The sequence below is a fragment of the Streptomyces sp. NPDC093801 genome (assembly GCF_040701585.1).
Taxonomy (GTDB): domain Bacteria; phylum Actinomycetota; class Actinomycetes; order Streptomycetales; family Streptomycetaceae; genus Streptomyces.
The window spans coordinates 1-230686 of sequence record NZ_JBFBDP010000007.1; the positions used below are offsets into that span (position 1 = coordinate 1).

The 230686-nt window shown below is 73.5% G+C and carries 195 protein-coding genes, 3 tRNA genes, 1 pseudogene and 1 riboswitch (1 of these 200 cut by a window edge); of the genes and pseudogenes, 72 read left to right on the forward strand and 127 right to left on the reverse strand.

Annotated features, from left to right (window positions below; genetic code table 11):
* A partial coding sequence (locus AB0469_RS09470) for an adenosylhomocysteinase (RefSeq protein ID WP_366450758.1) occupies positions 1-676 on the reverse strand: 676 nt, incomplete at its 3' end.
* A 424-nt stretch (positions 677-1100) separates the two neighbouring features.
* On the opposite strand from AB0469_RS09470, the gene lepB reads away from it, so the two are divergent.
* Positions 1101-1844 (forward strand): signal peptidase I, encoded by a 744-nt coding sequence (gene lepB / locus AB0469_RS09475; protein WP_366450759.1) that lies wholly within the window; start codon positions 1101-1103, stop codon positions 1842-1844.
* 109 nt (positions 1845-1953) lie between these two features.
* Here lepB and AB0469_RS09480 read toward each other — a convergent pair whose 3' ends face one another.
* The 6 genes from AB0469_RS09480 to AB0469_RS09505 all read right to left on the reverse strand — a co-directional run bounded on the left by AB0469_RS09480 (position 1954) and on the right by AB0469_RS09505 (position 7612).
* Positions 1954-2904: a cation diffusion facilitator family transporter gene (locus tag AB0469_RS09480; RefSeq protein WP_366450760.1), complete on the reverse strand. Its 951-nt coding sequence runs from the start codon at positions 2902-2904 to the stop codon at positions 1954-1956.
* A 75-nt stretch (positions 2905-2979) separates the two neighbouring features.
* A complete protein-coding gene (gene manA, locus AB0469_RS09485; protein WP_366450761.1) occupies positions 2980-4152 on the reverse strand; it encodes a mannose-6-phosphate isomerase, class I in 1173 nt (390 codons plus the stop codon).
* Between the two features lie 45 nt (positions 4153-4197).
* Positions 4198-5331 (reverse strand): SIS domain-containing protein, encoded by a 1134-nt coding sequence (locus AB0469_RS09490; protein ID WP_366450762.1) that lies wholly within the window; start codon positions 5329-5331, stop codon positions 4198-4200.
* A 53-nt stretch (positions 5332-5384) separates the two neighbouring features.
* Positions 5385-5570 (reverse strand): Trm112 family protein, encoded by a 186-nt coding sequence (locus tag AB0469_RS09495; protein ID WP_366450763.1) that lies wholly within the window; start codon positions 5568-5570, stop codon positions 5385-5387.
* A gap of 218 nt (positions 5571-5788) precedes the next feature.
* The gene (locus AB0469_RS09500) at positions 5789-7159 is read right to left on the reverse strand and encodes a phosphomannomutase/phosphoglucomutase (protein ID WP_366450764.1); all 1371 of its coding nucleotides are present in this window, start codon (positions 7157-7159) and stop codon (positions 5789-5791) included.
* A 78-nt stretch (positions 7160-7237) separates the two neighbouring features.
* Complete coding sequence (locus AB0469_RS09505; RefSeq protein WP_366450765.1) at positions 7238-7612, reverse strand: DUF3499 domain-containing protein; 375 nt, start codon at positions 7610-7612, stop codon at positions 7238-7240.
* 310 nt (positions 7613-7922) lie between these two features.
* Between AB0469_RS09505 and AB0469_RS09510 the strand changes: the two genes are divergently transcribed.
* The gene (locus tag AB0469_RS09510) at positions 7923-8306 is read left to right on the forward strand and encodes a metallopeptidase family protein (protein ID WP_366450984.1); all 384 of its coding nucleotides are present in this window, start codon (positions 7923-7925) and stop codon (positions 8304-8306) included.
* Between the two features lie 28 nt (positions 8307-8334).
* Here AB0469_RS09510 and AB0469_RS09515 read toward each other — a convergent pair whose 3' ends face one another.
* The 3 genes from AB0469_RS09515 to AB0469_RS09525 all read right to left on the reverse strand — a co-directional run bounded on the left by AB0469_RS09515 (position 8335) and on the right by AB0469_RS09525 (position 13986).
* A complete protein-coding gene (locus tag AB0469_RS09515) occupies positions 8335-9822 on the reverse strand; it encodes a DUF5719 family protein (RefSeq protein WP_366450766.1) in 1488 nt (495 codons plus the stop codon).
* The gene (locus tag AB0469_RS09520) at positions 9819-13466 is read right to left on the reverse strand and encodes a glycosyltransferase (protein WP_366450767.1); all 3648 of its coding nucleotides are present in this window, start codon (positions 13464-13466) and stop codon (positions 9819-9821) included. The genes AB0469_RS09515 and AB0469_RS09520 overlap by 4 nt, the downstream gene beginning before the upstream one ends.
* A 256-nt stretch (positions 13467-13722) precedes the next feature.
* On the reverse strand, positions 13723-13986 hold the full coding sequence (locus AB0469_RS09525) for a WhiB family transcriptional regulator (protein WP_003983763.1): 264 nt from the start codon (positions 13984-13986) through the stop codon (positions 13723-13725).
* Positions 13987-14635: 649 nt separating this feature from the next.
* On the opposite strand from AB0469_RS09525, the gene AB0469_RS09530 reads away from it, so the two are divergent.
* Genes AB0469_RS09530 through AB0469_RS09540 form a run of 3 tightly spaced genes read left to right on the forward strand, consistent with a single transcriptional unit; the run spans position 14636 to position 17473 of the window.
* Positions 14636-15169, forward strand: coding sequence for a cysteine dioxygenase family protein (locus AB0469_RS09530; RefSeq protein WP_366450768.1), 534 nt, complete (start codon positions 14636-14638; stop codon positions 15167-15169).
* Between the two features lie 52 nt (positions 15170-15221).
* On the forward strand, positions 15222-16181 hold the full coding sequence (gene cofD, locus AB0469_RS09535) for a 2-phospho-L-lactate transferase (protein WP_366450769.1): 960 nt from the start codon (positions 15222-15224) through the stop codon (positions 16179-16181).
* Complete coding sequence (locus tag AB0469_RS09540) at positions 16178-17473, forward strand: coenzyme F420-0:L-glutamate ligase (protein ID WP_366450770.1); 1296 nt, start codon at positions 16178-16180, stop codon at positions 17471-17473. Before cofD ends, AB0469_RS09540 begins: the two co-directional genes overlap by 4 nt.
* Positions 17474-17523: 50 nt before the next feature.
* Here the strand turns inward: AB0469_RS09540 and AB0469_RS09545 are convergent, their stop codons facing one another.
* The gene (locus AB0469_RS09545) at positions 17524-18516 is read right to left on the reverse strand and encodes a DNA-3-methyladenine glycosylase 2 family protein (RefSeq protein WP_366450771.1); all 993 of its coding nucleotides are present in this window, start codon (positions 18514-18516) and stop codon (positions 17524-17526) included.
* Positions 18517-18595: 79 nt separating this feature from the next.
* Positions 18596-20014 carry a peptidoglycan recognition protein gene (locus AB0469_RS09550; protein ID WP_366450772.1) on the reverse strand — a complete coding sequence of 473 codons (1419 nt, stop codon included), beginning with the start codon at positions 20012-20014 and terminating at the stop codon, positions 18596-18598.
* A 140-nt stretch (positions 20015-20154) separates the two neighbouring features.
* Between AB0469_RS09550 and AB0469_RS09555 the strand changes: the two genes are divergently transcribed.
* From AB0469_RS09555 to AB0469_RS09570, 4 genes are all read left to right on the forward strand, one after another.
* Positions 20155-20904, forward strand: coding sequence for a TIGR03089 family protein (locus AB0469_RS09555; protein ID WP_366450773.1), 750 nt, complete (start codon positions 20155-20157; stop codon positions 20902-20904).
* A 398-nt stretch (positions 20905-21302) separates the two neighbouring features.
* Positions 21303-22559 carry an LCP family protein gene (locus AB0469_RS09560; RefSeq protein ID WP_366450774.1) on the forward strand — a complete coding sequence of 419 codons (1257 nt, stop codon included), beginning with the start codon at positions 21303-21305 and terminating at the stop codon, positions 22557-22559.
* Between the two features lie 222 nt (positions 22560-22781).
* Entirely contained in the window at positions 22782-24524 is a 1743-nt protein-coding gene (locus AB0469_RS09565; RefSeq protein ID WP_366450775.1) for an LCP family protein, read from the forward strand.
* A gap of 156 nt (positions 24525-24680) precedes the next feature.
* Positions 24681-26402, forward strand: a complete 1722-nt coding sequence (locus tag AB0469_RS09570; RefSeq protein ID WP_366450985.1) for an LCP family protein — start codon at positions 24681-24683, stop codon at positions 26400-26402.
* Positions 26403-26479: 77 nt separating this feature from the next.
* Here the strand turns inward: AB0469_RS09570 and AB0469_RS09575 are convergent, their stop codons facing one another.
* Complete coding sequence (locus AB0469_RS09575; protein WP_366450776.1) at positions 26480-27505, reverse strand: glycosyltransferase family 2 protein; 1026 nt, start codon at positions 27503-27505, stop codon at positions 26480-26482.
* Between the two features lie 144 nt (positions 27506-27649).
* Here AB0469_RS09575 and AB0469_RS09580 point away from each other — a divergent pair, with 144 nt between their 5' ends.
* Positions 27650-29164 (forward strand): LCP family protein, encoded by a 1515-nt coding sequence (locus AB0469_RS09580; RefSeq protein WP_366450777.1) that lies wholly within the window; start codon positions 27650-27652, stop codon positions 29162-29164.
* Positions 29165-29225: 61 nt separating this feature from the next.
* Here the strand turns inward: AB0469_RS09580 and AB0469_RS09585 are convergent, their stop codons facing one another.
* The 3 genes from AB0469_RS09585 to AB0469_RS09595 all read right to left on the reverse strand — a co-directional run bounded on the left by AB0469_RS09585 (position 29226) and on the right by AB0469_RS09595 (position 32796).
* A complete protein-coding gene (locus tag AB0469_RS09585) occupies positions 29226-30749 on the reverse strand; it encodes a glycosyltransferase family 39 protein (RefSeq protein ID WP_366450778.1) in 1524 nt (507 codons plus the stop codon).
* Positions 30750-30949: 200 nt separating this feature from the next.
* Positions 30950-32119, reverse strand: a complete 1170-nt coding sequence (locus AB0469_RS09590; RefSeq protein ID WP_366450779.1) for an acyltransferase — start codon at positions 32117-32119, stop codon at positions 30950-30952.
* A gap of 137 nt (positions 32120-32256) precedes the next feature.
* Positions 32257-32796: an acyl-CoA thioesterase gene (locus AB0469_RS09595; RefSeq protein ID WP_366450780.1), complete on the reverse strand. Its 540-nt coding sequence runs from the start codon at positions 32794-32796 to the stop codon at positions 32257-32259.
* Positions 32797-32902: 106 nt separating this feature from the next.
* On the opposite strand from AB0469_RS09595, the gene AB0469_RS09600 reads away from it, so the two are divergent.
* Together AB0469_RS09600 and AB0469_RS09605 are read left to right on the forward strand one after the other, a co-directional pair.
* Positions 32903-34300: an LCP family protein gene (locus AB0469_RS09600; RefSeq protein WP_366450781.1), complete on the forward strand. Its 1398-nt coding sequence runs from the start codon at positions 32903-32905 to the stop codon at positions 34298-34300.
* Positions 34301-34490: 190 nt separating this feature from the next.
* Positions 34491-35639 carry an acyltransferase gene (locus tag AB0469_RS09605; RefSeq protein ID WP_366450782.1) on the forward strand — a complete coding sequence of 383 codons (1149 nt, stop codon included), beginning with the start codon at positions 34491-34493 and terminating at the stop codon, positions 35637-35639.
* A gap of 112 nt (positions 35640-35751) precedes the next feature.
* Here the strand turns inward: AB0469_RS09605 and AB0469_RS09610 are convergent, their stop codons facing one another.
* From AB0469_RS09610 to AB0469_RS09620, 3 genes are all read right to left on the reverse strand, one after another.
* A complete protein-coding gene (locus AB0469_RS09610; protein ID WP_042812864.1) occupies positions 35752-36561 on the reverse strand; it encodes a polyprenol monophosphomannose synthase in 810 nt (269 codons plus the stop codon).
* A gap of 24 nt (positions 36562-36585) precedes the next feature.
* Positions 36586-37668 (reverse strand): NDP-sugar synthase, encoded by a 1083-nt coding sequence (locus AB0469_RS09615; protein ID WP_042812865.1) that lies wholly within the window; start codon positions 37666-37668, stop codon positions 36586-36588.
* Between the two features lie 465 nt (positions 37669-38133).
* Positions 38134-39291, reverse strand: a complete 1158-nt coding sequence (locus AB0469_RS09620; protein ID WP_366450783.1) for an acyl-CoA dehydrogenase — start codon at positions 39289-39291, stop codon at positions 38134-38136.
* Positions 39292-39532: 241 nt separating this feature from the next.
* Between AB0469_RS09620 and AB0469_RS09625 the strand changes: the two genes are divergently transcribed.
* Both AB0469_RS09625 and AB0469_RS09630 read left to right on the forward strand, forming a co-directional pair.
* Positions 39533-40876 (forward strand): UDP-glucose/GDP-mannose dehydrogenase family protein, encoded by a 1344-nt coding sequence (locus tag AB0469_RS09625; RefSeq protein ID WP_366450784.1) that lies wholly within the window; start codon positions 39533-39535, stop codon positions 40874-40876.
* Between the two features lie 103 nt (positions 40877-40979).
* On the forward strand, positions 40980-42302 hold the full coding sequence (locus AB0469_RS09630) for a glycosyltransferase family 87 protein (RefSeq protein WP_366450785.1): 1323 nt from the start codon (positions 40980-40982) through the stop codon (positions 42300-42302).
* Here AB0469_RS09630 and AB0469_RS09635 read toward each other — a convergent pair.
* From AB0469_RS09635 to AB0469_RS09650, 4 genes are all read right to left on the reverse strand, one after another.
* Positions 42299-43372 carry a dipeptidase gene (locus AB0469_RS09635; RefSeq protein WP_366450786.1) on the reverse strand — a complete coding sequence of 358 codons (1074 nt, stop codon included), beginning with the start codon at positions 43370-43372 and terminating at the stop codon, positions 42299-42301. The genes AB0469_RS09630 and AB0469_RS09635 overlap by 4 nt on opposite strands.
* A 190-nt stretch (positions 43373-43562) precedes the next feature.
* Positions 43563-44741 carry a dipeptidase gene (locus AB0469_RS09640; RefSeq protein ID WP_366450787.1) on the reverse strand — a complete coding sequence of 393 codons (1179 nt, stop codon included), beginning with the start codon at positions 44739-44741 and terminating at the stop codon, positions 43563-43565.
* A complete protein-coding gene (gene purE / locus AB0469_RS09645; protein WP_366450788.1) occupies positions 44738-45265 on the reverse strand; it encodes a 5-(carboxyamino)imidazole ribonucleotide mutase in 528 nt (175 codons plus the stop codon). The genes AB0469_RS09640 and purE overlap by 4 nt, the downstream gene beginning before the upstream one ends.
* The gene (locus AB0469_RS09650; RefSeq protein WP_366450789.1) at positions 45262-46401 is read right to left on the reverse strand and encodes a 5-(carboxyamino)imidazole ribonucleotide synthase; all 1140 of its coding nucleotides are present in this window, start codon (positions 46399-46401) and stop codon (positions 45262-45264) included. The genes purE and AB0469_RS09650 overlap by 4 nt, the downstream gene beginning before the upstream one ends.
* A 232-nt stretch (positions 46402-46633) precedes the next feature.
* On the opposite strand from AB0469_RS09650, the gene AB0469_RS09655 reads away from it, so the two are divergent.
* Positions 46634-47167 carry a GtrA family protein gene (locus AB0469_RS09655; RefSeq protein WP_366450790.1) on the forward strand — a complete coding sequence of 178 codons (534 nt, stop codon included), beginning with the start codon at positions 46634-46636 and terminating at the stop codon, positions 47165-47167.
* Positions 47168-47180: 13 nt separating this feature from the next.
* On the opposite strand, the gene AB0469_RS09660 is transcribed toward AB0469_RS09655, so the two are convergent.
* Entirely contained in the window at positions 47181-48446 is a 1266-nt protein-coding gene (locus AB0469_RS09660) for an ATP-binding protein (RefSeq protein WP_366450791.1), read from the reverse strand.
* A 58-nt stretch (positions 48447-48504) separates the two neighbouring features.
* Positions 48505-49182 carry a response regulator transcription factor gene (locus AB0469_RS09665; protein ID WP_042812873.1) on the reverse strand — a complete coding sequence of 226 codons (678 nt, stop codon included), beginning with the start codon at positions 49180-49182 and terminating at the stop codon, positions 48505-48507.
* 471 nt (positions 49183-49653) lie between these two features.
* Here AB0469_RS09665 and AB0469_RS09670 point away from each other — a divergent pair, with 471 nt between their 5' ends.
* Entirely contained in the window at positions 49654-51174 is a 1521-nt protein-coding gene (locus AB0469_RS09670) for an oligopeptide:H+ symporter (protein ID WP_366450792.1), read from the forward strand.
* A gap of 75 nt (positions 51175-51249) precedes the next feature.
* Here the strand turns inward: AB0469_RS09670 and AB0469_RS09675 are convergent, their stop codons facing one another.
* From AB0469_RS09675 to hutU, 8 genes are all read right to left on the reverse strand, one after another.
* On the reverse strand, positions 51250-52587 hold the full coding sequence (locus AB0469_RS09675; RefSeq protein WP_366450793.1) for a hypothetical protein: 1338 nt from the start codon (positions 52585-52587) through the stop codon (positions 51250-51252).
* Positions 52584-53690 carry a hypothetical protein gene (locus AB0469_RS09680; RefSeq protein ID WP_366450794.1) on the reverse strand — a complete coding sequence of 369 codons (1107 nt, stop codon included), beginning with the start codon at positions 53688-53690 and terminating at the stop codon, positions 52584-52586. Before AB0469_RS09680 ends, AB0469_RS09675 begins: the two co-directional genes overlap by 4 nt.
* Positions 53687-54799, reverse strand: a complete 1113-nt coding sequence (locus tag AB0469_RS09685) for a hypothetical protein (RefSeq protein WP_366450795.1) — start codon at positions 54797-54799, stop codon at positions 53687-53689. The genes AB0469_RS09680 and AB0469_RS09685 overlap by 4 nt, the downstream gene beginning before the upstream one ends.
* A gap of 15 nt (positions 54800-54814) precedes the next feature.
* The gene (locus tag AB0469_RS09690) at positions 54815-55489 is read right to left on the reverse strand and encodes an LPXTG cell wall anchor domain-containing protein (RefSeq protein WP_366450796.1); all 675 of its coding nucleotides are present in this window, start codon (positions 55487-55489) and stop codon (positions 54815-54817) included.
* Between the two features lie 195 nt (positions 55490-55684).
* Complete coding sequence (gene hutI, locus AB0469_RS09695; protein WP_366450797.1) at positions 55685-56863, reverse strand: imidazolonepropionase; 1179 nt, start codon at positions 56861-56863, stop codon at positions 55685-55687.
* Positions 56864-57059: 196 nt separating this feature from the next.
* Positions 57060-58400, reverse strand: coding sequence for a formimidoylglutamate deiminase (locus AB0469_RS09700; protein ID WP_366450986.1), 1341 nt, complete (start codon positions 58398-58400; stop codon positions 57060-57062).
* Positions 58400-59590: an allantoate amidohydrolase gene (locus AB0469_RS09705; protein ID WP_366450987.1), complete on the reverse strand. Its 1191-nt coding sequence runs from the start codon at positions 59588-59590 to the stop codon at positions 58400-58402. Before AB0469_RS09705 ends, AB0469_RS09700 begins: the two co-directional genes overlap by 1 nt.
* 125 nt (positions 59591-59715) lie before the next feature.
* Positions 59716-61380 (reverse strand): urocanate hydratase, encoded by a 1665-nt coding sequence (gene hutU, locus AB0469_RS09710; protein WP_366450798.1) that lies wholly within the window; start codon positions 61378-61380, stop codon positions 59716-59718.
* Between the two features lie 105 nt (positions 61381-61485).
* On the opposite strand from hutU, the gene AB0469_RS09715 reads away from it, so the two are divergent.
* Complete coding sequence (locus tag AB0469_RS09715; RefSeq protein WP_366450799.1) at positions 61486-62850, forward strand: diaminopimelate decarboxylase; 1365 nt, start codon at positions 61486-61488, stop codon at positions 62848-62850.
* A 28-nt stretch (positions 62851-62878) separates the two neighbouring features.
* Here the strand turns inward: AB0469_RS09715 and AB0469_RS09720 are convergent, their stop codons facing one another.
* Together AB0469_RS09720 and AB0469_RS09725 are read right to left on the reverse strand one after the other, a co-directional pair.
* Positions 62879-63721: a MurR/RpiR family transcriptional regulator gene (locus AB0469_RS09720; RefSeq protein ID WP_366450800.1), complete on the reverse strand. Its 843-nt coding sequence runs from the start codon at positions 63719-63721 to the stop codon at positions 62879-62881.
* 472 nt (positions 63722-64193) lie between these two features.
* A complete protein-coding gene (locus AB0469_RS09725) occupies positions 64194-65579 on the reverse strand; it encodes a cystathionine beta-synthase (protein WP_366450988.1) in 1386 nt (461 codons plus the stop codon).
* 125 nt (positions 65580-65704) lie between these two features.
* Here AB0469_RS09725 and AB0469_RS09730 point away from each other — a divergent pair, with 125 nt between their 5' ends.
* The 3 genes from AB0469_RS09730 to AB0469_RS09740 all read left to right on the forward strand — a co-directional run bounded on the left by AB0469_RS09730 (position 65705) and on the right by AB0469_RS09740 (position 69267).
* Entirely contained in the window at positions 65705-66712 is a 1008-nt protein-coding gene (locus tag AB0469_RS09730) for an SGNH/GDSL hydrolase family protein (RefSeq protein WP_366450801.1), read from the forward strand.
* Positions 66713-66865: 153 nt separating this feature from the next.
* Complete coding sequence (locus tag AB0469_RS09735) at positions 66866-68086, forward strand: acetyl-CoA C-acetyltransferase (protein ID WP_366450802.1); 1221 nt, start codon at positions 66866-66868, stop codon at positions 68084-68086.
* Positions 68087-68436: 350 nt separating this feature from the next.
* Positions 68437-69267, forward strand: a complete 831-nt coding sequence (locus tag AB0469_RS09740; RefSeq protein ID WP_366450989.1) for a hypothetical protein — start codon at positions 68437-68439, stop codon at positions 69265-69267.
* Here AB0469_RS09740 and AB0469_RS09745 read toward each other — a convergent pair.
* Positions 69251-69595, reverse strand: coding sequence for a hypothetical protein (locus AB0469_RS09745; protein WP_366450803.1), 345 nt, complete (start codon positions 69593-69595; stop codon positions 69251-69253). The genes AB0469_RS09740 and AB0469_RS09745 overlap by 17 nt on opposite strands.
* Positions 69596-69696: 101 nt before the next feature.
* On the opposite strand from AB0469_RS09745, the gene AB0469_RS09750 reads away from it, so the two are divergent.
* Positions 69697-69927: a DUF4287 domain-containing protein gene (locus tag AB0469_RS09750; RefSeq protein WP_042812614.1), complete on the forward strand. Its 231-nt coding sequence runs from the start codon at positions 69697-69699 to the stop codon at positions 69925-69927.
* Between the two features lie 100 nt (positions 69928-70027).
* Here the strand turns inward: AB0469_RS09750 and AB0469_RS09755 are convergent, their stop codons facing one another.
* Positions 70028-70882: a Bax inhibitor-1/YccA family protein gene (locus AB0469_RS09755; RefSeq protein WP_366450804.1), complete on the reverse strand. Its 855-nt coding sequence runs from the start codon at positions 70880-70882 to the stop codon at positions 70028-70030.
* Positions 70883-71051: 169 nt separating this feature from the next.
* A tRNA-Leu gene (locus AB0469_RS09760) sits at positions 71052-71133 on the reverse strand.
* 406 nt (positions 71134-71539) lie between these two features.
* Here AB0469_RS09760 and AB0469_RS09765 point away from each other — a divergent pair.
* Together AB0469_RS09765 and AB0469_RS09770 are read left to right on the forward strand one after the other, a co-directional pair.
* The gene (locus AB0469_RS09765; RefSeq protein WP_366450990.1) at positions 71540-72307 is read left to right on the forward strand and encodes an ABC transporter ATP-binding protein; all 768 of its coding nucleotides are present in this window, start codon (positions 71540-71542) and stop codon (positions 72305-72307) included.
* A gap of 56 nt (positions 72308-72363) precedes the next feature.
* Entirely contained in the window at positions 72364-74913 is a 2550-nt protein-coding gene (locus AB0469_RS09770) for an ABC transporter permease (protein WP_366450805.1), read from the forward strand.
* Between the two features lie 85 nt (positions 74914-74998).
* Here the strand turns inward: AB0469_RS09770 and AB0469_RS09775 are convergent, their stop codons facing one another.
* From AB0469_RS09775 to AB0469_RS09815, 9 genes are all read right to left on the reverse strand, one after another.
* The gene (locus tag AB0469_RS09775) at positions 74999-76381 is read right to left on the reverse strand and encodes a cyclopropane-fatty-acyl-phospholipid synthase family protein (RefSeq protein WP_366450806.1); all 1383 of its coding nucleotides are present in this window, start codon (positions 76379-76381) and stop codon (positions 74999-75001) included.
* Positions 76382-76611: 230 nt separating this feature from the next.
* On the reverse strand, positions 76612-77997 hold the full coding sequence (locus AB0469_RS09780; RefSeq protein WP_042812164.1) for an NAD(P)/FAD-dependent oxidoreductase: 1386 nt from the start codon (positions 77995-77997) through the stop codon (positions 76612-76614).
* A gap of 559 nt (positions 77998-78556) precedes the next feature.
* Positions 78557-79498, reverse strand: coding sequence for a Ppx/GppA phosphatase family protein (locus tag AB0469_RS09785; protein ID WP_366450807.1), 942 nt, complete (start codon positions 79496-79498; stop codon positions 78557-78559).
* On the reverse strand, positions 79495-80049 hold the full coding sequence (locus AB0469_RS09790) for a DUF501 domain-containing protein (protein ID WP_366450808.1): 555 nt from the start codon (positions 80047-80049) through the stop codon (positions 79495-79497). Before AB0469_RS09790 ends, AB0469_RS09785 begins: the two co-directional genes overlap by 4 nt.
* A 51-nt stretch (positions 80050-80100) precedes the next feature.
* A complete protein-coding gene (locus tag AB0469_RS09795; protein ID WP_042812168.1) occupies positions 80101-80589 on the reverse strand; it encodes a septum formation initiator family protein in 489 nt (162 codons plus the stop codon).
* Between the two features lie 90 nt (positions 80590-80679).
* The gene (eno, locus tag AB0469_RS09800; protein WP_366450809.1) at positions 80680-81966 is read right to left on the reverse strand and encodes a phosphopyruvate hydratase; all 1287 of its coding nucleotides are present in this window, start codon (positions 81964-81966) and stop codon (positions 80680-80682) included.
* Positions 81967-82383: 417 nt separating this feature from the next.
* Complete coding sequence (locus tag AB0469_RS09805; protein WP_366450810.1) at positions 82384-83121, reverse strand: transglycosylase family protein; 738 nt, start codon at positions 83119-83121, stop codon at positions 82384-82386.
* Positions 83122-83123: 2 nt separating this feature from the next.
* A riboswitch (cyclic di-AMP (ydaO/yuaA leader) is annotated at positions 83124-83292 on the reverse strand.
* 274 nt (positions 83293-83566) lie between these two features.
* Positions 83567-84676 (reverse strand): transglycosylase family protein, encoded by a 1110-nt coding sequence (locus AB0469_RS09810; protein WP_366450811.1) that lies wholly within the window; start codon positions 84674-84676, stop codon positions 83567-83569.
* A gap of 127 nt (positions 84677-84803) precedes the next feature.
* The gene (locus AB0469_RS09815) at positions 84804-86096 is read right to left on the reverse strand and encodes a cytochrome P450 (RefSeq protein WP_366450812.1); all 1293 of its coding nucleotides are present in this window, start codon (positions 86094-86096) and stop codon (positions 84804-84806) included.
* Positions 86097-86217: 121 nt separating this feature from the next.
* Between AB0469_RS09815 and AB0469_RS09820 the strand changes: the two genes are divergently transcribed.
* On the forward strand, positions 86218-87420 hold the full coding sequence (locus AB0469_RS09820) for a globin domain-containing protein (protein ID WP_366450813.1): 1203 nt from the start codon (positions 86218-86220) through the stop codon (positions 87418-87420).
* A 298-nt stretch (positions 87421-87718) separates the two neighbouring features.
* Here the strand turns inward: AB0469_RS09820 and AB0469_RS09825 are convergent, their stop codons facing one another.
* Both AB0469_RS09825 and AB0469_RS09830 read right to left on the reverse strand, forming a co-directional pair.
* Positions 87719-88747, reverse strand: a complete 1029-nt coding sequence (locus AB0469_RS09825; RefSeq protein WP_366450991.1) for a nucleoside triphosphate pyrophosphohydrolase — start codon at positions 88745-88747, stop codon at positions 87719-87721.
* 88 nt (positions 88748-88835) lie between these two features.
* Positions 88836-89462, reverse strand: a complete 627-nt coding sequence (locus AB0469_RS09830; RefSeq protein ID WP_366450814.1) for a SurA N-terminal domain-containing protein — start codon at positions 89460-89462, stop codon at positions 88836-88838.
* Between the two features lie 177 nt (positions 89463-89639).
* Here AB0469_RS09830 and AB0469_RS09835 point away from each other — a divergent pair, with 177 nt between their 5' ends.
* Positions 89640-92066 (forward strand): YfhO family protein, encoded by a 2427-nt coding sequence (locus AB0469_RS09835; RefSeq protein WP_366450815.1) that lies wholly within the window; start codon positions 89640-89642, stop codon positions 92064-92066.
* 13 nt (positions 92067-92079) lie between these two features.
* Here AB0469_RS09835 and AB0469_RS09840 read toward each other — a convergent pair whose 3' ends face one another.
* A complete protein-coding gene (locus AB0469_RS09840; RefSeq protein ID WP_366450816.1) occupies positions 92080-93597 on the reverse strand; it encodes a serine/threonine-protein kinase in 1518 nt (505 codons plus the stop codon).
* Positions 93594-94259 carry a hypothetical protein gene (locus AB0469_RS09845; protein WP_366450817.1) on the reverse strand — a complete coding sequence of 222 codons (666 nt, stop codon included), beginning with the start codon at positions 94257-94259 and terminating at the stop codon, positions 93594-93596. The genes AB0469_RS09840 and AB0469_RS09845 overlap by 4 nt, the downstream gene beginning before the upstream one ends.
* A gap of 420 nt (positions 94260-94679) precedes the next feature.
* On the opposite strand from AB0469_RS09845, the gene AB0469_RS09850 reads away from it, so the two are divergent.
* Positions 94680-95378: a hypothetical protein gene (locus tag AB0469_RS09850; protein WP_366450818.1), complete on the forward strand. Its 699-nt coding sequence runs from the start codon at positions 94680-94682 to the stop codon at positions 95376-95378.
* Here AB0469_RS09850 and AB0469_RS09855 read toward each other — a convergent pair.
* The 4 genes from AB0469_RS09855 to mfd all read right to left on the reverse strand — a co-directional run bounded on the left by AB0469_RS09855 (position 95375) and on the right by mfd (position 100845).
* Positions 95375-95953 carry an HD domain-containing protein gene (locus tag AB0469_RS09855; RefSeq protein WP_366450819.1) on the reverse strand — a complete coding sequence of 193 codons (579 nt, stop codon included), beginning with the start codon at positions 95951-95953 and terminating at the stop codon, positions 95375-95377. The genes AB0469_RS09850 and AB0469_RS09855 overlap by 4 nt on opposite strands.
* A 16-nt stretch (positions 95954-95969) precedes the next feature.
* Positions 95970-96239 (reverse strand): hypothetical protein, encoded by a 270-nt coding sequence (locus tag AB0469_RS09860; RefSeq protein ID WP_366450820.1) that lies wholly within the window; start codon positions 96237-96239, stop codon positions 95970-95972.
* Positions 96240-96634: 395 nt separating this feature from the next.
* Complete coding sequence (locus AB0469_RS09865; protein ID WP_366450821.1) at positions 96635-97240, reverse strand: GNAT family N-acetyltransferase; 606 nt, start codon at positions 97238-97240, stop codon at positions 96635-96637.
* Between the two features lie 71 nt (positions 97241-97311).
* Positions 97312-100845 carry a transcription-repair coupling factor gene (gene mfd, locus AB0469_RS09870; RefSeq protein WP_366450822.1) on the reverse strand — a complete coding sequence of 1178 codons (3534 nt, stop codon included), beginning with the start codon at positions 100843-100845 and terminating at the stop codon, positions 97312-97314.
* A 237-nt stretch (positions 100846-101082) separates the two neighbouring features.
* On the opposite strand from mfd, the gene AB0469_RS09875 reads away from it, so the two are divergent.
* The gene (locus tag AB0469_RS09875; protein ID WP_366450823.1) at positions 101083-102567 is read left to right on the forward strand and encodes a DUF2079 domain-containing protein; all 1485 of its coding nucleotides are present in this window, start codon (positions 101083-101085) and stop codon (positions 102565-102567) included.
* A 246-nt stretch (positions 102568-102813) separates the two neighbouring features.
* Here AB0469_RS09875 and AB0469_RS09880 read toward each other — a convergent pair whose 3' ends face one another.
* Positions 102814-105387 (reverse strand): FtsX-like permease family protein, encoded by a 2574-nt coding sequence (locus tag AB0469_RS09880; RefSeq protein WP_366450824.1) that lies wholly within the window; start codon positions 105385-105387, stop codon positions 102814-102816.
* Positions 105384-106172 carry an ABC transporter ATP-binding protein gene (locus AB0469_RS09885; RefSeq protein WP_366450825.1) on the reverse strand — a complete coding sequence of 263 codons (789 nt, stop codon included), beginning with the start codon at positions 106170-106172 and terminating at the stop codon, positions 105384-105386. The genes AB0469_RS09880 and AB0469_RS09885 overlap by 4 nt, the downstream gene beginning before the upstream one ends.
* Before the next feature lie 365 nt (positions 106173-106537).
* On the opposite strand from AB0469_RS09885, the gene AB0469_RS09890 reads away from it, so the two are divergent.
* Both AB0469_RS09890 and AB0469_RS09895 read left to right on the forward strand, forming a co-directional pair.
* Positions 106538-108127 (forward strand): MDR family MFS transporter, encoded by a 1590-nt coding sequence (locus AB0469_RS09890; RefSeq protein ID WP_366450826.1) that lies wholly within the window; start codon positions 106538-106540, stop codon positions 108125-108127.
* 74 nt (positions 108128-108201) lie between these two features.
* On the forward strand, positions 108202-109047 hold the full coding sequence (locus AB0469_RS09895; protein ID WP_366450827.1) for a hypothetical protein: 846 nt from the start codon (positions 108202-108204) through the stop codon (positions 109045-109047).
* Between the two features lie 28 nt (positions 109048-109075).
* On the opposite strand, the gene AB0469_RS09900 is transcribed toward AB0469_RS09895, so the two are convergent.
* Positions 109076-109636: an ABATE domain-containing protein gene (locus AB0469_RS09900; RefSeq protein ID WP_366450828.1), complete on the reverse strand. Its 561-nt coding sequence runs from the start codon at positions 109634-109636 to the stop codon at positions 109076-109078.
* Between the two features lie 80 nt (positions 109637-109716).
* Here AB0469_RS09900 and AB0469_RS09905 point away from each other — a divergent pair, with 80 nt between their 5' ends.
* Positions 109717-110565, forward strand: coding sequence for an alpha/beta hydrolase (locus AB0469_RS09905; protein WP_366450829.1), 849 nt, complete (start codon positions 109717-109719; stop codon positions 110563-110565).
* A 33-nt stretch (positions 110566-110598) separates the two neighbouring features.
* Here the strand turns inward: AB0469_RS09905 and AB0469_RS09910 are convergent, their stop codons facing one another.
* Together AB0469_RS09910 and AB0469_RS09915 are read right to left on the reverse strand one after the other, a co-directional pair.
* On the reverse strand, positions 110599-111486 hold the full coding sequence (locus tag AB0469_RS09910) for a cellulose-binding protein (protein WP_366450830.1): 888 nt from the start codon (positions 111484-111486) through the stop codon (positions 110599-110601).
* A 141-nt stretch (positions 111487-111627) separates the two neighbouring features.
* The gene (locus AB0469_RS09915; protein ID WP_366450992.1) at positions 111628-113640 is read right to left on the reverse strand and encodes an SUKH-4 family immunity protein; all 2013 of its coding nucleotides are present in this window, start codon (positions 113638-113640) and stop codon (positions 111628-111630) included.
* 10 nt (positions 113641-113650) lie between these two features.
* Between AB0469_RS09915 and AB0469_RS09920 the strand changes: the two genes are divergently transcribed.
* Positions 113651-114289 carry a hypothetical protein gene (locus AB0469_RS09920; RefSeq protein WP_366451008.1) on the forward strand — a complete coding sequence of 213 codons (639 nt, stop codon included), beginning with the start codon at positions 113651-113653 and terminating at the stop codon, positions 114287-114289.
* A gap of 165 nt (positions 114290-114454) precedes the next feature.
* Here AB0469_RS09920 and AB0469_RS09925 read toward each other — a convergent pair whose 3' ends face one another.
* Entirely contained in the window at positions 114455-115450 is a 996-nt protein-coding gene (locus AB0469_RS09925) for an SMI1/KNR4 family protein (protein WP_366450831.1), read from the reverse strand.
* Between the two features lie 327 nt (positions 115451-115777).
* Here AB0469_RS09925 and AB0469_RS09930 point away from each other — a divergent pair, with 327 nt between their 5' ends.
* A complete protein-coding gene (locus AB0469_RS09930) occupies positions 115778-116242 on the forward strand; it encodes a YwqJ-related putative deaminase (RefSeq protein WP_366450993.1) in 465 nt (154 codons plus the stop codon).
* A gap of 5 nt (positions 116243-116247) precedes the next feature.
* Complete coding sequence (locus AB0469_RS09935; protein WP_366450832.1) at positions 116248-116799, forward strand: SUKH-3 domain-containing protein; 552 nt, start codon at positions 116248-116250, stop codon at positions 116797-116799.
* A 16-nt stretch (positions 116800-116815) separates the two neighbouring features.
* Here AB0469_RS09935 and AB0469_RS09940 read toward each other — a convergent pair whose 3' ends face one another.
* Positions 116816-118075, reverse strand: a complete 1260-nt coding sequence (locus AB0469_RS09940) for a histidine kinase (RefSeq protein WP_366450833.1) — start codon at positions 118073-118075, stop codon at positions 116816-116818.
* A 131-nt stretch (positions 118076-118206) separates the two neighbouring features.
* Between AB0469_RS09940 and AB0469_RS09945 the strand changes: the two genes are divergently transcribed.
* The 6 genes from AB0469_RS09945 to pth all read left to right on the forward strand — a co-directional run bounded on the left by AB0469_RS09945 (position 118207) and on the right by pth (position 123354).
* On the forward strand, positions 118207-119097 hold the full coding sequence (locus AB0469_RS09945; RefSeq protein WP_366450834.1) for a hypothetical protein: 891 nt from the start codon (positions 118207-118209) through the stop codon (positions 119095-119097).
* 22 nt (positions 119098-119119) lie between these two features.
* Positions 119120-119192, forward strand: a tRNA-Gln gene (locus AB0469_RS09950).
* Between the two features lie 108 nt (positions 119193-119300).
* Positions 119301-120749, forward strand: coding sequence for a bifunctional UDP-N-acetylglucosamine diphosphorylase/glucosamine-1-phosphate N-acetyltransferase GlmU (glmU, locus tag AB0469_RS09955; protein WP_366450835.1), 1449 nt, complete (start codon positions 119301-119303; stop codon positions 120747-120749).
* A 133-nt stretch (positions 120750-120882) separates the two neighbouring features.
* The gene (locus AB0469_RS09960) at positions 120883-121860 is read left to right on the forward strand and encodes a ribose-phosphate diphosphokinase (RefSeq protein WP_042815924.1); all 978 of its coding nucleotides are present in this window, start codon (positions 120883-120885) and stop codon (positions 121858-121860) included.
* Positions 121861-122049: 189 nt separating this feature from the next.
* Positions 122050-122634, forward strand: coding sequence for a 50S ribosomal protein L25/general stress protein Ctc (locus tag AB0469_RS09965; RefSeq protein ID WP_366450836.1), 585 nt, complete (start codon positions 122050-122052; stop codon positions 122632-122634).
* 129 nt (positions 122635-122763) lie between these two features.
* On the forward strand, positions 122764-123354 hold the full coding sequence (pth, locus tag AB0469_RS09970; protein WP_366450837.1) for an aminoacyl-tRNA hydrolase: 591 nt from the start codon (positions 122764-122766) through the stop codon (positions 123352-123354).
* A 64-nt stretch (positions 123355-123418) separates the two neighbouring features.
* Here pth and ppc read toward each other — a convergent pair whose 3' ends face one another.
* Complete coding sequence (gene ppc, locus AB0469_RS09975) at positions 123419-126112, reverse strand: phosphoenolpyruvate carboxylase (protein WP_366450994.1); 2694 nt, start codon at positions 126110-126112, stop codon at positions 123419-123421.
* A 551-nt stretch (positions 126113-126663) separates the two neighbouring features.
* Between ppc and AB0469_RS09980 the strand changes: the two genes are divergently transcribed.
* Complete coding sequence (locus AB0469_RS09980) at positions 126664-127644, forward strand: fatty acid desaturase (protein WP_366450838.1); 981 nt, start codon at positions 126664-126666, stop codon at positions 127642-127644.
* On the forward strand, positions 127641-128315 hold the full coding sequence (locus AB0469_RS09985; RefSeq protein ID WP_366450839.1) for a TetR/AcrR family transcriptional regulator: 675 nt from the start codon (positions 127641-127643) through the stop codon (positions 128313-128315). Before AB0469_RS09980 ends, AB0469_RS09985 begins: the two co-directional genes overlap by 4 nt.
* Positions 128316-128417: 102 nt before the next feature.
* Here the strand turns inward: AB0469_RS09985 and AB0469_RS09990 are convergent, their stop codons facing one another.
* Entirely contained in the window at positions 128418-128786 is a 369-nt protein-coding gene (locus AB0469_RS09990) for a VOC family protein (protein WP_366450995.1), read from the reverse strand.
* Between the two features lie 2 nt (positions 128787-128788).
* Positions 128789-129655: a trans-aconitate 2-methyltransferase gene (locus tag AB0469_RS09995; protein ID WP_366450840.1), complete on the reverse strand. Its 867-nt coding sequence runs from the start codon at positions 129653-129655 to the stop codon at positions 128789-128791.
* A 146-nt stretch (positions 129656-129801) separates the two neighbouring features.
* On the opposite strand from AB0469_RS09995, the gene AB0469_RS10000 reads away from it, so the two are divergent.
* Positions 129802-130299, forward strand: coding sequence for a MarR family transcriptional regulator (locus tag AB0469_RS10000; protein WP_366450841.1), 498 nt, complete (start codon positions 129802-129804; stop codon positions 130297-130299).
* Here AB0469_RS10000 and AB0469_RS10005 read toward each other — a convergent pair.
* The 13 genes from AB0469_RS10005 to rsmI all read right to left on the reverse strand — a co-directional run bounded on the left by AB0469_RS10005 (position 130258) and on the right by rsmI (position 146864).
* Positions 130258-131070 (reverse strand): response regulator transcription factor, encoded by an 813-nt coding sequence (locus AB0469_RS10005; protein ID WP_366450842.1) that lies wholly within the window; start codon positions 131068-131070, stop codon positions 130258-130260. The two genes, AB0469_RS10000 and AB0469_RS10005, sit on opposite strands and share 42 nt — an antisense overlap.
* A gap of 508 nt (positions 131071-131578) precedes the next feature.
* On the reverse strand, positions 131579-132538 hold the full coding sequence (gene galE / locus AB0469_RS10010; protein ID WP_366450843.1) for a UDP-glucose 4-epimerase GalE: 960 nt from the start codon (positions 132536-132538) through the stop codon (positions 131579-131581).
* Positions 132539-132664: 126 nt separating this feature from the next.
* Positions 132665-133384, reverse strand: coding sequence for a response regulator transcription factor (locus AB0469_RS10015; protein ID WP_366450996.1), 720 nt, complete (start codon positions 133382-133384; stop codon positions 132665-132667).
* Positions 133385-133526: 142 nt separating this feature from the next.
* Complete coding sequence (locus AB0469_RS10020) at positions 133527-135215, reverse strand: PQQ-binding-like beta-propeller repeat protein (RefSeq protein ID WP_366450844.1); 1689 nt, start codon at positions 135213-135215, stop codon at positions 133527-133529.
* A 41-nt stretch (positions 135216-135256) separates the two neighbouring features.
* Positions 135257-136864, reverse strand: coding sequence for a PQQ-binding-like beta-propeller repeat protein (locus AB0469_RS10025; RefSeq protein WP_366450845.1), 1608 nt, complete (start codon positions 136862-136864; stop codon positions 135257-135259).
* 175 nt (positions 136865-137039) lie between these two features.
* The gene (locus tag AB0469_RS10030; protein ID WP_366450846.1) at positions 137040-138839 is read right to left on the reverse strand and encodes an ABC-F family ATP-binding cassette domain-containing protein; all 1800 of its coding nucleotides are present in this window, start codon (positions 138837-138839) and stop codon (positions 137040-137042) included.
* Positions 138840-138889: 50 nt separating this feature from the next.
* On the reverse strand, positions 138890-140212 hold the full coding sequence (locus tag AB0469_RS10035) for an acyltransferase family protein (RefSeq protein ID WP_366450847.1): 1323 nt from the start codon (positions 140210-140212) through the stop codon (positions 138890-138892).
* A gap of 150 nt (positions 140213-140362) precedes the next feature.
* Entirely contained in the window at positions 140363-141286 is a 924-nt protein-coding gene (locus AB0469_RS10040; RefSeq protein WP_366450848.1) for a 4-(cytidine 5'-diphospho)-2-C-methyl-D-erythritol kinase, read from the reverse strand.
* Positions 141283-142200 carry a 16S rRNA (adenine(1518)-N(6)/adenine(1519)-N(6))-dimethyltransferase RsmA gene (rsmA, locus tag AB0469_RS10045; RefSeq protein ID WP_366450849.1) on the reverse strand — a complete coding sequence of 306 codons (918 nt, stop codon included), beginning with the start codon at positions 142198-142200 and terminating at the stop codon, positions 141283-141285. Before rsmA ends, AB0469_RS10040 begins: the two co-directional genes overlap by 4 nt.
* A complete protein-coding gene (locus AB0469_RS10050) occupies positions 142197-144170 on the reverse strand; it encodes a ubiquitin-like domain-containing protein (RefSeq protein ID WP_366450850.1) in 1974 nt (657 codons plus the stop codon). The genes rsmA and AB0469_RS10050 overlap by 4 nt, the downstream gene beginning before the upstream one ends.
* Positions 144171-144420: 250 nt before the next feature.
* Positions 144421-145308 (reverse strand): TatD family hydrolase, encoded by an 888-nt coding sequence (locus tag AB0469_RS10055; RefSeq protein WP_366450851.1) that lies wholly within the window; start codon positions 145306-145308, stop codon positions 144421-144423.
* Positions 145309-145317: 9 nt separating this feature from the next.
* The gene (locus AB0469_RS10060; RefSeq protein WP_366450997.1) at positions 145318-145701 is read right to left on the reverse strand and encodes a hypothetical protein; all 384 of its coding nucleotides are present in this window, start codon (positions 145699-145701) and stop codon (positions 145318-145320) included.
* A gap of 266 nt (positions 145702-145967) precedes the next feature.
* Complete coding sequence (rsmI, locus tag AB0469_RS10065; protein WP_366450852.1) at positions 145968-146864, reverse strand: 16S rRNA (cytidine(1402)-2'-O)-methyltransferase; 897 nt, start codon at positions 146862-146864, stop codon at positions 145968-145970.
* 155 nt (positions 146865-147019) lie between these two features.
* On the opposite strand from rsmI, the gene AB0469_RS10070 reads away from it, so the two are divergent.
* The 3 genes from AB0469_RS10070 (at position 147020) to AB0469_RS10080 (ending at position 151110) form a co-directional block, all read left to right on the forward strand.
* Positions 147020-148699 (forward strand): phospholipid carrier-dependent glycosyltransferase, encoded by a 1680-nt coding sequence (locus AB0469_RS10070; protein ID WP_366450998.1) that lies wholly within the window; start codon positions 147020-147022, stop codon positions 148697-148699.
* An 80-nt stretch (positions 148700-148779) separates the two neighbouring features.
* On the forward strand, positions 148780-150432 hold the full coding sequence (locus AB0469_RS10075) for a penicillin-binding transpeptidase domain-containing protein (protein ID WP_366450853.1): 1653 nt from the start codon (positions 148780-148782) through the stop codon (positions 150430-150432).
* Between the two features lie 198 nt (positions 150433-150630).
* Positions 150631-151110 carry a YbaK/EbsC family protein gene (locus AB0469_RS10080; RefSeq protein WP_366450854.1) on the forward strand — a complete coding sequence of 160 codons (480 nt, stop codon included), beginning with the start codon at positions 150631-150633 and terminating at the stop codon, positions 151108-151110.
* 38 nt (positions 151111-151148) lie between these two features.
* Here the strand turns inward: AB0469_RS10080 and AB0469_RS10085 are convergent, their stop codons facing one another.
* From AB0469_RS10085 to AB0469_RS10100, 4 genes are all read right to left on the reverse strand, one after another.
* The gene (locus tag AB0469_RS10085) at positions 151149-152306 is read right to left on the reverse strand and encodes a serine hydrolase domain-containing protein (protein WP_366450855.1); all 1158 of its coding nucleotides are present in this window, start codon (positions 152304-152306) and stop codon (positions 151149-151151) included.
* Between the two features lie 98 nt (positions 152307-152404).
* Complete coding sequence (locus AB0469_RS10090; RefSeq protein WP_366450856.1) at positions 152405-153202, reverse strand: ABC transporter ATP-binding protein; 798 nt, start codon at positions 153200-153202, stop codon at positions 152405-152407.
* Positions 153199-153960, reverse strand: coding sequence for a cobalt ECF transporter T component CbiQ (cbiQ, locus tag AB0469_RS10095; RefSeq protein ID WP_366450857.1), 762 nt, complete (start codon positions 153958-153960; stop codon positions 153199-153201). The genes AB0469_RS10090 and cbiQ overlap by 4 nt, the downstream gene beginning before the upstream one ends.
* A 1-nt stretch (position 153961) precedes the next feature.
* Complete coding sequence (locus tag AB0469_RS10100) at positions 153962-155017, reverse strand: energy-coupling factor ABC transporter permease (RefSeq protein ID WP_366450858.1); 1056 nt, start codon at positions 155015-155017, stop codon at positions 153962-153964.
* A 176-nt stretch (positions 155018-155193) separates the two neighbouring features.
* Here AB0469_RS10100 and AB0469_RS10105 point away from each other — a divergent pair, with 176 nt between their 5' ends.
* Positions 155194-155628, forward strand: coding sequence for an SsgA family sporulation/cell division regulator (locus AB0469_RS10105; protein WP_366450859.1), 435 nt, complete (start codon positions 155194-155196; stop codon positions 155626-155628).
* Positions 155629-155720: 92 nt separating this feature from the next.
* On the opposite strand, the gene AB0469_RS10110 is transcribed toward AB0469_RS10105, so the two are convergent.
* Both AB0469_RS10110 and AB0469_RS10115 read right to left on the reverse strand, forming a co-directional pair.
* Positions 155721-157931 carry an MMPL family transporter gene (locus AB0469_RS10110; protein ID WP_366450860.1) on the reverse strand — a complete coding sequence of 737 codons (2211 nt, stop codon included), beginning with the start codon at positions 157929-157931 and terminating at the stop codon, positions 155721-155723.
* 240 nt (positions 157932-158171) lie between these two features.
* A complete protein-coding gene (locus AB0469_RS10115) occupies positions 158172-158750 on the reverse strand; it encodes a TetR/AcrR family transcriptional regulator (protein ID WP_366450999.1) in 579 nt (192 codons plus the stop codon).
* Between the two features lie 190 nt (positions 158751-158940).
* Here AB0469_RS10115 and AB0469_RS10120 point away from each other — a divergent pair, with 190 nt between their 5' ends.
* Positions 158941-162204, forward strand: coding sequence for a S41 family peptidase (locus tag AB0469_RS10120; protein WP_366450861.1), 3264 nt, complete (start codon positions 158941-158943; stop codon positions 162202-162204).
* A gap of 155 nt (positions 162205-162359) precedes the next feature.
* On the opposite strand, the gene AB0469_RS10125 is transcribed toward AB0469_RS10120, so the two are convergent.
* From AB0469_RS10125 to AB0469_RS10140, 4 genes are all read right to left on the reverse strand, one after another.
* Positions 162360-162539 carry a hypothetical protein gene (locus tag AB0469_RS10125; RefSeq protein ID WP_366450862.1) on the reverse strand — a complete coding sequence of 60 codons (180 nt, stop codon included), beginning with the start codon at positions 162537-162539 and terminating at the stop codon, positions 162360-162362.
* Positions 162540-162613: 74 nt separating this feature from the next.
* Positions 162614-163498: an SDR family oxidoreductase gene (locus tag AB0469_RS10130; RefSeq protein WP_366450863.1), complete on the reverse strand. Its 885-nt coding sequence runs from the start codon at positions 163496-163498 to the stop codon at positions 162614-162616.
* On the reverse strand, positions 163495-164466 hold the full coding sequence (locus tag AB0469_RS10135; protein WP_366450864.1) for an alpha/beta hydrolase: 972 nt from the start codon (positions 164464-164466) through the stop codon (positions 163495-163497). Before AB0469_RS10135 ends, AB0469_RS10130 begins: the two co-directional genes overlap by 4 nt.
* Entirely contained in the window at positions 164463-166091 is a 1629-nt protein-coding gene (locus AB0469_RS10140) for an NAD(P)/FAD-dependent oxidoreductase (RefSeq protein ID WP_366450865.1), read from the reverse strand. The genes AB0469_RS10135 and AB0469_RS10140 overlap by 4 nt, the downstream gene beginning before the upstream one ends.
* Positions 166092-166299: 208 nt before the next feature.
* Here AB0469_RS10140 and AB0469_RS10145 point away from each other — a divergent pair, with 208 nt between their 5' ends.
* On the forward strand, positions 166300-167061 hold the full coding sequence (locus AB0469_RS10145; protein ID WP_366451000.1) for a MerR family transcriptional regulator: 762 nt from the start codon (positions 166300-166302) through the stop codon (positions 167059-167061).
* Here the strand turns inward: AB0469_RS10145 and AB0469_RS10150 are convergent.
* On the reverse strand, positions 167043-167846 hold the full coding sequence (locus AB0469_RS10150; RefSeq protein ID WP_366450866.1) for an exodeoxyribonuclease III: 804 nt from the start codon (positions 167844-167846) through the stop codon (positions 167043-167045). The genes AB0469_RS10145 and AB0469_RS10150 overlap by 19 nt on opposite strands.
* 38 nt (positions 167847-167884) lie before the next feature.
* Here AB0469_RS10150 and AB0469_RS10155 point away from each other — a divergent pair, with 38 nt between their 5' ends.
* The gene (locus tag AB0469_RS10155) at positions 167885-168394 is read left to right on the forward strand and encodes a GNAT family N-acetyltransferase (protein ID WP_366450867.1); all 510 of its coding nucleotides are present in this window, start codon (positions 167885-167887) and stop codon (positions 168392-168394) included.
* 208 nt (positions 168395-168602) lie between these two features.
* Here AB0469_RS10155 and AB0469_RS10160 read toward each other — a convergent pair whose 3' ends face one another.
* From AB0469_RS10160 to galU, 8 genes are all read right to left on the reverse strand, one after another.
* Positions 168603-169919: a CoA transferase gene (locus AB0469_RS10160; RefSeq protein WP_366450868.1), complete on the reverse strand. Its 1317-nt coding sequence runs from the start codon at positions 169917-169919 to the stop codon at positions 168603-168605.
* 84 nt (positions 169920-170003) lie between these two features.
* Positions 170004-170077: transfer RNA gene (locus AB0469_RS10165), tRNA-Ala, on the reverse strand.
* A 128-nt stretch (positions 170078-170205) separates the two neighbouring features.
* Positions 170206-171249, reverse strand: coding sequence for a hypothetical protein (locus tag AB0469_RS10170; RefSeq protein ID WP_366450869.1), 1044 nt, complete (start codon positions 171247-171249; stop codon positions 170206-170208).
* 154 nt (positions 171250-171403) lie between these two features.
* Complete coding sequence (locus AB0469_RS10175; RefSeq protein WP_366450870.1) at positions 171404-172024, reverse strand: GNAT family protein; 621 nt, start codon at positions 172022-172024, stop codon at positions 171404-171406.
* Positions 172025-172041: 17 nt separating this feature from the next.
* On the reverse strand, positions 172042-172575 hold the full coding sequence (locus AB0469_RS10180) for a MogA/MoaB family molybdenum cofactor biosynthesis protein (RefSeq protein ID WP_366451001.1): 534 nt from the start codon (positions 172573-172575) through the stop codon (positions 172042-172044).
* Between the two features lie 59 nt (positions 172576-172634).
* Positions 172635-173114 carry a cyclic pyranopterin monophosphate synthase MoaC gene (moaC, locus tag AB0469_RS10185; RefSeq protein WP_366450871.1) on the reverse strand — a complete coding sequence of 160 codons (480 nt, stop codon included), beginning with the start codon at positions 173112-173114 and terminating at the stop codon, positions 172635-172637.
* Positions 173115-173278: 164 nt separating this feature from the next.
* Complete coding sequence (glp, locus tag AB0469_RS10190) at positions 173279-174622, reverse strand: gephyrin-like molybdotransferase Glp (RefSeq protein WP_366450872.1); 1344 nt, start codon at positions 174620-174622, stop codon at positions 173279-173281.
* Between the two features lie 4 nt (positions 174623-174626).
* On the reverse strand, positions 174627-175529 hold the full coding sequence (gene galU, locus AB0469_RS10195) for a UTP--glucose-1-phosphate uridylyltransferase GalU (RefSeq protein ID WP_366450873.1): 903 nt from the start codon (positions 175527-175529) through the stop codon (positions 174627-174629).
* 94 nt (positions 175530-175623) lie between these two features.
* Between galU and AB0469_RS10200 the strand changes: the two genes are divergently transcribed.
* Positions 175624-176250 carry a 5-formyltetrahydrofolate cyclo-ligase gene (locus AB0469_RS10200; RefSeq protein WP_366450874.1) on the forward strand — a complete coding sequence of 209 codons (627 nt, stop codon included), beginning with the start codon at positions 175624-175626 and terminating at the stop codon, positions 176248-176250.
* Between the two features lie 59 nt (positions 176251-176309).
* Here AB0469_RS10200 and AB0469_RS10205 read toward each other — a convergent pair whose 3' ends face one another.
* Entirely contained in the window at positions 176310-179249 is a 2940-nt protein-coding gene (locus AB0469_RS10205) for a penicillin acylase family protein (RefSeq protein WP_366450875.1), read from the reverse strand.
* Positions 179250-179530: 281 nt separating this feature from the next.
* On the opposite strand from AB0469_RS10205, the gene AB0469_RS10210 reads away from it, so the two are divergent.
* From AB0469_RS10210 to mscL, 7 genes are all read left to right on the forward strand, one after another.
* Positions 179531-180991 (forward strand): potassium/proton antiporter, encoded by a 1461-nt coding sequence (locus tag AB0469_RS10210; protein ID WP_366450876.1) that lies wholly within the window; start codon positions 179531-179533, stop codon positions 180989-180991.
* Positions 180992-181405: 414 nt separating this feature from the next.
* Positions 181406-182737, forward strand: coding sequence for an MFS transporter (locus AB0469_RS10215; protein ID WP_366450877.1), 1332 nt, complete (start codon positions 181406-181408; stop codon positions 182735-182737).
* A gap of 67 nt (positions 182738-182804) precedes the next feature.
* A complete protein-coding gene (locus AB0469_RS10220; protein ID WP_366450878.1) occupies positions 182805-183116 on the forward strand; it encodes an FmdB family zinc ribbon protein in 312 nt (103 codons plus the stop codon).
* A 79-nt stretch (positions 183117-183195) separates the two neighbouring features.
* Positions 183196-184029, forward strand: a complete 834-nt coding sequence (locus AB0469_RS10225) for an S-methyl-5'-thioadenosine phosphorylase (protein WP_366450879.1) — start codon at positions 183196-183198, stop codon at positions 184027-184029.
* Between the two features lie 280 nt (positions 184030-184309).
* Positions 184310-184876, forward strand: coding sequence for a carboxymuconolactone decarboxylase family protein (locus AB0469_RS10230; RefSeq protein ID WP_366450880.1), 567 nt, complete (start codon positions 184310-184312; stop codon positions 184874-184876).
* A 162-nt stretch (positions 184877-185038) separates the two neighbouring features.
* Positions 185039-185590 carry a hypothetical protein gene (locus tag AB0469_RS10235; protein WP_366450881.1) on the forward strand — a complete coding sequence of 184 codons (552 nt, stop codon included), beginning with the start codon at positions 185039-185041 and terminating at the stop codon, positions 185588-185590.
* A gap of 123 nt (positions 185591-185713) precedes the next feature.
* Positions 185714-186214, forward strand: coding sequence for a large conductance mechanosensitive channel protein MscL (gene mscL, locus AB0469_RS10240; RefSeq protein WP_366450882.1), 501 nt, complete (start codon positions 185714-185716; stop codon positions 186212-186214).
* Positions 186215-186227: 13 nt separating this feature from the next.
* On the opposite strand, the gene AB0469_RS10245 is transcribed toward mscL, so the two are convergent.
* Positions 186228-186455 carry a hypothetical protein gene (locus tag AB0469_RS10245; RefSeq protein WP_366450883.1) on the reverse strand — a complete coding sequence of 76 codons (228 nt, stop codon included), beginning with the start codon at positions 186453-186455 and terminating at the stop codon, positions 186228-186230.
* Positions 186456-186915: 460 nt separating this feature from the next.
* Positions 186916-187483 (reverse strand): annotated as a pseudogene (locus tag AB0469_RS10250) (MFS transporter); the annotation flags it as partial.
* A gap of 308 nt (positions 187484-187791) precedes the next feature.
* Between AB0469_RS10250 and AB0469_RS10255 the strand changes: the two are divergent.
* The gene (locus AB0469_RS10255; RefSeq protein WP_366450884.1) at positions 187792-188949 is read left to right on the forward strand and encodes a low temperature requirement protein A; all 1158 of its coding nucleotides are present in this window, start codon (positions 187792-187794) and stop codon (positions 188947-188949) included.
* 95 nt (positions 188950-189044) lie between these two features.
* The gene (locus tag AB0469_RS10260; RefSeq protein WP_366450885.1) at positions 189045-190301 is read left to right on the forward strand and encodes a cytochrome P450; all 1257 of its coding nucleotides are present in this window, start codon (positions 189045-189047) and stop codon (positions 190299-190301) included.
* A 142-nt stretch (positions 190302-190443) separates the two neighbouring features.
* Here the strand turns inward: AB0469_RS10260 and AB0469_RS10265 are convergent, their stop codons facing one another.
* Together AB0469_RS10265 and AB0469_RS10270 are read right to left on the reverse strand one after the other, a co-directional pair.
* Complete coding sequence (locus AB0469_RS10265; protein WP_366450886.1) at positions 190444-190938, reverse strand: DUF5949 family protein; 495 nt, start codon at positions 190936-190938, stop codon at positions 190444-190446.
* 57 nt (positions 190939-190995) lie between these two features.
* A complete protein-coding gene (locus AB0469_RS10270; RefSeq protein WP_366450887.1) occupies positions 190996-191604 on the reverse strand; it encodes a hypothetical protein in 609 nt (202 codons plus the stop codon).
* A gap of 202 nt (positions 191605-191806) precedes the next feature.
* Here AB0469_RS10270 and AB0469_RS10275 point away from each other — a divergent pair, with 202 nt between their 5' ends.
* Positions 191807-192244, forward strand: a complete 438-nt coding sequence (locus AB0469_RS10275; protein WP_366450888.1) for a DUF6299 family protein — start codon at positions 191807-191809, stop codon at positions 192242-192244.
* 36 nt (positions 192245-192280) lie between these two features.
* Here the strand turns inward: AB0469_RS10275 and AB0469_RS10280 are convergent, their stop codons facing one another.
* From AB0469_RS10280 to AB0469_RS10300, 5 genes are all read right to left on the reverse strand, one after another.
* Entirely contained in the window at positions 192281-192457 is a 177-nt protein-coding gene (locus tag AB0469_RS10280) for a hypothetical protein (protein ID WP_366450889.1), read from the reverse strand.
* Between the two features lie 168 nt (positions 192458-192625).
* Positions 192626-194713: a SpoIIE family protein phosphatase gene (locus AB0469_RS10285; protein ID WP_366450890.1), complete on the reverse strand. Its 2088-nt coding sequence runs from the start codon at positions 194711-194713 to the stop codon at positions 192626-192628.
* 14 nt (positions 194714-194727) lie between these two features.
* On the reverse strand, positions 194728-195201 hold the full coding sequence (locus AB0469_RS10290) for a hypothetical protein (RefSeq protein WP_366450891.1): 474 nt from the start codon (positions 195199-195201) through the stop codon (positions 194728-194730).
* Positions 195202-195224: 23 nt separating this feature from the next.
* Entirely contained in the window at positions 195225-196502 is a 1278-nt protein-coding gene (locus tag AB0469_RS10295; RefSeq protein WP_366450892.1) for an NAD(P)-binding domain-containing protein, read from the reverse strand.
* Positions 196503-196636: 134 nt separating this feature from the next.
* Complete coding sequence (locus tag AB0469_RS10300; RefSeq protein ID WP_366450893.1) at positions 196637-198136, reverse strand: ATP-grasp domain-containing protein; 1500 nt, start codon at positions 198134-198136, stop codon at positions 196637-196639.
* Between the two features lie 148 nt (positions 198137-198284).
* Here AB0469_RS10300 and AB0469_RS10305 point away from each other — a divergent pair, with 148 nt between their 5' ends.
* On the forward strand, positions 198285-199781 hold the full coding sequence (locus AB0469_RS10305) for a glycosyl hydrolase (RefSeq protein ID WP_366450894.1): 1497 nt from the start codon (positions 198285-198287) through the stop codon (positions 199779-199781).
* A gap of 5 nt (positions 199782-199786) precedes the next feature.
* On the opposite strand, the gene AB0469_RS10310 is transcribed toward AB0469_RS10305, so the two are convergent.
* From AB0469_RS10310 to AB0469_RS10350, 9 genes are read right to left on the reverse strand one after another with little or no spacing between them, the layout of a single operon-like run.
* Positions 199787-200929, reverse strand: coding sequence for a GNAT family N-acetyltransferase (locus tag AB0469_RS10310; protein WP_366450895.1), 1143 nt, complete (start codon positions 200927-200929; stop codon positions 199787-199789).
* Positions 200926-201639, reverse strand: a complete 714-nt coding sequence (locus AB0469_RS10315; protein ID WP_366450896.1) for a lipopolysaccharide biosynthesis protein — start codon at positions 201637-201639, stop codon at positions 200926-200928. The genes AB0469_RS10310 and AB0469_RS10315 overlap by 4 nt, the downstream gene beginning before the upstream one ends.
* Before the next feature lie 53 nt (positions 201640-201692).
* On the reverse strand, positions 201693-202934 hold the full coding sequence (locus AB0469_RS10320; RefSeq protein ID WP_366450897.1) for a glycosyltransferase: 1242 nt from the start codon (positions 202932-202934) through the stop codon (positions 201693-201695).
* Positions 202931-203713 (reverse strand): polysaccharide deacetylase family protein, encoded by a 783-nt coding sequence (locus AB0469_RS10325; protein ID WP_366450898.1) that lies wholly within the window; start codon positions 203711-203713, stop codon positions 202931-202933. Before AB0469_RS10325 ends, AB0469_RS10320 begins: the two co-directional genes overlap by 4 nt.
* Positions 203703-205676, reverse strand: coding sequence for a lipid II flippase MurJ (locus AB0469_RS10330; RefSeq protein ID WP_366450899.1), 1974 nt, complete (start codon positions 205674-205676; stop codon positions 203703-203705). The genes AB0469_RS10325 and AB0469_RS10330 overlap by 11 nt, the downstream gene beginning before the upstream one ends.
* Positions 205673-207031: an O-antigen ligase family protein gene (locus AB0469_RS10335; protein WP_366450900.1), complete on the reverse strand. Its 1359-nt coding sequence runs from the start codon at positions 207029-207031 to the stop codon at positions 205673-205675. Before AB0469_RS10335 ends, AB0469_RS10330 begins: the two co-directional genes overlap by 4 nt.
* Positions 207032-207034: 3 nt before the next feature.
* On the reverse strand, positions 207035-208606 hold the full coding sequence (locus tag AB0469_RS10340; protein WP_366451002.1) for an exopolysaccharide biosynthesis polyprenyl glycosylphosphotransferase: 1572 nt from the start codon (positions 208604-208606) through the stop codon (positions 207035-207037).
* A 2-nt stretch (positions 208607-208608) separates the two neighbouring features.
* A complete protein-coding gene (locus tag AB0469_RS10345) occupies positions 208609-209838 on the reverse strand; it encodes a glycosyltransferase family 4 protein (RefSeq protein ID WP_366450901.1) in 1230 nt (409 codons plus the stop codon).
* 19 nt (positions 209839-209857) lie between these two features.
* Positions 209858-211033, reverse strand: a complete 1176-nt coding sequence (locus AB0469_RS10350) for a DUF3344 domain-containing protein (protein ID WP_366450902.1) — start codon at positions 211031-211033, stop codon at positions 209858-209860.
* A gap of 110 nt (positions 211034-211143) precedes the next feature.
* Between AB0469_RS10350 and AB0469_RS10355 the strand changes: the two genes are divergently transcribed.
* The 5 genes from AB0469_RS10355 (at position 211144) to AB0469_RS10375 (ending at position 214305) form a co-directional block, all read left to right on the forward strand.
* Positions 211144-211395 carry a chaplin gene (locus tag AB0469_RS10355; protein WP_366450903.1) on the forward strand — a complete coding sequence of 84 codons (252 nt, stop codon included), beginning with the start codon at positions 211144-211146 and terminating at the stop codon, positions 211393-211395.
* A 119-nt stretch (positions 211396-211514) separates the two neighbouring features.
* Positions 211515-211925, forward strand: a complete 411-nt coding sequence (locus tag AB0469_RS10360) for a rodlin (protein ID WP_366450904.1) — start codon at positions 211515-211517, stop codon at positions 211923-211925.
* Between the two features lie 241 nt (positions 211926-212166).
* Positions 212167-212400 carry a chaplin gene (locus AB0469_RS10365; RefSeq protein WP_366450905.1) on the forward strand — a complete coding sequence of 78 codons (234 nt, stop codon included), beginning with the start codon at positions 212167-212169 and terminating at the stop codon, positions 212398-212400.
* 119 nt (positions 212401-212519) lie between these two features.
* The gene (locus tag AB0469_RS10370; RefSeq protein ID WP_366450906.1) at positions 212520-213785 is read left to right on the forward strand and encodes a chaplin; all 1266 of its coding nucleotides are present in this window, start codon (positions 212520-212522) and stop codon (positions 213783-213785) included.
* A gap of 178 nt (positions 213786-213963) precedes the next feature.
* On the forward strand, positions 213964-214305 hold the full coding sequence (locus AB0469_RS10375) for a hypothetical protein (RefSeq protein ID WP_366450907.1): 342 nt from the start codon (positions 213964-213966) through the stop codon (positions 214303-214305).
* A gap of 97 nt (positions 214306-214402) precedes the next feature.
* On the opposite strand, the gene AB0469_RS10380 is transcribed toward AB0469_RS10375, so the two are convergent.
* Entirely contained in the window at positions 214403-214645 is a 243-nt protein-coding gene (locus AB0469_RS10380) for a chaplin (protein ID WP_366450908.1), read from the reverse strand.
* A 146-nt stretch (positions 214646-214791) separates the two neighbouring features.
* Positions 214792-215298 carry a hypothetical protein gene (locus AB0469_RS10385; protein ID WP_366450909.1) on the reverse strand — a complete coding sequence of 169 codons (507 nt, stop codon included), beginning with the start codon at positions 215296-215298 and terminating at the stop codon, positions 214792-214794.
* Positions 215299-215580: 282 nt separating this feature from the next.
* On the opposite strand from AB0469_RS10385, the gene AB0469_RS10390 reads away from it, so the two are divergent.
* On the forward strand, positions 215581-215991 hold the full coding sequence (locus tag AB0469_RS10390; protein ID WP_366450910.1) for a rodlin: 411 nt from the start codon (positions 215581-215583) through the stop codon (positions 215989-215991).
* 108 nt (positions 215992-216099) lie between these two features.
* Here AB0469_RS10390 and AB0469_RS10395 read toward each other — a convergent pair whose 3' ends face one another.
* The gene (locus tag AB0469_RS10395) at positions 216100-216738 is read right to left on the reverse strand and encodes a vitamin K epoxide reductase family protein (protein WP_366450911.1); all 639 of its coding nucleotides are present in this window, start codon (positions 216736-216738) and stop codon (positions 216100-216102) included.
* Positions 216739-216929: 191 nt separating this feature from the next.
* Between AB0469_RS10395 and AB0469_RS10400 the strand changes: the two genes are divergently transcribed.
* Positions 216930-217727 (forward strand): DUF6227 family protein, encoded by a 798-nt coding sequence (locus AB0469_RS10400; RefSeq protein ID WP_366450912.1) that lies wholly within the window; start codon positions 216930-216932, stop codon positions 217725-217727.
* A 95-nt stretch (positions 217728-217822) separates the two neighbouring features.
* Here AB0469_RS10400 and pfkB read toward each other — a convergent pair whose 3' ends face one another.
* The 3 genes from pfkB to AB0469_RS10415 form a co-directional block, all read right to left on the reverse strand.
* The gene (gene pfkB, locus AB0469_RS10405) at positions 217823-218770 is read right to left on the reverse strand and encodes a 1-phosphofructokinase (protein WP_366450913.1); all 948 of its coding nucleotides are present in this window, start codon (positions 218768-218770) and stop codon (positions 217823-217825) included.
* Complete coding sequence (locus tag AB0469_RS10410; RefSeq protein WP_366450914.1) at positions 218767-219528, reverse strand: DeoR/GlpR family DNA-binding transcription regulator; 762 nt, start codon at positions 219526-219528, stop codon at positions 218767-218769. The genes pfkB and AB0469_RS10410 overlap by 4 nt, the downstream gene beginning before the upstream one ends.
* Before the next feature lie 134 nt (positions 219529-219662).
* Entirely contained in the window at positions 219663-221231 is a 1569-nt protein-coding gene (locus tag AB0469_RS10415) for an MFS transporter (protein ID WP_366450915.1), read from the reverse strand.
* A 62-nt stretch (positions 221232-221293) separates the two neighbouring features.
* On the opposite strand from AB0469_RS10415, the gene AB0469_RS10420 reads away from it, so the two are divergent.
* Positions 221294-222310 carry a YafY family protein gene (locus tag AB0469_RS10420; RefSeq protein WP_366450916.1) on the forward strand — a complete coding sequence of 339 codons (1017 nt, stop codon included), beginning with the start codon at positions 221294-221296 and terminating at the stop codon, positions 222308-222310.
* 152 nt (positions 222311-222462) lie between these two features.
* Here AB0469_RS10420 and AB0469_RS10425 read toward each other — a convergent pair whose 3' ends face one another.
* The 4 genes from AB0469_RS10425 to AB0469_RS10440 form a co-directional block, all read right to left on the reverse strand.
* Positions 222463-223440 (reverse strand): sigma-70 family RNA polymerase sigma factor, encoded by a 978-nt coding sequence (locus AB0469_RS10425; RefSeq protein ID WP_366450917.1) that lies wholly within the window; start codon positions 223438-223440, stop codon positions 222463-222465.
* Positions 223441-223845: 405 nt separating this feature from the next.
* The gene (locus AB0469_RS10430) at positions 223846-224634 is read right to left on the reverse strand and encodes a class III extradiol ring-cleavage dioxygenase (RefSeq protein WP_366450918.1); all 789 of its coding nucleotides are present in this window, start codon (positions 224632-224634) and stop codon (positions 223846-223848) included.
* A gap of 134 nt (positions 224635-224768) precedes the next feature.
* Positions 224769-226319, reverse strand: coding sequence for an MFS transporter (locus AB0469_RS10435; RefSeq protein ID WP_366450919.1), 1551 nt, complete (start codon positions 226317-226319; stop codon positions 224769-224771).
* 95 nt (positions 226320-226414) lie between these two features.
* Positions 226415-227059 (reverse strand): TetR/AcrR family transcriptional regulator, encoded by a 645-nt coding sequence (locus AB0469_RS10440; protein WP_366450920.1) that lies wholly within the window; start codon positions 227057-227059, stop codon positions 226415-226417.
* A gap of 288 nt (positions 227060-227347) precedes the next feature.
* Between AB0469_RS10440 and AB0469_RS10445 the strand changes: the two genes are divergently transcribed.
* A complete protein-coding gene (locus AB0469_RS10445; protein WP_366450921.1) occupies positions 227348-228625 on the forward strand; it encodes a M6 family metalloprotease domain-containing protein in 1278 nt (425 codons plus the stop codon).
* 39 nt (positions 228626-228664) lie between these two features.
* Positions 228665-229144: a RidA family protein gene (locus AB0469_RS10450; protein ID WP_366450922.1), complete on the forward strand. Its 480-nt coding sequence runs from the start codon at positions 228665-228667 to the stop codon at positions 229142-229144.
* 46 nt (positions 229145-229190) lie between these two features.
* On the opposite strand, the gene AB0469_RS10455 is transcribed toward AB0469_RS10450, so the two are convergent.
* Positions 229191-230096: an alpha/beta fold hydrolase gene (locus AB0469_RS10455; protein WP_366450923.1), complete on the reverse strand. Its 906-nt coding sequence runs from the start codon at positions 230094-230096 to the stop codon at positions 229191-229193.
* Positions 230097-230223: 127 nt separating this feature from the next.
* Between AB0469_RS10455 and AB0469_RS10460 the strand changes: the two genes are divergently transcribed.
* Positions 230224-230686: the 5' portion of a TetR/AcrR family transcriptional regulator gene (locus AB0469_RS10460; protein ID WP_366450924.1), read on the forward strand. The gene runs 167 nt beyond the window's last position; only the first 463 of its 630 coding nucleotides appear in the window; its start codon is at positions 230224-230226; the stop codon falls past the right edge of the window.

Here is a 230686-nt window from a genome sequence, read left to right on the forward strand (position 1 = left end):
TCACGTTGATCGCGGGGAAGAGGAGGTCACCGGCCTGCATCATCTCGTAGAGGCGGTGGACACCGGTGGTGGTCTCCTCCGTCACGCCGCGGATCTCGGAGGCGAGCTGGGTCCACTTCTGGGGGGACTCGGCGAGCGTGCGGTTGAGCAGGGTCAGGATGTGGCCGTACTCCTCGGAGTCCGCCGTGGACGGGTCCGGGGCCGCGCCGGCCTTCTCGAACTCGACGCCCTTGTGGACGAGGAGGGTGGCGTCACCGCCGTCGTCGAGGATCATGTTCGGGCCGCCGGTGGGGGTGTTCGGCCAGGTCAGCGCCTGCTCCGTGCACCACCAGTACTCCTCCAGGGTCTCGCCCTTCCAGGCGAAGACCGGAACGCCCTGCGGGTTCTCCGGGGTGCCGTTCGGGCCGACGGCGATGGCGGCGGCCGCGTGGTCCTGGGTGGAGAAGATGTTGCAGGAGGCCCAGCGGACGTCGGCGCCGAGCGCGACCAGGGTCTCGATCAGGACGGCCGTCTGCACGGTCATGTGCAGGGAGCCGGTGATGCGGGCGCCGGCCAGCGGCTGCGCCCCGGCGTACTCCCGGCGGATCGACATCAGACCCGGCATCTCGTGCTCGGCCAGGGTGATCTCCTTGCGGCCGAAGGCGGCAAGGGAAAGGTCGGCGACCTTGAAGTCCATGGGTGCTGCTCCTCATGGGTCGAGAGGTGGGTACGGCTGAGCCGCGCACGGGCGAGCCGGTGCGCCGAGCACAGTCCGCCGCGGGGCCCTCTCTCCCCTCGGCCGGTCACGAGGACCGCCCGACCGCCATCAGCAGCGACGCCTGACACTGATGACGAATCTACACCGGTCGACGCGGCGGGCCCCAGCCCGCAGGGGAGGAGTACCGCCCCGATTCCGGGGCGTACGGCGGAAGGTTCGGGGTCATTCGGACTTTTGATCCACTCCTCGTGCGGTGGCGACGGCCCTGTTCCGCGAGCGTGCCCGGCGGTGTGCGGGCAGTGTCCGAATCGGTATGTGCGGACTTGGTGCACCAGGGCCCCGGCGGCGTCCGCCGTGCCGGCGTCGACCTACGATGCAAGGCAGGTACATCGGAAGGGACGAAATGACACACAGGCCAGGGCGCAGGCGCGGGATCGCGGCGATCGTCCTGCTGGTGCTCGGGGCGGTCATCCTGGGAGGGGTCACGGTGGCGAAGGCCGTCAACCCTCCGGCGCGCTACTCGGAGGGCAGGGCGGCCGGCTGGCAGATGGCGCCGACCTACACCGACGGGGAGAGCATCTACCTGGAGCCGGTGGCGGCGGGGAAGCTGCGCCGGGGTGACATCGTCCTCGCGTCCGTTCCGTGGTCCCTGCAGAAGACGCAGATGAACCGGGTCATCGCGGTGGCCGGGGACCGCATCCGCTACAGGCCGAGCAGCAAGATCGCCGGCCAGTACCGCCTGGTGCTCAACGGGGAAGCGCTGGACGAGCCGTACCTGGAGCAGTGGAAGAACCCGTCGGCGGTGGCCTTCGACGTGACGGTGCCCGAGGGGTACCTGTTCCTGATGGCCGACAACCGGATGAACTCGGACGGCTCGCAGTACGCGAACAACGGGCCGGTCGCGGCGGACAAGGTCGTCGCCAAGGTCGTGATGTACCCGATGGCCAAGCTGGCCGTGTGGGGGCAGCTGGCCGGTGCGCTGGTGATGGTGGCCGGCGCGGTGCTGGCGTTCGCGGCCCGGCGGGCCGGGCGGCGGGACCGGGCGGCGGCGGCCGTCCCCGCTCCGGCGGCCGTGCCCGTGGCCGTGGCTGCGGCGCCGGACCGGGCTCCGGCGGCGTCCGGTGAGCGCGCGGACGTGCAGTCGTAGCGTCCCTTCCGTACGGGCGAAGGCCCCCGCGGCTCGTCGTGAGCCGCGGGGGCCTTCGTGCGTCCCGTGCCGGTCCTGTGTGCCGGTCCTGTGTGCGCGGTCCGGCCGGTCAGCCGTCGGTCTTCGCCGCCTTGGAGGCCTTGGCGGCCTCGGGGTTGTAGATGTCCGGCTCCAGGTAGATCACGCGGGCGATCGGGACGGAGGCGCGGATGCGGGCCTCGGCGGCGTTGATGGCGTTGGCCACCTCGGTCGCGGTGTCGTCGTGCTGGACGGCGATCTTGGCGGCGACCAGGAGTTCCTCGGGGCCGAGGTGCAGGGTGCGCATGTGGATGACGCCGGTGACGGTGTCCCCGTCCACGAGCGCGGCCTTGATCTTCTCGACCTCGGCCGTGCCGGCGGACTCGCCCAGCAGCAGGGACTTGGTCTCCAGGGCCAGGACGACGGCGATGACGAGCAGCAGCGCGCCGATGCAGACGGTGCCGATGCCGTCCCAGACGCCGTCGCCGGTGATCAGGGCGAGGCCGACGCCGAACAGGGCGAGGACGAGGCCGACGAGCGCGCCGAAGTCCTCCAGCAGGACCACGGGGAGCTCGGGGGCCTTGGCGCTCCTGATGAACTGGGTCCAGGACTGGCTGCCGCGGGTCTCGTTCGACTCCTTGATCGCGGTGCGGAAGGAGAAGCCCTCCGCGACGATCGCGAAGACGAGCACGCCGACGGGCCAGTACCAGGCCTCGATGGGGTGCGGGTCGTGGATCTTCTCGTAGCCCTCGTAGATGGCGAAGAGGCCGCCGACGGTGAAGAGCACGATGGAGACGAGGAAGGCGTAGATGTAGCGTTCGCGCCCGTACCCGAAGGGGTGTTGCGGGGTGGCCTCGCGCTTCGCCTTCTTGCCTCCGAGCAGCAGCAGGCCCTGGTTGCCGGAGTCGGCGACCGAGTGGACGCTCTCCGCGAGCATCGACGAGGAGCCGCTGAAGAGGAATGCCACGAACTTGGCCACAGCGATGGCCAGGTTGGCGGCGAGTGCCGCCACGATCGCCTTGGTGCCGCCCGACGCGCTCATGGGTGCTGGATGTCCTTTCCTGGCCACTGGCTACGGCCGCACATTGTTGCAGCTGCCCGTGCGGCCGATGCCGTGTCAGACGATGACGGTGGCCCGGAAGACGGTGCCGTTTCCGGACAGTTCGACCGTTTCGCCTGCGGGGACGAACACCGACTCGCCCGGCACCAGGGCCAGTTCGCCGGCCTGCGCCGAACGCGCCGTGCACTGCCCGGCGGTGCAGAGCAGGATCTGCGGGGTGGTGTCCGGGAGGGTGTGGGGGGCGCCGCCGGGGGCCAGGGCGAAGCGGGAGAGGCGGAACTCGTCGATGGGGGTCTCGTAGACCTCCTCGCCGTCGGCCTCGGGGCGCAGGACGCCGGGGGCGCTGGGCTCGAAGACGACGACCTTCAGCAGTTCGGGGACGTCGACGTGCTTGGGGGTGAGCCCGCAGCGCAGGACGTTGTCCGAGTTCGCCATGAGTTCGACGCCGAGGCCGTCGAGGTAGGCGTGCGGGATGCCGGCGCCGAGGAACATGGCCTCGCCGGGCTGGAGCCGCACGTGGTTGAGGAGCATGGCCGCGATCACGCCCGGGTCGCCGGGGTAGTCGTGGACGAGGCCGGCGTACGGCGCGTACGGGCCGCCGATGCGCTCGGCGGCGGCCGCGGTCTCGGCGACGGTGTGGGCCATCTCCGCGCGGTCGGCGCCGAGGACGGCGGTGAGGACCTCGCGCAGGGCCGCCTCCTCGGGGTGGGCGCGCAGGAGGTCGACGTACGGCTTCAGGGAGTCGACGCCGAGGCCTTCGAGGAGGTCGGCGGCCTCGGTCGGCGGGCGGAAGCCGCACAGGCCGTCGAAGGGGGTGAGGGCGCAGATGAGTTCGGGCTTGTGGTTGGCGTCCTTGTAGTTGCGGTGGCCCGCGTCGATGGGGACGCCGCGCCGCTCCTCGTCCTCGAAGCCGGCCTTGGCCTGGGCGAGGTCGGGGTGGACCTGGACGGAGAGGGGGGCGCCGGCGGCCAGGATCTTCAGGAGGAACGGCAGGCCCGGGCCGAACTTCGCGACGGCGGCGGAGCCGAGCTCGCCCTCGGGGTCGGCGGCGATGACGGCCGACAGGGTGGTCTCGCCGGCTCCGCGGTCGAGGCGGGAGGGGGCGCCGGGGTGGGCGCCCATCCACATCTCGGCCTGGGGCTCACCGGTCGGCTCGACCCCGAGGAGGGCCGGGATCGCGGTGGTGGATCCCCACGCGTAGGGGCGGATCGTGTTCGTCAGGCGGTCCATCGTCGTCTTTCTGGATCTGGTGCGGTGCGGGCACGGGTGTGTGCCTCAGCTCTGTCCCCGGGTCGCCAGCGCCAGGTAGGCGGTGGCGAAGTCGGTGACGGCGAGGAGTTCGGCGAGCTGTTCCAGTTCTCCGCCCTCCTCCGGTTCGAGCTCGCTGATGGCCGTGTCGTGGCTGAGGGCGAGCTCGCGCGCGGCCGGTGCGGCGGTGAGCCCGCCGGTGGGCCGGTCGCGCAGCAGTACGACGCGGGCGCGCAGGGCCTGGGGCTCCTCGACGCGGTCGCGGAAGAAGTCGTCGGGGTCGGCTCCGGCGGCGAAGGCGCCGGCGAGCAGCACGCCGTGCCGGGGCAGGGCCTCGGGGAGGTCGGCAGCGAGCGCGGGGCGGCCGGCGAGCTCGGCGAGGGTCGCGGCGAAGCGGCGGCCGGCCGGGCCTGCGCCGGTGCCCTCGCTCCAGATGAGCGGCAGGGAGTCGGCGAGCTCGGCGGCGAGGGTCTTGGCCGGGTTGGAGTAGGTGGCGATGGCCGGGCCGCAGCGTTCGGCGGTGCGGTCGAGGCGGTCGGCGACGCGCTGGAGGGTGTCGGGGGCGGCCGCGATCAGCCCGACCTTGTCGAGGAGCAGCAGCAGCGGGGTGAGCAGGGCCCACAGGGCGCCGGGTCCGGCCGCGGCGGATTCGTCGTACTCCTGGTACGGGGCCTTGGCCATCGGTACGAGGAGTCCGTGGGCTCCGTCGACGCTCTCGCTGAGCGGCGAGCGCTCGGGGGCGACGGCGACGACGGTGCAGCCGCGCCGGTAGGCCTGTTCGGCGAGGACGCCGAGGCCGGGTTCGGTGCCGTCGGTGGTGGCGATGAGCAGCAGGTCCACGGGGCCGGCCCAGCCGGGCAGGGTCCAGCGCAGCGCCCCGGAGGCGTGCGCGACGCCGGTGGGGTGGAGGCGGGTGACCGGGGCGGAGGCTCCGGCGAGGGCGCCGAGGAGGTCGGCGACGCCGGTGGCGGCGGTGCCGGGGCCGGCGATGAGCACGGCGCGGGGGCGGCCGTCGGGGCGCAGGTCCGCGAGGCCGGCCTCGGTGGCGTGCCGGGCGGCGGTGCGCACTCTGGCCCCGGCCTCGGCGGCGCCGCGGAGCAGGCCGCGGCGGTCGGCACGGGCGAGATCGTCCGGTGCGTCGAGGAGTGACTCGTCGAGCATGGGGGCCTCCGGCGGTGTTGACGGATCCAGGCTGGTCGAGCGGTGGGGCCGGGTCAGGCGGGGCGGCGGGCCTCGTCGACGAGGAGGACCGGGATGCCGTCGCGGACCGGGTACGCGAGGCCGCAGTCCTGGCCGGTGCAGATCAGCTCGGGGGTGGTCTCGTCCGCCGAGTTGTCCTGGAAGGGGGCGTGGCAGGCGGGGCAGGCGAGGATCTCCAGCAGGCCGGCTTCGAGCGGCATGGGGCGGTTTCCCTTCGGGGGTGCGGATTGGGCGAGGTCAGCGTACCGCCGAGTCACCTGCGGTGCCGCGTGGCTCCGCGGGGTGCCTGGGGGCCGGGGGCCGGGGGCGGGTGCGGCGCCGTCCCGGGGGCTCTGCCCCCGCACCCCCGCGCCTCGATCGTCGGCGGGGCCGGATTTCGCGGGGCGGGGCCGGCCGGGACCGGCCCCGCCGTCACGCCTTACGCGCGGACGAGCGCCAGGACCTCGTCGCGGACCTTGGCGAGGGTGGCTTCGTCGCGGGCCTCGACGTTGAGGCGCAGGAGCGGCTCGGTGTTCGAGGGGCGGAGGTTGAACCACCAGCCGCCGGCGGAGACGGTGAGGCCGTCCAGCTCGTCGAAGGTGACGCCCTCCTGGCCGGCGTAGGCGGCCTTGACCTCGGCGGTGCGGGCGGCCTGGTCGGCGACGGTGGAGTTGATCTCGCCCGAGCCGACGTAGCGGTCGTAGGAGGAGACCAGGTCGGAGAGCGGGCCGTCCTGGCCGCCGAGGGCCGCGAGGACGTGGAGCGCGGCGAGCATGCCGGTGTCCGCGTTCCAGAAGTCCTTGAAGTAGTAGTGCGCGGAGTGCTCGCCGCCGAAGATCGCGCCGGAGGCGGCCATCTCGGCCTTGATGAAGGAGTGGCCGACGCGGGTGCGGACGGGGGTGCCGCCGTTCTCGCGGACGACCTCCGGGACGGACCAGGAGGTGATCAGGTTGTGGATGATCGTTCCGGTGCCGCCGTTGCGGGCCAGCTCGCGGGCCGCGACCAGGGCGGTGATGGCGGACGGGGAGACGCCCTCGCCGCGCTCGTCGACGACGAAGCAGCGGTCGGCGTCGCCGTCGAAGGCGAGGCCGAGGTCGGCGCCCTCGGCCTTCACGCGGGCCTGGAGGTCGACGATGTTCTTCGGGTCGAGGGGGTTGGCCTCGTGGTTCGGGAAGGTGCCGTCCAGTTCGAAGTACATCGGGACGAGGTCGAGGGGCAGGCCCTCGAAGACGGTGGGGACGGTGTGGCCGCCCATGCCGTTGCCCGCGTCGACGACGACCTTCAGCGGGCGGATCGCCGTGAGGTCCACCAGGGACTTCAGGTGCTCGGCGTAGCCGGCGAGGGTGTCCTGCTCGGTGATGGTGCCCGGGACGGTGCCGGCGGGGATCTCGGGGGCGCCCTCGTCGGTCCACTTCTCGGCGAGCTCGCGGATGGTGGCGAGGCCGGTGTCCTGGCCCACGGGGGCGGCGCCGGCGCGGCAGAGCTTGATGCCGTTGTACTGGGCCGGGTTGTGGGAGGCCGTGAACATGGCGCCGGGCAGGTCCAGCTTGCCGGAGGCGTAGTACAGCTGGTCGGTGGAGCACAGCCCGATCAGGGTGACGTCGACGCCGCGGGCGGCGGCGCCGCGGGCGAACGCGGCCGACAGGCCGGGCGAGGAGGGCCGCATGTCGTGGCCGACGACGATGGCGCTCGCACCGGTGACCTCGACGAACGCCGCACCGAACAGTTCGGCCAGCGGCTCGTCCCACTCGTCCGGTACGACGCCGCGTACGTCGTAGGCCTTGACGATGTTCGAAAGATCTGCGGCCACTGCCTGCCCTCCTGAGGATTACGTGCGGTGGGGCAAACCTACCTTGTACGGAGAGTGGCTTTTCAGACGATCCGGGTGTCAGGGGTCGGGCGAACGCAGGACGCGCAGGTGTCCGCGACGCGTCTCGCCGGGCGTCGGCGCGCTCCCGGAGGAGCCTCCCGCCTCGGCCGCGCGCTCGGGCGGACGGGCCGCCTCACGGACGGCGTTGGCCAGGGCTTCGAGGTCGTCGCCGCTGGGGCGGGACGGCCCGGAGCCGTCCGACAGGCGGACGACCTCCCAGCCGCGCGGGGCGGTCAGGCGCTCGGAGTGCTCGGCACACAGGTCATAGCAGTGGGGTTCGGCGTAGGTGGCGAGCGGGCCGAGAACTGCGGTCGAGTCGGCGTAGACGTACGTCAGTGTGGCGACGGCAGGGCGGCCGCACGCGGTGCGCGAACAGCGACGTACAAGGCTCACGACGTTGGACGGTACCGCACTCTTGACCGGGCCGCGACGACTCGCCCCCCGGCCACTCCCCCGTGTCGTGTCCGCGGGGCGGTGACGAACAGGGGCACCGAGTCCGTAATGGTGCGCGATCTTGGCCGGATCGTTCGGGGTGCGAGTCCGCCGCGACACCAGGTCGTGACCGGATCGAGGCCGTGGCGCGTCCTCCCGCGCGGGCTACCCTGCCGGGGTGACGGACAGTTCGCTTCCTCCCCGCCCCGGATCCGACGCGCAGGCCCCCCGGGAGCCCAGAATCCGGCGGCGCGACCGGCACGGCCGCGGGATGCGCGGGCCGCTGGCCCCGCCCCAGGTGCCGCTGTCGGCGAGCCGGGCGGAGCTGTTCGGCGACCTCGTACGGGATTCCGTGGAGCGGCTGGAGCGGCGCTGGCCGCAGCTGGACGAGGTGGAGTTCGTGATCGCGGACGTGCCCGGGCCGCCGGGCGGTCCGGACGCCGGCTGGAACGACGAGGCGGTGCCGCTGGGCGGCCTGGTCGAGGCCCGCGACGGGCGGCCGCCGCGGATCGTGGTGTTCCGGCGGCCGGTGGAGATCCGCGCGAAGACGCGCGACGAGCGGGCGCTGCTGGTGCACGAGATCGTCGTGGAGCAGGTCGCGGAGCTGCTGGGACTCTCCCCGGAGACGGTCGACCCCCGGTACGGGCAGGACTGAGCCCGCCGCGCCGGGGGCCGTCGCCTGCTCAGCGGACCAGGATCGAGGGGTCCTCGACGGCCTTCGGGACGGAGACCCGCGAGCGGTCGTCGGCGAAGGTCTGGACGGTGAACATCGGGATCCCGTCCTGCGGCAGCGTCAGCGTGCGGGCCGCGTACACCGGACCACCGGAGAGGGTCTCGACGGTCAGCGCGTACGGGCCCTTGCCGCCGGCGGGGGCCGGGGTGGGGGTCAGCGCGCGGGTGGTGCCCGCCTTGAGGCTGACCTCCTGGACCGCCGCCTTCCCGCCCTCGGTGCCCGGGGACGCCGTGATGCGGACCCTGGCGTCGGCGCCGGCAGCGGTGAGCGTCAGGGTCGTGGCCTTGTCCTCGGGGCGGTTGTCGGCGACGGTGGCCCGCTCCCCGGCCGGCGGGCTCGCCGGGACGAAGGCCACCTCCTGCTTGGCGCCGGTGCCGCGGACCACCCGCAGCGCCGCCACCACCGGGACGGGCTTCTTCGGGTCGGCGGGGGCCAGCAGCAGCGAGCCCGCCTCGCCGCGGGTGAGGTCGGCCAGCTCCAGGGAGGCGGTCATCCCGGCCTTGACGTGCAGCTGCTCCTTGCCGGCCGGGCTGAGGGGCCCGTTGGGGCCGGACAGCTTCACGTTCAGGTCGGCGTCGTCCTCGCCGGGGGCGAAGGCGACCAGCCGCACCGAGGCGGCGTCCGCCGGGATGCCGGGCAGGACCAGGGAGCCCGCCGGGCCGGCGGCGGCCGGCAGCCAGTCGGAGCCGACGCCGTCCTCGGCGATCTGCGTGGAGGCCCCGACCCGGCCGGAGCTGGTCGTCACGTGCGCGGTGACGTCCTGGAGCTGGGCGTCGGCGGCCAGGGGGGCCAGCCACACCTTGGTGGTGGAGCGGGGTTCGACCGTGATGACGGCGTCGGCGGTGCCCGGCTTGGGCTTGAGCAGGCCGTCGGGGCCGTAGAGCTTGATGCCGACCTCGGCGACGGTGTCGTCGGGGTTGGTGAGGTGGACGTAGTCCTGGCGGCCCTTGGCGGTGCTGACGCCGGGGAACCAGAAGTCCGTGCCGGGCGCGGTGCAGGCGAGGCCGAGCAGGCCGCGCGCCTGGCCGACCGCGACCTTGGTGGTCTGCTGGGCGGTCCAGCCGGGGGCCATGGCCCCCTGGGCGGAGCCCGTCAGTGCCGGCGCCTCGGCGCCGGAGGCGGTGGCCGCGACCGGTGTGCCGGGCACCCTGGGCTCCAGGACGGCCTTGCCCTCCTTGGTGGCCAGCCGGGCCGTGCCCTTGCCGGCGGCCTTCCCTGGGGTCTCCGGGGTGACGGAGGTGTACGTGGTGTCGGCGATGTCCGAGGAGCTGGGCGCCGGGCAGACCAGCACGGAGCGCTCCACGGGCATCCGGGCGGCGGCCGCGCGCCGGGCGTCGGCGGCCGGGGCCGCGGTGGGGGCGGTGACGAAGGCCAGGCCGCAGCCGGCGGCGAGGACCGCCGTCACGGCCGCGAGCGTCAGGGGGGCGCGCTGCTTCACGGCTGGTGGCTCCCGTCCGGACGCGGGTGGTGCTGTCCGTAGGTGTCGTACTGCTGGGGCTCGTACTCGTACGGGTGGGGCTGCTGCTGGTGCGGGAAGGGGTACTGCTCCCCGGGCTGGGCGTAGGTCCCGCCGTACTCCGGGTACTGCGGGTACTGCGGGTACTGCGGGTACTCCGGGGCCTGCGGGTACTGCGGCGCGCCGGGCGGCTGCTGATCGCGGCCCGAGCCGTACGGGGGTTCCTGGGCGGGTTCGTACGCGTAGGGCTCCTGGTAGGCGTACGACTCCTCGCCGTACACCTGCTGGGCGGGGATCTGCGCGTACGGGTCGACGACGGCCTCGGCCGGGCCGGCCTCGGGTTCGGGTTCGGGCCCGGCGGCGGGCGCGCCCCGGCGGCGGGCGCGGCGGCCCTGGCCGGGCTCGCCGTCCGCCGCGGCGGCGGGGGCGGCCTCCTCCGGGAGGTCGTCGTCGAGGCGGGCGCGGCGGCCCGGCAGGGCCATCACCAGCAGGACCAGGGCGAGCAGGCCCTGCGCCCAGTGCCAGGCGTCCCGGGCGGCGGAGTCCTCGTGGACGAGGTCGAGCCGGCCGCCCTCCCGGGGCAGCTCGAAGCCCTGCGCCCAGCCGTCGACGGTGACGGGGGTGAGGGGCTTGCCGGCGAGGGTGGCCTTCCAGCCCGGGTCGGCGCGGTCGGCGACGCGCAGGGTGCGGCCCTCCTCGCCGGCCGGGATCTTCGCGTGGGCCTCGACGGGTCCGGCGTCGACGGCGATGGGGGCCTGGCCCTGCCTGGCGGGGACGATCGTGACGCGGGCGGGGAGCCGCTGGACCTCCCAGACGGCGGTGCCGTCGTCCTGGTGGTGCTGCTTGAGGCCGGGGGTGCCGTCGAGGATCTGCCGCAGTCCGGCGGGCCCGCCGGCCGGGATCATCACGTACCGCACGGCGAAGGCGCTGAGCTGCTCGGACTGGTCTGCGCCGGAGCCGGAGACCAGGCTGGAGACGGCCTGGGTGAGGCGGGGCTGGGCGCCCGCCCCGGCGAGGACCTCGGCGTCGCCGAGGAGGACGCCCCCGCCGCGGACCAGGGTGTAGGAGACCGTGGCGGGCGAGTCGCCGCCGAGGACGAGGGTGCGGGTGCGGTTGCTGTCGTCGGACTGGGCGGCGACGAAGGCCGGGACCCGGACGGGGTCGCGGCGTCCGATCGGGCCGTCGGCGCCGGCGACCGTCCAGACGGCCGCCGCGAGCAGCGGTCCGGCGGCCGCGGCGAGGGCGGTGAGGGCGGCCAGCGGCTGGCGCCAGCCGAAGCTGCGGGCGGCGACGCGCTCCCGGGCGCCCTCCGCGCCGACCACGGCGGCCGCGATCAGACCGAGCCCGTAGAGGAGGGTGCCGGGGCCGGCCCAGCCGCTGCGGTTGAGGAGGACGGCGAGGAACAGCCCGGCCAGGGCACCGGTCCAGGCGGTGGCGAGGGCCGGACGGCGGTCGGCGCGGAGCAGGGCGGCGAGGGCGGCGAGCAGGGTTCCGGCGAGGAGGAGGCCGCCGGGGGTGCCGGGGCCGCCGGGGTCGGCGGTGAGCAGGCCGAGGGGGGTGGCGGAGCCGCTGCCGTAGGGGAGCCCGGCTTCGCGCAGGAGGCGTTCGGGGTGGGTGAACAGGCCCGGGGACCAGGGCGCGAGGACGAGGACGGGGACGGCGAGGGAGGCGAGCAGCCGCAGGGCGTACGTCTTCCAGCGCGCCCGGCGCGCCAGCAGCGCGCCGGTGCCGAGGACGGCGGCGAGCGGCCAGACGACGGGGGTGAAGGCGGTGGCCAGGGTCAGCAGCAGGGTGTACGTCCACACCGCGCGCCAGGTGCCGGGGGCGTCGCGGTCCGCGAACCCGGAGGCGGTGACGGCGGAGCGGGCCAGCAGGGGCAGGAGGACGGCGAGGACGGCGGTGCCCAGGCGGCCCCCGGCGAGGGCTCCGGTGACGGCGGGCAGGAAGGCGTAGGCGACGGCGGCCCAGGCGCGCAGCAGCCGGGACCCGACCAGCGGCCGGGAGGCGAAGTAGGCGGTGAGGCCGGCGAGCGGCACCGAGCAGACGAGCAGCAGGGCCAGCGCGGCCTTGGTGGAGCCGAACAGCAGGGCGGAGAGGGCGGCCAGGACGGCGAGGTAGGGGGGCGCCCCGGCGGTGGTGCCGGTGCCGGCGGGCTGCCAGTCGGTGGTGTAGCGGTGCCAGAGGTCCAGGGCGCTCGCGGGGGCGGGCAGCAGGGCGCCGCCCATGAGGCTGCCGCCGCCGACGAGGGCGCGGCACGCGGCGAGGGAGACCAGCAGGAGCAGGGCGAAGAGGACGGGGGCGGGCTTGCGGGCGATCCGCTTGAGCCGGGAGAACTGCTCGATCTCCAGGTAGTCGGCGTCGTCGCCGCCGGGCCCGGACTCGACGGCACCGCCGTGCCGTCCGGTGGGGACGGTGTCGGTGTCGCGGCCGGAGCCGAGGTAGGCGGCGAGCTGTTCGGCGCTCGCCCGCAGGGTGGCTCCGGGCGGGGGGAACAGGGGGCGCAGTTCGGCGGCGGGTACGGCGCTGCGGCGGCGGGCCTTGCGGGCGGCCAGGATCCGGCCGGGGCGCAGCAGGGTGGCGAGCAGGCCGGTGAACTCGGCGGCGGCCTGGGCGGGGGCCTTGCCGACGAGGTAGCCGAGGGTGCGCAGGAGGGTGCCGAGGACCAGGCGCAGCAGGACGTAGGGCAGGGCGCGGCCGGGAGTGTTGGCCAGCAGGGTGTGGACGGCGCCGGCCTTGTCGACGCGGTGGGGGTCCACGGCGGAGCGGCCGGCGCAGTCGACGGTGCGGCGCTCGCGGGCGGCGGCCTCGGCGTGGCGCAGGACGGCGTCGGGGGCGACGAGGACGGTGTGGCCGGCGCTGTGGGCGCGCCAGCACAGGTCGACGTCGTCGCGCATGAGGGGCAGGCGGCGGTCGAAGCCGCCGAGGTCGTCGTAGACGTCGCGGCGGACGAGCATGCCGGCGGTGGAGACGGCGAGGACGGGGCGGACCTGGTCGTGCTGGCCCTGGTCCTGTTCGCGGCGGTCGAGGCCGGTCCAGCGGCGGCCGCCGCGGGCGATGGTGACGCCGGCTTCGAGGAGCTGCTTGCGGTCGTACCAGCCGCGGAGCTTGGGGCCGATGACGGCGGCTTCGGGGTTCTGGTCGGCGACGCGCAGGAGTTCGGTGAGGGCGTCGGGTTCGGGGGCGCTGTCGTCGTGGAGGAGCCAGAGCCACTGGACGGGCTCGCCGTGGGGGAGGTCGGGGAGGTCGTACGTGTCGTCGCGCCAGGTACGGCTGACGGGGTCCCAGCCGCTGGGGCGCTTGAGGTAGGGCAGGTCGTCGGGGGTGAGGGTCCCGGCGGTGCGGGCGGCCTCGTCGACGGCGGCGCCGAAACCGGTGCGGCGGGCGAGGTGCAGGACCCGGTCGTCGCCGAGGGCCTCGGCGAGGAGGCGGGCGGACTCGTCGGCGCTGCCGGTGTCGGCGGCGACGTGGGCCTGTGCGGGGCGTTCCTGGGCGAGGAGTCCGGCGAGGGTCTGGGGCAGCCAGCGGGCTCCGTCGTGGGCGACGAGGACCGCGGTGACGACGTGCCGGGGGAACTCGGGGGTGGCGGCCGCCTGGTGGGAGACCGGCGAGTTGCTGTGCGGGGACATCGCGGTACGGGCCCTCCGGCCTGGGGATCCGGGGGTGGTGTGCCCTCGGAGGCTGCTGGACAGCGCCCCACACTAACGGCTGGGAAGGGGCGGGTCCGCCTCCTGCGGGGAAGGCCCTGAACGCGACGGTCCGCCTCCTGCGGGGAAGGTGCGGGAGGCGGACCGTTCGCTGTGTCTGCTGGGGTGTGCGGCGCTCCGCGGAGCGCGGTTGACCAGGTGGTCTGCGGGCGGTCGTGCGGGCCGTCGGGCGGCCGGGTCAGACCGCTGCCTTCTTCAGGCGGCGGCGTTCTCTTTCGGACAGGCCGCCCCAGATGCCGAATCGCTCGTCGTTGGCGAGGGCGTACTCCAGGCATTCGGAACGGACCTCACAGGCGAGGCAGACCTTCTTGGCCTCGCGGGTGGAGCCGCCCTTCTCGGGAAAGAAGGACTCGGGGTCGGTCTGGGCGCACAGAGCGCGCTCCTGCCATCCGAGCTCCTCGTCCGCCTCCTCGACCAGCAGTTCCTGAAACAGCTCGGTCATGTGCGCCCCTCGCTCTGTCTGTGCGTCCCCGTGGTGTCGCCGTTACCGGTCACCAGGTAACGACACGAGTGAAATTACAAGTGTGTGGCTTCTGCCCAGTCAAGCCGAGATCTGCTATTGGGCGCCTTATTCACTCTGCGGAACCAAACGTATGTAGAAAGTGTTCATATCGCCAAAAATCGTGACAGAAGCCTCCGGCCCCGGCGAGCGACACCCTCTCCCCTGGGCCGACGCTTCACTCCGTGGAGGGGTTGCAATCCGGCCGAAGATGCGGCGCGGATCACATTCCGGTCACGACTTGGCGTCGAGAGGTTTGAGCGCGGCTCCCACCGGATCCGTGGTGCGGCACATCCCCCGGCACGGACTGCACAAACCTTTCTCCGCGCACAGTAACCGGATGAGGTGAAAGTTTCCCCTCAAAACGGACATTGGGTTGACAGTCCGGCCCTCGGCCCGGTCTCCTTGTCTCCATGTCAGCGCCCGCAGCCACCACCCGGACCCCCATTCTTGGGTTCCTGTGTGCTGCCCAGGTGCGCTGTTGCTGTTGCAGCTGTTGATGCCCCAGGAGCCCCGTCTCCTCCGCGCACCGGCCACTCCCCCCACAGCAACCGCCCCGCACGACTGACACACGTCGAGGACACCCCCCACGATGAACAGCGCCCCCGCCTCCACCGTCGCCGCCGCCCCCGCCGTCGTCGAGAGCGACCTCCAGATCGCCGGCGACATCCTCGCCGTCCAGCACCTCCTCCAGCCCGCCCGCGAACACCCGGCCACCGTCGCCGAGTTCGCCGGCCTCGCCCGCTCCATCGCCGAGGACCGCGCGAGCTGGGAGCACCTCGTCCGGTACGACGCCACCACCCGCTGGTACCACCGCCTGCGCACCGGCCCCGGCTACGAGGTCTGGCTGCTCAGCTGGGTCCCCGGCCAGGGCAGCGGCCTCCACGACCACGGCGCCTCCTCCGGCGTCCTGACCGTCCTCGACGGGGAGCTCACCGAGCACACCCCGCGAGGACGCCTCACCCACCGCGCCGGCGCCCAGCGCGTCTTCGCCCCCGGCTACGCCCACGAGGTCGTCAACGACGCCCTCGAAGGAGCGGTCAGCCTGCACGTCTACTTCCCCGGCCTCACCGAGATGCCGATGCACGGCTGCTCCCCCGCCCGCCAGGAGCACGTCCCGGCCTGACGGCCCGACCACCGCCCCTCGCTCGACGGCCTGCGGCTGACAGACTGTCCGCATGCGCATTGTTGTTCTGGCCGGCGGTATCGGCGGCGCCCGTTTCCTCCGCGGACTGCTGTCGGCGGTCCCCGACGCGGACATCACGGTCATCGGCAACACCGGTGACGACATCCACCTGTTCGGGCTGAAGGTCTGCCCCGATCTGGACACGGTGATGTACACCCTCGGCGGTGGCATCAACGAGGACCAGGGCTGGGGCCGCACCGACGAGTCCTTCACCGTCAAGGAAGAGCTCGCGGCGTACGGGGTCGGACCCTCCTGGTTCGGCCTCGGCGACCGCGACTTCGCCACCCACATCGTCCGCACCCAGATGATCGACGCCGGCTACCCGCTCAGCGCCGTCACCGAGGCCCTCTGCGACCGCTGGCAGCCCGGCGTCCGCCTGCTGCCCATGTCCGACGACCGCGTCGAGACCCACGTCGCCGTCAACGACCCGGAGACCGGCGAACGCCGCGTCATCCACTTCCAGGAGTACTGGGTCAAACTGCGCGCCTCCCTCGACGCCGAGGCCGTCGTCCCCGTCGGCGCCGAGCAGGCCAAGCCCGCACCCGGCGTACTGGAGGCCATCGCGGCCGCCGACGTCATCCTCTTCCCGCCCTCCAACCCGGTCGTCTCCATCGGCACCATCCTCGCCGTCCCCGGCATCCGCGAAGCGGTGGCACAGGCCCCGGCGCCCGTCGTCGGCCTCTCCCCCATCGTCGGCGGAGCCCCCGTGCGCGGCATGGCCGACAAGGTGCTCGCCGCGGTCGGCGTGGAGTCCACGGCCGCCGCCGTCGCCCTGCACTACGGGTCCGAGCTGCTCGACGGCTGGCTCGTCGACACCTCCGACGCCGACGCGGTCGACGCCGTGACCGCCGCGGGCATCGCCTGCCGGGCCGTACCGCTGATGATGACCGACCCCGCCGCCACCGCCGCGATGGCGCGCGCCGCACTGGACCTCGCCGGGCAGGACCGGTGAGCAGCCCCTCGTACGAGGTGCGCGCCCTGCCCGGGATCCCCGAGGTGCGGCCCGGCGACGACCTCGCCGCGCTGATCGCGGGCGCGGCACCCGACCTGCGCGACGGGGACGTCCTGCTGGTCACCTCGAAGATCGTCTCCAAGGCGGAGGGGCGGATCGTACGGGCCGACTCCCGCGAGGAGGCCATCGACGCGGAGACCGTCCGCGTCGTCGCCCGCCGGGGCCCGCTGCGGATCGTCGAGAACCGGCAGGGGCTGGTGATGGCCGCGGCCGGCGTCGACGCCTCGAACACCGAGCCCGGCACCGTGCTGCTGCTCCCCGAGGACCCCGACGCCTCCGCGGCCGCCCTCCGGGCCGGGCTGCGGACGCTGCTCTCGGTCGACGTGGGCGTGGTGGTCACCGACACCTTCGGGCGGCCCTGGCGCTCCGGGCTCACCGACGTCGCCATCGGCGCGGCCGGGGTGCACGTCCTGGACGACCTGCGCGGCGGCACCGACGCCCACGGCAACCCGCTGAGCGCGACCGTCGTGGCGACCGCCGACGAACTCGCGGCCGCCGGGGACCTCGTCAAGGGCAAGGCGAACGGGCTCCCGGTGGCGGTCGTCCGCGGCCTGGGGCACCTGGTGGGCGGCGCGTCCACCGCCCGGGACCTCGTGCGGGCACCGGCCGACGACATGTTCCGGCTCGGCACCTCCGAAGCCGTACGGGAAGCCGTCACGCAGCGCCGTACCGTCCGCGCCTTCACCGACGAGCCGGTCGACCCCGGCGCGGTACGCCGCGCGGTGGCGGCGGCGGTGACGGCCCCCGCCCCGCACCACACCACGCCGTGGCGGTTCGTCCTGCTGGAGTCGGCCCCCGCCCGGCTGGAACTGCTCGACGCCATGCGGGACGCCTGGATCGCCGACCTGCGGCGCGACGGCAAGTCCGAGGAGTCCATCGCCCGGCGGGTGCGGCGCGGGGACGTGCTGCGCAACGCCCCCTACCTGGTGGTGCCGTGCATGGTCACGGACGGCGCGCACGACTACGGGCACGCCCGGCGCGACGCCGCCGAGCGGGAGATGTTCGTGGTCGCCACGGGCGCGGGCGTGCAGAACTTCCTGGTCGCCCTGGCCGGGGAGCGGCTGGGCTCGGCCTGGGTGTCGTCGACGATGTTCTGCCGGGACGTGGTCCGCAAGGTGCTCGGGCTGCCGGAGGACTGGGACCCGATGGGGGCCGTCGCGGTGGGCCACCCGGCCGCGGCCCCCGCGCAGCGGCCGGCCCGGGCGGCGGAGGAGTTCATCGAGGTCCGGTAGGCCGCCGGACCCGGCCCGTGGCCTCCCGTGGCCTCCCGTGCCCGCCCGTCTCAGAGGCGGGCGATGTCGCTCCGGTACATGCGGGGGGCGCGCCGCGGCGGCGTGCGGCCCGCCAGCAGGACGAGGCGGGCCGCGCGGTGGCGCTGGCCCGCGTACGGGGCGAGGAGCTCCAGCATCTCGGCGTCGCCGGCGTCCCGGTTGCCCGTGAGGGCGTAGCCGATGATCCCGGGCAGGTGCAGGTCGCCGGTGGTGACGGCGTCCGCGGCGCCGTTGCTGCGCTGCAGGGTCTCGGCGGAGGTCCACGGCCCGATGCCGGGCACCGCCTCCAGCCGGGCGGCGGCCTGCGGCAGCTCCATGGCGGCCGCCTCCTCCAGCCGGGCGGCCACCCGGGCGGCCCGCACGATGGTGGCGGAGCGCTTCGCATCGACCCCCGCCCGGTGCCAGTCCCAGGAGGGGATCATCGCCCAGTCCCGGGCGGAGGGCATCACGTACAGGCCGCCCGGCCCCGGGGCCGGCTCGCCGTGCAGGCGGACCAGGCGGCGCCAGGCGCGGTAGGCCTCGTCGGAGGTGACCTTCTGCTCCAGGACGGTCGGGATCAGCGACTCCAGGACCAGTCCGGTCCGGGTGAGGCGCAGGCCGGGCCGGCGGCGGTGGCTGGCGTGCACGAGGCGGTGGCGGGGCACGAAGCCGGAGGCGTCGTCGTCGGCGCCGAGCAGCGCCGGGAGCCCGTCGAGGACCCAGTCGGCGCCAGGCCCCCACGCCTCGGCCTCCGCCCCGTCGGGGGTGGCGGAGACCCGGAGGGCGGCGGGCCCCTCGGGGGTCCGCGTGGCACGCCAGACCGACCCGTCGGGGGTGGTGCGGAAGCTGGGGTCGCCCGGCCCCCGGCGCAGGGGACCGAGGACGAGCCCCAGGTCGACGGGCCGCCCACACCTCCAGACACGCCGCTTCGCCCCGCCCCCGGCGGCCACCCCGGGCCCGGCGGCCACGGGGGTGCGCCCGGCGCGGAGGTCGGTACGGGTGAGGGGATCGAAACGTCCGGCCATGCTTCGAGCGTAACGGCGGGGAGTGACAGCGGGGCGGGCCCGCCATCGCCCCATCGAGGGGCGGCGGCGGGCCCGCGCTCTAGCGGCCCTGGAGTTTGGCCGAGGCCGTGCGGGTCGGGGGGAGCTGGTTGTAGAGGAGGCGGCCCGGGCATTCCGTGGCGAAGCCGTCGCGGTGGCCCGAGATGACGTTCAGCTTGACGTTCGAGCCCTTCTGGTACCGGTTCCCGCCGCCCGACCTCAGCGTGGTCTTCGCCCTCGGGTCCGCCCCGAAGAGGCCGAGCTTCCAGGCCGTGAGGCGGGCCACCGCGTCCACCGCCGCCTTCGGCGGGGCCGTCGAGGAGTAGGTGCCGATCACGGCCACGCCCATGCTGTCCGCGTTGAACCCCATGGTGTGCGCGCCGAGCACCGGCTTGGCGACTCCGCCCGCCCGGCCCTCGTAGACCGTCCCGCACTTGTCCACGGCGAAGTTGTAGCCGAAGTCCCGCCAGCCGCTGCTGACCACGTGGTAGCGGTACAGGCTGCGCAGCACCGCCGGGGCGTCCTTGCAGGCGTAGTTGTTGCCGGAGGCGGTGTGGTGGACGAAGGCCGCCTTGACCGTGCTCGTGTAGACGAAGCCCGGCTCGCGCAGGGATTCGTCCGCGCCCCAGCCGCGCCGGGTGACGATCCGCGGACGCGGGCCGATGTACGGGCGGGCGGCCGCGGCGAGTTCGCCGTCGGCGGCGATCGCGTCGGCCGTGGAGTCGGCCTTGTTGAGGGCGCTGATCTCCAGTGCGCCGAGCGGGGCGTGCGGGACGTTGACGGCGGAGGACTCCGCCGCGCCCATGGACAGTTCCGGGAGGGTGGCGGCGACGTCGCCCTTGTCGTCGTCCGGGGGGAGGGCCGGGGAGGAGGCCGGGGAGGCGCCGTTCTTGCCGTCCGGGGAGGACGGCAGTGCCGAGCCCGGGTCGACGAGTTCGATGCGCAGGCCCGACGGGAGGCGGCCCGGGCGGGCGGCGGCGCGGGTGGGGGCGGAGCCGTGTTCCGCCTGGACGCGGATCTCCACGCCGTCGGACGGGCCGACCCACAGCGGGGCGGTGGCGCCGCGGACGCGGCCGGTGCCGCGTTCCACCGCGTCGGGGTCGGCCGCGTGTGCGCCGTTGTGGGTGTCCACGTCCTGCCAGCCGGACCAGGCGCCGGTGGCCACGGAGCGGGTGCGGACCTGGACCCGGCCGGAGAGTTCCGCCGCCGCGTCGTCCCAGACGACCCCGACCAGGGAGAACGTCGTGACGTCGCGCGGAGCCAGGCCCCGGGTCTCGGGCAGGTCCGGGGAGGCGCTCATGCCGGGGACGCCGGGGATCCGGGCGGCGGTGGAGGGCCCGAGGGGGACGAGGGGCAGCGACTGGGTGGACCCCGGCACGACGGGGACCGCCTCGGCCAGGGCCGGAGTGGAGAGCGCGAGCGGCAGGGCCAGTGCGGCGGCCGTCACGACACCGATCGAGGAAGCAAGGAATCCGCGCATGGAAGCGATGCTGGGCACACCCGCCACGGATTGCCATCGGAGAACTGACGCACCGTCCGACGGCGCGCCGGGCGCGCCTCCCCTGGACGGGCGAGCCGCCGCCCCCCGTACGGGGGAGGGGTCCGCGTACGCTGGGGCGGGTGAACGCCACTGACCGCACCCCTGCCGACCTGCTGCGATCCGCGCTCGCCGCCGATCCGGGCCGCCCGCTCGTCACCTTCTACGACGACGCCACGGGCGAGCGCGTCGAATTGTCCGTCGCCACCTTCGCCAATTGGGTGGCCAAGACCGCCAATCTGCTCCAGGGCGACCTGGGCGCCGAGCCGGGCGACCGGCTGGCGCTGCTGCTGCCCGCGCACTGGCAGAGCGCCGTGTGGCTGCTCGCGTGCGCCTCCGTCGGGGTGGTCGCGGAGATCGGCGGGGATCCCGCCGACGCCGACCTGGTGGTGAGCGGGCCCGACACGCTGGAGGAGGCCCGCGCCTGCTCCGGTGAGCGGGTCGCGCTCGCGCTGCGTCCGCTGGGCGGTCGGTTCCCGCAGGCGCCGGCCGGGTTCGCGGACTACGCGGTGGAGGTGCCGGGGCAGGGTGACCGGTTCGCGCCGTTCGCGCCGGTGGACGCGGACGGGCCGGGGCTGGTGGTCGGCGGTGCGGAGCTGTCGTACACGGCCCTGGTGGAGCGGGCCCGCGAGGACGCGGCGGAGCGGGGACTCGGCGGGGGTGCCCGGGTGCTGTCGGGGCTGGGCTTCGACAGCTGGGAGGGGCTGTCGGCCGGGTTGTACGCGCCGCTGGCCGCGGGCGGCTCGGTGGTGCTGTGCCGCAATCTGGACCGGCTGGCGCCGGAGGCGCTGGCGCAGCGGGTCGAGAGCGAGCGCGTCACCCACACCGTCTAGCCGTCGGGGCCGCCGTGGCCCGGGTCCTGGCCACGGCGGCCCCGGGCCCGACCGCACTCCGCGCACCGGCCCCGGCCCGACGCCGGCGCCGCCCCGCCGCCGAGCCGGGACGCCGGGCCCGACCCGTACACCGGCCCCGGCCCGGCCCCGCCGCGACCCCGGCCTGCCCCCTCCCGGCCCTGCCGCCGCCCCGCTGCGGCCCCGGCCCGGCCCCGGCGCCGAGCCGGCGGCGGGCCCCGGGTTCCGGTCATCTGTCACCCGCATGGGTCTAGACAGACCCCCGCCCCCGGGCCGCCCGCCCCGGCCGGGGGGAGTATCGCTGCAGGCCGTGCTCACCCGTACGGCCCGTTGCCGGTGCGGCGCAGCCGTGGCCGGTACGGCGAGGGGACGGTGCGCGAGTGAGGGACGGCGCGGGCATACCGGACGGCGCTGGAGCGGCCGCGGGCGGCGAGAGGCCCCCGCGCGGCCGCCGGCGGCGCCGGCTGCTGCGCTGGATCGGGCTCGGGGCCGTGCTGCTGGTCCTCGCGGGGGCGGCGGCCGGCTGGTGGCTGTACGCGAAGCTCGACGGGAACATCACCGAGGACACCTCGGCCGCGGCCGAGCTGCGGCGCTACGAGCGCGAGCGCCCGGCGCACTTCGCGTCCGGCGCCCAGAACATCCTGCTGATCGGCTCGGACTCGCGCTCCGGGACGGGGAACGCCGGCTACGGGCAGGACGGCGGCACTCAGCGTTCGGACACCGTGATCCTGCTGCACCTGCCGGCCGACCGCCGCAGCGCGACGGCGGTGTCGATCCCCCGGGACCTGATGACGGAGGTGCCGGAGTGCCTGGGGGCCGACGGCTCCCGCACCGGGGACCGGTTCGCGCAGTTCAACTGGGCCTTCCAGTGGGGCGGGGCCGCCTGCACGATCCGGACGGTGGAGAAGATGACCGGGATCCGGATCGACCACCACATGGTCGTGGACTTCGGCGGGTTCAAGAAGATGGTCGACGCGGTCGGCGGGGTGGAGGTCTGCCTGCGGCGGCCGGTGGACGACGCCGAGGCGCACCTGCGGCTGCCCGCGGGCCGGCAGGTGCTCCGCGGGGAGCAGGCGCTCGGCTTCGTCCGGGCCCGCTACAGCCTGGGGGACGGCAGCGACACCGAACGGATGGAGCGCCAGCAGAAGTTCCTCGGCTCGCTGTGGGAGAAGGTGAGCAGCAACGGGGTGCTGCTGAATCCGGGGAAGCTGTATCCGCTGCTGGACGCGGCGACCTCCTCGGTGACCACCGACCCGGGTCTGGCCTCGTTGCGCGGGCTGTACGAACTCGTCCGGGGCGTAAGGGACATACCGGCCGACCAGGTCAAGTTCCTGACCGTGCCCCGTCGCCCGTACGCGGCCGATCCGAACCGGGACGAGCTGGTGGAGCCGGACGCGGCCCGGCTGTTCGAGCGGCTGCGCGCGGACCGGCCGGTGACGGTGACCGCTCCCGAGGCGTCGCCGAGCCAGGATCCGGAGCCTGCGGAGGCGACGCCCGGCGGATCCGGGGAGGGCTCGGGAGAGGCCGTCGGCGGGGGTTCGGGCGAGCCTTCGCCGACGGCAAGCGGAACCTCTCCGGCGCCCACACCGGCCCCCACCTTCACCGGAACCACGGCGGGCACGGCAGACTGCCGGTAAAGCAATCCAAAAGCTGGGGGCCCAACCGAGCCGGATGAGCGCTTTGGCCCGTTATAGGGGGAGTGGATTTTGTCACCGGCATGGTTTGCGGCTGACCAGGCCGGATAAGGTGAGCGATCCGGTGCACCGGCTGTGAAGAGGCCGTGCACCAGCAGCCGGATCGTTGACCGCGCGCCTGGGGGGAGGCGCGTCGCGAAGCACCGACGGAGGATTCGAGCAACCGTGGATGCGCAAAGCCGTGGGCGGGCGGACGAGATCGACCCCGCCGACCAGTGGGTCCTCAATCCCCGCACTGGCAACTACGAACTGCAACTGGGCCGTTCCGCTGCGCAGCAGCGTGTGGCCCCGGCCCCCCGCAGACTGCGCAGACCCTCCTCTTCCACGGCCGCCCCGGCGCCGGCCGCCCCCTCCCCCGCCGTTCCCAAGCCCCGCCGCGGCGAGGGCCCGCCCGGCGGGCGCCGCGGCGGCGGGCGTTCCCGCAAGGGCGGCGGAGCACCGGACCGCCGCAAGCGGCTCCTGGCGGTCACCGGCGGCACCCTGGCGTTCCTGCTGGTCGGCGGCGGGGTGGGCGGGTACCTCTACTACGAGCACCTGAACGGCAACCTGAAGGTCATCGACACCGGCGGCGCGGGCGGCGGCTTCAAGAAGGACCAGCCGATCAACGTCCTGGTCATCGGCACCGACAAGCGCAGTGGCAAGGGCAACGAGGGCTACGGGGACGCCGAGAGCGTCGGCCACGCCGACACCACGATCCTCTTCCACGTCTCCAAGGACCGCAGCAACGCGACCGCGCTGTCGATCCCCCGCGACCTGATCACCGACATCCCGGCCTGCCCGACGAAGATCGACGGCTCGGTCAAGGAGATCCCCGGCACCCGCGGCACCCGCTTCAACAACAGCCTGGGCCAGGAGGGCCGCGACCCCGGCTGCACGATGCGCACGGTCAAACAGCTGACCGGCCTGGACGTCGACAACTTCATGATGGTCGACTTCAACGCGGTGAAGAACCTGAGCACGGCCGTGGGCGGGGTGCCCGTCTGCCTGGCGAAGGACGTCAACGACCGCGATTCGAAACTGAACCTGAAGGCGGGCGAGCACCGGCTGGAGGGCGAGCAGGCGCTGGCCTTCGTACGGACGCGGCACTCCTTCGGCAACGAGAGCGACCTGGACCGGATCAAGACCCAGCAGCAGTTCCTGGGTTCGATGATGCGCGAGATGAAGTCCAAGGAGACGCTGACCAGTCCGAAGAAGTTCTTCTCGCTGGCGGAGGCGGCGACGAAGTCGCTGACCGTGGACCAGGGGCTGGGCTCCATCGGCAAGCTCACCGCGCTCGCGGGCGAGTTGAAGGACATCAACCCCAAGAACGTCACGTTCACCACGCTGCCGGTGGTCGACAACCCGGCCGAGCCGGTGAACCGCAAGGCGACCGTCGTCGTGAACTCCGCGCAGGCGGACCCGCTGCTCCAGATGATCCGCGGGGACGTGTCCCTCACGGAGGTGGAGAAGAAGGAGCAGGCGGCCAAGGACGCGGCCGAGGCCGACGCCAAGGGCAAGCAGGACGCGCTGCTCCAGGGGAACCGCGCCCCCGCCGGTGACATCCGGGTGGACGTGTACAACGGCGGCGGACCTCCGGGGTCGGCGTCCACCACCCTGACGTGGCTGCAGAACAGCAAGGGCGTCTACAAGGCCGGCAACCACGGCAACGCCTCGGCCCGGCTGACCGCCACGCAGCTGGAGTACGCCCCCAACCAGGCCGACCAGGCCAGGGCGCTGGCCGACATGATGGGGCTGCCGGCCTCGGCCCTGAGGCCCGGCGCGGTCGACGCGGCGCCGAGGACCCCGATGAAGCTGACCCTGGGCTCCGACTTCAAGGAGCCCGGCACACCGCTCGGTGCCGCGGCCCCGCAGCAGGCGCCCGAGGGCGTCCAGCGGGTCGAGGCGGACAAGGCGGTCTGCGCCAAGTGACCGCCCGCCCGGGCGGACGCCGGCGCACGGGGCCGCCGAGCAGGACCGGGCGGCGACCGGGCCGCCCGCGCAACGTCCACAGACCGCCGATGGGGCGGTAGCCGGCAGGACCGGCACAATACCGACCAGTAAAGATTCTTGAGGGGGGTACGCGTGATGCACAGCAGCGTGCGGGGGGAGGGGGCGCCCGACAAGGCCGCCGACGGCATATCCGACGGCGGCAAGAAGAAGGCGTCCGGCGCGGTGCCCCCACCCCGGGAGGGTTCGGGCGGCAGCGCCCGGCCCCCGGGCGGTGGCATCCCCGTCCGCCGGCGCCGCCGGCGGGTGCTGTTCTGGGTGGCGTCCGTCCTGGCGTTCCTGATCCTGGGAACCTCGGCGGCCGGGTACCTCTACTACCGTCATCTCGACGGCAACATCCGCAGCGGGCAGCGCCTGAGCGGCGAGAGCGGCGTGGAGAAGACCCACGCCAACGCCAAGGGCCAGCGCCCGCTGAACATCCTGCTGATCGGCTCCGACAGCCGCAACAAGCCGGAGAACGTGGAACTCGGCGGCAGCCGCGACACGGTGGGCAACCCCCCGCTCGCGGACGTGCAGATGCTGCTGCACGTGTCGGCCGACCGGGAGAACGCGTCGGTCGTGAGCATCCCGCGCGACACCCGGGTCGACATACCCGAGTGCACGGATCCCAAGACCGGCGAAAAGTTCAAGAAGACCAACGCGATGATCAACGAGTCGCTCGGCCGCGGCGGCCCCGGCTGCACGCTGGCCACCTGGGAGAAGCTGACCAACGTCTACATCGACCACTGGATGATGATCGACTTCTCCGGTGTCGTGAAGATGGCCGACGCGGTCGGCGGCGTCCCCGTCTGCGTCAAGGACAACGTCTGGGACCGGCCGCTGCCCACCTCCGGCGGGGGCTCCGGCCTCAAGCTCCAGAAGGGCACGACCCGGGTCAAGGGCGAGCAGGCGCTCCAGTGGCTGCGCACCCGGCACGCGTTCAGCAGCGACCTGGGCCGGGCGCAGGCCCAGCACATGTACATGAACTCGATGATGCGCGAGCTCAAGAGCCAGAACGCCTTCACCGACGTCGGCCGGATCACGGACCTGGCCGAGGCGGGCACCAAGGCGCTGGAGGTCTCCGAGGAGATCGGCTCGGTCAAGAAGCTGTACAACCTGGCCATGCAGCTCAAGGACGTCCCCACCAACCGCATCACGATGACGACGATGCCGACCTTCCAGGACCCGCGGGACGAGAACCGGCTCATCGTGAACCCGGCGGACGCCGACCGGCTGTGGACGATGCTCCGCAAGGACATCGCGTTCGACAAGAACGGCGAGCCGCAGACCCCGCAGAGCCCGTCGGCCTCCCAGCCCGCCGCCGACGCCTCGCAGCCCGCCCCGGCCGCCTCGCAGCCCGCCCCGGCCGGTTCGCAGCCGGCCCAGCAGCCTTCGAAGGCCCCGGTCACCACCCCTGACAAGATCGCCGTGAACGTGGTCAACGGCACCGCCGCCGGCCAGCCGCTGGCGCCCCACCGGGCGAACGCGATCGCGGAGGTACTGGTCTCCAAGGGCTTCACGGGGGCCCGGGCGGACAGTGCGCTGACCCCGGAGAAGACGACCGTGGTGCGCTACCCGACGCCGGAGCTGGCGGACGAGGCGCAGAGCGTGGCGGCCTCCCTGGGCGTCCCGAACACCGCGGTGCAGCAGTCGGCCGACGTCTCGAAGATCACCCTGGTCGTGGGCGCGGACTGGCGCGAGGGCAACGCCTACCCGCAGCAGACCCCGCCGGCGGCCGGTGCGATCCCGGACACCGCCGACGCGATCAACGGCTCGGACACCGGCGCCTGCATGGAGGTCTACAAGCCGTACCGCTGGTAGCCGGGCGCCCGGCGCACGTGCGAAGGGGGTGGCCCGGTCCGCGGACGCGGACCGGGCCACCCCCTTCGCGTGGTGCCTCAGACCGGGGAGGGGTCACGGCGCACCGACGGGCGGCGGCTGGCGATGACCTTCCGGGCGAGCGAGCGCGGGCTGGTGAGGAAGCCGTAGCCCCAGCACATGTGCATGGTCGCGAGGGCCACGGGGATCCGCGCCCGGGCCCTGGGCGACAGCCCCTTGCCGGCCGGGACGGACCCGGCGGTGATCGCCGCGAGGTAGCCGGCCGGGACGGCGAACGCCCACGGGGTGACGGCGACGCCCGCGACCACCGCGGCGGCGATCGCGCAGACGGCGGCCGGCGGGGCCAGGTAGCGCGGGTTGATCGAGCCGGCGTGGTAGCGGGCGACCACGTGCCGCCAGCGGCCGTAGTCCTTGTACTGCCTGGCCAGGGCCCGGACGGAGGGCCGCGGGCGGTACCGGACCTTCAGCTCGGGCGAGAACCAGATCAGTCCGCCCGCCCCGCGGATGCGGAAGTTCAGCTCCCAGTCCTGGGCGCGGATGAACTCCTCGTTGTAGCCGCCCTGCTGTTCGAGGGCCTCGCGGCGGAAGACGCCGAGGTAGACGGTCTCGGCCGGGCCGGCCTGCCCGCCGGTGTGGAAGGCCGCGTTGCCGACGCCGATCTTCGAGGTCATCGCGGCGGCGACGGCGTCCTCCCAGGCGTTCTCCCCCTCGGCGTGCATGATGCCGCCGACGTTCTGCGCGCCGGTCTCCTCCAGGAGGCGGACGGCGGTCGCGATGTAGTTCGGGGAGAGCATGCCGTGGCCGTCGACGCGGACGACGATCGGGTGGCGCGAGGCCTCGATCGCCGCGTTGAGGGCGGCGGGGGTCCGTCCGGTGGGGTTGGGGACGGTGTGGACGCGGGGGTCTTCTCGGACGAGCTCGGCCGCGATCTCGTCGGTGCGGTCCGTGGACGGGCCGAGTGCGATCACCACCTCCATCTCACCCGCGTACTCCTGCCCGAGGATGTGCCGGACGGAGTCGCGCAGATGGCGCTCCTCATTGAGCACCGGCATGATCACCGAGACTGCGGGCTGCTGGGCGGGCATGTCGTCCTTCACGGTCGGGTAGCGGTGTCACGTTACCGCGTACGGGGGAAACGGAAGCGCGGCGGACGAACGATACGGACAGACGCTGATCGTATGGGCCTACTGTTCCGATGAATCTGCCCGACGTACCGGGAGGTGTCCCCCGTGCCCCAGCCGCACCGCCCCACCCGGCCCGCCGGGCCGGCCCAGCCGCAGCGCGCACGGAAGGGCGGCGGGCGCGGCGGGACGGCCCGCGGCCGGCGCGACCGGCCCCGGTGGGGCGTACGGATCGCGGCCGGGGTCTCCCTGGTGGTACTGGGGTCCGGGGCCGTCGGGCACGCCGTGATGACCGGCCTGGACACCGGCATCGAACGGGTGGACCCCTTCAAGGACATGAAGAACCGTCCGCAGGCCGGGCACGGCGTGAACTTCCTGCTGGTCGGCACCGACGGCCGGGACAAGATCACCCCGGAGGAGAAGCGCGAGTACCGGCTCGGCGGGGAGCCCTGCCACTGCACGGACACGATCATGCTGGTGCACCTGTCCGCCGACCGGCAGCGGGCCAGCGTGGTCAGCCTGCCCCGCGACAGCTACGCCGAGCTCCCCGCACACCAGGACCCGGTCACCGGAAAACCCCACCGGGCGCACCCCGTGAAGCTCAACGCGGCCTACGCCGAGGGCGGGCCGAACCTGACCGTGCGGACCGTCGAGGACATGACCCGCGTCAAGATCGACCACTATCTGGAGGTCGACTTCACCAGCTTCATGCGGACCGTCGACGCGATGGGCGGGGTCGAGATCTGCACCGCCAAGGCCCTCAACGACCAGAACACCGGCCTGCACCTGCTGCCCGGCACCCACCGCCTCACCGGCGGCCAGGCCCTCCAGTACGTCCGCTCCCGCCATGTCGACGGGGCCTCCGACCTGGGCCGGATGCAGCGCCAGCAGCGGTTCGTCGCCGCCCTGATCAAGCAGGCCACCGGCGGCGGGGTGCTGCTCAACCCGGTGAAGTTCAAGGAGGTCAGCTCCACCCTGCTGGGCTCGGTGCGCGCCGACAGGGACTTCGGCTCCGAGCAGATGCTGGCGCTGGGGCAGGCGATGCGCGGGTTCACGCCCTCCTCGTCCGAGTTCGCCTCCGTCCCGATCGGGGACGCCTCGTACCCGGTCAAGGGCATCGGCTCGACGGTCAAGTGGGACGACCACAAGGCCGCCCAGCTCTTCGAGTCCCTGCGCGAGGACCGCCCGCTGGCCCCGCCCCGTCCCGGCCGGCCCGCGGACCGGCCGGCGGCGCCCGCGACGCCGACGGCCGTCCCGGTCGACGTGCCCCCGCAGCAGATCCGGGTCCAGGTGGAGAACGGCACCCGGATCGACGGGCTGGGCGGACGGGTGGACGCGGCCCTGCGCGCCACCGGTTTCGACACCACCGGCACCCCGGGCAACGGCGCCGGCCGCGACGTCCGGCGCACGGTGATCTCGTACGACCCGCGCTGGGACCGCTCCGCCCGCACGGTGGCCACGGCCCTGCCCGGCAGCGAGCTGCGCGCGGTCGCCGGCCAGGGCCGGACGGTGCTCGTGATCGCCGGCTCCGACTACGGCAAGGTCGTACCGGTGCGGGCCGAGGACCCCTACCAGGGCGAGTTCGGCGTGGTCACCGGCGACCAGGTGGTGTGCGGGAAGTAGCTCCCCCGCCCACGCCCCCGCCCGCCACCGCCCGCATCGCCCGCCACCGCCCGGGCCGCCGCTACTTGACCCGCTCCAGCAGGGAGACCTCCAGGCCGCGGACCGTCCTGCTCTCCGCCACCCGGTAGTGGGCCGCCAGCGCGTCGGCCTGCTCCTTCGGGAGCTTGTGGTACGGGTTCTTCGTGCCGCTCCAGGTCACCACCCACACCCGCTGGGTGGAGCCGAGGCAGCGCACGGGCTGCGCGCACTCCTTCGGGAACAGGTCGTCGCTCGCCACCGCCGAGCGCTCCGCGAAGACGTCCCTGAGCCGGACGTTCTCCGGCAGGAAGTACTCCACCTGGAAATCGATCATGAACACGCGGTCGCCGCCGCGTACGGGCACGAACCCGTCCCCGGGCCGGTAGCCCTGCGAGATGACCCGCGCCGCCGCCTCGCCGTCGAGGCCGACCCTGGCCCACTCGGTGCGCAGCTGCCGCTGGTCGGGGAGGCCGAGGAGGACCACCGCGGCCAGGGCCAGCGCGCCGGCCACCCGCGGCCGCAGCGCGGCCAGACCGGCCGCCGCGAGCACCGTCCACGCGGGCAGGGTGAAGAGGACGTAGCGGTCGATGAAGTACGAGGTGCTGCCCTGGGAGACCACCCAGGCCGCCAGGATCGGGGCCGCCCCCGCCAGGAGCAGCTCCACCGCGGGCCGCCGGCCGCGGCTCCAGGCGAGCGGCAGCAGCGCCACCGCGGCGACGGCGAGGCCGATCGTCGGGGAGCCGAACAGGTTGTTCCAGAGGTCGGCGATGCCGCGCAGGTGCGGGGTCTTGATCCAGCCGATCTGGCGGCCCGCCTGGCGCTGCCCCAGCAGCACCAGCGGCACCACCGGCACCAGGGCCACCGCCACCGTCACCGCGAAGCCGACGAGGGCGCGCCCCTTGCGCTCCTGCCACCAGCGCAGGAGCACGATCAGGCCGTGCGGCAGCAGGAAGAGCAGCGACACGACGTGGAACAGACCGGCCGCCGCCACCGCGAGGGCGTACGGCGCCCAGCGCCGCGGGGCTGGCCGCTCCAGCGCGCGCAGCAGCAGCCAGGTCGCGGCGCTGACCGCCAGCACGACGAAGGCGTACGAACGCGCCTCCTGGCCGTACCGGGAGACGGCCGGCAGGAAGGCGAAGAGCAGGCCGGCGAAGACGGCCGTCCGGCGGTCGAAGAGCCGTCGGGCCGTCAGCACGGCGAAGGCCGCCGCGCCGGCCATGGCCAGCGCCGACGGGAGGCGGAGCATCGCGGTGGAGTCCCCGAAGACGGAGACCCAGCCGTGCAGCAGCAGGTAGTAGAGGCCGGACACGGCGTCCACGTGGCCCAGCATCCCGACCAGCTCGCCGGTGCTGCGCGTGGCGGCGTTCCAGCTCGCCAGCTCGTCCCGCCAGGGCTGTGCCCGCCCGATGCCGACGCAGGCGACGGCCAGGGTCAGCAGGGCGGCCCAGAGCCAGTCGTAGCGGGCCGTACGGGCCGCGAGCGAGACGTCCGGGCGGCCCGCTCCCCCGTGCGGAAGGGGCCGGCCGGAGCCTGCGGCGGCCTCGGGCGCCGTGGTGCTGCTGGTCATCTGGTCGTACCTTCCGGGATCCGTCGGATCGGCTGAGGGGCTTCGGCGCAGGGGCTCTCCGGACCTCGCTCGACGTCACAGGGTAAGTCGCGGCTGCGGACCGCACCCAATCGCGCCCGGCACCGGACCGGGCGGCCCTAGGGCCTGTCGTCAGACTCCCGTCTGCCCTCCGGGCGACGACGGGACTTTGACGACGGGCCCTAGCGGGACAGGACCGGCGGGTCCGTCTTCGGCAGCGAGAACCTTCCGCTCTCCAGCATCCGCTTGAGCCACGCCGACCCGGGCCGCTCGACGAAGCGGTGGACCAGCCAGGCCAGGGTCAGGATCGCCGCCAGGCACAGCGCGAGCAGCGGGTACGGGGCGAGACCGTGGTCGCGGCCCCAGCGGATCAGCGCCCAGCCGATCTCCTGGTGCAGCAGGTAGACCGGGTAGGTGAGGGCGCCGGCGACGGTCAGCCGCTTCCACTGGATCCCGTTGAGGAGACCCGTGGCGGCCGCCAGCATCACCAGGAAGAACACGGCCGTGATGACCGCGGCGACGTTCCACGACAGGTTGTAGCCGACCTCGTGCCTGTAGGCCCCCAGGGTGGCGTGCAGACGGTTCTGGGAGATGAGCCAGGAGAAGGCCACGACCGCGATCAGCATCGGGTTCACCCCGAACCGGTAGATCAGGTACATGGCCACGCCCGCGATGAAGTACGGGGCGTCGTTCGGCATGAACAGCAGGTCCATCAGGCCGATCTGGGTGTACGGGGTGATCACGGCCAGCATCGTCCAGATCCCGCAGAACACCAGCACCCGGCGGTAGGTGAGCCCCATGACGGCGACGACGGCGAAGAGCAGGTAGAAGCGGAGCTCGACCCAGAGGGTCCAGTAGACGCCGTCCGCGTCGGGCACCCACAGGGGCTTCTGCAGCATCGTGAGGTTCGCCAGCAGCTCGCTGAAGCTCAGGGGCTTTCGGCTCGCCCGGACCGTGGCGGCGAAGTTCACCACCAGGGCGGTGGCGATGACACCGAACCAGTAGCCGGGGTAGAGCCGGACCACCCGGGAGATGAAGTAGTCCTTGGGCGAGCGGCCCCAACACGACATGCAGATGACGAAGCCGCTGATCAGGAAGAAGAGCTGGACCCCCATCCAGCCGTACGCGGTGATGCCGTTCACCGTGGGCATCAGCGCCTTCGGCTTCTGCCCCCACACCTCCGGGTGGAGGTTCACGCCGGTCCAGTGGAACGCGACGACCGAGAGCGCGGCTATGAGGCGCAGGGCGTCCAGGACGTAGAGGCGCGGGCGGCGCGCGCGGCTCTTGTCCCGCTGCTCCTGCTGGACCGGTACGGCGTCGAGCAGAACGGGGGCTGGCGTGGCAGGTGTCATCAGAGAGCAGCTCCGCGTGGGGTCCGGCTGGGGCCGACGTTCCCCCCGGACGTCGCACGACACTCTAGGCGGAGCCCGTGCGCGGGCGCCGCCCGACGGCCGTTCAGTGGCCCACCCCACACGGCTGGGTGCGGCTCTCAGTCCTCGTCGAGCCCCTCGGCGATGCGCCGTTCGCGGAGTTCCTTGATGGCCTGCCGGCGGGCGAGGCGGTGCGTGCGGCGGATCTGGGCCTCCTGGTAGCGGCGCTCGTCCTGCTCGGTCTCCGGGATCACCGGGGGGACCTGGCGGGGCTTGCCCTCGGGGTCCACCGCCGTGAAGACGAGGTAGGCACTGCCGACCTGGGTGGCGGGGGTGGACTCGTTCCACCGCTCCGCGAGGACCCGTACGCCGATCTCCATCGAGGAGCGGCCGGTCCAGTTGACCTGCGCCCGGACGTGGACCAGGTCGCCGACGCGGACGGGGGCCAGGAAGGCCATCTCGTCCATGGAGGCGGTGACGGCGGCCCCGCCGGAGTGGCGGCCCGCCACGGCGCCGGCCGCGTCGTCCACCAGCTTCATGATCACTCCGCCGTGCACGGTGCCGAGGAGGTTGGTGTCGGCCGCGGTCATGATGTGGCTGAGGGTGGTCCGGGACGCCGAGATCGGCTTGCCCTCCGGTGCCTCGGATATCTGTGTCATACAGCCACCTTAAGTGCGGCCCGGAGGCATCAGGTCTGCAACAGCCCCGGTACGAACACCCCACCGGGGTGTCCTGCGGCACTCCCGGCCGGGCATCCTTGTGCGCATGAGTGACTGGGACGGTTTCGGCGGCGAGCGCGACGCGCGCGGCCGCCGCGATGACGGGTACGGGCGCGGCAGCGGGCAGGCGCAGCCGGACGGGGCGCAGCGGATGCGCCACGTCCAGCGGCAGCCGCAGGCCCCCCGGCCTCCCCAGCCGCAGGCCCCCCGGCCTCCCCAGTCGCAGCCCCGTCCCGGGCAGCGCCCCGTGCGGCCGCCGGTCCCGCCGCAGGCCCCGCCGCCGGGCGGCCGCCCGGGTTCCGGCTACGGGGTGCCGCAGCAGCAGGGGCCGGGCCCCGACGCGTCGTACGACAGCGGGTACAGCACCGGCCAGGTCTACGGGCGCCCCTCCGGCCCCGGCGGCCCGGGGCGTCCCGAGGGTCCCGGCGGCCCGGGCGGTCCCGGCCGCCCCGGGCCCGGGCGCACCGTCGACTGGCGCAAGCGCATCAAGATCGGCTCGATCGTGCTGGTCTCCGCGCTGGTGGTGACCACCGTCGGCACCTACTTCTGGGCCGACTCCAAGGTCCGCCGCGAGGTCGACCTGTCCAAGGTGATCGAGCGGCCCAAGGAGGGCGACTGCACGACGTACCTGATCGTGGGCTCCGACAGCCGCGAGGGCATGTCCGACGAGGAGAAGAAGAAGCTCCACACGGGCTCCGCCGAGGGCAAGCGCACCGACTCGATGATGGTCCTGGCCAAGTGCTCCAGCGGGAACACCATGGTCTCGCTGCCGCGCGACTCCGACGTGGAGATCCCCTCCTTCGTCGGCTCCCAGTCGGGCAAGAAGTACGCCGGCACCGGCAAGCGGACCAAGCTGAACGCCGCGTACGCGGACGACGGGCCGGAGCTGCTGGTCCGCACCATCGAGTTCAACACCGGCCTGCGCATCGACCACTACGCCGAGATCGGCTTCGCCGGCTTCGCCAACATCGTGGACGCGCTGGGCGGCGTGGAGCTGGACATCGAGAAGGGCTTCAAGGACGAGAAGTCCGGCGCCGACTTCAAGGCGGGCCGCCAGACCCTCAACGGCGAGCAGTCGCTGGCCTTCGTCCGCACCCGGTACGCCTTCGCCGAGTCGGACCTGCAACGGACGAAGAACCAGCAGAAGTTCCTGTCGGCGCTCGCCAGCCAGGCCGCCACCCCGGGGACCGTCCTCAACCCGTTCTCCCTCTACCCGGTGATGGGCGCCGGCCTGGACACCCTCATCGTCGACAAGGACATGTCCCTGTGGGACATGGGCGAGATGTTCTTCGCCATGAAGGGCGTCAACAGCGGTGAGGGCGTGTCGATGAACATGCCGATCTCCGGTCAGCGGGGCGGCAACCTCGTCTGGGACAAGCCGAAGGTCCAGCAGTTGGTCAAGGAGATCCAGAACGACCAGAAGGTCACCGTCAAGGGGCAGTGAGCCGGGCGCCGGCCGGCCGCTGAACGGGTGAGGGCGCCGCGCATCCCCCCTCGGGCGTTGTGGACAGTGCGATGGTTTTCTCGTAAGACTGTTGCGGCCCGACCGCCGGGGGGATACCGCGGCCGGGCCCGTGTTCCGGTGCGGCCGTCGACCGACCGGGCATGCGTCCGTCCTGCCCGTGGAGCCCTTCATGTCCCTGCACCCGTCCCCGCGCGTCCTCGAAGAGCGACGGGAAGACGGCGACAGACCTTCCGTCCTGCCCCTCCTGCCGGAACAGGCGCGGCCGCCCGCGCCGGGAACGGGGCGCCGGCTGCGGGTCCTGGACGGGCTGCGGATCCTCGCCGCGGTGCTGGTGCTCCTCCACCACTACACCCGTCAAGAGGTGTGGGGCCGTGACGCGTTCGGGTGGCTGACCGTCGTCGGCCGCTACAGCTGGATGGGCGTCGAGCTGTTCTTCATGATCAGCGGCTTCGTCATCTGCATGTCGGCCTGGGGGCGGCCACTGGGCAGCTACCTGCGCAGCCGGGTGGTCCGCCTGGCGCCCGCGTACTGGTTCTGCGTCCTGGTCACGATGGGCGTGCTGCTGTCCTTCGGCAAGCCCTTCGGCGGCGCCGGGCCGGGCCTCAGCCAGATCCTGACGAACCTGACGATGGTACAGACCCCGCTGGGGTCCGCCCCGCTGGACGCGTCGTACTGGACGCTGTGGTCCGAGGTCCGCTTCTACCTGATCTTCGCGGTGGTGGCCTGGACCGGGCTGACCTACCGCAAGGTGCTGAACTTCTGCTGGATCTGGACCGTCGCCTCGCTGCTCGCCCCGGGCTCGGGCCTGCCGGTCCTCGACGTCCTGGCCAACCCGGACTACTCCCCGCTGTTCATCTCCGGCATCTGCTTCTACCTGATCCGGCGCGAGGGGCCCCGGGCGGGAGAGCCGTGGGCGCTGCTGGTGTTCTCCTGGCTGCTGATGCAGCGCTGGCTGAACGACATCGTCCGCTGGAACACCGTCAAGGGCGACCGGCTGTCCTGGGAGATGTGCCTGCTCGTCATCACCCTGTGCTACGTGGTCATGGCGGCCGTGGCCCTGGGGTGGCTGGACCGGATCGACTGGCGCTGGCTGCCGGCCGCGGGAGCCATGTCGTACCCGCTGTACCTGCTGCACCAGCAGGCCGGCCTGACCATGCTGCGGCAGTGGCACCGCGACGTCGAGCCCTGGACGCTGATGCTGTCGGCGATGGCCGTGATGCTGCTGGCCTCCTGGCTGATCCAGCGCTTCGTGGAACGCCCGGTGGCCCGCCGGCTCAAGCGCTTCCTGGAACGCCGTCCGGCGCCCGCCGGGCCCTGACGCCGGTCCTGACGCCGGTCCTGACGCCGGGTCCTGACGGCCCGCCGGACACGGCGGAAGGGGCGCCCCCCGGCCGGGGGGCGCCCCTTCTGCTCGCGGTCCGTACGACCGACTACTTCTTGCCCGCCGCGGCGCGGAGCTTCCACGGCATCGCGATGGACTCCAGCTGCACGGCCAGGTTCATCTTCGACTCGCCGACGGTGCGGTCCTCGAAGTGGATCGGGACCTCCATCACCTGGAAGTTGCGGCGCAGGGCCTTGTACTTCATCTCCACCTGGAAGCTGTAGCCGGCGCTGCCGATCGACGCGAGGTCGATCGCCTTCAGCGCGGCCGCGCTCCACAGGTTGAAGCCGCCCGTGATGTCGCGGACGCGGGTGCCGAGGATGGTGCTCGCGTACGCGTTGGCCCAGCGGGAGAGCAGCTTGCGGTGCGCGCCCCAGGCGTTGGACAGGGTGCCGCCCGGCACGTACCGGGAGCCCACGACGAGGCCGGCGCCGGTGGAGCGGGCCACACCCAGCATCTCGGCGATCTTGCCGGCCGGGTGGGAGCCGTCCGCGTCCATCTGGAGCACGTACTCGGCGCCGTCCTCGACGGCCTTGGCCATGCCGGCCGCGTAGGCGCGGCCGAGGCCGTCCTTCGCGGTGCGGTGCAGGACCGACATGCGCGGCTTGCCGTCCTCGGTGAGGTAGCCCTCCGCGAGCTCGTCGGCGATCTTGCCGGTGCCGTCGGGCGAGGAGTCGTCGACGATCAGCAGGCGCAGGCCCGGCTGGTCGAGACCCATGAGCAGCTCCACCATGCCCGGGAGGTTGCCCGCCTCGTTGTAGGTCGGCATGACCACGGTGAGGGGGGTGTGCGCCCAGGTGTCGGGGAGCTTGGTGGTGGCAACGTCGGTCTTGCGGGGAGTCTGCTGCTCGCCTATCACAGGGTTATGCCTCACTGAAGTTGGTCACCGGTCGGAGGAGAAGCGGACGGCTGCGTCGGGCAGTTCTGCCTCGCACCACACCCGCACCCCCGCGCGAAGTTCGTTGTCAGCCCCTACGACGGCACCGTCACCGATGACGGCACCGGTCACGACGGTGCGCGAACCCACCGAGGCGCCGGCGCCGATGAGGCTGGCGTTCACCACCGTGTCCGTGCCGAGGATCGCGCCGTCCAGCACGATGGATCCCTGGACGACAGCGCCCGATTCGATCCGGGCGCCGGCACCCACCACGGTACCGCCCGTCAGCTTGGCGCCTTCCGCCACCTGGGCACCGGGGAGGACGAGGGCCTCGCCGCGGGGGCCGGGGACGGCCGGGGAGGAGACGATGCCGCGCACGAGGTCGGCGGAGGCCTGGACGAAGGACTCCGGCTTGCCGAGGTCCAGCCAGTAGGTGTCCTCGGTGACGCCGTGCAGCTTGGCACCGGAGGCGAGGAGGCCGGGGAAGGTCTCGCGCTCGACGGATACCGGCCGGCCGGCCGGAATGGAGTCGATCACGCTGCGGCGGAAGACGTAGCAGCCGGCGTTGATCTGGTCGGTGATGATCTCTTCGGGGGTCTCGGGCTTCTCGGTGAAGGCCAGCACCCGCCCGTCGGCGTCGGTGGGGACCAGGCCGAAGGCGCGGGGGTCCTCGACGCGCACGAGGTGCAGGGAGACGTCGGCGTCGGCCGCCTGGTGCGACTCGACCAGGCCGGCGATGTCGAGGCCGGTCAGGATGTCGCCGTTGAAGACGAGGACGGGGGAGTCCGGGCCGCCGGTCAGGCGCTGGGCGGCGTTGCGGATGGCGCCGCCGGTGCCGAGGGGCTCGTCCTCGACGACGTACTCGAGGGTGATGCCGAAGTCGGATCCGTCGCCGAAGTAGGGCTCGAAGACCTCGGCGAGGTAGCAGGTGGCCATCACGATGTGCGTGACACCGGCGGCGGCGGCCCTGGCTATCTGGTGGGCGAGGAACGGGACGCCCGCTGCCGGAACCATCGGCTTGGGGGTGTTCACCGTCACGGGGCGCAGACGCGTCCCCTGCCCGCCGACCAGCAGGATCGCTTCCGTCATTTTGTTCTCTCCCCAACCGGTTCAGGCGTACGAAGCTTCAAAGTTAGCCCATCCTGCACGGTGCAAAGCCCGGTGGAGCCCCGCCCGGCCCGCCTCCGGCAACGTTCCGGTTACGGCGGGTTGCGCACGATGCGGGTACAAGGCCCCCGGCCCGTCCCCTATATACGGTCCCCACGCACCGCGGCGGGACGAAGAGCCGCTGTTCAGCCCCGGAACCCGGGCCGCCGGATCCGCCGCCGCCCGGCACCCCGCCGGCCGGCCCGGCGGGTGCCCCCTCCAACGGCAGCACGCCCCCCGCCAGGGGCGCACACCACGGCCGGCCCCACCCGCTGGATCGGAATCGTTACAAAGGAACCCTTCGCATTCACCGCCCGGACGCCCGCGCTCCGCAGGCGGGCGCAAGCGCGACAAGGCCCTCGGCTGACGCCGGGGGCCTTGTCGTCGGGATGCGGCGGGTGGGACGCGTTACGGCAGGTTGCGGGCCATCACGATCCGCTGGACCTGGTTCGTGCCTTCGTAAATCTGGGTAATCTTCGCGTCGCGCATCATGCGCTCGACCGGGTAGTCGCGGGTGTAGCCGTAGCCGCCGAGGAGCTGGACCGCGTCGGTCGTGACCTCCATCGCGACGTCCGAGGCGAAGCACTTGGCCGCGGCGCCGAAGAAGGTGAGGTCGGAGTCGACGCGCTCCGACTTGGCGGCCGCCGCGTAGGTCAGCTGGCGGGCGGCCTCGATCTTCATGGCCATGTCCGCGAGCATGAACTGGACGCCCTGGAAGTCGCCGATCGGCTTGCCGAACTGCTTGCGCTCCTGGACGTAGCCCTTCGCGTAGTCCAGGGCGCCCTGGGCGATGCCGAGGGCCTGGGCGGCGATGGTGATGCGGGTGTGGTCGAGGGTCTTCATCGCGGTGGCGAAGCCGGTGCCCTCGGCGCCGATCATGCGGTCGGCGGGGATGCGGACGTTGTCGAGGTAGACCTCGCGCGTCGGGGAGCCCTTGATGCCGAGCTTCTTCTCCGGGGCGCCGAAGGAGACGCCCTCGTCCGACTTCTCGACGACGAAGGCCGAGATGCCCTTGGAGCGCTTCTCCGGGTCGGTGACGGCCATGACCGTGTAGTAGTCGGAGACACCGGCGTTGGTGATCCAGCGCTTGACGCCGTTGAGCACCCAGAAGTCGCCGTCGCGGACCGCGCGGGTCTTCATGCCGGCCGCGTCGGAGCCCGCGTCGGGCTCGGAGAGGCAGTACGAGAACATCGCGTCGCCCTTGGCCAGCGGGCCGAGGTACTTGGCCTTGAGCTCCTCCGAGCCGGAGAGGATCACCGGGAGGGAGCCGAGCTTGTTCACGGCCGGGATCAGGGAGGAGGAGGCGCAGACGCGGGCCACCTCCTCGATCACGATGACCGTGGCGAGGGCGTCGGCGCCGGCGCCGCCGTAGCTCTCGGGCACGTGGACGGCGTGCAGGTCGTTGGCGACGAGGGCGTCGAGGGCCTCCTGCGGGAAGCGGGCCTCCTCGTCGACCGCGGCCGCGAACGGGAGGATCTTCGCCTCGCAGAGCGCGCGGACCGACTCGCGGAGCATGTCGTGCTCCTCGGCCGGGCGGTACAGGTCGAAGTCGGCAGAACCCGCCAAGATCTTTCACTCCCCAGGTGCGGCGCCGAGTGACGCTCCGGCAGCGGTGTGCCACCGGAAGGCGTTCGGCGCGGGATGCTAACTACCGTTAAGTAACCCAAATTCTAGTTCCCGGCCCCGGTGCAGCGATATGTGGCGCGTACGTGAGCTGCGTGACAGCCGGACACTCCTGGGAACGTCCCCCGGGAGCGGCCCGACTATGCTCGGGGGCCGCACACGGCCCCGTACCTCTGGAGCTCCCATGGCCCCCCTCAAGATCACCGTGATCGGCACCGGCTACCTGGGCGCCACGCACGCCGCGGCCATGGCCGAGCTCGGCTTCGAGGTGCTGGGGCTGGACGTGGTGCCGGAGAAGATCGAGATGCTGGCCTCGGGCCGGGTCCCCATGTACGAGCCCGGGCTGGAGGACCTGCTCGCCCGGCACGTCGCGGGGCTGCCGGGGTCCACCGGGCGGCTGCGGTTCACGCAGTCCTGGCAGGAGGTCGGGGACTTCGGCGACGTGCACTTCGTGTGCGTGAACACCCCCCAGAAGCACGGTGAGTACGCCTGCGACATGAGCTACGTGGACTCGGCCGTGGAATCCCTGGCCCCGCACCTCACCCGGCCCGCGCTGGTGGTGGGCAAGTCCACCGTGCCGGTGGGTTCGGCCGAGCGGCTCGCCGGGAAGCTCGCCGCGCTGGCCCCGGCGGGCGCGGACGTGGAGCTGGCGTGGAACCCGGAGTTCCTGCGCGAGGGCTTCGCCGTGCAGGACACCCTGCACCCCGACCGGATCGTGGTCGGGGTCGGCGGCGAGCGCGCCGAGAAGCTGCTGCGGGAGGTGTACGCGACGCCCATGGCGGAGGGGAGCCCGCTGGTGGTGACCGACTTCCCGACGGCCGAGCTGGTGAAGACCGCCGCCAACTCCTTCCTGGCGACCAAGATCTCCTTCATCAACGCCATGGCCGAGGTGTGCGAGGCGGCCGGCGGCGACGTCGTCAAGCTGGCCGAGGCCATCGGCCACGACGAGCGGATCGGCTCCAAGTTCCTGCGCGCCGGCATCGGTTTCGGCGGCGGCTGCCTGCCCAAGGACATCCGCGCCTTCATGGCCCGGGCCGGCGAGCTGGGCGCCGACCAGGCGCTGACCTTCCTGAGGGAGGTCGACTCCATCAACATGCGCCGCCGCGGCCACATGGTCGAGCTGGCCCGCGAGGCCGTGGGCGGGTCGTTCCTGGGCAAGCGGGTGGCCGTGCTCGGTGCCACCTTCAAGCCCGACTCGGACGACGTGCGCGACTCCCCCGCGCTGAACGTGGCCGGGCAGATCCACCTCCAGGGCGGCCAGGTCACCGTCTACGACCCCAAGGGCATGGACAACGCGCGCCGCGTCTTCCCCACCCTCGGCTACGCCGACTCCGCGCTCGCGGCCGCCCGCGGGGCCGAGGTCGTCCTGCACCTCACCGAGTGGCGCGAGTTCCGCGAGCTCGACCCCGAAGAGCTGGGAGCGGTCGTCACGGACCGGCTCGTGCTGGACGGGCGGAACGCCCTGGACCCGTTGCGCTGGCGCGCGGCCGGGTGGACCTACCGGGCCATGGGGCGCCCGCAGGCGTAAGGGACGTGGGGGGCGCGGGGCCGGCCAGGGCGTATACGGGTACCCACTTTTGAAGGATCTCAGTCAAGGAAGTGGAATAAATGACTGGGTAGACTTCGCGCCGATGACCACGACCAGCAGCCCCACAGCCCACCCCACCGCATCCGCGACGGCGGCGCCCGCCACGCGTGACCGGCGGGGATCCTTCGAAGCAGCCATGCGAGGACGCGGCGCCCTGCTGGGCATCGCGGGCTTCTGGCTGGCCTCCAGGGCGGCGATGCTCTGGATGCTCGTCAACGACTTCTTCAGCTCGAACGTCGTCCGGGTGGAGGTCACCGCGACCTACCACAACTGGTACAACGTCCTCGTCCACTGGACGCTGCCGCACAACGACATCATGTGGCAGTACCCGCCGGCGGCCGCGGCGATCTTCCTCTCCCCGGACCTGCTGCCGTTCCTCACCTACTTCCAGGCCTTCGTCGCCCTGACGGTGCTCTGCGACGGCGTGGTGCTGCTCGGCCTGATGCGGGCGGCGCGGCGCGGCGACGGCAGCATGGCCGGTGCGCTGGTGTGGCTGGTGACGCTGCCGATGATGATGGCGACCCCGTTCGCCCGCTACGACATCCAGGTCACCCTGCTCGCGGTCTTCGCGCTGCTCGCGATGCGCCACCGTCCCCGGGTCGGCGGGGTCATCGCCGGTATCGGGGCGATGGTCAAGGTGTGGCCGCTGCTGACCCTGCTCGGCACCCCGCGCGGCAAGTCCACGCGGGACGCCTTCGTCGCGGCGGCGCTCTCCGGGGCGGCGCTGCTGGCGGTCTTCGCGCTGCTGTTCAAGGACACGCTGGGCTTCCTGGGCAACCAGGGCGACCGCGGCGTGCAGATCGAGTCGCTGGGCGGTTCGGCGCTGATGGCGGCGCGGCTGCTGGACCTGTGGCCGGGCAAGGTCAACTTCCAGTACGGGGCCTTCGAGTACGTCGGTCCGTACGTGTCGAGCATCGCGCGGGCCTCGCTGGGGCTGACCGTGGCCGGCTTCCTGCTGCTCCTGCTGTGGCGCGTGAAGGCCAACCGCTGGTCGAGCGCGACGCCGTTCGACGCCGCGCTCTGCGCGATCATGGTCTTCACGGTCACCAGCCGCGTCATCAGCCCGCAGTACATGATCTGGCTGCTGGGCCTCGCGGCCGTCTGCCTGACCTCGAAGAACACCACCCAGCGTCCGATCGCCTGGCTGCTGGTCGCCGCGAACGCGCTGACCACGCTGATCTTCCCGATCTGCTACGGCTCCGACATCCTCACCAACAGCACGCTGGGCACGATCCTGCTCTGCACGCGCAACGGCCTGCTGCTCTACGCGACGGTGTGGTCCGGCGTGCGGCTGTGGAAGGCGACCGTGCTGTCGAAGTCGGCGCTGCGGCAGCCGGAGTCGCAGGGCGCTCCGCAGGCCGTCTAGGGCGTGGGGCCCCGGTGCTGTGCGGCGCGGGCGGTGAACTCCGCCTCGCGCAGCACCCGCTGGGCGTTGCCCCAGGTCAGCAGGGTGATGTCGGCTTCCGACCAGCCCCGTTCCAGGAGTTCCGCGATCAGCCGCGGGTAGCCCGAGGGGTCGGTGAGTCCGGCCGGCCTCGGGCTTCCGGGTTCGGCGCCGAAGGCGGCGCCGAGGCCGACGCCTTCGGGGCCCGCGAGGGCCCGTACGTGTTCCACGTGGTCGGCGACGGCGTGCAGGGAGTCGCCGGTGCGCTCGGTGTCGAAGGTGACCATCGCCAGGCCGCCCGCCGCGCGCAGCGCGAGCAGGACCTCGTCGGTGACGTTGTCCGGGTGCGGGTTGAGCGAGGCGGCGCCGGTGTTGGAGATGATCACCGGTGCCTTGGAGGCCGCCGTGAGCTGGCAGGCGGCGGCGGGCGTGCAGCCCGTCAGGTCGAGGAGCATCGCGAGCCGGTTGGCCTCCTTGACCACCTCGTGGCCGAAGGCCGTCAGGCCCTCGTCGGCCCAGGGCGCCCCGGCGGGGGCGATGAGGCGCACGCCGAGGGCGTGGAAGGCGCGCAGCGCGCCGAGGGAGCCGGTGAGGGTGCTGCCGGGGACGGGGCCGAGGAACGAGGCGATGCGGCCCCGGTTGCGGGCGTCGGCCATGTCGTCGGCGGTCAGCGCGAGGTACAGGCTGTCGGAGTAGCGGCGCATCAGGGCGCGGGCCGCGTCGATCTGTTCGAGGGTCTCGCACACGGCCTGGGCGCAGGAGTCGGCGCGGGGCGGGCCGGGCGGCACGAGGAGGGTCCAGAACTGGGCGCCCACTCCCCCGGCGCGCAGCCGCGGGATGTCGGTGTCGACGCCCGTGTCCGGGGTGTCGATGTCGTGGTACGGGCTCTGGCGCAGGGTCCAGACGAGGGTGTTGCAGCCGTCGGCGACGGGGTGCACGGCGAGCAGCGCGGCCGCGCGGTCCAGGGATCCGCCCGCCATGAGGGGGGCGGTGACGGGGACGTCGTCGGCTCCGACACCCACGGAGTGGGGTTCATCCTGCAGGTCGGCCATGGCATTCGCTCCGGTCTCGGCGGCAGCAGGGAGACATGGGGCCACCGTGACACGGGGGGTGGCGGTGCCGCCCGGCGAGTGTGGCGTTCGGGTGTACCCCCGTACGGGACGGGGCGGGGCCGGGGTGTCACCCCGGCCCCGCCCCTGTTCCTCCGCCGTCCGCCGGCGTCCGCCGCCGTCCGCGTGCGGGTCAGATCACCGCGTTGGACGGGCCGCGGGTGGCCGACAGGTCGCGGGCGACGGCTTCGGCGTCGCGCAGCGCCCGTACCGCGTTGGACCAGGTCAGCTTGGCCAGGTCGGCCCGGGACCAGCCGCGGTGCAGGAGCTCCGCGATCAGGTTCGGGTAGCCGGAGACGTCGTCCAGCCCGGCCGGGGTGAAGGCGGTGCCGTCGAAGTCGCCGCCGATGCCGATGTGGTCGACGCCGGCGACCTCGCGCATGTGGTCGAGGTGGTCGGCGACGGTGGCGGCGGTGGCCACCGGGCGCGGGCGCCCGGCTTCGAAGGCCCGGTGCAGGGCCATCGCCTCGGGGGTGGTGTCGAGGTGGTGGAAGCCGTGGGCGCGCAGGTTCTCGTCCGCGGCCAGGGTCCACTCGACGGCGGCCGGGAGGATGAACTTCGGTACGAACGTCGCCATCGCGACGCCGCCGTTGGCCGGCAGCTGCGCGAGGACGTCGTCGGGGACGTTGCGCGGGTGGTCGCAGACCGCCCGGGCCGAGGAGTGCGAGAAGATCACCGGCGCGGCCGAGACGGCGAGGGCGTCGCGCATGGTGGTCTCGGCGACGTGCGAGAGGTCGACGAGCATGCCGATGCGGTTCATCTCGCGCACCACCTCGCGGCCGAAGTCCGCGAGGCCGCCGTGGCGGGGTGCGTCGGTCGCCGAGTCCGCCCAGTCGATGGTGTCGTTGTGGGTGAGCGTCAGGTAGCGCACCCCCAGCCGGTGCAGGGCGCGCAGGGTGGCGAGCGAGTTGTTGATGGAGTGGCCGCCCTCGGCGCCCATGAGGGAGGCGATCCTGCCGTCGGCGCGGGCCGCTTCCATGTCGTCCGCCGTGAGCGCCCGGGCCAGGGCGTCGGGGTGGCGGTCGATCAGCTGGTCGACGGCGTCGATCTGCTCCAGGGTGGCGCTGACGGCCTCGTCGCCGGCGAAGTCGGAGCGGACGTAGACGGACCAGAACTGTGCGCCGACCCCGCCGGCCCGCATCCGGGGGATGTCGGTGTGCAGGTGCGCCGACTGGTCGCCGGCGATGTCCCGCCGGCCGAGGTCGTAGCGCACCTGCTCGCGCAGGGCCCAGGGCAGGTCGTTGTGGCCGTCGGCCACGGGGTGCTCGGCGAGGAGCTCCCGGGCCTGCGCGAGCAGGTCCGCGGCGCTCACTTGCCGAACCCGAAGGATTCCGCGCCCGCGACCTTGGCGCGCAGCCGCTTGCCCTTCTCGGTGGCCTGGTCGTTGAGCTCCTGCTGGAACTCCCGCATCCGGCCGAGCAGCTCCGGGTCGTGCGCGGCGAGCATGCGGACGGCCAGGAGGCCGGCGTTGCGGGCGCCGGCGACGGAGACGGTGGCCACGGGGACCCCGGCGGGCATCTGGACGATCGACAGGAGCGAGTCCATGCCGTCCAGGTACTTCAGCGGGACGGGCACGCCGATGACGGGCAGCGGGGTGACGGAGGCGAGCATGCCGGGCAGGTGGGCGGCCCCGCCCGCACCGGCGATGATCGCCTTGAGGCCGCGGTCGGCGGCCTGCTCCCCGTACGCGACCATCTCGCGCGGCATCCGGTGGGCGGAGACGACGTCGACCTCGTAGGGGATCTCGAACTCGTCCAGGGCCTGGGCGGCGGCCTCCATGACCGGCCAGTCGGAGTCCGAGCCCATGACGATGCCTACGACGGGGGAGGTGCTCATTCCGTGATCGTTCCTCTGAGGTAGCCGGCTGCGTGACGTGCGCGCTCCAGCACATCGTCAAGGTCGTCGCCGTAGGTGTTGACGTGGCCGACCTTGCGGCCGTGTTTCACGTCCTTGCCGTACATGTGGATCTTGACCTGCGGGTCGTGGGCCATGCAGTGCAGGTACGCCGCGTACATGTCGGGGTAGTCCCCGCCGAGGACGTTGGCCATCACGGTCCAGCGGGCCCGGGGGCGCGGGTCGCCCAGGGGGAGGTCCAGGACCGCGCGGACGTGGTTGGCGAACTGGGAGGTGACCGCGCCGTCCTGGGTCCAGTGGCCGCTGTTGTGCGGGCGCATGGCCAGTTCGTTGACGAGGATGCGGCCGTCGGTGGTCTCGAACAGCTCCACGGCCAGGTGGCCGGTCACGTCGAGCTCCTTGGCGATGCGCAGGGCCAGGGCCTGGGCCTCGCCCGCGAGGGCTTCGGAGAGGTGGGGGGCGGGGGCGATCACCGTGTCGCAGACCCCGTCCACCTGGATGGACTCGACGACGGGGTAGGCCACGGCCTGGCCGTGCGGGGAGCGGACGATGTTGGCCGCGAGCTCGCGGACGTAATCGACCTTCTCCTCCGCGAGGACCGGGACGCCCGCCTTGAAGGGGGCCTCCGCGTCCTCGGGCGTGCGGACGAACCACACGCCCTTGCCGTCGTACCCGCCGCGCACCGTCTTGAGGATGACGGGGAAGCCGCCCACCTCCTGCGCGAAGGCCGCCGCGTCCGCCGGATCGCTCACGATCCGGTGGCGGGGGCTGGGCGCGCCGATCTCGTCGAGCTTGGCGCGCATCACCCCCTTGTCTTGTGCGTGCACCAACGCGTCGGGCCCCGGCCGGACGGGGATGCCGTCCGACTCCAGGGCCCGGAGGTGCTCGGTGGGGACGTGCTCGTGATCGAAGGTGATCACGTCGCAGCCGCGCGCGAAGGCGCGCAACGTGTCCAGGTCGCGATAGTCGCCGATGACGACGTCGCTCACGACCAGGGCCGCCGAGTCCTGGGGGGTGTCACTGAGGATCTTGAATCTGATGCCGAGGGGGATGCCCGCCTCGTGGGTCATGCGGGCGAGCTGACCGCCGCCGACCATGCCGACTACCGGGAACGTCACCTCTCCAGGGTATCCGCCGGTATTCCGCCATACGGACGCAGGCCTGGCGCGGACCCGTCGGTCGGGCCCGGAGGCCTTGTGTGCGTTGCGTCGCAAGGGTGCCGGGGCGCGAACGGGCCCCCGGGGTGACACTTAACATGGTGGGGTTGACGGGATCGGGTGACACGCCCAGCGGGACGCTGACGGCTCACTCCGCGACCCACACGACGACTGACAGGGACTGAACCATCACATGAGCACGCCGAACGCAGTACCGCTGTCCGAGCGCCTCCGCGGCATCGCGCGGGAAGTCGTCAAGTTCGGCGCGGTCGGCGGCGCGGGCGTCCTGGTCAACTTCGGCGTCTTCAACCTGCTGCGCAGCACCACGGACCTGCAGACGGTCCGCGCGAACGTGATAGCCATCGTGGTCGCGATCATCACGAACTACGTGGGGTTCCGCTACTTCACCTACCGTGACCGCGACCTGGGCAGCCGCCGCCGCGAGATGATCCTGTTCGTGCTGTTCAGCCTGATCGGCATGGTCATCGAGAGCGGTGTGCTCTACGTCGCCACCTACGGCTTCGGCCTGGACAGCTCGCTGCAGAACAACATCTTCAAGTTCTTCGGCATGGCGGTGGCGACGGTCTTCCGGTTCTGGTCCTACCGGACGTGGGTCTTCAAGGCCCTGCCCACGGAGGCCGCGCCCTCGCTGGTCGTGGAGCAGCGCGACGGGCACGAGGCGCCCGTCGCCACCCGCACTCCGGAGCCGGCGGCCCACCAGGGCTGACGGCCGCCGGCCGTCACCTGACGGTCCGCTCCGGCTCCGCGCGTTCCGGGGCGGTGCGGCTGAGGAAGAGCGCGAACACCGGCGGCTGACTCTGGAGGAGCTCCAGGCGGCCGCCGTCCGCTTCCGCGAGGTCGCGGGCGACGGCCAGGCCGATGCCGGTGGAGTTGCGGCCGCTGATGGCCCGCTCGAAGATCCGGTTGCCCAGGTCGGGCGGGACGCCGGGGCCCTCGTCCGTGACCTCGATGACGGCCTGGTTGCCGGTCACGCGGGTGCGCAGGGCGACCGTTCCGCCGCCGTGCATGAGCGCGTTCTCCACGAGGGTGGCCAGGACCTGGGAGACCGCCCCGGGGGTTCCCACGGCCCGCATGCCGGTCTTCCCGGAGCGCACGATGGCCCGGCCGGCGCTGCGGTAGGCCGGCCGCCATTCCTCCACCTGCTGCTTGACGACCTCGTCGAGGTCGAAGGGGACGGCGGAGCCGGTACGGGGGTCGCGGGAGTTGGTCAGCAGCCGCTCGACCACGTCCGTGAGCCGCTCCACCTGGGTGAGGGCGATGGTCGCCTCCTCCCGCACGGTCTCCAGGTCGTCCGTGACCGTGATCTCCTCCAGCCGCATCGACAGGGCGGTGAGGGGGGTGCGCAGCTGGTGGGAGGCGTCGGCGGCGAGGCGCCGTTCGGCGGTGAGCATCCGCCCGATCCGTTCGGCGCTGGAGTCGAGCACGTCGGCGACCCGGTCCAGCTCGGGGACCCCGTAGCGCTTGTGCCGGGGCCGGGGGTCGCCCGAGCCGAGCCGCTCGGCGGTCTCGGCCAGGTCGGTCAGCGGGGAGGCCAGCCGGTTGGCCTGGCGCACGGCGAGCAGGACGGCCGCGACGACGGCCAGCAGGGCCACCGCGCCGACCACGGCCAGGGTGCGCCCGACCTCCCGGGTGACGGTGGAGCGGGACTCCTCGACGACCACCACCTCGCCCTGTTCGCCGCGCGCGGTGCCCCGGATGACGTTGTCCTCGATGCGGTCGCCGACCTCGACGGGCGGCTGTCCGGGGACGGTGATGCGGGCGTACGTGCCGAGGTCCAGCTGCTCGGAGAGCGAGCCGGCGTCGACCTTGCGGTGTTCCAGGGCGTCGGACTCGACGACGCCCAGCAGGCGCAGCGCCTCGGAGCCGATGCGGTCCTGGGCGCTGCTGGTGATGGTCCGGGTCTCCACGATGACGAGGGAGACCCCGAACACGGCGATCACGACGAGGACCACGGCGAGCGTGGAGTTGATCAGACGGCGGCGCATGCCCTAGAGCATGCCCTAACGGGCGAACGCGCTCCGTCGGCCGCGGCGCCGGCCCGCGTCAGCTCTTCTCGAAGCGGAAGCCGACGCCCCGGACGGTGGCGATGTAGCGGGGGTTGGCGGCGTCGTCGCCCAGCTTCTTGCGCAGCCAGGAGATGTGCATGTCGAGGGTCTTGGTGGAGGACCACCAGGTGGTGTCCCAGACCTCGCGCATCAGCTGGTCGCGGGTGACGACCCGGCCGGCGTCGCGGACCAGGACGCGCAGCAGGTCGAACTCCTTGGCGGTGAGCTGGAGCTCCTCCTCGCCCATCCAGGCGCGGTGGGACTCGACGTCGATGCGCACGCCGTGGGTGGCGGGGGCCTGGGCGGCGTCGTTGGCGCCGCGCCGCAGCAGGGCCCGGACGCGGGCCAGCAGCTCGGCGAGGCGGAAGGGCTTGGTCACGTAGTCGTCGGCGCCGGCGTCCAGGCCGACCACCGTGTCCACCTCGTCGGCCCGGGCGGTCAGGACCAGGATGGGGAAGCCGTGGCCCTCGGCGCGCAGTCGCCGGGCCACCTCCAGGCCGTCCATTCCGGGCAGTCCCAGGTCCAGGACGACGAGATCGACGCCGCCCTGCAGTCCGGCCTCCAGGGCGGTGGGGCCGTCCTCCCGGACCTCGACCTCGTAGCCTTCCCGGCGCAGGGCGCGGGCCAGGGGTTCCGAGATGGATGCGTCGTCCTCGGCGAGCAGTACACGCGTCATGTGGGTGATGGTAGTCCGCGGCGGGTGAAAGGAGGCGCCTGCCTGCATACCCCTCTCGAACTGGGGTTATGAACTACTACCGACCTTCGAACTTGACGGATCGGTTCCCTCCTTTCCTGTGATCCATATCTCAAGCCCTTCCATATGCATCGGGGCCCTGTCGTATGGTGGCGGAACGCCCGATGCACTACCGAGGGGACATTTGCGCTCAAATCCGAGCCGAGAACCTCAAATTCTGCTCTGGTCGGCATCGTCCGGCCCAGATGACAGTGAATGACCTATGGGCCGGGCCCTGCGCGCGAGGATGCGCGGAGGGCGTGGATCCCGGTTACGACTGCCCCATCGCCCCGTCACACCGGGGAACGAGACCCCAGGGCGTGGGGAGGGACATCCGTCGCCGGTGCCGGCCGCCCCCCACCGGGCGCTGAACAGCTCACGAAGCCAAGCGTCCCGAGCAAGCAAGGATCGACCATGGCTTCCAGCCTGACGAAGGCCTCACCGAGCGCAGCTCACGAGAAGACCTTCCTCGGCCACCCCGTTGGCCTGGCCACGCTGTTCATGACCGAGATGTGGGAGCGCTTCTCCTACTACGGCATGCGTGCGCTTCTCGTTCTGTACTTGGTCTCCGGCGGCGCCGACGCCGCGACCGGCAGCCAGGGCGGAGGCCTCGCCTTCACGGCCGCGACGGCCACGGCGATCTACTCCGTGTACGTGGCGATGGTCTACCTCATGGCCATGCCCGGCGGCTGGTTCGGCGACCGCGTCTGGGGCGCCCGCAAGACCGTCGCCATCGCCGGCGGTGTGATCATGGCGGGCCACGTCGCGCTGGCCATCCCCGGCACGATCGCGTTCTTCGTCGGTCTGCTGCTCGTCGCGTTCGGCTCCGGTCTGCTGAAGGCCAACATCTCCACGATGGTCGGCCACCTGTACAAGGGCCTGGACGACTCGCGCCGCGACAGCGGTTTCACGATCTTCTACATCGGCATCAACGTGGGTGCCTTCGTGGCGCCGCTCGTGATCGGCACGATCGGCGAGACCGTCAACTGGCACCTCGGCTTCCTGCTCGCCGCCATCGGCATGGGCGTCGGCCTGGTGATCTACCTGCTCGCCGCCCGCACGCTGAACCCGGAAAGCAGCGTCGTCCCGAACCCGCTGAGCCAGGCCGAGCGCAAGGCCGTGATCGTCAAGGTCCTCGCGGTCCTGGCCGTCGTCGCCGTCTTCTACGGCGCGGTCGGCGCGGCCGGCATGTTCACCATCAAGTGGGCCCTGTACCCGATCACCATCGCCGGTCTGCTCATCCCGGTCGTCGTCCTCGTGCGCATCAAGCGCGACAAGGACCTGTCCGCCGGCGAGCAGTCCAAGATGAGCGCCTACATCTGGTTCTTCGTGGCCGCCGCCGTCTTCTGGATGATCTACGACCAGGGTGGTTCGACCCTCTCCCTCTTCGGTGACAAGAGCTCCGAGCGCAGCCTGCTCGGCTGGGAAGTCCCCACCGTCGTCTTCCAGTCGCTGAACCCGCTCTTCGTCGTGGCCCTGGCCCCGGTCTTCGCCGCCCTGTGGGTGGCCCTGGCCCGCCGCAACCGCGAGCCCAGCACCATCGTGAAGTTCTCGGCCGCCCTGGTCCTCGTGGGCTTCTCGTTCTTCCTGTTCGCGGTGCCGCTGAACCAGACCGCCGGCAACGACACCAAGGTCACCATGTGGTGGCTGGTGCTGATCTTCCTGGTGCAGACCGTCGCCGAGCTGTGCCTGTCCCCGGTCGGCCTGTCGGTCACCACGAAGATGGCGCCGCAGAAGTACGCCTCCCAGATGATGGGCGTGTGGTTCCTCGCCGTCACCGCCGGTGACTGCATCACCGGTCTGCTCGGCCTGGCCGACGTGAAGCTGGACGGCGTCGGCGTGATCGTCTTCCAGGCGGCCGCCGCCGTGCTCGCCGGTCTCGCGATCTACATGTACCGCAAGAAGGTCAACGCCCTGATGGGCGACATGAACTGACACACCCGCGCGAGCGGTGGGTGAAGGCCCGGCACACCGGAAGGTGTGCCGGGCCTTCGTCCGTTCGCGTGCGGGCTACCTGGTACCGCGCAGGCGGCGCCAGGGGGTGAAGGCGAAGACCGCGGCGCCGAGCAGCATCACCGTGCCGGCGACCAGGGCCAGGGCCCGGACCCCGCCGTCGTCCTGGGCGCCGGTCTCGGCGAGGCCGCCGGTCGCGGCGCCGGCCGAGCCGGAGCCCGAGGTGGCGGAGCCGGTGGTGGCGGAGCCGGAGCCGCCGGGCTGGGCGGTGGTGTCCAGTTCCAGGGAGACCCCGCTGGCGGTGGCCTTGCAGGGCACGTTGATCGGGGTGGAGCCCGGGGCCATCGTGACGTCGATCGTCAGCTGGTCGGGGCTGAGCGTCACCTTGCCCGACTTTCCGGGCTTGTAGGTGCCCGTCATGTCGCTCAGGCTGACCGGCGCCTTGTCGGGGATCGGCTCGGCGTTGGCCGGGCCGGTGACCTTGACGGTGCCGCTGTCGGCGCCGCCGAGCTTGATGTCCATCGAGGGCTTGAGCGCGCCGGCCGGGAGGGCCATCGGGCTGGCCATCGCGCCCTTGGCGGTCTTGACGGTGAGGGCGTAGTCGCCGCCGTTCTTCTTCGCGCTAATGGTCACAGGCGTCTTGATTCCATTAGGCACCACCGCGCCGCAGTCGTAGGAGACCTCCACCGCCTTGCCCGGGAAGTCGGTCTGGCCGCCCGAGCCCCCGGTGGTGGAACCGCCCGTCGTGCTGCCGCCGGTGGAGCCGCCGGTCGTGGAGCCCGTGGTGCCGCCGGTGGTCGTCGAACCGGTCGTCCCGCCCGTCGTACCGGCGGTCGTGCCGCCGGTGCCGCCGCCGCCCGAGACGTCGATGACCGCCCCGCCCGTCACCGCGCCCACCGGGGCGCACTTGGTGACGAAGGTGCCGAACGGGAAGGTCACCGCCACCTCGTACTTGCCGGGGGTCACGGTGACCTTGCCGGCCTTGGTCAGCTTCAGCTTGCCCTTCATGACGGACATGACCATGGGGGCCTTCTTGGGGATCTCCGGGTTCTTCTTCTCCCCGACGACCTTGACCTCCCCTCCCCCGTCGCCGGCGGTGAGCCAGCCGGTGGGCTGGACCGAGTCCTTCGGGATCACCATCAGGTCGGTGTTGTTCGAGGCCGGCTTCACCGTCTCCCACGAGACGTCGACCTCGTCGCCGACCTTGGCCGTGGCCGGTGCGGTGATCCGGGCGGTGGTCTCACCCTCCACCGGGTCGCCGCCGCCGGCGGGCGGCACGCACCTGACCTTGAACGTCGTTTCGGCGGCCTGGGCGGGGGAAGCCGCCACGGCGACACCCGCGCCGCTGAGCAGCAGCGCGACCAGGGCCGCGCTCGCCCTCCGTTGGGTCTTCACTGGGGTCCCTTCGTCGTCGGACTGTGATCGGACGGTGCGGATGTCTGTGGCGGCCGCGGCTCCCGGGGGCGCGGGGGGTCGGGGGTGAACCACGGCAGGGCCGGTGCCGGGGTCCCGGAGGTCCCGGCGGGCGTGGCCTTCGGGAGGCGGGCGGTCACGGCCGGGGCCGGGCCGGCGGCCGGGTCCGGCGCCGGTCCGGTCGGCCGGTGGCGGCCGGGTGCCCCGGGGCGGGGGCGGACCCGGTCCACGACGGCCATGCCCAGCCGGAAGAGCGCCGTCGGGACCACCACCAGCAGCAGGCCCCAGAACAGCAGCACCCCGTACGGCCGGGCCACGCCCCACGGCTGGGTGGCCAGGACGGTCTCCCCGTACTTGAGGGAGACCGTGTAGTCGCCGTGGGCGCCCGCCGGGAGCTCCACGTCCAGGCCGACTTCCCCCTTGCCGCCGGGCGGGATGGTCCCCTTCCAGCGGGCCTCCTCCCACTGCGGGGCGAACACCCCGTGCGCGGTGCCCAGCTGGAAGACGGGGTCCTTGACGGGCGCCGAGCCGAGGTTGCCGACGGTGGCGGTGAACCTGCGCGACGGCGGGGCCCCGAACCAGGTCAGCACCCCGTCCCCGCCCCTGAGCCGGACGCCCGTGAGCATCGCGAGCCGGGCGGTCCCGGACTCGGCGGGCAGGTCGGCCACCGGATGGCCGGTGATCTTCAGCGGGACGGCGACGGTCGACTGGTCGCCGTTGACCGAGGTCACGTCGACCACGCAGGGGCAGGGCTTGGGCGGGGCCACCACCGGCAGCCGGGCCGTGAACCGGCCGTCGTCGGCGACCGTGACGGCCACCCCGTCGGCGTTGGCGCAGCTGTTGGTGCCGCCGATCATGTTCTGGCCGCAGACCAGCAGCATGACCAGGGTCCTGGCCGGCCATCCGGTGCCGGTGGCGGTGAGTTCGGTGCCCACGGCGGCCTCCTGGAGGGAGAGCGCCACGGCGGGCTTCCCCGCGGCGGAGGCGGCGGGAGCGGCCGGGGCGGCGGGCAGGAGGGCCAGGGCGAGCGCCGCCAGCACGGCCCCGAGGCGGGATACGGCCCTCGGGCCGGGCGTACGGCTCACCTGGGCGCTCCCGTCAGCTCGGGTTCGGATGCGGCGGCCGGGGCGCTCGGGCCCCCGTCCGGCGCGTGCGGCTCGTCGCGCGGCCTGCCCCGCCGGCCGGGCGGGCCGCGCCGCAGGGCCGGTACGAGGACCGCCGCGGCGGCGCCGAGGACCAGCAGGCCGACCCCGGCCCGGGCCGCCCCGCCCCCGGGCACGAGCCAGGCGGTGGCGGTGGCGGTGGCCGGGGCGGCGCCGGGGGCGGTGACGGTGAGCCGCAGGGAGACCCGGTCGAGGGCGGGCGCACCCGGCCAGGGCTCGGTCAGGGCGACCCGCTGGCCGGGCAGCAGCTCGACCGCGAGGGGCCGGGCGGGGCGGGGGTCGGAGGCCCTGCCGAGGCCGCCCGCGGCGTGCAGGGCGAGCGTCGGTGTGAGGGCGACGTTGCCCCGGTTGACCAGGGTGTACGCGACGGAGGCGGCGCTGCCGCGGCCGCGTACGGAGACGTCCTCGACGGTGAGCGCGGCCAGGGCCGGGCCGCCGACCCTCAGGTCGACCCGGACGCCCACCTCGCGGCCGCCCTCGGCGGCGACGACGGCGGCGGGGTGGTCGCCGGGCGGGGAGGCGGGCGGCACGGTGACGGTGAAGGGGACCACGGCGCGGGTGTGCGGCGGGAGCGCCACGGTGGCGGCCGCGCCGAAGCTGATCCAGGAGCCGGCCGCCCGGGCGGCGCCGCCCGGGCGGCCCCCGGCCGCGGGGCGCACGGCGAAGGCGCCGTCGGCGGTGTTGTAGGCGTCGGCCCCGCGCAGGGTGACGACCCGCTCCCGGTCGCCGGTGTTGGCGAGGGCGAGGCGGTCCTCCAGCACGGTGCCGGCGGGGCCGGCGAGGTAGAAGGAGGGGCGGCGGGCCGGGGCGGCGGAGGCGGAGGCCGGTTCGGCGGTCCAGCCGGGCTCGTCGGCGGCGGCGGCGGGGGACGCCGGGAGGGCAGCACCGGACGACGCGGGGAGGGCAGCACCGGACGACGCCGGGAGGGCGGCGGCGGGGGACGCGGGGAGGGCGGCGGCCAGCAGCAGGAGTGCGGCGAGCCGTCCGAGGGCGCGGGGGGTGAGCGTGCGGGGCGTGAGGGCGTGGAGCACGGGCGGGCGCTCCGTTCAGGCCGGGGTCCGCCGGGCGCGTCGGCCGCGCCGGGTCAGCCAGAGCATCCCGGCGGCGCCGGAGAGGGCCACGGTGGCGCCGAGGGTACCGAGGGCGAGGGCGGAGTCGGCGGGGCCGGTCTGCGGGAGGGTGTCCTCCCCGGAGGGCTGCTGCGCCGCGGCGGCCGCCGCGACCTCCAGTTCCAGCGAGGGCTTGGGGCTGTTGCCGGGGGTGCAGGTGGTGGTGGTCCCCATGGCCTTGATGGTGAGGACCCCGGCGGTGAAGGTGACCTTGCCGCTCTTCTTCGGGGTGTAGGTGCCCGACAGGTCGGTGATCTTGATGGGGGTGTTGGCGGGCGCGGCCTCCGGGTTCGGGGGCCCGGAGACCGGGATCGAGGCCTGTTCCGCGCCGTCGGCCGTGATGACGGCGCTGGGGTTCATCGCGCCCTTGCCGAGCTCGATGGGGCTGGAGGAGACGCCCTTCTGGAAGGACATCGTCAGCTTGTAGGCGTCGCCCTCCTTGACGGCCTTGATGTCGATGGGCGAGACCGCCGACTTGTCGCCGATGGGGGTCTGGCACTTGTACTCGACGTCGACCACGTCGGCGTGGGCCGCGGGGGCGGCGAGCAGTACGGCGGACCCGGCCAGCGCGGAGGCCAGCGCGAGCGCGGTGGAGCGTTTCCGGTCGGACACCTTCGTCTTCCCCTCGGGCCACGGAACGACTTACTGACGCCATGTCAGATTGGTGGCTCAAGGTACGCCCGGGACCTTGCGGAGGGAAGACAAAGGACGGTCCGGCCTGGGAGGCCCGGCGGACGGGCCGCCGGACCGCACCCGGACCGCACCCGGAACGTGTCCGGAACGTGTCCGGAACGGGCCGGGCGGGCGTCAGGCGGCGCGCACCCCGCGGTTCCAGACGGCGGACACGAGCGGGACGCCCGGCCGGTAGGCGAGGTGGACGTGGCTGGGGGCGTCGAGGAGGGCCAGGTCGGCGCGGGCGCCGGGCACCAGGCGGCCGATGTCCGTGCGGCGCAGCGCGCGGGCCCCGCCGGCGGTGGCCGACCACAGGGCCTCGTCGGGGGTCATGCGCATGTCCCGGACGGCGAGGGCGATGCAGAACGGCATGGAACTCGTGTACGAGGAGCCGGGGTTGCAGTCCGTGGACAGGGCGACGGTGGCGCCCGCGTCGATGAGGCGGCGCGCGTCCGGCCACTGGGCGCGGGTGGAGAACTCGGCACCGGGCAGGAGGGTGGCGACGGTGGTGGCGGACGCCTGGGCCAGGGCGTCCACGTCGGCGTCGGTGAGGTGGGTGCAGTGGTCGGCGGAGGCGGCCTCCAGCTCCACGGCCAGCTGTACGCCGGGGCCGTAGGAGAGCTGGTTGGCGTGGACGCGGGGGATCAGGCCGGCGGCGGCGCCGGCGGTGAGGATCGCGCGGGCCTGGTCGCCGTCGAAGGCGCCCTTCTCGCAGAAGACGTCCACCCAGCGGGCGTACGGGGCGCAGGCCGCGAGCATCTCGCCGGTGACGAGGTCGACGTAGCCGGCCGGGTCCTCGGCGTAGTCGGGGGAGACGATGTGCGCGCCGAGGTAGGTGACCTCGTCGGTGTGGGCGGAGGCGATGCGCAGGGCGCGGGCCTCGTCGGCGACGGTGAGTCCGTAGCCGGACTTGGTCTCGAAGGTGGTCGTGCCCTGGCGGAGCGCCTCGTCGAGGTGGCGGACCAGGTTGACCTCCAGCTCGGCGTCGGTGGCGGCGCGGGTGGCGGCGACGGTGGTGCGGATGCCTCCGGCGGAGTAGGCGCGGCCGGACATGCGGGCGTTGAACTCGGCGGTGCGGTCGCCGGCGAAGACCAGGTGGGAGTGGGAGTCCACGAAGCCGGGGATGACGGCGCGGCCCTTCGCGTCGAACGCGGTGTCGGCGGCGGGGGCCTTGTCGGCGGGGCCGACCCACGCGACCGTGTCCCCGTCGATGACGAGGGCGGCGTTCTCGATCAGGCCGAGGGGCGATCCGTCGCCGAGGGCGGGGTCGTTGGTGACGAGGCTGCCGATGTTGGTGATGGCGGTGGTGGTCATGGGTTCCTCTCGGGAGGGTCGTTTCCCCCACCCCGCCCCTTCCCGGAACCGGGGGCGTGCCCCCGGCCCCCTTCCCGGGGCTCCGCCCCGGACCCCGCGCGGCGCTTGAGCACGCCGGGCGCGGAGCACACGGGATCGGGTTCAGGGGCGGAGCCCCGGGGAACGGGGGAAGGGCGGGGCGGGGGATTTCCGGGCGTCAGCCCCGGACGGCGGCGATCGCTTCGGACAGGGCCCCGGCCACGTCCCCGACCAGCGTGTGGGCGCCGTCGCGGACCACGTGGCGGCCGCCCACCACCGTGTGGCGGACGTCGGCCGCCGAGGCCGCGAAGACCGCCGTCTCGGCGCCGAGCCGCGGCAGCGGGCCCGCCGTGCGGACGGTGTCCAGGGCGAGGGTGGTGAAGTCCGCGAGGGCGCCCTCCTCCAGGCGGCCCGCGTCGGGGCGGCCCAGGGAGGCGTGGCCGTCGGCGGTGGCGGCCGTCAGCAGGGCGTTCGCCGTCCAGTGCCCCCGGGTGCGGCTGCGCAGGCGCTCGTTGAGCTCCATCGCCCGCGCCTCCTCCAGCAGGTCGATCACCGCGTGGCTGTCGCTGCCCAGCGACAGCGGGCTGCCCGCGCGCTGGAGCGGGACGGCCGGGCCGATGCCGTCGGCGAGGTCGCGTTCGGTGGTCGGGCACATGCAGGTGCCGGTGGAGGTGCCGCCCAGCAGGGCGATGTCCCCGTCCATCAGGTGCGTGTTGTGGACGCCGGTGGTGCGCGGGCCCAGCACGCCGTGGTCGGCGAGGAGCTGCGTCGGGGTGCGCCCGTGCGCCGCCAGGCAGGCCTCGTTCTCCGCCGTCTGCTCCGACAGGTGCACGTGCAGCGGGGCCTGCCGCTCCTGCGCCCAGGCGGCGACGGTGGCCAGCTGGCCGGCCGGGACGGCCCGGACGGAGTGGACGGCCGCGCCGATCAGCGCGTGCTCGCGCGGCTTGAGGGCGGAGACCCGTTCGGCCCATGCCTCGGCGGTGCCGTCGGAGAAGCGCCGCTGGTGGGCGTTGGGCGCCTCGCCGAAGCCGGCGGCCAGGTAGGCGGTGTCGAGGAGGGTGATGCGGATGCCGGCCGCCGCGGCCGCCTCGATCAGGGCCTCGCCCATCGCGTTGGGGTCGGCGTACGCGGCGCCGCCCGGGGCGTGGTGGACGTAGTGGAACTCGCCGACGTTCGTGATGCCGGCCAGCGCCATCTCCGCGTACACGGCCCGGGCGAGGTCGAAGTAGGTGTCCGGGGTGAGGTTCTGGGCGACGCCGTACATGACCTCGCGCCAGGTCCAGAAGGTGCCCGAGCCGACCTGGACGGTGGAGCGCAGCGCCCGGTGGAAGGCGTGGGAGTGCGCGTTGGCCAGGCCCGGGATCGTCAGGCCCCGCAGCACCTCCGCGCCGGGGGGCGGGGCGTCGGCCCCGGTGCGCACCTCGGTGATGCGGCCGTCGGCGCTCACGCCGAGGGCGACGCCCGGCTCGACGTGGTCGCCGAGCCAGGCGTGCTCCAGCCAGTACGTCTTCTGCGCGATCAACGACACGCGAGGCCTTCCAGTACGTCGGCGAGGGCGAGGACTCCGGCCACGCAGTCGTCCTCGGCGGCGAACTCCCGGGGGGAGTGGGAGACGCCGGTGGGGTTGCGTACGAACAGCATCGCGGTCGGGACGGCGGCGGAGAGGATTCCGGCGTCGTGTCCCGCCCCGGTGCCGAGGACGGGGACGGCCCCGCCCAGGATCCGGTTCAGCTCGTCGCGCAGGGCGTGCTCGAACTCGACGACCGGGGTGAAGGACTCCCGGACGACGTCGAGGTCGATGCCGTCCCGGTCGGCGTGCTCGCGGGCGGCCTTCTCGACGGCGGTGACGACCGTGTCGAGGGTGGCCTGGTCGGCGGCCCGGGAGTCGAGCCAGCCGCGCACGAGGGAGGGGATGGCGTTGACCCCGTTGGGTTCGACGGAGATCTTCCCGAAGGTGGCGACGGCACCGGCGAGGGCGGCCTCCTGACGGGCGGCCAGGACGGTCGCCGCGTACGTGAGCATCGGGTCGCGGCGGTCGACGAGGCGGGTGGTGCCGGCGTGGTTGGCCTCGCCGTGGAAGTCGAAGCGCCAGCGGCCGTGCGGCCAGATCGCGGAGGCGATGCCGACCCGGTCGCCGGAGAGGTCCAGGGCGCGGCCCTGTTCCACGTGCAGTTCGACGAAGGCGCCGATGCGGGCGAGGCGCTCGGGGTCGGCGCCGATGGCGTCGGGGTCGTAGCCGGCCCGCTCCATCGCCTGCGGGAGGGTGGTCCCGTCGGCGTCGCGGAGCTCGTACGCCTTCTCCTTCGTCAGCTGTCCGGCCGCGAGGCGGGAGCCGACGCAGGCGAGGCCGAAGCGGGCGCCCTCCTCGTCGCCGAAGTTGGTGAGGGCGAGGGGGCGGGTGAGGGTCGCGCCGCGGGCGCGGAGCTCGTCGAGGGCGGCGAAGGAGGAGACCACGCCGAGGGGGCCGTCGAAGGCGCCGCCGTCGGGGACGGAGTCCAGGTGGGAGCCGGTGACGACGGCGTCGCCGGCCAGCGGGTCGCCGAGCCAGGCCCACTGGTTGCCGTTGCGGTCGACCTCGTAGGCGAGCCCGCGGGACTCGGCCTGGGCGCGGAACCAGGCACGGCAGTCGGCGTCGGCCCCGGTCCACGCGAAGCGGCGGTAGCCGCCGCTGTCGGCGTGCCGGCCGATGGGGCGCAGCTCGTCCCACATGGCGTGGAACGAGGCGGGACCGCCCCCGCCGCGCGGGGCGGCGGGGGCAGCTGCGGGGGCGGCGGGGCGGGCGCCCGGGGCGGAGCCCCGGGACGCCTCGTCCGCGCCGGTGGTGCCGGAGGGGGTCACGCCTGGTCACCCTCGCGCATGGGGACGCGGACGCCGCGCTCGTCGGCGACCGTCTCGGCGATGTCGTAGCCGGCGTCGACGTGGCGGATGACGCCCATGCCGGGGTCGTTGGTGAGGACGCGGCGGATCTTCTCGCCCGCGAGCTTGGTGCCGTCGGCGACGGTGACCTGGCCCGCGTGGATCGAGCGGCCCATGCCGACGCCGCCGCCGTGGTGGATCGAGACCCAGGAGGCGCCGGAGGCGACGTTGACCATGGCGTTGAGCAGCGGCCAGTCGGCGATCGCGTCGGAGCCGTCGAGCATGGCCTCGGTCTCGCGGTACGGGGACGCCACCGAGCCGCAGTCGAGGTGGTCGCGGCCGATGGCCAGCGGGGCGGCGAGGGTGCCGTCGGCGACCATCTCGTTGAAGCGCTCGCCCGCCTTGTCGCGCTCGCCGTAGCCGAGCCAGCAGATGCGCGCCGGCAGGCCCTGGAAGTGGACGCGCTCGCCGGCCATCTTGATCCAGCGGTGCAGGGACTCGTTCTCCGGGAAGAGCTCCAGCATCGCCTTGTCGGTCTTGGCGATGTCCGAGGCCTCGCCGGACAGGGCCGCCCAGCGGAAGGGGCCCTTGCCCTCGCAGAAGAGCGGGCGGATGTAGGCGGGGACGAAGCCGGGGAAGGCGAAGGCGCGGTCGTAGCCGGCCAGCTGGGCCTCGCCGCGGATGGAGTTGCCGTAGTCGAAGACCTCGGCGCCGGCGTCCATGAAGCCCACCATGGCCTCGACGTGCTTGGCCATGGACTCGCGGGCGCGGGTGGTGAAGCCGGCCGGGTCCTTGGCCGCGTACGCCGCCATGTCGTCGAAGTCGACGCCCACGGGGAGGTAGGAGAGCGGGTCGTGGGCGGAGGTCTGGTCCGTCACGATGTCGATCGGGGCGCCCTCGGCCAGCATCTGCGGGAGCAGCTCGGCGGCGTTGCCGAGGAGGCCGATGGAGAGCGGGCGGCGGGCGTCGCGGGCCTCGACGGCCAGCCGGAGGGCGTGGGCCAGGTCGTCGGCCTTCACGTCCAGGTAGCGGTGCTCGATGCGGCGCTCGATGGCGCGCGGGTCCACGTCGATGCAGATGGCGACGCCGTCGTTCATCGTCACGGCGAGCGGCTGGGCGCCGCCCATGCCGCCGAGGCCGGCGGTGAGGGTGATGGTGCCGGCCAGGGTGCCGCCGAACTTCTTCGCGGCGACGGCGGCGAAGGTCTCGTAGGTGCCCTGGAGGATGCCCTGGGTGCCGATGTAGATCCAGGAGCCGGCCGTCATCTGGCCGTACATGGTCAGGCCGAGGTGCTCCAGGCGGCGGAACTCCTCCCAGTTGGCCCAGTCGCCGACGAGGTTGGAGTTGGCGAGCAGGACGCGCGGCGCCCACTCGTGGGTCTGCATCACGCCGACCGGGCGGCCGGACTGGACGAGCATGGTCTCGTCCTGCTTGAGGGTCTGCAGGGTGCGGACCATCGCGTCGAAGGAGCGCCAGTCGCGCGCCGCCTTGCCGGTGCCGCCGTAGACGACGAGCTTGTCGGGGTGCTCGGCGACCTCGGGGTCGAGGTTGTTCTGCAGCATGCGGAGGGCGGCCTCCTGCTGCCATCCCAGGGTGCTGAGCTCGGTGCCTCGCGCGGCCCGTACGGGGCGGGGTCCTGACATGGCGGTGCCTCCTCCGAATGTTGGTGCAATCTATTCACATCCTGGCGCCTTGAATAGATCCAGTCAACAGCTGCGCGCGAGTCCGCCGGATGATGGGATGGCGCCATGGACGCCTTACGGGACGAAGCCGCGCACCGGGACGCCGCCGCACGGGACGCCGCCGGGCGCCGCGACCGGGCCGTGCGCGCCGCCGTGGAGCAGGGGCTGCTGGACTCCGAGCCGCTGGTCTGCCTGCTGGACACCGCCGGGATCCGGGCCTCCGCCGCAGCCCTGACCGGCGCCTTCGCCGCCGCGACGGCCCCGGGGACACCCGTGCTGCACGCCTTCGCGGCCAAGGCCGCCCCACTGGTGCCCGTCCTGCGGCTGCTCGCCGAGTGCGGCCTGGGATGCGAGGTGGCCAGCCCCGGCGAACTGGCGCTGGCCCGGGCGGCCGGGATCCCGGCGGAGCGGACGGTGCTGGACTCCCCGGCCAAGACCGACGCGGAACTGCGCGGGGCCCTCGCCCTCGGGATCGCCGTCAACGCCGACAACCACCAGGAGCTGGAGCGGCTCGACGCCCTGGTCGCGGCGGCCCCGACCCGCTCCCCGGTCGGCGTGCGGATCAACCCCCAGACCGGCGCCGGCGCCATCGACGCCCTCTCCACCGCCACCGCCACCTCGAAGTTCGGCATCGGCCTGCGCGACCCGGGCGCCCGCGAGCGGCTCGTACGGGCCTATCTGGACCGGCCCTGGCTCACCCGGCTGCACACCCACTCGGGCTCGCAGGGCCTGCCGCTGGCGCTGATCGCGCAGGGCGTGCGGGAGCTGCACGCCCTGGCCGAGGAGATCAACGCCGCCGCCGGACGCCGCCAGGTCGACACCCTCGACATCGGCGGCGGCCTGCCGGTGAACTTCGCCTCGGACGAGGAGGCCCCGACGTACGCGGAGTACGCCGCCGCCCTGCGCGGGGCCGTCCCGGCCCTGTTCGACGGCTCGTACGGGCTGGTCACCGAGTTCGGCCGGTCGCTGCTGGCCAAGCACGGCACGGTCCTGGCGCGCGTCGAGTACACCAAGGCCACCGGCGGCCGCCCGATCGCCCTCACCCACGCCGGCGTCCAGGTGGCCACCCGCACGGTCTACGCCCCCGCGGCCTGGCCGCTGCGGATCCTCGCGTACGACGCGAAGGGCGCCCCGAAGACGGGCGCCCCGATGGCCCAGGACGTCGCGGGCCCGGCCTGCTTCGCCGGGGACCTCCTCGCCGCCGCCCGGGAGCTGCCCGAACTGGCCCCGGGCGACCTGATCGCCGTACCGGACACCGGGGCGTACTTCTTCACCGCCCACTACGGCTACAACAGCCTGCCGCGCCCCTCCGTCCACGGCTTCACCGCCGACGCGGAGGGCGGCGTCCGCTTCAGCCGTGCCCGGCCGGCGCAGACGACCGCACAGCTGGTGGCGGAGGCGGGCGGCGCCTTCCGGGACGCGCTGCTCTAGGGGGTGCGGCGGGCCCGCCGGGCCGGGGTCACTCCACGAACAGGCCGCGCGCCGCGGCCCGGGCGTCGAAGGACTCCAGCCGGGCCTGCGCGTCCGGCAGCGCGTCCGCCATGGCCTCCAGCAGCACCCGGCCCAGCAGCATCGGCGCGCACGCCGTGTCGAAGGCCAGCCCGGTGCCGACCGGCGCCGGGATCAGCAGGTCCGAGTACCGGGCGACGGGCGCGAACGCCGAGTCGGCCACCGTCACCGTCTTCAGCCCGGCCGCCCGGGCGTGCTCCAGGGCCTCCACCACCTCGCGCGGGTGACGGGGCAGGGCGAAGCACAGCAGCGCCGAGGCCCCGGCGGTGGCCGCCGCGTCGATCCGGTCGGCGAGCATCGAGCCGCCCTCGTCGAGGAGCCGCACGTCCGGGTGCACCTTGGCGGCGAAGTACGCGAAGCCGCGCGCCTGCGAGGAAGCCGCCCGCAGCCCCAGCACCGGCAGCGGGGACGACCCGGCGAGCAGCCGGCCCGCCTCCTCCACCGGCGCCGGGTCCGCGAGCATCGTCGCCAGCCGCCGCAGGTTCTCGATCTCGCCCGCGACGGCCTGCTGGTACTCGTTGTACGACTCCTCGCGCGCCGCCCGCGGCGGCTCGGCCGGGGCCACCTCGCGCAGGTGGCGCCGCAGCGCCGGGTAGCCGTCGAAGCCCAGGGCAACGGCGAACCGGGTCACCGACGGCTGGCTCACCCCGGCCAGCTCGGCGAGCTCCACGCTCGACAGGAAGGGCACCTCCGCCGCGCCCCGCACCATGCAGTGCGCGATCCGCCGCTGGGTCGGCGTCAGCCGGTGCCCCTCGAAGAGCTTCTGCAGCCGTGCCGCCGGGCTGTCGCTCATCGCCGTCCCCTCCGTCCGAGCGAGATATTCAGTCAGGGTGCACTCTGCATGTGGTTATGCAGCTCGGCAAGCCGGTGCCCGTGATGTGGAAGGGGGGCCGCCGCGCGGAGGGGGTCCCGGGCGGGCCGCCGCACGGCGGGGGCGGGCCGGAGGAAGGGGTCGGCGGGGCCGCCGCACCCCCGGGTCGGACCGGGGGGCGGGACGACGGCGGCCCCGCCGGGGACACGGGCCGGGTCAGGGCCGTCCGCGTCCTGGGGCGCCGACGCGCTCCGGGAGCCGCTCCGGAGGTGCGCTGACGCCGCACTGGGCGCCGGCCGGGGCCCGGTCTCCCGGACTGACCCGCCGACAGGACCACTGTGCCGGTGCCGTGTTAAGCGGGTGCTGCCACCACGTGTCGGGACCGTACCGTTTGCGCCAAGGGCCGGGATCGGCCACGCGCGGGCCCCGGTCCCCGGCCCCGGCGCGCCGGGTCCTACTTGGCGTTCTTCGCCAGGAAGGCGAGCAGGTCCTGACGGCTCACCACACCGGTCGGCTTGCCCTCGACCAGGACGATGGCCGCGTCGGCCTCGCCGAGCACGGACATCAGTTCGGAGACCGGCTCACCGGAGCCGACCTGCGGCAGCGGCGCGCTCATGTGCTTCTCGAGCGGGTCGCCCAGCGAGGCGCGCCCGGCGAAGAGGGCACCCAGCAGCTCCTTCTCCACGACCGAGCCGATGACCTCGGCGGCCATCACGTCCGGGTGGCCGGCGCCCGGCTTGACGATCGGCATCTGGGAGACGCCGTACTCGCGCAGGACCTCGATGGCCTGGCCGACCGTCTCCTCGGGGTGCATGTGGACGAGCGACGGGATGCCGCCCTCCTTGTCGGCGAGGACGGCGCCGATGCGCGCGGCGGGACCGGCCTCCTCCAGGAAGCCGTGACCGGCCATCCACTCGTCCGAGAAGATCTTGCTGAGGTAGCCGCGGCCGCTGTCCGGCAGCAGGACGACGACCACGTCGTCCGGGCCCAGCCCCTCGGCGGCGCGCAGCGCGGCGACGACCGCCATGCCGCAGGAGCCGCCGACCAGCAGGCCCTCCTCCTTGGCGAGCCGGCGGGTCATCTGGAAGGAGTCCTTGTCGGACACCGCGATGATCTCGTCGGTCACGTTCGGGTCGTAGGCGGTCGGCCAGAAGTCCTCGCCGACACCCTCGACGAGGTACGGGCGGCCGCTGCCGCCGGAGTAGACGGAGCCCTCGGGGTCGGCGCCGATGACCTTGACCTTCCCACCGGACACCTCCTTGAGGTAGTTGCCCGTACCGGAGATCGTGCCGCCCGTGCCGACGCCGGCGACGAAGTGGGTGATCTTCCCGTCCGTCTGCTCCCACAGCTCGGGGCCGGTGGTCTCGTAGTGCGAACGGGGGTTGTTCGGGTTGCTGTACTGGTCCGGCTTCCAGGCGCCCGGGGTCTCCCGGACGAGGCGGTCGGAGACGTTGTAGTACGAGTCCGGGTGCTCGGGGTCGACGGCGGTCGGGCAGACCACGACCTCGGCGCCGTACGCGCGCAGCACGTTGATCTTGTCGAGGGACACCTTGTCAGGGCAGACGAAGATGCACTTGTAGCCCTTCTGCTGGGCCACGATGGCGAGTCCGACGCCCGTGTTGCCGCTGGTCGGCTCCACGATGGTGCCACCCGGCTTGAGGGCACCGCTCTGCTCGGCGGCCTCGATCATCCGGACGGCGATGCGGTCCTTCACGGAACCGCCGGGATTGAAGTACTCGACCTTGGCAAGCACGGTGGCCTGCAGGCCTTCGGTCACGCGGTTGAGCTTCACCAGCGGGGTGTTGCCGACGAGGCTGATCATCGAGTCGTGGAATTGCACCATGTTCTCCAAGAAGGGGACTCCACGGGTTCTCCGGGAGGTCCGGCCAGAGTATGCGGAAAGGGATTGGCCGACCGGCAGTACGGGGCAGGAAGGTCAACACGACCGAGGAGGTGGCCTGAGAGGTGTCCAGGGCGAGAACGGCCCGCCGGATCGCGGCGGGGGCAGCGTACGGCGGGGGCGGACTCGGGCTGGTCGGTGTGGCCGCGGTGGGGCTGGTGCTGGCGGAGGTCCAGTTCGCCAAGCGGACGGTGGGGACGGGCCTGCCGGACCCGCCGCGCGCGGACGGTCTGTACGGGAGCGAGTTCGGGGGGCCGGAGCTGAGCCCGGGGCCGCTGCGGATGGCGATGCTGGGCGACTCGACGGCGGCCGGACTGGGCGTGCGGCGGGCCCGCCAGACGCCGGGGGCGCTGCTGGCGTCGGGCCTGGCGGCGGTGGCGGAGCGGCCGGTGGAGCTGCGGAACGTGGCCCTGTCGGGGGCGAAGTCGGACGACCTGGACCGCCAGGTGTCGCTGTTGCTGGACGGGGACCGGCCGGCCCCCGACGTGTCCGTGATCATGATCGGGGCGAACGACGTGACGCGGCGGATGCCGCTGACGCAGTCGGTGCGGCTGCTGACGGGCGCCGTGCGGCGGCTGCGCCTGGCGGGGTCCGAGGTGGTCGTCGGCACCTGTCCCGACCTGGGCACGATCGAGCCGGTGTACCAGCCGCTGCGGTGGATGGCGCGCCGGGTGTCGCGGCAGCTGGCGGCCGCGCAGACGATCGGTGTGGTGGCGCTGGGAGCGCGGACGGTCTCGATGGGGGACATGCTGGGGCCGGAGTTCGCGGCGAACCCCCGGGAGATGTTCGGCCCGGACTCGTACCACCCCTCCGCGGAGGGCTACGCGACGGCGGCGATGGCCGTCCTGCCGACGCTGTGCGCGGCGCTGGGGGTGTGGCCGGAGTCGGACCGCCTGGACGTGTCGCGCAACGAGGACATGCTGCCGGTGGCGCAGGCCGCGTCCGCCGCGGCGGGCGAGCCGGGCACCGAGGTCACGGCGGGCCGCGGCCCGTGGGCGCTGCTCAAGCACCGGCGCCGCCGCCGTCTCCCGGCGGACGCCGTCCCGGAGCCGGCCTCCCCGTCGCCCTCCTGACGCGGGGGCGGGCGTTTCCCCCTCCCCGGCGCCGGGGAGGAGGACACTCCGGAGCGACGGGCATCACACGCCCGCCCCGGTGACCCCGACCGTACGGGGCGGTAACTTCGCTTGCGGTCCCGCAACGACGCACGCACACCCCTTGGAGTCCCGATGCCCGAAGCCGTCATCGTTTCCACCGCCCGCTCCCCCATCGGGCGCGCCGGCAAGGGGTCGCTGAAGGACGTACGGCCCGACGACCTGACCGCCACGGTCATCCAGGCCGCCCTGGCCAAGGTCCCCGGGCTGGACCCGCGCGAGATCGACGACCTGATGCTCGGCTGCGGCCTGCCCGGCGGGGAGCAGGGCCACAACCTGGCACGCATCGTCGCCGTGCAGATGGGCATGGACTACCTGCCCGGCACCACGATCACCCGTTACTGCTCCTCCTCCCTGCAGACCTCCCGCATGGCGCTGCACGCCATCAAGGCCGGCGAGGGCGACGTCTTCATCTCGGCCGGCGTCGAGACGGTGTCGCGGTTCGTGAAGGGCTCCTCCGACGGCCTGCCGGACACCCACAACCCGCTCTTCGCGGACGCCGAGGCCCGTACGGCCGCCGTCGCGCAGAGCGAGGGCAGCGACTGGCACGACCCGCGCGCGGACGGCCTGGTCCCCGACGCCTACATCGCCATGGGTCAGACCGCGGAGAACCTGGCCCGCCTCAAGGGCGTGACCCGCCGGGACATGGACGAGTTCGGCGTGCGCTCGCAGAACCTCGCCGAGGAGGCCATCAAGAACGGCTTCTGGGCCCGCGAGATCACCCCGGTCACCACCCCGGACGGCACGGTGGTCAGCAAGGACGACGGCCCGCGCGCCGGCGTCACCCTGGAGGGCGTGGAGGGCCTCAAGCCCGTCTTCCGCCCCGACGGCCTGGTCACGGCGGCCAACTGCTGCCCGCTGAACGACGGCGCCGCCGCCCTGGTCATCATGAGCGACACCAAGGCGCGGGAGCTCGGCCTGACCCCGCTGGCCCGCATCGTCTCCACCGGCGTGACCGCCCTCTCCCCCGAGATCATGGGCCTGGGCCCGGTCGAGGCCTCGAAGCAGGCGCTGAAGCGGGCCGGGCTGACCGTCGGCGACATCGACCTGTTCGAGATCAACGAGGCCTTCGCCGCGCAGGTCATCCCGTCGTACCGGGACCTGGAGATCCCCCTGGAGAAGCTGAACGTCAACGGCGGGGCCATCGCCGTCGGTCACCCGTTCGGGATGACCGGTGCCCGGATCACCGGCACCCTGATCAACAGCCTCCAGTTCCACGACAAGCAGTTCGGCCTGGAGACGATGTGCGTGGGCGGCGGCCAGGGCATGGCCATGGTCATCGAGCGCCTGAGCTGAGCCGGCCGCGCGCCGCGGCTGAGACGTAGGCGACACAGCGCAGAGTGAGGGGTTCGGCACTGCTCCAGCCGGGCCCCCAGCTGCCGCAAGGGATCCTCTAGATCCATACGGTGTACTGACATCAGGTCTAATCCCGTCGCGGCCGACCTGTGACCGAATCTCCCCCAGGATGTGACCTTTGTCCTGGGGGATCGGTATTTGCCCAGGTCAGACGTCATCCCCCTAGGGCCTCCAGGACGAAAGACCTGTCCAATTCATGACGTAATGCACTGCACGCCATTCCCAGCACAGGACAAGCTGATGTAGGAAGTCGGGGGATCGAATCAATCAGGAGTTAGTCAGTGAGCGCCATGTCTCTTGCCCTGCTGCTGACCACGGCCGCTGCCACGGCCGTGGGCGCTGCTGCGCTGCACGCCGTACACGAACTGCGCAAGCAGGTCACGGCCCTGCGCGATGAGCTCGCCCTGCCGGCCCACGCCCGCGGCGCGAGCGTCCCGCACGCCCGCAGCGCCGCCGAGTCCCCCGCCGCCGAGATACGAGCCGCCGTGGCCGCCGCCCTCGCCGAGGAGCGCGAGCGCGAGCTGGCCGAGGCGCGGGCCTTCTGGGCCGCGCAGGAGGCCCGCGACGCCGCCGACGCTTCCCCCCGCTTCGCGGGGGACGCCCCCACCTCCCTGCTGGGCGGGCTGACCGGGCTGGGCGAGGACGGCCCCGTCTTCCTGCCCCGGCAGGCGGACCTGGTCGGCCTGGAGCCGGTCCTGGGCGACGACCTCGCCGACGAGTACCCGGAGGACTCGGCCGAGCTGGCCGCGGCCCGCCGGCGCCACCCCTCGCACCCCGACTTCGTCCCGGTCCAGCCGCACCCCGGCGCCGACCACGAGCGCACCGTCAGCCGCCTGGAGGAGCTCGCGGAGGCCCGTACGGCCCTCGCGGACGTCCGCCCGGGCCCGCTGGGCACCCTCGACGTGTACGTCTTCACGGACGGCACCACGCTGTGCATGACCCCGGGGCACCGGGAGACGGCGGAGCGCCTCGCCGAGGCCCTGCGCTCGGGCACGGCCCCGGTCCTGCTGGGCGGCTCGGGCATCTCCGGCGCCTACGCGCTGACCTTCTCCTGCGGCGACTCCGAGGACCCCGACAGCAACGTCTACATCCTCGCGGACCGGGTCATCGCATCGCTCTGACTTCCACCCGCTCCACCAGCGCCACGGCCTCGTCCAGCATCGCGGACGGGGCCTTCGCGCTGTCGGGGCCCGCGGTGCGCAGCGCCTCGGCCAGGTCCAGCCCGGCCACCGCCAGCTGGTCCCCGACGACGAACACGCCCTCGTCCGGCATCACGCGCGCCGGAGCCGCCCCCGAGGGGTCCTCCAGCCGCTGCGCCGCCGCGGCCAGCTCACGGGCCAGCTCCAGGGCCTCCGCGGCGGCCCCGCGCTGGAGGCGGCTCTGCGGGGCGGCCCGCAGCCGGTCGGCGAAACGTTCCACGGCGGCCGTCAGGGGCGAGGTATCGAGCACCCGGCCGACCTTACGCGCCGCCCGGGCACCATTGCCAACGGGCGAACTCTCCGGCACGGTGCAGTGAAGGGAACAGTACGGCGATACCCCCGGAGGCGCCCATGTCCGTTGAGTTCTCCGAGCAGACCCACCGCAACATGATCGACAGAATCCCCCAGACCACCGGTCGTGAGATCTCCGACTGGCTCCGCACCGTCGACGAGGGCCCCTCCCTCCTCCGGTTCGAGGAGAAGGTCAACTGGCTGCTCGGCGCGCACGAGCTGTCGCACGGCCAGGCGAAGGCGATCGTCCACGAGTACGGGCTGCGCAGAGCGGCCCGCCGGTTCGGCTGAACCCCGGCCCCCCTTCCCGGCACCACCCCCGAGATGCGGGAAGGCCCCGCGAGCACCGCTCGCGGGGCCTTCCCCGTACCACCGTGGGCTACCGGTACGACTAGTCGTCGCCGGAGAGGATCTGGAACAGGCGCAGCAGCTCCAGGTAGATCCACACCAGGGTCATGGTGAGGCCGAAGGCCGCCAGCCAGGCCTCCTCGCGCGGGGCGCCGTAGGTCACACCGTCCTCGACCTGCTTGAAGTCCATGGCGAGGAAGCAGGCGCCGAGGACCACGCCGACGATGCCGAAGACGATGCCGAGCGGGCCGCTGCGGAAGCCGAGGCCGTCGCCGCCCCCGAACAGCATGAACAGCGAGTTCGCCAGCATCAGCAGGACGAAGCCCAGGGCCGCGGCCATCACGAAGCCGGTGAAGCGGCGGGTGACGCGGATCCAGCGCATCTTGTACGCCACCAGTACGGCGGCGAAGACGCACATCGTGCCGAGCACCGCCTGGATGACCACGCCGGCGCTGAGGTAGTAGCTGGTCGCCGCGGAGATGATGCCGAGGAAGAAGCCCTCGAACGCCGCGTAGGCCAGGATGATCGCCGGGGACGGCTTGCGCTTGAAGCTCTGGACCATCGCGAGGACGAAGGCGACGAGCGCCGCGCCCACGCCGATGCCGTAGGACTTGCCCAGGTTCGCCGGGTCGACCGGCAGGGCGAGCCAGGCGATGGTCGCGGTGACGATCAGGGTGCCGAGCGTCATGGCCGTACGGCTCACGACGTCGTCGATGGTCATCGTGGTGCCGCGGGCCGGCGCCGCCGGCATGCCCGTGTTCGGGTCGATGGCGTAAGGATTCGTCGCGTACGGGTTGGTCGCGGTCCCGGCCTGCGCGTAAGCCGCGTCGAAGCCCGCGTGGCCGCCGTTGTCGCGGCTGAACCCCCGTCGCGAGAAGACCGGGTTACTGCTCCTCATCTCACTCCTCCATGGCCACCGGGCGCGGCCTTGCGTCAAGGGTAATGCGTTCGCAAAGAAAGCACCCTACTGCTGGAGGAGGATCTTAGGAGAAGACGCGGCGAAGCGCCGGGGATAAACGGAGGGACCCCGGGAGTGGCGTGACGGGAGCGCGGTGCGGCTGCGGAAGTGCCCGGAGCCGGACTTGAACCGGCACGGCCCGAGGGCCAGCGAGGTTTAAGCTCGCCGTGTCTGCATTCCACCATCCGGGCAGGGCGCAGCGGGCCCCGTGGCAAAGCCTTGAACGCTGCGGTGAGCCTATCCGTAACACCCCGCCCGCCAGTGGCACGTCTATCCGATGTTGTCTGATTTTATTGGTGATTGAGTGGGCGTCAGAACCGATAAGTCACGGTGGGCAGCGCTGGGGACGACACCGTGCCCCGCCCCGGGAATGACGTGATTTCGCTGCCCCGCGCCACCCCGGGCCACCCCGCCCCACCGGCCCGCCCCCGGGGCTCCCGTCATACCAGAGGAGGAGACGACCACTCCCCTGGTCAGACTCCAGTGGGCCGTCGAACGGGCACCTCGGCTGATCCCCCGGGGGTAAGGACGAGGTGAGGATGGAAGGGTTCCGCCACCGCGCAGCAGACCCGCTCGACAGGAGTCCCCGTGACCGCCATGAACTACGCCCCGCAGCACACCGCCCAGGCCGTGGCCGCCCGTGCCACGCAGCTCTCCAAGGTGTACGGCCAGGGCGAGACCCAGGTGGTCGCGCTGGACAACGTCTCCGTGGACTTCGGCCGGGGCCAGTTCACCGCGATCATGGGCCCCTCCGGCTCCGGCAAGTCGACCCTGATGCACTGCGTCGCCGGCCTGGACACCTTCTCCAGCGGCTCGGTCCGCATCGGCGACACCGAGCTCGGCAGCCTCAAGGACAAGCAGCTGACCCAGCTGCGCCGCGACAAGATCGGCTTCATCTTCCAGGCGTTCAACCTGCTGCCGACCCTGACGGCCCTGGAGAACATCACGCTCCCCATGGACATCGCCGGCCGCAAGGCGGACAAGCAGTGGCTGGACACCGTGGTGGACATGGTCGGCCTCTCCGGCCGCCTCTCCCACCGCCCCACGCAGCTCTCCGGCGGCCAGCAGCAGCGCGTGGCCGTCGCCCGCGCCCTGGCCGCCCGCCCCGAGATCATCTTCGGCGACGAGCCCACCGGCAACCTCGACTCCCGCTCCGGCGCCGAGGTCCTCGGCTTCCTGCGCAACTCGGTGCGCGAGCTCGGCCAGACCGTCGTGATGGTCACCCACGACGCGGTCGCCGCCTCCTACGCGGACCGCGTCATCTTCCTCGCCGACGGCCGCATCGTCGACGAGATGCACGCGCCCACCGCCGACGGCGTGTTCGACCGGATGAAGGCCTTCGACGCCAAGGGCCGCACCAGCTGATCGGTCACTGACCACCGAAGCCACGAACAGACTTCCAGCCCAGGACTGATAACCCCATGTTCCGTACCGCCCTGCGCAACGTCCTCGCGCACAAGGCCAGGCTGCTGATGACGGTCCTCGCCGTCACGCTCGGCGTCGCCTTCGTCTCCGGCACCCTCGTCTTCACCGACACCCTCGGCAAGGCCCTCTCCGGCCAGTCCGCCAAGAGCTACGACGGCATAGCCGTCTCCGTCACCTCGTGGGGCCCCTCCCGCACCGACGACGGCACGAAGGAGGGCGAGCCGGGCATCAGCCAGCAGACCCTGGAGAAGGTCAAGGCCGTCAAGGGCGTCGACACCGTCTCCGGCCGCGTCTCCGGCTTCGCCGGCGTGGGCGACGAGAACGGCAGGCTGATCGGCTCCGGCTGGGCCAACAAGGGCTCCAACCACGTCCCCGTCAAGGACGGCAAGGACCCCCGCTACACCTTCACCGACGGCGCCGGCCCGGCCAAGGACGACCAGATCGCCCTCGACAAGGAGTCCGCGGCCAAGGGCGGCTACAAGGTCGGCGACAAGGTCCGCGTCGCCACCAACGGCCCGGTCAAGGAGTTCACCCTCACCGGCGTCTTCACCACCGAGGACGGCGCCGTCAACGCCGGCGGCAGCCTGGTCCTCTTCGACACCAAGGTCGCCCAGGAGCTCTACCTCCAGCCCGGCTTCTACGACGAGCTCGCCGTCACCGCCAAGGCCGGCACCTCCGCCGACCAGCTGCTCACCGACATCAAACCGCTGCTCGACGCCAAGCACACCAAGGCCCAGACCGGCAAGGAACTCGCCGCCCAGCAGGCCAAGGACATCGAGAAGCAGATGAGCAGCTTCAGCACCATGCTGCTCGCCTTCGCCGGCATCTCCCTGTTCGTCGGCGTCTTCCTGATCTACAACACCTTCACCATGCTGGTCGCCCAGCGCACCAAGGAACTGGCCCTGCTGCGCGCCGTCGGCGCCAAGCGCGGCCAGGTCATGCGCTCGGTCCTCGCCGAGGCCCTGGTCATCGGCGCCACCTCCGCCGCGATCGGCCTGGCCGCCGGCATCGGCCTGGCGGTCGGCATGCGCTCCCTGATGGACTCCATCGGCGCCAAGATCCCCGCCGGGGACCTCGTCGTCGCCCCGGGCACGATCGTCGCCGCCCTGCTCATCGGCGTCGTCGTCACCACCGTCGCCGCGCTGCTGCCGGCCTGGCGCACCGGGCGGATCGCCCCCGTCGCCGCCATGGGCAGCGCCCACCTCCCGGCCACGGCGAAGTCCCTGGTCGTGCGCAACGTCCTCGGTTCGCTCATCAGCCTCGCGGGCATCGGCGTGGTCTTCCTCGGTGTGTCGATGGGCGGCGACGGCCGCATGGTCATCGGCGGCGGCGCGGGCCTGATGCTCATCGGCATGATCGTGCTGCTGCCGCTGCTGTCCCGTCCGGTCATCGGCGCCGTCCGCCCGCTCCTGCACAAGGTGTTCGGCGTCCCCGGCAAGCTGGCCGCGCAGAACGCCGTGCGCAACCCCCGCCGCACCGCCGTCACCGCCGCCTCCCTGGCCATCGGCCTCACCCTGGTCACCACCCTGTCGGTGCTCGGCGTCACCATGGGCACCGCCGTCGACCGGATGAGCACCGACAAGCTGAAGGCCGACTACAAGGTCTCCATGGCCGGCGGCATCGGCGGCCTGGACAAGTCCGTGACCGAGACCCTGGCCAAGGCCCCCGGCATCAAGGCGGTCTCCCCGCAGGCCGACGGCTACTTCAAGGTCGGCGAAAGCTTCCGCTCCGTGTCCGGCGTCAACCCGGCCACCATCGGCGAGCTGCTGAACATCGAGGTCACGGCCGGCTCCCTGGGCAGCCTCGGCAAGGGCGAGGTCGCGGTCGCCGAGAGCACCGCGAAGAAGCAGGACCTCACCGCCGGCTCCACGCTCCAGGTCCGGTTCGAGGACGGCCAGAAGGGCGACCTCAGGATCGGCGCGGTCTACAAGGACCTCGAGGGCCTGCTGTCCCCGTACGTCATGGACAACAAGGTCCTGAGCGCGCACACCGACCAGCAGTACGTCCGCGAGGTCTACGTCAACGCCACCGCCGGCGACTCCAAGGCGGGCCAGCAGGCCGTCATCGACGCCCTCGGCAAGAACCCGGCGATGACCGTCGCCACCCGGCAGGACATGCGCAACGAGATGGGCGGCATCATCAACACGATGCTGAACGTCATGTATGGCCTGCTCGGCATGGCGCTGATCATCTCGGTGCTCGGCGTGGTCAACACCCTGGCGATGTCCGTCTTCGAGCGGACCCAGGAGATCGGCATGCTGCGGGCGATCGGCCTCGACCGCAGCCGGGTCAAGAACATGATCCGCCTGGAGTCCGTGGTGATCTCGCTCTTCGGCGCGGTCCTCGGCATGGGCATCGGCCTCTTCCTGGCCTGGGCCGTGGGCTCCACCCTCGCCAAGTCGGTGCCGAACTACGAGCTGGTCCTCCCCTACGGCCGCCTCGGCGTCTTCATCCTGCTGGCCGCCGTCGTGGGCGTCCTGGCCGCCATGTGGCCGGCCCGCAGCGCCGCCCGGCTGAACATGCTGACCGCCATCAAGACCGAGTAGTCCGGGAGCGGACGGCGACACGGAAGGGCCCCGGGGCGACACGCCCCGGGGCCCTTCCCGTTCCCGCCCGGCCGGGCGTACGGGGCTACGCGCCGCCCCAGACCCGGGAGCGCAGCGGCATCCCCGAGAGCCCGCGGCCGCCCGGCTTGACGGCCAGGATCTGGTTGACCCCGAGGCGGGCGTGCTCGAAGCCCAGCGCGGAGGCCGCCATGTAGAGCAGCCAGACACGGGCCCGGCCGGGCGAGGTGAGCCGTACGGCCTCGTCCCAGTGCTCCTCCAGCCGCGCCACCCAGGCCCGCAGGGTCAGCGCGTAGTGCTCGCGCAGCGCCTCCACGTCGCGGACCTCGAAGCCGGCCTTCTCCAACTCGCCGACGGTGGAGCCCACCGGGGAGAGCTCGCCGTCGGGGAAGACGTAGGCGTCTATGAACTCGTCGATCTCGTAGGCCGCTTCGTCGGGCTCCGGGGGCCTGCCGATCTGGTGGTTGAGCAGGCGGCCGCCGGGGGCCAGCAGCGCGTGCAGGATGCCCGCGTACTCGCGGTAGCGCTCGGAGCCGACGTGCTCGGCCATGCCGATCGAGGAAATCGCGTCGTACGGGCCGTCCTTGACGTCCCGGTAGTCCTGCACGCGGATCTCGATCCGGTCGGTCAGGCCCTCCTCGGCGATCCGCTTGCGGGCGTACGCGGCCTGCTCGCGGGAGAGCGTGATGCCGGTGACCCGGACCCCGTACTCGCGGGCGGCGTGCAGGGCCATGGAGCCCCAGCCGCAGCCGACGTCGAGCAGGCGCTGCCCGGGCCTCAGGTCGAGCTTGCGGCAGACCAGGTCGAGCTTGTCCCGCTGGGCGTCCTCCAGCGTGCCGTCCCCGGTCCAGTAGGCGCACGAGTAGACCATCGACGGGCCCAGGACCCGCTCGTAGAACGTGTTGCCCACGTCGTAGTGGTGGCTGATGGCGTGGCGGTCGCGGCTCCTGGAGTGGCGCAGCCCGCCCTGGCGGACGGCCTCCTCCGGGGGCGGTGCGGGCCGGGTCCACGGGCGGGCCAGGGCCACGAGCTCCCGTACCGCGGCCCGGGCCGCGGGGTCGCGCAGCAGCGCGGCGGTGCCGGCGGCGCCCGAGGCGCGCGCGGCGAGCTGGGGGCGCAGCGCGGCGATTTTGGCCAGGCCGGCGCGGGGGCGGCGGGCGGGAGCGGGCGCGGCGGCGGGCTCGCGCTCCCAGACCAGGCCGGCCACCCTGTCCAGCGTGTCGAACAGGTTGCCGTCGATGGTGAGGTCACCGGACACCCAGGCGCGGGCGAGGCCCAACTCGCCCGGCTTCCACAGCATGTGGCGCAGGGCGCGCCGGTTGTTGAGGACCAGGGCGGGGCCGGCGGCGGGGCCGGCCTCGCTGCCGTCCCAGGCCCGTATGCGGACGGGCAGGGGGGCGCCCAGCAGGGTCTCGGCAAGGGCTGCCAGCCGCGGCGCGGCGTCGGTCATCGAGGCACCTCCAAGGTGTTCCGACCAACCGGCTACCCATATCCGAACGGGGCCATTCTCCGCCGAATCACACCTGGACCGCACCTTGAGCCCCCCTTGACCGGGCCGTGCGCCGGAGCCCGCGCGGGGGCTCGCGACCGGGTCCGGGCACGCCGAAGGGGCCGCCCGCACCACGGATGGCGGGCGGCCCCTTCGGGGTCGTGCTCAGGAACCCGGCGGAGTGCTCCGGGTCAGGAGGCCTTGGCCTTCGCGGCCGGGGCAGCGGCGGCGGCCGGAGCCGGCGCCGGCTTGGCGGCCTCGTAGAACTCCTCGCGCGGGGTCTCCAGGGCGCCGAGGGCGACGACCTCGCGCTTGAGGAACATGCCGAGGGTCCAGTCCGCGAAGACGCGGATCTTGCGGTTCCAGGTCGGCATGGCCATGCCGTGGTAGCCACGGTGCATGTACCAGGCGAGACGGCCCTTGAGCTTGATCTTCATCTTGCCCATGACGATCATCGCCACGCCCTTGTGGAGGCCGAGGCCCGCCACCGCACCCTTGTTGGAGTGCTCGTACTCCTTCTGCGGGAAGCCCCGCATGCCGGAGACCACGTTGTCGCCGAGGACCTTGGCCTGGCGCAGCGCGTGCTGGGCGTTCGGCGGGCACCAGGCGTTCTCGACGCCGGCCTTGCGGGAGGCGACGTCCGGGACCTGGGCGTTGTCGCCGGCGGCCCAGATGTAGTCGGTGCCCTGGACCTGGAGGGTCGGGGCGGTGTCCACGTGGCCGCGCGGGCCGAGCGGCAGGCCGTAGCGGGCCAGCGCCGGGTTCGGCTTGACGCCCGCGGTCCACACGATGGTGTTGGAGTCGACCTCGAGGCCGTTCTTCAGCACCACGTGGCCGTCCACGCAGGAGTCCATGGACGTGTTGAGGTAGATCTCGATGCCGCGCGACTCGAGGTGCTCCTTGCCCCAGGTGCCGAGCTTGGGCCCGACCTCGGGAAGGATCTTGTCGGCCGCGTCGACCAGGATGAAGCGCATGTCCTCGCGCTTGATCGTGGAGTAGTACTTCGCGGCGTCGCGGGCCATGTCCTCGACCTCGCCGATCGTCTCGGCGCCGGCGAAGCCGCCGCCGACGAAGACGAAGGTGAGGGCCTTGCGGCGGACGTTCTCGTCCGTCGTGGACTCCGCCTTGTCGAGCTGCTCGAGGACGTGGTTGCGCAGGCCGATGCCCTCCTCGACGCCCTTCATGCCGATGCCCTGTTCGGCCAGGCCGGGGATCGGGAAGGTGCGCGAGACGGCGCCGAGCGCGATCACCAGGTAGTCGAAGGGCAGCTCGTACGCCTCGCCGACGAGCGGCGTGACGACGGCGACCTTGCGGTCCTGGTCGATGGTGGTGACCCGGCCGGTGAGAACCTCAGCCTTGGGCAGCACGCGTCGCAGCGGGACGACGACGTGCCGAGGCGAGATGCTGCCTGCGGCCACTTCGGGGAGGAAGGGCTGGTAGGTCATGTACGAGCGCGGGTCGACGACCGTGACGGTCGCCTCGCCGTAGCGCATCTTCTTCATGATGCGCTTGGCTGCGTACAGGCCTACGTACCCACCTCCTACAACGAGGATCCTGGGACGCTCCGTGGTGCTCATGAGATGAGTATCCAGCACCCCAAGGGGTGATGCTCGTGAGCCCCTTCACAAGGAGCTGGGAGACCTCTGCTACACTGCGCGCCCCGCGTGACCCAGATCATGGCACGCAACGGGAACCACGGTGTAACGGGATTCGTTGTTCACCCGCCCTGAACTGGCCTCCAAGGCCTCAACCGGACTGGACCACTGGGTTTCGTCCTTACCTCTGATACGAAACCCGTGGCGCCCGCGCATCGCACAAACAGGTGCTGAAACGGCCCTGCGACCCTCAAGAACCCCTCGAAGGGCCCCCTTGTTGACGCCGGTGGCCCTTTTTCCTTGTGAAGAACTTCACGAACCTGGTGCCGAGGAGGGCCTTTTCGGCCTCCCGGGAGCCCCCGCACTGCCCTCGCACTGCCCCCGCACCGGGCGTGCTCCCCCGCCCCACCAGCCACTCATCGGGTGGAACGCGAGATTCGGCCACAGCCCCGGACGACGACCGCCGCAGGAACGGCCTCGGACGGCTCGAGGGGGCGTCCGGACCCGGACGCCCCCTCGTACATCCCCGCCGGTGGACCGGTCAGGCCACGGACCAGGCGATGCCGTCCAGGATGTCGTGCTCGGAGACCACGACCTCGGCGGCGCCGGTGCGCTCCATGATCGCGAGGAGGACGAGGGCGCCGGCGCCGATCACGTCGACCCGGCCCGGGTGCATCACCGGGATCGCCGCGCGCTCGGCGTGGCTCGCCGTCAGCATCCGCCCGCTGATCTCGCGGACCTGCTCGTAGGAGATCCGGGAGTGGTGGATCCGCTCGGACTCGTACCGCTCCAGGCCCAGGGCGATCGCGGCGACCGTGGTCACCGAGCCCGCCAGGCCCACCAGGGTGCGCGCCCCGCCCAGCGGGACCGTGGCGGCGGCCAGGTCCAGGGCCGCCTCGATGTCGGCGCGCATGGCGGCGATCTGCTCGGCGGTCGGCGGGTCGGTGACCTCGCCGTCCACCACCAGGTGGCGCTCGGTCATCCGCACGCAGCCCACGTCGACCGAGCGGGCGGCGCGCACGTGCTCCTCACCGACGACGAACTCGGTCGAGCCGCCGCCGATGTCCACCACCAGGAACGGCTTCTCCAGGTGCGCGGTGCCGGTCAGCTCCCTGGTGGCGCCGGTGAAGGAGAACTCCGCCTCCTGCTCGCCGGAGATCACCTCGGGCTCCACGCCCAGGATCTCCAGCACGCCCCGGACGAAGTCCTCGCGGTTCTCCGCGTCGCGCGAGGCCGAGGTGGCCACGAACCGGATCCGCTCGGCACCCAGCTCCTTGATCACGGCGGCGTACTCGCGGCAGGCCGCGAAGGTGCGCTCCAGCGCCTCCGGGGCCAGCCGGCCGGTCCGGTCCACGCCCTGGCCCAGCCGGACGACGGTCATCCGGCGGTCGAGCTCGACCAGCTCGCCGGTGGCCGGGTCGCAGTCGGCGACGAGGAGGCGGATGGAGTTCGTACCGCAGTCGATGCCCGCGACCCGGGTCATGCGGACTCCTCCTGCGGCTCCCCGTCCTTCTTCTCCCCGCACGGGGTGACGCAGGCGCCCTTGGCCCACCACTCCGGCAGCATCGCCAGGGCCTCGTCGCCGAACGGGTTCACCCCGGGGCCGGCCGCCAGCGAGTGCCCGACCAGCACGTGCAGGCACTTCACCCGGTCCGGCATGCCGCCGGCGCTCGGGAAGCCCTGGAGCACCTCGATGGCGTCACGGCGCTCGATGTAGTCCTCGTGCGCCCTGCGGTACGCGGCGGCGAGCTCCGGGTCCTCGGCCAGGCGGGCCTGCATCTCCTTCATCACGCCGTTGGCCTCCAGCGTGCCGATCGCGGAGGCCGCGCGCGGGCAGGTGAGGTAGTAGAGCGTCGGGAAGGGGGTGCCGTCGGGGAGGCGCGGGGCCGTCTCGACGACGTCCGGCTGGCCGCAGGGGCAGCGGTGCGCGATGGCGCGCAGCCCGCGCGGCGGGCGGCCGAGCTGCTGCTGGAACGCCTCGATGTCGGCGTCGGTCGGCTCGGTCCGGTCGGTCTGGGGCGGGGGCGTCTGCATGCCTGGAGGAAGTCTCTTCGTTCGGTCGTACGTGACGGTCTTGAGGGTGGTTCAGTCGCCGGGACGGTCGGCCTTGTCGACGCCGTCCCAGACGTTGGAGTACCAGGGGCGGTCGGACCCGCCCTGGCCGCCGCGGCGGTGCTCCGCGGCCGCGGCCCCGGGGTCGGTCATGATGTAGCCGATCTCCCCCGGGCGCAGGAAGTGCAGGTGCCTGCGCGCCTGCTGCTCCGCGTAGGCGGGGTCCTGCCAGCGCGCCTTCTCGTCGCGGAGCTGTTCGAGGCGCTTGCGCGCGGTGGCGGCCGCCCGCTGCTGGTCCGCGATCTCCGAGCGCTGGGACACGTACTGGCGCATCGGATACGCGAGGGCGACGACCAGCGTACAGAGGACGAGCACCAGCAGCGCCGCCCGGCCGGTGAGCCGGCTGCGGCGCACCTGCCGGCGGGACTGCGAGCGGTAGACGTGGGCCGCGGTCCGCTCGCCGAGCTGCCGGAGCCTGGTCGCCGTGGAGAAGGTGGAGAACCGATCCCGGTTCCCGGCCATTGGTCCGCCTCCCCTGGTGCGCGCTACGCAATACGTCCCCGCACACGGTACGGGACCGAGTGCGGGGACGTAGGGAGGCTAGGCGAGGACTCAGCCCTTGAAGCGCGGGAAGGCGCTGCGCCCGGCGTACACCGCGGCGTCGTCGAGGATCTCCTCGATGCGCAGCAGCTGGTTGTACTTGGCGACGCGGTCCGAGCGGGCCGGGGCGCCGGTCTTGATCTGGCCGCAGTTCACCGCGACGGCGAGGTCCGCGATGGTGACGTCCTCGGTCTCGCCGGAGCGGTGGGACATCATGCACTTGAAGCCGTTGCGCTGGGCCATCTCGACGGCGTCGAGGGTCTCGGTCAGCGAACCGATCTGGTTCACCTTGACGAGCAGGGCGTTCGCGGAGCCCTCCTCGATGCCGCGGGCCAGGCGCTCCGGGTTGGTGACGAAGAGGTCGTCGCCGACGATCTGGACCTTGGAGCCCAGGCGGTCGGTGATGGTCTTCCAGCCGGCCCAGTCGTCCTCGAACAGCGGGTCCTCGATGGAGACGAGCGGGTACGCCTCGACGAGCTCGGCGTAGTAGTCGGTCATCTCGGCGGCCGAGCGGGACTGGCCCTCGAACTCGTACTTGCCGTCCTTGTAGAACTCGGACGCGGCGACGTCGAGCGCGAGCGCGATGTCCTTGCCCGGGGTGTAGCCGGCCTGCTTGACGGCCTCGATGATGAGGTCGAGCGCGGCGCGGTTGGACTCCAGGTTCGGGGCGAAGCCGCCCTCGTCGCCCAGGCCGGTGGACAGGCCCTTGGCGTGCAGGACCTTCTTGAGGGTGTGGTAGACCTCGGCACCCCAGCGCAGCGCCTCGGAGAAGGACTCCGCGCCGATCGGGGCGATCATGAACTCCTGGATGTCCACGTTGGAGTCGGCGTGCGACCCGCCGTTGAGGATGTTCATCATCGGAACGGGCAGCAGGTGCGCGTTCGGACCGCCGAGGTAGCGGAAGAGCGGGAGGTCCGAGGCCTCCGACGCGGCGTGCGCGACGGCGAGGGAGACGCCGAGGATGGCGTTGGCGCCGAGGGAGCCCTTGTTGTCGGTGGCGTCGAGGTCGAACATGGCCTGGTCGATCAGGCGCTGCTCGGTGGCGTCGTAGCCGACGAGCTCCGGGCCGATCTGCTCGATGACCGCGAGGACGGCCTTCTCGACACCCTTGCCCATGTAACGGTTGGGGTCACCGTCACGGAGCTCGATGGCCTCGAAGGCACCGGTGGAGGCGCCGGACGGAACGGCAGCACGGCCGGTGCTGCCGTCGTCGAGGCCCACCTCGACCTCGACCGTGGGGTTGCCTCGGGAGTCCAGGATTTCCCGGGCTACGACGACGTCGATGGACGGCACGAGCATCTCCTTCTGGGATGTGACGCTGGGTGTGCGGTGGCGTGGGGCCTTGGACGGCCTCGCCGACTAGAGCCTAACCGGCTCCGGGCGGTCGGCCGGCCGACCGCCCGGGTCCTGGGACGAAAAAGGGACCGAATACCCGCCTTCCAGGACATAGGACCCCGGAAAAGTGGAGCCGTGACGGGCCTCTGACGCGCCATGCCCTCCCGCGGCGCGGGTTCACGGGACCCGGCGCCGGGCATGCGGGGGCGCGGCCCGGGCGTGCGGGGCCCGGTCCGTGCGGCGCGCGGGCGCGGCCCGGACATGACGACGCCCGGCGCGCGAAGGGATGCGCGCCGGGCGTCGATGCCACGGGCCGTGCCGGGGGTGGTGCTCAAGCGCGCGCCGGCCCCGGGGGCCGGCGCGCGGGTGTTACGCGGGAGTTCAGCTGAGCTTCAGCTTCTGGCCCGGGAAGATGAGGTCGGCGTCCTTGACGGTGTCCTTGTTCAGGTCGAAGAGCTTCTCCCAGCCGCCCTTGACGCCGTTGGCCTCCGCGATGGTACCGAGGGTGTCGCCCTCCTGGACCGTGTAGGAGCCGTTGCCGGTCGCCGGGGTGCCGCCCTTCGGGGCGGACGGCTTCGACGGGGCCGGCTTGGACGGGGTCCAGTTGCCGGAGCCGGAGCCGGTGCTCTTGGTCTCGGTGTCGGCCTTCGGGGTGGAGGGCTTCGCCGGGGCGGGCTTGGCCGGGGCCGGCTTGGTCTCCGGCTTCGGCTTGGCCGGGGTGGTGGTCGAGCCGCCGCCGTTGTAGGCGGAGTTGGACAGGCCGACGCCGCAGGACGGCCAGGCGCCCTTGCCCTGGCCCTTGAGGACCTTCTCGGCGATGGCTATCTGCTGCGACTTCGTGGCCTGGTTGGCCTGCGCGGCGTACGCCTTGCCGCCGTACGCGGCCCACGTGGAGGCGGAGAACTGGAGGCCGCCGTAGTAACCGTTGCCGGTGTTGATGGACCAGTTGCCGCCGGACTCGCAGGAGGCGACCTTGTCCCACTCCGAGACCGTGGCGGCGCTGGCGGAGCCGGCGGCCATCAGCGGGGCGGCGACGGCCACACCGGCGACACCGGCGAGCGTGACGATGCGGACGGCCTTGGAGCCGCGGCGGTGCTTGCCCTTGCCGGAAAGCAGCATGGAGTTCTCCTCACCGACGCCTTCGAGGTGAGCTGTCGGGTTCGGGCGGATGAGTTGCCCGGCCGCGCAGTTGCGCGTCTTCACCCCTAGCCGGTACGCGGACCGTCTCTCAACGGCCTTTCCCGGCGCCTACCTTGGTTCCCCCGCTCCTGCCAACGGCGCTTGCGCGACGACTGTTCCCTCCGGCCGCCGGCAGGATTCGGCGATGCGGTCGAAGGAGCCCGCGGTGGCGGGCGACTCAGAAGGTAGGCAGGTCTCTCCCCGATGTTCAACGTGTGATTTTGGGGAGAAACCGGCCTACTTGCCATCCTCGGGAGTGCGTTTGCGCAGGTCGGAGCGGGGTTTGCGGAAGTTCCGGAATGAGACACGCCAGTTGTCCGGAAGAGATGCATGTCTCACTTGCCGATAACAGACATTCAGCCCTTATCGACTGCCCGAACTACCCCTATTTCTTGGTTAGATCCAGGTTCTGGCCGGGCTTGATGAGGTCCGCGTCCGTGCCGATGACCTGCTCGTTGGCCTTGTAGAGGGCGCTCCAGCCCCCCTTGAGGCCGTTGGCGTCCGCGATGGCCGCGAGGCTGTCGCCCGGCTTCACGGTGTACACGGGCTCCGCGGCGGCGGCTGACGCCGTGCCAGGGGCCGCGGGCACCTCGATCGCGGCGGGGCCGCGGTGCTTGCCGTTGCCCTCCGACGCGCCGGGGGCGGGAGTGGCCGAAGGGGAGGGCGTGGCACCCGGGGTTGCCGGGGCCGTCGGGTCGACCGGGGCGGTCGGGGTGCCCGGGGTGGTCGGATTGGCCGGGTTGCCCTGGTTGTTGGAGTTGCCCTGATTGCCCTGGTTTCCCTGGCCGTTCTGGTTGCCCTGACCGTTCCCGTTGCCCGGGTTGCCCGGGTTGCCCGGGTTGCCCGGGTTCGCCGGACCGGTGGGCGGGACGGTGGGTCCGGTGCTCGGGGTGGGCGGCACGGCGTAGTCCGGCTCCGGCATGACGGGCAGTCCGCTGGTGGCACCCAGCGGGTAGTCCGGCAGCACGCTCGGGCCGGGCGCACCGGGCGCCGGGGTGGGCGCTCCGAAGTCCGTGGAGGACTTGCCCTTGCCGGTGTCGGGCACCGAGAAGTCGGGCCGGACCGGGCTGGGGGCGACCGGCCCGGGCGTCTTGCCCGTGTCCACGTCGGGCTTCGGCCCGTTCTTGGACAGCCCCGCCGAGGCGGAGCACAGCGACCACGCCTCGGGGCCCTGGGACTCCAGCACCCGCTCGGCGACGGCTATCTGCTGCGAGCGGCTCGCCAGGTCGGGGCGCTCCGCGAACTCGAGCCCGCCCGCGTTCTTCCACTGGTCCAGGGTGAACTGGAGACCGCCGTAGGTCCCGCCGCCGGAGTTGGCGCTCCACGTGCCGCCGCTCTCGCAGTCGGCGACCTTGTCCCACGTCGCGGTGTCGGCCGCGCTCGCGCCCGTGGCGGCGAGCAGCGGCAGGGCCAGCGCGGAGCCAGTGACTCCGGCGGTGACGACGATGGCGGGGACCTGACGGGGTCGTCTGTGGCGGCCGTTCCCGGGAAGCATGTGCCTGCACCTTTCGTATAACGGCGGGGTAACGGCAGAACCTAGCCGCCTTCGAACGGATGTCACAAGTTGGGCCGAAGACTGAATTCCGGTCAGTTCCGCCGCCCCGCCGGGCTTCGCACGCGCCTCAGGCGTTCGGGACTGTGAAGCGGACGGGGAGGGTGCGCAGCCCCCGCATGATGAGTCCGCCGCGCCAGCGCAGGTCCGTAGGGGGAATGGCAAGTTCCAGATCCGGCAGACGCTTCAGCAAAGTCGCGAGCGCCGTCTGGCCCTCCAGGCGGGCGAGCGGGGCCCCCAGGCAGTAGTGGATCCCGTGGCCGTATCCGAGGTGCTGATTGTCACTCCGGGAGAGATCGAGCGCGTCCGGGTCGGCGAAGCGGGCGGGGTCGCGGTCGGCTGCCGCGAGAACCACCAGGACGGGGTCGCCGACGGCGATGTCCTGCCCGCCGAGGGTCAGCGGCTGGGTGGCGAACCGCCAGGTGGCCAGCTCCACCGGGCCGTCGTAGCGCAGCAGCTCCTCGATGCCCGTCTCCAGCAGGGCGGTCTCGCCCGCCGCGAGGGAGTCCTGGAGGAGGGCACGCTGGCCGGGGTTCATGAAGAGGGAGTGGACGCCGTTGCCGATGAGGTTCACGGTCGTCTCGAAGCCGGCGAAGAGCAGGATGAAGGCCATCGCCGTCGCCTCGGCCTCGGTGAGGTGGTCGCCGTGGTCGCTCGCCCGGATCAGGTCGGAGATGAGGTCATTGCCCAGATCGTCCCGCTTCCGGTGGATCAGTTCCCCGAGATAGGTGCGCATCCGCTTCACCGACCGGGCGACCCCGCCGCGCGGACCGCCGCCGTGGCGGATCATCATCCCGGCCCAGTCGCGGAAGTCGTCCTGGTCCTCGCGCGGTACGCCGAGCATCTCGCAAATGGCGTAGATGGGGAGCGGGAAGGCGAACTCGTGGATGAGGTCCGCCTCCCCCTTTCCCGCGGCCTGGGCCTTTTCGACGATGGCGTCGATGAGGTGGTCGGTCAGCTCCTGCACGCGCGGGGTGAACTCCGCGACGCGGCGCGGGGTGAAGGCCTTCGACACCAGCCGGCGCAGCCGGGTGTGGTCCGGCGGGTCGATGTTGAGCAGGTGGGTCATCAGCTCCGCCTTGCGCTCCCCGGGGATCCCGGTCTTGCCCTTGGCGTGCGCCGGCTCCGCGTGGTGCGCCGGGTTCTTGCTCAGCCGCTGGTCGGCGAGGGCCTGGCGGGCATCGGCGTACCGGGTCACCAGCCAGGCCTCGACCCCGCTGGGGAGCTGGGCGCGGTGCACCGGGGAGTGCTCGCGCAGCCAGGCGTAGGCGGGGTAGGGGTCGGTGGCGAACTCCCAGTCGAAGAGGGTCGGCGCCGGGGGGACGGAGGGGGCGGGCGGGGTGTCGGGAGTCTGCTCGTGCACCCGTCGACGGTATCCCGGCTCGCTACCGGCCATCCCTTATGGCCGGTTCGTCGCGGCTGTCCGCAGATCGGCCATCACTTGACGACCGCTTGTCGGACATTCCTACTTCCGTCCTGTGGATGTGAGGATCTTGAAAAGCAGCTTCGCGGTGGTGGAGAGACGGGCCGAGCACGCGGTCAAGTTCTTCTACTCCCACCTCTTCTGGCACAACCCCGGGATCCGCCGGCTCTTCCCGGACTCCTCCGAGGACATGGAGCGCCAGCGCGACCGCCTCTTCGCCGCGCTCACCCATGTCGTCTCCCACCTGGAGGGCGAGACCCTCCTCCCCTATCTCCGCGACCTCGGCCGCGACCACCGCAAGTTCCTGGTCGGCCCCGAGCACTACGCCGCCGTCGGTGCCAGCCTCCTCGCCGCCCTCGCCGCGACCTCCGGCGCGGCCTGGACCCCGGAGGTCGAGAAGGCCTGGAGCGAGGCCTACCAGGTGATGGCCGACGCCATGACGGCCGGCGCCGCCGCGAGCGAGGACCCGCCCTGGTGGGACGCGGAGGTCGTGCGCCACCTGCGGTACGGGGAGGACATCGGCGTGCTGACCCTGGCCCCGCACGCCCCGCTCCCCTACCGGCCCGGCCAGTACGTGAGCGTGAGCAGCGAGCGGGTCCCCACCGCCTGGCGCACCTACTCCCTCGGCAACGCCCCCCGCCCCGACCACACGGTCGACCTCCACGTCAGCCGGATCGAGGGCGGCCGGCTCAGCACCGCCCTGGTCCGCGAGATCCGGATCGGCGAGCCCCTGCGGCTCAGCGCCCCCGCCGGACGGCTGACCCTGCGCCGCGCGGACCGGCCCGTCACCCTCATCGCCGCCGGAACCGGCTGGGCCCCCGTCCGGGCCATGCTGGAGGAGCTCGCGGAACACCCTCCCGATCAGGACGTACGCCTCTTCCTGGCCGCCCGGGACGGCGCGCACCTCTACGACCGGCCGTGGATCGACGCGTACGCCGCCGCCTTCCGCTGGCTCGGCGTCACCTACATCACCCCCGCCCCCGGCCGCCACCGCAACCAGGCCACCGCCCGGCTGGCCACCGCGCTCGGCAACCGGGCCCTGTGGCCGGAGCAGGACGTCTACCTGAGCGGCCCGCCCGTGTTCATGGAGGAGACCGCACGCCTGCTGGAGCAGCTCGGGGCCCGCCCCGACCGGCTCTTCCACGACGTCGTCCCCGTCACCGGCGCCGCCCGGGGCGAGCGGCCGCTGGGCTTCGGCGAGTGGTTCCTGCACCGCCCGGCCCCGCACTGGCACAACCCGTCGGACCGCGCCCCGCGCGGCTAATGCTTCCGCACCGCCAGAAGACATGTGGCGCGGCGGCAGACCGCGCACCCCGCGCCTCATGCCTGTGCGTCCCCGGAAGGCATGTGACACCCACCGGCACGCCTGCGCGGCTGCGACTAACGCCTCCGCACCAACGGAAAGCATGTGACACCCACCGGCGCGCCCGCGCGGCCGCGACTAACGCCTCCACACCAACAGAAAGCATGTGACACCCACCGGCGCGCCCGCGCGGCTGCAACTAACGCCTCCACACCAACAGAAAGCATGTGGCGCGTACGGGAGACCCCGGTGCGGGCCGTTACTCGGCCACGCCCTCCGCCGCCCGGATCGCGTCCCGGTAGACGCGGGCCGCCGCGCGCAGCGCCGTCTCGGGGTCGGTCCCCGCCGCCTCCGCGCGCGCCGCCAGCGCCAGCAGCTCGTACCCGACGCCCTCGCCCCGCGGCAGCTCCACCGGCACCCCGCCCGCACGGGCCCGGCCCGCCAGCTTCGCCGCGAGCGCCAGACCGGGCTGGCCCAGCGGGATTCCGTCGGTGACCGACTCCCGCTGCTTCTCGACCGCCTTGGTCGCCTGCCAGTGGGCGCTGACGTCCTCCGGAGACTCGGCCGTGGCGTCCCCGAAGACATGGGGGTGGCGGCGGACCAGCTTGTCGACCAGGTCGCCGGCGACGTCGTCGATGGAGAACGCCTCCGCGTCCTCCCCCTCCTCCCCCTCCTCCCCGGCGTCCGGGCCGCCGCCCTCCTCGGCGATGCGCGCGTGGAAGACCACCTGGAGCAGGACGTCCCCGAGCTCCTCGCGCAGCGCGTCCCGGTCGCCGTCCTCGATCGCCTCCACCAGCTCGTACGCCTCCTCGATGGCGTACTTCACCAGCCCCTCGTGGGTCTGCCGGGAGGTCCACGGGCAGTCGCGCCGCACCCGGTCCATGACCTGCACCAGGTCGAGCAGCCGCGCGCCCGGCAGGTCGTACGAACCGGGCAGCAGCTCCAGGTCCGGCATGGCCACCCGGCCCGAGCCGGCGAGCCGGGCCAGGCCGTCGGTCAGCCGCCGGTCGCCCTCGCCGCCCGGGATCACCACGATGGTGCGGCCCCCGGCGCAGGCATCGACGAGAGCGTGTGCGTCGGGGGCCTCGTGCGCCACGTCCACCCCGGCTTCGCGCAGGTACGGAAGCTGCGGGTGGCCCGGGTCCGCGCACAGCACCCGGTCCGCGGCGTGCAGGGCCTGCCAGGCCGGCCAGGACAGCAGTCCGGGGGCGACCCGGTGGCTGGCGGTCAGCAGGACGATCCGCCCGGCGTCCCCCGCGCCCTCCGCGGAGGCGGGGGACGCGGGGATCGCGGCGGAGGCGGAGGTGTCGGCGGGTTCGGGGGCGGGTGCGGCGGTGTGGTCGGTCACCCTCCGAACCTACCCCCGCCCCGGGGCGTCAGGCTCCGGCGGGGGCCGCCTGCTCGGGCATCGTCCTCTGGGTGATCCACGGGGTCTGCTGGTCGCCGAGCAGGATCTGCTTCTCGTCCCAGCGGCCGTAGCGCGGGTTGACCTCGATGTGCAGGGCCCGGGCGGCCTCCCCCAGCTTCACCAGGGCCTTGTCCTGGCTGCCGTAGTGCGCGAAGAGCTTGTCGCGCAGCAGCTTGAAGCGGGTGTCGGCGTCGATCTGGTCCGGGGCCAGCTGGGCCTGCTCCAGCGCCGCCGCGGCCAGCGCCTTCTCACCGCCGACCTGCTGGAGCTGCGCCTTGCGGACGTCCTCGATCTCCTTGGTGCTCACGCCCAGCCCGGCGTCGTCCGCCGCCCGCTCCAGCACCGCGGTCTGGATCATCTTGTTGAGCTTGAGCCGCTCCAGCCCGGCGGTCGCGGCGATCAGCCGGGCCCCCTGCTCGGAGCGGTTCTGTGCGGCGCGCACGTCTTTCACCTGTGTCTGGAGCGCGGTGGTGGTGATGCGCTCGCCGCCGACGACGGCCGCGGTACCGGGACGGGTCCCGCCCGAACAGGCGGCCAGCAGGGGAGCCGCCGCGAGCAGGGCGACGGATACGGAGAGCGCTGTGCGACGGTGCAAAGGAGCCTCCAGGGCCGGGGGATTGTGCGTCGGTGCACAAGGCCGTGCGGTGATCGATGGTATGCAGTCGGAGTGGCCCGAGCCACTGCTTCGACCAACGATTCCCGGGGTGTTGGGGGTGCGCGTTCACCCCCCGGCTACCGCCGGGCCCGACGCTCCTGCGAAGGTCGCCTCACCATGTCGACATCGCAGCTCGCTCCGCACCACAGTCCGGAGCGCCCCGCTCCGGCCCCCGTCCGCCGCTCCGGGCGCCGTCCCGGACTGCTCGGCTCGGCGTTCGCCGCCCTGGTCACGGCCGTGGCCGTGTGCTCCGGGGACGCCGTCGCGCGGGTCTTCCCCTACGGATCCCGCCACCGCAGCGTCAACGACCTCGGCAACCAGTTCGTGCCCTTCCACGCGCACCTGTGGGACCTGCTGCACGGGCGGGCGCGGGGCGGACTCCTGTTCAACTGGCAGTCGGGCTACGGCACCAGCTTCCTGCCCGACCTGGGCACGTACCTGACGAGCCCCTTCGCCCTGCTGGTGGGGCTCTTCCCGCGCCACGACATCGACCTCGCCGTGTACGTGGTCACCGTCCTCAAGATGACGGCCGCGGCCGCCGCGATGGCCTGGCTGCTGCGCACCCAGCGGCCGGGGCCGTGGTGGGCGGCGGGGCTGCTGGGGGCCTCGTACGCGCTGTGCGGCTGGTCGGTGATCGAGGCCTCCTACAACCCGATGTGGCTGGACGGGCTGGTCGCCTTCCCGCTGCTGTGCCTGACCGGGGAGTGGGCTCTGCGCGCACGGCGGCCGCTGCTGGGGGTGCTGGTGGTGGCCGTCTCCTGGACGGCGAACTTCTACACCGCCTACATGGCCACGCTGGGCGCGGCGCTGGTGCTGGTGGTGCGGGTGGTGCTGACGCGGGAGGGGGCGCGGGAGCGGGCCCGGGTGGTCGGGCGGGCGGCGGTCACGACCGTGCTCGGCACGGCCCTGACCGCGCCGCTGCTGGTGCCGCTGTTCCTGAGCTCGAAGCAGGCCTATCCGGGGTGGTCCAAGGAGTTCTCCCCGGTGCCCTGGTCGGACCTCTTCGCACGGCTGATGCCGGCCACGTACTCCTTCGGCTCCCCCGCCCTGTTCGTCGGCACGGGGACCCTGCTGCTGGTGGCGGCCCTGCCCTTCCACCGGGCGCTGCCGCTGCGCACCCGGCTGTGGTGGGCGGGTCTGGTGGCGGCGGTGCTGCTGTCCCTGCAGTGGGCGCCGACCCATCTGGCCTGGCACGTCTTCGCGACGCCCAACGGCAGCCCGTACCGGCAGACCTTCGTGCTGGCCGGGATAGCGGTGATCGCCGCCTGGACGGGGCTCGCGGCCGGGCTCCCCGGCGTACGGGCGCTGGCGGCCGGGGCCGGCGTACTGGCGGCGGCCGCCGCCTGGGCGGCCGGCAGCGCGCTGTCCACGGGCTGGGGGTACGCCCTGTTCTGCGGCGGGCTGGCCCTGGCGGCGGGCGCCTGGTGGGCGCTGCGCCACCGGCGGCTGGTGCTGCCGGCGGCGGCCGTGCTGGCGGCGGCGCTGGTGGCGCAGGCCGCCGCGACCACGGCGTACGGGCACAAGGGCAAGCTGGCGGGGCTGGACGACTACCCCTCCTGGGGCCGCGCGAACACCTCGCGCGAACGGGCGCTGACCCGGGCCGACGGCTGGCCCGCCTACCGCACCGACGCGGGCCGGCCCGCGCTGTCGGGCAACGACCCGCTGCTGCTGGGCGGCGAGGGCGGCTCGTACTACAGCAGCCACACCCCGGAGGTGTTCACCCGCACGATGGCGGCGCTCGGCGCGGGCTGGACCTCGCGCGGGCGCAGCGTGCAGAGCCTGGACAACCCGGTGACGGACGCCCTGTTCTCGGTCGGGGCGCGGCTGAAGGCGGACGGGAAGGTGGTCCGCGCGGAGGCGCTGCCGCTGGTCACCGTCCGGCCGGCCGGGCCGCCGCCGCAGTTCGGCGAGTCCCCGTTCGCCAACCAGGAGCTGCTGCTGGGGGCGAGGGTGTACGAGGAGCCGGTCGCGCCCGGGGTCTGCCGGTCGGGCACCGACCCGTTCCTGTGGGCGCCGGAGTACAGCGGCTCGGCCAGTCTCGCGGACGGCCGGCCCTCCCGGATGAACGGGACCCAGCCGAAGAACCGGGCGGCGCTCCAGCCGCTGGGCCGCTCGCACGGCCCGTCCTCACAGCTCGTCTTCGACCGCCGGGCCCCCGACCGGTGGACGCTGGGCTGCCTGGACCGCTCGAAGCTCACGGCGGCGGTGGCCGCCCTGCGCGCCTCGGCCGCCACCTCGGTACGGGTGTCCGACGCGGGCCTGACCGCCACCCTGCCGGCCGGCAGCACCGGCACGGCGGTCGTGGCGGTCCCGGCCGTCGCGGGCTGGAGCTGCGAGGGGCGCCCGGCCGGGTCGCGGCTGGGGCTGCTGGCCGTGCCCCTGGACGGCCGCACCACCACCCTGCACTGCGGGTTCACCCCGCCGGGGCTGCTCCCGGGCGCGGGGCTGGCGGGGCTGGCGGGGCTGGCGGTGGCCGCGCGGGCGGTCCTCGGGCGCCGCCCGGCGTACCTGGCGGGGCTCCGGCGGCTCGTCCGGCGCGGCTGAGGGGGGGCCGCCCTCAGCGCACCTGGCCCAGCCACTGGAGGGTCCGGCGGATCTCCACCGGGAGGGGGTGCGCCGGGCCGTGCACCCGGTCGGCGTCGTACAGGAGCCGGACCAGGGTGTCGTGGGCCGCGGGGCGGTCGCCGAGGGAGAGCAGCAGGTGCGCTATCCGGCGGCGGACCTCCAGCGGCAGGCCCGGATCCGGGTTGGCGTAGTGGTTCTCGAACAGCGGCAGCAGCGAGCGGTACTCGGCGAGGGCCGCGGCCGGCTCGCCGAGCTGTTCCAGGCACTGCGCGGCGTCGTAGCGGAAGCGCAGCGCCTGCGGGTCGCCGGCCGGGAACTCGTCGGCGAGGCGGCGCAGTTCGGGCAGGGCGCGGCGGTACTGGCCGTCGTCCATCAGCGTGGCGGCGTACTGCTTGCGCAGGCTGCGCACCACCGGGGAGCGCTCGCCGTGCTCGGCGGCGGCCGCCGGGAGGATGCCGCCGAGGATGTCCACGGCCTGGGTGAGGCGCCCCTGGTCCAGCAGCTTGCGGGCCTCGTCGACGGCTCCGGGGATGTCCGGGCGGGGCGGGGAGGGGGCCGCGGCCGGCATGGGCGGGATCACCGCGGCCGGCCGGTCCGGCCAGGGCGCCTGGGGGCGCAGGAAGGGCCGGGTCGGGTCGAGCGGGCCGGCGACGGGGCGGCTGCCGGGGGCCGGGAGGAGCGGCGCGAGGGCCTCGTAGACCTCCTGCGCGGAGCCGGGGCGGTCCTGCGGGTCCTTGGCGAGGAGGCGCATCAGCACCGCCTCCAGCTCCTGCGGGATGTCGGGGCGCTGGTCGCGTACGGGGGCCGGGGGCTCGTAGAGGTGGCGGTGCAGGACGCCGAGGGCGGTGGTCCCGGCGAAGGGGACGGTGCCGCTGAGGAGTTCGTAGAGCAGCACGCCGAGGGCGTACAGGTCGGTGTACGGGCCCACCGCGCCGCCCATGGCCTGTTCGGGCGCCATGTAGGCGGGGCTGCCGATGGGAGTGCCGGTGCTGGTGAGGCGGGTGGTGTCGGTGTCCATCACGGAGGCGACTCCGAGGTCCAGGACGAGGACGGTCCCGTCCGGCCGGACCATCACGTTGCGGGGCTTGAGGTCCCGGTGGACGATCGGCACCGCGTGCACGGCGGACAGCACCGCGCACAGCTGCGCGACCACCGCGACCGCCCACGGCCAGGGGTACGGGTCGTGCTCGGCGAGGTGGTCGGCGAGGTCGGAGCCCTCGACGTAGCCCATGACGAGGTACAGCTCGTCGCCGTCGCTGCCCGCGTCGTGCACCGTGACCAGGCCGGGGTGGTCGACCTGGGCCGTGACCCGGCATTCGCGCACGAAGCGGCGGCGCAGCTCCTCGGCGACGGTGCCGGGGCCGGCCACCTTGTCGGGGCGCAGCAGCTTGACGGCGACGCGGCGGTCCAGGCGCCGGTCGTAGGCCGTCCACACCTGGCCCATGCCGCCCTGGCCGAGGACGGTGGCGAGCTGGTAGCGCTCGCCGATGAGCCGTTCGCTCCCGGTCACTGCTGCGGGTCCTGGATCGCCGTGCTGTTCGGGTCCTGGTACGGGCCGCCGGGCTGCGGGGGCCGGGGCGGGTGCTGCGGGGTCTGCTTGCGCAGGAGTTCGCTGAGCTCGTCGAGTTCGGCGCGGACCTGCCCGATGCGCGGGGGCTGGACGGGGGCCGGGGCCTGCTGCGGCGGGACGGCGGGCTGGACGGGCGGGTAGCCGTAGGAGGGCCGGGTCTGCTGCGGGGGCTGGTGCTGCTGCGGCTGGGCGTACGGGGACTGCTGCGCCGGGTACCAGGGCGCGGCGCCCGCCGCCGGGGGCAGGGCGGCCTTCGCCTCGTGGTGCCTGATGTCCGCGACGATGTAGTACACGCAGACGGCGAAACCGGTGAAGATCGAGCCACCGGCGCCGAGGTTGCCCTGCCAGCCGTTGGTCTCCGCGGTCGGGTCGAGCTCGATGAAGGTGATCCACACGACGGAGAGCACCCCGCCGAGCACCAGCAGCACCCAGTCGCGGGACTTGCGGGTGAGCAGGGCGATCCGCAGCAGCGAGCCCCAGGCGAAGAACCCGCAGGTGAGCAGGGGCAGCGCCGTGAACAGCACGCGCAGCGTCATCGCCGCCCCGGACAAGGGCCGGTGGCCGTGGGGGCCTTGCTGCGGCGGGATGCCGGGGCCGTGCATCGCTGCTCCTGACGGGCCGTGCGGAAAGGGTGACGGCTGGAAGCGTATACAGCGTTTCCGGCCGCCCGTGAGGGTATGCGCGCAACCGTTGCAGGGTCGCAGCACGGACGGCCCGGGCGCGGGTCGGCCGGGAGCCGGACGGGAGCCGGCCGGGGGTGGCGCTGCCGTCCGACAGCCCGTCGTCCAGGCCCCGTACGAGCCGCTCCCCCGGCGCCGCGCCCGGCGCAGCCCGTCCTCGAACCCGGCGGGCTCGCGGAACCGGGCTCCGTGGCGCCGCTGTTCGGCGAGCGGAATCCCGGGCAGCCGGAAGCCCTGGCGCCCGGCCCCCGCCCCGGCCCCCCTCCAGCGGCCCTCCCCGCCCCCGGGCTACCCTCTCCTCTCTTGATCGATCCCAGGGGGGGACCCGTCATGCGCACCCGCATGCCCAGAACCACGACCACGGCCGCGCTCACCTGCGCGGCCCTGCTGACCGCCGCGGCCACCGCCTGCGGCCCCGGCTCCACCGACGCGGCGCCCGAGCCCTCCTCCTCCGCCCCGGCGCACGACCCGCTCGCGGGCCGGGACCCGGCCGCCGTGCTGCGCGCCGCGTACGAGGAGACGGAGCGGGCGGAGTCCAAGACCGCGGTCATCTCGCGCCGGATCGGCGCACGCGAGATCACGGCGAAACTGACCTTCGAGGGCGACGGCAGCTGCTTCGGGGAGGTCAAGGTCAACCGCCACGGGACGGGGGAGATCCTCGTGAACGACGCCAAGGTCTCCCTGCGGGGCGACGCCGACTTCCTCCAGGACCAGTTCAGGGACCTGCCCGCCAAGTCCGCCGACACGGAGGACGGCTGGATCGACCTGAGGCCGGGCGACCCCTCGGTCGCCCACCTCCTGACCCTGTGCAAGGACGGCTCCCCCGCCCGCGCCTTCCCGGCGGAACGCACCGGCCTCCACCGGGGCCCGGACACCTACCTGAACACCAGGCCGGTCGCCGTACTCCTGTCGAAGGGCCCCGACGGCACCGAGATCACCGACCACGTCTACCTGGACGGCAAGCCGTACCTCCTGGCCCACTGGGAGAACGGCCGGAACCCGGCGAGCGTGGAGTACAAGAACGTGCAGCAGGCCGGCTAACCGAGGAAGGTCTTGCGCCACTCCAGGGGCGACATGGTCAGCGCCGCCTCGGCGAGGGCCTGCGCGGAGGCGGTCTTCAGGCTGTTCAGCGAGGTGTCGATCCAGTCCTGTACGAGAGTGTTGCCCTGAGCCCGGTACTCGACGGCCTGAACGAGACACTCCAGTTTGTCGGCGTCCTTGGCCACGATCGCCTCAGGGGTGTCGTTGGCTTCGTACTCCTCCACCACACGCTGCACCCCGGCCCGTACGGCCGGGTGTGCGGCCGAGACCTGGTCGGCGGTGACGGCCTGGTTGGCGGCGGCGTCGATGTAGCGGCGGCCGACGTGCGGGATGTCCCCGATCCGGGTCTCCTGCATATCGTGGAAGAGGCACATCAGGGCCACCTTCGCCGGGTCCACCCCTTCCATCATGGCCAGCACGGCACCGATGACGCCCACGCGGAAGCTGTGTTCGGCGATCGACTCGGGGTTGTTGTTGCCTGTGAACCACCACCCGGTGCGCTTGGCGTTCTTCAGCACACCCATCTCGAAGATGAATCCGGCCGTGCCCTGCGCGTTCACCGTCTCGTCTGCCATCCGCTGACCTCCGGTCTCAAGTCCGATCAAGAAGAACGTAGTGCACGGCATTGAGCTCGCGGCGAGACCTCTGCGAGATCCCTCCGCCGCCGAGGAGCAGCTGGGTACGCTCCGCCAGATCCCGCACCAACCGCCCCGAAGCCTGCAGCAGCCACGGCCTGGCCGTCAGCAGGGCCCACAGGGTATGGGCGTAGAGATCGACCCAGCCGGGTGCCTCGTGCAGCCCGTAAGTGAGACCGCGCAGCAGTGTGACCGGATCCCAGGCGGTGAGCTCGCGGTCCCGCACTGAACCCGTCGTCCGACTGCGTAAGGCGCGCACCACCGAGCCAGTAAGCCCAGTAGTTCAGGTTCGCTGCCTCGGCCGCGTCGTCGTCCGCCAACGAGCTTTAGACGAAGTCGAGTAACGGCTGAGGAACTCCCGGCCGGGCCAGTGCCGTCGTGGTGGAGCGGGCTTGTGCCCAGTGCTCCGACCAGCCCCGGCGGGCGAGGTAGCCCCGTCCCGCGTGCAGCGCGTGTGCGGTCCAGGATGCCGCCCCCGGGCTGCGGTCGTACGAGGCCAGATAGAGGGCTTGGCGGTGGAGCAGAGCGTCACCCCCCGGCTGCCGTGCCACCTCGGCCGTTTCCCGGAGGTGGTCGAGGAAATGGACCCTCTCTCCCGCCCCAGCAGGGGCGTCGCTGCCCTCAGCGACAGCCGGTCCTGGGATCCGGTACGGCAGGGTCGAGGGCGGCCAGCCGCCGGACGTGGAGGTGGCCGGGTGCGGGATGGGCCGGCGGGGAGGCCGGGACGGTGGTGTGGAGGGGGTAGCCGCACTTCTCGGCCACGCGGCAGGAGGCTTCGTTGGCGAGCTGGTGGAAGAGGTCCAGGCGTTCCAGGCCCGAGGCGGCGAAGGTGTCGAACGCCCAGGCCGTGAGTGCCTCCAGGGCGCGGGGGGCCACGCCGCGGCCGCGGGCATGGGCGGTGGTCCAGTAACCGACCTCGGACGACGGGGCGTCCGGCCGGGGCATCTTGAGGACCGCGTTGCCCACCAGCCGCCGGGACGCGGCGGCTTCCTCCTCCAGTACCGCGAAGGCGAAGCGCACACCCGACGCCCAGCCCCGACGCTGCTCCTCCAGCCACCGCAGGCCCTCGGCCCCGTCGTCGGCGCGCTGGTGGATCCACCGCCTCATGGCGGGGTCCCGGCACGCCTCCACCAGCGCCGGTACGTCTTCCTCCCGCCAGGGCCGCAGGAGCAGCGCGGGCAGGCCCGCAGACGAGGGGGCGCGGAGCGCGACGGCAGGAACGATCATCCGGCGATGGTAGGCACGGGCCCGCCACGGACCTCCGCCGGGTGCGCGGGCGGTCCGTGGCGGCAGGGGCGTTACGAGCCGAGGACCGTGGTCAGGAACTCGCCCGTCCAGGCCAGGAGTTCGCGGCCGACCAGCGGCTTGCCGCCGACGCGGGCCGTCTTCGGGCGCGGGACCAGCACCTGGGAGGTGGCCGGCTTGAGGACCGTCCCCGGGTAGAGGCGCTTGAGGCGCAGCTCCTGGGATTCGCGCAGCTCCACCGGCCCGAAGCGGATGTTGGGGCCCTGGAGGGTGATGTCCCCGACGCCGCAGGCCCGGGCCAGCATCCGCAGGCCCGCCACCAGCAGCAGGTTCTCCACCGGCTCCGGCAGCTTGCCGTAGCGGTCGGTGAGCTCCTCCCGCACCGCCTTGATGTCGGCCTCCGAGGAGGCCGAGGCGATCGCCCGGTAGGCCTGGAGGCGCAGCCGCTCGCCGGGCGCGTAGTCGTGCGGGACGTGCGCGTCGACCGGAAGCTCGATCTTCACTTCCAGCGGCGGCTCCTCCTCCACCCCGCCCTCGACGGCGGCCCGGTAGTCCGCGACCGCCTCGCCGACCATGCGGATGTAGAGGTCGAAGCCGACGCCCGCGATGTGGCCGGACTGCTCGCCGCCGAGCAGGTTGCCCGCGCCGCGGATCTCCAGGTCCTTCATCGCCACGTACATGCCCGCGCCCATCTCGGTGTGCTGGGCGATGGTGGCCAGGCGCTCGTGCGCGGTCTCCGTCAGCGGCTTCTCCGGCGGGTAGAGGAAGTAGGCGTACCCGCGCTCGCGGCCGCGGCCGACGCGGCCGCGCAGCTGGTGCAGCTGGGAGAGGCCGAAGTTGTCGCCGCGCTCCACGATCAGGGTGTTGGCGTTGGAGATGTCGATGCCCGACTCGACGATCGTCGTCGAGACGAGGACATCGAACTTCTTCTCCCAGAAGTCCACGACCACCTGTTCCAGGGCCTGTTCGGACATCTGGCCGTGGGCGGTGGCGATCCGCGCCTCCGGCACGATCTCGCGCAGCTTCGCGGCCGCCCGGTCGATGGACTCGACCCGGTTGTGGATGTAGAAGCACTGGCCCTCGCGCAGCAGCTCGCGCCGGATGGCCGCGCCGATCTGCTTCTCCTCGTACGGGCCGACGAAGGTGAGCACCGGGTGGCGCTCCTCCGGCGGGGTGGTGATCGTCGACATCTCGCGGATGCCGGTCACCGCCATCTCCAGGGTGCGCGGGATCGGCGTCGCCGACATGGTGAGGACGTCGACGTTGGCGCGGAGCTTCTTCAGCTGCTCCTTGTGCTCGACGCCGAACCGCTGCTCCTCGTCGACGATGACCAGGCCCAGGTCCTTGAACCTCGTCTCCTGCGAGAACAGGCGGTGGGTGCCGATGACCACGTCGACCGAGCCCTCCTTGAGGCCCTCCAGGGTGGCCTTGGACTCGGTGTCGGACTGGAAGCGCGACAGCGCCTTCACGTTGACGGGGAACTGGCTGTAGCGCTCGGAGAAGGTCCCGAAGTGCTGCTGCACGAGCAGGGTGGTGGGGACGAGGACGGCGACCTGCTTGCCGTCCTGCACCGCCTTGAACGCGGCCCGGACCGCGATCTCGGTCTTGCCGTAGCCGACGTCGCCGCAGATCAGGCGGTCCATCGGGACGGACTTCTCCATGTCCTCCTTGACCTCGGCGATGGTGGTGAGCTGGTCGGGGGTCTCCGCGTACGGGAAGGCGTCCTCCAGCTCGCGCTGCCAGGGGGTGTCCGGGCCGAAGGTGTGGCCGGGCGCCGCCATGCGCGCGCTGTACAGCTTGATCAGGTCGGCGGCGATCTCCTTGACGGCCTTCTTCGCCCGCGCCTTGGTCTTCGTCCAGTCGGCGCCGCCGAGCCGGTGCAGGGTCGGGGCCTCGCCGCCCACGTACTTGGTGACCTGCTCCAGCTGGTCGGTGGGGATGTACAGCCGGTCGCCGGGCTGGCCGCGCTTGGCGGGCGCGTACTCGACGAGGAGGTACTCGCGGGTGGCGCCCTGCACGGTGCGCTGCACCATCTCGATGTAGCGGCCCACGCCGTGCTGCTCGTGCACGATGTAGTCGCCGACCTCCAGGGTGAGGGGGTCGATGGACTTGCGGCGCCGGGTGGGCATCCGGCCGAGGTCCTTGGTGGCGGTGCGCTGGCCGGTCAGGTCGGTCTCGGTGAGGACGGCCAGCTTCAGCGCCGGGTCGACGAAGCCGGTGTCGAGCGAGCCGCAGGACACGTGGACGATCGAGGGCTCCAGGACCCCCAGGTCCGCCTCCAGGCGGGCCGCGATGCCCTCGCCGCCGAGCACCTCGACGGTACGGGCGGCGGGGCCGTGGCCCTCGGTGAGGTAGACGGTGTGCCAGCCGTCGGCGATCCAGCCCTTGGTGTCGGCGAGCGCGCGGGCGGTGTCGCCCCGGTAGGCCTCGGCTGCGTGCATGCCGAGCTTGAGGGTGTCCGAGGACAGGTCGGCGTCGTCCGCCGCGAAGGGGGACACCGACCACCACATCATGCCGAGCTCGCGGGCGTGGTCGCGGACGTCGGCGATGCCGCGCAGCGAGGCCGCGCCGACGTCGATGGGGGCCTGGCCGCCGCCCGCGGTGGCCGCCCAGGAGGCCATCAGGAACTCCTGGCTGGTCGCCACCAGGTCGGCGGCCCGGGTGCGGACCCGCTCGGGGTCGCACACCACGGCCATGGACCCGGCCGGCAGGACGTCCAGGAGCAGCTCCATGTCGTCGACGAGGACCGGGGCGAGGGATTCCATGCCCTCGACCGCGATGCCCTCGGCGATCTTGTTCAGCAGTTCGCCGAGCTCCGGGTGCTCCTCGGCGAGGGCCTCCGCGCGCTCGCGCACCTGGTCGGTCAGGAGCAGCTCGCGGCAGGGCGGGGCCCACAGGCCGTGCTCGGCGATCTCCAGGGAGCGCTGGTCGGCGACCTTGAAGTAGCGGATCTCCTCGACCTCGTCGCCCCAGAACTCCACGCGCAGCGGGTGCTCCTCGGTGGGCGGGAACACGTCGAGGATGCCGCCGCGGACGGCGAACTCGCCGCGCTTCTCCACCAGCTCGACGCGCGCGTACGCGGCCGCCGCCAGGGCCTCGGTGACCGCGCCGAGGTCGGCGGTCACGCCCTGGCGCAGGCTGACCGGCAGCAGGTCGCCGAGCCCCTTGACCTGCGGCTGGAGCACGGAGCGGATGGGGGCCACGACCACGGAGACGGGGCCGGCGGCCGGGTCGTCGGTGCTGGGGTGGGCGAGCCGGCGCAGGACGGCGATGCGGCGGCCGACGGTGTCGCTGCGCGGGCTGAGGCGCTCGTGCGGCAGCGTCTCCCAGGACGGGTAGTCCACGACCTCGTCGGGCGGCAGGAGGGAGCGCAGCGCGGCGGCGAGGTCCTCGGCCTCCCGCCCGGTGGCGGTCACCGCGAGCACGGTCCGCCCGGTACGGCGGGCCAGCGCGGCGATCGCGAAGGGCCGGGCGGCGGGCGGGCCGACGAGGTCCACGTGCATGCGGTTGCCGTCCCCGGCCGCGGTGACCGCCTCGGCCAGGGCGGGGTCCCGGGTGACGGCGTCGAGCAGTCCGTGCAGGCTCATGAAGGCGGCTTTCCATCCGGTGGAGGGGGCGGGCGGGCAACGCGAAGCACCCGACACGTGAACGGGCCGGGGGTTCCCACCCTATGCCGCGGGTGCGTCACCCGCGCGCGGGATCCGGGCCGTGTACGGCTCCCGTACGGTCGTCCGCGGAGCGTCCACCGGGCGCGGGGGACGCGGGCCCCGTCGGGGACAAGGGGCGGAGGCGGCGCTTCCGCATCCGGATGGCAGTCTGTCCCGATGCCCATATCCGCACGCCCGCCCGACGGCGCCGCCGCGCCCGCCGCCACGACCCCGGCCGCACCGGCCGTGGCGGAGGCCGTGGCGGAGGCCCGCGGGCAGGGGCGCGCGGGCCTGCGGGCCCGGGCCGCCGCACGGGCCCGGGCGCGGGCGCCGCACGCGCTGGCCGCCGCGCTGTTCTGCGCGTACGCCGTGCTCTCCGTGGCCCGCCACCGGCGGATGGAGGACAGCTCCTGGGACCTGGGCATCTTCGAGCAGGCCGTCCGTGCCTACGCCCGCTTCCAGGCGCCGGTCGTGGACCTGAAGGGGCCGGGCTTCAACGTCCTCGGCGACCACTTCAGCCCCGTCATCGCCCTGATCGCCCCGCTCTACCGGCTCTGCCCCGGACCGGTCACCCTGCTGGTGGTGCAGGCGGCGCTGTTCGCGCTGTCGGCCCTGCCCGTCACCCGGGCCTCGGTACGGCTGCTCGGACCGGCACGGGGTCTCGCGCTCGGGGCGGCGTACGGGCTGTCGTGGGGGATCCAGCGGGCCGTCGACTTCGACTTCCACGAGATCTGCTTCGCGGTGCCGCTGCTCGCCTTCGCCCTGGAGGCGCTGCTGGCGCGGCGGTGGCGGGCCGCCCTGGCCTGGGGGCTGCCGCTGCTGCTGGTGAAGGAGGACCTCGGGATCACCCTCGCCGCGCTGGCGCTGGTGGTCGCCGTGCGGGCCCGCCCCGCCGACCGGCGGGCGGCGCGGCTCGCCGTGGCCGTGGCCGTCGCCGCGGTGGCGGCCGCCGCACTGGTGTTCACGGTGGTGGTCCCCGCCTTCGCCCCCGACGGGTACGCCTACTGGGACAAGATCGGCGGGCCCGGCGGCGCCCTGCGCGGCCTGGGCACCAAGCTCACCACCCTGGCCTGGGTACTGGTCCCCACCACCGGGCTGCTGGCGCTGCGCTCCCCGCTGCTGTGGGTGGCCGTGCCGACGCTGGGCTGGCGGTTCGCCTCGGCGGACCCGCACTACTGGTCCACCGACTGGCACTACAGCGCCGTGCTGATGCCGGCCGCCGCCCTGGCGCTGGCCGACTCCCTCGACAGCGCCCGGCGCAGCCCCCGGCCGTGGGTGCGCGCGTACGCCCACCAGCTGCCCGGCGCCCTGCTCGCCGCCGCGCTCGCGCTGAGCGCCACCGGGCTGCCGCTGGCCCGGCTCGGGGAGCGGGCCACGTACACGAAGCCCGCACGGGTCACCGCGGTCGAGCGGCTGCTGGCACGCATCCCGGACGGGGTGGCGGTGGAGGCCGACTATCCCGCGCTGACCCGGCTGACGTCGCGCTGCCGGGTGTTCTGGATCGGCGGCACGCAGGGGGTGCGCCCGGCCTACCTGGTCTTCGACAACGCCTCCGGCTGGGCCGGGGACCCCGTCGCGTACGCGGGGCGGCTGCACCCGGGGTCGCGGTTCGTGCCGGCGGGCGAGGCGGACGGGGTGGTCCTGCTGGAGCGGCAGCTGTAGCCGCAGGCCGGGGCCGCCGGGCCTGCCGGGGCCGCCGGGCCTGCCGGGCCTGCCGGGGCCGCCGGGCTGCCGGGCCTGCCGGGCCTGCCGGGCCTGCCGGGCCTGCCGGGGTGCAACGCGATGCGCCGGTCCCGGGCCGCCCTCCCGGACGGTCCGGGACCGGCGCGTTCCCCCGTGTCCCCCGTGGGGATCCCCGTACCTCCCCCGTGGGGATCCCCGTTCCTTCCCCCGTACGACCGCCGGCGGCTACTCGCTGGCGATCGCGTTCAGGACGTTCATCCGCCCCGCCCGGAACGCCGGGACCAGTGCGGCGAACAGGCCCACCAGGGCCGAGCCGGCGAACACCGCGATGATCGTCGGCCAGGGGATCTCCAGCACCTTCAGGCCCTGCAGGGCGAGGAGCTGCTGCGCCGTGGCGCCCCAGCCCATGCCCAGCCCCAGGCCCAGCAGGGCGCCGAAGAGGGCGATGACCACCGACTCCAGGCGGATCATCCGGCGCAGCTGGCGGCGCGAGAGGCCGATGGCCCGCATCAGGCCGATCTCACGGGTCCGCTCGACCACCGAGAGGGCCAGGGTGTTCACGACGCCCAGCACCGCGACGATGATCGCCAGGGCGAGGAGGCCGTAGACCATGTTGAGCAGCTGCCCGACCTGGTCCTTGAGGTCCTTCTTGTAGTCGGTCTGGTTGAGCACCTTGTACTGCGGGTACTCGGCCATGGCCGCCTTGAGCGCCGTGTAGGCGCTGTCGGCCTGCCCCTTCTCGGCCTTGGCCAGCAGCATGAACGGGCGCGGCAGCAGGTCGGCGGGCAGGTTGGCCTCGGCGGTGGCGGTGCTGACGTACTTCACGCCCTTGTCGAGGTTGCCCTCGTCCGAGGTGATCGCGGCGACCTTCAGCCTGACGGTCTTGCCGCCGTCGAAGGCCACGCCCAGCTCGTCGCCGACCTTCACGTGGTGCTCGTCGGCGTACTTCGAGCCGACCGCCATCGAGCCGGGGGCGTACGCGTCCTTGTGCTGCCCGGCGACCGTCTTGCGGCGGACGTCCTGGGCGTAGGAGGGGTCGGTGGCGCTGAGGAAGTCCTGGGCGGTGGTGCCGTCCGGGGCGGTGATCTTCGCCTGGACCTCGCGGTAGGCGGTGACGTGGTCGAGGCCCTTGACCCCGCGCATGGCCTGCTCGGCCTGCGGCATCAGCGGCTGGCCGCCCTGGGAGGCGACGATGTAGTCCGCGCCGACCGTGCGGTCGAGCTCGTCGGTGGCGGAGGCCACCATCGAGGACCCGACGACCGACAGGCAGGCGACCAGCGCCAGGCCGATCATCAGCGCGGCGGCGGTGGCCCCCGTACGGCGCGGGTTGCGCAGGGCGTTGCGCTCGGCGAGGCGGCCGACGGAGCCGAAGGGCCGCAGGACGGGCGCGGCGAGTACCCGGACCACGACGCCCGCCAGCAGCGGGCCGATCACGATGAAGCCGATCAGGCTGAACAGGACGCCGACGGCCAGCCACAGCGAGCCGGCGGAGGCCTTGTCGGCGGCCGCGGCGAGGAACAGGGCCGCGCCGCCGATGCCGGTGAGGACCAGGCCGAGGACGGCGCGGACCGCGCCGGCCTTGCGGTCGCCGGGGGTGCCGGCGTCGCGCAGGGCGGCCATCGGGGAGACCTTGCCGGCCCGGCGGGCCGGGATGTAGGCCGCGACGACGGTGACGACGGTGCCCAGGACCAGGCCGACGACCGGGGTGGTCCAGCGGACCGTCAAGTCGCCGGTGGACAGGTGCATGCCCATCTGGCCCATGAGCTTCATCAGGCCGACGGCCAGGCCGACGCCCGCCGCGACACCGGCGGCGGAGCCGACGACACCGAGCAGGAGGGCCTCCAGCAGCACCGAGCGGTTGATCTGGCCCCGGTCGGAGCCGATGGCCCGCATCAGGCCGATCTCACGGGTGCGCTGGGCGACCAGCATCGAGAAGGTGTTGAAGATCAGGAAGATGCCGACGAGGAAGGCGATGCCGGCGAAGCCGAGCATCACGTACTTCATGACGTCGAGGAAGCCCATGTCCTTCTTGTTGGCGGCCGTGGCCTCCTTGGCGGTCTGCAGCTTGTAGGTGTCCGCGCCGACGGCGGCTGCCACGTTCTTCTTCAGCTGCTCGTCGCTGACGCCGTCCTTGGCGGTGACGCTGACGTGGGTGAAGGTGCCGGGCTCGCCGAGCAGCTTCTCCTGGGCGGTGGCGGTGTCGAAGTAGACGACGGCCGCGCCCGGGTTGGTGACGGTGAAGGAGGCGATGCCGCTGATCCTCGCCCGGACGTCGCCGGTGATGGCGATGGTGCGCAGCTCGTCCCCGAGCTTCAGGTGGTGCTTGTCGGCGGTGTCGGCGTCGACCATCATCTCGGTCGGACCGCGCGGGGCCCGGCCGGAGGTGATCTTCATGGACTTGAGCTCGCCGTCGGTCCAGTTGCCGGCGATGGTCGGGGCCCCGGTGGTCGACCCCATGTTCTCGTTCTCGGCGTTCACCACCGTGACGGCCGTCGAGAGGACGCCGCCCTCGGCGGACTTGACGCCCTGGGCGCCGCGCACCTTCTCCAGGGCCGAGCCGGGCAGCACCTGCGGGCGGCCGCGGTTGGGGTCGCCCTCGCCGTCGGCGGGCTCCTTGGGGCTGACGGTGACGTCGGAGCTGGTGACGGCGAACAGCTTGTCGAAGGTGGTGTTCATGGTGTCGGTGAACACCAGGGTCCCGCAGACGAAGGCGACCGAGAGCAGCACGGCGATGGCGGACAGCGCCATCCGGCCCTTGTGTGCGAAGAAGTTGCGCCGCGCGGTCTTCATGACGGTCACGAGGTCCGCCCGCGCGCGTCGAAGTCCTTCATCCGGTCCAGGACCTGGTCGGCGGTGGGCCCGTACATCTCGTCGACGATGCGGCCGTCGGCGAGGAAGATGACGCGGTCCGCGTAGGAGGCGGCGACCGGGTCGTGGGTGACCATCACGATGGTCTGGGCGAGCTCGTCCACCGACTGGCGCAGGAAGCCGAGCACCTCGGCGCCGGCCCGGGAGTCCAGGTTCCCGGTGGGCTCGTCGCCGAAGATGATCGCCGGGCGGGCGGCGAGGGCGCGGGCCACGGCCACGCGCTGCTGCTGGCCGCCGGACAGCTCGGTCGGGCGGTGCTTGAGGCGCCCGGCGAGGCCGACGGTCTGCACGACCCGGTCCAGCCACTGCGGGTCCGCCTTGCGGCCGGCGATGTCCATCGGGAGGGTGATGTTCTCCAGGGCGTTCAGCGTCGGGAGGAGGTTGAACGCCTGGAAGATGAAGCCGATCCTGTCGCGGCGCAGCTGCGTCAGCTTCTTGTCCTTGAGGCCGGTGATCTCGGTGTCCTCGAGGTGGATCCGCCCGCTGGTCACCGTGTCCAGGCCGGCCAGGCAGTGCATGAGCGTGGACTTGCCGGAGCCGGACGGGCCCATGATCGCGGTGAACTGGCCGCGGTGGATGTCCACGTCCACGTGGTCGAGGGCGACGACGCGGGTCTCGCCGGAGCCGTACGCCTTGACGACCTGGCGGGCCCGGGCGGCCACGGATCCGTGCCCCCCGCCGCTTCCGTGCCTGGTCTCGGTCATCGCCGTTGTCACGGTGTTCTCTCCCCTGTTGGTGTGCGTACTGCGTGCGTACCGCGTACGTGCGTCGCCGTCGTGAAGTCTGCTGAACGGGGGGTGTCCGCCACCCTGGTGCCCGTCGCCGTATCCGGCGGGGGGTTAACCCCACCCCGCCCCCGTGGCCCCGCCCATGTGAACCAGTTAAGGACGCGGACGGACCTTCGGCCTCCTCCGCCGGGACGAACGTCCCCTGGGCCCAAATGCTGAGGGACCCCTAGGGGACGTCCGCCGTTCGGCGGACCGGACGTAGGGGGCACCGCCCGGCACACCCCGCGTGAGATGGGGATTCCGCCGGGCGCACCCCGGTGAGAGGGTGTCTGCGCGGACGAAGGGGGAACGCGATGGAGACGGAGAAAACCGGGGGCTCGGCCTCCGGCGGGGAGCCGGCCGGCACCCCGGGAGGAAAGGTTTCGGCCGAGGGGGCGGAGGCCGGCATACCCGTCCAGGGCCGGCCTCCGGCGCGGGTCGTCGCGTCGCTGATGCTGTCCATGGCCCTGGTCGCCCTCGACACCACCATCGTCTCCACCGCCGTCCCCCAGATCGTCGGGGACATCGGCGGCTTCGCCGTCTTCTCCTGGCTCTTCTCCGGCTACCTCCTCGCCGTCACCGTCACCCTCCCCGTCTACGGCAAGCTCAGCGACACCTTCGGCCGCAAGCCCGTCCTGCTCTTCGGCACCGCCCTCTTCCTGGCCGGCTCGGTGCTCTGCGCCTCCGCCTGGAACATGGGCGCGCTGATCGCCTTCCGGATCGTCCAGGGGCTGGGCGGCGGCGCCCTCCAGAGCACCGTGCAGACCCTGGCCGCCGACCTCTACCCGCTGCGCGACCGCCCGCGCATCCAGGCCCGCATGACCACCGTGTGGGCGAGCTGCGCCCTCGTCGGCCCGGCCCTCGGCGGCCTCATCGCCGGCTACGCGGGCTGGCGCTGGACCTTCCTGATCAACGTGCCGATGGCCGGGCTCGCCCTGTGGCTGACCGCCCGCCACCTCGTCGAACCCCGGCGCGCGCCCGCCCACCGCGGCCCGGTCGACTGGGCGGGGGCGCTCGGGATCTTCGCCTGCGGCGGGCTGCTGCTCTTCGCCCTGGTCCAGGGCGGGGTCGCCTGGCCCTGGCTGTCCGCCCCCTCGCTGGGGCTGCTGGGCACGAGCGCGGTCCTGGCGGCGGTGGTGGTCCGGGTGGAGCGACGGGCCGCGGACCCGATCCTGCCGGGGTGGGTGTGGCGCCGGCGGACCATCGCCGCCGTCAACCTGGCGATGGGGGCGCTGGGGCTGCTGATGGTCGCCCCGATGGTGTTCATGCCGACCTACGCCCAGTCCGTGCTGGGCCTCGGGCCGGTCGGGGCGGGGCTGGTGACGGCCCTGATGACGCTCAGCTGGCCCCTGTCGGCCGCCGTCTGCCAGCACGTGTACCGGCGCATCGGCTTCCGCGACACCGCCGCCCTCGGGATGGGGCTGGCGGCGGTGGTCCTGTTCGCCTTCCACCTGCTGCCGTATCCCGCCAGGACCTGGCAGCCGGCGCTGATCATGCTGCTGCTGGGGGCCTCGCTGGGCCTGTTCCAGCTGCCGCTGGTGGTCGGGGTGCAGTCCACGGTCGACTGGGCCGAGCGCGGCACCACGACGGCCTCCGTACTGTTCTGCCGCACCGTCGGCCAGGCCGTGGGCGCCGCGCTGATGGGGGCGGTGGCCAACGCGACCGTCGCCGCCCGGCTGGCGCGGGAGCCGCTGCCGGGGCTGCCGCACCGCCTGGACGACGTGTCACGGGCCCTGGCCGAGCCGGGCAGCCTCTCGCGGGCCGCTTCGGAGCACCTGCGGGGGGCGGTGGCGGCCGCGGTGGACCACATCTTCCTCGGCGCGACGGCCGCCGGGGTGGCCGCGCTGCTGGTCCTGCTGCTGGTGGCGCCCCGGAGGTTCCCGGTCCTGCCGGAACACGAATGACGGCCGCTTGACAACTTGTCATGCCCCGCCTGGTTGGGTGAGGCTCTCCCCAGGACCGCATCCGGGGGGACCACATGGCATCCGCACTCTTCGCACTGGCGTTACTGGCCGCCCTGGCCGGACCCGTCGCACTGCGCCTGTACCGCAGGCCGGACTTCGTCACCGGACGCGACGGGCGGCTCTCCACCTCGACCACCCTGGCACTGGCCTGGACCGTGATCCTGGTCTGGCTGCTGCTCGCCATCCTCGGCTACGGGCTGACGGCGGGCGGCGGGGTCGCCTGGTTCCGCGGCGAGCACGGCCCGCTCGCCGCCCTGACCCCGGTCTACCTCCCGCTGCTCGGCGGCCCGTACATCGCGCTGATCGCGGCGAAGACGGTCGTCGGGATCCGCGTGGAGAACGGCACCCTGGCCAAGCCGGCGCCCAGGCCCACCGCCACCGGGCGCCGGCCGCTGCGGGAGCTGATCGCCAACGACAGCGGCCGCACCGACCTCGTGGACCTCCAGTACGTGGCCCTGAGCGCGGTCACGATGCTCTACGTCGTCCTCTTCTTCCTCTCCGACGTGGGCGGCGGCCTGCCCGACCTCCCCTCCGAGATCTGGGCCCTGACCGGCGCCCCGGCGGGCGCGTACCTGGTGAACAAGATGGCCACCCGCGGCAACCCGGTGATCACCCATGCCGCCGTCACCGCGGACGGCTCGCTCACGGTCGAGGGCGGCGGCTTCACCGACCCCCGCCTCACGCTGGACGACACCCCGCTCACGACCGCCCAGGACCCGGCGACGGGCACCCTCACGGCCACCCTCCCGCCGGACGCGAAGCCCCCGTTCACCCTGGTGGTCACCTCCCGCGGCCTGCGCAGCGACCCCTACCGCTACGGCGCCGCACCCGCACCGGCCACCGCCCGGCCGGCGGGCTAGAACCTGTCGTCCCTCCGGGCGGGGTCCGTCAGGAAGCCTCCCCCTTGTGCCGGGCGTAGTAGCGGGCCACCCGGGCCCGGTTCCCGCAGGCCGACGCCACGCACCAGCGCCGCCGGGGGTGCGCCGGCAGGAACAGCATCACGCAGTCCTCCGCCTCGCACGCGCGCACCGACGCCACCCGCGGGTCCGTCAGCAGGTCGACCACCGCCTCCGCCAGCTCCGCGGCCAGCCGCGCCGCCGGGGCGGCCCCGCGGTGCGGGGAGGCCATCGGCCCGGTCAGGGCCGACCAGTACAGCTCCCGGTGCGCGGGAGCCGCGGCGAGGATCCCGTTCAGCGCGTCCAGCGGGCCGGCCGGCGGCCGCTCACCGCGCCGGGCCGCCTCCAGCAGCGGTCCGGCGGCCTCCCGCACGGCGTGCACGGCGGCCACCTCGGCCTCCCCCACCTCGGCGACACGGCTCAGCCGCTCGCCCTCCACCGCCAGCCAGGCGGCGAGACCGGCCCGGTCGGCGACGAGGTCGCCGGCGTCGGCCGGCCGGGTGTTCAGCAGATCGAGCGCGAGGGGCTCGCCGGTCAGCGGAAAGAACGTCACCCGCTAATGCTACCAACAGCCCTTGACGCATTAGAGGTGCTGCCCGAGACTAATGCCACTTGACGACATGGAGGCATGTGATGATCGCGCACCGCACCGTCGACGTCGCCGGCGTGACCGTGGCCTACCGCGAAAGCGGCCCCGCCGACGGCCCCGTCCTGCTGCTCCTGCACGGCTTCCCCACCGCCTCGCACCAGTTCACCCGCCTGATGGACGCCCTCCGCGACACCCCGTACCGGCTGATCGCCCCCGACTACCCCGGCTTCGGCCGCACCGACACCCCGCCCGGGTTCACCTACACCTTCGACCGCCTCGCCGACATCGTGGAGGGCTTCACCGACGCCCTCGCCCTGGACCGGTTCGCGCTGTACGTCTTCGACTTCGGCGCCCCCGTCGGCCTGCGGCTCGCCACCCGGCGCCCCGAACGGATCACCGGCCTCATCGTCCAGAACGGCAACGCCTACGACGAGGGACTCTCCGACGAAGCCCGCGGGTTCGCCGCACTGCGGCGGGAGGTGCCGGGCAACGAGGAACGGGTGCGGCGGCTGTTCACCCCGGAAGGCACCCGCTTCCAGTACGAGACCGGAGTCGCGGACCCCGCCCTGATCTCCCCCGACAACTGGACCCTCGACGTCCACTACCTCGGCCTGCCCGGCCGCACCGACGCCCAGGCCGACCTCGCCTTCGACTACGCCTCGAACTTCGCCCACTACCCGGCCTGGCAGGCCTGGATCCGCGACTCGGCGGTACCGGTGCTCGTCGTCTGGGGCGCGGGGGACCCCTTCTTCACCCCCGCGGGGGCCAAGGCGTACCTGCGGGACGCGCCGGGCGCCGACGTCCACGTCTTCGAAGGCGCCGGGCACTTCGCGCTGGAAACCCACCTCGACGAGATCGCCCCGCTGATCGACTCGTTCCTGACCCGCCCCTGACCGTCCCCCGACCCGGGCCGGGGGCGGCGACCCCTACCCCTCCGCCGGCGCCCGCCCCGTCAGGGCCGCCAGGCTGGAGCGGACGTGGTTCATGTGGGCCCGCATCTCCTCCTGCGCCTCCTCGTGCTCCCGCAGGATCCGATCCGTCTCCCGCCCCACCCGCTCCTGCCGCACCCGCGCCTGCGCCACCAGCTCCGCCGCCCGCGCCTCCGCATCCTCCTGGCCGTGCCGCGCCGACTCCTCCGCCTCCGCGAACCCCCGCCGCGCCTCCGCCAGCCGCGCCTGCGCGTGCCGCTCCATCTCCGCGAGCCGCGCCTCCTGCTCGGCCGTCCGCGCCGCGGCCTCCCGCTCGGCCGCGTCCCGCCGCTCCACCTGCTCCTGCTCCCGCTCCGCGAGCAGCGCCTGCGCCCGCCGCCGCGTGTCCGCCAGCCCGGCCTGCGCGTCGGCCCGCCACTGCGCGGCCTCCTCGCGCGCCTTCGCCCGCAGCCCGTCCGCCTCCCGCTGCGCCTGCAACAGCCCCTGCCGCGCCCGCACCTCGGTCTGCTCGCGCACCGCCTCCGCGTCGTGCCGCGCCAGCTCCGCCACCCGGTCCGCGTGCGCCTCCGCCGCGCCCGCCGCCTCCACCGCGTCCGCCCGCGCGTCGGCCCTCAGGATCTCCGACTCCTCCTCGGCCAGCGACAGGATCCGCCGGGCGCGCTCGCTCAGCTCGTCGTACGTCTGCGGCGCCAGCGCCGCCACCGCGGCCCGCAGCCGCTCCGCCTCCTGCTCCATCTGCCGCGCCAGGACGGTCAGCCGCGCCACCCGTTCCCAGGCCTCGTCCCGGCTGCCGGCCAGCCGGGCGACGTACCGGTCGACGTCCTCCGGCCGGTAGCCGCGGCCGCCGCGCACGGTCGAGAAACCCTGGGGACCGTGAGGTGACATCGGTGCACTCATCCTGGAAGCGCCTCTCTCGCGGGGATTCCCGTCAAGGATGCGTCATTTGAGGCCAGAAGCCTGAATGGCCGGGCCGGGACCCCCTTCGGAGGGGTCCCGGCCCGGCCATTCATCCGATCGGCGAACCGCTCAGAGCAGTCCGTCCCACATCTGCTCCAGCAGCACCGACCACCAGCTCTCCGGCGACGCCAGCGCCGCACTGTCGAGCCCCGCCAGGTTCGCCTGGAAGTCGACCGTCCAGCGCCCCGCCTGCTCCGGCGTCAGATGCTGGCGCAGGCGCCACATGTGACCCAGCATCGCCAGCGACCGAGCGAACTGCGGCAGGCTCGAGTTCACGAACTGCGGCGGCACGGGCGCCCCGCCGGGGCCGCCCTCCACCGGCACCGCGACGATGTGCGCCGTCCCGTACTGCACGCACAGCGCCTTGCCGAAGTCGCTGCCGATGACCAGGTACGAGCCCGCGTCCGACGCCGGCTGCACCTGCCGCTGCGCGGCCAGCTCGGCCAGCGTCGGCACCGGCTGCCCGGGCACGGCCTGCGCCCAGAAGAACGGCCCGAAATCGACGGGCAGACCGGCCCACATCAGCGTCTGCGCCACGATCTCCGGCACACCCTGGCGCGATACCGCCCGCTGGTCGAAGCGGAAGATCCCCTGCGGCCCGAAGGCACCCGCCAGCTCCTGCGCGATCGCGTCCATCGGGATCGCCGGCTGGAGCGGGACCTGCGGCAGCGGCGCCCGGACCGGCGCCGGACGCGCCGGGCCGTCCGCCACCTGGTGCAGCTCACCCTGATGGGTGAGCAGGTGCCGCATGCCCTGCTGACGTCCCGCGTGGTCGGTCCCGTACGGGGCCACGCTCGTGATCCGCACCTGCGGCCAGGTCTCCCGGATCATCCGGGCGCAGTAACCGCCGGGCAGTTCGCAGGAGGCCAGCTCGGTGTGCAGCTCCAGCACCTGCTGCGGCGGCACGTTCATCGCGCGGAGCTCGTACAGGATCTGCCACTCGGGGTGCGGGGTACCGGGCGCCGAGCGGCGGATGAGCTGCTGCTCGGAGCCGTCGGGCGCACGGTAGCGGAGCACGGCCTGGTAGCCGGGGCCGACCGTGGGCACGCCGGACGGGGCCGGCGGCTGCCCCGCCGGACCGCCGGGCGGCGCGGAGGGCGGACCGGGCGGCGGAACGGTACCGGGACCGGCCAGCATCGTCGCGGCGTGCTGCATCCCGCCCCCGGGCGCACCGGGAGCCCCGGGGGCCGCGGGCGCACCAGGAGCACCGGGAGGCCCCGGCGGGGCGGGCGGCTGCACGACGGCCGGACCGGCCAGCATGGTCGCGGCGTGGTCGAGCCCGCCGCCGAGGGAGCCGCCGGGCGCGCCGGGGGGCGCCGGCGGGGCCGTCGGCGCACCGGGAGGCCCGGGCGGCGCGGGCGGCTGCACGACGGCCGGACCCGCCAGCATCGTCGCCGCATGCTGCAGCCCGCCCCCGAGCGAACCGCCGGGAGGCCCCGGAGGCGCGGGCGCGGCGGGCGCACCGGGAGGCGCCGGAGGACCGGGCGGGTTGGGCGGACCGGGCGGGTTGGGCGCCTGCACGACCGCGGGACCGGCCAGCATCGTGGCGGCGTGGTCGAGCCCGCCGCCGAGGGAACCGGGAGCGGCCGGCGGCGCGGGAGGCGGCGTCGGCGCGCCGGGCGGCCCGGGCGGCCCGGGCGGCGGAACCGTGCCGGGCCCGGCCAGCATCGTCGCGGCGTACGCCCCACCCCCGGACGACCCCGGAGCACCGGGCGCACCGGGAGCCGAAGGCATACCGGCGGGCGCAGGCGGAACAGGCGGCGCAGACGGCATCGGAGCCCCGGGAGCGCCAGGCATACCCGGCGCACCGGGAGCCGAAGGCGTACCGGGGGCACCGGGCATACCGGGAGCCGAAGGCATACCGGCAGGCGCAGGCGCACCAGGACCACCCGGCACAGCAGCCCCGGGCATCCCAGGAGCCCCGGGCGCACCCGGTGCCCCGGGCCCCGCAGCCGGAACCCCCGGCACCGGGCCGGCGCCCTGCGGCACCCCGCCCGCCGCGCCGGCGCCGCCCGCGGCCTCCGCCTGGAGCGCCAGAGCCGGAGCGATCGCGGTCCTCGGCAGCTGGCTGCCGCCCGCCATCAGCGTGGTCTTGGCCTCCGCACCCGCCCCGGAGGGAGCCGGCGCGTCGTCCAGGTCGGATCCCGACAGCGCCGGCGCGAACACCGTCGCGGGCAGCGGCACGGAGCCGTCACCGTCACCGGCCCCCGGGTTCACGTCCGTACCGGCCCACGACCCGGATCCGGCCGGCACCGCGTCCGGCACACCCGCACCGGCCGAACCGGAAGAACCGGAAGAACCGGCCCCCGGGTTCACGTCCGTACCGGCCCACGACCCGGACCCGGCCGGCACCGCGTCCGGCACACCCGCACCGGCCGAACCGGAAGAACCGGCAGCACCCGCGGAGCCGGCAGCACCGGCAGACCCGGCGACCCCGGACCCCGAAGACCCGGCCGACCCGGCCCCGGCAGCACCGGACCCCGAAGACCCCGACCCCGCACCCACCACCGGCGGGATCCCCGCCCGGTCCGCGGCCTCCTGCAGCCACTCCGGCGGGCTCAGCATGAACGACGTCTGCTCCGAGTCGATCCGCGGCGGCGGGACCGAAGCCTCCGAGGCAGCCGCCGCGGCCGCCCCGTACTCCTCCTCGTACCGCCGGATCACCTCACCCACCGGCAGCCCCGGCCACAGCGTCACCTCACCGCTGTCCCGCGCGATGACCAGCCGCTGACGGCCGCCACCCGACACCGGACCCCCGGCCCGGTCCTCCGCCCACACCACGAAGCCCAGCCCGAACTCCCGCACCCGCACCTCGCGGTGCTGGTAGCCGGGCACGTCTCCGTTGATCCACTCCTCGGCGCGCTCCTGCGCCTGCGCGAACGTCACCACGACGCGCTCACCCCTCACCCATGCCGGTGTCAGCCACCGGAACCGAACGCGCGAAACCGCCGTCCACCATCAGACCGGCCACCGTCTCCAGCTCCGGCGGATTCCCCGCCACACGCTCCAGGAAGGCATCGAAATCGGCACCGCACGGCAGCAACAGCCGCTCCACGCGCTCCTGCACCGACCAGCCGTCCCGGTCGCGCGCGTCGTCGTACGGGGAGAACCAGACGGAACCGACCCCCTCGCCCCGCACCTTCACCGCGAGCAGCCCGCCCTGCACGAAGGCCACGCACAGGTAGTCCTTCGTCAGGTGGTCCCGCAGACACTTGTTGATGTAGACGAGGTCGTTGACCGCCGCCTCCTCACGCACCGTGAAGAACGGCTGGTCCACCAGCATCCCCAGCTCCACGAACAGCCCCGCGCCCACCGGCGCGCACCCGCCCGCCGCCTTCAGGAACGACCGGTACGCCTCCGGAAGCCGGTACCCGAGGTCCTCCTCGACCCCCTGCACCTGCGACTCCGACACCGACACCAGCGACTTCGGCAGCCCCAGGTGGACCGGCCGGACCTCCTGGAGCGGCCGCCCGCCGCGCTTGTCGTGGTCCACCGGAGCCGTCGCCAGCCCCGCATGGTGCCGCAGCAGCGCCTTCACCTCGACCGGGACCAGCTCCATCCGCCGCGAACCCGCCACGTGGTGCCAGGTCCAGCCGTGCGGCGTCGCCACCGGCCCGACCGTGTCCCACAGCGGATGACCCGCCGCGTGCATCGCCGCGTTGGCGGACACGCAGTCCGTCAGCCGCAGCTCGTCCGCGCCGAAGCCCTCCGGGGGCTCGGCGATCTCCACGGCCGCGCGCGCGTACCGCGAGAAGTCGGGATGACCGTCCCCGTCCATCCGCACACCATGGGGATGCCGAGCGGCCCGGACAGGGTCCGGGAAATGCACGACCTGCCCCGAGTACGCGGCGTTGGGTGGCACGGCCTGCTGCCCGAGCCGACCTGTCGTCATGGTGGTGGCCCCCTGCTGGATCTGGACGGTTCACCACAGCCTAAGTGCTCCGGCAAGACCCTCGACCGCCCCCGACCCCGGCGGGGGCGCACGGGGCGGGAACATCCGAATTGATACGAATATTCGACCCCGCTTCCACGTGACAGCGGACATTTGACAGGCTGTCCCCGCAGCACGGGGGCGTGCGCCACAGCGGCCACCACCGCCGCACGGGAGGGAAGAGGCACCATGCAGACAGCGACCACACACACCGCGGGCACGCCCCACACGGCACCCCGCGCGGACCGCGGACAGAACACCGAACCCGGCCCCGCCGGCGACCCGCGCCTGCGCTGGAGCACCGCGGCCGGCCCCGACACGCCGCCCGTACTCCGCTTCCGCCGCGACGGCATCCTGCCCACCGTCGCCGCCGCCCTCTCCGTCCGCGGCGAGACCCTCACCGGCACCGCCGGCAAGGGCGACCAGCCACCCGCCCTGCACCCCCTCGTCCAGGACTTCCTCGACACCCTCACCAGCGGCCAGCGGGAGCGCTTCACCGGCCGCTGCCCCGAAGCCATACTCCTCTCCCGCCACCTCACCACCGTCGAAGGCGCCCGCAGCAGACGCGCCTCCCGCAAACCCCTCACCGCGAGCGAAGCCCGCCGCGCCCTGAAGCACTCCAAGATCACCGCCCGCCGCATCCGCGAGGACGGCGACCCGCTCCACGGCAGCTACGCACCGCCCTGCCGCTCCTGCGACGCGCTCCTCAACCACTTCGGCGTACGACCCGTCGACCTCACCCAGCCCGAGTAGCCACCATGACCGCCTCCTCAGCCTCTTCGGCCTCCGCCACCCCCTCGGCCGCATCGGCCTCCTACGGCCGCTCCTCCGCCAACCGCTTCCCCGTCGGCGTCGACGCCGCCCTGCGCACGGCAGGCTGGGAACCCGGCCGGTGGGACATCAAACAAGCCGAATACTGGGCCGACGCCCTCCGCGACCACACCACCCCCGCCGGCCACCGCCACACCGTCTTCCCGGCCGCCGTCGAAGCCTGGGCCGAATTCGGCGGCCTCACCATCACCGCCCCCGGCCCCGGCCGCCAGATAGCCCCCACCCCGGTCCGCCTCGACCCGCTCACCGGACTCCACCTCGCCCGCACCTTCGCCGACCTCGGACGGGCCCTCTCCACCCAGCTCTGCCCCCTCGGCTCCGACACCGCCGGCGGCGCCCACCTCGCCATCGACCGCGAGAACCGCACCTACCTCGTCGACCACACCGGCGACTGGTACCTCGGCGCGAGCCCCGACGAGGCCCTCACCCTCCTCCTCACCGGCCTCCAGCCCGCCCGGCTCACCACCGCCGCCCCCTGACACCCCGGGGGCGGGACTACCCGAACGGCAGCACCGCCGACACCCGGAACCCGCCCCCGTCCGTCGGCCCCGACACGAACACCCCGCCCAGCCCCAGCACCCGCTCCCGCATCCCCAGGAGCCCGTTGCCCCCGCTGGGCAGATCGGCACCCCGCGCCTCCCCCTCGCACGGCCCGTTCTCCACCTGCATCGCCACCTCCCCCTCCCGGTGCGCCAGCCGTACGACGACCCGCGCCCCCGGAGCGTGCTTGTGGCAGTTCGTCAGCGCCTCCTGCACCACCCGGTACGCCGTCTGCTCCACCTCCCCCGGATACGCGCCCCGCTCCCCCTGCACCACCATCTCCACGCACATCCCCGCCGCCCGCGACTGCCCCACCAGCGCCTCCAGCTCCGCCAGCGAAGGCCCCTCCTCCCCCACCGGCACCGACGCCACCGACGCGGCCACCGGCGCCACCGCCCTGACCGGCTTCTCCGACGCCCGCAGCACCCCCAACATCTCCCGCAGCTCCGTCAACGCCTGCCGCCCCATGTCCCCCACCAGCACCGCGTTGCGCACCGCCTTCTCCGGATCCTTCCCGGCCACCGCCTGCAACGCCGCCGCGTGCACCACCATCAACGACACCCGGTGCGCCACCACGTCGTGCATCTCCCGCGCGATCCGCGTCCGCTCCTCCTGCCGCGCCCACTCCGCCCGCTCCTCCGCCCGGTCGGCCAGCAGCGACAGCTCCCGCTCCAGCGAGTCCGCCCGCTCCTGCAGGCTCTCCATCAGCCGCCGCCGCGCCCCCACGTACAGCCCGAGCAGCACCGGCGGCACGGTCAGCGCCACCGCCATGAACGCGGACAGCACGAAAACGAGCGCGCCCTCCCCGTCGACGTCCCCCCGGGTCCTGAGGTACGTCACGACGAACGTCCCGGCCAGCGACATCGCGGCCAGCGTGGCGGTGATCCGCCGCGGCACCTCACAGGCGGCCAGCGTGTACAGCCCCACCACCCCGAGCAGGAACCCCATCGCCGCCGGCGTGACGGCGATCCCGACCAGCACCACGGCGATCGGCCACCGCCGCCGCAACACCAGCACCGCCCCCACCAGGACCCCGAACAGCACCCCGAGCCCCACCGGCAGCCCGGCCTCGTGCGCGAACGGAATCCCCTCGAAGGCGCACTCGACGGCGGACACCACCCCCAGCCCCACATCGAGCACGGCCCCCCGCCGCCGCTCCCACCACCAGGGCCCGTCCCGCCCCGCCCCGTCGCACTCGTCCCCCGTACCGGTCATGCCGACCAGCGTACGCAGCGCCCCCGGCACGAGGGCGACCACAATTCCCGCGAACGCGGGGTAATCGCACGTACGACTGAATCACCCGCGATCCGAGACCTGAATCCCACATTCCGGACGAGGGTGGCGGCATGAGCGAAATCCGACGTCGCCCCGGCGACGGCACAGGCGGCCTCCACAGCGGGGCCACGACCTTCGAAGCCCTCCGAGAGCAGGCCGTCGCCCTGCGGCGCGAGGGCCTCAGCCTCCGCCAGATCCGTGACCGCCTCGGCGTCCACAACAACAACATCCTCAACGCCCCGGTCAAGGGCGAGCCCCCACCCGAATGGACCAAGCGCCCCCGCGCCAAGGACGCCCTCCGCGCGAAGGCTCGCGAGCTCCGCATCGAGGGCATGACGTACGACGAGATCCAGGTCGAGCTCGGCTGCTCGAAGAGCTCGATCTCCCTCTGGGTCCGCGACCTCCCGAAGCCGGAGCGCCGCATCCGCCCCGTCGCCATCGACACGACCCGGGCGCAGGCCGGCCGACGAGAGGCGCACGGGCGCCGCCTCGCGGAACATGCGGCCACACGCCACTCGGCGGCGGCCGAGATCGGCGCCCTCAGCGAGAGGGAGCTGTTCCTGGTGGGCGTCGCCCTCTACTGGGCGGAAGGAGCGAAGGCCAAGCCGCACCCCCAGATCGAATGCGTGAACAGCGACCCGGACATGATCAGGACATTCCTTGCCTGGCTGCGCCTCATGGGCGTGACCGACGACCGGCTCCGCTTCACCCTCCAGATCCACGAATCCGCCGACATCGCGGCGGCCGAGGATTACTGGGAAGGGATCGTCGGACTCGGCGCCGCGCACTTCTACAAGACGGCCCTCAAGCGCCACAACCCCAGAACCAACCGCAGGAACACCGGTATCGGCTACCGCGGATGCCTCACCGTGAGCGTCTTGCAGGGCTCGGAGCTTCACCGTCGCATCGAAGGCGCCTGGTGCGGCATAGTAGGGGGCGTCGGTTCGATCACTAAGACATAGTGTCCGATTTAGCTGGATACTATCCCCTGTAGTGTAATTGGCAGCACAGTGGCTTTTGGTGCCATTAGGTCCGGGTTCGAATCCTGGCGGGGGAGCTCCACACGTTCGGGTCCTGACCTCATGGTCGGGACCCGGCCTCGTTTCCGACCTGTGACCCCCCGCTATCCTTCACGGGTCCACCCCCGAAGCCGAAGGGCACACCCGTGAGCGCAACCCGCCCGGCAGCCGTCGTCGTACTCGCAGCGGGTGAAGGCACCCGCATGAAGTCGGCCACTCCCAAGGTCCTGCACGAGATCTGCGGGCGCTCGCTCGTCGGTCACGTGGTCGCCGCCTCCCGCGAGCTCGACCCGACCCACCTGGTGGTCGTCGTGGGCCACGCCCGCGAACAGGTGACCGCGCACCTCGCCGGCATCGACGCCGGCGTCCGCACCGCCGTCCAGTACGAGCAGAACGGCACCGGGCACGCCGTCCGGATGGCCCTCGAAGAGCTCGGCGGCACGGTCGACGGGACCGTCATCGTCGTCTGCGGCGACACCCCGCTGCTCACCGGCGAGACCCTGCGCGCCCTCGCGGCCACCCACGAGGCCGACGGCAACGCCGTCACCGTCCTCACCGCCGAGGTCCCCGACTCCACCGGCTACGGCCGCATCGTCCGCGACCCCGCCACCGGCGCCGTCACGGCCATCGTCGAGCACAAGGACGCCACCGACGCGCAGCGCGCGATCCGGGAGATCAACTCCGGGGTCTTCGCCTTCGACGGCGCGCTGCTCGCCGACGCGCTCGGCAAGGTCCGCACCGACAACAGCCAGGGCGAGGAGTACCTCACCGACGTGCTGGGGATCCTGCGCGAGGCGGGCCACCGCGTCGGCGCGGCGGTCGGCAGCGACCACCGCCAGATCCTCGGGATCAACAACCGGGTGCAGCTGGCCGAGGCCCGCGCCCTGCTGAACGCGCGCCTGCTGGAGCGGGCCATGCTCGCGGGCGTGACGGTCGTGGACCCGGGCAGCGTGTTCGTGGACGTGACGGTGACCTTCGGGCAGGACGCGCTCGTCCACCCGGGCACCCAGCTGCTGGGCGACACGCACGTCGGCGAGGGGGCCGAGGTCGGCCCGAACACCCGCCTGAAGGACACCCGCGTGGGCGCGGGGGCCCGTGTGGACAACACGGTGGCGGACGGGGCGGTCGTCGGCGACCAGGCGACGGTCGGCCCGTTCGCGTACCTGCGTCCGGGGACGAACCTGGGCGTGAAGGCGAAGGCCGGCACGTACGTCGAGATGAAGAACGCGACGATCGGCGAGGGGACGAAGGTCCCGCACCTGTCCTACGTCGGCGACGCGACGATCGGCGAGTACACGAACATCGGCGCCGCGAGCGTCTTCGTGAACTACGACGGCGAGCACAAGCACCACACCACCGTCGGCTCACATTGCAAGACGGGTTCGGACAACATGTTTGTGGCTCCGGTCACGATCGGGGACGGCGCCTACACGGCCGCCGGATCGGTGATCACGAAGGACGTCCCGGCGGGCGCACTGGCCGTGGCACGCGGCCAGCAGCGGAATATCGAGGGTTGGGTGGCCCGCAAGCGGCCCGGGAGCGCGGCCGCGACGGCGGCCCAGTCCTCGACCGAGAAGGACTCCGGCCAGCACTGAGGTGAACTGACCGGAAACGAGTACGCCCGGGACGGCGTACCGTGATAGTGCACGCAATTCGGCTGGCTCACCGTGTGCGGGACGGACGTACACGGGGGCGAGCAGCTTTTCACACGTCTGAGGAGACAGTGCTGTGACCGGGATCAAGACGACCGGCGAGAAGAAGCTGATGCTCTTCTCCGGCCGCGCCCACCCCGAGCTGGCCGAGGAGGTCGCGCACCAGCTGGGGGTCAGCCTGGTGCCGACCAAGGCTTTCGACTTCGCGAACGGTGAGATCTACGTCCGCTTCCAGGAGTCGGCGCGTGGCGCGGACTGCTTCCTGATCCAGAGCCACACGGCTCCGATCAACAAGTGGATCATGGAGCAGCTGATCATGATCGACGCGCTGAAGCGCGCGTCGGCTCGTTCCATCACGGTGATCATCCCGTCGTACGGGTACGCCCGTCAGGACAAGAAGCACAAGGGCCGCGAGCCGATCTCGGCGCGTCTGGTCGCGGACCTGCTGAAGACCTCGGGTGCGGACCGCATCCTGACGGTCGACCTGCACACGGACCAGATCCAGGGCTTCTTCGACGGCCCGGTGGACCACCTCTCGGCCCTGAACGTCCTCGCGGACTACGTGGGCGCCAAGGTGGACCGCACGAAGCTGACGGTGGTCTCCCCGGACGCCGGCCGCGTGCGCGTGGCCGACCGCTGGTGCGACCGCCTGGACGCGCCGCTGGCGATCGTGCACAAGCGCCGTGACAAGGACGTCGCCAACCAGGTGACGGTCCACGAGGTCGTCGGCGAGGTCAAGGGCCGCGTCTGCGTGCTGGTCGACGACATGATCGACACGGGTGGCACGATCTGCGCCGCGGCCGACGCGCTGTTCGCGCACGGTGCGGAGGACGTCATCGTGACGGCGACGCACGGCATCCTGTCGGGTCCCGCGGCCGACCGTCTGAAGAACTCGAAGGTCAGCGAGTTCGTCTTCACGAACACGCTGCCCGACCCGTCCGACCTGGAGCTCGACAAGATCACGGTCCTGTCGATCGCCCCGATGATCGCCCGCGCGGTGCGCGAGGTGTTCGAGGACGGTTCGGTGACGAGCCTGTTCGAGGAGCAGCAGTAAGGGCCTGAGGGTCCTGCGGTAGATCCTTTTGGGCGCGGCCTCCCCGCCGGGTACACTCGACGAGTTGCTCGGCGAGGGAGGCCGTACCTGTTTTCCGGTACGGGTGCTCCGTTATCGACGCGCTCTTCGTAGCAGGCCGTTTCGGCCGGGTGACTCCTGTCCGTTTTCGTCACCCCACGAGGAGTGAACATGTCCGAGATCAAGCTTTCCGCGAAGCTCCGCGAGTCCTTCGGCAAGGGCTCGGCCCGTCAGGCCCGCCGCGAGGCCCTGACCCCGGGTGTCATCTACGGTCACGGCACCGCCCCGAAGCACGTCGGTGTCGAGGCCCACGCCCTGATGATGGCCCTCAAGACCCCGAACGCGCTGCTCTCCCTGGACATCGCGGGCGACGGCACCGAGCTGGTCATCCCGAAGGCCGTCCAGCGCCACCCGCTGAAGCGCAACATCCTGCACGTCGACTTCCTGATCGTCCAGAAGGGCGAGAAGGTCACGGTCGAGGTTCCGGTCGTGACCGAGGGCGACCTGGCCGCCGGCGGCAACCTGCTGGAGACCCTCCTCGCCACCATCACGGTCGAGGCCGAGGCCACCCACATCCCGACCGAGGTCACCGTCTCGATCGCGGGCCTGGAGGCCGGTGCCACCGTGCACGCCTCCGACCTGGTCCTGCCGGCCGGCACCACGCTGGCCGTCGACGGCGAGACCGCCGTCCTGCAGGTCGTCGCCCCGCAGGCCGAGGAGCCGGCGGCCGAGGCGGCCGAGGGCGACGAGGCCTGAGCCTCGCCCTTCCTCCTCAGCAGTTGCTGACCGACCGCCGTCCGGCTCCACTGGAGCGGGACGGCGGTCGTCTTCGTTCATGGCAAGGCATGGCACGGCATGGCAAGGCAAGGCCTTAAGGAGCTTTTGATGTCGGACGACGCGGCACCCTGGCTGATCGTCGGTCTCGGTAACCCGGGAGCGGAGTACGCCGGCAACCGCCACAACATCGGCTTCATGGTGGCCGACCTGCTGGCCGAGCGGATCGGCGGCAGGTTCAAGGCGCACAAGGCGCGGGCGCAGGTGCTGGAGGGCCGGATCGGTGCTCCGGGGCCGGCGAACCGGCGGGTGGTGATCGCGAAGCCGATGTCGTTCATGAACCTGTCGGGCGGTCCGGTGACGGCGCTGCGCGATTTCTACAAGGTGCCGCTGGAGCGGGTCGTGGCGGTCCATGACGAGCTGGACATCGACTACGCGACGCTGCGGCTGAAGCTGGGCGGCGGGGACAACGGCCACAACGGGCTGAAGTCGATGACGAAGGCGATGGGTGCGGACTACCACCGGGTGCGGTGCGGCATCGGCCGGCCGCCGGGGCGGATGCAGGTGGCGGACTTCGTGCTGAAGGACTTCTCGTCGACGGAGCGCAAGGAGCTGGACTGGTTCGTGGACCGGTCGGCGGATGCGGTGGAGTGCCTGGTCCAGGAGGGTCTGGAGCGGGCGCAGTCCGCGTACAACTCGTAGGGCGGCACGCGACGGAGCCCCCCGCACCGGATGGTGCGGGGGGCTCCGTCGTGTGCGGGCGGGGTCAGCCGGTGTTGCGCAGGCCGGCGGCGACGCCGTTGACGGTCAGGAGCAGGGCGCGGGCCAGCAGCGGGTCGGGGGTTTCGCCGCGGGAGGCGGCGGCGCGCTGGCGGGCGAGCAGGGAGACCTGGAGGTAGGAGATGGGGTCCAGGTAGGCGTCGCGGACGGCGAAGGTCTGCTGGAGGACGGGCTGGGAGTCGAGGAGCTCCTCGCCGCCGGTGATGCGCAGGACCTCGCGGACGGTGAGCTCGTGTTCGGCCTCGATGCGGGCGAAGACGTGCTTGAGCTCGTCGGGGACGAGGGTGTCGACGTAGTGGCGCGCGATGCGCAGGTCGGTCTTGGCGAGGGTCATCTCGACGTTGGAGAGGAAGTTGCGGAAGAAGTGCCACTTCTCGCCCATCTCTCCGAGGGCGTCGTCCTGGCCGGCTTCGCGCAGGGCCTTGAGGCCGGAGCCGACGCCGTACCAGCCGGGGACGATCTGGCGGGACTGGGTCCAGCCGAAGACCCACGGGATGGCGCGCAGTCCGTCGAGGCCGGCTCCGGAGTCGGGGCGGCGGGAGGGCCGGGAGCCGAGGTGGAGGTCGGCGAGCTGGTCGACGGGGGTGGCGGCGAAGAAGTAGGCGGGCAGGTCGGGGTCCTCGACGAGCTCGCGGTAGGCGGAGTGGGCGGCGTCGGAGACGATGTCCATGGCCGCGTCCCAGCGGGTGAGGGCGTCGGGGGACTGGCGGGGCGCGGTGTGCAGGGCGGAGGCCTGGAGGGTGGCCGCGACGGTCAGTTCGAGGTTCTCGCGGGCGAGCGAGGGGACGAGGTACTTGTCGGAGATGACCTCGCCCTGTTCGGTGACCTTGATCTCGCCTTCGAGGGTGCCCCAGGGCTGGGCGAGGATCGCGTCGTGGGAGGGGCCGCCGCCGCGGCCGACGGTGCCGCCGCGGCCGTGGAAGAGGCGCAGGCGTACGCCGTGGCGGTGGGCGACGTCGCGCAGGCGTCGCTGGGCGCGGTGGATCTCCCACTGGCTGGTGGTGATGCCGCCGAACTTGCTGGAGTCGGAGTAGCCGAGCATGACCTCCTGGACGTCGCCGCGCAGGGAGACCAGGCGCCGGTAGGAGGGGTCGTTGAGCATCTCGTCGAGGATGACGTCGGCGGCGCGGAGCTCGTCGGTGGTCTCCAGGAGGGGCACGATGCCGATCTTGGCCCAGCCGGCGTGGAGGTCGAGGAGGCCGGCTTCGCGGGCGAGGACGGCGGCGGCGAAGACGTCGTCGGCGCCCTGGCACATCGAGATGATGTAGGACTCGATGACCTCGGGGCCGAACTTCTCGAAGGCGTCCTTGATGGCGGAGAAGACGCCGAGGGTCTTCTGGCCGGCCGCGTCGAGGGGGGCCGGGGTGGGTGCGAGGGGGCGGCGGGAGCGGAGTTCCTTGGCGAGGAGCTTCTGCCGGTAGTCGCGGGGCATGTCGGTGTAGCGCCAGGACTCTTCGCCGAGGCGGTCGAAGAGCTGGCCGAGGGCGTGGTGGTGGGCGTCGGCGTGCTCGCGCACGTCCATGGTGGCGAGCTGGAGGCCGAAGGCGGCCAGGGTGCGGATGGTGCGGTCCATGCGGCCGTCGGCGAAGAGGGCGCCGCGGTGTTCGCGCAGGGAGGTCTGGATGAGGGTGAGGTCGGTGAGGAGCTCGGCGGTGCCGAGGTAGTCGCGGCCTTCCTCGTGGGGGGTGCCCTTGGCGAGGCGCTCGCGGGTGTTGAGGAGCTTCTGGCGGATGCAGGTGGCCTTGAGGCGGTAGGGCTCTTCGGCGTTGAGGCGCTTGTAGCGGGGGCTGATCTCCGGGAGGCGTTCGAGGTCGGCCTGAAGGGAGGTGAGGAGTTCCTCGGTGGCGCCGGTGTAGCGGATGGAGTTGGAGAGCAGTCCGCGCAGGAAGTCGATGAGTTCGAGGGCGTCGGAGATGCCGTGTTCGTGCTGGAGGATCAGCACGTCGCGGGTGACGTCGGGGGTGACGTTGGGGTTGCCGTCTCGGTCGCCGCCGATCCAGGTGCCGAAGGTGAGGGGGCGGGTGCCGGCGGGGAGTTCGATGCCCACGCGCTGGAGTTCGGCGGCGAGGTCCTCGAGGACGTCGCCGACGGCGTCGGCGTGGAGCTCGTCGAGGTAGTAGATGGCGTTGCGGGCCTCGTCGGTGGGCTCGGGGCGGACGACGCGCAGTTCGTCGGTCTGCCAGACGAGGTCGATGTTCTCGGCGAGGCGCAGGTCGTGGCGGCGGCGGTCGCCGGCTCCGGTGACGGGCTCTTCGAGGAGGGCGGCGATGCGGCGGAGCTTGTTGAGGACGCTGCGGCGGGCGGCCTCGGTGGGGTGGGCGGTGAAGACGGGGCGGACGTTGAGGTTCTTGACCGTCTCGCGCAGGTGCTCGGGGTCGGCGTCCTTGAGCATGTCGGCGGTGCGGGCGAGGAGCCCGCCCTCGGTGGCGCGGTGGGCGCGCAGTTCCTTGCCGCGGTGGACCTGCTCGGTGATGTTGGCGAGGTGGAAGTAGGTGGAGAAGGCGCGTACGAGCTTGGCGGCGGTCTCCAGGTCGGTGTCGCCCAGCAGTGCGGCGGCGGCCTCGCCGTCGGTGCGGGTCAGTGCGCGGACGCGTTCGACGAGGTCGAGGAGGTCCTGGCCCTCCTGGCGTACGAGGGTCTCGCCGAGGAGGTCGCCGAGGCGGCGGATGTCCGCGCGCAGCTCCGCGTTGGCCGTCTGTGCGGCGTCCTTGCGGTCGGACGGGGCGGCGGGCTGGGTGACGGGGGCCTGGGGGGCCTGGTCAGCACTGCTCACAGGTGCGGCTCCTTGCAGTGTTCGAGCGCTACTGGGCTGTGGGCTCCCGGGAGTGCGCGTCCGGCGGTGCCGACGGTGGTGCGCAGCCCGGGCTGCCCGTGCGGACCGCGCTGTCCGACGACACCAGGATAGGTGGAGCGCCCCTGTGCCCCGGCAGAGCGGGCCCGTGTGTGGCGGGGCGGCGTGGTGCGGGGCGGTGCGGCGGCGTGGCGCCGGGGCCGGTGCGGCGGCGTGGCGCGGGGGCCGGTCCGGGGGTGGGGCACGGGGGCCGGTCCGGGGGTGGGGTCGGGGCGGCTCGGGGGTGTGGTGGGGGCGGCTCGGGGCGCGGTGTGCGCGGGGGCCTTGCCGGGCGGGGCGGTTTTGCCATACTTACGTTGCCGTAGGTTACGGGTCCGTAGGTCTGCGGGGCCGTGACCGGGGCACCCGCCGGCTTCTTCTCACCCCCCAGGGGATCCCCGATGACCCTCAGTCCCGATCTGATGGAGGACGCTGCGGCGCCCTCCCCCCTCTCGGCGCCGTCCGCGACCCGCGGCGGTGAGCAGAAGCGTTCCGTGGAGCAGGTCGCGCTGCTGCTGTTCATCACCGTGCCGTTCCTGGCGCTGCTGGCGGCGGTGCCGCTGGTGTGGGGCTGGGGGGTGAGCTGGCTGGACCTCGGCCTGATGGCGTTCATGTACTTCCTGGCGTGCCACGGGATCACGATCGGCTTCCACCGCTACTTCACGCACGGCTCCTTCAAGGCGAAGCGGCCGCTGCGGATCGCGCTGGCGGTGATGGGCTCGCTGGCGGTGGAGGGTCCGCTGGTGCGCTGGGTGGCGGACCACCGCAAGCACCACAAGTACTCGGACCACGAGGGCGACCCGCATTCGCCGTGGCGGTTCGGGGAGACGGTGCCGGCGCTGCTGAAGGGCCTGTGGTGGGCGCACATCGGCTGGCTGTTCGACGAGGAGCAGACGGACCAGCAGAAGTACGCGCCGGATCTGATCAAGGATCCGGCGATCCGGCGGATCAGCCGTGACTTCGTCTACTGGACGATGGTGTCGCTGGCGGTGCCGCCGCTGGTGGGCGGTCTGGTGACGATGTCCTGGTGGGGGGCGTTCACGGCGTTCTTCTGGGGTTCGCTGGTGCGGGTGGCGCTGTTGCACCATGTGACGTGGTCGATCAACTCGATCTGCCACGCGGTGGGCAAGCGGCCGTTCCGGTCGCGGGACCGCAGCGGCAACGTGTGGTGGCTGGCGGTGCTGTCGTGCGGGGAGTCCTGGCACAACCTGCACCACGCGGATCCGACGTCGGCGCGCCACGGCGTGCTGCGCGGGCAGGTCGATTCGAGCGCGCGGCTGATCCGCTGGTTCGAGCTGGCGGGCTGGGCCTGGGACGTGCGGTGGCCGTCGGGGGCGCGGATCGACGCCCGGCGCAGGGAAAAGACCGCGAACGCGGCATGATGGGGGACGTGGCGATCGACGGCAGCAGCACCAGCAGCGACAAGCCCAGGCGAGGACGCCGGGTCCGGATGACGGGCGCCGAACGGCGCCAGCAACTGCTGGACATCGGCCGCACCCTGTTCGCCGAGAAGGGGTTCGAGGGCACGTCGGTGGAGGAGATCGCGGCCAAGGCCGGGGTGTCCAAGCCGGTGGTGTACGAGCACTTCGGCGGCAAGGAGGGCCTGTACGCGGTGGTGGTGGACCGCGAGATGCGCCAGTTGCTGGACGGGGTGACGGGCGCTCTGACGGCCGGGCACCCGCGGGAGCTGCTGGAGCAGGCGGCCTTCGCCCTGCTGGACTACATCGAGAACTACACGGACGGCTTCCGGATCCTGGTGCGGGACTCCCCCGTGGCGCAGTCGACGGGTACGTTCGCGTCGCTGATCAGCGACATCGCCACGCAGGTGGAGGACATCCTGGGCCTGGAGTTCAAGGCGCGGGGGTTCGACCCGAAGCTGGCGCCGCTGTACGCGCAGGCGCTGGTGGGGATGGTGGCGCTGACGGGGCAGTGGTGGCTGGAGACGCGGCGGCCGAAGAAGGCGGAGGTGGCGGCGCACCTGGTGAACCTGGCCTGGCACGGGCTGGAGCACCTGGAGGCGCGGCCGCGGCTGGTGGGCCACCGCAAGAGCTGAGGGCCCGCCGTACGCGCGCGGGCGGCGCCCCGTCCACCGGGATTCCGGTGGACGGGGCGCCGTCGTGCGTGCGGGGGCCGCCGCCCCGGGCGGCGGCCGTGTTCAGTGGCCGGTGAGGGGTTCCAGGAACTCCAGCCGGTTGCCGACGGGGTCGTGCGAGTAGAAGCGCCGGTGGCCCGGCAGGTTGTCGTCCCAGACGACGTCCGCTCCGCGCTCGCGGAGTCTGCCGGCGTACTCCTCGATGCCGCTCACGCGCAGTCCCGGGTGGGCCTTGCGGGCGGGCCGGAAGTCCTCTTCCACTCCCAGGTGCAGCTGTACCGCGCCCGCGGCGAACCAGCAGCCCCCGCGCGCGGCGAGGACGGGGGGTTTGGAGATCTCTGTCATGCCCAGGACGCCTTGGTAGTAGGCGCGGAGCCTGTCCTCCGATCCGGGCGGTGCGGCGAGCTGCACGTGGTCGACGGCGGTCAGCACGGTCATGCCTCCTTGCGGGCGATGGCGAAGATGCGGCGGAAGGGGAAGACGGTGCCCCGGGGGCCGCTGGGGTAGGCGAGGCGGAGGGCTTCGCGGTATTCGGCGAGGAAGCGCTCGGCGGAGTCGCGGTCGTCGCCGAGGACGGTGAGGACGGGGCGCAGGGCGGTTCCCTTGACCCAGTCGAGGACGGGGTCGGGGCCCTGGAGCATCTGGTAGTAGGTGGTCTCCCACACGTCGACGGCGCAGCCGAGCTCGGTGAAGCGGGCGAGGTACTCGGCGGGTTCGAGGATGTGGATGTAGCGGGCGCCGTGTCCGCCGAGGCGTTCGCGCCAGCGCGGGGTGTCGCAGAGCTCGGCGAGGAGCCGGTGGCTGGGGGCGGTGAAGTTGCCGGGGATCTGGAAGGCGAAGGTCCCGCCGGGCCGCAGGCCGTTGATCCAGGCGGCGAAGGAGCCGGGGTGGCTGGGCACCCACTGGAGGGCGGCGTTGGAGACGATCAGGTCGTAGGTCTCCTCGGGCATCCAGTCGGCGATGTCGCCGGGGCGGAAGTCGAGGCGGCCGCCGCCGGGGGTGGGTCCGGCGTGCTCGGCGTCGGCGAGGCGGAGCATCTCGGGGGAGAGGTCGAAGCCGGTGATGTGGGCCTCGGGCCAGCGGTCGGCGAGGAGGGCGGTGACGTTGCCGGGGCCGCAGCCGAGGTCGGCGATGCGCGCGGGCCGGGTGGGGAGCTCCGGTATGCGCGTCAGCAGGTCGAGGAAGGGCCGGGTCCGGTGGCCGGCGTGCCGCAGGTACTGGTGGGGATCCCAGACGGGCGCGGAGGGGGTGGAGCCGTCCATGGCGCGGGGGCGCATGGCCGGCGCGGTGTCGGAATGCATGTTCGAGCCTCCCTACTGGTGGGGCGGTCGGAAGCGGAAGCTGTTCCGGCCCCCTCCATGCCCCATGCTCGTCCAGAGTATATCTCGATGTCAAGATTCTCGATTTGAAGAGACTTCATGTCGACAGACCCCGTACACTGATCCGCATGGAGGACGAGGTCGACCGACTGGTCGCGGCATGGCGGCGAGAGCGCCCTGACCTCGACGTGGAACCGCTCGAAGTGCTCAGCCGCGTGAGCCGGCTCGCACGCCACCTCGACCGCGCCCGCAGGCTGGCCTTCTCCGAGCACGGCCTCGAACCGTGGGAGTTCGACGTCCTGACCTCGCTGCGGCGCGCAGGAGCCCCGTACCAGCTCTCCCCCGGACAACTGCTGACCCAGACGCTCGTCACCTCCGGCACGATGACCAACCGGATCGACCGGCTCGCCAAGAAGGGCCTCGTCGAACGGCTGCCGGACCCCAGCGACCGGCGCGGGGTGCTGGTGCGGCTGACCCCCGAGGGCCGCGACCGCGCCGACCAGTCCCTGGCGGGACTGCTGGCCCAGGAACGGGCGATCCTGGCCCAGCTCTCCGCGGCCCAGCGCGTCGACCTCGCGGGCCTGCTACGCCAGTTGACCGCTCCGTTCGACAACATCCCCGGATAGCTCCGCCGGCCGTACGCCGGCCCGCCGCGCCAGCGCCACGGCCGCCAGGGTGGAGTGCACCCCGAGCTTGCCCAGCACGTTCTGCATGTGGGTGCGGACGGTGTGCGGGGAGAGGAACAGCCGCGCCGCCACGTCCTTGCGGCCCAGCCCCGCCACCATGCAGCGCAGCACCTCGTGCTCGCGCGGGGTGAGGGACTCCACGAGCCGCTCGCTGTCGGTGCGGTGCTTGCGGGCGGCCGTCAGCTCCCGCAGCACCCCCGTCAGCAGGGCCGGCGCCAGGTGCGTCTCCTCGCGCAGCACCCCCCGGATCACGGCGAGCAGCCGCGACAGCGAGCAGTCCTTCGCCACCCACCCGGAGGCCCCGGCCTGGAGCGCCAGGGCCGCCCGGCGGGGGTCGTCCCGCTCGGCGAGGACCACCGTGCGCACACCGGGGTGGGCGGTGCGCACCCCGGCGACCAGGGCGATCCCGTCCGGCGGGGCGGCCTGGGCGGCCGGCGCGCGCTGGCCGGGTACGGGCAGGACCGCCCCGGCACCGGCACCCGGACCGGCACCGGCGGGCGCGCCCGGTGCGCCGGCCGCGCCGAGGTCGGCGTCGACGAGCAGCACGTCGAAGCGGCGGCCCTCCGCCGCCGCGCGTTCGAGGCAGCGCTGGGCCGCGGGACCGCTGCCGGCCGCGGACACGTCCACGTCCGGCTCGGCCGCGAGCGCGGCCGCGAGAGATTCGGCGAAGATGCGGTGGTCGTCGACCACCAGGACCCGGATACGAACCACAAAACCCCCAAGGGTCGGGGAACGGACGACTACGGGTACGACGCCCGGCCGGGGGCCCACAGGCCGCCGCGGCCGCCGCCGCGACATCTGTGCACCTACCCGGGACCGGACGCCGTACCCGGCGTGTCTCGACCCCTGAATCAACACCGGCCCCCACCGGCGTCACGCTTCAGCGTAGAGCGGGCCGCGTCCGGTGGTTGGCCGAATAGCAGAAGTTTTCCGAGCGATTTTCGGGTCGCCGGGTCCGCAACGGCCCTCCGCATGGCCGGATTTCGACTGTCCGGAAGCCCGGGAGCGCGAGGTCCCGGCCGGCGTGTGCCCCCGGCAGTTGCGCGGGGTCGGTTTCACCCGGCGTACGCACGCCGGGCGCCCGCGCAGGGCGCCCGTCGGCCGCGCCCGCCGGACAGGCGTGCGCCCCCCGCACCGGACGGTGCGGGGGGCGCGGCGGGGCGTCGGCGGACCGGCGCACGGGGGCGCAGGGGGCGCGGCCCCGCTCGGGGCCGGAGCGTCAGGAGCGGTGCCCGCGGGCGAAGTTCCAGGCGTCCGTCACGATGCCGGTGAGGTCCGAGCGGGTCGGGGTCCAGCCGAGGCGTTCGTGCGCCGTGCGCGCCGAGGCGACCAGCACCGCGGGGTCGCCGGCCCGGCGCGGGGCGACGACCTCCGGGATGTCGTGGCCGGTGACCTTGCGGACCGTCTCGATGACCTCGCGCACCGAGAAGCCGCTGCCGTTGCCGAGGTTGCAGATGAGGTGCTCGCCCTCGGCCGCGACGCGCAGCGCGGCGAGGTGGGCCTCGGCGAGGTCGGCGACGTGGATGTAGTCGCGCACGCAGGTGCCGTCGGGGGTCGGGTAGTCCTCCCCGAACACGGAGATGGCCTCGCGCTCGCCCAGGGCGACCTGGAGGACCAGGGGGATCAGGTGGGTCTCGGGGTCGTGGCGCTCGCCGAACTCCTTGTAGGCGCCGGCCACGTTGAAGTAGCGCAGTGAGACCGCCGCGAGGCCGTGCGCCGCGCACTCCCCCGCGATCATGTGGTCGACGGCCAGCTTGGAGGCGCCGTAGGGGTTGGTGGGGGCGGTCACCGAGGTCTCGGTCAGCGCGCCCTCCGCGGGCTCCCCGTAGGTGGCGGCGGTGGAGGAGAAGACGAGGGTGCGGACCCCTGCCTCGCGCATCGCGGTGAGCAGGGCGAGGGTGCCGCCGACGTTGTTGTCCCAGTACTTGCCGGGGTTCACCACGGACTCGCCGACCTGCGAGGAGGCCGCGAAGTGGAGGACGGCGTCGTAGGAGGCGTCCAGGTACCGTGCGGCGTCCTGGATGCGGCCGTTGACCAGGGTGGCGCCGGCGGGGACGCCCTCGCCGAAGCCGGTGGAGAGGTCGTCGAGGACGGTGACCTCGTGTCCGGCCTCCAGGAGATGGGCGGCGACGACGCTTCCCACGTATCCCGCACCACCGGTGACCAGGTACTTGCTCACTCGTACTCCTACCTCTCGCGGAAGCACGCGGCTGCGCGTGCTGGTGTCTGGTGTCTGGCTTACCGGATTCCGCGCTTCCGGGGAAATCGCGGGCCCGGAGGCCCGGCCCCCCGGCCCGCCGGGGGCTCAGCCCCCGGCCGGCTGCGGCCGGTCCTGCGGCTCCTGCGGCGGCCGCTGTGCGGGCGGCGCGGCCCGGTCGAGCAGTCCGGTACGGGCGGCCAGTGCGGCCGCCTCCAGCCGGGAGCCTACGCCCAGCTTCATCAGGACCCGCTGCACGTGGGTGCGCGCGGTGCTCGGTGCGATGTCCATGCCGGCGGCGATCAGCCGGGTGTCCTCGCCCTCGGCGACCCGCACCAGCACCTCCACCTCGCGCGGGGTCAGCAGCCGCAGCAGGCGGCTCCCCTCGTCGTCGGGCTGCGCGGAGGGGTTGAGGAGCTCGGCGAAGGCGCCCTGGAGCAGCTGAGGGGAGATGGCGGCCTCCCCCGCCCGCGCCTTGGCCAGGGCCCGCTCGACGCCCTCGATGCGCTCGTCCTGGCGTACGTAGCCGGAGGCTCCGGCGGCGAAGGCGGCGGCGATCCCGCGCGGGCTCGGCACCGGGCCGAGGACCACCACGGCGATCTGCGGGCGCTCGCGCTTGATGCGCACGACGGGCTCGAAGACGCCGGGCTCCGCGGGGGTGGCGGTGCCGAGCAGGCACACCTCCGGGGCACGGCTGATGACCAGTTCGGCGGCTCCGGCCGCCGGCGCGGCCGCCGCGAGCACGCGGTGCCCGCGCAGTTTCAGGGCCGAGGCGAGCGCCTCGGCCAGCAGACGGTGCTCGTCGACCACCATGACGCGTACGCCCATCAAGGCTCCCACCCCAGATCCTTCTGACCCGGCAAGCTACACGCTTGTTCGACGGGGCGCGGGGGTTACCGCGCGAAAGCCCCCGATCGGTGGGTGCCGGCCGGGGGCTCTCGCCGCTGTTCGCGCCGTGTGCGCGCGGACGTCAGTTCGCCGCGAAGGAGACGAACAGGTAGTCCTTCTCCTTGTCGGAGTACGGCTTGCTCGCGAGGGTCTCGGCCATGAACAGGCGCCCGTTGTGGTAGCGGATCTCGGAGCGGTCCGGCGAGAAGCCGGCCTCCAGGCTCCGGGTGCCGGGCGGGTTCTGCATCAGGAGGGTCTCCTTCATCGTCCTGCCGTCGATGCTGACGACCTGGCCGCCCCCGTCGTACGGGGGCACCTTGTAGGCGATGATGTTCGACCCGTCCATGCGCAGCGGGTACATGACGTACTTCTCGCCCGCGTCGGCGCGGTCGCTGGTCGCCTTGCCGGTCTCCAGGTCGAAGGAGACGATCTCGTTGGTGCGTCCGGTGGGGGACGCGCCCTGGTGCTCGTACGAGGGCAGGTAGACCTTGCCGTTGCCGACGACCATGTTGGTGCACTGCTCGACCTCGGTGGCCGGGCACCTGGGCGCGTAGCTGCCCGCGGAGAGCCCGATGCGGGTCTTGAGCTGGCCGGCGTCGTCGAGGACGAAGAGGTCGCTGACGTTGGTGGCGTTCTTCGCGGTGTTGCCGACGTTGGCGGCGACGATGAGCGGCTTGGTGGAGAGGATGCCGGCCCACTCGATGCCCGCGGACAGCTTGTACGAGTACTTCGGCGCGCCGGTGACGGGGTCGAGGGCCTGCGCGTAGAGGGTCTCCTCTGCGGCGCGTCCGCACTTGCGGAGCACGGCGAGGGCCTCGCCGCCGCCGTAGCCGAGGTCGTAGCAGCCCTCGGCGTCGGTCTTGGGGGTCCACAGGGGCTTGCCGTCGGCGAGGTTCCAGGCGGCGCCGCCGTAGAGGCCGCCGGCGGCGACGGTCTGGCCGCTGATGGTGACCTCGGTGAAGGCCACCGGCTTGTCACCGCCGGTGGCGGACTTGGCGGTGGCGGACCAGGCCAGCTTGCCGGTGTTCAGGTCGATGACGCCGACCTGGGTGCACGAGGGGTACTTCTTCTCGTTGGTGGCCGGGCCCTCCTCGAAGAGGATGGCGGTCTTGTTGTCGCTGACGTGCTTGCTGGCGCCGCAGACGTTGGCGTTGAGCGGGAGCTCCCACTTCTTGCCGCCGTCGGTGAGGTTGTAGCCGACGACCTTGCCCAGGTCGGACTTGACGTAGGTGGTGTCGGTGAGCCAGGAGCCCTTGACGGAGACCACGTCGGAGGGCGGCTGGGTGGTGACGTTGACCAGCGTCTTCGACTTGGGGTTGGCCGGGGCCTTCTCGCTGCCGGCCAGGGCCGGGGCCTTGGGGTCGGGCGAGCCGCTCGCCGAGGCGGCGGGCGGGGTGTCGCCGCCGTCGTCGGAGGTGTAGAGGTAGCCGCCGCCGATGATGAGGGCCATCGCCAGCACGGCCGCGCCGACGATCATCAGCTGGTTGCGCACGTCGTTGCCGCCGCCCGCGGAGGGGGCGGACGGCTGCGGGGCCGGGGCCTGGAGGGTGCTCGGCTGCGGCGGGTAGGCCTGGCCGGGCTGCTGCTGCGGGTAGCCGTAGCCGGGCTGGGCGCCCGGCGGGGGCACGGCCGGCTGGGCGGGCTGGGTCGCGGCCTGCGGTACCTGGGGCGGCTGCGGGGCGGCCGGGGGCTGCCCGGGCGGCGGGCCGGGCGGCGGCGGGCCGCCGAAACCGCCGGAGGGCGGCTGGCTGGGGGGCGGCGGGGTGCTCATCTGCTGCTACTGCCTCTCGGTGGGCGGCTCGGTGGACTCGTTCACTTGCCGAATGCCATCAGGAGCTTCTCGTCCGTGCTGTTGCCGGCCAGCGTGGTCACGGACAGGAAGAAACGGCCGTCCTCGAAGGACCTCTTGGCGAACATGAAGGAGCCCTCGATCTTCGCGGACGGGCCCGAGGGCAGGCGCAGCAGCGTCTTGGGCGCGCCGCCGGCCACCGGGAACGAGACGATCTCGCCGGGCTCGTCGAGGGCGCCGGTGCGGTAGGCGGTCAGCTGTCCGTTCGCGGCCTTGACGGGGGTCAGGCCCCGCTTGTCCCCTGCGGCCTGGCGCCACTTGGGCTTGCCGGTGCCGAGGTCGAAGGCGACGATCTCGTTGCCGGAGCCGCCCTTGGTGTCGGTGGCCAGGTAGAGGGTGTCGCCGTCGACGGCGGAGTCGCCGCAGCCCTGGAGGTCGTCGACGCTGCTGCCGCCGCAGTTGACCTGGAAGGAGCCCTCGGCGGCCATGCTGGAGCGCTTCTTGCCGTCGGCGGTGAGGGCGATGACGGCGCGTTCCTTGGTGTCGCGGTTGCCGATGTCGAGGACGGCCGGCGAGACGGAGTAGACGCCCTTGACCTGCCAGCCCTTGGGGAGCCGGTAGGCCCAGGTCTTCTTCCCGGTGACCGGGTCGGCGTCCTGGACCTCGACGGTGTGGTCGTCGTCCATGCACAGGGCGATGCCGAGCACCTTGTTGTTGCCGGCGGCGTACTGGGTGGGCTGGCAGCCCTCGGGGACGTTGCCGGAGAAGAGCTTGTCGCCGGTGCTGATGCGGTAGGCGCTGGTGCCGCCGAGCCGGTTGACGACCGCGGTGTCACCGGTGAGGCTCACGGCGGCGTGGCCGCCGCCGTCGAAGATGCCCTCCTTGGCGACCTCCTTCGTCCAGCCCTCCTTGCCGGCCTTCAGGTCGATCAGCTTCAGCTGGTTGCAGGCGGCGTTGGAGGCGGTGCCGTCCTTGACGACGACGACGGTCTTGCCGTCGGCGGTGGTCTGGTCGGTGAGCCCGCAGATCTCCGCGCGGGTGTCGATCCGCCACTTCTCCTTGCCGTCGGTGACGGCGTAGCCGACGAGGGCGGTGCCGACGGTCTTGGCGACGGTGTCGCCGACCACCCACTGGCCCGCGGTGGGGATGCCCGAGCCGGGGCCCTGGAGTTTGACGGTCTTGAGCCACAGCGCCTTGTCCTCGCCGGGCTTGCGGCCCGCGTTGAGGTCGGTCTGCTCGGCGGCGCCGTTGCCGCTGCCGTCGCCCTTGTCCACGGACGGGGAGGCGGAGGGCTTGGGGTCGGCGGGGGTGGAGGCCTGCGCGGCCGGCTTGCCGGGGCCGTCGTCGCGGCCGAAGGCGAACCAGGCTCCGGCGCCCAGGACGAGGACGCCCGCGACGGCCGCGGCGATGACGACCGTGCCCTTGCCGCGGCCGCCGGACGGCGTGCCGGGGGCCGGCGGGTGGCCGGGGCCGCCCTGCGGCAGGAGTGGCTGGGGGACGGTCGGCGGCTGCTGGGCGTACGGGTTGCCGCCCTGGGGCGGGTAGCCGTAGCCCGGCTGCGGCGGGCCGGGGAGGTGGTCGTAACCGGAAGGGGGCGGCGGCTGGTTCGGCGGCTGGGGCTGCTCGGTCATCGGCGCATCCTTCGGCTTCAGGCGGTCGGTGAACCGGGAGGGACCCCCGGAGATCGAAAAGAACCGACCCTTTCTATCACTCGGGGCCGGTACGCAACGGGCCGGTCGCACCCCTGTTCCCAAGGGCGGACCGGCCTGTGACGAGCCCGTTATCCGGTCGTACCGGGTCCGGGGCTCAGGCCTCTTCGGCCAGTTCCAGCCAGCGCATCTCCAATTCGTCCCGCTCGGAGATGAGTTCGCGCAGCTCCGCGTCGAGCTTGGCGACCTTGTCGTAGTCGGTGGAGTGTTCGGCGATCTGCGCGTGCAGGTTCGTCTCGCGGTCGGCCATCTTGTTGAGCTGGCGCTCGATCTTCTGGAGTTCCTTCTTCGCGGCGCGCGAGTCGCCGGAGGACGTCGACTTGGCCGCGGCGGCCGGGGCGGGCGCCGGGGCGGCGGCCTCGATCATCCGCTGGCGGCGCTCCAGGTACTCGTCCAGGCCGCGCGGCAGCATCCGCAGGCTCGCGTCGCCGAGCAGCGCCATCACCGTGTCGGTGGTGCGCTCGATGAAGAACCGGTCGTGGGAGATCACGATCATCGAGCCGGGCCAGCCGTCGAGGAGGTCCTCCAGCTGGGTGAGGGTCTCGATGTCGAGGTCGTTGGTGGGCTCGTCGAGGAACAGGACGTTGGGCTCGTCCATCAGCAGGCGCAGGATCTGCAGCCGGCGCCGCTCACCGCCGGACAGGTCGCCGACGGGCGTCCACTGCTTCTCCTTGGTGAAGCCGAACTGCTCGCACAGCTGGCCCGCCGTCATCTCGCGGCCCTTGCCGAGGTCGACGCGGTCGCGGACGCGCTGGACGGCCTCCAGGACGCGCAGCGACGGGTCGAGCTCGCCGACCTCCTGGGAGAGGTAGGCCAGGCGGACCGTCTTGCCGACGGTGATCTCGCCGGAGGCCGGCTGGGCCTCGCCCTGGGTGCGGGCGGCCTCGGCGAGGGCCCGCAGCAGGGAGGTCTTGCCCGCGCCGTTGACGCCGACGAGGCCGACGCGGTCACCGGGGCCCAGGTGCCAGGTGAGGTGCTTGAGGAGGGTCTTGGGGCCAGCCTGGACGGTGACGTTCTCCAGGTCGAAGACCGTCTTGCCGAGGCGGGCGTTGGCGAAGCGCATCAGCTCCGACTTGTCGCGCGGCTCCGGCACGTCGGCGATCAGCTCGTTGGCGGCCTCGATGCGGTAGCGGGGCTTGGAGGTCCGGGCGGGGGCGCCGCGCCGCAGCCAGGCCAGCTCCTTGCGCATCAGGTTCTGCCGCTTGACCTCCTCCGTGGCGGCGATCCGCTCGCGCTCGGCGCGGGCGAAGACGTAGTCGCTGTATCCGCCCTCGTACTCGTAGACGGAGCCGCGCTGGACGTCCCACATGCGGGTGCAGACCTGGTCGAGGAACCAGCGGTCGTGGGTGACGCAGACGAGGGCGCTGCGGCGGGTCTGGAGGTGGCCGGCCAGCCAGGAGATGCCCTCGACGTCGAGGTGGTTGGTGGGCTCGTCGAGGACGAGGAGGTCCTGCTCGGCGATGAGGAGCTTGGCGAGCGCGATGCGGCGGCGCTCGCCGCCGGAGAGCGGGCCGATGACGGTGTCCAGGCCCTGGCCGAAGCCGGGCAGGTCGAGCCCGCCGAAGAGCCCGGTCAGCACGTCGCGGATCTTGGCGTTGCCGGCCCACTCGTGGTCGGCCATGTCGCCGATGATCTCGTGCCGGATGGTGGCGGCGGGGTCGAGGGAGTCGTGCTGGGTCAGGACGCCCATCCGCGTGCCGCCGCTCTGGGTGACCCGGCCGCTGTCGGGCTCCTCCAGCTTGGCGAGCATCCGGATGAGGGTGGTCTTGCCGTCGCCGTTGCGGCCGACCACGCCGATCCGGTCGCCCTCGGATACGCCGAGGGAGATGCCGTCGAGCAGGGTACGGGTGCCGTACACCTTGCTGACTGCCTCGACATTGACCAGATTGACGGCCATCAGACGCGCTCCAGGTGGGTCCCCGGAACGGAGTCCGGTGAGGGGGTGGATCAGCCCCTCAGCCTAACCCTCCGCGCCGACGGCGACCGTTCCACCAGCCAGGCGCCCGCCACGGCCATGCCGATGGCGGCGGGCGCGGTGACGGGGAGGGCGACGAGGGTGGCGGTGTGCCCCTCCAGCAGCCCGCCGAGGCCGGTCATGGACAGGCCCAGGATCCCGAGGAGGCTCAGGGCGGCCCCGACGGCGGCGGCGGGTCCGCTGCCGGGAGCGGCGTCCGCCCCGGAGGGCGCCTCGAAGCGGCGGAACCCGGCCACGAGCAGGGCCGTGAGGACGGCCGCCGCCAGGATCCTCACCGGCACCTGCGCCCACCAGGCGGCGGTGGCGGGCTCGGGCAGGGCGAGGCCGGCCGCGAGCTGGGCGGCGTACACGGCGAGCATGGCGGTGAGGTGCCACAGGAACGCGGTCATGGCCACCCCGTTGGCGGCGACCACCCCGCGCCAGACGCGGGGCCGGGCGAGCAGGGCCGCGGCGGGCCGGGCGGCCAGCTGGACGGCGCCGACCAGCCACATGCCGTGGCAGAGCAGGGCGAGGGTGGGCGGGGCCATGTTGGAGACCTTCTCGCCGGGCATCCCCACCATCGACAGCGGGTACGGGCCGGCGGCGACGAGGAGCACCGCCCCGGCGAGGCCGGCCGCGCCGAGGAGGGCGGGGCGGCGGATGCGGCCGTCGGCGCGCAGGAAGCCGAGCTGGTGCACGGCGAGCCAGACGAAGGCGAAGTTCAGGAACTCCGCGTACGGGACGTGGAGCGCGAAGCGCAGGACGTCGACGAGCGCGGCGGCGCCCGCCAGGGCGGCGAAGGCGGCCCAGCCCCAGCGGGCGTGGGCCCGCAGCAGGGGCGGGGTGAAGGCCGCCATGGCCAGGTAGATCCCGACGAACCACAGCGGCTGCGTCACCATCCGCAGCGCGGCCCCGGCCAGCGGCCCGCGGTCGGCGCCGGCGAGCTGCGCGCCGAGGGCCAGCGCGGCCCACACGAGGACGAACACGAGGGTGGGCCGCAGCAGGCGGCGCAGCCGCGCCCGCACGAAGGCGGCGTAGACGGGCCGGCCGGCGGAGCGGCGCTCCAGGGAGCGGTACGAGAGCGCGTGGGAGAAACCGCCGACGAAGAAGAAGACGGGCATGACCTGGAGCCCCCAGGTGAGCACCTGGAGCGGGGGCACGAGGGCGAGCAGGTTGCCCATGCCGTCGGCGCTGACCGCGGCCATCAGCCAGTGGCCGAGGACGACGGTCCCGAGGGAGGCGACGCGGAGCAGGTCCACGTACCGGTCCCGCGAGGCGGGGGTGGCGTCGGCGAGGTCGCGTGCGCTGGCTGTCATGCCCCTACGCTCGCGGCCCGGCCGGCGCGGGAACAGGGCGCGGCTACTCATCCGCGGCCTAGGTACCGGGACCGGGCGGGGGCCGGTCCCGCTGTGCGGGGCGGGGAGCGGCGCCGCGGGCGCCCGCCCCCGCGCCCGGCACGGGACCGGCTACGCCAGGACCGTGGCCCCCGGCGCCGGCGAGGCGGTGACCCGGGTCGCCCGGCAGGTGCCGGAGGCCTCCAGCTCCGCCGCGACCTTGACGGCGGCCTCGGCGTCCCGCACCAGGAACGCCGTCGTGGGCCCGGAACCGGACACCAGCCCGGCCAGGGCACCGGCCCCGACCCCCGCCTCCAGCGTCCGCGCCAGTTCCGGCCGCAGCGACAGCGCCGCCGGCTGGAGCCCGTTGGACCGCGGCAGGACCGCCGCCAGCGCGTCGGGGTCGCCCGAGGCCAGCGCGGCGAGCAGCTCCGGGGAGGCCTGCGGGACGGGTACGTCCGTGCCCTCCGTCAGCCGGTCGAACTCGCGGAACACCGCCGGTGTCGACAGCCCGCCGTGCGCCACGGCGAACACCCAGTGGAAGGTGCCCGCCCCGACCGGGGTGAGCAGCTCCCCCCGCCCGGTGCCGAGCGCCGCGCCGCCCACCAGGCTGAAGGGGACGTCGCTGCCCAGCTCCGCGCAGATCTCCAGGAGCTCCTCGCGCGGGGTGCCGAGCCCCCACAGCGCGTCGCACGCCAGCAGCGCCGCCGCGCCGTCCGCGCTGCCGCCGGCCATGCCGCCCGCGACGGGGATGTTCTTCGCGATGTGCAGGTGGACGGCCGGGGTGAGCCCGGCCCGGGCGGCGAGGAGCTCGGCGGCCCGCGCCGCGAGGTTCGTGCGGTCCAGCGGCACCTGGTCGCTGTCGGGGCCCTCGCAGCCGACGGTGGGCCCGTCGCCGTCGGTCGCGGTCGCGGTCACCTCGTCGTACAGGGAGACGGCCAGGAAGACGTTGGCCAGGTCGTGGAAGCCGTCGGGGCGGGCCGCGCCCACCGCCAGCTGCACGTTGACCTTCGCGGGGACCCGTACGGTCACCGCCCGGCGCGGCGCGGCGCTCACAGCGCGGGCTTCTGCGCGTCGGCGGGCTTGTGCTCGGCGATCGCCGCGAACTCCTCGACCGTCAGCGACTCGCCGCGGGCCAGCGGGTTGATCCCGGCGGCGGTCAGCGCGGCCTCGGCGGCGGCGGCCGAGCCGGCCCAGCCGGCCAGGGCGGAGCGCAGGCCCTTGCGCCGCTGTGCGAACGCGGCGTCGACGACCGCGAAGACCTCGGCCTTGGATGCGCTGGTCCTGATCGGCTCGGAGCGCCGGACGAGCGAGACCAGTCCGGAGTCGACGTTCGGGGCGGGCCAGAAGACGTTGCGGCCGATGGACCCGGCGCGCTTGACGTCCGCGTACCAGTTGGCCTTGACGGAGGGGACCCCGTACACCTTGTTGCCGGGGCGGGCGGCGAGCCGGTCGGCGACCTCCGCCTGGACCATGACGAGGGTCCGCTCGATGCTGGGGAAGCGGTCGAGCATGGTCAGCAGCACCGGCACGGCCACGTTGTACGGCAGGTTCGCGACGAGCGCGGTCGGCGCGGGGCCGGGCAGCTCGGTCACCAGCATGGCGTCGGAGTGGACGAGCGCGAAACGGTCCTTCTTCCGCGGCATCCGCGCCTCGATGGTGGCGGGCAGCGCGGCGGCCAGGATGTCGTCGATCTCGACGGCGACGACCCGGTCGGCGGCCTCCAGCAGGGCGAGCGTCAGCGAGCCGAGGCCCGGGCCGACCTCGACGACGACGTCGTCGGGGCGGACCTCGGCGGTGCGCACGATCCGGCGGACCGTGTTGGCGTCGATGACGAAGTTCTGGCCCTTCTGCTTCGTCGGGCGCACGCCGAGGGCGGCGGCCAGCTCTCGGATGTCGGCCGGCCCCAGGAGGGCGTCGGAAGGGGTCCCGGGGGTCCCGTGGGGCTGCTGCTGCTCTGCGGTGCTCACCGGTAAAGCCTACGGCCGCAGTGCGGCCACGGACTCGCCCCCCGCTGCACGTAGAGCTTCTTCGCGCGGAACGTCTGCTCGGCGGCCGGGGCGTCCTGGGGGCGGCCGCTCCCGCCGAGGGCCTGCCAGGTGGTCACGTCGAACTGGTAGAGGCCGCCGTAGGTGCCCGAGGCGTCGGTGGCGGTGGGCCGGCCGCCGGACTCGCACTGGGCGAGCGCGCCCCAGTCGAGGCCGTCGGCCCCGGCGACGGAGGTGGGCAGCGGCTTCGTGCCGACCTTGACGAGCTGGCTGACGGGCTCGCGGACGACCTCCTCGGCGATCTTGCGGGCGGGCTGGCGGACCCCGTTGACGGTGCGCAGCCCGTAGGTGACCCGGCGTGCGCCGGCGTGCCCGGAGCGCTCGACGACCTCGGTGCCGGCGAACAGGGTGTCGTCCTCGACGCGTTCGGTCTCGTACGGGATGCGCTCCTCGCGGACCTCGCGGGTGCCGGTGATGCGCAGGACGGTGACGGTCTGGCCGTCGCGCGGGAAGGAGTCCGGGGGGACGGAGGTGGTGTCCTCGCCGCGCAGGGTGATGCCGGCCTGGTCGAGGGCCTCCCGGACGGTGGCGGCGTTGGTGCGGATGGTGCGTTCGCGGCCGTCGGCCATGAAGGTGACGCCGCGTTCGGTGCGCACGCTGAGGGTGAGTCCGGTGCGGGGGACGGTGGCGGTGCGGGGGGCGGAGAGGAAGGCGCCCTCGACGCGGACGCCGAGCTGGCGCAGGGCGGCGTCGACGGTGGGGGCGGTGGTCCACATCTGGCGGCTGGTGCCGTCGAGGGTGAGGCGCAGGGGGCGGCCGTAGCGGACGACGACCTCTTCGCCGTCCTCCAGGGCGGAGTCGCGGGCGGGGGCGACGAGGTCGTGCGGGCCGACGCCGAGGCCTTCGGCGTCGAGGAGGTCCTCGACGCTGCCGGCGAAGGTGTGGAGGGTGCGGGGTTCGCCGTCGACGGTGAGGTGGACGGACTTGTCGGCGGCGACGAAGGCGGTGGTTCCGCCGGCGAGGACGGCGACGACGAGGGCCTGGGGGACGAGGCGCCGCCAGCCGTCGCGGACGACGGCGCTCTGTACGGCGGCGGTACGGGGGCGGCGGCGCCGGCCGGGGGCGGGTTGGGGGGCGCCTTGGCCGTCGCCGGCGGTGGTGCGGGGGGAGGTGCGGGGGGCGGTTGCAGTGTCGTTTCTGGTTCCGGTCGCGGCTCCGGTTCCGGGCGCGGCCCCGGTTCCGGGCGCGGCCCCCGTTCCGGTTCCGGTGTCGGCCGGGGGGCGGGGGGCGGCCCGGCGGCGGCCGGTGGGGGCGGCGGGGGCCGCACCGTCGGGGACGGTGGGGGCGGCGTCGGGCCGGGGGGCGGCGCGGCGGCGGCCGGTGGGGGCGGCGAGGCCGGTGGAGGCGGCGGGGGCCGCACCGTCGGGGACGGCGGGGGCGGCGTCGGGCCGGGGGGCGGCGCGGCGGCGGCCGGTGGGGCGGCGGCCGTCGGCGGGGGCGGTGGCGGGCGGGGATGGGGTGGCGGCGGCTGGGGGTGGGGGTGGGTCGGCCGGGGCCGCGGCCCGGCGGCGTCCGCCTCCGCCTCCGCCGGGCCGCCGGGCGGGCGCCTGGGCCGGTGCGGGGGGTGGGGTGGCGGCGGGGTCCGTGCCGGGCCGGGCGGCGGGGCCGGCGCCGGCGGGGCCCGCGCCGGCGCGCCGCCTGCCGGTGCCCTGGCCGGCGCTGCCCTTGCCGGCGCTGCTCTGGCCGGCGCTGCTCTGGCCGGCGGCGGCCGGGGCCGGATCGGTGCGCACCGCTCCGGCCGCGCGGCGGCGTGCGGCCCGCCGGCCCTCGGCACGGGGGGCGGGGACGCCGGAGTCGGGGCCCGTGCCGGGGTCCCGGCCCGGCACCGGGCCCGCGTCCGGCTCGGCCTCCGGCCAGGAGACACGGCGGTGACTGCCCTGCGTATCGCTCACGTCGCTCGCTCCACTGGTCCGGCCCGGCTGGTTCGGGCACGGCACCCTAACGGGAGCGGCCGTCACGCACCAAAGCCGTTCGACTACCCAGTGTGTCGAACGAACGGATGTGCCGAAGGTGTCGCCACGGCCGTACCGAAATGTCGGCACATCGCCATGACGGCATGTCTCCGTATCCCCATGTCGGCACTGCCGCGTGCGCGGCACGCGAGCGGCGCGCCCGGCGCGGGGAGCGCCCGCGGCCGGCCGGTCAGTAGTCGAAGGCGCGGGCCGTGTTCGCCGCGAGGGCCGTGGCCATGGCGTCCTCGTCGATGCCGCGGACCGCCGCCATCGCCCGCACCGTCAGCGGGATCAGGTACGGCGCGTTGGGGCGCCCCCGGTAGGGCGCCGGGGTGAGGTAGGGGGCGTCCGTCTCCACCAGCACCAGTTCCAGCGGGGCCACGGCCAGGGCCTCGCGCAGCGGCGCCGCGTTCTTGAAGGTGACGGTGCCGGCGAAGGACATGTAGTACCCGGCGGCCGCGCACTCCCGGGCCATCTCCGCGTCCCCGGAGTAGCAGTGGAAGACCGTCCGCTCGGGCGCGCCCTCCTCGCGCAGGACGCGCAGCACGTCCGCGTGGGCGTCGCGGTCGTGGATGACCAGGGCCTTGCCCTGGCGCTTGGCGATCTCGATGTGGGCGCGGAAGGAACGCTCCTGCGCGGCCATGCCCTCGGGCCCGGTCCGGAAGTAGTCCAGCCCGGTCTCCCCGACCGCCTTGACGTGGTCGAGTGCGGCCAGCGCCTCGATCTCGGCGAGCGCCTCGTCCAGGGCGCCCTCACCGCCACCCGCGCGGGCGCCCTGGCGCGACCAGCCGTCCGGGTCGCCGAGGACGATGCGGGGCGCCTCGTTCGGGTGCAGGGCCACCGCCGCGTGGACGTTGGCGTGGGCCGCCGCGGTCTCGGCGGCCCAGCGCGAGCCCTTCACGTCGCAGCCCACCTGCACGACGGTGGCCACACCCACCGAGGCGGCCTTCGCGAGACCCTCCTCGACGGTGCCGGACTGCATGTCGAGATGGGTGTGCGAGTCCGCCACCGCCACCCGCAGGGGTTCGGGCAGCGGGGGCGGGGCGTCCTTGGCGGCGGAGGAAGGGCTGGGGCTCATGGGCCGATCTTATGACCGGCGCAGCCGCCCCAGGAGTCGGGAGAGCAGGCCGCGGCGCCTGCCGGGCTCGTTGACCGCGACGGGTCCCGGGGAGTCGTGCGAGGGCCTGCGCGGCTTCGGCGGGCGCGGGGGGTTCTCGCCGGCCGGCACGGGCCCGGCGATCCCGGGGGCTATGCGGTGGTGGTAGAGCCGGTCGATGGTCGCGTTCACCTGGGAGACCTGGCCGGCCCGCATGATCCGTACGACGTGTCCGTCGCAGTTCAGGCAGGTCGGGTTCGACAGCGGGGAGGGCACCCGCTCGCGGTTCACCGTGTACATGATGAACGGCTGGCCCTGGCCGTCGGTGTGGTGCTCGATCGCGTAGGACTGCTCCCATCCGTACCCGCACTTCATGCACGCGAAGGAGTAGGCCTCGTGCACGATCTGCACGTCGGGGGCGGTAACGGCGGCAGGACCTGCGGCGGGGACGGGTACCGGGGTGTCTGCGATCTCACTCATGCCAGCTCCTCTTGTTCCACTGGTGCCATTGCCAGTGGACGCCTCTTCGGGCGGGAGCGCATCAGGCCCTGTCCAGTGTTGGACGGTCTTTGGGCCAGTCATGTCTCAAAGCGGCCGGTGCGCGGTCTGAGCTTTGCTTTTCAGGTTATCCCTTTACCGACTTACGGCATCTTCTGTGCCGCATTCTTTGCCGCGACCACCGCGTCGAAGACCTCGCGCTTGGGTACGCCGGCCTCGGCCGCGACCGCCGCGATGGCCTCCTTGCGCCGCTCGCCCGCCTCCTCGCGCACCCGCACCCTGCGCACCAGCTCCTCGTCGTCCAGGTCGGCGGGCCCGGCGGCCGGGGCGCCCTCGACCACGATCGTGATCTCGCCGCGGACGCCCTCGGCGGCCCACTCGGCCAGCGCGCCCAGCCCGCCGCGCTTGACCTCCTCGTACGTCTTGGTGAGTTCGCGGCACACGGCGGCCCGCCGGTCGGCGCCGAACACCTCGGCCATCGCCGCGAGGGTGTCGTCGAGCCGGTGCGGGGCCTCGAAGTAGACGAGCGTGCGCCGCTCGCCCTCCACCTCGCGGAGCCGGCCGAGGCGCTCGCCCGCCTTGCGCGGCAGGAACCCCTCGAAGCAGAAGCGGTCCACAGGGAGCCCGGAGAGCGCGAGCGCGGTGAGGACGGCGGAGGGCCCGGGCACGGCCGTGACCTTGATGTCCTTCTCGACGGCGGCGGCGACCAGGCGGTAGCCGGGGTCGGAGACCGAGGGCATCCCGGCGTCGGTGACCAGCAGCACCCGCCGGCCCGACTCCAGGGCCTCGACCAGCTCGGGGGTGCGGGCGGACTCGTTGCCCTCGAAGTACGACAGGACCCGCCCGGTGGTGTGCACGCCGAGCCCCTGGGTGAGCCGGCGCAGCCGCCGGGTGTCCTCGGCGGCGATCACATCGGCCCGCTCCAGCTCGGCGGCGAGCCGGGGCGGGGCGTCGGCGAGGTCGCCGATCGGGGTCCCGGCGAGGACGAGTACGCCGTGGGAGGAGGGGGATTGCGCGCCGCGGGGCTGGTCTGCTGTCACCGCCTCATCCTCTCATTGGGGCTCGTGGGGGCTGGGGCTCGCACAGGGGCGTTCCCTACGATGACCCGGTGACCAGTACCGCGACGCCGCCGCCCAGCCCCGCGGGGGCCCCGCCCGTCCCGCCGGGCGGACGCGGCTCCGAGCACGAGCCGCCCGTGTGGCTGCGCCGCCTGCGGGGGTTCGGCTACGTGCCCGCCGCACCGGCGGCCGACCTCCGTACCCGCCTCGTACCCCCGTACGCCCGGCCGTCCGCCCAGCTCTGGGCGGCGCTCGGGATCCCGGAGGCGAGCCGGCAGACCTGGGAGCGGGTCATGGCGTGGGCGGGGCCGCTGCTGGTGGCGCTCGTCGCGGGTGTGCTGCGGTTCACCCACCTGGGCAGCCCGAAGGCGGTGATATTCGACGAGACGTACTACGCCAAGGACGCCTGGGCCACGATCCGGCAGGGCTACGAGGCCAGCTGGCCCAAGGATGTCGACAAGTCGATCCTCGCCAACCCCGACGCGGTGCCGCTGCCGACCGATCCCGGCTACGTCGTGCACCCGCCGGTCGGCAAATGGGTGATCGGGCTCGGCGAGTGGATGTTCGGCTTCGACCCGTTCGGCTGGCGCTTCATGACGGCGCTGCTCGGCACCCTGTCCGTGCTGATGCTCTGCCGCATCGGCCGCCGCCTCTTCCGCTCCACCTTCCTCGGCTGCCTGGCCGGCGCGCTCCTCGCGGTCGACGGCCTGCACCTGGTGATGAGCCGCACCGCGCTGCTCGACCTGGTGCTGATGTTCTTCGTGCTGGCCGCCTTCGGGGCGCTGCTCGTCGACCGCGACCGGGCGCGGGCCCGGCTCGCGGCGGCGCTCCCGGTCGACGAGGAGGGCCGCACCCGCCCGGACTCGGCCGTCGCGGAGACCCTGCGGCTGGGCTGGCGCCCGTACCGGCTGCTGGCCGGCGTCTGCCTGGGCCTGGCCTTCGGCACCAAGTGGAACGGCCTGGTCGTGCTGGCCTTCTTCGGGGTCCTCACCGTGCTGTGGGACGCGGCCGCGCGCCGCACCGCCGGCGCGGGCACCCCGTACGCGGCGATGCTGCGCCGGGACGCGCTGCCCGGCTTCCTGTCGACGGTGCCGGTGGCGATCGCCGTCTACCTGGGCTCGTGGCTCGGCTGGATCCTGAGCCCGGACGACGGCAGGGGCGGCTACTTCCGCGACTGGGCCGCCAAGAACGACCAGCACAGCGCGCTGTCCTTCCTCCCGGAGTGGCTGCGCAGCCTGTGGCACTACGAGACGGAGGTCTACAAGTTCCACGTGGGCCTGACCTCGGGCCACACCTACCAGTCCAACCCGTGGAGCTGGCTGGTCCTGGGCCGGCCCGTCTCCTACTTCTACGAGTCCCCCGCGCCCGGCACGGACGGCTGCCCGGCGACCGAGGCCGGCAAGTGCGCCCGCGAGGTGCTGGCGCTGGGCACGCCGCTGCTGTGGTGGACGGGCTGCTTCGCCCTGGCGTACGTGCTGTGGCGCTGGTTCTTCCGGCGCGACTGGCGGGCCGGCGCGATCGCGTGCGCGCTGGCCGCGGGCCTGCTGCCCTGGTTCAACTACCAGGAGCGGACCATCTTCTACTTCTACGCGGTGGTCTTCGTCCCCTACCTGTGCCTGGCGGTGGCGATGATGATCGGCGCCCTGCTGGGGCCGTCGGGCTCCTCGGAGCGGCGGCGGACCCTGGGGGCGATCGGGGCGGGGGTGCTGGTGCTCCTGATCGTCTGGAACTTCATCTATTTCTGGCCGATCTACACCGGTGAGACCCTGCCCATGGACTCGTGGCGTGGCCGGATGTGGCTGGATACGTGGATCTGACCCCTTACCCGCGCGTAAGGTGGGCCGCTCAGACTCTTTGAACACGTTCAGAGGGCTGTGGCTCCTGGGGAGGGGACGTAATGAACGGGGCGGCGAAGGGTGCCATCGTCGGCGGGGTGTTCCTGGCGATGGCCGGCGGGGCGGCGTACGGGGTGGTCACCCTCGTGGGTGACAGCGGCGAAGGCCGCTCGGGCGCGGGCGGGAACGGGGCCGCGGGCACCGGCGCGGTGACCTCGCAGCGGGCGGCCGGGCCGGTCACCGAGCAGGAGACGGCCCAGGTCGCGAAGGCCTTCCTGGCCGCGTGGGCCGCCGGCGACGCCCGCGCGGCGGCCGACCTGACGAACAACGCGCAGGCCGCGCAGCCCGCGCTCGCCGATTTCCGGTCCAAGGCGCTGGTCTCCAAGGCCGTCATCACGCCCGGCACCCCGGACGGCACCGGCGTGCCGTTCAAGGTCGAGGCCGAGATCACCCACGCGGGAACGCCCAAGACCTTCGCGTACGACTCGCGCCTCACCGTCGTGCGCGGCGCCGGCAGCGGCAAGCCGCTCGTGGACTGGCAGCCCTCGGTGGTCCACCCGCAGCTCCAGAAGGACGAGCGGCTGCGCGCGGGCACCCCGGCCAGCCCGCCCCTCAAGGCCGTCGACCGGCACGGCAAGGAGCTGGCGCCCGAGCAGTACCCGTCGCTGCGGCCGGTGCTGGATGCGCTGCGCAAGACGTACGGGGAGAAGGCGGGCGGTACCCCCGGCGTCGAGGTGTGGATCGAACCGGCCACCGCCGACGCCCCCAAGCGGACCCTGGCAACCCTGGTCGAGGGCACGCCCGGGCAGCTGCGGACCGTGCTCGACGCCGATGTGCAGGCGGCGGCGGAGAAGGCGGTGGCGCAGTACGCCGAGGCCTCGGTCGTCGCGGTCCAGCCGAGCACCGGCGACATCCTGGCGGTGGCCAACCACCGCCAGGACGGCTTCAACGCGGCGATGCTGGGGCGGCGGGCGCCCGGCTCGACGATGAAGATCGTGACGGCGGCGATGCTGCTGGAGAAGGGGCTCGTGGCGGCCGACCGGCCGGCGGCGTGCCCGCCGAGCGCCACGTGGGACGGCAAGGCCTTCCGCAACCAGGGCGGCTTCTCCCTTCAGGGCCAGCCCTTCTCGACCAGCTTCGCCAGGTCCTGCAACACGGCCTTCATCAGCCTGATCGACGACGTGAAGGACAACGGCGCGCTGCCGCGGGTGGCCAAGGAGGCCTTCGGCATCGGGCTGGACTGGAAGACGGGCATCCCCTCGCAGGACGGCGCCGTCCCGGTGACCTCGGGTTCGGCCGCCGCCGCCGAGTACATCGGCCAGGGCCCGATCCTGATGAACCCGCTGAACATGGCCTCGGTCACGGCGACCGCCCGCACCGGGACGTTCCGCCAGCCGGTGCTGGTCAAGGCCTCGCTGGACGGCCGCACCCTGGCGACGGCCCCCCGGTCGCTGGCACCGGGGGTGTCGGCGCAGCTGGTGCGGATGATGCGGCAGACGGCGACGAGCGGCACGGCGGCCAAGGCGATGGCGGCGGTCGGCGGCTCCGACAAGGGCGCGAAGACCGGTTCGGCGGAGGTCGACGGCGCGGCGGCCCCGGACAGCTGGTTCACGGGCTTCAGCGGCGACGTGGCGGCGGCGGCCATGGTCGAGGGCGGCGGCCACGGCGCCGACGCGGCGGGCCCCGTCGTCGCCGCGGTCCTCAACGCCTCCTGACCCGGGGCCGCCGGGGCGGGCCGGGGGTTGGCGGCAAGGGGCCGGGGCCAAGGCCAGAGGCCGGGGACGGGGCGGGCCGGAGGCCGAGGCCAGAGCCAGGGGCCAAGGCCGGGCGTTGGGGCCGAGGCCAGAGGCCAGGGACAGCTGCGGGGGACAAAACGCCTCGCCCCCGGCCGCGCGCGGCGCTAGCGTCCCGGCATGACGACGAGCACCCCGCACCCTCTCTTCGCCCAGGCCCTCGCCGACCTGGGCCTCGACCTCGCCATCCGCACCTTCCCCGAAGGCACCCGGACGGCCGCCGACGCCGCCGCCGCGATCGGCTGTGAGCTCAGCCAGATCGTGAAGTCACTGATCTTCGCGGCGGACGGCGTCCCGGTCCTGGTCCTCATGGACGGGGCCTCGCGCGTCGACGTCGAGGCGGTACGGCGTCAACTCGACGCCTCGGAAGTCACCCGCGCGGACGCGGCGGTCGTCCGCGAGACCACCGGCTACGCCATCGGCGGCGTCCCGCCCTTCGGCCACCGCACCCGCACCCGCGTCCTCGCGGACCGGTCCCTCCTGCGGCACGACGTCGTCTGGGCGGCCGCCGGCACCCCGCACACCGTGTTCCCGATGCCCCCGCGCGAACTCGTCACGCACGCCGCCGCCCAACTGGCCGACGTGCGCGAGCGGAGCTGACGGCGACACCCGACGAAAAGAGCTGAAGCGACACATCGCTAAAGGCAGGAGCGCAGCGCCCGCACCAGCGCCTGCGCACGCGGGTCGGCGGTGACCGACTTGGCGTGCGCGTTGGTGACGTAGCCGAAGCCGATGCCCGCCTCCGGGTCCGCGAAGGCCAGCGAGCCGCCGCGGCCCGGGTGGCCGAAGGAGGCCGGGGACAGCAGCGGGGACGAAGGCCCGTGCAGCATGTAGCCCGGGCCGAACCGGGTGCCCACGACCAGCACCCGGTCGGGCCCCGCCGCGAACTCGGTGCCGGCCAGCGCGGTGGTCGCCGGGGTGAAGATCCGGGCCCCGTCCTCCACCACCCCGATGGTCGCGGCGTAGAAGCGGGCCAGGGCGCGCGCGGTGCCGATGCCGGCCGAGCCCGGCAGCTCCGCCGCCTGGTAGACGGGGTCGTTCTCGTCCGGCTGGGGGTCGATGGCGGCGAAGGCGCGGCGGGTGAGGGACTCGGGGTCGGCGTACGCCTCAGAAACGTTTCTCCTCGGCCGCGTCCTCAGCAGTCCCGCACTCGGCGGCGGCTCGACGGGCGCCACCCGGCCCACCCGGCGCGCCTCGCCCTCCGGCAGCCCGATCCAGAAGTCCAGCCCCAGCGGCTCGGCCATCTCCTCGGCCAGGATCCCGCCGACGGTGCGCCCGGTGGCCCGCAGCACCAGCTCGGACACCAGCCAGCTGAAGGTCTGCGCGTGGTACCCGTGCGCACGGCCCGGCTCCCAGAACGCCTGCTGCGCGGCGACCGCCCGCGCCCCGGACACGCCGTCCGCCGCCTCCGCCGTCGTCAGGCCGCGGTCCAGCGCCGGAACGCCGGCCTGGTGCGCGAGCAGGTGGCGCACCAGGGCGCGCTCCTTGCCGCCCGCCTTGAACTCCGGCCAGTACGCGCTCACGGGAGCGTCCAGGTCCAGCAGCCCGCGCTGGTGCAGCAGCAGCGGTACGGCCGCCGCCACGCCCTTGGTCGCGGAGCGCACGATGGTCGCGGTGTCCTCGGTCCAGGGCTCGGTGCCGTTCGCGTCCTTCGTGCCGCCCCACAGGTCGACGACCTTGCGGCCGTCGCGGTACACGGCCACGGCCGCGCCCCGGTCCCCGAGCACCTCGAAGTTGCGCGCGAAGGCCTCTCGTACGGGCTCGAAGCCCTCGGTCACCACACCCTGGATGTTCACGAGCACACCAACAACCGAGGACCTGCGCTTATGCCGCGCCCCCGCCGCACCGGGCGGTCCCGGGCGGTCCGGGAGCGCACCCGGGCCGCGCGCCGGGACTACGCCGCGGCCACCGAGCGCGGGTCGAAGCCGAACGGCAGCTCCAGCCGGTGCGCGCCCATCAGCTCCTCGTCGCACAGCAGGTCCCGGGTGCGTCCGTCGGCGGCGATGACCCCCTCGCTGAGGATCACCGAGCGCGGGCAGAGCTCCAGGGCGTAGGGCAGGTCGTGCGTCACCATCAGCACGGTGACGTCCAGTGCGCGCAGGATGTCGGCCAGCTCGCGCCGCGAGGCGGGGTCGAGGTTGGAGGAGGGTTCGTCCAGGACGAGGATCTCCGGCCGCATCGCCAGTACGGTCGCCACGGCCACCCGGCGCCGCTGCCCGAAGGACAGGTGGTGCGGCGGGCGGTCGGCGAAGCCGGCCATGCCGACCTGTTCGAGGGCCTCGCGGACCCGTGCCTCCAGCTCGGCCCCGCGCAGGCCGGCGGCCGCCGGGCCGAAGGCGACGTCCTCGCGCACGGTCGGCATGAACAGCTGGTCGTCGGGGTCCTGGAAGACGATTCCGACCCGCCGCCGGATCTCGGCGAGGTGGCGCTTCTCCACGGGCAGCCCGGCCACGGTGACGGTGCCGACCCCGCCGCCCAGGATGCCGTTGAGGTGCAGGACGAGGGTGGTCTTCCCCGCGCCGTTGGGTCCGAGCAGGGCGACGCGTTCGCCGCGCCCGACGGTGAGGTCGACGCCGAAGAGGGCCTGGTGCCCGTCCGGGTAGGCGTAGGCGACGCCGGACACCTCCAGCGAGGGCGCGGGGCTAACGTCACCGGAGGCGGTGGATGCATCAGAGGCGGAGGGAGCGGTCACAGCGTCCATCCCATCAGACAGACGGCGAGCGCCGTCACCGGGAGCACGGCCGAGTACGCCCACTGGGCGCGGGTGGCCGTGACGTCGTCGATCACCGGCATGGAACCGGCGTAGCCGCGGCTGACCATCGCGAGGTAGACCCGCTCGCCGCGCTCGTAGGAGCGGATGAAGAGGGCGCCGGCGGTCTTGGCGAGCACCCCCCAGTGCTGGATCCCGCGCGCCTCGAAGCCGCGGGAGCGCCGGGCGATGGACATCCGGCGCAGCTCGTCGGTGATGACGTCGCCGTACCGGATCATGAAGGAGGCGATCTGCACGAGCAGCGGCGGCAGCTTGAGGCGCTGGAGGCCCAGCAGCAGCGCCCGCAGTTCGGTGGTCGAGGCGAGGAGCACGGAGGCGGCGACCCCCAGGGTGCCCTTGGCGAGCACGTTCCAGGCGCCCCACAGTCCGGAGACGCTCAGCGACATGCCGAGGACGTCCACCCGCTCGCCCTGCGACACGAAGGGCATGAGCACGGCGAACAGGACGAACGGCACCTCGATCAGCAGCCGCCGCAGCAGGAGCCCGGCGGGGATCCGGGCCGCCGCGGCGACGGCGGCCACGAGGGCGGCGTAGAGGCCGAAGGCCCACATCGCCTCGCGCGGTGTCGACACGACGACGATGACGAAGCCGGCGGTCGCGGCGATCTTGCAGTGCGGCGGCAGCTCGTGCACGGGCGAGTGCCCGTGCCGGTAGAGCTTGTGCGCGTGGCCCGCTCCCACGTCAGCCCGCCGAGGGGGCGGCCGTGGAGGACGCGGTCGGGTCCTGGGCGCGGCGGCGGCGTACGGCCCAGAAGACGCCGCTGCCGACGGCGACGGTCGCGCCGACGCCGATGGCGCCGGCGAGGCCGCCCGACAGGCGGGCGTCGTCGACGTCCTTGACGCTGTAGTCGGCGAGCGGGGAGTCGGCGGCGGCGTGTTCCTGCACCTTGCTGTCGATGCCCTTGTCGGCGGCGACCTTCTCCAGCCCGTCCGGGCTGGTGGAGGCGTAGAAGGAGACGAAGCCGGCGAGCACGAGGGCGGTGGCCAGGCCGGTCAGCCACAGCGCGCGGGTGGAGCGGGCGGCGGCCGGGACGGGGGCCGCGGCGGGGGCGTCGACGAGCTCGCCGCCGACGCGCAGCTTCAGCGGGGTGGCCAGTCCGTGCGCGCCGTGGACCAGGTCGGGCCGAACGGCGATCACGGCGCCGACGGTGGCGGCGGTGATCAGGGCTTCGCCGATGCCGATGAGCACGTGGACGCCGACCATGGCGGTGAACACCTTGCCGATCGGGACGTCGGTGGTGCCACCGAGGGCGTAGAGCAGGGTGAACATGAACGCCGCGCCGGGCACCGAGAGCAGGGCTCCGGCGAAGGCGGCGACGGTCACCGAGCGCCGGCCGGAGGGCAGGAACTTCAGCAGGACGCGGAAGACGGCGTAGGAGACGAGGACGGTCACCACGGCCATGTTCAGGATGTTGACGCCGAGCGCGGTGAGGCCTCCGTCGGCGAAGAGGATGCCCTGCATCAGCAGGACGACGGAGACGCAGAGCACGCCGGTGTAGGGGCCGACGAGTATCGCGGCGAGCGCGCCGCCCAGGAGGTGGCCGCTGGTGCCGGCGGCGACGGGGAAGTTCAGCATCTGCACGGCGAAGATGAAGGCGGCGACGAGGCCGGCCAGGGGCGCGGTGCGCTCGTCGAGCTCGCGGCGGGCGCCGCGCAGGCTGACCGCGACAGCGGCGGTGGCCGCCACTCCTGCGGCCACCGAGACGGGTGCGTCGATGAATCCGTCGGGCACGTGCATGGAGCGGCTCCGCTTCCTCTTCCTCACATGAGTGTTTAACCGTTCAAGAGTAGTGGCTACTTGCAAACGATTGGCAAGAGCTGGCGCCGCACAAATACATACGTGCGGTTTCGTGGGAATGTGCGAGGCTGGACAGGCAAACGGACGCGCATGTTCCGATTCAAGGAGTCCGGTCGATGTCAGCCACCGCCGAGAATCCACCAGCCACCTCAGCGGCCGTCGAGGAGCGGGTCAGCGCCCGCGTGATCAGCGACGACCCCCTCTTCCGCGCGATCCCGGTGGCCCTGCGGTTCACCACCGCCGAGCCCCTGGCCGTCAGGATCGTCTTCCCCGCCGAGCTGTCCCCCGACGGCACCGACAACGAGTGGGTCTTCCCGCGCGCCTTGCTGGAGGCCGGCCTGCTCGCGCCGACCGGGACGGGCGACGTGCGGGTCTGGCCCTGCGGCCGGGTCCAGGCCGTGGTCGAGTTCCACTCCCCCGACGGTGTCGCCGTGCTCCAGTTCGACAGCGCCGTGCTGCGCCGCTTCCTGCGCCGCACGTACGCCACCGCGGCGGCCGCCGACGCGGGACCCGCTGCCGGCGCGCGGCCCACGGCCACCCGTACGGCGTAGCGGACGCGGCCGGCCCCGCACCTGGGGTTCCAGATGCGGGGCCGGGGTTCACATGCTTCGAACCAACCGCTGGGCATTAACCACCCGCGGGGTCAGGCGTTGACCAGCGCGCGCTGCTTGTCGGGGTCCTCCGGGGACCCGGACTCCTGCGCCGACTCCCCGAGGTGCTTGCGCAGGCTCTCGCCCTCCACGTCGACGTTGGGCAGGATCCGGTCCAGCCACGCCGGCAGCCACCAGGCCTTGTGGCCGAGCAGCGCCAGCACCGCCGGCACGATCGCCATGCGCACCACGAAGGCGTCGAACAGGACGGCGACGGCCAGGCCGAAGCCGATCATCTTGACCATCGCGTCGCTGGCGCCCAGGAAGCCGGAGAAGACGGCGATCATGATGACGGCCGCGGCCACCACCACGCGGGCGCTGAACTGGAAGCCCGTCACCACGGCCTGACCGGGCCGCTCGCCGTGGACGTACGCCTCCCGCATCCGGGTGACGAGGAAGACCTCGTAGTCCATCGCCAGGCCGAAGACGACGCCCACCATGAAGATCGGCATCATCGACATGATCGGACCGGTCTGCTCCACCCCGAAGACGGACCCGAGCCAGCCCCACTGGAAGACCGCGACGACCGCGCCGAGGGCGGCGACGACCGACAGCAGGAAGCCGAGGGCCGCCTTCAGCGGGACCAGGATCGAGCGGAACACCAGCATCAGCAGCAGGAACGCCAGGCCGACCACGAGCGCCAGGTAGGGCAGCAGCGCGTCGTTCATCTTCTGCGAGAAGTCGATGTTCATCGCGGTCGCGCCGGTGACGAACACGTCGTCCCCGTTGCCCGCGCGGATCGTGTGGACCAGGTCCTCGGTCTCGGTCGAGGACGGCCGCTCCTTCGGGATCACGCTGATGACCGCGGCGTCCTTGGCCTCGTTCTGGTGCGGCGGGGTCACCGCGACCACGCCCTCCAGGCCCTTGATCCGGTCGACGGTCTTGTCGGCGAGCGCCTTGTCGCCGTCAACGACCACCATCAGCGGACCGTTGAAGCCCGGGCCGAAGCCCTCGGACAGCATGTCGTACGCCTTGCGCTGGCTGGTGGAGACGGGCTTGGAGCCGTCGTCCGGCAGGCCCATCTCCAGCTTGCTCGCCGGCACCGCGATCGCGCCGAGGCCGATCACGCCGATCAGCAGCACCATCACCGGGCGGCGCAGCACGAAGCGGGCCCAGCGGGTGCCGCCGTTGGGCTTGGCCTCGGCGCCGGCCGGGCGGCCCTTGCCGAAGAGCTTGCTCTTCTTGCCGGCGGGCAGGACCTTCTTGCCCGCGAAGCCGAGGATCGCCGGGACCAGCGTCAGGGCGACGAGCACCGCGATGACCACCGTTCCGGCGGCCGCGACACCCATCTTCGTCAACATCGGGATGTTGACGACGGCCAGGCCCACCAGGGCGATGACCACGGTCAGACCGGCGAAGACGACGGCGGAGCCGGCGGTTCCGGCGGCGCGGCCGGCGGCCTCGTCACGCTCGCGGCCCTCGGCGAGCTCCACGCGGTAGCGGGAGACGATGAACAGCGCGTAGTCGATGCCGACCGCGAGGCCGATCATCATCGCGAGGGTGGAGGTGGTGGAGCCGAGGTCCAGCACGTTGGCGAGCGCGGTGATCGAGGAGACGCCGATGCCCACGCCGATCAGCGCGGTCAGCAGCGGCAGCCCGGCCGCGACCAGCGAGCCGAAGGTGATGACCAGGACGATGCCGGCGATCAGGATGCCGATCGCCTCGCCGGAGCCGGTCTCGGGAGCCTCCATCAACGCGTCGCCGCCGATCTCCACCTGGAGGCCGGCCTTCTGCGCGTCGTGCCCGGAGTCCTTGAGGGCGTCACGCGTGACGTCCTTCAGCTCCATGCCGCTGACCTTGTACTTCACCGTGATGTAGGTGGTGGAGCCGTCCTGGCTCACCGCCTGCATCTGGTACGGGTCGTCGACGGTGGCGACCTGTGCGGCGCCCTCGCCCTGCTTCAGGCCGGAGATGAGCTTCTGCACCTCGCCCTTGGGGCCCTGGTCTGTGACCTTGGCGCCCGCCGGGGCCTTGACGACGATGCGGGCGGTCGCGCCGTCGGCGGACATGCCCGGGAACTTCTTGTCCAGCAGGTCGAAGGCCTTCTGGGCCTCGGTGCCGGGGATCGAGAACGAGCCGGAGGTGGGCGCGGCGGCCGTCGCCGCGCCGAAGCCGGCGGCGACCAGCAGCGCCACCCATATGAGGGCGACGAGGCCGCGGCGCCTGAAGGCGCCGCGCCCGAGCCGGTAGAGGAAGGTGGCCACGTCGTGGTTCTCCCGTTTCAGGTCGTGGGATGGATCCTGCGCCCGTGCGGCCGGAGGGCCGTGGGCGGATCAGGGCGTGAAAAGCCGGCCCGACGACGAGAGCGGCGTGTCAGGAGCAGCAGGCGGTACGTGGGGAGGTACGGGGAGTGCGGACAGCGGCCCCGGGAGGTACTGGACGGCGCTGGCGGAACCGGACAGTACCCGGCGGTGCTCAGGAAGGACTGGGGAGTCGCTCGGGAATCAGACGCCGAGGGCGGGGAAGACCACGGCGTCGATGAACTGGGTGAGGAAGGCCCGGTCGACGGACCGGTCCTCGATCAGCGGCAGTGCGATGAACGCCCCGATGAGCATGTGCGGCACGAAGTCCAGCGCCGGGCAGTCCGGACGGACCTCGCCCCGCTCCACCGCGCGGCGGAGCATGGCCTGGAGACCGTTGATCTCCGGGTCGACCAGCAGGTCGCGCAGGGCCCGGTGCAGCTCCGGGCTCTCGTGGACGGCATGGGCCAGACCCCGCATCAGGGCGGTGTCCTTGGCCATCTGCGCGTCGTCGGAGTGCGCGACCATCCGTGCGAAGTCCCCGCGGAGGGTGCCCGTGTCGATCTCCCGCAGGGAGACCGGCTGGGTGCACCGGAGGGCCTTCGCGACCAGCTCCGGCTTGCTCCCCCACTGGCGGTAGAGGGTGGCCTTGCTGGACTTCGTACGGGCGGCGACCGCGTCCATGGTCAGCGCCTCGTACCCGACCTCGCGGAGGAGGTCGAGGACCGCCTCGTGGAGCTCGGCCTCCCGCTCGGGGGTGATCCGGCTGCGCCGCGCCGACATCGCGTCGGTGACCCGGCAGCTTCCCTTCATCACGACCACCCATCCGAACGAAACGGTTTCGTACACCAGCTAGCGTACCCCCGCCCTTAACGAAACGAAACCGTTCCGTTTCGCTAGGACGGTGGTGTGGGTCACACATGGAGCACCTGTACGAGTTGCCGGGCCCCTCCGGCACGGAAAGCATTGTGGGGTGAGTCACGACGTCGCGTACCTCCGCTTCCCGCACCTGCACGACGAACTGCTGTGCTTCGCCACCGAGGACGACCTGTGGGTCGCCCCGCTGGTCCCCGAGGGCCACGCCCCGGGCCGGGCCTGGCGGATCACCGTCGACCGCACCCGGGTCGGCCACCCCCGCTTCTCCCCCGACGGACGGCAGATCGCCTTCACCACCTGGCGCAGCCTCGACCCCGAGATCCACCTCGCCCCCGTGGACGGCGGCCCCGCGCGCCGCCTCAGCCACTGGGGCTCCACCGACACCCGGGTCTGCGGCTGGGACCCCGACGGCAACGTCCTGGCCGTCTCCTCCCACGGTCAGCCGTTCTCGTACTACTCCTGGGCCTACAAGCTGCCCACGGACGGCAGCCCCGGCGGCCGCCTGCCCTGGGGCCCGGTCTCCGACATCCAGGTCGCCGACGTCGACGGCGAACACCGCAGCCTGCTGCTCACCGGCAAGCCCCCGCACGAGCCCGCCTCCTGGAAGCGCTACCGGGGCGGCGCCACCGGTCGGCTGTGGCTGCACGGCGTACGCCTGCTGGAGGACCTCGAAGGCCACCTCGACGCGCCGATGTTCGTCGGCGGCCGCATCGCCTTCCTCTCCGACCACGAGGGCGTCGGCAACCTCTACTCCTGCCTGCCCGACGGCACCGGCCTGCGCCGCCACACCGACCACGAGGAGTTCTACGCCCGCCACGCCTCCAGCGACGGCTCCCGCGTCGTCTACCAGTGCGCCGGCGAGCTCTGGCTCGTGGACTCCCTCGCCGCCGACGCCTCCCCGCGCCGGCTCGACGTCCGCCTCGGCGGCCCGCGCGCGGGCCGGCGCACCTACCAGGTGCCGGCCGCCAGCAACGTCGACTCGCTGTCCGTGGACACCACCGGCCGGGCCAGCGCCGTCGTCGTCCGCGGCAGCCTGTACTGGCTCACCCACCGCGACGGCCCGGCCCGCACCATCGCCGACACCCCGGGCGTGCGCGTCCGCCTCCCCGAGATGCTCGGCAGCGGCGGCCAGGTCGCCTACGTCACCGACGCCGAGGGCGAGGACGCCGTCGAGATCGCCTACCTCCCCCGCGCCTCCGGGGAGCGCGAGCCGCGCCGGCTCGCCTCGGGCGAGCTGGGCCGCGTCACCGAGCTGCTGTCCGACCCGGCCGGAGAGCGGCTCGCCGTCGCCTCCCACGACGGGCGGCTGCTGCTCCTCGACGCGACCGAGGAGTCCGACGGGCAGGCCACCGAGCTGATCCGGTCGATCAACGGGCCCGTCGCCGACCTCGCCTTCTCCCCCGACGGCTGCTGGCTGACCTGGTCGCACCCCGGCATCGGCCGCTCCCTGCGGCAGATCAAGATGGCGAGGATCTCCGGGCCGGGCGCCCGCGTCGTCGTCGACGTCACCAACGGCCGCTTCGCGGACGAGAACCCGGTCTTCACCCGCGACGGCCGCTACCTCGCGTTCCTGTCCTGGCGCGGGTTCGACCCGGTGTACGACGTCCACACCGGCGACCTGTCGTTCCCGCTGGGCTGCCGCCCGTACCTGGTGCCGCTGTCCTCCGCGACCCCCTCGCCCTTCGCCTTCTCCCCCGACGGCCGCCCGGCGGCGGGCGGCCTCGACCCCGTCGAGGGGGAGCCCGGGGAGGGCGACGGGACGGTGACCGTGGAGGTGGAGGGCCTGGAGAGCCGGGTCACCCCCTTCCCCGTGACCGCGTCGAAGTACTCGGCGCTGCACCCCGTGCACGGCGGCGGGCTCGTGTGGCTGCGCTGGCCCATCTCGGGCGCGCTCGGCGAGACCTTCGCCAACCCGGCCGACACCAGCGGCAAGCCGACGCTGGAGCACTTCGACATGACCAAGGCCCGCAAGACCGAACTGGCCTCCGGGCTGGACTGGTTCGCGGTCAGTGGCGACGGCACCCGCATCGTCGTCAACGACGACGGTGACCTCCGCGCCGTGCCGGCCACCGAATCGGGTGACGGCGACTCCACCGTCTACCTCGACCTGCGCCGCATCCTGCACGAGGTGGACCCGGCGGCCGAGTGGCGGCAGGCCTTCGAGGAGGCCGGCCGGCTCATCCGCGCGTACTTCTGGGAGCCGAACATGTGCGGCATCGACTGGGACGCGGTGCTGAGCCAGTACCGCCCCCTCGTCGAACGGGTCGCCTCCCCCGACGAGTTCGCGGACCTGCTGCGCGAGGTGCTCGGCGAACTCGGCACCTCGCACGCGTACGTCTCCCCCGCCCGCCGCAACGAGGGCCCGCCCCACTACCAGCGGGCGATCGGCCTGCTCGGCGCCAACCTCGTGCGGCGCGACGAGGGGTGGGTGGTCGCACGGATCCTGCCCGGCGAGTCCTCCGACTCCAAGGCCCGCTCCCCGCTCGCCGGCACCGGCATCCGCGAGGGCGCCGTCCTGACCCACGTCGACGGCCGGCCCGTCGACCCGGTCGCCGGCCCCTACCCGCTGCTCGCGGCGGCCGGGGGCACCACCGTCGAGCTGACGTTCACCCCGGCCGAGGGCGAGGGCCCCTCCCGGCGCGTCGCGGTCGTCCCGCTGGTCGACGAACGGCCGCTGCGCTACCAGGACTGGGTGTCCAAGCGCCGCGCCGTCGTCCGGAAGATCAGCGGCGGACGCTGCGGCTACCTGCACATCCCCGACATGGGCGGCTCGGGCTGGGCCCAGTTCAACCGCGACCTGCGCATGGAGATGTCCCGGCCCGCGCTGATCGTCGACGTACGGGGCAACGCCGGCGGCCACATCAGTGAACTCGTCGTCGAAAAACTCACCCGATCGATTCTGGGCTGGGACCTGACGCGCGGCGCACAGCCGGTCAGTTACGCCTCCGACGCGCCGCGCGGCCCGATCGTCGCACTGGCGGACGAGGCGACCTCCTCCGACGGGGACATGATCACCGCCGCGTTCAAACTGCTCGGCCTCGGGCCGGTGGTCGGCCAGCGCACCTGGGGCGGCGTGGTCGGCATGACCGGCCGGCACACCCTGGGCGACGGCACCGTGATCACCGTGCCGATGAACGCCGCCTGGTTCCCGGAGTACGGGTGGTCGGTGGAGAACCACGGCGTGGAACCGGACCTGGAGATCATGCGCACCCCCCTCGACTGGGCGGAGGGGCGCCACGCGCAGCTGGACGACGCCGTGTACCTGGCGCTGGAGCTGCTGGAGCAGGACCCGGCCGCGATCCCGCCCGGCTACACGGACGTCCCGGACGGACGCCGGCCGAAGCTCCCGCCGCGGCCGTAGCGCACGGCGGGCCGGAGCGCACGGCACGAGGCGAGCACGGCACGAGGCGAGCACGGCACGAAAGCCCACGGCACGAGGGCGACGAGGGCGCACGGCACGAGGGGCGCGATCCGCGGGAAGTGCGGATCGCGCCCCTCGGCGCTGTCTGCGGAAGGTCAGTCCCAGCTGTCGTCGAGCTCGCTGCGGACGTCGTCGACCGGCTGCTGCGCCTGCGGCTTCTTCGCCTTGGCCTGCCGCGCACGCGAGGACGCCTCGTCCTTCGCACCCTGCTGCGGTTGCTGCGCCTTCGCCTTGAGCTGCTCCGCCTTGTCCTGGAACTGGTCCTTGATACCCATGCGTGCACTCCCTGAGGGGTGTTGGTGGTCGGGCTCGACCAGACTGACATGGGGGAACAAAGGCCGCATTTTGATCAGCGGCTCCGGGCGCGCTCCTGTTCGTCGGCGGCCCCGCCCGCACCCACCAGCCCCTTGGGCACGCTCGCCAGCCGGGGCTCGAACCGCTTCATCTCGCGCCGCCCGCCCGCAGCGATGACCGCCGGCAGGTAGCCGCGGACGCCCTGCGTCCCGCGCAGCCACCACTGCGCGTACACGTGCGCCGAACGCCGCTCGATGCCGGCGACGATCCGGTCCACGGCCGGGCCGAGCGGGTAGGTCCGGTTCGCCGGCCAGGGCAGGCGCCGGCGCAGTTCGCGCATCACGTCGTGCTGGTCGGCGCCGCGCACCATGTCGGTGTCGGTCCAGGAGAGGTAGCCGACGCCGACCTTGACGCCCTTGTAGCCGACCTCGGCGCGCAGGCAGTGCGCGAAGGCCTCGACACCGGACTTGGATGCGCAGTACGCCGTCATCATCGGCGCGGGGGTGATCGCGGCGAGCGAGGCGATCTGGAGGAAGTAGCCGCGGCTCTCCATGAGGACGGGCAGGAAGGCGCGGGCGGTGACGGCGCTGCCGATCAGGTTGACCTCGATCACCCGCCGCCACGCCTCCGGGTCGGAGTCGCCGAACGGTCCGCCGGAGGCGACGCCGGCGTTGGCGACCACGATGTCCACCTTGCCGAAGCGCTGCTTGACCTCCTGCGCGACCCGGGCCATCGCCTCGTGGTCGGTGACGTCGGCGTACCAGTGGTCGCTGTCGCTGTGCAGCCGCTCGGAGACCTCCTTGAGCGCCTCCGGCTCCAGGCCGACCAGGGCGACCTTCGCACCGCGCGCGGACAGCTTGCGGGCGAGCAGCTCTCCGACCCCGCGGGCGGCGCCGGTGACGACGGCCACCTGGCCTTCCAGACTCCTGCGAGCGCTCACGGCGTCGTCTCCTTCTCGGTCGAGGTCGAGGTGGGTGTGGTCGGGGTCATGGTCGTGGTGGGCGCGGCCGTCAGGTACCGGGACGTCAACTCGCGCACGGTGGAAGTCACCGCTTCGGGTGCTTCGACGGGGGTCATGTGCCCCATTCCGGTGAGTTCGGTCAGCCCCACGCAGTTCGGGAGCGCGGCAGCGAGCCCTCGGGCGTGCACGACGGGGGTCAGCCGGTCGTCGCGGCCCACGATGACGGCGGTGGGCACCGTCAGCCGCGCGAGCCCGTCGTCCAGGTCGAGGCCGGCCAGGACGTGCGACCAGGCGCGGCGCACCCCGGCGGGGCAGGCGTGCACGATCCGGGCGCAGGCCTCCACCCGGTCGGGCGCGGATCCCGGGCCCATGGTCGCGTACTTGAGCACCGCCCGCGTGGCGGGGGTGACGGGCCCGAGCGGGGCGGGCGAGCCCAGCAGCCCCCGGGTCAGGCGGGTCCGGGCGCGCCCGGGGCGCAGCGGCAGCACGGTCGCCTCGGCGACCAGCCGTGAGCTGCCGGTGCTGCACAGCAGGGCGGCCGCGGCGTGCTCGGCGAACCGGGGGCGGCCGGCGGCGGCCATCACGGTCATGCCGCCCATGGAGTGTCCGGCGACGACGGCCCGCTCGCCGGGGGCGAGGGCGGTCTCCAGGACGGCGACCAGGTCGTCGGCGAGGGCGGTGGTGCTGTACGCGGCGGCGGCCGGGCTGCGTCCGTGGCCGCGCTGGTCGTAGGCGACGACCCGGTGGTCGCGGGCCAGTTCCCGTATCTGGGCGGCCCAGAAGGCGGTGGAGCAGGTCCATCCGTGGGAGAGGACGACGGCGGGCGCCCCCTCGGGACCGTGCACCTCGACGTGCAGCCGGGAGCCGTCGGCGGAGACGGCGACCAGTTCGCGGCCGGCGGCCGGCGGGGCGTAGCGCCCGGCGGTGGCGTGCGGCGGGCGGCTCACGCCGCGCCCTCGCCGGCGGAGGCCGCGCCGGCGGGGGCCGCGTCGGCGGGGGCCGCGTCGGCGGGGGCGGACGCGGCACCGGCGGCCGCCGCGACGGGGGCCGGGAGCCGCCCGGCACCGCTCTCGCGGACCCGTACGACCTCGTACTCGGCCAGGTCGACCGTCAACGTGGCGCGCCGGAACTCACCCGTCGTGCCCGGCCAGACCGTGGTGTTGCGGCCCTGTGCGTCCAGGTACCAGCTGGTGCAGCCGCCGGTGTTCCACACCGTCCGCTCCATGCGCGCCTGCACGTGCCGGTTCCACTGGTTGACGGCGGAGGGGCGGGCGGCGAGCGCGGTGCGCCCGCCGCGGCTGCCGTCGCCGAGCAGGGAGAGCTGGCGCAGGTAGTCCGCCATGTAGTTCAGCTGGGACTCGATCATCAGGATCATCGAGCTGTTGCCGAGGCCGGTGTTCGGCCCGATGATCGTCATCCAGTTGGGGAAGCCGGCGGCCGTCGCCCCGCGCAGCGCCTGCATCCCGTCCTTCCAGGAGTCGGCGAGGGTCTGCCCGTCCGCGCCGACCACGCGGTCGGCGATCGGCATGTCGGTGACGTGGAACCCGGTGCCGAAGACGATCGCGTCGACCTCGGTCTCGGTTCCGTCGGCGGCGACGAGGACCGAGCCCCTGACCTCCTTCAGCCCGGAGGCGACGAGGTCCACGTCGGGCCGGGCGAGCGCCGGGTAGTACTCGCTGGACAGCAGGATCCGCTTGCAGCCGATCCGGTACGAGGGCGTCAGCTTGGCCCGCAGCGCCGGGTCCTTGATGGAGCGCGCCATATTGGCCTTGGCCAGCGATTCGATGAGTCCGAGCTGGTTGGGCCGTTTGGTGAAGGCGCTGACCTGGAGCTCCCGGATCCCCCACAGCAGCCCGCGCCGGGCGGCCTGAGTGAAGGGCAGCTGGCGGTGCAGCCGGCGTTCGAGGGAGCTGATGGCCCGGTCGGTGCGCGGCATGACCCACGGAGGGGTGCGCTGGAAGAGGGTCAGGCGCGCCGTCTTCGGGGCGATGGCGGGCACGATCTGGATCGCGGAGGCGCCCGTTCCGATCACCGCGACGCGCTTGCCGCTCAGGTCGTAGTCGTGGTCCCAGCGCGCGGAGTGGAACACCTTGCCGGGGAACTCGGCCAGCCCGGGGATCTCCGGCGTCTTCGGGTCGGACAGCGGGCCGGTCGCCGACACCACGACGTCGGCGCTGAAGGCGCCCGCCGAGGTGTCGATGTCCCAGCGCAGTTCCTCGGCGTCCCAGCGCATCATCGTCACCTCGTGGCCGAAGCGGATGTGCGGGCGCAGCCCGAAGGTGTCGGCGACGTGTTCCAGGTAGGCGCGGATGGCGGGCTGCCCGGAGAAGGTGCGGGGCCAGTCGGGGTTGGGCGCGAAGGAGAAGGAGTACAGGTGCGAGGGGACGTCGCACGCGCATCCGGGGTAGCTGTTGTCGCGCCAGGTGCCGCCGACGGAGTCGGCCCGTTCGAGGACGACGAAGTCGGTGATCCCCTCGCGCCTCAGCCGTACGGCCGCGCCGAGCCCGCCGAACCCGGACCCGATCACCGCCACCCGTACGTGCTCGCGCCCGTGCCCGCCCATGCCGCTCATGCCCGCCGCCTCCCGCTTCCGCAGTCCGTCCCGGCCACGCCGGGACACGCCGTCACGCCCATCACAACACTGCCAGCAATCACTGGCACAATCGGGAGGGTAGAGCAGCTCCGTACCCATGGGTAGGGGTCGCGCCCGGAAAGTTACTGCGGGTACGCCCTAGGCTGCGCAGGTGGAGACACGGGGGACGTGGGAGGCGGAGGCGGCCGTGAAGCGCGAGTACCGGACCCAGGAGCTGGCGGAGGCCGCCGGCATCCCGGTGCGCACCCTGCGCTTCTACCGCGAGCGCAGGCTGCTCCCGCCACCCCGCCGCGAGGGGCGGATCGCCTGGTACGACGACCAGCACCTGGCCCGGCTGCGCACCATCGCCGCCCTGCTGGAGCGCGGCCACACCCTCGGCGGCATCGCGGAACTGACCGCCGCCTTCGAGAAGGGCCGCGACGTCGGCCAGCTCGGCGAGCTGCTCGGCATCGGCTGGTCGGAGGAGACCCCCGTCCGGCTCTCGCCCGAGGCCCTGGCCGACTACTTCGAGGGCGAGGTCACCCCGGAGAACCTGGCGGCCTCCCTCGACCTCGGCTACCTCGCCACCGACGGCGAGGAGATCGTGCACGTCAGCCGGCGCCTGCTGGACGTCTCCTCGGCCCTGGTCCGCGAGGGCGTACCGCTCGCGGCGGTGCTGGAGACGGGCCGCCGGGTGCGCGCGCACGCGGACGCGCTGGCGGAGCTGTTCACCGAGCTGATCACCGCCCACCTCGGGGAGGAGGACGTCGCCCGGCTGCGCCCGCTCGCCAAGAGCGTGGTCGAGGCCGAGCTCACGATGGCGATGGACCGCCTGCACCAGCGGCGCGGCCCCGCACCGTCCCGGACGCCCGGGCCCGCCGAGGCAACGGGGACGCCCGGGCCCGACCCCACGGCCGACGCGCCCGGGCCCGCCCGTGCGCCCCGGGAACCTCAGGCCCCGAGCTCGTAGACCACGGTCACCGGCGCGTGGTCGGACCACCGCTCCGGGTGCGTCTCGGCCCGCTCCACGAACGCCTTGACCGCCCTGGCGGCCAGCCCCGGCGTCGCGACCTGGAGGTCGATGCGCCAGCCGGCGTCGTTGTCGAAGGCCCGCCCGCGGTAGGACCACCAGGAGTACGGGCCCTCCGTGTCGGGGTGCAGCACGCGCACGACGTCCACGTACCCGGCCTCCGAGTACACCTTCCCGAGCCACTCCCGCTCCTCGGGCAGGAAGCCGGCGCTCTTCCGGTTGGTCTTCCAGTTCTTGAGGTCGGCCTCCTGGTGGCAGATGTTCCAGTCGCCGCACACCACGACCTCGCGGCCGTCCGCGGCCGCCCGCGCCTTCAGCCCCTGGAGGTAGGTGCGGAACTCCGCCATGAAGCGGTACTTCTCGTCCTGCTTCTCCGTCCCGGCCTCGCCGGAGGGCAGGTACAGGCTCGCCACGGTGACCCCGGGCAGGTCGATCTCGATGTACCGCCCGCTCGTGTCGAACTCGTCACTACCGAAGCCCACCTGCACCCGTTCAGGTGACTTCCGCGTATACAGGGCGACGCCGGCCCGGCCCTTCGCGGCGGCCGGCGCGAACACCGTGTGCCAGCCCTCGGGCTCCCGCGCCTCCACCGGAATCTGCCCCTCCTCGGCCCGTACCTCCTGCAGGCACACGACGTCGGCGTCGGATCCGGCGAGCCACTCCACGAAGCCCTTCTTGGCGGCGGCGCGGATCCCATTCACATTCACGGAGGTCACGGTGAGCATCCCAGCACCATAACCGCAGCCTTCCGTACGATGTTCTGATGTCTCACGGGATACACCTGCGCGCCGTACCGTACGACCACCCGGACGCGCTGAAACTCGACGCCCAGGTCCAGCTCGAATACCAGGCGCGCTACGACGGCGAGGGCGACGCCACCTTCCTCGACCCGGCGATGTTCGTCCCGCCGGCCGGGCTCTACCTGCTCGCCTACGACGCCGCGGACACCCCGGTGGCGAGCGGCGGCTGGCGTGCCCAGGACCACAACGACGAGGGCTACGCGGACGGCGACGCCGAGATCAAGCGCATGTACGTGATCCCGGACGCCCGCGGGAAGGGCCTGGCCCGCCGCATCCTGGCCGAGCTGGAGGCCGACGCCTCGGCCGCCGGACGCCGCCGGATGGTCCTGGAGACGGGCGACCAGCAGCCCGAGGCGATCGCGCTGTACCTGTCGTCGGGGTACGCGCCGTCGGAGAAGTTCGGCTACTACCGCGACTACGAGTCGAGCCTGTGCATGGCCAAGCCCCTCCCGTCGCAGGCCACCCCGGCCTGACCCTCCCGCCGCCGGCGGGCCGCCGGCGCGCGCGGCCCCTCCCCGCGCCCCGACCCCCGCGCGCCGAGGGGCGGCCGGGGAGGACGGGCGGGGCGCACGACCGCTCGCTGCCGGGCGGCCGCCCGGCAGCCGCCGCCCACCGCATCCCGCCCGCCCGGCGCCGAGCGGCACCGCCCCGCGGAACCGCCCGGCGCAGCCGCGCCGGCCCCTACCGGCCGAGCCACACCGCCGGGTCGGTCCCCCACCGCGACGGCCCCCGCTCCCACTCCCCGAAGGGACTGGCGGCGTGGCGCAGCGCCCCGTACCCCGACTTCCCCTCCCGCAGCCACGGCCCGGCCCCGTACCCGGGCACCCCGGCCCCCACCCCGGGAACCTCCCGCACCAGCCATGACGCGGTCCCCGCCAGGGAGTACCGCAGCAGTCCCCCGGTCCCGCCCGCCAGGGCCCTGAGGACGCCCGCCGCCACCAGGTACCCCGTCCCGTGGTCCAGGGCCTGCGCCGGCAGCACCCCCGGAACGCCGTCCTCCCCCGCGCACCGCGCCGCGATCCCGTAGCCGGCCTGCACCAGCGAGTCGAACCCCCGCCGCCCGGCCCACGGCCCGCGCCGACCCCACGCGCACAGTTCGGCCACCACCAGCCCCGGACGCCGCTCCAGCAGCTCCGACCCGCCCAGCCCGTACCGCTCCAGCGCCCCGGGACGGTAGCCCGTCACCACCACGTCGGCGCCGTCGAGCAGCCGCTCCAGCACCGCCCGGTCCTCCGGCCGCGCGAGGTCCAGCAGCGCCGACCGCTTCCCGAAGCCGGTGTCCGCGTGCGCGTCGGCCGCCTCCGGCAGCCCCGGCGCGTCGATCCGCAGCACGTCCGCCCCGAGCACGCCGAGCGTGCGGGTGGCGACGGGGCCGGCGATCACCCGGGTCAGGTCCAGCACCCGCACCCCGGAGGCCGGAAGCCCCGCCGGCCCCGCCAGCGGCTCGCGCGCCTCCCCCGGGGTCCACTCCACCAGCGGCTGCGGCTCCCCGTACGGCGGAGCCACCGCGACCGCCAGCCCGCCCTCCCCGTACACGCGCTCCTGGGCCTCCACGGCGCCCAGCCGCGCGAGCGCCCCGCGCACCGCCTCCGGGGTCGCGGGTACGCCGAGGGCCCGGACGAGGGCCGCCTCGTGGTGGGGATAGTTGGCGTGGGTGCGCACCCATCCGTCGGCCGCCCGCCAGAACCCCGACAGCGGGGCGAAGCCCACCGGCGCCCGGCCCTCCACCCGCAGGTGCCGCTCGCTGACGAACGCCGTCGCCACGGCCCCCTCGTCCACGACCACGGGAGCCGCGTCAAGCGCCGTCCCCCCGGCCCGTACGGCGGCCAGCTCGGCCGCCGCGAGCGCGCACACCCCGACGGTGGCCCGCGCCAACTCCCGCACCGGCAGCGGCCCCTCCAGGCCGCTCGGCCCCCGGTAGACCACCCGCCCGGCGAGCCCGTCCGCCCCGCCGAGTGCTTCCCACGCTTGCGCCGTAGCGCCGTCCTGGCTCGTCATGCGACCAGTGTGGCGTGACGGCCCTTCAGGAAAAGCACGAAGGTCCCGCCCGATCTTGCGATCGGACGGGACCTTCATCGTCTGTGGACCTGTGGGGATTTGAACCCCAGACCCCCTCGATGCGAACGAGGTGCGCTACCAGACTGCGCCACAGGCCCTTGCGACGTGTGAAACATTAGCATCCCCGCGCCGCTGCTCCAAAACGCGTTCCCGGAGGGCGGCCGTCGGCCGCCGCGGGAGGCGTCCGGCGAGGTCGGCGCAGGTCATCCGCCGGACGTCCGGGGCGTCACTCGTTGGCTGCGCGCGGCCGCTCGTCGCTCTCGTACTGGTCGAAGAGCGGGGTGCGCCCGGCGTCGCGGCCGCGCGGGCGCGGCGTGGACGGCTGGGGCTGGGGGTCCGGCTTCGCGGGGGCCGGGCCCGGCTGGGCGCGCAGGCGCGGGTTGGTCGGCTCGGCGGCGCTGGAGCGGGTCGCGCTCCAGCCGTCCGGGTTGACCGGGCCCGTGGCGCGCGGGGCGACGGGGGCCGTCACGTACGTAGGCAGCGGGACCGGTACGGGCTCCCAGCTGTCGCCGCGCGCCGGGCCGCGCTCGCGCTCGCGCTGCTGGTCGACCCACTCGGCGTGGTCCGTCTGCTCGACGAGCGCGCGGCGCCCGGCCTCCTGCGGGGACACCGGCGGCGCGGGGTCCGGTTCGGCGGCGCCGGCGGGCTCGGGGTCGCGGTCGCTGCGGTCGCGGTGGCGGGAGCGGCTCTCGCGCAGGGCGCGGGCGGCCGCCTCGGCGCGGCGCCGGTCCATCGTGAACTCGTAGCGCCGCCGCTCCTGGACCCGCAGGTGCACGATGTAGGCGCTCAGCAGGAGCGCCGGTACGGCCGGCGCCCACAGGTACCGCAGCCCGCCTACGGCGGCGGCGATCGCGCCGCCGCTGAAGGCGAGGAAGAGCAGGGCCGTGGTGCGCCGGCGGCGCGCGAGGACCTGGAGGCGCTGCTGGCGCCGGACCCTCTCGACCCGCTCGACCTCGACGGATCTCGGCTCGGCCCTGGTCGGGGACACGCCGAGGGCCCGGGCGTCGGCGTCGACGGAATTCACCGTTTCCGTCGCCGCGTCCGGGTCCGCGTGGGGCTGGGGCTCCGCCTGGACTTCACCGCGCTCACGCAGCCCCTTGGCGTAACGCCGCTCCATTCCCGCCCGGCCGGAAAGCAGCCGGATGGCGGTGGAGAAGCGTTCCGTCGGACGCGCTTCGTTCAGCTCGTCCTGCCTCCGGAGCCACATGGGCACCAAGTAGGCGGCCCAGGCCCCCACGATGACTGCGTAGATGAGGCCGCTGCTGCTCACACCCCACACCGTAGAGGGGCGCGGCCGACCGGATCAGCCAATTGGGCCGGTGTGTCGCACGATCCGGCTGATATCACCGACTTTTTTTGTGATTCTTCGGATCAGGTTATGGACGAATCGACCAACAATTCGAACGCTTTTGCGATTACCTGCTTTACGGGGCGGTCGCGGGCGGCGGGCTTTCCTCCTTGCGCACCCGCTTCCAACGGCGCAGCAGCCCCTCCGGAACCTCCTCCGCGGTGAGCGCGAAGACCAGGTGGTCGCGCCACGCCCCGTCGATGTGCAGATAGCGCGGCCGCAGCCCCTCCTCGCGGAAGCCCAGCTTCTCCACGACCCGCCGGCTGGGGCCGTTCTCCGGGCGGATGCACACCTCGATGCGGTGCAGCCCGACCTTCAGGAAGCAGTGGTCCACGGCGAGCGCGACCGCCGTCGGCATCACCCCGCGCCCCGCCACGTCGCGGTCCACCCAGTAGCCCACGTGGGCGGCGCACATCGAGCCCCAGGTGATCCCGGCGACCGTCAGCTGGCCGACCAGCCGCCCCTGGTACTCGATCACGAAGGGCAGCATCCGGCCAGCGTTCGCCTCGGCCCTCAGGTGGCGGACCATCTGCCGGTACGTCGGCCGGTGGATCACCGGCCCCCACGGCGCCGGCGGCGGGATCGTGGCCTCCCATGGCCGCAGCCAGTCGCGGTTGCGCTGGTTGACCTCGCGCCAGGCGCGCTGGTCGCGCAGTTTTATCGGCCGCAGGGTGACGTCGCCGTCCGCCAGCACCACCGGCCAGGACGGGCCGTTCAGCTCGGGCTCCCGGATGCCGCGTCCGGTCTGGGGTGGTCGCCGCCCCGGATCTGGTCGACCGCGTGCGGCAGGATCCGCGCCAGGACGGCGAGGCCGTCGCGGACGCCGCCCGTGGAACCGGGCAGGTTCACGATCAGCGTGCGGCCCGCCACGCCGGCCAGGCCCCGCGACAGGGCCGCGGTCGGCACCTTGGCGAGGCCCTCGGCGCGGATGGCCTGCGGGATGCCCGGGATCTCGTAGTCGAGCACGCGGGCGGTCGCGTCCGGGGTCCGGTCGGTCGGCGAGATGCCGGTGCCGCCCGTGGTCAGGATGACGTCGTACCCGGCGGCCACCCCCTCGCGCAGCGCCTGCTCGACGGGGTCCCCGTCCGGGACCACGCGCGGGCCGTCCACCGCGAAGCCGAGCCGCTCCAGCGCCTCGGCGAGCAGCGGGCCGCCCTTGTCGGCGTACACGCCCTGCGAGGCCCGGTTGGAGGCGGTGACCACCAGGCCGCGGGGGGCGGGCGTCCCGGCGGCGGGCGGGACCGACACCCCGGCCCCGTCGGCGGAGGGCGGCACGTGGCTGTGGACCTCGCCGCCGCGCGGGGGCGTCACGAGCGGGTCCAGTCGCCGGACTTTCCGCCCGTCTTCTCCTCCACGCGAACGTCGGTGATGACCGCGCCCTTGTCGACGGCCTTCACCATGTCGATCACGGTGAGCCCGGCGACGGCGACCGCGGTCAGCGCCTCCATCTCCACGCCCGTGCGGTCGGTGGTCTTGACGGTGGCGCGGATCTCCACGGCGTCGTCGGCGACCTCCAGGTCCACCTTCACCCCGGAGACCGCCAGCGGGTGGCAGAGCGGGATCAGGTCGGGGGTCTTCTTGGCCCCCATGATCCCGGCGATCCGCGCGGTGGCGAGGGCGTCGCCCTTCGGCACGCCCTCGCCGCGCAGCAGTTCGATCACCCGGGACGAGACCAGGACGCGGCCGCTGGCGCGCGCCGTGCGGGTGGTGACGTCCTTTGTCGATACGTCGACCATCCGGGCCGCGCCGGCCTCGTCGATGTGCGTCAGCCTGCTCTGCGTACTCATGTCTACGTGCCGCTCCCGCTCCGGGCCCCGAAACGCCGGGGCCTGTGTGGTGCAACACGCTACCCGCACCGGGCGGTCCCCAGCCGGGCAGGACCACTGGCCGAACAGGGCGGCCGGCCGTGCGGGACGGAGGGCCGGCCGGGACCGCCGGGCGGACGCGGAGGCTACCCGAGCGGGATGACCTCCAGCTCGGCGCCGGGCTCCACCGAGGTGACGTCCTCCGGTACGACCATCAGCGAGTCGGCGTGCGCCAGGGCGGCGATCAGGTGCGAGCCCGATCCGCCGACCGGGCTGACGGTTCCCGCCTCGGGGTCGTACGCGCCGCGCAGGAACTGCCGGCGTCCGGCCGGGGAGCGCAGCGGCTCGTCCGCCTTCAGCACGGCCCGCACGCTCTCCCTGCTGACCTGCGACGCCGGCAGCCCCATCAGGGCGCGGATCGCGGGCCGCACGAACAGCTCGAAGGACACGTACGAGGACACCGGGTTGCCGGGCAGCGCCAGCAGCGGGGTGTGGTCGGGGCCGACCGTGCCGAAGCCCTGCGGCTTGCCGGGCTGCATCGCGAGCTTGCGGAAGTCCACGCCGCCGGCCTGCGGCTCGTCCCCGTCGCCGGTGCCGGCCGCGGTGAGCGCCTCCTTGACCACGTCGTACGCGCCGACGCTGACCCCGCCGGTGGTGACCAGCAGGTCGGCGCGGATCAGCTGGTCCTCGATCGTCGCGCGCAGCGTGTCGGCGTCGTCGGCGACCGCGCCGACCCGGTAGGCGATGGCTCCCGCGTCCCGGGCGGCGGCGGCCAGCGCGAAGCTGTTGGAGTCGTAGATCGTCCCGGCGGCCAGCGCCTCACCCGGCTGGACCAGCTCGCTGCCGGTGGACAGGACGACCACGCGCGGGCGCGGCCGCACCCGTACGGTGCCCCGGCCGATCGCCGCCAGCAGCGCGATCTGCGGCGGCCCGAGGACGGTGCCGGCGGCCAGCGCCAGGTCGCCCGCCTGGACGTCGCTGCCGCGCGCGCGGACGTGCGCCCGGGCCTCGGCCGCTCGGTGTACGCGCACCTCGCCGCCGGCGCCCTCGGGCGCGGTGCTGGCCGGGGTCATCCCGGAGGCGGCGGCGCCGCCCGTGCCGCCGTCGGTCCACTCGACCGGTACCACGGCTTCCGCGCCGGGCGGCAGCGGAGCGCCGGTCATGATGCGGGCGGCCTGGCCGGGGCCGACGGTGGGCAGCTCGCCGCTGCCCGCCGCGACGTCCCCGATGACCGTGAGCACCGCGGGGAACTCTTCGCTCGCACCCTGGACGTCGGCCGTGCGGACGGCGTAGCCGTCCATGGAGCTGTTGTCGAAGGGCGGGAGGGCGACGGGCACGGTGACGTCCTCGACCAGGACGCAGCCCTGGGCGTCGAGCAGCTGGAGCTCGATCGGCTCCAGCGGCCGGACGGCTGCGAGGACGTCCGCGAGGTGCTCGTCCACCGACCACAGGCGCTGCCGGCCGGTGTCCTGCGGTGCGCTGCTGCTCAAGGTGCTACATCTCCTCCGTGACGTAACGGTGAAGCCAGGTGCGGAACTCCGGGCCCAGGTCCTCACGTTCGCACGCGAGTCGGACGATGGCCCGCAGGTAGTCCCCCCGGTCCCCGGTGTCGTAGCGGCGGCCGCGGAAGACCACGCCGTGCACCGGGCCGCCCACGCTCTCGTCGGCGGCCAGCTTCTGCAGGGCGTCGGTGAGCTGGATCTCCCCACCGCGGCCCGGCTCGGTCTCCCGCAGTATGCCGAAGATCGCGGGGTGCAGGACGTAGCGTCCGATGACCGCGTAGTTGCTGGGCGCCTCGGCGGGCTCCGGCTTCTCGACGAGGCCGGTGATGCGGACGACGTCGTCCTCGCCGGTCGCCTCGACGGCGGCGCATCCGTAGAGGTGGACGTTGGCGGGGTCGACCTCCATCAGGGCGATGACGGTGCCGCCGGTGTTCTCGTGGACCTCGACCATCCGGCGCAGCAGCGGGTCGCGCGGGTCGATGAGGTCGTCGCCGAGGAGGACGGCGAAGGGCTCGGCGCCGACGTGCGGCTCGGCGCACAGGACGGCGTGGCCGAGGCCGCGCGGGTCGCCCTGGCGGACGTAGTGCATGGTGGCGAGGTCGCTGGACTCCTGGACCTTCTTCAGCCGGTCGTCGTCGCCCTTCGCGGTCAGGGCCGACTCGAGCTCGTAGTTGCGGTCGAAGTGGTCCTCGAGGGCCCGCTTGTTACGTCCTGTGATCATGAGGACGTCATCGAGGCCGGCCGAGACGGCCTCCTCGACCACGTACTGGATGGCCGGCTTGTCCACGACCGGGAGCATTTCCTTGGGGGTCGCCTTGGTCGCCGGGAGGAAGCGAGTACCGAGGCCCGCGGCCGGAATGACGGCTTTCTTGATCACGGGGTGCGACTGAGTCATGGGCAGAACCATAGTGGGTCGTACCGAACACCCGGCCAGATTCCGGTAAATAGATCCAACTCTGTCCCGATAGAAAAGGAAATGTGACCGAACTGTGGTAGAGAGCCTGCCCGGAAACCTCCCGTTCCCTCCCGAGAAGACCGCTCTGCGCCGGGAACTCCTCGCCGCCCGGCGGGCCTTGTCCCCCGAGTCCCGCGGCACCGCAGCCCGTGCGCTCGCCCGCTCCGCCCTGGCGCTGCCCGAACTGGCCGGCGCGGGCACGGTGGCCGCGTACGTCTCCGTCGGCGCGGAACCGGGCACCCGCGAGCTGCTCGACGCGCTGCGGGACGTCGGCAAGCGGGTGCTGCTGCCCCTGCTGCTGCCCGACAACGACCTCGACTGGGCGGCGTACGAGGGCCCGGACAGCCTGGCCGAGGCCGCGCACCCGGGGAGGATGCGGCTGCTGGAGCCCTCGGGCCCGCCGCTGGGCCCGCAGGCCGTCACCGGCGCGGACGCCGTGCTGCTGCCCGGGCTGGCGGTGGACCGGCGCGGGATGCGGCTCGGGCGCGGCGGGGGCTCGTACGACCGGGTGCTCGCGCGGCTGGAGCGCGCCGGCGCGCATCCGGCGCTGGTGGTGCTCCTCTACGACGAAGAGGTGGTCGCGCGGGTCCCGGAGGAACCGCACGACCACCCCGTCCAGGCGGTCGCCACCCCGTCGGGGGTGGTGCGCTTCACGACCTGATCACGGCGTCCGGATCACCGTCCGGACCGCGGCGCGGGGGACCGGGTCGTGCGCGCCGCTCACGGCTTGAGCGTCAGGGTGTCCACGGTCGACTTGTCGACGGCGGCCTTCCCGAACGGCCAGTCCAGCAGCTCGCCCTTGGCCCACAGGGTCGTCTGGTCCGTGTAGTTGCCGTTGTACGCGTGGCCCGAGGCGCCGGTCAGGTTGATCCAGCGGGACTTGTCCAGGTCGCTGAGGTTGACGACCATCCGCATCGACGGCACCCAGGTGACGTCGTACCCGCTGGAGGCGTTCCAGCCGGTGGCGTTGACGGTGGCCTCGCCGCCGCCCAGGTTCCACGGGCCGCGGTTGAGGAGCCACTGCATGAAGCCCGGGCCCTCCTTGCCGATGGTCTGGTTCTTCAGCGTCAGCTGGTGCAGCCGGCCCCAGCTCCAGGTCGACTGGTCCTTGCCGAGCTTGGCGGTCAGCTCCCAGCGGGCGTCCTCCATCGCCCGGGCGAAGAGCTCGTCGCGGGTCTTGATGGGCTTGTCGTGGACGGTCTTCGGGGTGGCGGTCCACCACGGCGACTTCTCGTCCTTGACCAGGCGGCGGACCACCTCGAACCAGCGGTCGCCGCCGTCCGGCTGCGCGGAGTCGGGGCCGCGGGTGCCGCACTCGCGGACGGTCTTGGCGAGGTCGTCGTTCGGGCCGGTGCCCTCCTCGATGACGTTCATGCAGCTGCCCTCGACGCGCAGCTCCTTCGGCATCTTGTCGCCGAACGCCAGCTTGAGGATGTTGCGCCAGACCGCGTTGAAGTACGCCGCCGCCGCCGAGTCGTTCTCCTGGGTGTAGTTCCAGCCCTCCAGCAGCTTCTGCGCCGAACGCACGTCCGGGTCGGAGACCGGGATCTTGGCCAGCATCGGGGTCAGCAGCGCGGCGATCTCGCTGCTGTTGTCCATCTGCATGGTGCGCATGTCGTCGGTGGAGATCTTGCCGCTGTCCTTGATCTTCGCCTCGATGAGGTCGTTGATCCGCTGGCTGCGGGCGCCGTAGCCCCAGTCGGTGGTCAGCACGTACGGGTACTTGCCCGCGCCGGTGCCGGACTCGGTGACGGCCTGGTTGGCGGTGACGATGTAGCCGCGCTGCGGGTTGAGCTCCCAGGGCAGCTCGTTCTGCGGGACGTAGCCGGCGTTGCCGTCGCGGCCGCCCTTCCAGGCGTACTTGGGGTCCCAGCCGGGGGCCGGCATGCGGCCGTCGCCCTGGCCGCGGACCGGGATGCGGCCCGGGGCCTGGTAGCCGATGTTGCCGTTGGCGCCCTTGTTGTCGGCGTAGATGAGGTTCTGCGACGGGACCTCGAAGTCCGCGGCCGCGGCCCGGAAGCTCGCGAAGTCCTTGGCGCGGTCGAGCTTGAAGACCGCGTCCATCGACTTGCCGGGGTCCAGGGCGGTCCAGCGCAGGGCGACGGCGTAGCCGGTGCCGCGGTCGGGGGCCGAGCTCGGGACGGGGGCGCGGGAGCCGACGGTCTCGAGCTCGTCGCTGCGGTCGGAGATCAGCGGTCCGTTGTTCGTGGTGCGGACGGTGATCTTCTTGGTCGCGCCGCCGGCGACCTTGATCTCCTCTTCACGGGTGGTGAAGGGGACGACCTTGTTGTCGTAGACGTAGCCCTCGGGACGGACCTGCTCCAGGTAGAGGTCGGTGACGTCGGCGCCGAGGTTGGTCATGCCCCAGGCAATGTCGGCGTTGTGGCCGATGACCACGCCGGGCATGCCGGAGAAGGTGAAGCCGGCGACGTCGTACTGGCACTGGGCCGAGACGGCGCGGCAGTGCAGGCCCATCTGGTACCAGACCGAGGGCAGCTGCGGGGACAGGTGCGGGTCGTTCGCGAGCAGCGGCTTGCCGGTGGTCGTGTACTTGCCCGAGACGACCCAGGAGTTCGAACCGATGCCGCTGCCGTTGGGGCCGAGGATCGCCGGGATGTCGTCCAGGGTCTTGGCGAGGGAGGTCAGCTGCGTGCGCAGGCCGACGGTCGCGCCCTGCGCGCTCGCGTTGTCGGCGAGGCCGGTGGCGGGGTTGGTGCCGCCGTTGGGGGTGGCCTGCGAGCCGGTGGCGCCGGTGGTTCCGCCCGTGGTGCTGCCGGTGCCGATGGTGGAGCCGGTGCCGGTGGTGCCGGTACCGGTCGTGCCGGTGGAGGTGCCCGTCGTGGAGCCGGTGCCCGTCGCGGAGGTGCCGGCGCCCGGGGTGGTGGCGCCCGGGGTGCCCTGCGGGGCGTACTTGCCGCCCGCCACGGTGCCGCCCTCGACGATCGGCTTGTTCCGGTCGAACGGGTACGCCGGGTAGAGCTCGTCTATCTGGGCCTGCGTGAGCTTGTTCGACATCAGCGAGCGGTCGATCTCGTCCTGCATGTTGCCGCGCAGGTCCCAGGCCATCGCCTTGAGCCACGCCACCGAGTCGACCGGCGTCCACTTCTCGGGCTTGTAGCTGTCGGTGATCTTGAGGGCGGCGTGCTCGACGGAGAGGTCCTTGCCGGACTTCCCCTTCAGGTACGCGTTGACCCCGTCGGCGTAGGCCTGGAGGTACTTCTTCGTCTCGGGCGAGAGCTTCTTGTCGTACTCCTCCTGCGCGACCTGGCGCCAGCCGAGGGTGCGCAGGAAGGCGTCGGTCTCGACCTGGCCGGAGCCGAACATCTCCGACAGCCGGCCGGAGGTCATGTGACGGCGTACGTCCATCTCCCAGAACCGGTCCTGCGCGTGCACGAAGCCCTGCGCGCGGAAGAGGTCCTCGTCGTTGTCGGCGTAGAGCTGCGGAATGCCGTGCTCGTCGCGCTTGACGTCGACGGTCCCGGTCAGGCCGGGGACCTTGAGGGAGCCGGTGGTCTGCGGGAAAGAAGCGCGTACGGTGTCCGCGCTCCAGTACGCGCCGTAGCCGAGGACCGCCAAGAGCGCCAGGACCATGACGAGCACGAGCAGGCGTGCGCGTCGTCCCTTCTTCTTGACGGAAGGTCCGGATTCTTTGGCGGGCATCGCTGTCCTTCGAGGGGCAGGGTGGTCCTGGGAGTGCTGGGAGCAACCATAGGCGCAGGACCGCCTCCGTTGATCCGCCAGGGGTCAAGGTCCGTAGGACAGGGGCGAACTGCCGTTTCACAATGTGGGTATCGCGTAAAGAGTCCGTCAAAGATTAGGTAAGGTAACGAAGCACTTGCCGAATATGCCGCCGGTGGAACGTTCCGTCGTGCGCGCTTTGAGGAAAGGGCCGCCCACTGACTGTCCACACGCTCAATGAGCTCCTGCTGGTCTGCTCGCTCGTGCTGCTCGTCGCGGTCGCGGCGGTACGCATCTCTTCACGCAGCGGCCTCCCCAGCCTGCTCATCTACCTCGGCATAGGCATCGCGATAGGCCAGGACGGCATCGGCAACGTCGTGTTCGACAACGCCGAGCTGACCCAGGTCATCGGTTACGCCGCGCTCGTCGTCATCCTTGCCGAGGGCGGCCTGGGCACCAAGTGGAAAGAGATCAAACCGGCCCTGCCGCAGGCGGTCGTCCTGTCGCTGGTCGGCGTCGCGGTCAGCGTGACCGTCACCGCGGCCGGCGCGCACTACCTCGTGGGACTCGAATGGCGGCAGGCGCTGCTGATCGGTGCGGTCGTCTCCTCGACCGACGCGGCGGCGGTCTTCTCGGTCCTGCGGAAGGTCCCGCTGCCCGCGCGGGTGACCGGCGTGCTGGAGGCCGAGTCGGGCTTCAACGACGCCCCCGTCGTCATCCTGGTGGTGGCCTTCGCGACGGTCGGGCCGGTGGACGCGTGGTACGTGCTGGTCGGCAAGATCGCGCTGGAGCTGGCCATCGGCGCCGCGATCGGCCTGGCCGTGGGCTTCCTGGGGGCGTACGCGCTGCGGCACGTGGCACTGCCCGCCTCCGGCCTCTACCCGATCGCGGTGATGGCGATCGCCGTGAGCGCGTACGCCGCCGGCGCGATGGCGCACGGCTCCGGCTTCCTCGCCGTGTACCTGGCGGCGATGGTGCTGGGGAACGCGAAGCTGCCGCACTGGCCGGCCACGCGGGGGTTCGCGGACGGGTTGGGCTGGATCGCGCAGATCGGCATGTTCGTGCTGCTGGGCCTGCTCGTCACCCCGCACGAGCTGGCGGGCGACTTCTGGCCCGCCGTGATCATCGGACTGGTGCTGACGATGGTGGCGCGGCCGCTGGAGGTGTTCGTCAGCCTGCTGCCGTTCCGGGTCGCGTGGCAGGAGCAGGTGCTGATGTCGTGGGCGGGTCTGCGCGGAGCCGTGCCGATCATCCTGGCGACGATCCCGATGGTGACGGGGATCGAGGGCAGCGACCGCGTCTTCAACATCGTCTTCGTGCTGGTCGTCGTCTACACGCTGGTGCAGGGCCCCACCCTGCCCTGGCTCGCGCGCAAGCTGAACCTGCGCGAGACCGGCGAGGCCGCGGCGGACCTGGGGATCGAGTCGGCGCCGCTGGAGAAGCTGCGCGGGCACCTGCTGTCCTTCGCGATACCCGAGGCCTCGCGCATGCACGGTGTGGAGGTCGGCGAGCTGCGGCTGCCGGCCGGCGCCTCGGTGACGCTGGTGGTCCGGGACGCGAAGAGTTTCGTGCCGGCGCCGTCGACGGTGCTGCGCCGGGGGGACGAGCTGCTGGTGGTGGCCACGGATCCGGTGCGGGACGCGGCGGAGGCCCGGCTGCGGGCGGTGGCGCGCGGGGGCAAGCTCGCGGGGTGGCTGGGCACGGGTGGCGGAGCGTCACTCTAGGTGCCGGAGGGTGGCCGAAACGGCCGCCTGAGCAGGGGATTCCGGTTAGAGCGGCATTCTAATTCGGCCATTTTCGGTGGCTTGCAACCGACCTTGCCCGCATTTCGGAGGGTCGGAATGCGAAGTTCCAGTTAATCGCAGGTGAAGACATGCCTTGTCGCCGTAATCACAGGGCGTGGTAGTGGATCCCCCTGTACGATGAAGGCACACCAGATCGAACCAACTCTGCCTGACGCAGAGCTGGCGCGACCGCAAAGCGGCCGTGGCACCCTCCCGCAGTGGGCGCCCAGGTATCACTCGGTTCTGCGCAAGAGGACAGCTCTCGGGGCTCCCACATGTACGGGTGCGGTCGCTCACAAGGCGGCCGGCCGTCCGCAGACGGGGAGCTCTACCAGGCAGCGGAAAGGCCAGGCCGTGACATCCGCGGTCACGACCGACACGTCCGCCCGACCCGGCTACGCGCAGCTGCTTCGCACGCCCGGCGCCCTCTCCTTCGTCCTCCCCGGCTTCGCCGCCCGTCTGCCGTTCGGCATGCTGACCATCAGCATCCTGCTGCTCGTCCAGCACGCCACCGGCTCCTACGGCGACGCGGGCATCGTCTCCGCCGTCACCGGCGTCTCGATGGCCCTGTTCGCGCCGGTCATGGGCAAGCTCACCGACCGCCGCGGCCAGAGCGCCGTCCTCGTGCCGGTCGTCCTCGCCCACGCCACCGCGGTCTCCGCTCTGACCGCGCTGGCCCTCCTCGGCGCCCCCCTGTGGGCGCTCGCGCTGGCCGCCGTCCCGGCCGGCGCCTCCGTCCCGCAGGTCGGACCCATGGTCCGGACCCGCTGGGCGGTCAAGCTGGAAGGCTCCCCGCTGCTGCCGACGGCGGCCGCGTTCGAGTCCGTCACCGACGAGTTCACCTTCGTCGTCGGCCCGGTGCTCGCCACCGCCCTGTGCACCGGCGTCCACCCGGCCGCCGGCCTGGCCACCGAGGCGGCCCTGACCCTGCTCGGCGGCCTGTTCTTCGCCGCGCAGCGCTCCACCGAGCCGAAGGCCGCCCCGCGGGCGGCCCACGGCGAGAAGCACGCCTCGGCCCTGTCCTTCCCCGGCCTGCGTGTCCTGATCGTCGCGTTCCTCGGCATCGGCGCCGTCTTCGGCGGCATGCAGGTGTCGCTCACCGCCTTCGCCGGCGAGATCGGCAACCCGGGCGCCAACGGCCTGCTCTACGGCGTCTTCGCGGCCGGCAACATGATCGCCGGCATCACCATGGGCGCCGTCGCCTGGAAGATCGGCCCGCGCCGCCGCCTGATCCTGGGCTACGTCGGCCTGACCGCCACCGCCTCGGTCCTGTGGGCCGTGAACTCGGCCGTCCTGATGGGCGCGGTGGGCCTGCTCGTCGGCCTGTGCATCGCCCCTGCGCTGATCACCGGCTACACCATGATCGAACAGCTCGTCCCGGCCGCCTCCCGCACCGAGGCCTTCACCTGGCTGACCGGCGCGGTCGCCTTCGGCCAGGCCGTCGCCGTGATCGTGGCCGGCCGCCTCACGGACGCGCACGGATCCTCGTACGGCTTCCTGGTGCCGCTGGCCGCCACCGCGCTCGCGCTCGCCACCCTGGTGGCACTGCGCGGGAAGCTGGCGCCCAAGGCCCCGAGCCGCGTCGTGAACACGTCCGCGCCGGCCGCCGCCGCTGCCGAGCCGGGCGGGCGGGAGCGCGCGACCGAGCGTGGGCTCGGTCACCGCACGCCCGTAACGGTGGACTGATCCGCCGGAATACGTCACCATGGAGCGTCGTTAGCACTCATTGAGTCAGAGTGCCAGGAGGAAATTCGTGCCGACCTACCAGTACCAGTGCACCGAGTGCGGTGAGGGCCTTGAGGCCGTGCAGAAGTTCACCGACGAAGCGCTGACCGTGTGCCCGAGCTGCGACGGACGCCTGAAGAAGGTGTTCTCCGCCGTCGGCATCGTCTTCAAGGGCTCCGGTTTCTACCGGAACGACAGCCGTGGCGCCTCGTCGAGCAGCACGCCCGCCTCGAAGTCCACGTCCTCGTCGTCCACGACGACATCAACCGCTTCGGCTCCGGCCGCCGCGTCCTCCTCGACGTCCTCGAGCACGGGCAGCAGCTCCAGCTCGGCCGCCTGACCTCTTACATCTTCCGAAAGGCCCCGTCAGCCCCTCCTGGGCGGACGGGGCCTTCGGCGTCCCCCGTTAGGGTGGCCGCATGGTGAACGCAGAGATCGGTGTAATCGGCGGATCGGGCTTCTACTCCTTCCTGGAGGACGTCTCCGAGGTCCAGGTCGAGACCCCCTACGGGCCCCCGAGCGACTCCCTGTACCTGGGTGAGCTCGCCGGCCGTCAGGTGGCGTTCCTGCCGCGGCACGGGCGCAGCCACACCGTGCCGCCACACAAGATCAATTACCGGGCGAACCTGTGGGCGCTGCGCTCGGTCGGCGTCCGGCAGGTGCTGGGGCCGTGCGCGGTGGGCGGCCTGCGGGCGGAGTACGGGCCGGGCACGCTGCTGGTCCCGGACCAGCTGGTCGACCGGACGAAGTCGCGCGTGCAGACCTTCTTCGACGGGGAGCCGCTGCCGGACGGCAGCGTCCCGAACGTCGTCCACACCACCTTCGCCGACCCGTACTGCCCGGTGGGGCGCTCGGTGGCGCTCGCGGCGGCGCGCGGGCGGGAGTGGGAGCCGGTGGACGGCGGCACCATGGTCGTCGTGGAGGGGCCGCGGTTCTCGACGCGCGCGGAGTCGCAGTGGCATGCGGCGGCCGGCTGGTCGGTGGTGGGCATGACCGGGCACCCGGAGGCGGTCCTCGCGCGGGAGCTGGGGCTCTGCTACACGTCGATGGCCCTCGTGACGGACCTGGACGCGGGTGCCGAGACGGGTGAGGGGGTCTCGCACGCGGAGGTCCTGAAGGTGTTCGGCGAGAACGTCAGCCGACTGCGCGAGGTCCTCTTCGACGCCGTGGCGGCCCTTCCGGCGTCCGAGGACCGCGACTGCCTGTGCACCCACGCCCACGACGGCTGGGACCTGGGGATCGAACTGCCGTAGGCGGGCTGGAGGCGGGCCGCAGTCCTGCCGGAGTCCGTGTGGGGCCCCGTCGGCCTTTCGGGGCTGCGGCCGGGCCCTCTCGGCTGGGGGCGGGCCCTCTCGGCCGGGGTCGGGCTCTCGCGGCCGGGGTCGGGGCCGCGGTTCGCGCGGCGCCCACGCGAGCGGTCGGCGCCCCGCGGGAGGGGGAACGATTCCTCGCGGATGGTGTCACGTTCCGCGGGGCTGTCCTGTCTCCATGGCGAAGGGTCGAAGGGACCCCCCCTCCCGGAAGAGGCCAGCCATGCCGCGCATCTCGCTCACCCCGCCCCGCACCCTCCTGACACGCGTCGGCGCCTGGTATTCGCGCCGCACCTACGGCAAGGTGCTCGACCCCGGCCAGGCGTACGGGCACAACGCGCGCGTGCTGGTCTCGTACGTCCGGATGGAGCAGCGGGCGGCGAAGTGGAACAAGCTCGACGCCGGGCTGAAGCACCTCGCGGTGATGGCCTGCGCCGCGCGGATCAACTGCTCGTGGTGCATGGACTTCGGCTACTGGGAGGGCCACGAGCTGGGCCTGTCGCCGGAGAAGATCGAGCGGGTGCCGCGGTGGCGGGAGGCCCGCGAGGTGTTCACCGGGACGGAGCTCCTGGTCATGGAGTACGCGGAGGCAATGACCGAGACCGAGCCGGCGGTCACCGACGAGATGGCGGCCGGGCTCATCGCGCGGCTCGGGGAGGCGGCGTTCGTCGAACTCACTGCCGTGGTCGCGCTCGAGAACTGGCGCTCGCGGGTGAACAGCGCCTTCGGTCTGACCAGCCAGGGCTTCTCGGAGGCCTGCCGGGTGCCGGGCCGGCCGGGCCGGTCCTGAGCGGCAGGCCGGAGCCGCCCCGCCCCCTGAGGGTGAACGGGTTGTCCACAACCTGGGGATCGTCCACAGGCCGGCGCGGGCCGCGGCGGAGGGGCGGATCGTGGGAGGGTCCGGGCACTGGACCCGGACAACGGATCTCGACCCTTTTCGGCGGTGACCCCCATGTCCAGGACCTCTCCCGACTCCCCCGTACCCCCCGCTTCCCCGGATTCCCCGGTTCCGCACCCGTCCCCTTCCTCCGTGTGCCGCCCCGCGCGCCCCGTGCCGCCGTTCCCGCCGCTGCGCGTGGGCCGCGCCGGCGGGCGGCTGCGCCGCGCGGTGCGCCGCAAGCGGCGGGTCGCCTCGGCCGGCCTGGCCGTGGTGGCGGCCGCCCTGGCCGTGGGCGGGACGGAGGCCCGGGCCTCCCGGGGCGCGGCCCCGCCCGAGGTGAAGCCGTCTCCCGCGGCGGTGCGCATGGTGTCGGCTCCCGTACGCATCGCGGACGCGGCCACGGTACGGCTGCTGCGTCCCGGGGACCGGGTGGACGTGGTGGCGGCGGAGCGCGCGGGGCCGCCGAGGGTGGTGGCGGCCGGGGCCAGGGTGACCGAGGTCCCCGCGCCGGAGAAGGGGTGGGGGGACGGCGGGGCGCTGGTGGTGCTGTCCGTGCCCCGGGAGACCGCGCGGGCCCTGGTGGGCGCGGGAGCGGTGGCACGGCTGGCGGTGGCGTTGTGCTGATTCGCACTGGCGCACTGTCGAGTCGCTCTGAGGTGGGCGCCGATTGGACATGGCGTGCCGTGACTGCCGTAGCTTTCGGAACCGTTGGCTCCGTGTACAGCAGTGACGAAGAGAGGCTCAGTCGTGAGCGAGAAGAAGAAGGAGAGCGTGCTGGCAGGCTTCAAGGCCTTCCTGATGCGCGGCAACGTGGTGGACCTGGCCGTGGCCGTGGTCATCGGCGCCGCGTTCACGAACATCGTGAACTCGATCGTGAAGGGCATCATCAGCCCGGTCGTGGGCGCCATCGGCACCAAAAGCCTGGATGTCTACACCTCGTGCCTGAAGGCGCCTTGTGGGGTGGACGCCAAGGGCGAGCCGACCGGCGTCAACATCATGTGGGGCTCGGTCCTGAACGCCACGCTCACCTTCCTGATCACCGCCGCGGTCGTCTACTTCCTGATGGTCCTGCCGATGGCCAAGTACCTGTCCCGGCAGGAGGCGCGCCGCAAGGCCAGGGAGGGCGTGAAGGAAACCATCGAGATCACCGAGCTGGAGGTGCTCAAGGAGATCCGCGACACCCTGGTCGCGCAGCGCAGCGTGAACGGCGAGAACGCCAGGACTCCGGGGGCGCGCGACGCAGTCTGACCGCCGCGGCGGATCAGATGTGGTGCGGGGGCTTCTCGTCGAGGAAGCGGGCCAGGTCGGCCGCGCTTCCGCCGGCGGGAGGCCGCTCGCCCCAGCCCCGGTCGGTGTCGTCCGAGGACTGCTGGTCCAGCGGGTCGTCGAAGACCAGCTTCGGCCTGGGCCTGGCCGTCGGCTTGGGGTCGGGCTTCGCCCCGGCTGCGGGCTCGGGGGACTGCGGGTCGGAGGCGGGGGCGGTGCTCATGCGTCAAGGGTACGGCCGCCCCCGCCTCGCGCCCCGGCCCGAGGCGGGGGCCCGGCTCCGGCACCGGGCCGGGTCAGCTGGGGGCTTCCGCGCCCTTGCGGGCGTAGAGCCACCGGCAGACCGCGAGGCAGGTCGTGCAGAGGCCGATGAAGGAACCGCAGGTGTCGACGTAGAGCCAGGTCATCAGCCAGTTGTGCTTGCCCTTGAAACTGACCTTCTGCTCGCTGGAGGGGGCCGCGGCCACCTTGAGGCCGTTCAGCAGGAACCAGGCGAGCACCGTCATGACGACCAGCAGCGGCACCCGGAGGAAGGCGCCGTTCTGGAGGCAGATGTCCGTGTCGTTCTTCGCGTCGTGCTGCGGACCGCCGGCCGGGGGCCCGGCACGGCGGCGGTGACCACCAGGGGCGCGACCAGTTGCACGACGCTCACGCCGAGGTTGCCGAGGCCGCCGTTGAGGCCGGACGCCGGCGATGTCCAGGCCGTGGAACATCAGCCGGCCGATGATGCCCAGCGCGTTGAGGCCGAGGACTTTGAAGCCCCGGATGCGCATCTCGCAGCCGGGCCCCGAGCCGGTGGCGGAGGTGAAGGCGGACCACCCCCAGGTGAGGGGGAAGGTGATCGCGGCGGCCGGCAGACAGCCCCAGAAGATCAGCTGGTGGGCGGCCCAGCGGGAGCGGGCGCCGGGGAACTTCTGGAAGCCGAGGTAGGTCGCGGCCATCCGGGGCAGGGGAGTGGGCGCCTTCTTGGAGTCGGCGGCCGGGAAGAAGCTGCCGAGCCCCTTCGTGAAGAGGCGGCGCGCCGGGGGCGGAGACCCAGACGGTGTACCGGTAGGCCACGCCGAAGGCCAGGAAGACGGTGGCGACGGCGTAGGGCAACGGCGCGGAGTCGAAGTCCCGCAGGAGGCGGCCGCCGAGCACGATCACGGCGGTGAGCAGGAGGGGTACGGCCGTACCGGCCAGGGTGGCCCGTGCGGTGACGGACCGGCCGGCCGGTGGTGTGGGCTCGGGCGCGCCGGCTGGTGCCGGCAGGGCCTGTGTGCGTACTTCTGTGGGCTCGGACACAGCACCACGCTAGGTGGTCCGTGCCGTTTAGGCCCGTTATGTGACGCACATTGGTCGCTACGGCCGCAGGCGCGGGCACCGGCCGGGGCGGGCGGACGGGTGGCGGCGGGAGAGCCGGCCGGGGCGGGCGGAGCGGTGGGGGCGGGGTGGTCGGACAGCCGCCTCCGGGGCGGCCCGACGGCGGGAGGGGTGCCGCGAGTCCGCCCGGGGTACCCGGGCTCCGCGGGCCGCGCGCCTCGACCGTGCGGCGGCCCGGCCCTGGTCTGCTGGGCGGCATGACGTACGTGCCGATGACCGCCCGCAGCCGTGTCGAGGGACACCGGACCGCGACCACGCTGGAGCTGTTCTTCGACCTCTGCTTCGTCGTCGCGATCGCGCAGGCGGGCCAGCAGCTGGTGCACGCGTTGGTGGAGGGGCATCCGGGCAGCGGGGTCGTCGGCTACTTCTTCGTCTTCTTCGGCGTGTGGTGGGCGTGGATGAACTTCACGTGGTTCGCGTCCGCCTACGACTGCGACGACGTGCCGTACCGGATCACCACGCTCGTGCAGATCGCCGGCGTGCTCGTCTACGCGGCCGGGGTGAGCCGGGCCTTCAACGACAACGACTGGACGGTAGCCGTCATCGGCTACCTGATCATGCGGGTGGCGCTGACGGCGCAGTGGCTGCGGGCAGCCGCCGGGGAGAGCGGGGCGGCCCGGACCGCCGCGCTGAAGTACGCGGCCGGGCTGCTGGTGTGCCAGGCCGGCTGGGTGGCCCTGCTGTTCGCACCGGACGGCTGGAAGCGCTGGCTGTTCCTGGTGCTGGTGGCGGCCGAGCTGATGGTGCCGGTGTGGGCCGAGCACGGGCACCAAACGCCGTGGCACGCCCACCACATCGCGGAGCGGTACGGCCTGTTCACCATCATCGTGCTGGGCGAGACGATCGCCGCGAGCACGGTGGCGGTGAAGTCGGCGATCGACGAGCACGAGGCGCTGGGGGTGCTGCTGCCCATCGCGGCGGGCGGGCTGCTGATCGTCTTCGCCGCGTGGTGGATCTACTTCGCGGTGCCGGTGCACGAGCGGCTGACCTCCAACCGGGAGGCCATCCCGTGGGGCTACGGCCATCTGCTGATCTTCGCCTCGGGCGCGGCGATCGGGGCGGGCATCGAGGTGGCGGTGGAGCACGCGGTCGGCACGGCGCACATCTCGCAGGTGGCGGCGAACGCGGCCGTGACCGTCCCGTCGGCGCTGTTCCTGCTGACGGTGTGGCTGCTGCACTCGCGGCACTTCAAGCGCGGCATCGCCCAGCAGCTGGTCCTGCCGCTCTCCGCCGTCGCCATCCTCGCCTGCACCTGGGCGGGTTCGTACGCCGTGCTGTACGCGGGCCTGGTCGCGGCGGGCACGGTGGTGGCGGGCACGATCCTGGCGGGGCGCAACCCGGAACCCGCCGTCTGAGGCCGCGGCGCCGCGGACCGTCACCCCCGCACCGCCGCCACCGTTCTCCAGCGCAGGACGCCACGGCGACGGGCGACAGCAGAGAGGCAGCTTCGATGACACTCCCCTCACAGAGACTCGGCACCGGCCCCGGCGGGGAACTGGCCGAGCCGGGCTTCTGGCAGCGGCCCCCCGCCGACCGCCTCGCGGCCTTCGCCCGCCTGCGCACCCTGGATTCCCCCGTGTTCGTCCCGGAGGGCGCCGGCCGCACCGGCCACTGGGCCCTCGTACGGCACGCGGACGTGCAGGAGGCCAGCCGGCTGCCCAAGGTGTTCGCGAGTGCTCCCGGGGTCACCACGCCGGAGCCGGCCCGCTGGGTGCGGGCCCTGTTCGGGGACTCGATGGTCAACCTGGACGGCCCGGACCACGCGCAGCTGCGGAAGATCGTGCAGCGGGCGTTCACGCCCCGGCTGCTGGCGGCGGCGGAGGAGGACATCCACGCGGTCGCGGCCCGGATCGTGGACGACGTCCTGGAGCGGCGGCCCGACGAGTTCGTCTCGGCGGTGTCCTCGCGGCTCCCCCTGGAGGTCATCTGCAACATGATGGGCATCCCGGAGCGCTACCGCGCGGAGATCGCCGACCGGGTCAACCACGCCTCGGAGAACATCGGTGTGGAGCGCGGGCTGGCCTCGCGGCTGCGGATGCCCGGGCGCGGGCTGCGGGCGCTGGCCCGGATGCAGCGGATGGTGGCGGGCATCGGCCGGGAGCGGCGGCGCAACCCGTCCGACGACCTGATCTCGGCGCTGGTCTGCGCGAACGTGGACGGCCAGGCGCTGGGCACGCGCCAGTTGGGGGCCTTCTTCAGCCTGCTGATGGTGGCGGGGGTGGAGACCACCCGCAACGCCATCACGCACGGCCTGACCCTGCTGACCGACTTCCCCGACCAGCGGGACCTGCTGCTGTCGGACTTCGAGAAGTACGCGGACGGCGCGGTGGACGAGATGATCCGCCACTCGACGCCGATCATCCAGTTCCGCCGGACGGTGACCGCGGAACACACCCTGGGCGGGCACGCGTTCGGGCCGGGGGACAAGGTGGTGCTGTACTACGCCTCGGCCAACCGCGACGAGGCGGTCTTCCCGGACCCGGACGCCTTCGACATCACCCGCTCGCCCAATCCGCACCTGGGCTTCGGCGGTGGCGGCCCGCACTTCTGCCTGGGGGCTCATCTGGCCCGGGTGGAGATGAAGGCCCTGTTCCGCGAGCTGCTGACCCGGCCGGTGGGCCTGAGGGCGGTGGGCCTGCCCGATCTGGCGGGGTCCAATTTCGACAACCGCGTCCGCTCGCTGCGGTTCGCCTTCGAGCGCCCCTGAAGCCCCGCGGTTCGGGGCCCGAGCCTCAGGCCCCGAACCGCGGGGCCCCGAACCGCGGCGCCCGGCGCCCCGGGGAAAGGGGCCGGCCGCCGGGCAGGCTGGGGGCCCGGCGGCCGGAGCGGGGCGGCGGCCGCCGCCGCGGCTACTTCTGCAGGCTCTGCACCGCGAGGACGCAGTGGGCGCTGCTGGTGAGCACGGCCTCGTCGCCGGCGAAGCCCTGGAGCATCTCCGGGGTCACGGCCTGGCCCGGAACGGCCTCGGGCCAGGCCCGGGTGGCGAACAGGAAGTACGCCTGCCCGCTCTCGTTCGCCGCGGCGACCCACTCCGGCGGTGCGGTGCAGGTCGCGTTCAGCCCGGGCAGGGTCAGCGCGATCTGGTCGTCGGCCAGCAGGATCTGCACGGGGAAGGTGCGCGGGCTGCGCGTGCCGTCCATGACGACGTCGCCGATCTGCAGGCCGATCTCCCCCAGCAGCCCGCGTGCGGCCGCCTCGCCGCCCTCCCGGCCCTGCGGGCCGTCGCCGAGGGTGTAGGCGATGAGGTACGGGACGTCGTGGCCCTCGGAGGGGTCACCGATCCAGGCGAGGACGGAAAGGGTGCCGAGCAGGGAGCGGTCGGCTTCGGCTTGCGTTGAAGTCATGCGCCGCACCTTAGTGCTCTCCCGCCCGGGCCTTTCACGGCCTTTCACCCGGGCGGGCTACACGGCCCAGAATCCCCCTCCGGAATTCGGCCGCATGTTCGCGTCCTGGTACTGGAGCCGCACAATGCGCTGGTTTTCCGAAATTTCGAACACCACCCAGCCCTCGGCCCGCTCACCGACCGCGAGGGAATCGAAGACGATCGGTTTGCCGGTGGTGAGTTCGCCGGTGCGCACCACCGGGTGGCGCTTGCCGGCGCCGTCGTACGCCCACATGCGCCCGAGCGCCCCGTACGAGGCCCCGCCGACGTTGACGAACGACATCGAGGCCGCCACCCAGCGCTTCCCGGCGGGCGGCGCGTAGTTGGGCTCGACGCTGACCGCGGGATCCACGAACGCCCCGAGCACCACCTGCAGGTGTCGACCCACCTCCTGCCCTTGCACCCGTACGGAGTCACCCACATGGGCATCCTTCACGGCGCCGGCCGCGGCCCGGTCCGGTGCGGCGGGCTCCTCGTCGGCGCCGGGCGCCCCGTCGTCGACCGGGACGGCGGGCGCCGCGGCCGGGGCGAGCGCCGCCCCTTCGGGGGCGCTCTGGCAGGCGGTGGCGGTCAGCAGCAGGGCGGGCAGGAGCGCGGCGGCGGCGAGGACGGAGGCGGTCTGGCGCATACGGGACCCCTTCGGGGCTCTTCACGGCGGGGATCGGGGATTCGTCGGAAAGCGCGTTTCCGGGGTTGTCTTTCAGCCAGTCTCACGCGCCCGAGCGGGGAATTGCACACACCGACACGAGCGCACGGTCCGCGTCGGCCGCCGACTGCCAGCACAATGCGTTCCGGCGCGATCGCGCCACCCGCACCCACCCGGAGGAACAATGTTCACCCCCGCCCGCCGAATGGCCCTGACCGCCTTCTCCGCCCTGGCCGCGACTTCCCTGTTCGCCACTCCGGCCCTGGCCACCGTTTTCCAGCAGGGAATTTCCCTGCACCCGGAGGCGCAGATCTCCCGGGACGGCTCCGTCCGCCTTTCCGGCACCTACCACTGCGAACTCTCGCCGAAGTCGGGGGCGGTCCAGATCAAGGCCACCGTCGTCCAGGACGGCAGCCGTCTGAGCATCGGCGCCGGCGAGGTCTTCTGCGACGGCCGGGAGCACGCCTGGGAGGCGGTGAGCCCGCTGGCTGCCGGTCTGCACAAGGGCCGGGCGCAGGCCGTGGCCGAGCTCCAGGAGATCCACATGGCCGGGCTGATGCCGCGCGCGGTCGACACGGTCGCCCAGGACAGCCACGACGTCGAGGTGGTCGACCACCGGTAGGGCGGGCGACGGGCCCGGGGAGGCCGGTGGCCGCCGCTACCGGCACTCCGGCGCGACGCCCGTCATCGACATGAACGCGACCGTCTGGCACCCGGGGTCGCTGTGCGGCCGCCCGGTCGTCCAGTCCACGACCGCCTGCCCCCCGGCCGCCAGCAGCAGCACCAGGAGCGTCGCCGCGACGCCCGCGACCGCGCCCCTGTTCAGGCGGCGCACGGCTCGTTCCGGAAGCCACGCGGAAGACCACGCATCGGTTTCATGGCGGCATCATCACCCCGCCCCCCGCTCCCCACAACCCGGCGTGACCGCACGGTCACGGGCCTCACGGTCACGGGCCTCCGCCCCCGGGCCCCGGGCCGCGGGCCGCGGGCCCCGGGCCGCGGGTCACGCCGTGTCGCCCGGGACGGCCCCCGCGTCGAACTCGCACCACACCGCCTTGCCGTCGCCGCGCGACTCCACCCCCCAGTGCGCGGCCAGCGCGTCCACCAGCAGCAGCCCGCGCCCCGTGGTCGCCGCCTCGCCGGGGGAGCGCCGGCGCGGCCACACGCTGGAGCGGTCCTTGACCCACAGCCGGATCCTGCGCACCGGCTCCGGCAGCACCTCCATGGTCAGCACCGCCCCGCCGTCCGTGTGGAGCAGCGCGTTGACCAGCAGTTCCCCCGCCGCCAGCTCGACGTCGTCGGCGAGCTCGGCCATGCCCCAGTCGCGCAGGGCCTGCCGCAGCGCGTAGCGGGCGTCGGAGAGGCCCTCGGGGTCGGCCTGGTGGACGTACTGGTGGATGCGGGGGGCCCGGTGGGTGCCGGGGTCGGGGGCCCGCCGCAGGACGAGGAGGGCGACGTCGTCGCCGGAGCCCCAGCGCTCCCAGAGCCGGTCGGAGAGGTGGTCGGCGAGCTCGCCGGCGCCCTGGGGCCCGCTGCGCACGGCGTGGGCCAGGGCGTCCATGCCGGCGGTGATGGTGGAGCCGGGCTCCTCGACGAGCCCGTCGGTGCACAGGACGAGGGTCTCCCCGGGCACCAGGTCCAGCCGGGTCTCGGGGAAGTCCTCCTGCGCGAAGGCCGAGGCCAGCCCCAGGGGCAGGCCGCCGCGCACGTTGGGCCAGCCGGTACGCCCGTCGGTGTGCCGGATCAGCGGGCCGAGGTGGCCCGCGCGGACCGCCCGTACGCCTCCGGTCTCCAGGTCCACCTGGGCGTACAGGCAGGTCGCGAAGCGTTCGGTGTCCAGTTCGGCGAGGAAGCGGGAGGCCCGGGCCAGCACGGTGGACGGCGGGTGGCCCTCGCCCGCGTAGGCGCGCAGGGCGATGCGCAGCTGGCCCATGATGGCCGCGGCGTGCGTGTCGTGGCCCTGGACGTCGCCCACGACGACCCCGACGCGGTCGCGGGGCAGGGAGATGACGTCGTACCAGTCCCCGCCGACCTCCCGTCCGCTCCACGCGGAGTGGTAGCGGACGGCGATCTCCCCGCCGGTGATCTCGGGGATGCGGCGCGGGAGCATCGAGGCCTGGAGGCCGGTGGCGAACTCGCGTTCCTGGTCGAAGAGGAGCGCCCGCTGGAGGGACTGGGCGACGATGCCGGCCAGGCCCAGGCACAGGTTCTGCTCCTCGGGGCTGAACTCGGTGCGCCGGCGGTAGAAGAGCACGAGCCCGCCGATGGAGCGGGCCTGGGCGATCAGCGGCAGGTAGGCGGCGGCGTCGAAGCGGATGCGGCGCAGGTAGTCGGCGAGCAGGGGGAACTCGTCCGCGAGGGCGGTGAGGGAGGTGACGAAGCGCGCCTTGCGGGTGATCACGGCCTGGGACAGCGGCAGGGAGCCGTCCAGCCGGGTGAACTTGCGCTCGTCGAGGATCTCCAGGGACTCCCCGCTCAACGCGATGATCTTGATGGCTTCGTTCTCGACGAGTCCCAGCGCCAGCCCGTCCGCGCCGAGCCGCTCCAGGGCGCCGGCGCCGGTGAGGGCCGCCGTCACGTCGTCGACGGTGACGGCCCGGGACAGGGCCTCGGTGGTGCGCTGGACGATGGCCGCCTGCTGGATGCGGGCGTTCTCCAGTTTCCGCAGCACGGTCGCGTGGGCGAGCTCGGCGGTGGCGTCGCGGACGATGCCGACGATCCGCAGGGCCCGGCCGTCGGGGTCGCGCAGCACCCGTCCCTGGGTGTGGGTCCACTGGTCGCGGCCGTCGCGCCGGCGCACCGTGAAGTACGAGCCGTACGTCTCCCCGCCGCCGGCGAGCACCCCGCCGACGGTGTCGTTGAGCCGGGCCGAGTCGTCGGCCGGGATCCGCAGGCCGAGGCCCTCGGGGGTGTGGTCGAACTCCTCCGCCTCCAGGTCGAGGACGAGCAGCCCGGCCTCGTCCAGGGTGAGGGTCCCGGTGTCCAGGTCCCACTCGAAGCTGCCCATGCCGTTGAGCGCGAGCCGCTCCCCGGGGCCCGTCAGGGGGCCGGGGACGGCCCCGTCCCCGCCGTCCCGCTCCGCCGCTGCCACGAGACACACACCACCTAACGGCCGGGCCAGCACGGCTGCGAGATCAGCCGCTCCCACTCCTCGTCAGGATGCCCCGGCAGGGTGCGCCCGGCCTCCCGCCAGCGCTTGAGGAGGGAGAGGTAGATCGCCGCCGGGTCGCCCGGCCCGGCCCCGGCCAGCCCGTACGGACCGGTTCCGCGGAAGGGCCCCTGGGGGTACGGGCCGCCGCCGTACTCACCCGGTCCGTACGGGCCCCCGCCGTACGAGCCGCCGCCGTACTCACCCGCCCCGTACGACCCGGACCCGTACTGGTCCGCCCCGTACGACCCGCCCCCGTACTGGCCGGACCCGTACTGGTCCGTCCCGTACGACCCGCCCCCGTACTGGTCCGCGCCGTACGACCCGCCCCCGTACGGCTTGGGCGCGGGAGGCCCCGACGGAGGCTGTTCCGCTCGGCTGGCGGGGATGCGCACCCAGCCACGGCCGCCCTGTGCTCGCTCCGCCTCCATCGCGGACCCCTCTCAGGTGGATCTCAGCGCAGATACGTCTCCGGATGCCCGGCGGCGGCCCGGACCGGCCGGACCCCGCCGGTCGGGCCCGGCAGCGGACCCCGCGCGCCGAGGCGCTTGCGGACTCCCTTCACCAGTCTCCCCGCCGTGAAGCCCGCGCCGTGCACGAATCGCATGGAAGGTCCGAATGAGGGAGCCGTCAGCAGCCCGGCGAAGAACAGTCCGGGCCAGGAGGACTCGAATCCGGGACCCAGCTCCGGGGTGTCCGCGTCGCCCACGGTCGCCAGGGCGGACCGCAGCCGCGCGTCGAGGAGGTCCAGCCGGGCCAGCCGCGGGGCGAAGCCGGTCGCCGCGATGACGTGCGCGGTGTCCAGGACGACGGACTCCCCGCCCGCGGTGGTCAGCCCGAGCCGGGTCCGGCCGCCCACGGCCACCGCCCGGTGCAGCCGGTGGCCCATGAGCGCGGGGACCCGCCGCTCGAAGCGGTCGCGCAGCCACCACGCCCCGGCCGGCCCGAGCGCGGTGGCGGCGATCCGCTCCCGCGTCGCGGCGGGCAGCCGCCGCACCGCCCAGGGCAGCTCCGACCACGCCCAGCTGCGCCAGCCGGTGCCGAGCCCGCTGTGCGGGTCGCGCAGGGCCCGCAGCGCCGGCCGCCGCAGGGGCTGCGGGACGGTGTTCCAGTTCAGCCGGGACCTCCGGGCGACCAGGACGGGCCGGGCCCCCGACTCCGCGAGCAGCGCGGCGGTCTCCAGGGCGGCCTGCCCGGCGCCCAGGACCGCCACGTCCTGCCCGGTGAAACGGGACAGGTCGCGGTGGCCGCTGCTGTGCGAGAAGTGGTCCGGGGGCAGGTCGCGCAACGCCCGGGGGTAGTGGGTGAACGGCATCACCCCGACGGCCAGGGCCACCGTGCGGGCCAGCAGCGGCGGCCCCCCGGCGGTGCGCACCCGGAAGCCGTCGCCCTCGGGGGCGACCTCCGTGACGGTGGCCTCCTCCACCTCGGGCAGGCCGGCGTGGCGGGCGAACCAGAGGCCGTAGGCGCTGAAGGTGCCGATCGGCAGCGGACTGCCGTGCTCGGCCGCGAGGCCCCGGGTGGCGCAGTACTCGGCGAGGGTGTAGCGGCCGCCGGGGGCGGAGAGGTTGGAGGACCAGGGCTCCGACTTGAGGTACATGCCCTCGGGCATGTGGTCCCGCCAGGAGGCCATGGGCCGGCCCAGCACCCGTACGCCGAGCCCGGCCGCCGCCGCGTGCGCGGCGATCGACAGCCCGTACGGGCCCGCGCCGACCACCACGAGATCGTCCATCCGCCTCACGGCCGCTCCTCTCCTGCGGCACGGTCGCCGCCTCACCACCGCACACCGCACCGCCGCGTGACGGCGCGTCACCGGGTCACCGGGTCACCGGACCGGTGTCACCCGGGCGTCACCGCGTCACCGCGTCACCGCGTCACCAGCTCGTCGGGCCCCACCGGCGCTGCGGGCGCCCCGGGCGGCGCCACGGTCCCCGGCGGGGCCTGGCGGGCCGCCCCGGGGCCGCCGGCGGGGCCGGCTCCCGGTCCGGCCGCCGCGAGGCCGTCGTCCCGCCCCCCGCCGCGCTGGCGGGGGGCCCGCACCGCGCGGGCGCCGCGGCGCCCCTGCGCGGGGACCCCGCGCAGGACGCGCGCGCCCTTGTCCAGCCCCCGCCCCAGGAGGGCGCAGAGCATCGCCAGGAACGGCGCGGGGTCGTCGGCGGCGAACCAGGCCGCCTCCACCCGCCCCCGCTCCCCCGCCTCCGGGGCCCGTACGGGCCCCGGCCGCGCGGAACCGGGTACCGCGCCCGCGCCGCCCGGGGGGGCCGCCGCTGGTGCGCTCCCGCCGGGGCGCCGGGGCAGCGAGCGCCCCCGGACCGCAGCCAGCAGGGCGTAGTTCTCCGCCACGAAGACGCGGCCCGGACCGCCGGCCGGCTCCGGGACCCGCTGCCCCGTCAGGTCGAGGTACATCGCCTGGACCACGTCCAGCCCCGCGTCGTCCGCGAACAGCCGGAACTGCGCCCCCGGGCGCGGGTTGAAGTCGACCAGCCGGAAGGCGCCGCGCTCGTCGCGCCGGAAGTCGAGGTCCAGGATCCCCTGGTAGCCGAGCCGTTCGGCGAGCCGAAGCCCCGACTCCTCCACCGCCGGGTCGGCCAGCCACCGCCCCACCGCCGTCAGCCCCGCCCGCACCGGCCACGCCAGCTCCTTGCGGCCCGACCCGGCCAGCAGCGGCCGCCCGCCCCGCCCGAAGGCGCCGTGGAAGAACCAGTCGGTGTCGGGTCCCGCGGGCAGGAAGCGCTGGAGCAGCAGCCGGCTCCCGGCCTCGGCGGAGCGCTCGTACAGCTCCCGCGCCCCGGCGGAACTGTCCACCAGGGTGGTGCTGCGCAGCCCGCTGCCGGCGGGCAGCAGCCAGGGCCGGCTCCACTTCGCCACCAGCGGCAGCCCCAGCGCCCACGCGGCCCGCGCGGCCTCGGTCCCGCTCTCGGGGACCACGGTCTCCGGGTGCGGGACGTCCCAGCGGGCGCACAGCCGCGCCAGCTCGGCCTTGTCGGCCACTCGGGCGGGCAGGTCGTCGGGCTGATGGGGAATCCGGAAACGATCCGTCAGCATCGGTGCCACGCGCGAGACGGCGATGGCGCTGAGGTCGTCCATCGCGACGAGCACGGCCGGCCGGGCGATCCGCTCCGACACGCCGACGAGGCATTCCAGCAGCGCCTCGGGCGCCTCGGGATCCAGCCCGCCGGCCGGCCCCGGGTGCGTGGCGCGCAGGTACCGCGAGCGACCCACGGGACCTCCCCCGGCTTCGACGACGGCATGGACCTCCACGCCCTTGCGCCCGAGGGATCTGACGGCGCCGAGGGTTCCGTGGTGGAACGGGTTGCGATCGAGTCTGAGCAGAACTGCGGGCACATGGCCGTCGAACGCGTACATACAAACGGACTTTCACCTAGTCGGACCAAGCGGGAGGGATGCGCAGCTGCGAATGGCCTAGGAAGGGGCCACCGGACAGGCCGTTCGTCAGATGTGATGTCTAACGTCTGTGGCAAGCACACCGGTTCGGCAGAGCGCGGGAGACGACATGCCCAGACCACACCACCGCCTGGTGAGCACCTGCGTCGGTACGGTCACGGCCGGGCTGCTCGCCACCGGCGCGGCACTCGCGGCCCCGGACGACGAACCGGCCAGGGGCTCCGGCACCGCCTTCGGCGCCTATCTCGACTACGGCCCGTCCGGGGTCGCCCGCATCCCGTCCCTGTCGCGCTGGCTGGGCGGGCGCGAGATCCGGGTCGGGCACACCTACCTGCCCGGCGACTCGTGGGCGGGCATCGAGGGCCGCGTCCCGTTCCTGGAGGACTGGGCGCGCTGGCGCCGGGCCAAGGAGGACCGGATGTTCGTCCTCAACGTGCCCATGCAGGCCCGCAACGAGGGCCGGGTGCCCGACTGGCAGGTGGTCCAGCTGATCCGGGCCGGCGCGCAGGGCGAGTACGACCGGCACTTCCGGCGGCTGGCCGAGCGGCTGGTGGAACTGGGCCTCCCGGACACGGTGGTCGTGCTGGGCTGGGAGATGAACGGCACCACCTACACCCACCGCTGCGGGCCCGACCCGGAGCACTGGAAGGCGTACTGGACCCGCGTCGTCAACACGATGCGCTCCGTCCCCGGCCAGCGGTTCAAGTTCGATTTCACCCCCAACCGGGGCAGCGACGCGATCGCCTGGACCAGGTGCTACCCGGGCGACGACGTGGTCGACGTCATCGGCATGGATTCGTACGACCAGGGCCCCGGCCGGTCCTTCGACGACCACGTCAGCCAGCCGTACGGGCTCCAGCAGCACGTCGACTTCGCGAAAGCACACGGCAAGCAGATCTCGTACCCGGAGTGGGGGCTGTTCCGCAACGGGGACAACCCGGAGTACGTGCGGCGCATGCTCCGGTGGATCGACCAGCACCACCCGCTCTACCACACCATCACCGACTACTGCCCGCACGGCGTCTGGCAGTGCAAGCAGAACCCGAAGTCCTCGAAGGTCTTCCGCGACGCGCTGGCCGAGCAGGGGCCGGTGGTGGTGCCGACCCCGGTGGTGCCCACGCCCGTGGTCCCGACCCCGGTGGTGCCGACCCCCGTCGTCCCCACCCCGGTCGTCCCGACGCCGGTCGTCCCGACCCCGCAGGTCCCCACTCCCGAGGTCCCCACCCCGCAGGTCCCGACCATCCCGCAGGTCCCCACGCCCGAGGTCCCCACCCCGACCGCGCCCACCCCGGTCGCCCCGGAGCCCGAGGTCTCCGTCCCGCCCGTGGTCCCGCCGGCGCCCACCCCCGAGGCGTCGCCGACCCCGACCCAGGCCGCGCCGGACCCCGCGCCGACCCGGCCGGCTCCGTCGCCGTCCCAGCCGCCGAAGCCGCAGCCGAAGCCGAAGCCCGACCCGAAGCCGCGGCCCCAGCAGCCCGTCAACAGCCCGCAGTGGTGCCTCCCGTTCGACTTCGGCGACTGGCTCTCGAAGCTGATCGGCGGCCAGTCGCTCTGCATCGGCCTCGGCTTCGGCTGGGAGGGGGACTCCGGCTTCTGGCCCTTCTAGACGGGTCATCGCACCCGCAGTTCGTTCAGCCGCGCCCGCCAGTCCCGGGCGGCCGGAAGCGCCTCGCGCAGCGCCCCCACCGCCCGCTCGCGCCCCGTGACCTGCGACTCGTGCAGCCGCAGCAGGGGCGCGAGCGCGTGCGTGGCCAGCAGGAGGCGCTGGTTGACGACCGTCTCGGGCCTCCAGTGGTTCTTGTACGGCTCGTTGCCGCGCAGGAAGCTCACCACCGGACGGCCCTCCTCCAGTGCCCGCCCGGCCTCGTGGCGCAGCAGCAGCGTGGCCACGTCCACCTTGCGGTCGCGCAGGCCCGGGTCCGCCCCGTACAGGTAGCCGCCGCTCAGCGACGCGGACAGCAGGGTGACGTTGGCCGCGACCACCTTCCCCTCCAGCCGGAACTCGGTCAGCCGGCCCTCCCCCGCCCGCACCATCCGCCGCGTGGCGCGGGTCAGGTGCTCGGCGAACCGGGGCCGCAGGTGCTCCGGGGTCACCCCGCGGCCGCGCCACTGCTTCTCGTGCAGCCGCAGCAGGGTCCGTACGGCCTGCGGCACCTCGCGCTCGGTGACCTCGTGCTCCTCGATCCCGGCGGCGTCGGTCTTGCGCAGCTTGGCCCGCACCCGCTGGGCGCCGGAGGCGGGCATCCGCTTGACGAGCTGGTCGAAGGGGAGCGCGGGCAGCTCCATGCAGGTGGAGTCCGCCAGCCGGCTGGACACCCCGGGCCACTCCTCGAACACGGCCTCGGCGGCCGCGCCGGGACGCACCTCGCGCAGGTCGACGACGGCGCTGCGGGCCGCCCGGTGCAGCCCGCGGGCCAGGGCCGGCACGACCTGCGCGGCGTGCTCCCGGGACACGAGCACGTCGAAGTAGTCGGTGATCGGCCCGCCCAGCGGCACCAGCCGCGGCAGCGGCCGGTGCACGAGCATCAGCGCGGCCGCCCCGACCAGCTCCCCGCCCCGCCGCACCAGCAGGATCCGCAGCCGGCCGTCCTTCCCGTACGACAGCCACCACGAGTGCAGCCAGGCGTGGCTCTGGAAGGGGGTGGCGGTGGGACACTCCCGGACGAGCCGGTTCCAGGACTCCTCCAGCGCCGCGAACTGCCGGGAGTCCCGGCACAGCGTCACCGACAGGGCCCCGTCGGAGCCCCGCGTCATCGCACGGACTCCTTCTCCTTGGTCTCGGAGTGCTCACCCTGGGCGGGCAGCGAGGCGTACTCCTCCACCACCGGGTGCGCCGCCTCCTCCTGCGCCCCGGACCTGCGGCGGGCGGGACGGGCCAGCAGCCACAGCCCGCCGAGCAGCCCGCCGGCGCACAGTCCGACGGCGGCGCTGATCGCGGCGGACGGGGAGGCGGGCTCGCTCGGTGCGACGGCCTGGCTGAACAGCAGCAGCTGCACGCCGGTGTTCTTGGCGGCCTGGTTGCTGCTGAGCGAGAGGGCGTCGGCGACGGCGTTGGCGATGTCGGCGGCCTCGGCGGCGCTCCTGGAGGTGCCGGTGATCGCGATCATCGGCGAGTCGGGGGAGGTCTCGGCGCGGACCTGCGTCCGCAGCTGCCGGGCGGCGATGCCCGCGCGGGGCTGGGCGTAGGCGAGGGTGGAGCTGCTGGTGGCGATGCGGCCGTAGGCCTGGGCGAAGCCGAGGGCGGTGGCCGGCTCGGTGGTCTCGTTCGGGACGGCGACGACGTAGCTGGTGGCGGCGTACTCGGGCGCCTTGAGCACCCCGTACGCCCCGCCGGCGGCCATCCCGAGCAGCGCGCAGGCGGGCAGGGGCCACCACGCGGGCGGTGGCAGCAGCCTGCGCTTCCGGGCGGAGCGGTGGTCGGACTTCTTCTGCTCGGACTTCTTCTGCTCGGCGCTGTCGGCCATGGGGGTGCTCGCTTCCTGGGTGGAGGGGGGTGCGTAGGGGGAATGAAGGGGGATCAGCCGTCCGAGCCGGGCGCGGCCAGGTCCAGCCCCGCCGGCGGTCGGGGTGCGGGCTCCGGTGCGGAGCCCCGGGGCTCGGCCGCGGGCACGGGCCCCGCCCCGCCCCTCGCGGCGGGCACGGGTGCCGCCAGCGCGAGCCCGTAGACGTCCAGCAGCCGCGCCGCGCTCCGCGCGATGTCGTACCGCCGCACCACCGCGGGCGCGGGCAGGCGGCGGGCGCCCGCCTCCATCTGCCCCCGCAGCGCGGCGACCAGCTCCTCGGTGCCCGTGCCGATCCGCCGCGCCCCCGGCGCCTGCGCGGCGGGCAGGTCGTCGACGGCGGGGCAGGTCACGTGCAGCACGGGCAGCCCGGCGGCCAGCGCCTCGACGACGGCCAGCCCGAACGCCTCCTCCCGCGAGGGGGACACGAAGACGTCCATGGCGGCCAGCAGCGCGGGGATCCCGGGGGTGCGCCCGTCGGGGCTGTCGCCCAGCGGGTCCCGCTCCCCCAGCAGGTGGATCCGCGCCTGGGCGCCCAGTTCGGCGGCGAGGGTGCGCAGCGCGGCCCGCTCCGGTCCGTCCCCGGCCAGCAGCAGGTGCGCGCCGGGCAGTGCGGCGACGGCCCGGACGAGGACGTCGAACCGCTTGCCGGGCACCAGGCGCCCGACCCCGCCGACCACGAAGGCCCGTTCGGGCAGGCCGGTCCGGGCGCGGGTGGCGCGCCGCACGCCCTCGTCGAAGCGGAAGCGGGCGGCCTCGATCCCGTTCGGGACCACGTGGACCCGGTCGGCGGGCACCCCCCAGCGCTCCAGGCGGGCCGCGACGGTGTCCGAGACCGCGACCGTCGCCGCCCCGAGCCGCTCGCTGGCGAGGTACAGGCCGCGGACCCCGCCGGACAGGGGCCGGCCCTCGATCTCGGCGTCGCCCAGGGAGTGTTCGGTGGCCACCGTCGCCCGGACCCCGGCGAGCCGGGCGGCGAGGCGCCCGTAGACGCAGGCCCGGTAGAGGTGGGTGTGGACGAGGTCGTAGCGGCCGCGCCGGACGAAGCGGACCAGCTTCGGCAGGGCGCCGAGGTCGCGGTTGCCGTGCATGCCGAGGTGGACGACCCGGATCCCGTCGGCGCGCAGTCCCTCGGCGACCGGGCCGGGGTTGGTGAGGGTCAGGACGTCGCAGTGCACCGGCATGTGGCGCAGCAGCAGCCGCAGTTGCTGTTCGGCGCCGCCGACGCCCAGGCCGGTGATGATGTGGAGGGCCTTCACCGCAGCACCGGCACCTTCCGCCGCAGCTCGCGGGCCCCGTGCCGCAGCTCCTTGATCCGCAGCCGGGCGGCCCCGTCGGCCTGGCTGACGTGGGTGCGGGGCAGGGCGTGCGGGCCCGCGAGGCGTCCGGGGGAGATCGCGCAGGCGTACCCGTAGCCGGCGGCGCGGGTGGCGTCGACGACGCGGGCGTCGAGGTGCCCGTACGGGTAGCAGAAGCCCTCGGGGAGGGTGCCGGTGAGTTCGCGCAGGAGCTCGCGGCTGCCGCGCAGTTCCTGCTGGAGGACGTCGTCGGGGGCGGCGGTGAGGTCCTGGTGGAGCAGGCCGTGGGAGCCGATCTCCTGTCCGGCGGCGGCGACCTCGCGGATCTGTTCGGCGGTGAGGAGGGGTTTGCGGGGGCCGAGCGGGTCCCACACGTTGTCGACGCCGAGCCGTCCGGGGAGGGCGAAGAGGGTGGCGGTGAAGCCGTGGCGGTGCAACAGGGGCAGGGCGCGGGTCAGGAAGTCGGTGTAGCCGTCGTCGAAGGTGAGGCCGACGAGGTCGTGGCCGCGTCCGGCCGCGCGGGCGCGCAGCAGTTCTCCGACGCAGACCCCGCGCAGACCGCGGGAGCGCAGCCACCTCAGCTGGGCGTCGAGGGCGTCCGGGGTGACGGTGATCCCGTACGGGTCCTCGGCGGGGTCGGTGAACTCGGCGACGGAGTGGTACATCAGGACCCACGGCGATGCGGTCCGGCGGGCGGCGGCCGCCACGGCGGCGGGCGCCGTGTCGGTGTCAGCGGGCATTGCGGAACCTCTGGGTGAGCTGGGCGGTCTGGGCGGCGGTGTGGGCGGCGAGCTGGGCGATCTGGCCGGGGAGGGCGGTGATCTCCAGGGCTCTCATGGCCAGCCCGGTGGCCCCGAACATGGCGGGGACCAGCAGGCAGCCGAGGGCGGCGCTGAGCAGCGGGTCGGGGATCATCGGGCCGGCGAGCCAGCCGGTGGCGCAGGCGCAGGCGGCGGCGACGGCGAGGCGGCCGATGCTGACGGCGACGCGGCGGGCCTGGATGGCGATGATGCGGGAGCCGATGCCGGTGAGGAGCAGGGCGGCGGTGGCGGTGATGCCGGCGGCGTTGGCGGCGGCGATGCCGTAGGTCCCCCACCAGTCGACGAAGAGGGCTCCGGCCGCGATGTTGACGAGCAGCCCGGCACCCATCGCGAGCGCCGGGAACCAGGTGGGCCGGGCGGTCGAGAAGAAGGGCCGGGACAGGGCTCCGACGAGGCAGTGGCCGAGGAGTCCGAGGCCGTAGACGCGCATGACGGACGCGGTGGTGAGGGTGTCCTGGTGGGTGAAGGCGCCCCGTTCGAAGAGGACTTCGATGATCTGCGGGGCGTAGCCGATGACCAGGGCCATGCCCAGGAGGACGGCGAGGGAGGCGAGCGCGAGGTCCTGTTCGACGCGCCGGCGGGCCTTCTCGCGCTCGCCGCCGGCCATGGCCTGGGCGACGACGGGGAAGGTGACGGTGCAGATCATCAGGGAGAGCACCATCGGCATCTGCGCGACCTTCTGCGCGTAGTTGAGGTGCGAGATGGCGCCGGGGGGCAGGGAGGCGGCGAGGAAGCGCTCGACGAGGACCTGGGACTGGCGGAAGACGGCGAAGGAGATGACGGGGGCGATCACGCCGAAGGCGATGAGGGTGGGCCGGTCGCGGTCGCGCTGGCTGCGGGGGGCGCCCTTGGCGCGGGGCGGCCCGAAGCCGACGTTGCGGATGAAGGCGGGCAGCTGCACCAGCACCATCAGCAGTCCGCCGACGGCCACGCCGGCCGCGGCGGCCCGGACGCCCCACAGGGTGTGGAGGGCGACCATGGTGGCGATGATCCCGACGTTGTACGAGACGTAGATCGCGGCGGGCGGCAGGAAGGACCGGTGGGCGCGCAGCGCGGCGCTGAAGTATCCGGCGATGCCGAAGGTGAGGACGGTCAGGGCGGTCATCCGGGTGCACTGGACGGCCAGTTCCGGGTCGGGCAGGCCGGGTGCGAGGACGCCGACGACCAGGGGCGCGGCGACGACGAGGACGGAGGCGACGGCGGCGAGGAAGACCACCAGGCGCGGCAGGGTGGCCCCGACGAGCAGGCGTACGGGGTCGGCCGCGCGGGCCTCCTTGCGGGTCAGTCCGGCGCGGCTGGCGGCGCGCCGCGCGAGGGCGTGGCTGAAGGCGGGCACCATCAGCAGGGCCATGGCGTCCTCGATCAGCAGGGTCGAGGCCATCTCGGGAACGGTCCAGGAGATGAGGAAGGCGTCGCTGTCGTGTCCGGCGCCGAAGAGGTGGGCGATGGCCTGGTCGCGCAGGAGGCCGAACACGGCTCCGGCGGCGGTCAGTCCGGCGGTGACGGCGGCGGCCTTGGCGAGGAACCGCCCGAGGGGGACCCCGGTCTTGCCGCCGGGCTTGCCGGCCCCGTCTGCGGCCCGGTCCGCGCCGGGCACCGCGCCCGCGGCGGCGCCCGCGCCTGCGGAGGCGCCCGCGCCCGTGCGGCCGGGCCCGGCGTCCCCGCCGGGCCCGGCCGGGGCGGAACGCGGTGGCCGGGTGGCGCCGCGCCGGGGCGGAACGGCCGCGTCGGCCCCCGCGGGCGCCGGTCCCCGGCCGGTGCGGCCGGGCCGGGGCCCGGCCCCGGGCGGCGCGTCGGCGGCGGGAGCAGTGGCGGGGCCCGCGGCCGCGGCGAGGTCGGTCGCCGGGGCCGCGGGCCGCCGCCAGGGGGTCGTGTCGGTCACCGGACGGCCGGCCCGTCGGCGGGCCGGCCATCCGCGGCACCGGTGGAGGGCAGGGCCCACCAGGCCGCGAGCCCGATGATCACACCGGTCAGGACGGTGGAGGGGCCGCCGATGTCCGCGTACAGGAAGTCGGTCAGCTGCCACACGAACAGCCCGATCGCGATCAGCCCGCAGTCGCGGATCCCGCGGTCGCGGGCCGCCGCGTACCGCCGCAGCCCCGCGACCAGCAGGGCCGCCCAGCCGCCGGCGAGCGCGAGCAGTCCGACCAGCCCCTGTTCGCCGAGGACCAGCAGGTACATGTTGTGCGGGGACAGCAGCGGCTGCTTGATGAAGGCCTGGCCGGCGCCCGCGGTGTCACTGCCGGAGGACAGGCCCAGCGAGGAGTGGCCGTCGCGGTGTGCGGGGAAGCCCTTGAGGCCCACGCCGACGGCCGGCCGCTCGCGCCACATCGACTCGGCGGCGGCCCACATCGTGTAGCGGTCGGTGACCGACTGGTCGGGGGCGCTGGAGACCCGGGTGATGGAGTCCAGCCGCTCGGCGACCATCTCGGATCCCAGCCCGAGCCCGCCGACCAGCACCACCCCCAGGGCGGCCAGCGCCACGAGCACCGCCAGCGCCCGCCGGATCCCGGCCAGGCACATCACGAGCACCGCCGCCCCGACGGTGGCGATCCACGCGCCGCGGCTGAAGGACAGCACTAGCGGGACCACCAGGGCCGGGGCGCAGCCCGCGGCGGTCCGGCGGACCTTCGCGGGCAGTCCCGGCGCGAGGGCGGCGGCGGTGGCGACGACGAGCCCGTACGCGACGACGGTGGCCATGCCCATGACGTCGCCGGGGCCGAAGGTGCCCACGGCGCGGATGTCCTCGCCCTGGTAGGAGGCGCCGGTGTGCGTCGCGTACTGCACGACCCCCACCGCGCCCTGCACCAGCCCGAGCAGCACGAAGCACCCGGCGGCGAGGCGGAACTCACGGGCGTCGCGCACCAGCAGCACCACGGCCGCCGGGACCAGCACGAACACCTGGAGGTAGCGCACGAACCCGGGCAGGGCGGCGTACGGGTCCCCTGCGGTCGCGGTCGAGACGGCGAGCCCGATCCCCGGCGTCCCGAGTACGAGCACGCCCAGCGGGTTCAGCGTCCGCACCCGGCCCCGCAGGGCCTGTACCGCGCAGACGACGGCGAGCAGCAGCGAGGCGGCGTCGGCGGGGCCGACCTTCCCGGAGGCGGTGGCGTCGCCGGCCGGGAGCGGGGCGAGCAGGAGCAGGACGGTCGCGGCGAGCGGCAGCAGCGGCCAGTGCCGGCGCAGCACGGCGGCCGCGGCGGCGGGGCGTACGGGTCCGGGGAGGGCGAGGCTCATGGCTCAGCTCCCGCCCAGCCGGAAGCGGAAGAAGGAGGCGGCGGTCCGCGCCAGGATCCACAGGTCCTGCCACAGCGACCAGGTGTCGATGTAGTGGTTGTCGAAGCGGGCCCGGTCCTCGATGGAGGTGTCGCCGCGCAGCCCGTTGATCTGGGCGAGCCCGGTGATGCCGACGGGCATCCGGTGGCGGGCCTCGTAGCCGGGGTGGAGGCTGCTGAACTTGGCGACGAAGAAGGGGCGTTCGGGACGCGGGCCGACCAGGCTCATGTCGCCGCGCACGACGTTCCACAGCTGCGGGAGCTCGTCCAGCGAGGACTTGCGCAGGAAGGAGCCGACGGGGCTCATCCGGCGGTCGCCGGCGACGGTCCAGCGGGTGGCGGACTCGTGCTCGTCGGCGCGCAGGGTGCGGAACTTCAGCAGGGTGAAGGGGCGCCCGTAGAGGCCGACCCGCTCCTGACGGAAGATCACCCCCGGCCCGTCGGAGAGCCGTACGGCCAGCGCGCAGGCGCCCATGACGGGGGCGGCGGCGAGCAGGGCGAGCGCGGCGAGGGCGGAGTCCGCGATCCGCTTGGCGGACCGCTCCACCGGCCGGGCGGGCCGGGGCAGCAGGGGCTGTACGGCGTAGCCCCACAGCTGGTCGGCGGGGTGGGCGAGCCGCATGCCGGTCACCTTGGCGGTGCCGGCGGGGTCGGCGAGCCAGAGCCGGCAGCCGTGGTCGTGGAAGAGGCGGACCAGGGCGGCGGTGCGCTCGTCGGCCTCGGGCGGGCGGGTGAACACCGCGCAGCGCACGGAGTTCTGGATGACGGCGCGCCGGACGTCCTCGTGGGTGGCGAGCACGGGCAGCGGGCCGCCCTCCCCGTCGGCGGGCTCGGCGGTGTCGGCGATCCCGACGGGCCGCAACCCGTACTCGGGGCGTCCGTGCAGGGCGGCGGCGACGGCGCCGGCTCCTCCGCCGGGGCCGACGACGAGCGTGGAGACGGGGTGGCGCACGGCGGAGCGGCGCCACGCCCGGTGGACCAGCCCGCGTCCCGCGCAGGCGAGGACGGCCTGGAGGCAGACGGCGGTGAGCAGCGCGTTCCAGCCGAGGGCCCGCTCGGGCGCGGCGGCGGCGAGGGCGGCGGCGGCCCCGCACCACAGCGCGGCGGTGCGCCAGGCCAGCGCGGGCAGTTCGAGGAGGGCGGAGGGGGCGAGGCGCGGCCGGTAGAGCCCGCCCTGCGCCTGGAGGGCGGCGTTGACGGCGGCGAGCAGGGCGGCGGCGGGCACCGCGGCCTGGGCCGGGAGCTGCGGCCCGGGCAGGGCCGCCACGGTGGCGGCCGCCGCCAGCGCGTCGGCGGCCAGCAGGGCGGCGGCGCCCCTCCCGGGCCGGACCCGGCCCGGGCGGACGGCGGGGCGGGCCCGTTCGGCCCGGGGCCCGCGCGGCGGGTGGATGGCGGTCGCGGCGCGGCGGCCCGCCGCGGGGGACGCGGCGGGCGGTGCGGCGGGTGGGACGGCCGGCGACACGGAGGCGAAGGCGCTGCCGCCGGCGTGCCCCGTGCCGCTCTGCCCCCCGGTGTGCCGGGCGGGTGCGCTGTCCATCGTCATCGGCTGATGCGCTCCTGGTTCAAGGGCTGGGGGTTCCCCCCGCGCAGCCGGGGGGAGGGCCTGCCCAGCAGTTCGTGGTACAGGCCGGTGACCGCGTCCGTGGTCCGCCGCACGTCGAACTCGGTCCGGGCGTGCTGCTGGGCCTGCTCGCCGAGTTCGGTGAGCAGCCGCGGTTCGGCGAGCAGCCGTCCCAGGGCCTTGGCCAGCGCCGTCGGGTCCTCCGGCGGTACCAGGCAGAGCCGTCCGTGACCGGACGGCAGGCTCTCCCGCGCACCGCTGACGTCGGAGACCAGGACCGGTCGGCCGCAGGCCATGGCTTCGAGGGGGGCGAGCGCCATGCCTTCCCACCGCGACGGCAGTACAACGAGATCGGCGGCCCGAAGCCACGGTCGGATGTCGCGGGCCGCTCCGGCGAAGTGGACCGCGGGGGGTGCGGTGCGGCGCAGCCGGTCGGCGTCGGGGCCGTCGCCGACCAGGGCGAGACGGGCTCCGGGGACGGTGGCGAGCACCTCCGGCCAGGCGCGCAGCAGGACGTCCTGGCCCTTCTGGGGGCAGAGCCGGCCGACGCAGACGGCGAGCGGCCCCTCGCCCCGCAGCGCCGCGGGCAGCGGGAGCGAGGCGCGGGCCTCGGCCCGGTCGCGGTCGCGGTCGGGGTGGGCGGGGCGGAAGTGGGCGAGGTCGACGCCGTTGCGGATCACCGCCCAGCGGGCGGTGACGCCCTCGGCCTCGCCGGCCCGGCGTTCGGCCTCGCTGACGCAGAGCACCCGGTCGGCCCAGCGGGCGCCGGCCCGCTCCCAGCGCAGCGCGAGCGCGGCGGTGGTCCCGCCGACGGCGTCGAAGGACCAGGCGTGCGGCTGGAAGACGGTGGGCAGGGAGCCCCGTACGGCCATCCGCCCGGCCAGCCCGGCCTTGGCGCTGTGGGCGTGCAGCAGGTCCGGGCGGACGCGGCGGATCAGGCGGGCGGCGCCGAGCACCTCGGCGGGCAGCCCGGGCCCGGGGGAGCGTCCGGCGCGCCAGGTGAGGACCTCGGCCCCGGCGGCCCGGGCCGCGTCGGCCAGGGAGCCGCCGTCCGGACAGCCGACGACGACGCGCAGGCCTGCGGCGGACTGGGCCCGTGCGAGGTCGGTGACGACCCGCGCGACGCCGCCCTCGACGGGCTGGACGAGATGCAGGACGGTGAAGGGCGGCGCGGCCGGGGAGCCGGCCGGCGAGGGGTGTTTCGGCACGTGGAGCGGTCTCCTGCGCTCAGCGGCGCGCGTCTGTCTGAACGAAGAGCACACCGAGGAATTGACCCTGACTTTCGCCCGTGAACTTGAAGTTCAGGCTGCGGGCGCCACCGGACAGGGCGGGACTCAGGTCGAACACGTCCGCGTCATATCCGAGATTATTAATATTTTCGGGCTGTCGTACCGGTGAAGGCCGACCGAATTCCGTGATCGTGGAATTCATGAGGTCGTTGAAGGGGTTCTCGGCGTCGGCGACGTTGATGCGGCGCCCACTGTCGGCCGTCACCGTGAGTGAGTCCCCCAGGGCCCCGCGGTCCCCGTCGTACGCCACCACCCCGGCCTTGCCCGCGGCCCCGGGCGGCGCGCCCAGGCCGGCGATCTCCACCGTCTCCGCGGCGGCCTCGCCGGCCCCGGCGGCCAGCGACTCGAAGCCGTCCCACAGCGAGATCCGGCGCAGCGGCTCCTGCGGGTGCTCGTAGGCGACCACCAGCGTCCAGCCGCCCCAGGCGCCCACCTCCGAGTGCCCCATGGCGACGTTGAGCTGGGCCACGGTCCACATCCCCGCACCGCCCTTGCGCACCAGCGGGGTGACGTCGGCGGAGGCCTGGTAGGCGTCGCTGCCCGCGTCCGTGCGGTGCCCGATCACGGTGTCGGCGATCACGGGCTTGTACGCGCCCCCGGGCTCGGCGACCAGGACGCGGCCGTTGTCCTCCGGCGGCTTCTGCTCCCCCACCCGCAGGTTCCCGCCCCAGTAGAGCCGGGCGTACGAGACCTTCGCGCCCTGCGGGACCTTGAGCTCGGCCCGGGTGGAGTTGTAGGTGTCGGGGTCCTTGTCGACCTCGTCGTAGAACATCTCGAAGTCGCCGTTGGTCCCCGCCGCGCCCTTCTTGACCTCCGCGCAGGGCTCGGTCTGCGGGGACTCCTCGCGGCGGCAGCTGATCGCCGAGTTCGAGGCCCGGACCAGCCCGCCGTGCTGCACGGACTGGTAACGCTGGGTGAAGGGGATCCGGGGCATTTCGCGCGCCGCCGCGGGAACCGCGGCGCCCGCCGGAGGGACGTGGGCGGAAAGCGTGAGGCAGGACAGCAGACCGAGTGCGCCGAGGATTCTGCGGGAGGAACCCATGACCCCGTCTCCATTTTCGATCAAGGGGACAAAACAGGAGTGAACTTTGTCAGAAATCGGGCTGGAAATCACGTCGGACTCGCTCGTACGGCCTTTCGGGCGATAGCACGCACCCTGCCTGTGGGCGAGTCGTTATGCCGGTGCATCGCTGTTCGAGGTTTCGAACCGAAAGGAATACGGAGATGAAGAAGAGCCTGGTGCGCGGCACGACCGCGGCACTCGGGGGCGCCGCGCTGCTGATGGGCGGTGCGGGCCTCGCCTGCGCACACGGCGGCGGCGCGACGGCGGAAGGCCTCGCCGCGGGCTCCCCCGGCGTGCTGAGCGGCAACCTCGTCCAGGTTCCCGTCCACGTCCCGGTCAACGTCTGCGGCAACACCGTCAACGTGATCGGGCTGCTGAACCCGGCCTTCGGCAACCGCTGCCTGAACGCCTGAGCGTCAACCGCACCGTCCGAAACGGCGGCATCCGGGTGAAGCGACGCAACCCGAACCGGAGCCGCGCCGTTGATCCGGGTGCTCCAGCATCCGGGCAATCCTGCAAAAAAGGGACGATAATGATCAAGAAGCTTGTGACCGGCGCAGCGGTTGCCGCCTCCGCCGTCGGCCTCGGCGCCGCCATGGCCCCGCAGGCGATGGCCATCGGCAACGACAACGGCATCAACACCGTGAACGGCAACAACTCCGCGCAGATCTACGGCAACCAGGCCACCTACGGCAACATGAGCCCGCAGATGGCGCTGATCCAGGGCTCCTTCAACAAGCCCTGCATCGCCCTGCCCGCCAAGGTCAACGCCCAGTCGCTGCTGGCCCTGATCAACGTCGGCGTCCAGGACATCCCGGTCCTGTCCAGCCCGCAGAACCAGCAGTGCACCGAGAACTCCACCCAGGCCAAGGGCGACGAGGCCCTCTCGCACATCCTGGACAACATCCCGATCCTCTCCGGCAACGTCTCCTCCGGCAGCTGACCGAGGCCGTGCCGCGCGAGGCCGTCGCACCCCCCGGGTCGCGGCGGCCTCGCCGCGTATCGGGTCCCTGAATTCCACCCCGAAGAATTCGGGCGGGAATTCCCCGAACGCACCGCCGGAGCATCGGAGTCAAATACCCGGCACCCCCTCGGAAATACTCGGATTCCGCGGTTTCTTTTCACCGCCCCACTCGTTGTTGTGTATGCAGCGGACAGACCTCTGCGGGAAGGATCGAATTCAGATGAAGTACAAGAAGGCAGTGGTGATGGCCGCCGGCGTTCTCGTCGCCGCCGGTGCCGCCTCCCCCGCCATGGCCGACTCGGCCGCCGACGGCAAGGCCGTCGGCTCCCCGGGCGTCCTCTCCGGGAACCTGGTCCAGGTCCCCGTCCACATCCCCGTGAACGTCTGCGGCAACACCGTCAACGTGATCGCCCTGCTGAACCCCGCGTTCGGCAACACCTGCGTCAACAACTGACGAAGCGCCTGCGCCAGCAGGGGCAGACCTCCTCGGGCGGCCCCGGAGTGCACGGCGGTGCACTCCGGGGCCGCCTTCGATTCAGGACCGGCCCCGCGCCGGTAGACAGGGAAGGACCCATGCGACAGGTACTGAGCCGACAGGTACTGGGCAAGGGGGTGCTCACGGCTGCGGCCGCCTCGAGTCTGCTGTCGATCGCGACCGGCGCGGCCTACGCGCATCCCGGGGCGATGGCCGAGGCCTCGCATTCACCGGGCGTGCTGTCCGGCAACAGCGTCTCGGTACCCATCACCTTCTCGCCGAACGTGTGCGGCAACAGCGTGGACGGGGGTGCCGCCCTCAACCCCGCGATGGGCAACACCTGCGCCACCTCGACCGGCTCCCACGCCGGCGGCCACGACTACGAGCGCTACCTGAGCCCCGAGAACGCCGAGGCCTTCGAGCGCTACCTGGAGGAGCGCGAGGGCGGCCGGCACGCGCTGCCCGCGCAGCGCCGGGAGGACGGGGGCGGCTACGGGGAGCGCGGCGACGGGGCACCTCCCGCGCACACCCCCCGGCACGCGGCGCCCCGGCCCGAGCAGGCGCGCCCCGAGCAGGCGCGCCCCGAGACGCCGCGTCACGAGGCCCCGCGCCACGCGGCCCCGCGCCACGACGACGGCCACCGCGGGGACGCCTACGGAGGCTCCGACGAGGACCACCGGGGCCCGCGGGGCGGCAAGGAGGAGTGCGACGACCACCCGCCCGCCCCCCACGCGGACCACCCGGCCCCGCACCCGGCGCCCCCCGCGCCCGCGCCGCACCACCCGAAGCCCGTGCCGCACCCCGCGCCGGCCCCGCAGCCCCGGCCCGCGCCGGCGGCGGAACACCCCGCCCCGCTCCCCGCGCCGGCCCCGGCTCCCGCCCCGCAGACCCCGCCCGCCGGGGTCCCCGTACCGCCGCAGGAGCACGCCCAGACGCTCCCGGCCCCGGTCGAGGAGCAGCCGCACACCCTTCCGGCGCCCGCCGAGGAGCAGCCGCACACCCTCCCCGCCCCGGTCCCGGCGCCGCCCGCGCAGGAGATCCCGGCGCCCCGGCCCCCGCACGGCAGCCAGCCCGAGCGGCCGCTCCCGGCGCCCGCCCCCGTACCGGACGTCGTCCGCCCGGCCGACCAGCCCCCGGCCGCCCCGGCCGGCGACCTCCCCGTGCACCTGCCCCCGGCCCCCGCACCGGCCCCGGCCCCCGCCCCCGCCGCCGCCCCGCCGGCGACGCTCCCCGCGCCCGCCCCCGCCCAGGCGGGGCCCCAGCTCGCGGCCACCGGCGCGGGTGAGCTGGGGGCCATGGCGGCCCTCGCCTCGGCGCTGGTCCTCGGCGGCGCGATTCTCTACCGGCGGTCGGCCGCCGCCTGAACGGGAATACCGGTAATCGGAAGAAACAGCGGCCGGAGAATCCGAGGCGGATTCTCCGGCCGCTCCCGTGCGCCCGCCCGGCCCGCGTTTCCGGAGCGGCCGGGAATCGTTACCCAGGACGAAAGCGCCGAGCCGGTCGCCGCCGCCTCGCTCCCCGAAAAGAATGAGGATTTCGACAATGAAGCTCTCCCAGGTCGCCGCCGTCGTCGTCGGCTCCGTCGCCGCCCTCGGCGCCACGGCCCCCGCCTTCGCCGCCGACGCCCCCGCGATGCCCCCCATGAGCGCGACGGGCGGGGTGACCGAGGTGCTCGACGCCGTGAACCCCGTCTCCGAGGCCCTCCCCCAGACGGCGGGCAACGCGCTGGCCGAGCAGGGCGACACCGTCGGCAAGGTGGTCCACACGGCGCAGAGCGTCAACAAGATCCGCAACGACGTCCCCGGCACGGCCCTGGGCCTGGCGAACGGCGCGACCAAGGCCTCCCCGCTGCTCGGCGGAGTGGAGCTCAACGGCGGCAAGTAGCCACCGGGGGCGGCCGGTTCGGCTCCCGAAACGACCGTGGGCGCCACCGGCAGGGCCGGTGGCGCCCACGGTCACGTGGCGCCGACTGCGGGGAACGTCAGTCGTTGACGCAGACGTTGCCGAACGCCGGGTTCAGAACGCCGACGACGTCCACGGAGTTGCCGCAGACGTTGACCGGGATGTGCACGGGAACCTGGACCAGGTTGCCCGAGAGGACACCGGGGGAGCCCACGGCCGCGCCCTCGGCCTGGGCGTCGGCGGAGGCGGCGCCCGCGGCACCGGCCACAGCGAGACCAGCGGAGGCCAGGGCCACGGCGGCCTTCTTGGCAGCAGAGTTCATGGGAAGTGCACCTTCTCGTTCGATGTCCTGCCCCGGTACCGGGGCTCACACCGAGCGAAACGGTCCACCAGCACAGACGACACGGCCCGCGGCCGGATCTGACCTGTTCAGCCCAATAGTCGTAACCATTCCGGCCGCCCGCGCCGCTACCGGCCGATGGGGATGTCGGGAATGTCGAGATCGGGGAGCTTCGGGACCGCGGGAACGGCCGGCGCGGCGGGAACGGCCGGCGCGGCGCCGGTCGCCGGCGGGACGGCCGGGAGGTTGACCGGGGGGACCGTGACCGGAAGGTCCGGAAGCTTGACCTCCGGAAGCTTGATCTCGGGAAGCTTGATCTCCGGGAGCTTCGGGATCTCCAGCGGCGGGAGGCCGACCCCGCCGAGGAGGCCCGAGAGCGAGCCCAGGAGGTCGGACAGGGTCTTGGAGAGTCCCGCGATGAGGTCGTCGATCGGGCCGGCCGCGACCCGCTCCCGGGACTCCGCCGCCTCCTCCAGCCGTTCGATCTGCCGCTGGACGGCCGCCGCCTTCCGCTCGACGGCGGCGGCGCCCTGGCCGTCCGCGGCGCCCGCCGAGGCGGCCGCGCCGGACAGTATGGCGACGGCGAGGGCCGACGGGACGAGGACGCGGAGGCGGAACGCCTTGGTGGAGTGCATGGGGAACCCTTCGGGGTGGTCGCGCGTAAGCGGACCGGAGTAGTCCACTTACTCACCCACCGTGCGAACACCCTGCACGGAGCGCAACCGGAGGCGGGCGCCCCCGCGCGCGCCTGGGGCTGCGTACGGCCCTCGCGCAGGTGTCCGGGGCGGCCTCACCCGCGCCGGGGAAATCCCCGCCCCGGACGGGCCGTTTGAGTGAAGCAGCGCAACCATGCCCGGCGGCGGCCGGTTGATCAGGGCGCTCCACTAGCGGGCACTCGTGCGACAAAAGGACCAATGATGCTCAAGAAGATCATGACCGCCGCCGCGGTTTCCGCCGTTGCCATCGGCGCAGGCGCCGCCGCCACCGCCCCGGCCATGGCCATCGGCAACGACAACGGGGTCAACACCGTCAACGGCAACGGCTCCCAGCAGATCTACGGCAACCAGAAGACCGCCGGCGACATGAGCCCGCAGCTCGGCCTGGTCCAGGGCACCCTCAACAAGCCCTGCGTCGGCCTGCCGGTCAAGGTCAACGCCCAGTCGATCCTGGCCGCGCTCAACATCGGCGTCCAGGACATCAACGTCCTGTCCAACCCGCAGAACCAGCAGTGCACCGAGAACTCCACCCAGGCCAAGGGCGACGAGCCGCTCTCGCACATCCTGGACAACATCCCGGTCCTCTCCGGCAACGCGTCCGCCGGCAGCTGACCCGGCTCCACCCCTCCTGGTCAGGGCCGCACCAGCCCGTGGAGCGAAGTGACGAGGGCCCCGGCGGCGTCCGCCGCCGGGGCCCTCGTACGCGTGGGGCCGCCCGCCTCAGCCCGTCCAGAAGTCCCACCACCGGGTCAGGACCAGCATCCCGATCACCCCGAGGTGCAGGGCCGGCGGAGCCCAGGCGAAGTCGGTGAAGAAACCCCGCAGCGGGCCGGGCGCGGGCAGGCGGCCCGTGCGGACGTTGTGGGCCGTGACCGCCCAGAACATCAGCAGCGTCGCCACCCAGGCCAGACAGCACCACAGGCACAGGGCGTTGATCTCGTAGAGCGACTGGACCATCAGCCAGGCGCAGAAGCAGGTGCCGAAGGCGGTGCCGGCGTTCAGTCCCAGCCAGAACCAGCGGCGGTGGCGGGCGCCCGCGAGCAGTCCCGCACCCACGCAGACCACGACGGCGTAGGCGGCCAGGCCGAGCATCGGGTTGGGGAAGCCGAAGACGGCCGCCTGCGCGCTCTTCATGACGCTGCCGCAGGACACCACGGGGTTGAGGCTGCACGCGGGCTTGAAGTCCGGGTCCTCCAGCAGGAGGAACTTGTCGAGGGTGATCACCCAGGAGGCCAGCAGTCCGGCGGCCCCGGTGGCCACCAGCAGCCAGGCCAGGGACCGGGGGGCGTCCGGTTCGCCCTCGGAGGGGGTACTGGAGTGCCGCCGCTGGCGCGGGACGTCCACTGTGTTCGTTGCCATGGCGCCCATAGTCCCGCGCACCACCTCATACCCCGACGAATCCCAGCCATTCCCGGGCAAGTTGACCTGAAGGTGTGGCGGGAACCCCTGATGCTTCCCGGACGTTTTACCGAATCCCGGACGTGATGTCAGAGCCAGGGGCTACGTTGTGCTTCCGCGAAGTGACAAGCTGCGACGGCCTGGAGCCCACCTTGAGCGATCCGTACGAGACAACCGAGGCGCACCTCGAGCGACTCCTGGGCCGCGCCCTCAACTCCTTCGACCTTCCCGACCCGTTGGTCGAGCGCCTCGGTACGGCGCTCGCCCACAGCTCCTCCCTCTACACCACGCACCACAGCCCGTCGGCGGGGCAGTGGCGGGAGACCCACCGGCACACCTACCTGCTCTCCGACGGCGAGACGGCCTCCCTGTGGGAGCTGGCCTACCGGCTGAAGGGCGACGGCGGCACCCGGTACGAGGTGTTCGCCTGCCGCGAGGAACTCGCCCTCGCCGGGGCCCGGCTGTTCGGCGAGGGCGCCGCCGAGCCGGCCCGCCCGCTGCCCGGGCCGTGCGGGGCCGGGGACGGGGCCGCGGACCGCTACGGGGACGGGGTGGACGAGGACCTGGCGCTGCTGAGCGCGCTGTTCGCCGCCCCGGACCCGCGGGAGCGCCACCGCGAATACACGGCGGAGGGAACCGCCGACCACGCCCGCCGGGTGCTGCGGCGCGCCGAGAACGCCGACCGGCCCGGGCCGGAGGCGGCCGCGCTGCTGCGCACGGCCTACGCGCACCGGATCACCCAGGCCTTCGGCGGCCGGCAGCCCCTGGCGGACGGGCGGGACGCCGGGTTCAGCCTGTACGAGCACGCCTTCGTCCTGCTGGACGGGAGCGAGCTCAGCCTGTGGGAGGTCGAGCACACGGCGACGCCGGACGGGCGGCACATGTGCGAGGTCTACGGGAGCGAGACCGCCGCACGCGGGGCGATGGAACTGCGCACGCGCGTGCGCTGACGTCCGGCCGCCCGGTGCGGCGAGAGCGCGTGCCGGGCGTCGCCGAGAGCGCGTGCCGGGCGTCGCGGGGCAGACGGGAGTTCGACGACAGGCCCCTAGGACAGGCGGAGGTCCAGGGGGAGGTCCAGGGGGAGGTCCCGGGTGATGCGGACCGCCTCCGGGCGCAGGTCGGCCGGGGTCGGCATCGCGCTGCCGGGGAGCTGGACGGCGGCCGCGCCGTGGGCCAGGGCGCGGGCGAGGGCGGCGGGGCCCGTGCCTGTGGCGATCAGGAAGCCGGCCAGGGCGGCGTCGCCTGCGCCGACGTCGCTGCGGACCGCGGCGGCCGGCGCCGTGCCGTGGAAGGCGCCCTCGGCGTCGACCAGCAGCTGGCCGTGCGGGCCGAGGGAGGCCAGGACCGCGCCGGCGCCCCGGGCGACCAGCTCCCCGGCGGCCTTGACGGCGTCGCCGAGGGTGGCCAGGGGGCGGCCCACCGCCTCGGCGAGCTCGGCCGCGTTCGGCTTGACCAGGTCCGGGCCCGCCGGCAGGGCGGCGAGCAGGGCCGGTCCGGAGGTGTCGACGGCGACGCGGGCGCCGGTCTCCCGGGCCCGGGCGACGAGTTCGGCGTACCAGTGCGGCCCGGGGCCGGGCGGCAGGCTGCCGCAGCAGGCGATCCAGTCGGGTTCGCCCGCGCAGGTGCGGACGGTGTCGAGCAGCAGGGCGGATTCGCGGGGCGAGAGTTCCGGCCCGGCCGCGTTGACCTTCGTCAGGGTTCCGTCGGGTTCGGCGAGGGAGATGTTCGAGCGGGTCTCCCCGGCGATCGAGACGGCGGTGACGTCCACGCCCTGGGCGGCCAGGAGTTCGGCGAGCAGGGCGCCGGGGGTGCCCCCGAGCGGGAGGACGGCGGTGGTGGCCACGCCGGCCGCCGCGACGGCCCGTGAGACGTTGACCCCCTTGCCGCCGGGGTCGACCCGGTCGCCGACGGCCCGGAGCACCTCGCCGCGGCCCAGCGAGGGGACCTCGTAGGTCCGGTCGAGGGAGGGGTTGGGGGTGACGGTGAGGATCATACGAGCACGACTTCCGTACCGGCGGCTTCGATGGCCGCCCTGTCGGCCGGGTCGAGCCCGGTATCGGTGATGAGGAGGGACACGTCCGCGAGGGAGCCGAAGCGGGCGAAGCGCTCCTGGCCGGCCTTGGCGGAGTCGGCGAGCAGCACCACCCGGCGGGCGGCGGCGATCGCGGCGCGCTTGACGGCGGCCTCGGACAGGTCGGGGGTGGTCAGGCCGGCCGTGGTGCCGAAGCCGTTCGCGGCGAGGAACAGGACGTCGGCGTGGATCTCGGCGTAGGCCCGCAGTGCCCAGGCGTCGACGGCGGCCCGGGTGCGGTGGCGGATCCGGCCGCCGACCAGGTGGAGGTCGATGCCGGTGTGGCCGGCGAGGCGGGCGGCGACGGGCAGGGCGTGGGTGACCACGGTGAGCGCGGTGTCGACGGGGATGCGGTCGGCGAGGCGGGCGAGGGTGCTGCCGGCGTCGAGGATGACGCTGCCGCCGGCGGGGAGTTCGGTGAGGGCGGCGGCCGCGATGCGGTCCTTCTCGTCGCCCGCGGTGGCCTCGCGGGAGGGGAGGTCGGGTTCGAAGCCGAGGCGGCCGGCCGGGATGGCCCCGCCGTGCACCCGGCGCAGCAGGCCGGCCCGGTCGAGGGCGGTCAGGTCCCGGCGCACGGTCTCGGCGGTGACCTGGAAGCGTGCGGCGAGGGAGAGCACGTCGACCCGCCCGGCCTCGCGGGCCAGGCGCAGGATCTCCTGCTGGCGCTCGGGTGCGTACATGTGGGATTACTTCCGCTCTGTGCCCGTTCAGGTGGGTTTTGACCCACCGTACGCCCACAAGAGGGTACGAATCAAGAAAAACGGACATGCCCGCCCACAGGGGCGGACATGTCCGTGAGGGGTGCCGGGAGGGCTCAGGCCTGGGCGGCCTGCTCGACGGCGCCCTCGCGCTCGGAGAGCGGGACCTGCTTGCGGGGCAGGACGAACATCACCGCGAAGATCACGACGAGCACCGCCACGACCCACCACAGCGCGCCGTGGAAGGCGTCGACGTAGGGGGCGCCGAGGACCCGGTCGTCGTCGATCGAGCCGAAGAAGACGACGGAGGTCAGGGCGAGGCCCAGGGCGTTGCCCATCTGGCCGGTGGTGTTGATCAGGCCGGAGGCGGAGCCGGCGTGCTCGCGCGGCACCTGGGACAGGATGGTGTCGTTCAGCGGGGCGACGATCAGCCCCATGCCGATGCCCATGACGATCAGCGGCGGGGCCATCTGCAAGGAGGAGATCTCCATGCCGTAGTGCCGGGACTCCCAGATGTAGAGGAGCAGGCCCGCGGCCATGACGAGCGCGCCGGCCTGGAGCACCTTGCGGCCGAAGCGGGGGACGAGCTTCTCGACGGAGAGGCCGGCGGCGACGGAGACGGCGATGGAGAAGGGGATGCCGGTGCTGCCGGCGTGCAGCGGGGTCCAGCCGAGGCCCATCTGCATGTAGAGCGTCCAGACCAGGAAGAAGATGCCGGTGGCCAGGCCGAAGGCCAGCTGGACGGTGATGCCGCCGGCGAAGCTCTTCACGTGGAAGAGGGAGAGCTCGACGAGCGGGGAGCCGTCCTTCTTGATCTTGTACTTCTCGTAGCCGATGAAGACGGCGAAGACGACCGGGGACGCGATCATGCAGACGAAGCCCCACAGCGGCCAGTCGTTCTCGCGGCCCTGGGTGAGCGGGTAGATCAGCAGGACCAGCGCGAGGGTCGCGAGGACGACGCCGACCAGGTCGAGGCGCAGGGCCTTGGGGGCCTTGGACTCGGAGATGAACTTGCGGCCCAGGATCACGGCGGCGATGCCGACGGGCAGGTTGATCAGGAAGATCGTGCGCCATTCGAGGCCGAAGAGGTCCCACTCGGTGAGCAGCGCGCCGAGCAGCGGTCCGGAGACCGCGCCGAGGCCGACGATCGCGCCGAACATGCCGAAGACCTTGCCGCGCTCGTGGGGCGGGAAGGTGACGTGGATGATCGCCAGCACCTGCGGGACCATCATCGCCGCCATGGCGCCCTGGAGGAGCCGGGAGGCGACGAGCATGCCCGGGTCGGGCGCGATGCCGCAGAGCAGGGAGGCGGCGGTGAAGCCCGCGACGCCGACGAGGAAGAGGCGCTTGCGGCCGAAGATGTCACCGAGACGGCCGCCGGTGATCAGACCGGCGGCGAAGGCGAGCGCGTAGCCGGCGGTGATCCACTGGATGGCGCTGGTCGAGGCGCCGAAGTCCTGGCGCATGCTGGGTATCGCGATGTTGACGATCGTGACGTCGACCAGGTCCATGAAGGACGCGGTCATCACGATGGCGAGCGCCAGCCAGCGGCGGCGGTCGGCCGGGGCGTCGGGGGTGCTCGGGTCGGCGGCCGCCTCCGGTGCCGCCGGGGCGGGTGCGGTCCGCTCTTCTCGTACGGGCCCGTTCTCTCTTTCGGGCGATGCTGTGGACGTCTCGGTGCTCATGGAGAGCAACCTAGACCGCATCTAGGCCAGGGTGCGTCCTATTTCCCTGGCAATCTTGAAGGATGAACGACACACCCGCCCGGCTGCTCACCCTGCTGTCCCTGCTCCAGACGCCGCGCGAGTGGCCGGGCAGCGAGCTGGCGGAGCGGCTGGGCGTGAGTGCGCGGACGATCCGGCGGGACATCGAGCGGCTGCGCGACCTGGGGTATCCGGTGGAGGCCACGCTGGGGGCGGTCGGCGGGTACCGGCTGGTCGCGGGGGCGGCGATGCCGCCGCTGCTGCTGGACGACGAGGAGGCCGTGGCCATCGCGGTGGGGCTGCGGGCGGGGGCCGGCCATGCGATCGAGGGGGTCGAGGAGGCCTCCGTGCGGGCGCTGGCCAAGCTGGAGCAGGTGCTGCCGGCGCGGCTGCGGCACCGGGTGGGGGCGCTGCAGTCCGCCACGGTGGCGGTGACCCGGGGCGACGGGCCGAGCGTGGACCCGCGGACGCTGACGGCGATGGCCGCGGCGGTGGCGGGGCCGGAGCGGCTGCGGTTCGCGTACCGGGCGCGGGACGGGGCGGACTCGCGGCGGCTGGTGGAGCCGTACCGCCTCGTCAGCACGGGCAGCCGCTGGTACCTGGTGGCCTTCGACCTGGAGCGGGAGGACTGGCGCACGTTCCGGGTGGACCGGGTGAGCGAGCCCTTCGCGACGGGGGCCCGGTTCGCCCCGCGGCCGATGCCGATGGACGCGGCGGAGTTCGTACGGCGCGGACTGCGGGGCGGGGAGACCTATCCGGCGGACGTGTCCTTCGCCGTGCCGCCGCAGGAGCTGCCGGGGTGGCTGCGGGAGTGGGCGGTGGCCGAGGAGCGGGGGGCGCGGGTGCGCTTCGAAAGCGGGGACGCACCGGAGTGGCTGGCGGTCCGGATGGCACTGACGGGGCTGGAGTTCACGGTGCGGGGCCCGGAGTTCCTGGTGCGGGCGGCAGCCACCCTGGCGACCCGCCTGGCCGGAGCGTCATCACCCCCGGAACCGGAACCGGCCGGGCCGACCGGGCCGGCGCAGGAGCCCGGGCCGGTGCAAGGGCACGGGCCGGTGTAGAAGCCCGGGCCCGGGGCCAGGGCCGGTGTAGACGCCCGGGCCGGCGCAGGGGCACGGTCCGGGTCCGGGTCCGGGTCCGGCCGGGGTAGGGGGAGCCCCGGCACCTGGGGGGGGATAGGTGCCGGGGCTCGTCTCGGGGGCTTCGGCGGGCCTCAGGCCACGGCGTCGAAGCCGGTGTCGCGCGCCATCCGCTTCAGCTCCAGCAGGGCGTGCTTCTCGATCTGGCGGATCCGCTCACGGGTCAGCCCGTGCTGCTTGCCGACCTCCGTGAGGGTCCGCTCGCGGCCGTCCTCGATGCCGTAGCGCATCTTGATGATCGACGCCGTGCGCTGGTCCAGCTTGCCGAGGAGGTCCTCCAGCTCCTCGCTGCGCAGCAGCGCGAGCACGGACTGCTCGGGGGAGATCGCGGCGGTGTCCTCCAGCAGGTCGCCGAACTGGGTGTCTCCGTCGTCGTCGACGGACATGTTGAGGCTGACCGGGTCGCGCGCCCAGTCCAGGACGTCGCCCACGCGCTTCTCGGTGGAGTCCAGCTCGGCGGCGATCTCGGCGTGCTCCGGGTCGCGGCCGTTCTCGCGGTTGAACTCGCGCTGGATGCGGCGGATGCGGCCGAGCTCCTCCACCAGGTGGACGGGGAGGCGGATGGTGCGGGACTGGTCGGCGATGGAGCGGGTGATGGCCTGGCGGATCCACCACGTGGCGTACGTGGAGAACTTGAAGCCCTTGGTGTAGTCGAATTTCTCCACTGCGCGGACGAGGCCGGCGTTGCCCTCCTGGATCAGGTCCAGCAAGGGCAGTCCGCTGCGCGGGTAGCGGCGGGCGACGGCGACGACGAGGCGGAGGTTGGACCGGATGAAGACTTCCTTGGCCCGCTCGCCCTCGGCGGCCAGGGCCTCCAGTTCCTCGCGCGCCGGGGTCTCCCCGTCGCGCTCGACCTCGCCGTCGAGGATCTGCCGGGCGTAGACGCCCGCCTCGATGATCTGCGAGAGCTCCACTTCCCGGGCGGCGTCGAGCAGCGGCGTGCGCGCGATCTCGTCCAGGTACATGCCGACCAGGTCGCGGTCGACGATCTCTCCACCCACGGCGCGGGCGCTGCTCGTGGACTGACGACGGGCGACGGCGCGGGTTGCCATGCGGTGCTCCCTTGCGATGCGATGAACGGTCGCGGTGCGTCTTCGGACACTCTCCCGAGTGCCCGCTTCCGAGGGAAACAACGACTGGAATCGGGACAGAATTCCCACACGCCTCCCTCTTTTCGGGGATCTTGCAGTATCCTGCCCCGCCACGGCGCCGTACGGGCGCTTCAGGCGGGCCGCGAGAACCCGAAGAGGTGCAGGTCAGACCCACCCCGGGACCACCGGGGCGACCCGCGCGGCCACGGCGCCGATGAGACCGCCGTCACATGCGGCGCGTCCGCCCCAGCGGTGCCCGCGGGCTGCACTCCCACCCCCCAAGACGGCCCGCACCGGGTTCTGGTTGCCTGCCGATCACCCGTTCGGGTGCGTTCCGGGCATATTCCTCCGGCACGCCGACGGGCCTCAGCCGAACTGCACCGAGCGCTTCGACAGCCCCATCCAGAAGCCGTCCACCGGGGTGGACTGGGCGGTGAGGTCGGAGCCCGCGGCACCGAGGGTGACGAAGAGGGGGGCGAAGTGCTCCGTGCGGGGGTGGGCGAGGCGGCCCGCCGGGGACTTGGCCTCGAAGTCGAGCAGGGCGTCGACGTCGTGGGCGGCCAGGGCCTCGCGCCCCCAGGCGTCGAACTCGGCCGACCAGCCGGGCACGCCGGGACCGGTGTGCCGCAGGGCGGCCAGGTTGTGGGTGAAGAAGCCGCTGCCGACGATCAGCACCCCCTCGTCGCGCAGCGGGGCGAGCTTGCGGCCGATGTCCATCAGGCGGGCGGGGTCCAGGGTGGGCAGGGAGATCTGGAGGACCGGCACGTCGGCCTCGGGGTACATCTCGACGAGGGGGACGTACGCGCCGTGGTCGAGGCCGCGGTCCGGGACGTCCTGGACCGGGGTGCCGGGGGCCTTCAGCAGGGCGCGGACCGAGGCGGCGAGCTCCGGGGCGCCGGGGGCGTCGTAGCGGACCCGGTAGTAGTGCTCGGGGAAGCCCCAGAAGTCGTACACGAGCGGGGCCGGCCCGGTGGCGCCGAGCGCCAGCGGCGCCTCCTCCCAGTGGGCGGAGACCATCAGGACGGCGCGCGGCCGCGGCAGCCCCGCCGACCAGGCGGCGAGTTCGGCCGGCCAGAGCGGGTCGTCGGCGAGCGGGGGCGCGCCGTGGCTGAGGTACAGCGCCGGCATGCGCTCGGGGGCGGGGGCTGTGGTCATCGGGCGCTCCTCGGTCCGTGGTGCGTACGTCGTCCGCGGGGAGGGCGTACCGGGTTCACCCGGAAAGACTAACCCCGCTTCGTTCAAATTTGAACGAAGCGGGGTCGTCAGTCATTCCCGTACCGGTGCCCCCGTCAGTGGGCGATCACCGGGACCGGCAGCTCGGCGTCCTCGGCACCCGCGCCGGAGCCGGCGGCCACCGGGCCGCCCTGGCCCGGGCGGCCCGTGTTGATCAGGGTGAACGCGAGGGCCGCGCTGACCGCGAGGATGCCCACGGCCCACCAGATCGCCGACGAGTAGCCCTCGACCATGGCCTGCGCCTGGACCAGCTTCCCCGCGACACCGCCCGCCGCGGCCTCGGCCGCGTGGTCGGTCAGGTAGGCCGTGGTCGCCGAGGCGGCGATGGTGTTCAGCAGGGCGGTGCCGATCGCGCCGCCGACCTGCTGCGAGGTGTTGACCATGGCCGAGGCCACACCGGCGTCGGCCGGGTCCACCCCGTAGGTCGCCAGGGACATGGCCGGCATGAACGCGGTGCCCATGCCGAGGCCCAGCAGGAGCTGCGCCGGCAGGATCAGCGCCGGGTAGGACGAGCCGACCTCCAGCTGGGTCAGCAGCAGCATGCCGGTGGCGGCGAGCAGGAAGCCCGGGCCCATCAGCAGCCGGGGCGCGACCCGGGTCATCAGGCGGGCGCCGATCTGGGTGGAGCCCGTGATCATGCCCGCGATCATCGGCAGGAAGGCGAAGCCGGTCTTGACGGGCGAGAAGCCCTTGACGACCTGGAGGTAGTAGGTGAGGAACAGGAACAGGCCGAACATCGCGATGACGGCGAGGCCGAGCGAGAGGTAGACACCGCCGCGGTTGCGCTCCAGCAGGACGCGCAGCGGCAGCAGCGGGGACTTCACCCTGGACTCGACGGCGACGAAGGCGGCGAGCAGCACGGCGGAGGCGATGAACAGGCCGAGGGTGGTCCCGTCCGTCCAGCCGGCCGACTCGGCGCGGGTGAACCCGTACACGAGCGAGACCAGGCCCAGGGTCGAGAGGACCACGCCGGGGACGTCGAGGCGGGCGCCGTTGCGGGAGCCGGCCGGCTCGCGGATGACCATCCAGGCGCCCGCGGCCGCGACGACCGCGAAGGGGATGTTGACGAAGAACGTCCAGCGCCAGTTGAGGTACTCGGTCAGGAAGCCGCCGAGGATCAGGCCGACGGCGCCGCCGCCGCCCGCGATCGCGCCGTAGATGCCGAAGGCCTTGGCGCGCTCCTTGGCGTCGGTGAAGGTGACCGCCAGCAGCGAGAGCGCGGCGGGGGCGAGCAGCGCGCCGAAGGCGCCCTGGAGGGCGCGGGCGCCCAGCATCATCGCCTCGCCGGTCGCGGCGCCGCCGAGCGCGGAGGCCAGGGCGAAGCCGGCGAGACCGGTGATGAAGGCGTTCTTGCGGCCCCACTTGTCGGCGATGCGGCCGCCGAAGAGGAGGAGCCCGCCGAAGGCCAGCGCGTAGGCGGTGATGACCCACTGGCGGTTGCCGTCGGAGATCCCGAGGTCGGTCTGCGCGGAGGGCAGGGCGATGTTCACGATGGTCGCGTCGAGGACGACCATCAGCTGCGCCAGCGCGATGAAGACCAGGGCCTTCCAGCGACTGGGATCGGCGGCAGCGGCAGCCGGCGGGGCGGACGCGGCTGTTTTGGACATGGGGGTACCCACTTCACTGTACGGAATGACTGAAAAGGGATGGGATGAAATGAAAAGAGGCGGTTTTCGAGGCTACTGAGGGGCGGGGTGCCGCGTCACATGGTTTTCCTGCCGAGGTCCTGCAACGTGACGGCGCTGCCGGGGAGTCGGGAGCGGGCGGGGGCCCGCAGCCCGTCGAGGAAGAGCTGGAGGTGGCGGTGGACGAAGCCGCCCACCGCCGCGCACTCCGTCCCGGGGAGGGGGCGGGCGAGCTGGGACAGGGCGAGCATCAGGTCGCCGGTGCCGATGTCGGCGCGCAGCAGGCCGGCGCTCTGGCCGGCGGCGACCAGGGTGTCCACGGCGGTCCCCAACGCCTCGCGCGCGGCGAGGAGTTCGGGGTGGTCGTGGTCGAAGCCGTCGGCGAGCATCGGGCACAGGGCACCGATCCGCTCGTCGGCGGCGGCGTGCGTGAAGCGGCAGAGCGCCGCGAAGGCGTCGGGCTCCTCGGCGAGGGCGTCCTCGGCCTGGGCGGTGACCCGGTCCATCACGTAGAGCACCACGTGGTGGACGAGGTCCGCCCGGTCGGGGAAGTGCCGGTACAGGGTGGCGTTGCCGATGCCGGCCCGGCGGGCGATCTCGTCGAGGGGGGCGTCCGCGCCGAACTCCACGAACATCTCGCGGGCGGCCCCGAGGATCCGCTCCCGGTTGCGCACCGCGTCGGCGCGCGGCTTGGGCACCCGGGTGGGGGTGACGCTCTGCATTCCGGGCCTCCCTGGGGCACTCGTACGGACGGCCCCGCGTGCGGACCGATGGCCTGATGACGACCCCCGAACCGGGGACTCGTTCCCCGCTTGCGGGGACTCTCTTTCAAACGGGGAAACAGTCCCCGGTTATTTCACTCCCCCGAGTGACCCGCATCACAAGCGGTTCCTGGGGTTTCATCCCGTTTGGACGCTTTCGACGCGCGGGCGTGTCGCAGCCGACGGAGGGTGAGCGCACAGAGAGCAGACCGGACCCGGCCGGCTGCCGCGCACCCGAAGGCGATCTCCATGCCGCAGACCCGCCACCGGATACGCAGACCCTGCCGCACCGGCGCGTTCATCGGCCTCACCGCGCTGGCCCTCGGCGTCACCGCCACCGCCAGCGGCGGCATCCAGGGCCGCGGCCACGCCACCTCCGGCCCGAAGGCCGCCACCGCCGAATCCGTCCTGGCGCCCTGCCGGATCTCCGCGACCATGGGCGTCCAGCTGTCGGAGGGCCTGCCGACCGCGCCCGGGTACTCCCGGTCGACGGGCGAGATCCGCGCGCTGAACCTGATGATCGACTTCCCCGACGCCAAGGGCGAGGGCTCGGCCATGGACCGGCTGGCCGAGTTCTTCCCCCAGACCTCCGAGTGGTTCCGCACCAGCTCCTACGGACGGCTGACCTACCGGGCCGAGGCCCCGATACGGAACTGGCTGCGGATGCCGATGCCCTTCGCGGCGTACGGGATCGAGCGCGGCTCCGCCTACGAGCCGGGCTACCGGCAGCTCGTCGAGCACATCGCGAGGGCCGCCGACGCCGAGGTGGACTTCAGCCGTTACGACCTGATCAACATCCTCGTCACCCCGAACGCCGGACCGTCCGCGCTGGACACCGTCCTGTCCGTCACCTTCTCCGGCAACGGCGAGGCCCCGGTGGCCGACGGGGTGCCGCTGGCGAACACGTCCTTCGTCTACAGCCGGCAGGACGACGGCTCCGGCTCCTACCGGGAGACCGGCTACCGGGTGCTGCCGCACGAGAACGGGCACGTCTTCGGACTGCCCGACCTCTACACCTCCGACGGGGGCGGCACGGTCGGGCACTGGGACATCATGAGCGAGGACTGGGGCGCCAACAACGACCTCCTCGGCTGGCACAAGTGGAAGCTGGGCTGGCTCGACGGGTCGCAGATCAGCTGCGCCTCCAAGCCCGGCGTCAGCGAGCACCTGCTGACCCCCCTCGCCGTGGAGGGCGGCACCAAGCTGGCCTTCGTCCCCCTCTCGGAGAGCGCCGGCTACGCGATCGAGGTGCGCACGCGGGCCGGGAACGACGAGGCCGTCTGCAAGCCCGGCGTGCTGATCTACAAGGTCGACTCCGACGTGGACACCGGACGCGGACCGGTCACCGTCTCCGACAGCGCGGGCGGCAGCGGCGGCTGCACGCGCCGGCCCAACGTGCACGCCGAGCTGTCGGACGCCCCGTTCCGGCCGGGCGAGACCTTCACCGACGAGAAGGCGGGTGTCTCCGTCTCGGTCGTCGCGGCCCTCCCGGACGGCGGCTTCCGGGTCCGCGTGACCCGCCCCTGACCCCCTCACCCGCATCCCCTCCCCCAAGGAGCCGTTGCCGTGAACACGACCCCCGAAGAACGCCTGGCGGCCGCCGGGCACGAGCTGCCCCCGGTCGCCCCGCCCGTCGCCGTGTACGTGCCGGCGGTGGTGAGCGGGCACTACGTCCACACCTCCGGCCAGCTGCCCGTGGTGGGCGGGGCACTGCTGCGCACCGGCAAGGTGGGCGGCGAGGTCACCCCGGAGCAGGGCGCCGAGCTGGCCCGGCAGTGCGCGCTGAACGCCCTCGCCGCCGTGGCCTCGGTGGCCGGGGACCTGTCCGCCGTGAAACGGGTGGTCAAGGTGGTCGGCTTCGTGGCCTCCACCCCGGACTTCACCGGCCAGCCGGGTGTGGTCAACGGGGCGAGCGAACTGCTGGGCACCGCCTTCGGCGACGCGGGCATCCACGCGCGCAGCGCCGTCGGGGTGGCGGTGCTGCCGCTGGACGCACCGGTGGAGGTGGAGATCACGGTGGAGCTGCACGCCCCGATGGGCGTCTGAGCCCCTCCCCTCCCCCGGCCGCCGGCCACGACGACGGCCACGACCACTACGGCCACGGCTGCGGCTGCGGCTGCGGCGCGGACGCGCGCCCGGCGGGGCGGCCCGGGGCGGCGAAGGCCTCCGGGTGGGCGGTGGACAGGAGCCGGTGGCCGCGTTCCAGGGTCCGCGTGAAGGCGGCCGGGTCGGTGAGGGACATGATGTGCGGGCCGCGGACGTGGAACAGGCGGGCGTCGCCGCCGCCGGAGCGGGCCGCGGCGAGGAACTCCCGCTCCCCGGTGCGGAAGAGGCGGTCGCCGACGCCGTTGACGAAGAGCACCGGCAGCCGGCAGCGGCGCGCGAGCCCGGGGAAGTCGCCCAGGGAGAGCGCGTCGACCACCTCTCCGAAGGCGGGCATCGCCAGGCCGCCGCGCAGCACCGCCTCCCGGCTCTCGGCCGGCAGGCGGCGCCCGAACGCCCACGCGTTGAGGCGGGCGGAGCGGTCCGGCCCGAGCGCCGCGAACGCGCGGGCGGCGGCGCGGTGGAGCAGGACGGCGGGCCCGTCCGTGCGGGCGGTGGCCCCCTGGACGAGGAGCGCGGCCGCCCCGTCCGGGTGCGCGGCCCCGTAGGCGAGGGCGACGTAGCCGCCCAGCGAGGCGCCCGCCACCAGCGGGCGGCGCCCGGTGGCCCGGACGGCCTCCTCCGCGGCCAGGCCCACCTGCGCGACGGCCTCCTCCAGCCGGAAGGGGCGCCCGCGCAGGGCCCCGTGGCCGGGCAGGTCGGGGGCGGTGATCCGGAAGCGGGGGGCCAGCCGGCGGGCGTGGGGGTCCCACATCAGCGCCGAGAGCCGGGTCCCGTGGACGAGGACCAGCGGCGCCCCCTCGGACACCCCGGCGGTCCAGATCCCGGGCGCACCGGGGACGGGCACCAGCCCCGCCGCCGTCGCCCGGGTCCGCGGTCGATCGTTTCCGCCCATGTCTCCCCCTGCCACATGTGCAACGCAACGTTGCGTTGCACATTAGGCGGGAGGCGTTCGAAACACAACGCCACGTTGCGTTGCACTAAGGTGGCGTCGAACGCACGGGAGGGAAGGAGCGGGACCCATGGCGCAGAGGCGGGACGGGACGGCCGGCGGGCCGCGGCGCAGGGCCGAGATCTTCTCGGCCACCCTCGGCATGCTCGGCGAAGCGGGTTTCGACTCCCTGACCGTCGAAGGGGTGGCCCGGCGCGCCGGGGTCAACAAGACGACCCTCTACCGCTGGTGGCCGTCCAAGTCGGAGCTGCTGCACGACGCGCTGCTGGACTCCGACGCCTTCCGCTTCGACCCGCCCGACACCGGCAGCCTGCGCGGCGACCTGACCGCGCTCGCCGACCGGATCCGGCACCTGCTGGACGACGAACACCGGCGCACGGTCGTCGAGGCCGTCCTGGCCGGCGCGGTGCGCCACCCGGCGATGCGCGCGCTCGTGGTCTCCTTCCTCGACGACCGCTTCGGCCGGCACCGTCCGCTGTTCGCCCGCGCGGTGGCCCGCGGCGAACTGCCGCCCGACGCCGACCCGGCGCCCC

Excerpts from the sequence above, each read along its gene's own strand:
- lepB (WP_366450759.1), top strand. The coding sequence starts at position 1,101 with ATGACACACAGGCCAGGGCGCAGGCGCGGGATCGCGGCGATCGTCCTG.
- AB0469_RS09480 (WP_366450760.1), bottom strand. The coding sequence starts at position 2,904 with ATGAGCGCGTCGGGCGGCACCAAGGCGATCGTGGCGGCACTCGCCGCC.
- manA (WP_366450761.1), bottom strand. The coding sequence starts at position 4,152 with ATGGACCGCCTGACGAACACGATCCGCCCCTACGCGTGGGGATCCACC.
- AB0469_RS09490 (WP_366450762.1), bottom strand. The coding sequence starts at position 5,331 with ATGCTCGACGAGTCACTCCTCGACGCACCGGACGATCTCGCCCGTGCC.
- AB0469_RS09495 (WP_366450763.1), bottom strand. The coding sequence starts at position 5,570 with ATGCCGCTCGAAGCCGGCCTGCTGGAGATCCTCGCCTGCCCCGCCTGC.
- AB0469_RS09510 (WP_366450984.1), top strand. The coding sequence starts at position 7,923 with ATGCGCGGGCCGCTGGCCCCGCCCCAGGTGCCGCTGTCGGCGAGCCGG.
- AB0469_RS09520 (WP_366450767.1), bottom strand. The coding sequence starts at position 13,466 with ATGTCCCCGCACAGCAACTCGCCGGTCTCCCACCAGGCGGCCGCCACC.
- AB0469_RS09525 (WP_003983763.1), bottom strand. The coding sequence starts at position 13,986 with ATGACCGAGCTGTTTCAGGAACTGCTGGTCGAGGAGGCGGACGAGGAG.
- AB0469_RS09530 (WP_366450768.1), top strand. The coding sequence starts at position 14,636 with ATGAACAGCGCCCCCGCCTCCACCGTCGCCGCCGCCCCCGCCGTCGTC.
- cofD (WP_366450769.1), top strand. The coding sequence starts at position 15,222 with ATGCGCATTGTTGTTCTGGCCGGCGGTATCGGCGGCGCCCGTTTCCTC.
- AB0469_RS09545 (WP_366450771.1), bottom strand. The coding sequence starts at position 18,516 with ATGGCCGGACGTTTCGATCCCCTCACCCGTACCGACCTCCGCGCCGGG.
- AB0469_RS09550 (WP_366450772.1), bottom strand. The coding sequence starts at position 20,014 with ATGCGCGGATTCCTTGCTTCCTCGATCGGTGTCGTGACGGCCGCCGCA.
- AB0469_RS09570 (WP_366450985.1), top strand. The coding sequence starts at position 24,681 with ATGCACAGCAGCGTGCGGGGGGAGGGGGCGCCCGACAAGGCCGCCGAC.
- AB0469_RS09575 (WP_366450776.1), bottom strand. The coding sequence starts at position 27,505 with ATGCCCGCCCAGCAGCCCGCAGTCTCGGTGATCATGCCGGTGCTCAAT.
- AB0469_RS09585 (WP_366450778.1), bottom strand. The coding sequence starts at position 30,749 with ATGACCAGCAGCACCACGGCGCCCGAGGCCGCCGCAGGCTCCGGCCGG.
- AB0469_RS09590 (WP_366450779.1), bottom strand. The coding sequence starts at position 32,119 with ATGACACCTGCCACGCCAGCCCCCGTTCTGCTCGACGCCGTACCGGTC.
- AB0469_RS09595 (WP_366450780.1), bottom strand. The coding sequence starts at position 32,796 with ATGACACAGATATCCGAGGCACCGGAGGGCAAGCCGATCTCGGCGTCC.
- AB0469_RS09600 (WP_366450781.1), top strand. The coding sequence starts at position 32,903 with ATGAGTGACTGGGACGGTTTCGGCGGCGAGCGCGACGCGCGCGGCCGC.
- AB0469_RS09605 (WP_366450782.1), top strand. The coding sequence starts at position 34,491 with ATGTCCCTGCACCCGTCCCCGCGCGTCCTCGAAGAGCGACGGGAAGAC.
- AB0469_RS09615 (WP_042812865.1), bottom strand. The coding sequence starts at position 37,668 with ATGACGGAAGCGATCCTGCTGGTCGGCGGGCAGGGGACGCGTCTGCGC.
- AB0469_RS09625 (WP_366450784.1), top strand. The coding sequence starts at position 39,533 with ATGGCCCCCCTCAAGATCACCGTGATCGGCACCGGCTACCTGGGCGCC.
- AB0469_RS09630 (WP_366450785.1), top strand. The coding sequence starts at position 40,980 with ATGACCACGACCAGCAGCCCCACAGCCCACCCCACCGCATCCGCGACG.
- AB0469_RS09635 (WP_366450786.1), bottom strand. The coding sequence starts at position 43,372 with ATGGCCGACCTGCAGGATGAACCCCACTCCGTGGGTGTCGGAGCCGAC.
- purE (WP_366450788.1), bottom strand. The coding sequence starts at position 45,265 with ATGAGCACCTCCCCCGTCGTAGGCATCGTCATGGGCTCGGACTCCGAC.
- AB0469_RS09655 (WP_366450790.1), top strand. The coding sequence starts at position 46,634 with ATGAGCACGCCGAACGCAGTACCGCTGTCCGAGCGCCTCCGCGGCATC.
- AB0469_RS09660 (WP_366450791.1), bottom strand. The coding sequence starts at position 48,446 with ATGCGCCGCCGTCTGATCAACTCCACGCTCGCCGTGGTCCTCGTCGTG.
- AB0469_RS09665 (WP_042812873.1), bottom strand. The coding sequence starts at position 49,182 with ATGACGCGTGTACTGCTCGCCGAGGACGACGCATCCATCTCGGAACCC.
- AB0469_RS09670 (WP_366450792.1), top strand. The coding sequence starts at position 49,654 with ATGGCTTCCAGCCTGACGAAGGCCTCACCGAGCGCAGCTCACGAGAAG.
- hutI (WP_366450797.1), bottom strand. The coding sequence starts at position 56,863 with ATGACCACCACCGCCATCACCAACATCGGCAGCCTCGTCACCAACGAC.
- AB0469_RS09705 (WP_366450987.1), bottom strand. The coding sequence starts at position 59,590 with ATGTGGGACGAGCTGCGCCCCATCGGCCGGCACGCCGACAGCGGCGGC.
- hutU (WP_366450798.1), bottom strand. The coding sequence starts at position 61,380 with ATGTCAGGACCCCGCCCCGTACGGGCCGCGCGAGGCACCGAGCTCAGC.
- AB0469_RS09715 (WP_366450799.1), top strand. The coding sequence starts at position 61,486 with ATGGACGCCTTACGGGACGAAGCCGCGCACCGGGACGCCGCCGCACGG.
- AB0469_RS09720 (WP_366450800.1), bottom strand. The coding sequence starts at position 63,721 with ATGAGCGACAGCCCGGCGGCACGGCTGCAGAAGCTCTTCGAGGGGCAC.
- AB0469_RS09735 (WP_366450802.1), top strand. The coding sequence starts at position 66,866 with ATGCCCGAAGCCGTCATCGTTTCCACCGCCCGCTCCCCCATCGGGCGC.
- AB0469_RS09740 (WP_366450989.1), top strand. The coding sequence starts at position 68,437 with ATGTCTCTTGCCCTGCTGCTGACCACGGCCGCTGCCACGGCCGTGGGC.
- AB0469_RS09750 (WP_042812614.1), top strand. The coding sequence starts at position 69,697 with ATGTCCGTTGAGTTCTCCGAGCAGACCCACCGCAACATGATCGACAGA.
- AB0469_RS09755 (WP_366450804.1), bottom strand. The coding sequence starts at position 70,882 with ATGAGGAGCAGTAACCCGGTCTTCTCGCGACGGGGGTTCAGCCGCGAC.
- AB0469_RS09765 (WP_366450990.1), top strand. The coding sequence starts at position 71,540 with ATGAACTACGCCCCGCAGCACACCGCCCAGGCCGTGGCCGCCCGTGCC.
- AB0469_RS09770 (WP_366450805.1), top strand. The coding sequence starts at position 72,364 with ATGTTCCGTACCGCCCTGCGCAACGTCCTCGCGCACAAGGCCAGGCTG.
- AB0469_RS09775 (WP_366450806.1), bottom strand. The coding sequence starts at position 76,381 with ATGACCGACGCCGCGCCGCGGCTGGCAGCCCTTGCCGAGACCCTGCTG.
- AB0469_RS09780 (WP_042812164.1), bottom strand. The coding sequence starts at position 77,997 with ATGAGCACCACGGAGCGTCCCAGGATCCTCGTTGTAGGAGGTGGGTAC.
- AB0469_RS09785 (WP_366450807.1), bottom strand. The coding sequence starts at position 79,498 with ATGACCCGGGTCGCGGGCATCGACTGCGGTACGAACTCCATCCGCCTC.
- AB0469_RS09790 (WP_366450808.1), bottom strand. The coding sequence starts at position 80,049 with ATGCAGACGCCCCCGCCCCAGACCGACCGGACCGAGCCGACCGACGCC.
- AB0469_RS09795 (WP_042812168.1), bottom strand. The coding sequence starts at position 80,589 with ATGGCCGGGAACCGGGATCGGTTCTCCACCTTCTCCACGGCGACCAGG.
- eno (WP_366450809.1), bottom strand. The coding sequence starts at position 81,966 with ATGCTCGTGCCGTCCATCGACGTCGTCGTAGCCCGGGAAATCCTGGAC.
- AB0469_RS09805 (WP_366450810.1), bottom strand. The coding sequence starts at position 83,121 with ATGCTGCTTTCCGGCAAGGGCAAGCACCGCCGCGGCTCCAAGGCCGTC.
- AB0469_RS09810 (WP_366450811.1), bottom strand. The coding sequence starts at position 84,676 with ATGCTTCCCGGGAACGGCCGCCACAGACGACCCCGTCAGGTCCCCGCC.
- AB0469_RS09835 (WP_366450815.1), top strand. The coding sequence starts at position 89,640 with ATGTCGACATCGCAGCTCGCTCCGCACCACAGTCCGGAGCGCCCCGCT.
- AB0469_RS09845 (WP_366450817.1), bottom strand. The coding sequence starts at position 94,259 with ATGCACGGCCCCGGCATCCCGCCGCAGCAAGGCCCCCACGGCCACCGG.
- AB0469_RS09850 (WP_366450818.1), top strand. The coding sequence starts at position 94,680 with ATGCCCAGAACCACGACCACGGCCGCGCTCACCTGCGCGGCCCTGCTG.
- AB0469_RS09855 (WP_366450819.1), bottom strand. The coding sequence starts at position 95,953 with ATGGCAGACGAGACGGTGAACGCGCAGGGCACGGCCGGATTCATCTTC.
- AB0469_RS09865 (WP_366450821.1), bottom strand. The coding sequence starts at position 97,240 with ATGATCGTTCCTGCCGTCGCGCTCCGCGCCCCCTCGTCTGCGGGCCTG.
- mfd (WP_366450822.1), bottom strand. The coding sequence starts at position 100,845 with ATGAGCCTGCACGGACTGCTCGACGCCGTCACCCGGGACCCCGCCCTG.
- AB0469_RS09875 (WP_366450823.1), top strand. The coding sequence starts at position 101,083 with ATGCCCATATCCGCACGCCCGCCCGACGGCGCCGCCGCGCCCGCCGCC.
- AB0469_RS09890 (WP_366450826.1), top strand. The coding sequence starts at position 106,538 with ATGGAGACGGAGAAAACCGGGGGCTCGGCCTCCGGCGGGGAGCCGGCC.
- AB0469_RS09895 (WP_366450827.1), top strand. The coding sequence starts at position 108,202 with ATGGCATCCGCACTCTTCGCACTGGCGTTACTGGCCGCCCTGGCCGGA.
- AB0469_RS09905 (WP_366450829.1), top strand. The coding sequence starts at position 109,717 with ATGATCGCGCACCGCACCGTCGACGTCGCCGGCGTGACCGTGGCCTAC.
- AB0469_RS09910 (WP_366450830.1), bottom strand. The coding sequence starts at position 111,486 with ATGTCACCTCACGGTCCCCAGGGTTTCTCGACCGTGCGCGGCGGCCGC.
- AB0469_RS09915 (WP_366450992.1), bottom strand. The coding sequence starts at position 113,640 with ATGGCGGGCGGCAGCCAGCTGCCGAGGACCGCGATCGCTCCGGCTCTG.
- AB0469_RS09925 (WP_366450831.1), bottom strand. The coding sequence starts at position 115,450 with ATGACGACAGGTCGGCTCGGGCAGCAGGCCGTGCCACCCAACGCCGCG.
- AB0469_RS09935 (WP_366450832.1), top strand. The coding sequence starts at position 116,248 with ATGACCGCCTCCTCAGCCTCTTCGGCCTCCGCCACCCCCTCGGCCGCA.
- AB0469_RS09940 (WP_366450833.1), bottom strand. The coding sequence starts at position 118,075 with ATGACCGGTACGGGGGACGAGTGCGACGGGGCGGGGCGGGACGGGCCC.
- AB0469_RS09945 (WP_366450834.1), top strand. The coding sequence starts at position 118,207 with ATGAGCGAAATCCGACGTCGCCCCGGCGACGGCACAGGCGGCCTCCAC.
- AB0469_RS09965 (WP_366450836.1), top strand. The coding sequence starts at position 122,050 with ATGTCCGAGATCAAGCTTTCCGCGAAGCTCCGCGAGTCCTTCGGCAAG.
- pth (WP_366450837.1), top strand. The coding sequence starts at position 122,764 with ATGTCGGACGACGCGGCACCCTGGCTGATCGTCGGTCTCGGTAACCCG.
- AB0469_RS09980 (WP_366450838.1), top strand. The coding sequence starts at position 126,664 with ATGACCCTCAGTCCCGATCTGATGGAGGACGCTGCGGCGCCCTCCCCC.
- AB0469_RS09985 (WP_366450839.1), top strand. The coding sequence starts at position 127,641 with ATGATGGGGGACGTGGCGATCGACGGCAGCAGCACCAGCAGCGACAAG.
- AB0469_RS09995 (WP_366450840.1), bottom strand. The coding sequence starts at position 129,655 with ATGCATTCCGACACCGCGCCGGCCATGCGCCCCCGCGCCATGGACGGC.
- AB0469_RS10000 (WP_366450841.1), top strand. The coding sequence starts at position 129,802 with ATGGAGGACGAGGTCGACCGACTGGTCGCGGCATGGCGGCGAGAGCGC.
- AB0469_RS10015 (WP_366450996.1), bottom strand. The coding sequence starts at position 133,384 with ATGGGCGTACGCGTCATGGTGGTCGACGAGCACCGTCTGCTGGCCGAG.
- AB0469_RS10020 (WP_366450844.1), bottom strand. The coding sequence starts at position 135,215 with ATGAGCACCCCGCCGCCCCCCAGCCAGCCGCCCTCCGGCGGTTTCGGC.
- AB0469_RS10025 (WP_366450845.1), bottom strand. The coding sequence starts at position 136,864 with ATGACCGAGCAGCCCCAGCCGCCGAACCAGCCGCCGCCCCCTTCCGGT.
- AB0469_RS10030 (WP_366450846.1), bottom strand. The coding sequence starts at position 138,839 with ATGGCCGTCAATCTGGTCAATGTCGAGGCAGTCAGCAAGGTGTACGGC.
- AB0469_RS10035 (WP_366450847.1), bottom strand. The coding sequence starts at position 140,212 with ATGACAGCCAGCGCACGCGACCTCGCCGACGCCACCCCCGCCTCGCGG.
- AB0469_RS10055 (WP_366450851.1), bottom strand. The coding sequence starts at position 145,308 with ATGAGCCCCAGCCCTTCCTCCGCCGCCAAGGACGCCCCGCCCCCGCTG.
- AB0469_RS10060 (WP_366450997.1), bottom strand. The coding sequence starts at position 145,701 with ATGAAGTGCGGGTACGGATGGGAGCAGTCCTACGCGATCGAGCACCAC.
- AB0469_RS10075 (WP_366450853.1), top strand. The coding sequence starts at position 148,780 with ATGAACGGGGCGGCGAAGGGTGCCATCGTCGGCGGGGTGTTCCTGGCG.
- AB0469_RS10080 (WP_366450854.1), top strand. The coding sequence starts at position 150,631 with ATGACGACGAGCACCCCGCACCCTCTCTTCGCCCAGGCCCTCGCCGAC.
- AB0469_RS10100 (WP_366450858.1), bottom strand. The coding sequence starts at position 155,017 with ATGCACGTGCCCGACGGATTCATCGACGCACCCGTCTCGGTGGCCGCA.
- AB0469_RS10105 (WP_366450859.1), top strand. The coding sequence starts at position 155,194 with ATGTCAGCCACCGCCGAGAATCCACCAGCCACCTCAGCGGCCGTCGAG.
- AB0469_RS10115 (WP_366450999.1), bottom strand. The coding sequence starts at position 158,750 with ATGTCGGCGCGGCGCAGCCGGATCACCCCCGAGCGGGAGGCCGAGCTC.
- AB0469_RS10125 (WP_366450862.1), bottom strand. The coding sequence starts at position 162,539 with ATGGGTATCAAGGACCAGTTCCAGGACAAGGCGGAGCAGCTCAAGGCG.
- AB0469_RS10140 (WP_366450865.1), bottom strand. The coding sequence starts at position 166,091 with ATGAGCGGCATGGGCGGGCACGGGCGCGAGCACGTACGGGTGGCGGTG.
- AB0469_RS10150 (WP_366450866.1), bottom strand. The coding sequence starts at position 167,846 with ATGCTCACCGTGACCTCCGTGAATGTGAATGGGATCCGCGCCGCCGCC.
- AB0469_RS10155 (WP_366450867.1), top strand. The coding sequence starts at position 167,885 with ATGTCTCACGGGATACACCTGCGCGCCGTACCGTACGACCACCCGGAC.
- AB0469_RS10160 (WP_366450868.1), bottom strand. The coding sequence starts at position 169,919 with ATGACGAGCCAGGACGGCGCTACGGCGCAAGCGTGGGAAGCACTCGGC.
- moaC (WP_366450871.1), bottom strand. The coding sequence starts at position 173,114 with ATGAGTACGCAGAGCAGGCTGACGCACATCGACGAGGCCGGCGCGGCC.
- galU (WP_366450873.1), bottom strand. The coding sequence starts at position 175,529 with ATGACTCAGTCGCACCCCGTGATCAAGAAAGCCGTCATTCCGGCCGCG.
- AB0469_RS10205 (WP_366450875.1), bottom strand. The coding sequence starts at position 179,249 with ATGCCCGCCAAAGAATCCGGACCTTCCGTCAAGAAGAAGGGACGACGC.
- AB0469_RS10225 (WP_366450879.1), top strand. The coding sequence starts at position 183,196 with ATGGTGAACGCAGAGATCGGTGTAATCGGCGGATCGGGCTTCTACTCC.
- AB0469_RS10230 (WP_366450880.1), top strand. The coding sequence starts at position 184,310 with ATGCCGCGCATCTCGCTCACCCCGCCCCGCACCCTCCTGACACGCGTC.
- AB0469_RS10235 (WP_366450881.1), top strand. The coding sequence starts at position 185,039 with ATGTCCAGGACCTCTCCCGACTCCCCCGTACCCCCCGCTTCCCCGGAT.
- AB0469_RS10245 (WP_366450883.1), bottom strand. The coding sequence starts at position 186,455 with ATGAGCACCGCCCCCGCCTCCGACCCGCAGTCCCCCGAGCCCGCAGCC.
- AB0469_RS10255 (WP_366450884.1), top strand. The coding sequence starts at position 187,792 with ATGACGTACGTGCCGATGACCGCCCGCAGCCGTGTCGAGGGACACCGG.
- AB0469_RS10260 (WP_366450885.1), top strand. The coding sequence starts at position 189,045 with ATGACACTCCCCTCACAGAGACTCGGCACCGGCCCCGGCGGGGAACTG.
- AB0469_RS10265 (WP_366450886.1), bottom strand. The coding sequence starts at position 190,938 with ATGACTTCAACGCAAGCCGAAGCCGACCGCTCCCTGCTCGGCACCCTT.
- AB0469_RS10270 (WP_366450887.1), bottom strand. The coding sequence starts at position 191,604 with ATGCGCCAGACCGCCTCCGTCCTCGCCGCCGCCGCGCTCCTGCCCGCC.
- AB0469_RS10275 (WP_366450888.1), top strand. The coding sequence starts at position 191,807 with ATGTTCACCCCCGCCCGCCGAATGGCCCTGACCGCCTTCTCCGCCCTG.
- AB0469_RS10290 (WP_366450891.1), bottom strand. The coding sequence starts at position 195,201 with ATGGAGGCGGAGCGAGCACAGGGCGGCCGTGGCTGGGTGCGCATCCCC.
- AB0469_RS10295 (WP_366450892.1), bottom strand. The coding sequence starts at position 196,502 with ATGGACGATCTCGTGGTGGTCGGCGCGGGCCCGTACGGGCTGTCGATC.
- AB0469_RS10300 (WP_366450893.1), bottom strand. The coding sequence starts at position 198,136 with ATGTACGCGTTCGACGGCCATGTGCCCGCAGTTCTGCTCAGACTCGAT.
- AB0469_RS10305 (WP_366450894.1), top strand. The coding sequence starts at position 198,285 with ATGCCCAGACCACACCACCGCCTGGTGAGCACCTGCGTCGGTACGGTC.
- AB0469_RS10310 (WP_366450895.1), bottom strand. The coding sequence starts at position 200,929 with ATGACGCGGGGCTCCGACGGGGCCCTGTCGGTGACGCTGTGCCGGGAC.
- AB0469_RS10315 (WP_366450896.1), bottom strand. The coding sequence starts at position 201,639 with ATGGCCGACAGCGCCGAGCAGAAGAAGTCCGAGCAGAAGAAGTCCGAC.
- AB0469_RS10325 (WP_366450898.1), bottom strand. The coding sequence starts at position 203,713 with ATGCCCGCTGACACCGACACGGCGCCCGCCGCCGTGGCGGCCGCCGCC.
- AB0469_RS10335 (WP_366450900.1), bottom strand. The coding sequence starts at position 207,031 with ATGAGCCTCGCCCTCCCCGGACCCGTACGCCCCGCCGCCGCGGCCGCC.
- AB0469_RS10340 (WP_366451002.1), bottom strand. The coding sequence starts at position 208,606 with ATGGACAGCGCACCCGCCCGGCACACCGGGGGGCAGAGCGGCACGGGG.
- AB0469_RS10355 (WP_366450903.1), top strand. The coding sequence starts at position 211,144 with ATGAAGAAGAGCCTGGTGCGCGGCACGACCGCGGCACTCGGGGGCGCC.
- AB0469_RS10360 (WP_366450904.1), top strand. The coding sequence starts at position 211,515 with ATGATCAAGAAGCTTGTGACCGGCGCAGCGGTTGCCGCCTCCGCCGTC.
- AB0469_RS10365 (WP_366450905.1), top strand. The coding sequence starts at position 212,167 with ATGAAGTACAAGAAGGCAGTGGTGATGGCCGCCGGCGTTCTCGTCGCC.
- AB0469_RS10370 (WP_366450906.1), top strand. The coding sequence starts at position 212,520 with ATGCGACAGGTACTGAGCCGACAGGTACTGGGCAAGGGGGTGCTCACG.
- AB0469_RS10375 (WP_366450907.1), top strand. The coding sequence starts at position 213,964 with ATGAAGCTCTCCCAGGTCGCCGCCGTCGTCGTCGGCTCCGTCGCCGCC.
- AB0469_RS10380 (WP_366450908.1), bottom strand. The coding sequence starts at position 214,645 with ATGAACTCTGCTGCCAAGAAGGCCGCCGTGGCCCTGGCCTCCGCTGGT.
- AB0469_RS10385 (WP_366450909.1), bottom strand. The coding sequence starts at position 215,298 with ATGCACTCCACCAAGGCGTTCCGCCTCCGCGTCCTCGTCCCGTCGGCC.
- AB0469_RS10390 (WP_366450910.1), top strand. The coding sequence starts at position 215,581 with ATGCTCAAGAAGATCATGACCGCCGCCGCGGTTTCCGCCGTTGCCATC.
- AB0469_RS10395 (WP_366450911.1), bottom strand. The coding sequence starts at position 216,738 with ATGGCAACGAACACAGTGGACGTCCCGCGCCAGCGGCGGCACTCCAGT.
- pfkB (WP_366450913.1), bottom strand. The coding sequence starts at position 218,770 with ATGATCCTCACCGTCACCCCCAACCCCTCCCTCGACCGGACCTACGAG.
- AB0469_RS10410 (WP_366450914.1), bottom strand. The coding sequence starts at position 219,528 with ATGTACGCACCCGAGCGCCAGCAGGAGATCCTGCGCCTGGCCCGCGAG.
- AB0469_RS10415 (WP_366450915.1), bottom strand. The coding sequence starts at position 221,231 with ATGAGCACCGAGACGTCCACAGCATCGCCCGAAAGAGAGAACGGGCCC.
- AB0469_RS10420 (WP_366450916.1), top strand. The coding sequence starts at position 221,294 with ATGAACGACACACCCGCCCGGCTGCTCACCCTGCTGTCCCTGCTCCAG.
- AB0469_RS10425 (WP_366450917.1), bottom strand. The coding sequence starts at position 223,440 with ATGGCAACCCGCGCCGTCGCCCGTCGTCAGTCCACGAGCAGCGCCCGC.
- AB0469_RS10430 (WP_366450918.1), bottom strand. The coding sequence starts at position 224,634 with ATGACCACAGCCCCCGCCCCCGAGCGCATGCCGGCGCTGTACCTCAGC.
- AB0469_RS10435 (WP_366450919.1), bottom strand. The coding sequence starts at position 226,319 with ATGTCCAAAACAGCCGCGTCCGCCCCGCCGGCTGCCGCTGCCGCCGAT.
- AB0469_RS10440 (WP_366450920.1), bottom strand. The coding sequence starts at position 227,059 with ATGCAGAGCGTCACCCCCACCCGGGTGCCCAAGCCGCGCGCCGACGCG.
- AB0469_RS10445 (WP_366450921.1), top strand. The coding sequence starts at position 227,348 with ATGCCGCAGACCCGCCACCGGATACGCAGACCCTGCCGCACCGGCGCG.
- AB0469_RS10455 (WP_366450923.1), bottom strand. The coding sequence starts at position 230,096 with ATGGGCGGAAACGATCGACCGCGGACCCGGGCGACGGCGGCGGGGCTG.